General features: G+C 45.4%; 201 protein-coding genes, 1 tRNA gene, 41 pseudogenes and 1 riboswitch. Of the genes and pseudogenes, 39 read left to right on the top strand and 204 right to left on the bottom strand.

All coding sequences use genetic code 11. The features are described 5' to 3' along the window. Positions 1 to 462 precede the first annotated feature (462 nt). The 40 genes and pseudogenes from JCM10519_RS29800 to JCM10519_RS13015 all read right to left on the bottom strand — a co-directional run bounded on the left by JCM10519_RS29800 (position 463) and on the right by JCM10519_RS13015 (position 32,091). Positions 463 to 1,158 (bottom strand): FAD-linked oxidase C-terminal domain-containing protein, encoded by a 696-nt coding sequence (locus JCM10519_RS29800; protein ID WP_347844141.1) that lies wholly within the window; start codon positions 1,156 to 1,158, stop codon positions 463 to 465. Between the two features lie 177 nt (positions 1,159 to 1,335). After that, positions 1,336 to 1,639, bottom strand: a pseudogene (locus JCM10519_RS29795) (FAD-binding oxidoreductase); the annotation flags it as partial. Between the two features lie 185 nt (positions 1,640 to 1,824). Further along, positions 1,825 to 3,018: pseudogene (locus JCM10519_RS13155) on the bottom strand (electron transfer flavoprotein subunit alpha). Between the two features lie 11 nt (positions 3,019 to 3,029). Continuing rightward, positions 3,030 to 3,817 (bottom strand): annotated as a pseudogene (locus JCM10519_RS13150) (electron transfer flavoprotein subunit beta/FixA family protein). Between the two features lie 16 nt (positions 3,818 to 3,833). Beyond that, positions 3,834 to 5,374: pseudogene (locus JCM10519_RS13145) on the bottom strand (L-lactate permease). 32 nt (positions 5,375 to 5,406) lie between these two features. Next, positions 5,407 to 5,865: an electron transfer flavoprotein subunit alpha/FixB family protein gene (locus tag JCM10519_RS29790; protein ID WP_347844126.1), complete on the bottom strand. Its 459-nt coding sequence runs from the start codon at positions 5,863 to 5,865 to the stop codon at positions 5,407 to 5,409. An 88-nt stretch (positions 5,866 to 5,953) separates the two neighbouring features. Further along, on the bottom strand, positions 5,954 to 6,379 hold the full coding sequence (locus JCM10519_RS29785) for a hypothetical protein (RefSeq protein WP_347844140.1): 426 nt from the start codon (positions 6,377 to 6,379) through the stop codon (positions 5,954 to 5,956). A gap of 25 nt (positions 6,380 to 6,404) precedes the next feature. Continuing rightward, the gene (locus tag JCM10519_RS29780) at positions 6,405 to 6,530 is read right to left on the bottom strand and encodes a hypothetical protein (RefSeq protein WP_347844125.1); all 126 of its coding nucleotides are present in this window, start codon (positions 6,528 to 6,530) and stop codon (positions 6,405 to 6,407) included. 23 nt (positions 6,531 to 6,553) lie between these two features. Continuing rightward, a complete protein-coding gene (locus JCM10519_RS29775) occupies positions 6,554 to 6,826 on the bottom strand; it encodes a hypothetical protein (RefSeq protein WP_347844139.1) in 273 nt (90 codons plus the stop codon). 95 nt (positions 6,827 to 6,921) lie between these two features. After that, positions 6,922 to 7,185, bottom strand: a complete 264-nt coding sequence (locus JCM10519_RS29770) for a hypothetical protein (RefSeq protein WP_347844124.1) — start codon at positions 7,183 to 7,185, stop codon at positions 6,922 to 6,924. A gap of 18 nt (positions 7,186 to 7,203) precedes the next feature. Further along, complete coding sequence (locus tag JCM10519_RS29765; RefSeq protein WP_347844138.1) at positions 7,204 to 7,674, bottom strand: acyl-CoA dehydrogenase family protein; 471 nt, start codon at positions 7,672 to 7,674, stop codon at positions 7,204 to 7,206. Beyond that, positions 7,674 to 8,048, bottom strand: a complete 375-nt coding sequence (locus JCM10519_RS29760; RefSeq protein WP_347844123.1) for an acyl-CoA dehydrogenase family protein — start codon at positions 8,046 to 8,048, stop codon at positions 7,674 to 7,676. The genes JCM10519_RS29765 and JCM10519_RS29760 overlap by 1 nt, the downstream gene beginning before the upstream one ends. A gap of 8 nt (positions 8,049 to 8,056) precedes the next feature. Beyond that, a complete protein-coding gene (locus JCM10519_RS29755; protein ID WP_347844137.1) occupies positions 8,057 to 8,203 on the bottom strand; it encodes an acyl-CoA dehydrogenase family protein in 147 nt (48 codons plus the stop codon). After that, the gene (locus JCM10519_RS29750; protein ID WP_347844122.1) at positions 8,146 to 8,337 is read right to left on the bottom strand and encodes a hypothetical protein; all 192 of its coding nucleotides are present in this window, start codon (positions 8,335 to 8,337) and stop codon (positions 8,146 to 8,148) included. Before JCM10519_RS29750 ends, JCM10519_RS29755 begins: the two co-directional genes overlap by 58 nt. 35 nt (positions 8,338 to 8,372) lie before the next feature. Then, a pseudogene (locus JCM10519_RS13125) lies at positions 8,373 to 9,801 on the bottom strand (FAD-binding oxidoreductase). 21 nt (positions 9,802 to 9,822) lie between these two features. Further along, a complete protein-coding gene (larA, locus tag JCM10519_RS13120) occupies positions 9,823 to 11,097 on the bottom strand; it encodes a nickel-dependent lactate racemase (protein ID WP_347844121.1) in 1,275 nt (424 codons plus the stop codon). 44 nt (positions 11,098 to 11,141) lie between these two features. Then, a pseudogene (locus JCM10519_RS13115) lies at positions 11,142 to 11,984 on the bottom strand (3-hydroxyacyl-CoA dehydrogenase NAD-binding domain-containing protein). Positions 11,985 to 12,035: 51 nt separating this feature from the next. Continuing rightward, a pseudogene (locus tag JCM10519_RS13110) lies at positions 12,036 to 12,812 on the bottom strand (enoyl-CoA hydratase-related protein). A 40-nt stretch (positions 12,813 to 12,852) separates the two neighbouring features. Next, a pseudogene (locus JCM10519_RS13105) lies at positions 12,853 to 14,033 on the bottom strand (acetyl-CoA C-acetyltransferase). A 50-nt stretch (positions 14,034 to 14,083) separates the two neighbouring features. After that, positions 14,084 to 14,788, bottom strand: coding sequence for an AMP-binding protein (locus JCM10519_RS29745; protein WP_347844136.1), 705 nt, complete (start codon positions 14,786 to 14,788; stop codon positions 14,084 to 14,086). Further along, complete coding sequence (locus tag JCM10519_RS29740; protein ID WP_347844120.1) at positions 14,709 to 15,497, bottom strand: AMP-binding protein; 789 nt, start codon at positions 15,495 to 15,497, stop codon at positions 14,709 to 14,711. The genes JCM10519_RS29745 and JCM10519_RS29740 overlap by 80 nt, the downstream gene beginning before the upstream one ends. A 1-nt stretch (position 15,498) precedes the next feature. Continuing rightward, the gene (locus JCM10519_RS13095; RefSeq protein WP_054739684.1) at positions 15,499 to 15,846 is read right to left on the bottom strand and encodes a hypothetical protein; all 348 of its coding nucleotides are present in this window, start codon (positions 15,844 to 15,846) and stop codon (positions 15,499 to 15,501) included. After that, positions 15,806 to 16,500 (bottom strand): annotated as a pseudogene (locus JCM10519_RS29735) (acyl-CoA reductase). The gene JCM10519_RS13095 and the pseudogene JCM10519_RS29735 overlap by 41 nt, the downstream one beginning before the upstream one ends. Positions 16,501 to 16,687: 187 nt before the next feature. After that, complete coding sequence (locus JCM10519_RS29730; RefSeq protein ID WP_347844119.1) at positions 16,688 to 17,260, bottom strand: acyl-protein synthetase-related protein; 573 nt, start codon at positions 17,258 to 17,260, stop codon at positions 16,688 to 16,690. Further along, positions 17,257 to 17,760, bottom strand: coding sequence for a hypothetical protein (locus JCM10519_RS29725; RefSeq protein WP_347844118.1), 504 nt, complete (start codon positions 17,758 to 17,760; stop codon positions 17,257 to 17,259). Before JCM10519_RS29725 ends, JCM10519_RS29730 begins: the two co-directional genes overlap by 4 nt. Positions 17,761 to 17,783: 23 nt before the next feature. After that, the gene (locus JCM10519_RS13075) at positions 17,784 to 18,020 is read right to left on the bottom strand and encodes a hypothetical protein (protein ID WP_054739678.1); all 237 of its coding nucleotides are present in this window, start codon (positions 18,018 to 18,020) and stop codon (positions 17,784 to 17,786) included. A gap of 139 nt (positions 18,021 to 18,159) precedes the next feature. Beyond that, the gene (locus JCM10519_RS13070; protein ID WP_054739676.1) at positions 18,160 to 18,753 is read right to left on the bottom strand and encodes a MaoC/PaaZ C-terminal domain-containing protein; all 594 of its coding nucleotides are present in this window, start codon (positions 18,751 to 18,753) and stop codon (positions 18,160 to 18,162) included. Positions 18,754 to 18,773: 20 nt separating this feature from the next. After that, positions 18,774 to 19,616, bottom strand: coding sequence for a LysR family transcriptional regulator (locus tag JCM10519_RS13065; protein ID WP_347844135.1), 843 nt, complete (start codon positions 19,614 to 19,616; stop codon positions 18,774 to 18,776). Between the two features lie 189 nt (positions 19,617 to 19,805). After that, positions 19,806 to 20,129, bottom strand: a complete 324-nt coding sequence (locus JCM10519_RS13060; protein WP_347844117.1) for a hypothetical protein — start codon at positions 20,127 to 20,129, stop codon at positions 19,806 to 19,808. A 101-nt stretch (positions 20,130 to 20,230) separates the two neighbouring features. After that, entirely contained in the window at positions 20,231 to 21,463 is a 1,233-nt protein-coding gene (locus JCM10519_RS13055) for an acetyl-CoA hydrolase/transferase C-terminal domain-containing protein (RefSeq protein WP_347844116.1), read from the bottom strand. 4 nt (positions 21,464 to 21,467) lie between these two features. Further along, positions 21,468 to 22,785 (bottom strand): annotated as a pseudogene (locus JCM10519_RS13050) (acetyl-CoA hydrolase/transferase C-terminal domain-containing protein). 118 nt (positions 22,786 to 22,903) lie between these two features. After that, positions 22,904 to 24,354, bottom strand: a pseudogene (locus JCM10519_RS13045) (4-hydroxyphenylacetate 3-hydroxylase family protein). A gap of 112 nt (positions 24,355 to 24,466) precedes the next feature. Then, complete coding sequence (locus JCM10519_RS13040) at positions 24,467 to 25,582, bottom strand: iron-containing alcohol dehydrogenase (RefSeq protein WP_054739672.1); 1,116 nt, start codon at positions 25,580 to 25,582, stop codon at positions 24,467 to 24,469. A gap of 83 nt (positions 25,583 to 25,665) precedes the next feature. Then, positions 25,666 to 25,956: a hypothetical protein gene (locus JCM10519_RS29720; protein ID WP_347844115.1), complete on the bottom strand. Its 291-nt coding sequence runs from the start codon at positions 25,954 to 25,956 to the stop codon at positions 25,666 to 25,668. Beyond that, positions 25,947 to 26,525 carry a hypothetical protein gene (locus JCM10519_RS29715; RefSeq protein ID WP_347844114.1) on the bottom strand — a complete coding sequence of 193 codons (579 nt, stop codon included), beginning with the start codon at positions 26,523 to 26,525 and terminating at the stop codon, positions 25,947 to 25,949. The genes JCM10519_RS29720 and JCM10519_RS29715 overlap by 10 nt, the downstream gene beginning before the upstream one ends. Next, positions 26,500 to 26,952 (bottom strand): aldehyde dehydrogenase family protein, encoded by a 453-nt coding sequence (locus JCM10519_RS29710; RefSeq protein ID WP_347844113.1) that lies wholly within the window; start codon positions 26,950 to 26,952, stop codon positions 26,500 to 26,502. The genes JCM10519_RS29715 and JCM10519_RS29710 overlap by 26 nt, the downstream gene beginning before the upstream one ends. A 700-nt stretch (positions 26,953 to 27,652) precedes the next feature. After that, a complete protein-coding gene (locus JCM10519_RS13025) occupies positions 27,653 to 28,000 on the bottom strand; it encodes a type II toxin-antitoxin system RelE/ParE family toxin (protein ID WP_054739667.1) in 348 nt (115 codons plus the stop codon). Positions 28,001 to 28,008: 8 nt separating this feature from the next. Then, complete coding sequence (locus tag JCM10519_RS29705; RefSeq protein WP_347844112.1) at positions 28,009 to 28,170, bottom strand: hypothetical protein; 162 nt, start codon at positions 28,168 to 28,170, stop codon at positions 28,009 to 28,011. A gap of 201 nt (positions 28,171 to 28,371) precedes the next feature. Continuing rightward, entirely contained in the window at positions 28,372 to 29,148 is a 777-nt protein-coding gene (locus JCM10519_RS13020) for an SDR family NAD(P)-dependent oxidoreductase (protein WP_054739696.1), read from the bottom strand. A gap of 126 nt (positions 29,149 to 29,274) precedes the next feature. Continuing rightward, positions 29,275 to 32,091 carry an acetoacetate decarboxylase family protein gene (locus JCM10519_RS13015; protein WP_347844111.1) on the bottom strand — a complete coding sequence of 939 codons (2,817 nt, stop codon included), beginning with the start codon at positions 32,089 to 32,091 and terminating at the stop codon, positions 29,275 to 29,277. Positions 32,092 to 32,259: 168 nt separating this feature from the next. Between JCM10519_RS13015 and JCM10519_RS13010 the strand changes: the two genes are divergently transcribed. The 5 genes from JCM10519_RS13010 to JCM10519_RS29685 all read left to right on the top strand — a co-directional run bounded on the left by JCM10519_RS13010 (position 32,260) and on the right by JCM10519_RS29685 (position 35,252). Then, the gene (locus JCM10519_RS13010; protein ID WP_347844110.1) at positions 32,260 to 33,273 is read left to right on the top strand and encodes a hypothetical protein; all 1,014 of its coding nucleotides are present in this window, start codon (positions 32,260 to 32,262) and stop codon (positions 33,271 to 33,273) included. Then, positions 33,224 to 33,769 carry a helix-turn-helix domain-containing protein gene (locus JCM10519_RS29700; protein WP_347844109.1) on the top strand — a complete coding sequence of 182 codons (546 nt, stop codon included), beginning with the start codon at positions 33,224 to 33,226 and terminating at the stop codon, positions 33,767 to 33,769. Before JCM10519_RS13010 ends, JCM10519_RS29700 begins: the two co-directional genes overlap by 50 nt. A 120-nt stretch (positions 33,770 to 33,889) precedes the next feature. Further along, positions 33,890 to 34,258: an MATE family efflux transporter gene (locus JCM10519_RS29695; protein ID WP_347844108.1), complete on the top strand. Its 369-nt coding sequence runs from the start codon at positions 33,890 to 33,892 to the stop codon at positions 34,256 to 34,258. Continuing rightward, the gene (locus JCM10519_RS29690; protein WP_347844107.1) at positions 34,252 to 34,728 is read left to right on the top strand and encodes a polysaccharide biosynthesis C-terminal domain-containing protein; all 477 of its coding nucleotides are present in this window, start codon (positions 34,252 to 34,254) and stop codon (positions 34,726 to 34,728) included. Before JCM10519_RS29695 ends, JCM10519_RS29690 begins: the two co-directional genes overlap by 7 nt. Continuing rightward, complete coding sequence (locus JCM10519_RS29685; RefSeq protein ID WP_347844106.1) at positions 34,701 to 35,252, top strand: MATE family efflux transporter; 552 nt, start codon at positions 34,701 to 34,703, stop codon at positions 35,250 to 35,252. Before JCM10519_RS29690 ends, JCM10519_RS29685 begins: the two co-directional genes overlap by 28 nt. Positions 35,253 to 35,358: 106 nt before the next feature. Here the strand turns inward: JCM10519_RS29685 and JCM10519_RS13000 are convergent. From JCM10519_RS13000 to JCM10519_RS12935, 18 genes and pseudogenes are all read right to left on the bottom strand, one after another. Beyond that, positions 35,359 to 36,317, bottom strand: a pseudogene (locus JCM10519_RS13000) (CaiB/BaiF CoA-transferase family protein). Positions 36,318 to 36,336: 19 nt separating this feature from the next. Next, positions 36,337 to 36,603, bottom strand: a complete 267-nt coding sequence (locus JCM10519_RS29680; RefSeq protein ID WP_347844105.1) for a CoA transferase — start codon at positions 36,601 to 36,603, stop codon at positions 36,337 to 36,339. A 14-nt stretch (positions 36,604 to 36,617) separates the two neighbouring features. Then, positions 36,618 to 37,799 (bottom strand): FAD-binding protein, encoded by a 1,182-nt coding sequence (locus JCM10519_RS12995; RefSeq protein WP_054739663.1) that lies wholly within the window; start codon positions 37,797 to 37,799, stop codon positions 36,618 to 36,620. A gap of 26 nt (positions 37,800 to 37,825) precedes the next feature. Beyond that, positions 37,826 to 38,610, bottom strand: a pseudogene (etfB, locus tag JCM10519_RS12990) (electron transfer flavoprotein subunit beta). A gap of 28 nt (positions 38,611 to 38,638) precedes the next feature. After that, positions 38,639 to 39,780: pseudogene (locus JCM10519_RS12985) on the bottom strand (acyl-CoA dehydrogenase family protein). A gap of 12 nt (positions 39,781 to 39,792) precedes the next feature. Further along, entirely contained in the window at positions 39,793 to 41,376 is a 1,584-nt protein-coding gene (locus JCM10519_RS12980) for an AMP-binding protein (RefSeq protein WP_054739661.1), read from the bottom strand. 40 nt (positions 41,377 to 41,416) lie between these two features. Then, a complete protein-coding gene (locus JCM10519_RS12975; RefSeq protein ID WP_347844104.1) occupies positions 41,417 to 42,208 on the bottom strand; it encodes a hypothetical protein in 792 nt (263 codons plus the stop codon). A 64-nt stretch (positions 42,209 to 42,272) separates the two neighbouring features. Beyond that, the gene (locus tag JCM10519_RS29675) at positions 42,273 to 42,551 is read right to left on the bottom strand and encodes a hypothetical protein (protein WP_347844103.1); all 279 of its coding nucleotides are present in this window, start codon (positions 42,549 to 42,551) and stop codon (positions 42,273 to 42,275) included. Positions 42,552 to 42,566: 15 nt separating this feature from the next. Continuing rightward, the gene (locus JCM10519_RS29670) at positions 42,567 to 43,250 is read right to left on the bottom strand and encodes a 2-hydroxyacyl-CoA dehydratase family protein (RefSeq protein WP_347844134.1); all 684 of its coding nucleotides are present in this window, start codon (positions 43,248 to 43,250) and stop codon (positions 42,567 to 42,569) included. Positions 43,251 to 43,257: 7 nt separating this feature from the next. Beyond that, positions 43,258 to 43,590 (bottom strand): 2-hydroxyacyl-CoA dehydratase family protein, encoded by a 333-nt coding sequence (locus JCM10519_RS29665; RefSeq protein ID WP_347844102.1) that lies wholly within the window; start codon positions 43,588 to 43,590, stop codon positions 43,258 to 43,260. A gap of 81 nt (positions 43,591 to 43,671) precedes the next feature. Continuing rightward, on the bottom strand, positions 43,672 to 44,118 hold the full coding sequence (locus JCM10519_RS29660; protein WP_347844101.1) for a 2-hydroxyacyl-CoA dehydratase: 447 nt from the start codon (positions 44,116 to 44,118) through the stop codon (positions 43,672 to 43,674). Next, complete coding sequence (locus tag JCM10519_RS12965) at positions 44,000 to 44,926, bottom strand: 2-hydroxyacyl-CoA dehydratase (protein WP_347844100.1); 927 nt, start codon at positions 44,924 to 44,926, stop codon at positions 44,000 to 44,002. Before JCM10519_RS12965 ends, JCM10519_RS29660 begins: the two co-directional genes overlap by 119 nt. Before the next feature lie 15 nt (positions 44,927 to 44,941). Continuing rightward, positions 44,942 to 45,710 (bottom strand): annotated as a pseudogene (locus tag JCM10519_RS12960) (acyl-CoA dehydratase activase). A 381-nt stretch (positions 45,711 to 46,091) separates the two neighbouring features. Further along, positions 46,092 to 46,790, bottom strand: coding sequence for a GntR family transcriptional regulator (locus JCM10519_RS12955; protein ID WP_054739659.1), 699 nt, complete (start codon positions 46,788 to 46,790; stop codon positions 46,092 to 46,094). A 456-nt stretch (positions 46,791 to 47,246) separates the two neighbouring features. Further along, positions 47,247 to 47,861, bottom strand: a complete 615-nt coding sequence (locus JCM10519_RS12950) for a hypothetical protein (RefSeq protein ID WP_347844133.1) — start codon at positions 47,859 to 47,861, stop codon at positions 47,247 to 47,249. Between the two features lie 31 nt (positions 47,862 to 47,892). Then, a complete protein-coding gene (locus JCM10519_RS12945) occupies positions 47,893 to 48,294 on the bottom strand; it encodes a hemoblobin-interacting domain-containing protein (protein WP_054739655.1) in 402 nt (133 codons plus the stop codon). A 19-nt stretch (positions 48,295 to 48,313) separates the two neighbouring features. After that, the gene (locus JCM10519_RS12940) at positions 48,314 to 49,762 is read right to left on the bottom strand and encodes a hypothetical protein (protein ID WP_054739653.1); all 1,449 of its coding nucleotides are present in this window, start codon (positions 49,760 to 49,762) and stop codon (positions 48,314 to 48,316) included. Positions 49,763 to 49,821: 59 nt separating this feature from the next. Continuing rightward, a complete protein-coding gene (locus tag JCM10519_RS12935; RefSeq protein WP_054739651.1) occupies positions 49,822 to 50,997 on the bottom strand; it encodes a hypothetical protein in 1,176 nt (391 codons plus the stop codon). Positions 50,998 to 51,272: 275 nt separating this feature from the next. Here JCM10519_RS12935 and JCM10519_RS12930 point away from each other — a divergent pair, with 275 nt between their 5' ends. Then, positions 51,273 to 52,070 carry a helix-turn-helix domain-containing protein gene (locus tag JCM10519_RS12930; protein WP_054739648.1) on the top strand — a complete coding sequence of 266 codons (798 nt, stop codon included), beginning with the start codon at positions 51,273 to 51,275 and terminating at the stop codon, positions 52,068 to 52,070. A gap of 245 nt (positions 52,071 to 52,315) precedes the next feature. Next, positions 52,316 to 53,070: pseudogene (locus JCM10519_RS12925) on the top strand (nitrogenase iron protein NifH). Between the two features lie 33 nt (positions 53,071 to 53,103). Here JCM10519_RS12925 and JCM10519_RS29655 read toward each other — a convergent pair. Continuing rightward, a complete protein-coding gene (locus tag JCM10519_RS29655) occupies positions 53,104 to 53,292 on the bottom strand; it encodes a hypothetical protein (RefSeq protein WP_347844099.1) in 189 nt (62 codons plus the stop codon). On the opposite strand from JCM10519_RS29655, the gene JCM10519_RS12915 reads away from it, so the two are divergent. The 4 genes from JCM10519_RS12915 to JCM10519_RS29645 are packed head-to-tail and all read left to right on the top strand — an operon-like array spanning position 53,206 to position 55,554. Then, positions 53,206 to 53,646 carry a nitrogenase component 1 gene (locus JCM10519_RS12915; protein WP_347844132.1) on the top strand — a complete coding sequence of 147 codons (441 nt, stop codon included), beginning with the start codon at positions 53,206 to 53,208 and terminating at the stop codon, positions 53,644 to 53,646. The two genes, JCM10519_RS29655 and JCM10519_RS12915, sit on opposite strands and share 87 nt — an antisense overlap. Further along, positions 53,550 to 54,347 (top strand): nitrogenase component 1, encoded by a 798-nt coding sequence (locus JCM10519_RS12910; RefSeq protein ID WP_347844098.1) that lies wholly within the window; start codon positions 53,550 to 53,552, stop codon positions 54,345 to 54,347. Before JCM10519_RS12915 ends, JCM10519_RS12910 begins: the two co-directional genes overlap by 97 nt. Before the next feature lie 41 nt (positions 54,348 to 54,388). After that, a complete protein-coding gene (locus tag JCM10519_RS29650) occupies positions 54,389 to 54,910 on the top strand; it encodes a nitrogenase component 1 (protein WP_347844097.1) in 522 nt (173 codons plus the stop codon). Next, positions 54,889 to 55,554: a nitrogenase component 1 gene (locus tag JCM10519_RS29645; protein WP_347844096.1), complete on the top strand. Its 666-nt coding sequence runs from the start codon at positions 54,889 to 54,891 to the stop codon at positions 55,552 to 55,554. The genes JCM10519_RS29650 and JCM10519_RS29645 overlap by 22 nt, the downstream gene beginning before the upstream one ends. A gap of 121 nt (positions 55,555 to 55,675) precedes the next feature. Here JCM10519_RS29645 and JCM10519_RS12900 read toward each other — a convergent pair whose 3' ends face one another. The 3 genes and pseudogenes from JCM10519_RS12900 to JCM10519_RS12890 all read right to left on the bottom strand — a co-directional run. Continuing rightward, on the bottom strand, positions 55,676 to 56,749 hold the full coding sequence (locus JCM10519_RS12900; RefSeq protein WP_054739638.1) for a PTS transporter subunit EIIC: 1,074 nt from the start codon (positions 56,747 to 56,749) through the stop codon (positions 55,676 to 55,678). 220 nt (positions 56,750 to 56,969) lie between these two features. Then, entirely contained in the window at positions 56,970 to 59,375 is a 2,406-nt protein-coding gene (locus tag JCM10519_RS12895; RefSeq protein WP_054739636.1) for a formate C-acetyltransferase/glycerol dehydratase family glycyl radical enzyme, read from the bottom strand. A 433-nt stretch (positions 59,376 to 59,808) separates the two neighbouring features. After that, positions 59,809 to 60,366, bottom strand: a pseudogene (locus JCM10519_RS12890) (fructose-6-phosphate aldolase); the annotation flags it as partial. Positions 60,367 to 60,790: 424 nt separating this feature from the next. Between JCM10519_RS12890 and JCM10519_RS12885 the strand changes: the two are divergent. After that, positions 60,791 to 61,588 carry a glycyl-radical enzyme activating protein gene (locus JCM10519_RS12885; RefSeq protein WP_347844095.1) on the top strand — a complete coding sequence of 266 codons (798 nt, stop codon included), beginning with the start codon at positions 60,791 to 60,793 and terminating at the stop codon, positions 61,586 to 61,588. 177 nt (positions 61,589 to 61,765) lie between these two features. Here the strand turns inward: JCM10519_RS12885 and JCM10519_RS12880 are convergent. The 25 genes and pseudogenes from JCM10519_RS12880 to JCM10519_RS12790 all read right to left on the bottom strand — a co-directional run bounded on the left by JCM10519_RS12880 (position 61,766) and on the right by JCM10519_RS12790 (position 75,608). Beyond that, positions 61,766 to 62,517 (bottom strand): annotated as a pseudogene (locus tag JCM10519_RS12880) (DeoR/GlpR family DNA-binding transcription regulator). Positions 62,518 to 62,736: 219 nt separating this feature from the next. After that, entirely contained in the window at positions 62,737 to 63,636 is a 900-nt protein-coding gene (locus tag JCM10519_RS29640) for a PTS transporter subunit EIIC (RefSeq protein WP_347844094.1), read from the bottom strand. Beyond that, the gene (locus JCM10519_RS29635; RefSeq protein ID WP_347844093.1) at positions 63,624 to 64,070 is read right to left on the bottom strand and encodes a PTS transporter subunit EIIC; all 447 of its coding nucleotides are present in this window, start codon (positions 64,068 to 64,070) and stop codon (positions 63,624 to 63,626) included. The genes JCM10519_RS29640 and JCM10519_RS29635 overlap by 13 nt, the downstream gene beginning before the upstream one ends. Beyond that, entirely contained in the window at positions 63,997 to 64,419 is a 423-nt protein-coding gene (locus JCM10519_RS29630; RefSeq protein WP_347844092.1) for a PTS transporter subunit EIIC, read from the bottom strand. Before JCM10519_RS29630 ends, JCM10519_RS29635 begins: the two co-directional genes overlap by 74 nt. A gap of 844 nt (positions 64,420 to 65,263) precedes the next feature. Beyond that, the gene (locus JCM10519_RS29625; RefSeq protein WP_347844091.1) at positions 65,264 to 65,431 is read right to left on the bottom strand and encodes a hypothetical protein; all 168 of its coding nucleotides are present in this window, start codon (positions 65,429 to 65,431) and stop codon (positions 65,264 to 65,266) included. A 33-nt stretch (positions 65,432 to 65,464) separates the two neighbouring features. Next, positions 65,465 to 66,268 (bottom strand): AAA family ATPase, encoded by an 804-nt coding sequence (locus tag JCM10519_RS12860; protein ID WP_054739630.1) that lies wholly within the window; start codon positions 66,266 to 66,268, stop codon positions 65,465 to 65,467. Continuing rightward, complete coding sequence (locus JCM10519_RS29620; protein WP_347844090.1) at positions 66,228 to 66,377, bottom strand: AAA family ATPase; 150 nt, start codon at positions 66,375 to 66,377, stop codon at positions 66,228 to 66,230. The genes JCM10519_RS12860 and JCM10519_RS29620 overlap by 41 nt, the downstream gene beginning before the upstream one ends. Positions 66,378 to 66,576: 199 nt before the next feature. After that, complete coding sequence (locus JCM10519_RS12855; protein ID WP_347844089.1) at positions 66,577 to 66,819, bottom strand: hypothetical protein; 243 nt, start codon at positions 66,817 to 66,819, stop codon at positions 66,577 to 66,579. A 67-nt stretch (positions 66,820 to 66,886) separates the two neighbouring features. Further along, a complete protein-coding gene (locus tag JCM10519_RS29615; protein WP_347844142.1) occupies positions 66,887 to 67,132 on the bottom strand; it encodes a hypothetical protein in 246 nt (81 codons plus the stop codon). Further along, positions 67,080 to 67,361 carry an ABC transporter permease subunit gene (locus JCM10519_RS29610; RefSeq protein ID WP_347844088.1) on the bottom strand — a complete coding sequence of 94 codons (282 nt, stop codon included), beginning with the start codon at positions 67,359 to 67,361 and terminating at the stop codon, positions 67,080 to 67,082. Before JCM10519_RS29610 ends, JCM10519_RS29615 begins: the two co-directional genes overlap by 53 nt. After that, positions 67,312 to 67,977 carry a hypothetical protein gene (locus JCM10519_RS29605; protein WP_347844087.1) on the bottom strand — a complete coding sequence of 222 codons (666 nt, stop codon included), beginning with the start codon at positions 67,975 to 67,977 and terminating at the stop codon, positions 67,312 to 67,314. Before JCM10519_RS29605 ends, JCM10519_RS29610 begins: the two co-directional genes overlap by 50 nt. Further along, positions 67,941 to 68,585 carry a sugar ABC transporter permease gene (locus JCM10519_RS12845; RefSeq protein WP_347844086.1) on the bottom strand — a complete coding sequence of 215 codons (645 nt, stop codon included), beginning with the start codon at positions 68,583 to 68,585 and terminating at the stop codon, positions 67,941 to 67,943. Before JCM10519_RS12845 ends, JCM10519_RS29605 begins: the two co-directional genes overlap by 37 nt. 151 nt (positions 68,586 to 68,736) lie before the next feature. Further along, positions 68,737 to 68,859, bottom strand: coding sequence for a hypothetical protein (locus JCM10519_RS29600; RefSeq protein ID WP_347844085.1), 123 nt, complete (start codon positions 68,857 to 68,859; stop codon positions 68,737 to 68,739). Positions 68,860 to 68,921: 62 nt separating this feature from the next. After that, positions 68,922 to 69,335 carry an extracellular solute-binding protein gene (locus JCM10519_RS12840; protein WP_054739626.1) on the bottom strand — a complete coding sequence of 138 codons (414 nt, stop codon included), beginning with the start codon at positions 69,333 to 69,335 and terminating at the stop codon, positions 68,922 to 68,924. Then, entirely contained in the window at positions 69,329 to 70,036 is a 708-nt protein-coding gene (locus tag JCM10519_RS12835) for an extracellular solute-binding protein (protein ID WP_054739624.1), read from the bottom strand. The genes JCM10519_RS12840 and JCM10519_RS12835 overlap by 7 nt, the downstream gene beginning before the upstream one ends. 80 nt (positions 70,037 to 70,116) lie before the next feature. Then, positions 70,117 to 70,269: a hypothetical protein gene (locus tag JCM10519_RS29595; RefSeq protein ID WP_347844084.1), complete on the bottom strand. Its 153-nt coding sequence runs from the start codon at positions 70,267 to 70,269 to the stop codon at positions 70,117 to 70,119. Next, on the bottom strand, positions 70,238 to 70,600 hold the full coding sequence (locus JCM10519_RS29590) for a hypothetical protein (protein ID WP_347844083.1): 363 nt from the start codon (positions 70,598 to 70,600) through the stop codon (positions 70,238 to 70,240). The genes JCM10519_RS29595 and JCM10519_RS29590 overlap by 32 nt, the downstream gene beginning before the upstream one ends. After that, positions 70,597 to 70,830, bottom strand: coding sequence for a PHP domain-containing protein (locus tag JCM10519_RS29585; RefSeq protein WP_347844082.1), 234 nt, complete (start codon positions 70,828 to 70,830; stop codon positions 70,597 to 70,599). Before JCM10519_RS29585 ends, JCM10519_RS29590 begins: the two co-directional genes overlap by 4 nt. A gap of 16 nt (positions 70,831 to 70,846) precedes the next feature. Beyond that, a complete protein-coding gene (gene pgmB / locus JCM10519_RS12825) occupies positions 70,847 to 71,509 on the bottom strand; it encodes a beta-phosphoglucomutase (protein WP_054739622.1) in 663 nt (220 codons plus the stop codon). A 15-nt stretch (positions 71,510 to 71,524) separates the two neighbouring features. Next, the gene (locus tag JCM10519_RS12820) at positions 71,525 to 71,899 is read right to left on the bottom strand and encodes a glycosyl hydrolase family 65 protein (protein ID WP_347844081.1); all 375 of its coding nucleotides are present in this window, start codon (positions 71,897 to 71,899) and stop codon (positions 71,525 to 71,527) included. Further along, positions 71,862 to 72,929, bottom strand: a complete 1,068-nt coding sequence (locus tag JCM10519_RS12815; protein ID WP_054739619.1) for a hypothetical protein — start codon at positions 72,927 to 72,929, stop codon at positions 71,862 to 71,864. The genes JCM10519_RS12820 and JCM10519_RS12815 overlap by 38 nt, the downstream gene beginning before the upstream one ends. 20 nt (positions 72,930 to 72,949) lie before the next feature. Beyond that, positions 72,950 to 73,327: a hypothetical protein gene (locus JCM10519_RS12810; protein ID WP_054739617.1), complete on the bottom strand. Its 378-nt coding sequence runs from the start codon at positions 73,325 to 73,327 to the stop codon at positions 72,950 to 72,952. Continuing rightward, a complete protein-coding gene (locus tag JCM10519_RS12805; RefSeq protein WP_054739615.1) occupies positions 73,299 to 73,844 on the bottom strand; it encodes a hypothetical protein in 546 nt (181 codons plus the stop codon). The genes JCM10519_RS12810 and JCM10519_RS12805 overlap by 29 nt, the downstream gene beginning before the upstream one ends. Before the next feature lie 49 nt (positions 73,845 to 73,893). Next, positions 73,894 to 74,901 carry a substrate-binding domain-containing protein gene (locus JCM10519_RS12800; RefSeq protein WP_054739613.1) on the bottom strand — a complete coding sequence of 336 codons (1,008 nt, stop codon included), beginning with the start codon at positions 74,899 to 74,901 and terminating at the stop codon, positions 73,894 to 73,896. A gap of 452 nt (positions 74,902 to 75,353) precedes the next feature. After that, on the bottom strand, positions 75,354 to 75,608 hold the full coding sequence (locus tag JCM10519_RS12790; RefSeq protein WP_347844080.1) for a hypothetical protein: 255 nt from the start codon (positions 75,606 to 75,608) through the stop codon (positions 75,354 to 75,356). A 60-nt stretch (positions 75,609 to 75,668) separates the two neighbouring features. Between JCM10519_RS12790 and JCM10519_RS12785 the strand changes: the two genes are divergently transcribed. The 3 genes from JCM10519_RS12785 to JCM10519_RS12780 all read left to right on the top strand — a co-directional run bounded on the left by JCM10519_RS12785 (position 75,669) and on the right by JCM10519_RS12780 (position 78,424). Next, a complete protein-coding gene (locus JCM10519_RS12785; protein ID WP_054739607.1) occupies positions 75,669 to 75,953 on the top strand; it encodes a hypothetical protein in 285 nt (94 codons plus the stop codon). Between the two features lie 753 nt (positions 75,954 to 76,706). Continuing rightward, on the top strand, positions 76,707 to 76,982 hold the full coding sequence (locus tag JCM10519_RS29580; RefSeq protein ID WP_347844079.1) for an MCP four helix bundle domain-containing protein: 276 nt from the start codon (positions 76,707 to 76,709) through the stop codon (positions 76,980 to 76,982). 182 nt (positions 76,983 to 77,164) lie between these two features. After that, positions 77,165 to 78,424: a methyl-accepting chemotaxis protein gene (locus JCM10519_RS12780; RefSeq protein ID WP_347844078.1), complete on the top strand. Its 1,260-nt coding sequence runs from the start codon at positions 77,165 to 77,167 to the stop codon at positions 78,422 to 78,424. Positions 78,425 to 78,693: 269 nt separating this feature from the next. On the opposite strand, the gene JCM10519_RS29575 is transcribed toward JCM10519_RS12780, so the two are convergent. The 18 genes and pseudogenes from JCM10519_RS29575 to JCM10519_RS29520 form a co-directional block, all read right to left on the bottom strand. Further along, positions 78,694 to 79,932: an ATP-binding cassette domain-containing protein gene (locus JCM10519_RS29575; protein ID WP_347844077.1), complete on the bottom strand. Its 1,239-nt coding sequence runs from the start codon at positions 79,930 to 79,932 to the stop codon at positions 78,694 to 78,696. Continuing rightward, positions 79,832 to 80,533: an ATP-binding cassette domain-containing protein gene (locus tag JCM10519_RS29570; protein WP_347844076.1), complete on the bottom strand. Its 702-nt coding sequence runs from the start codon at positions 80,531 to 80,533 to the stop codon at positions 79,832 to 79,834. Before JCM10519_RS29570 ends, JCM10519_RS29575 begins: the two co-directional genes overlap by 101 nt. Positions 80,534 to 80,661: 128 nt before the next feature. After that, positions 80,662 to 80,886 (bottom strand): DUF1576 domain-containing protein, encoded by a 225-nt coding sequence (locus JCM10519_RS29565; protein WP_347844075.1) that lies wholly within the window; start codon positions 80,884 to 80,886, stop codon positions 80,662 to 80,664. Continuing rightward, complete coding sequence (locus JCM10519_RS29560) at positions 80,841 to 81,611, bottom strand: DUF1576 domain-containing protein (RefSeq protein ID WP_347844074.1); 771 nt, start codon at positions 81,609 to 81,611, stop codon at positions 80,841 to 80,843. The genes JCM10519_RS29565 and JCM10519_RS29560 overlap by 46 nt, the downstream gene beginning before the upstream one ends. A 4-nt stretch (positions 81,612 to 81,615) precedes the next feature. After that, positions 81,616 to 81,864 (bottom strand): DUF1576 domain-containing protein, encoded by a 249-nt coding sequence (locus JCM10519_RS29555; protein ID WP_347844073.1) that lies wholly within the window; start codon positions 81,862 to 81,864, stop codon positions 81,616 to 81,618. Positions 81,865 to 82,069: 205 nt separating this feature from the next. After that, positions 82,070 to 84,684, bottom strand: a pseudogene (locus JCM10519_RS12765) (cation-translocating P-type ATPase). A 373-nt stretch (positions 84,685 to 85,057) separates the two neighbouring features. After that, positions 85,058 to 87,185 (bottom strand): annotated as a pseudogene (locus tag JCM10519_RS12760) (polyribonucleotide nucleotidyltransferase). 234 nt (positions 87,186 to 87,419) lie between these two features. Then, on the bottom strand, positions 87,420 to 87,686 hold the full coding sequence (gene rpsO, locus JCM10519_RS12755) for a 30S ribosomal protein S15 (RefSeq protein WP_054739605.1): 267 nt from the start codon (positions 87,684 to 87,686) through the stop codon (positions 87,420 to 87,422). A gap of 367 nt (positions 87,687 to 88,053) precedes the next feature. Beyond that, positions 88,054 to 89,343, bottom strand: coding sequence for an amidohydrolase family protein (locus tag JCM10519_RS12750; protein WP_054739603.1), 1,290 nt, complete (start codon positions 89,341 to 89,343; stop codon positions 88,054 to 88,056). A 96-nt stretch (positions 89,344 to 89,439) separates the two neighbouring features. Then, on the bottom strand, positions 89,440 to 90,243 hold the full coding sequence (locus tag JCM10519_RS29550; protein ID WP_347844072.1) for an adenine deaminase C-terminal domain-containing protein: 804 nt from the start codon (positions 90,241 to 90,243) through the stop codon (positions 89,440 to 89,442). Beyond that, positions 90,219 to 91,136 (bottom strand): amidohydrolase family protein, encoded by a 918-nt coding sequence (locus tag JCM10519_RS29545; RefSeq protein ID WP_347844071.1) that lies wholly within the window; start codon positions 91,134 to 91,136, stop codon positions 90,219 to 90,221. The genes JCM10519_RS29550 and JCM10519_RS29545 overlap by 25 nt, the downstream gene beginning before the upstream one ends. A 13-nt stretch (positions 91,137 to 91,149) precedes the next feature. Continuing rightward, positions 91,150 to 92,163: an ABC transporter substrate-binding protein gene (locus JCM10519_RS12740; RefSeq protein WP_347844070.1), complete on the bottom strand. Its 1,014-nt coding sequence runs from the start codon at positions 92,161 to 92,163 to the stop codon at positions 91,150 to 91,152. A gap of 130 nt (positions 92,164 to 92,293) precedes the next feature. After that, positions 92,294 to 92,521 carry a TOBE domain-containing protein gene (locus tag JCM10519_RS29540; RefSeq protein WP_347844069.1) on the bottom strand — a complete coding sequence of 76 codons (228 nt, stop codon included), beginning with the start codon at positions 92,519 to 92,521 and terminating at the stop codon, positions 92,294 to 92,296. Next, positions 92,481 to 93,326, bottom strand: a complete 846-nt coding sequence (locus JCM10519_RS12735) for an ABC transporter ATP-binding protein (RefSeq protein WP_347844068.1) — start codon at positions 93,324 to 93,326, stop codon at positions 92,481 to 92,483. The genes JCM10519_RS29540 and JCM10519_RS12735 overlap by 41 nt, the downstream gene beginning before the upstream one ends. 11 nt (positions 93,327 to 93,337) lie before the next feature. Further along, entirely contained in the window at positions 93,338 to 93,691 is a 354-nt protein-coding gene (locus tag JCM10519_RS29535; RefSeq protein WP_347844067.1) for an ABC transporter permease subunit, read from the bottom strand. Beyond that, positions 93,654 to 94,118, bottom strand: a complete 465-nt coding sequence (locus JCM10519_RS29530; protein WP_347844066.1) for a hypothetical protein — start codon at positions 94,116 to 94,118, stop codon at positions 93,654 to 93,656. Before JCM10519_RS29530 ends, JCM10519_RS29535 begins: the two co-directional genes overlap by 38 nt. After that, positions 94,111 to 94,647 carry an ABC transporter permease gene (locus tag JCM10519_RS29525; RefSeq protein ID WP_347844131.1) on the bottom strand — a complete coding sequence of 179 codons (537 nt, stop codon included), beginning with the start codon at positions 94,645 to 94,647 and terminating at the stop codon, positions 94,111 to 94,113. The genes JCM10519_RS29530 and JCM10519_RS29525 overlap by 8 nt, the downstream gene beginning before the upstream one ends. Continuing rightward, a complete protein-coding gene (locus JCM10519_RS29520) occupies positions 94,580 to 94,945 on the bottom strand; it encodes a hypothetical protein (protein ID WP_347844065.1) in 366 nt (121 codons plus the stop codon). The genes JCM10519_RS29525 and JCM10519_RS29520 overlap by 68 nt, the downstream gene beginning before the upstream one ends. A 192-nt stretch (positions 94,946 to 95,137) precedes the next feature. Between JCM10519_RS29520 and JCM10519_RS29515 the strand changes: the two genes are divergently transcribed. The 4 genes from JCM10519_RS29515 (at position 95,138) to JCM10519_RS12710 (ending at position 98,343) form a co-directional block, all read left to right on the top strand. Next, positions 95,138 to 95,386: a LysR family transcriptional regulator gene (locus tag JCM10519_RS29515; RefSeq protein ID WP_347844064.1), complete on the top strand. Its 249-nt coding sequence runs from the start codon at positions 95,138 to 95,140 to the stop codon at positions 95,384 to 95,386. Then, a complete protein-coding gene (locus JCM10519_RS12720; protein WP_347844063.1) occupies positions 95,337 to 96,068 on the top strand; it encodes a LysR family transcriptional regulator substrate-binding protein in 732 nt (243 codons plus the stop codon). The genes JCM10519_RS29515 and JCM10519_RS12720 overlap by 50 nt, the downstream gene beginning before the upstream one ends. A gap of 69 nt (positions 96,069 to 96,137) precedes the next feature. Next, positions 96,138 to 96,584, top strand: a complete 447-nt coding sequence (locus JCM10519_RS12715) for a hypothetical protein (RefSeq protein WP_054739601.1) — start codon at positions 96,138 to 96,140, stop codon at positions 96,582 to 96,584. Positions 96,585 to 96,795: 211 nt separating this feature from the next. Beyond that, the gene (locus tag JCM10519_RS12710) at positions 96,796 to 98,343 is read left to right on the top strand and encodes a S8 family peptidase (protein WP_347844062.1); all 1,548 of its coding nucleotides are present in this window, start codon (positions 96,796 to 96,798) and stop codon (positions 98,341 to 98,343) included. Positions 98,344 to 98,416: 73 nt separating this feature from the next. Here the strand turns inward: JCM10519_RS12710 and JCM10519_RS12705 are convergent, their stop codons facing one another. From JCM10519_RS12705 to JCM10519_RS12625, 19 genes and pseudogenes are all read right to left on the bottom strand, one after another. Then, complete coding sequence (locus tag JCM10519_RS12705; protein WP_054739598.1) at positions 98,417 to 99,376, bottom strand: glycoside hydrolase family 3 N-terminal domain-containing protein; 960 nt, start codon at positions 99,374 to 99,376, stop codon at positions 98,417 to 98,419. Then, positions 99,309 to 99,671 (bottom strand): hypothetical protein, encoded by a 363-nt coding sequence (locus JCM10519_RS12700; protein WP_054739596.1) that lies wholly within the window; start codon positions 99,669 to 99,671, stop codon positions 99,309 to 99,311. The genes JCM10519_RS12705 and JCM10519_RS12700 overlap by 68 nt, the downstream gene beginning before the upstream one ends. A gap of 142 nt (positions 99,672 to 99,813) precedes the next feature. Continuing rightward, complete coding sequence (locus JCM10519_RS12695; protein ID WP_054739594.1) at positions 99,814 to 100,167, bottom strand: PqqD family peptide modification chaperone; 354 nt, start codon at positions 100,165 to 100,167, stop codon at positions 99,814 to 99,816. Then, positions 100,157 to 102,078: pseudogene (locus JCM10519_RS12690) on the bottom strand (oligopeptide transporter, OPT family). The gene JCM10519_RS12695 and the pseudogene JCM10519_RS12690 overlap by 11 nt, the downstream one beginning before the upstream one ends. An 82-nt stretch (positions 102,079 to 102,160) precedes the next feature. Continuing rightward, the gene (locus JCM10519_RS12685; protein ID WP_054739694.1) at positions 102,161 to 103,600 is read right to left on the bottom strand and encodes a beta-Ala-His dipeptidase; all 1,440 of its coding nucleotides are present in this window, start codon (positions 103,598 to 103,600) and stop codon (positions 102,161 to 102,163) included. A gap of 702 nt (positions 103,601 to 104,302) precedes the next feature. After that, positions 104,303 to 105,133 (bottom strand): ATP-dependent sacrificial sulfur transferase LarE, encoded by an 831-nt coding sequence (gene larE / locus JCM10519_RS12680; RefSeq protein WP_054739592.1) that lies wholly within the window; start codon positions 105,131 to 105,133, stop codon positions 104,303 to 104,305. Further along, entirely contained in the window at positions 105,133 to 105,642 is a 510-nt protein-coding gene (locus tag JCM10519_RS29510) for a LarC family nickel insertion protein (protein ID WP_347844130.1), read from the bottom strand. Before JCM10519_RS29510 ends, larE begins: the two co-directional genes overlap by 1 nt. After that, positions 105,617 to 106,345: a LarC family nickel insertion protein gene (locus tag JCM10519_RS29505; protein WP_347844061.1), complete on the bottom strand. Its 729-nt coding sequence runs from the start codon at positions 106,343 to 106,345 to the stop codon at positions 105,617 to 105,619. Before JCM10519_RS29505 ends, JCM10519_RS29510 begins: the two co-directional genes overlap by 26 nt. A gap of 1 nt (position 106,346) precedes the next feature. Beyond that, complete coding sequence (gene larB / locus JCM10519_RS12670; RefSeq protein ID WP_054739590.1) at positions 106,347 to 107,090, bottom strand: nickel pincer cofactor biosynthesis protein LarB; 744 nt, start codon at positions 107,088 to 107,090, stop codon at positions 106,347 to 106,349. Between the two features lie 18 nt (positions 107,091 to 107,108). Continuing rightward, positions 107,109 to 107,720: an ATP-binding cassette domain-containing protein gene (locus tag JCM10519_RS12665; protein ID WP_054739588.1), complete on the bottom strand. Its 612-nt coding sequence runs from the start codon at positions 107,718 to 107,720 to the stop codon at positions 107,109 to 107,111. Positions 107,721 to 107,786: 66 nt separating this feature from the next. Next, the gene (locus JCM10519_RS29500) at positions 107,787 to 107,897 is read right to left on the bottom strand and encodes a hypothetical protein (RefSeq protein WP_347844060.1); all 111 of its coding nucleotides are present in this window, start codon (positions 107,895 to 107,897) and stop codon (positions 107,787 to 107,789) included. Next, positions 107,849 to 108,777: pseudogene (locus tag JCM10519_RS12660) on the bottom strand (ATP-binding cassette domain-containing protein). Before JCM10519_RS12660 ends, JCM10519_RS29500 begins: the two are co-directional and overlap by 49 nt. Further along, the gene (locus JCM10519_RS12655) at positions 108,666 to 109,490 is read right to left on the bottom strand and encodes an ABC transporter permease subunit (protein ID WP_054739586.1); all 825 of its coding nucleotides are present in this window, start codon (positions 109,488 to 109,490) and stop codon (positions 108,666 to 108,668) included. Before JCM10519_RS12655 ends, JCM10519_RS12660 begins: the two are co-directional and overlap by 112 nt. After that, positions 109,487 to 110,498, bottom strand: a pseudogene (locus JCM10519_RS12650) (ABC transporter permease). Before JCM10519_RS12650 ends, JCM10519_RS12655 begins: the two are co-directional and overlap by 4 nt. A gap of 27 nt (positions 110,499 to 110,525) precedes the next feature. Next, positions 110,526 to 112,142 (bottom strand): ABC transporter substrate-binding protein, encoded by a 1,617-nt coding sequence (locus JCM10519_RS12645; RefSeq protein WP_347844059.1) that lies wholly within the window; start codon positions 112,140 to 112,142, stop codon positions 110,526 to 110,528. A gap of 226 nt (positions 112,143 to 112,368) precedes the next feature. Continuing rightward, positions 112,369 to 112,905 carry a GNAT family N-acetyltransferase gene (locus JCM10519_RS12640; protein ID WP_054739584.1) on the bottom strand — a complete coding sequence of 179 codons (537 nt, stop codon included), beginning with the start codon at positions 112,903 to 112,905 and terminating at the stop codon, positions 112,369 to 112,371. Continuing rightward, positions 112,893 to 113,114: a hypothetical protein gene (locus JCM10519_RS12635; RefSeq protein WP_054739692.1), complete on the bottom strand. Its 222-nt coding sequence runs from the start codon at positions 113,112 to 113,114 to the stop codon at positions 112,893 to 112,895. Before JCM10519_RS12635 ends, JCM10519_RS12640 begins: the two co-directional genes overlap by 13 nt. 107 nt (positions 113,115 to 113,221) lie before the next feature. After that, complete coding sequence (locus tag JCM10519_RS12630) at positions 113,222 to 113,890, bottom strand: exonuclease domain-containing protein (RefSeq protein ID WP_054739582.1); 669 nt, start codon at positions 113,888 to 113,890, stop codon at positions 113,222 to 113,224. 84 nt (positions 113,891 to 113,974) lie between these two features. Continuing rightward, positions 113,975 to 114,691: a transglycosylase domain-containing protein gene (locus JCM10519_RS12625; protein WP_054739580.1), complete on the bottom strand. Its 717-nt coding sequence runs from the start codon at positions 114,689 to 114,691 to the stop codon at positions 113,975 to 113,977. A gap of 412 nt (positions 114,692 to 115,103) precedes the next feature. Here JCM10519_RS12625 and JCM10519_RS12620 point away from each other — a divergent pair, with 412 nt between their 5' ends. Beyond that, a complete protein-coding gene (locus tag JCM10519_RS12620; RefSeq protein WP_347844058.1) occupies positions 115,104 to 115,937 on the top strand; it encodes an aldose 1-epimerase family protein in 834 nt (277 codons plus the stop codon). Between the two features lie 251 nt (positions 115,938 to 116,188). Here JCM10519_RS12620 and JCM10519_RS12615 read toward each other — a convergent pair whose 3' ends face one another. Further along, positions 116,189 to 116,710: a LytTR family transcriptional regulator DNA-binding domain-containing protein gene (locus tag JCM10519_RS12615; protein ID WP_054739578.1), complete on the bottom strand. Its 522-nt coding sequence runs from the start codon at positions 116,708 to 116,710 to the stop codon at positions 116,189 to 116,191. Between the two features lie 184 nt (positions 116,711 to 116,894). Between JCM10519_RS12615 and JCM10519_RS12610 the strand changes: the two genes are divergently transcribed. Beyond that, positions 116,895 to 117,092, top strand: coding sequence for a hypothetical protein (locus tag JCM10519_RS12610; protein ID WP_054739577.1), 198 nt, complete (start codon positions 116,895 to 116,897; stop codon positions 117,090 to 117,092). 81 nt (positions 117,093 to 117,173) lie between these two features. On the opposite strand, the gene JCM10519_RS12605 is transcribed toward JCM10519_RS12610, so the two are convergent. The 6 genes from JCM10519_RS12605 to uxuA all read right to left on the bottom strand — a co-directional run bounded on the left by JCM10519_RS12605 (position 117,174) and on the right by uxuA (position 121,424). After that, entirely contained in the window at positions 117,174 to 117,701 is a 528-nt protein-coding gene (locus JCM10519_RS12605; protein ID WP_347844057.1) for a methyl-accepting chemotaxis protein, read from the bottom strand. Continuing rightward, the gene (locus tag JCM10519_RS29495) at positions 117,689 to 117,826 is read right to left on the bottom strand and encodes a hypothetical protein (protein ID WP_347844056.1); all 138 of its coding nucleotides are present in this window, start codon (positions 117,824 to 117,826) and stop codon (positions 117,689 to 117,691) included. The genes JCM10519_RS12605 and JCM10519_RS29495 overlap by 13 nt, the downstream gene beginning before the upstream one ends. Next, entirely contained in the window at positions 117,801 to 118,541 is a 741-nt protein-coding gene (locus tag JCM10519_RS12600; protein ID WP_054739573.1) for a HAMP domain-containing protein, read from the bottom strand. The genes JCM10519_RS29495 and JCM10519_RS12600 overlap by 26 nt, the downstream gene beginning before the upstream one ends. Positions 118,542 to 118,600: 59 nt before the next feature. After that, positions 118,601 to 119,209: a hypothetical protein gene (locus JCM10519_RS12595; protein WP_347844055.1), complete on the bottom strand. Its 609-nt coding sequence runs from the start codon at positions 119,207 to 119,209 to the stop codon at positions 118,601 to 118,603. Positions 119,210 to 119,476: 267 nt separating this feature from the next. Then, positions 119,477 to 120,325 carry an SDR family NAD(P)-dependent oxidoreductase gene (locus tag JCM10519_RS12590; RefSeq protein WP_054739569.1) on the bottom strand — a complete coding sequence of 283 codons (849 nt, stop codon included), beginning with the start codon at positions 120,323 to 120,325 and terminating at the stop codon, positions 119,477 to 119,479. A gap of 43 nt (positions 120,326 to 120,368) precedes the next feature. Beyond that, complete coding sequence (uxuA, locus tag JCM10519_RS12585) at positions 120,369 to 121,424, bottom strand: mannonate dehydratase (RefSeq protein WP_054739567.1); 1,056 nt, start codon at positions 121,422 to 121,424, stop codon at positions 120,369 to 120,371. Between the two features lie 343 nt (positions 121,425 to 121,767). Here uxuA and JCM10519_RS12580 point away from each other — a divergent pair, with 343 nt between their 5' ends. Together JCM10519_RS12580 and JCM10519_RS12575 are read left to right on the top strand one after the other, a co-directional pair. After that, positions 121,768 to 122,496 carry an AraC family transcriptional regulator gene (locus tag JCM10519_RS12580; RefSeq protein WP_347844054.1) on the top strand — a complete coding sequence of 243 codons (729 nt, stop codon included), beginning with the start codon at positions 121,768 to 121,770 and terminating at the stop codon, positions 122,494 to 122,496. A gap of 199 nt (positions 122,497 to 122,695) precedes the next feature. Beyond that, positions 122,696 to 123,605, top strand: a pseudogene (locus tag JCM10519_RS12575) (radical SAM protein). A 712-nt stretch (positions 123,606 to 124,317) separates the two neighbouring features. On the opposite strand, the gene JCM10519_RS12570 reads toward JCM10519_RS12575, so the two are convergent. Together JCM10519_RS12570 and JCM10519_RS12565 are read right to left on the bottom strand one after the other, a co-directional pair. Further along, positions 124,318 to 125,052: a methyl-accepting chemotaxis protein gene (locus JCM10519_RS12570; RefSeq protein WP_054739564.1), complete on the bottom strand. Its 735-nt coding sequence runs from the start codon at positions 125,050 to 125,052 to the stop codon at positions 124,318 to 124,320. Beyond that, entirely contained in the window at positions 125,043 to 125,378 is a 336-nt protein-coding gene (locus JCM10519_RS12565) for a HAMP domain-containing protein (protein WP_347844129.1), read from the bottom strand. Before JCM10519_RS12565 ends, JCM10519_RS12570 begins: the two co-directional genes overlap by 10 nt. Positions 125,379 to 125,381: 3 nt before the next feature. On the opposite strand from JCM10519_RS12565, the gene JCM10519_RS29490 reads away from it, so the two are divergent. Further along, the gene (locus JCM10519_RS29490; protein ID WP_347844053.1) at positions 125,382 to 125,513 is read left to right on the top strand and encodes a hypothetical protein; all 132 of its coding nucleotides are present in this window, start codon (positions 125,382 to 125,384) and stop codon (positions 125,511 to 125,513) included. A 6-nt stretch (positions 125,514 to 125,519) separates the two neighbouring features. Here the strand turns inward: JCM10519_RS29490 and JCM10519_RS12555 are convergent, their stop codons facing one another. The 26 genes and pseudogenes from JCM10519_RS12555 to JCM10519_RS12450 all read right to left on the bottom strand — a co-directional run bounded on the left by JCM10519_RS12555 (position 125,520) and on the right by JCM10519_RS12450 (position 146,427). Next, positions 125,520 to 125,810: a hypothetical protein gene (locus JCM10519_RS12555; protein ID WP_054739555.1), complete on the bottom strand. Its 291-nt coding sequence runs from the start codon at positions 125,808 to 125,810 to the stop codon at positions 125,520 to 125,522. After that, positions 125,807 to 126,505: a hypothetical protein gene (locus JCM10519_RS12550; protein ID WP_054739553.1), complete on the bottom strand. Its 699-nt coding sequence runs from the start codon at positions 126,503 to 126,505 to the stop codon at positions 125,807 to 125,809. The genes JCM10519_RS12555 and JCM10519_RS12550 overlap by 4 nt, the downstream gene beginning before the upstream one ends. A 155-nt stretch (positions 126,506 to 126,660) precedes the next feature. Then, positions 126,661 to 128,457, bottom strand: a pseudogene (ftsH, locus tag JCM10519_RS12545) (ATP-dependent zinc metalloprotease FtsH). Between the two features lie 107 nt (positions 128,458 to 128,564). Next, positions 128,565 to 129,068, bottom strand: coding sequence for a flavodoxin family protein BilS (gene bilS / locus JCM10519_RS12540; protein WP_054739551.1), 504 nt, complete (start codon positions 129,066 to 129,068; stop codon positions 128,565 to 128,567). Between the two features lie 185 nt (positions 129,069 to 129,253). Then, positions 129,254 to 130,531, bottom strand: a complete 1,278-nt coding sequence (gene hemL / locus JCM10519_RS12535) for a glutamate-1-semialdehyde 2,1-aminomutase (RefSeq protein WP_054739549.1) — start codon at positions 130,529 to 130,531, stop codon at positions 129,254 to 129,256. A gap of 46 nt (positions 130,532 to 130,577) precedes the next feature. Then, the gene (locus JCM10519_RS29485) at positions 130,578 to 131,354 is read right to left on the bottom strand and encodes a uroporphyrinogen-III synthase (protein ID WP_347844052.1); all 777 of its coding nucleotides are present in this window, start codon (positions 131,352 to 131,354) and stop codon (positions 130,578 to 130,580) included. 17 nt (positions 131,355 to 131,371) lie between these two features. Then, on the bottom strand, positions 131,372 to 132,052 hold the full coding sequence (cobA, locus tag JCM10519_RS29480) for a uroporphyrinogen-III C-methyltransferase (protein ID WP_347844051.1): 681 nt from the start codon (positions 132,050 to 132,052) through the stop codon (positions 131,372 to 131,374). Between the two features lie 13 nt (positions 132,053 to 132,065). Further along, positions 132,066 to 132,338 carry a hypothetical protein gene (locus tag JCM10519_RS29475; RefSeq protein WP_347844050.1) on the bottom strand — a complete coding sequence of 91 codons (273 nt, stop codon included), beginning with the start codon at positions 132,336 to 132,338 and terminating at the stop codon, positions 132,066 to 132,068. Then, complete coding sequence (gene hemC, locus JCM10519_RS12525; RefSeq protein ID WP_347844049.1) at positions 132,299 to 132,967, bottom strand: hydroxymethylbilane synthase; 669 nt, start codon at positions 132,965 to 132,967, stop codon at positions 132,299 to 132,301. The genes JCM10519_RS29475 and hemC overlap by 40 nt, the downstream gene beginning before the upstream one ends. A 190-nt stretch (positions 132,968 to 133,157) precedes the next feature. Beyond that, on the bottom strand, positions 133,158 to 133,595 hold the full coding sequence (locus tag JCM10519_RS12520) for a bifunctional precorrin-2 dehydrogenase/sirohydrochlorin ferrochelatase (protein ID WP_347844048.1): 438 nt from the start codon (positions 133,593 to 133,595) through the stop codon (positions 133,158 to 133,160). 2 nt (positions 133,596 to 133,597) lie between these two features. Next, positions 133,598 to 133,873 carry a hypothetical protein gene (locus tag JCM10519_RS12515; RefSeq protein ID WP_054739547.1) on the bottom strand — a complete coding sequence of 92 codons (276 nt, stop codon included), beginning with the start codon at positions 133,871 to 133,873 and terminating at the stop codon, positions 133,598 to 133,600. Between the two features lie 12 nt (positions 133,874 to 133,885). Beyond that, positions 133,886 to 134,764, bottom strand: a complete 879-nt coding sequence (locus tag JCM10519_RS12510; protein WP_347844047.1) for a hypothetical protein — start codon at positions 134,762 to 134,764, stop codon at positions 133,886 to 133,888. 192 nt (positions 134,765 to 134,956) lie between these two features. Continuing rightward, positions 134,957 to 136,069, bottom strand: a complete 1,113-nt coding sequence (locus JCM10519_RS12505; RefSeq protein ID WP_054739543.1) for an Ldh family oxidoreductase — start codon at positions 136,067 to 136,069, stop codon at positions 134,957 to 134,959. A gap of 105 nt (positions 136,070 to 136,174) precedes the next feature. Next, positions 136,175 to 136,731: pseudogene (locus tag JCM10519_RS12500) on the bottom strand (Fe-S-containing hydro-lyase). A gap of 90 nt (positions 136,732 to 136,821) precedes the next feature. After that, positions 136,822 to 137,663: pseudogene (locus tag JCM10519_RS12495) on the bottom strand (fumarate hydratase). Positions 137,664 to 137,772: 109 nt separating this feature from the next. Next, positions 137,773 to 138,918 carry an FAD-binding protein gene (locus JCM10519_RS12490; RefSeq protein WP_347844046.1) on the bottom strand — a complete coding sequence of 382 codons (1,146 nt, stop codon included), beginning with the start codon at positions 138,916 to 138,918 and terminating at the stop codon, positions 137,773 to 137,775. Positions 138,919 to 138,923: 5 nt separating this feature from the next. After that, positions 138,924 to 139,313 (bottom strand): FAD-binding protein, encoded by a 390-nt coding sequence (locus tag JCM10519_RS29470; RefSeq protein WP_347844045.1) that lies wholly within the window; start codon positions 139,311 to 139,313, stop codon positions 138,924 to 138,926. A 107-nt stretch (positions 139,314 to 139,420) separates the two neighbouring features. Next, a complete protein-coding gene (locus JCM10519_RS12485) occupies positions 139,421 to 139,984 on the bottom strand; it encodes a 4Fe-4S dicluster domain-containing protein (RefSeq protein ID WP_347844044.1) in 564 nt (187 codons plus the stop codon). Between the two features lie 68 nt (positions 139,985 to 140,052). Next, positions 140,053 to 140,904, bottom strand: a complete 852-nt coding sequence (locus tag JCM10519_RS12480; RefSeq protein ID WP_347844043.1) for an FAD/NAD(P)-binding protein — start codon at positions 140,902 to 140,904, stop codon at positions 140,053 to 140,055. Between the two features lie 54 nt (positions 140,905 to 140,958). Then, positions 140,959 to 141,915, bottom strand: coding sequence for a 4Fe-4S dicluster domain-containing protein (locus JCM10519_RS12475; RefSeq protein WP_347844042.1), 957 nt, complete (start codon positions 141,913 to 141,915; stop codon positions 140,959 to 140,961). Between the two features lie 27 nt (positions 141,916 to 141,942). Then, positions 141,943 to 142,722 carry a 4Fe-4S dicluster domain-containing protein gene (locus tag JCM10519_RS12470; protein ID WP_347844041.1) on the bottom strand — a complete coding sequence of 260 codons (780 nt, stop codon included), beginning with the start codon at positions 142,720 to 142,722 and terminating at the stop codon, positions 141,943 to 141,945. 81 nt (positions 142,723 to 142,803) lie between these two features. After that, the gene (locus tag JCM10519_RS12465) at positions 142,804 to 143,253 is read right to left on the bottom strand and encodes a hydrogenase iron-sulfur subunit (RefSeq protein ID WP_054739539.1); all 450 of its coding nucleotides are present in this window, start codon (positions 143,251 to 143,253) and stop codon (positions 142,804 to 142,806) included. Next, positions 143,244 to 145,233, bottom strand: a pseudogene (locus JCM10519_RS12460) (CoB--CoM heterodisulfide reductase iron-sulfur subunit A family protein). The gene JCM10519_RS12465 and the pseudogene JCM10519_RS12460 overlap by 10 nt, the downstream one beginning before the upstream one ends. A 22-nt stretch (positions 145,234 to 145,255) precedes the next feature. Continuing rightward, positions 145,256 to 145,627: a 4Fe-4S dicluster domain-containing protein gene (locus JCM10519_RS12455; protein ID WP_054739538.1), complete on the bottom strand. Its 372-nt coding sequence runs from the start codon at positions 145,625 to 145,627 to the stop codon at positions 145,256 to 145,258. Then, positions 145,624 to 145,815 carry a hypothetical protein gene (locus JCM10519_RS29465; protein ID WP_347844040.1) on the bottom strand — a complete coding sequence of 64 codons (192 nt, stop codon included), beginning with the start codon at positions 145,813 to 145,815 and terminating at the stop codon, positions 145,624 to 145,626. Before JCM10519_RS29465 ends, JCM10519_RS12455 begins: the two co-directional genes overlap by 4 nt. 18 nt (positions 145,816 to 145,833) lie before the next feature. After that, complete coding sequence (locus JCM10519_RS12450) at positions 145,834 to 146,427, bottom strand: heterodisulfide reductase-related iron-sulfur binding cluster (RefSeq protein ID WP_347844039.1); 594 nt, start codon at positions 146,425 to 146,427, stop codon at positions 145,834 to 145,836. A 215-nt stretch (positions 146,428 to 146,642) separates the two neighbouring features. Between JCM10519_RS12450 and glpK the strand changes: the two are divergent. Both glpK and JCM10519_RS12440 read left to right on the top strand, forming a co-directional pair. Continuing rightward, positions 146,643 to 148,138, top strand: a pseudogene (gene glpK / locus JCM10519_RS12445) (glycerol kinase GlpK). Between the two features lie 33 nt (positions 148,139 to 148,171). Continuing rightward, positions 148,172 to 148,885, top strand: a complete 714-nt coding sequence (locus JCM10519_RS12440; protein ID WP_054739536.1) for an MIP family channel protein — start codon at positions 148,172 to 148,174, stop codon at positions 148,883 to 148,885. Between the two features lie 78 nt (positions 148,886 to 148,963). Here the strand turns inward: JCM10519_RS12440 and JCM10519_RS12435 are convergent. The 5 genes and pseudogenes from JCM10519_RS12435 to JCM10519_RS12410 form a co-directional block, all read right to left on the bottom strand. Continuing rightward, positions 148,964 to 149,655: pseudogene (locus JCM10519_RS12435) on the bottom strand (response regulator). Positions 149,656 to 149,841: 186 nt separating this feature from the next. After that, positions 149,842 to 150,885: an FAD-binding protein gene (locus JCM10519_RS12425; protein ID WP_054739530.1), complete on the bottom strand. Its 1,044-nt coding sequence runs from the start codon at positions 150,883 to 150,885 to the stop codon at positions 149,842 to 149,844. A gap of 23 nt (positions 150,886 to 150,908) precedes the next feature. Further along, positions 150,909 to 151,691 (bottom strand): electron transfer flavoprotein subunit beta, encoded by a 783-nt coding sequence (locus JCM10519_RS12420; protein ID WP_054739528.1) that lies wholly within the window; start codon positions 151,689 to 151,691, stop codon positions 150,909 to 150,911. Positions 151,692 to 151,703: 12 nt separating this feature from the next. Then, positions 151,704 to 152,857, bottom strand: a pseudogene (locus tag JCM10519_RS12415) (acyl-CoA dehydrogenase). Between the two features lie 81 nt (positions 152,858 to 152,938). Continuing rightward, entirely contained in the window at positions 152,939 to 153,862 is a 924-nt protein-coding gene (locus JCM10519_RS12410; protein ID WP_347844038.1) for a LysR family transcriptional regulator, read from the bottom strand. A gap of 114 nt (positions 153,863 to 153,976) precedes the next feature. Between JCM10519_RS12410 and JCM10519_RS12405 the strand changes: the two genes are divergently transcribed. After that, entirely contained in the window at positions 153,977 to 154,264 is a 288-nt protein-coding gene (locus JCM10519_RS12405; protein WP_054739525.1) for a NifU family protein, read from the top strand. Between the two features lie 101 nt (positions 154,265 to 154,365). Here JCM10519_RS12405 and JCM10519_RS12400 read toward each other — a convergent pair. The 5 genes and pseudogenes from JCM10519_RS12400 to JCM10519_RS12380 form a co-directional block, all read right to left on the bottom strand. Beyond that, a pseudogene (locus tag JCM10519_RS12400) lies at positions 154,366 to 155,686 on the bottom strand (acetyl-CoA hydrolase/transferase C-terminal domain-containing protein). A gap of 4 nt (positions 155,687 to 155,690) precedes the next feature. Further along, a pseudogene (locus JCM10519_RS12395) lies at positions 155,691 to 157,003 on the bottom strand (acetyl-CoA hydrolase/transferase C-terminal domain-containing protein). Between the two features lie 40 nt (positions 157,004 to 157,043). Beyond that, positions 157,044 to 158,491 (bottom strand): annotated as a pseudogene (locus JCM10519_RS12390) (4-hydroxyphenylacetate 3-hydroxylase family protein). Positions 158,492 to 158,517: 26 nt separating this feature from the next. Continuing rightward, the gene (locus JCM10519_RS12385; RefSeq protein ID WP_054739523.1) at positions 158,518 to 159,633 is read right to left on the bottom strand and encodes an iron-containing alcohol dehydrogenase; all 1,116 of its coding nucleotides are present in this window, start codon (positions 159,631 to 159,633) and stop codon (positions 158,518 to 158,520) included. An 11-nt stretch (positions 159,634 to 159,644) separates the two neighbouring features. Next, positions 159,645 to 161,003 (bottom strand): aldehyde dehydrogenase family protein, encoded by a 1,359-nt coding sequence (locus JCM10519_RS12380; protein WP_054739520.1) that lies wholly within the window; start codon positions 161,001 to 161,003, stop codon positions 159,645 to 159,647. 405 nt (positions 161,004 to 161,408) lie between these two features. On the opposite strand from JCM10519_RS12380, the gene JCM10519_RS12375 reads away from it, so the two are divergent. Next, the gene (locus JCM10519_RS12375; RefSeq protein WP_054739518.1) at positions 161,409 to 162,404 is read left to right on the top strand and encodes a metallophosphoesterase; all 996 of its coding nucleotides are present in this window, start codon (positions 161,409 to 161,411) and stop codon (positions 162,402 to 162,404) included. After that, complete coding sequence (locus tag JCM10519_RS12370) at positions 162,401 to 162,601, top strand: hypothetical protein (protein ID WP_054739516.1); 201 nt, start codon at positions 162,401 to 162,403, stop codon at positions 162,599 to 162,601. Before JCM10519_RS12375 ends, JCM10519_RS12370 begins: the two co-directional genes overlap by 4 nt. Before the next feature lie 161 nt (positions 162,602 to 162,762). Here the strand turns inward: JCM10519_RS12370 and JCM10519_RS12365 are convergent. From JCM10519_RS12365 to JCM10519_RS12355, 4 genes and pseudogenes are all read right to left on the bottom strand, one after another. Beyond that, positions 162,763 to 163,475: pseudogene (locus JCM10519_RS12365) on the bottom strand (amino acid ABC transporter ATP-binding protein). A 16-nt stretch (positions 163,476 to 163,491) separates the two neighbouring features. Next, positions 163,492 to 164,185, bottom strand: a pseudogene (locus JCM10519_RS12360) (amino acid ABC transporter permease). An 18-nt stretch (positions 164,186 to 164,203) separates the two neighbouring features. Continuing rightward, positions 164,204 to 164,443 carry a transporter substrate-binding domain-containing protein gene (locus JCM10519_RS29460; protein WP_347844037.1) on the bottom strand — a complete coding sequence of 80 codons (240 nt, stop codon included), beginning with the start codon at positions 164,441 to 164,443 and terminating at the stop codon, positions 164,204 to 164,206. Beyond that, positions 164,377 to 164,976 carry a transporter substrate-binding domain-containing protein gene (locus JCM10519_RS12355; protein ID WP_347844036.1) on the bottom strand — a complete coding sequence of 200 codons (600 nt, stop codon included), beginning with the start codon at positions 164,974 to 164,976 and terminating at the stop codon, positions 164,377 to 164,379. The genes JCM10519_RS29460 and JCM10519_RS12355 overlap by 67 nt, the downstream gene beginning before the upstream one ends. 439 nt (positions 164,977 to 165,415) lie before the next feature. Here JCM10519_RS12355 and JCM10519_RS12350 point away from each other — a divergent pair, with 439 nt between their 5' ends. Genes JCM10519_RS12350 through JCM10519_RS29455 form a run of 3 tightly spaced genes read left to right on the top strand, consistent with a single transcriptional unit; the run spans position 165,416 to position 166,444 of the window. After that, positions 165,416 to 165,973: a hypothetical protein gene (locus tag JCM10519_RS12350; protein ID WP_347844035.1), complete on the top strand. Its 558-nt coding sequence runs from the start codon at positions 165,416 to 165,418 to the stop codon at positions 165,971 to 165,973. A 44-nt stretch (positions 165,974 to 166,017) separates the two neighbouring features. Continuing rightward, positions 166,018 to 166,314, top strand: a complete 297-nt coding sequence (locus JCM10519_RS12345) for a C-GCAxxG-C-C family protein (protein ID WP_347844034.1) — start codon at positions 166,018 to 166,020, stop codon at positions 166,312 to 166,314. Positions 166,315 to 166,330: 16 nt separating this feature from the next. Then, on the top strand, positions 166,331 to 166,444 hold the full coding sequence (locus JCM10519_RS29455; protein WP_347844033.1) for a hypothetical protein: 114 nt from the start codon (positions 166,331 to 166,333) through the stop codon (positions 166,442 to 166,444). A gap of 56 nt (positions 166,445 to 166,500) precedes the next feature. Here JCM10519_RS29455 and JCM10519_RS12340 read toward each other — a convergent pair whose 3' ends face one another. The 4 genes from JCM10519_RS12340 to JCM10519_RS12330 all read right to left on the bottom strand — a co-directional run bounded on the left by JCM10519_RS12340 (position 166,501) and on the right by JCM10519_RS12330 (position 169,361). Further along, positions 166,501 to 167,076, bottom strand: coding sequence for a peptidoglycan recognition family protein (locus JCM10519_RS12340; RefSeq protein ID WP_347844032.1), 576 nt, complete (start codon positions 167,074 to 167,076; stop codon positions 166,501 to 166,503). Positions 167,077 to 167,346: 270 nt separating this feature from the next. Next, positions 167,347 to 168,657 carry a ClC family H(+)/Cl(-) exchange transporter gene (locus JCM10519_RS12335; RefSeq protein ID WP_347844031.1) on the bottom strand — a complete coding sequence of 437 codons (1,311 nt, stop codon included), beginning with the start codon at positions 168,655 to 168,657 and terminating at the stop codon, positions 167,347 to 167,349. Then, complete coding sequence (locus JCM10519_RS29450) at positions 168,618 to 168,908, bottom strand: hypothetical protein (protein ID WP_347844030.1); 291 nt, start codon at positions 168,906 to 168,908, stop codon at positions 168,618 to 168,620. The genes JCM10519_RS12335 and JCM10519_RS29450 overlap by 40 nt, the downstream gene beginning before the upstream one ends. 240 nt (positions 168,909 to 169,148) lie before the next feature. Next, the gene (locus JCM10519_RS12330) at positions 169,149 to 169,361 is read right to left on the bottom strand and encodes an HPr family phosphocarrier protein (protein WP_347844128.1); all 213 of its coding nucleotides are present in this window, start codon (positions 169,359 to 169,361) and stop codon (positions 169,149 to 169,151) included. Positions 169,362 to 169,851: 490 nt separating this feature from the next. Between JCM10519_RS12330 and JCM10519_RS12325 the strand changes: the two genes are divergently transcribed. Next, positions 169,852 to 169,940: transfer RNA gene (locus JCM10519_RS12325), tRNA-Ser, on the top strand. A 99-nt stretch (positions 169,941 to 170,039) separates the two neighbouring features. Here the strand turns inward: JCM10519_RS12325 and JCM10519_RS29445 are convergent. The 7 genes and pseudogenes from JCM10519_RS29445 to JCM10519_RS12300 form a co-directional block, all read right to left on the bottom strand. Then, positions 170,040 to 170,271, bottom strand: a pseudogene (locus JCM10519_RS29445) (site-specific integrase); the annotation flags it as partial. A gap of 117 nt (positions 170,272 to 170,388) precedes the next feature. Further along, positions 170,389 to 170,841 (bottom strand): hypothetical protein, encoded by a 453-nt coding sequence (locus JCM10519_RS12320; protein WP_054739510.1) that lies wholly within the window; start codon positions 170,839 to 170,841, stop codon positions 170,389 to 170,391. Next, positions 170,816 to 171,157, bottom strand: a complete 342-nt coding sequence (locus JCM10519_RS12315; protein ID WP_347844029.1) for a hypothetical protein — start codon at positions 171,155 to 171,157, stop codon at positions 170,816 to 170,818. The genes JCM10519_RS12320 and JCM10519_RS12315 overlap by 26 nt, the downstream gene beginning before the upstream one ends. Positions 171,158 to 171,812: 655 nt before the next feature. After that, positions 171,813 to 172,421: a hypothetical protein gene (locus JCM10519_RS29440; protein WP_347844028.1), complete on the bottom strand. Its 609-nt coding sequence runs from the start codon at positions 172,419 to 172,421 to the stop codon at positions 171,813 to 171,815. Continuing rightward, positions 172,355 to 173,356 carry an alpha-amylase family glycosyl hydrolase gene (locus tag JCM10519_RS29435; protein WP_347844027.1) on the bottom strand — a complete coding sequence of 334 codons (1,002 nt, stop codon included), beginning with the start codon at positions 173,354 to 173,356 and terminating at the stop codon, positions 172,355 to 172,357. The genes JCM10519_RS29440 and JCM10519_RS29435 overlap by 67 nt, the downstream gene beginning before the upstream one ends. A 213-nt stretch (positions 173,357 to 173,569) precedes the next feature. Beyond that, complete coding sequence (locus JCM10519_RS12305; protein ID WP_054739506.1) at positions 173,570 to 174,313, bottom strand: glycoside hydrolase family 38 C-terminal domain-containing protein; 744 nt, start codon at positions 174,311 to 174,313, stop codon at positions 173,570 to 173,572. Then, entirely contained in the window at positions 174,261 to 175,502 is a 1,242-nt protein-coding gene (locus JCM10519_RS12300) for a hypothetical protein (RefSeq protein ID WP_347844026.1), read from the bottom strand. The genes JCM10519_RS12305 and JCM10519_RS12300 overlap by 53 nt, the downstream gene beginning before the upstream one ends. A gap of 30 nt (positions 175,503 to 175,532) precedes the next feature. Between JCM10519_RS12300 and JCM10519_RS29430 the strand changes: the two genes are divergently transcribed. Beyond that, entirely contained in the window at positions 175,533 to 175,697 is a 165-nt protein-coding gene (locus JCM10519_RS29430) for a hypothetical protein (RefSeq protein WP_347844025.1), read from the top strand. A 123-nt stretch (positions 175,698 to 175,820) separates the two neighbouring features. Here the strand turns inward: JCM10519_RS29430 and JCM10519_RS12295 are convergent, their stop codons facing one another. The 5 genes from JCM10519_RS12295 to JCM10519_RS29410 form a co-directional block, all read right to left on the bottom strand. Continuing rightward, positions 175,821 to 176,174 (bottom strand): hypothetical protein, encoded by a 354-nt coding sequence (locus JCM10519_RS12295; RefSeq protein ID WP_054739501.1) that lies wholly within the window; start codon positions 176,172 to 176,174, stop codon positions 175,821 to 175,823. Further along, positions 176,171 to 176,929: a hypothetical protein gene (locus JCM10519_RS29425; protein WP_347844024.1), complete on the bottom strand. Its 759-nt coding sequence runs from the start codon at positions 176,927 to 176,929 to the stop codon at positions 176,171 to 176,173. Before JCM10519_RS29425 ends, JCM10519_RS12295 begins: the two co-directional genes overlap by 4 nt. Further along, entirely contained in the window at positions 176,893 to 177,228 is a 336-nt protein-coding gene (locus JCM10519_RS29420; RefSeq protein WP_347844023.1) for a hypothetical protein, read from the bottom strand. Before JCM10519_RS29420 ends, JCM10519_RS29425 begins: the two co-directional genes overlap by 37 nt. 83 nt (positions 177,229 to 177,311) lie before the next feature. Then, entirely contained in the window at positions 177,312 to 177,671 is a 360-nt protein-coding gene (locus tag JCM10519_RS29415) for a PTS fructose transporter subunit IIB (protein ID WP_347844022.1), read from the bottom strand. 73 nt (positions 177,672 to 177,744) lie between these two features. Further along, positions 177,745 to 177,987, bottom strand: coding sequence for a PTS sugar transporter subunit IIA (locus JCM10519_RS29410; RefSeq protein WP_347844021.1), 243 nt, complete (start codon positions 177,985 to 177,987; stop codon positions 177,745 to 177,747). 163 nt (positions 177,988 to 178,150) lie between these two features. Here JCM10519_RS29410 and JCM10519_RS12285 point away from each other — a divergent pair, with 163 nt between their 5' ends. Continuing rightward, a complete protein-coding gene (locus tag JCM10519_RS12285) occupies positions 178,151 to 178,897 on the top strand; it encodes an SIS domain-containing protein (protein WP_054739499.1) in 747 nt (248 codons plus the stop codon). Positions 178,898 to 179,358: 461 nt separating this feature from the next. Here JCM10519_RS12285 and JCM10519_RS12280 read toward each other — a convergent pair whose 3' ends face one another. The 3 genes from JCM10519_RS12280 to JCM10519_RS12270 form a co-directional block, all read right to left on the bottom strand. Beyond that, the gene (locus JCM10519_RS12280; protein WP_054739497.1) at positions 179,359 to 179,751 is read right to left on the bottom strand and encodes an iron dependent repressor, metal binding and dimerization domain protein; all 393 of its coding nucleotides are present in this window, start codon (positions 179,749 to 179,751) and stop codon (positions 179,359 to 179,361) included. Continuing rightward, complete coding sequence (locus JCM10519_RS12275; RefSeq protein WP_347844020.1) at positions 179,690 to 180,709, bottom strand: cation diffusion facilitator family transporter; 1,020 nt, start codon at positions 180,707 to 180,709, stop codon at positions 179,690 to 179,692. Before JCM10519_RS12275 ends, JCM10519_RS12280 begins: the two co-directional genes overlap by 62 nt. A 71-nt stretch (positions 180,710 to 180,780) precedes the next feature. Beyond that, complete coding sequence (locus JCM10519_RS12270; protein WP_347844019.1) at positions 180,781 to 181,194, bottom strand: MarR family transcriptional regulator; 414 nt, start codon at positions 181,192 to 181,194, stop codon at positions 180,781 to 180,783. Positions 181,195 to 181,889: 695 nt separating this feature from the next. On the opposite strand from JCM10519_RS12270, the gene JCM10519_RS29405 reads away from it, so the two are divergent. Beyond that, entirely contained in the window at positions 181,890 to 182,183 is a 294-nt protein-coding gene (locus JCM10519_RS29405; protein ID WP_347844018.1) for a hypothetical protein, read from the top strand. Further along, positions 182,101 to 182,385, top strand: coding sequence for a VTT domain-containing protein (locus JCM10519_RS29400; protein ID WP_347844127.1), 285 nt, complete (start codon positions 182,101 to 182,103; stop codon positions 182,383 to 182,385). The genes JCM10519_RS29405 and JCM10519_RS29400 overlap by 83 nt, the downstream gene beginning before the upstream one ends. Positions 182,386 to 182,986: 601 nt before the next feature. Here JCM10519_RS29400 and JCM10519_RS12255 read toward each other — a convergent pair. The 8 genes and pseudogenes from JCM10519_RS12255 to JCM10519_RS12225 form a co-directional block, all read right to left on the bottom strand. Next, positions 182,987 to 184,553, bottom strand: a pseudogene (locus JCM10519_RS12255) (glycine betaine ABC transporter substrate-binding protein). Beyond that, positions 184,550 to 185,685, bottom strand: a pseudogene (locus JCM10519_RS12250) (ABC transporter ATP-binding protein). The pseudogenes JCM10519_RS12255 and JCM10519_RS12250 overlap by 4 nt, the downstream one beginning before the upstream one ends. 116 nt (positions 185,686 to 185,801) lie before the next feature. Then, entirely contained in the window at positions 185,802 to 186,440 is a 639-nt protein-coding gene (locus tag JCM10519_RS12245) for a GntR family transcriptional regulator (RefSeq protein WP_054739489.1), read from the bottom strand. A gap of 85 nt (positions 186,441 to 186,525) precedes the next feature. After that, the gene (locus JCM10519_RS12240; RefSeq protein WP_054739487.1) at positions 186,526 to 187,398 is read right to left on the bottom strand and encodes a histidine phosphatase family protein; all 873 of its coding nucleotides are present in this window, start codon (positions 187,396 to 187,398) and stop codon (positions 186,526 to 186,528) included. A 103-nt stretch (positions 187,399 to 187,501) separates the two neighbouring features. Further along, positions 187,502 to 188,932 carry a 6-phospho-beta-glucosidase gene (locus tag JCM10519_RS12235; RefSeq protein ID WP_054739690.1) on the bottom strand — a complete coding sequence of 477 codons (1,431 nt, stop codon included), beginning with the start codon at positions 188,930 to 188,932 and terminating at the stop codon, positions 187,502 to 187,504. A 54-nt stretch (positions 188,933 to 188,986) separates the two neighbouring features. Next, positions 188,987 to 190,123, bottom strand: a complete 1,137-nt coding sequence (locus JCM10519_RS29395; protein WP_347844017.1) for a glucose PTS transporter subunit IIA — start codon at positions 190,121 to 190,123, stop codon at positions 188,987 to 188,989. An 88-nt stretch (positions 190,124 to 190,211) separates the two neighbouring features. After that, positions 190,212 to 190,928: pseudogene (locus JCM10519_RS29390) on the bottom strand (PTS transporter subunit EIIB); the annotation flags it as partial. Between the two features lie 16 nt (positions 190,929 to 190,944). Further along, positions 190,945 to 191,796, bottom strand: coding sequence for a PRD domain-containing protein (locus tag JCM10519_RS12225; protein ID WP_347844016.1), 852 nt, complete (start codon positions 191,794 to 191,796; stop codon positions 190,945 to 190,947). A 679-nt stretch (positions 191,797 to 192,475) separates the two neighbouring features. Next, a riboswitch (NiCo riboswitch) is annotated at positions 192,476 to 192,580 on the top strand. 198 nt (positions 192,581 to 192,778) lie between these two features. Between JCM10519_RS12225 and JCM10519_RS12220 the strand changes: the two genes are divergently transcribed. Continuing rightward, on the top strand, positions 192,779 to 195,349 hold the full coding sequence (locus JCM10519_RS12220; RefSeq protein WP_054739484.1) for an HAD-IC family P-type ATPase: 2,571 nt from the start codon (positions 192,779 to 192,781) through the stop codon (positions 195,347 to 195,349). A 104-nt stretch (positions 195,350 to 195,453) separates the two neighbouring features. Beyond that, positions 195,454 to 195,873 (top strand): DUF2992 family protein, encoded by a 420-nt coding sequence (locus JCM10519_RS12215; RefSeq protein ID WP_054739481.1) that lies wholly within the window; start codon positions 195,454 to 195,456, stop codon positions 195,871 to 195,873. Between the two features lie 37 nt (positions 195,874 to 195,910). Here the strand turns inward: JCM10519_RS12215 and JCM10519_RS12210 are convergent, their stop codons facing one another. The 4 genes and pseudogenes from JCM10519_RS12210 to JCM10519_RS12195 all read right to left on the bottom strand — a co-directional run. Continuing rightward, positions 195,911 to 196,498 carry a helix-turn-helix domain-containing protein gene (locus JCM10519_RS12210; RefSeq protein ID WP_054739478.1) on the bottom strand — a complete coding sequence of 196 codons (588 nt, stop codon included), beginning with the start codon at positions 196,496 to 196,498 and terminating at the stop codon, positions 195,911 to 195,913. A gap of 21 nt (positions 196,499 to 196,519) precedes the next feature. Continuing rightward, entirely contained in the window at positions 196,520 to 196,861 is a 342-nt protein-coding gene (locus JCM10519_RS12205; RefSeq protein ID WP_054739477.1) for a hypothetical protein, read from the bottom strand. A gap of 157 nt (positions 196,862 to 197,018) precedes the next feature. Continuing rightward, positions 197,019 to 197,467 (bottom strand): annotated as a pseudogene (locus JCM10519_RS12200) (GNAT family N-acetyltransferase). A 205-nt stretch (positions 197,468 to 197,672) separates the two neighbouring features. Continuing rightward, the coding region (locus JCM10519_RS12195; protein ID WP_347844015.1) for a hypothetical protein at positions 197,673 to 198,372 on the bottom strand (700 nt) is incomplete at its 5' end.

Below are 198,372 nucleotides of genomic sequence, written 5' to 3'. Positions count from 1 at the left end.
CCTTTATTTAGAATAATAATAACATAATACATCAACATTTGCACTATGTTTCAACAATAAAACATCTCTTTTCTTATTAGTCACTGCTCCACAAACACCTATCCAAAATATATCTGACATATCATAGCTTGAGTTCAAATTAGTAGCTCTAAATACCAAATTTATTAGTAAAAGCACCCTTCCCAACCATATCATTTCGTACCCACAGCCCTTCCAGATGGATCTGGTTGTCATGAGCATCGTGATCCTCTGTATTGTATCGGCAATTTTGTACCTGGGAATTGCATTGCTGGAGAAGAAAATTAAATTTTAGTTTTTAGAAAGAACTTTAGCCTTATGGATTGTTATTTATCCATAAGGCTAAAGCTCCTTTATTATATAACTCAGATTCCCTGTACTATTTTAAAAAAATGATTCCGTTACATTTGTGCAATCTTATGAGGATTTAAAATATTATTAGGGTCAAACACCTTTTTTTATTCCGTTCATCAAATTCAGATTCACCTCCGGGAGAGATTCCCTAAGATAAGGCTTCTTAGCAAAACCAATCCCATGTTCTCCGGAAACCTGGCCGCCCAGCTTCCTGGCCTTTTCATAAACCTTCTCCATAGCTGCGCTCATGCGTTTTTCCCATTCCACGTCGCTCAAATCATCTTTTAACATATAAGCATGGAGGTTCCCATCTCCTGCATGTCCGAAACTCTTAATCCTTAACTCACACTCTTCTTGGAGGCCATGCAGATAAGTGACCATTTCATTGACTGAGCTTCTTGGAACCACCATATCAACCTCATCCATGTAGGTGGTAGAGCCTTTGATGGCTTCCAGAAATGCTCCCCTGGCCTTCCAGATGGAATCTTCTCTCTCCTCAGTATCAGAAATCAGAACATCCAAAGCCCCCTGTTCCAGGCAGAGCTTTGCAACACTGTCATATGCCTTTTCAATTTCTTCTGCCGAATTTCCGTCAAATTTTAAGAGCAGATAAGCATCTGACTGTTTATCCGGAAATGCCTTTCCTAAATACTGCTCTGCATCAATAATAACTTCCCGCTGCATGAATTCAATGGCTGTTGGAATGGTCTTTGATTTGACAATTAAAGGAACCGTATTGATTGCATGATCCAGGGTAGGGAAGGGAATCAACAGGCTGATCACCATCTTGGGGCGGGGAATCAGCTTTAACGTGGCCTTTGTAATAAAACCGAGAGTTCCCTCCGCTCCGATCATTAAATCCTTAAGGGCATACCCGGAGCTGTTTTTTACGACCTTACCTCCGAATTCCGTAATCTCACCACTTGGAAGGACAACTTCCAGACCTCTTACATAGTCACGAGTCACTCCATATTTTACGGCACGCATGCCTCCTGCATTGGTGCTGATGTTCCCCCAATGGTGGCAGATTTTTCGCCTGGATCCGGCGGGTAGAAAAGATCATGATCTTCCACATAAGCAGAAAGCTCCATCAGCAGAACACCTGGCTCCACCGTAATTGTCAGATTATCCTCATCCAGTTCAAGCACCTGATTCATTAGTGTGGTATCTATCATGATTCCGTGTTCCATTGCAACGGATGACCCCACCAGCCGGTACCGGCCCCCCTTGGAGTCACTGGTATGACATTTTTATAAGCATACTTCATAATTTCAGATATTTCTTCTGCTGATTTTGCTTTTACTACAATGTCAGGATAGCTGCTGGTACCGCTTAATTCATCATGGCTGTACTCTTCATTAATAAAATCACCGGTCAGAATACGCTCATCGTCCAGGATGATACTTTTTATGTAAGTAATATCATCTTTATCCAGTTTCTTATATTCCATGATTATACTCCTTTCTTCTCTTTTATCCTTGCAACCAGTTTAGGGAGAATTTCATAGAGATCGCCTACCAGACAATAATGAGCTGATTTGAAGATTGGCGCCTTAGGGTCGTTATTGATTGCAAATATGGTATCTGAATGGTTCATGCCGGCCACAAACTGAATGGCACCGGAAACTCCACAGGTGATGATCAGCTTCGGCCTGACAGTACGGCCGCTTAAGCCAATCTGATATTTTGCATCCATCCAGCCGGATTCTGCCATTGGTCTGGTGCATGCCACCTGGCCTCCCATAAGATCTGCCAGCTCCCTGAGCATGCTTAAATCCTCTGCTTTTTTTCACTCCTCTTCCTGCAACCACCAGAACTTCAGAGTTCTCAATAAAGGTCTCCTTCTCCTTTGGCAGAATATCAATGACATCCACATGACAGACAAGCTTTCCCTTATCTATATCACAATCCACGATTTCTCCGGATTTCACTTCTGAACGAGCCGGGGCATTCATGATTTTATACCGGACTGTAGCGATCTGAGGACGATGGTTCGGAGTCTTGATATGAGCCATAATGTTGCCGCCAAAGGCTGGCCGGATCTGGGATAAATCCGTATTTTCATTCATTTCCAGAATGGTACAATCCGCAGTCAGACCGGTTTTCATTCTGGCAGCCACTCTTGGCGCAAGCTGACGTCCTACGGTGGTTGCTCCTACCAGAATGGAGGAGGGCTTTACTTTTTTGATGAAATCTTCAAAGACTGCTGTATAGGGCTCTATTTTGAAACGAGCCAGCTCTTCCTTATCATATAGGAAGACTTTATCAGCTCCGTAATGAAGGATTTCTTCACTTTTTTCACGGATATCCTTTCCCATGAACAGAACATATACCTCCTGCCCGGTAACTGCTGCCATCTCCTTTGCCTTTCCTATCAGTTCAAAGGTGACCGGATGAATGTCGCCATCTACATGGTCTGCATAAACAGCAATTCCCTTCCATTCATCTTTGTTGATCTCAATCTTTTTTACGTCCTCCACATACTCTACTGCGCCCTCAGGACCTTTTTCACACAAAGGCGGCACATCTTGCAGGCAGCATTTACGATAACTTTTCCATCCTGCTCCTCCAGCGCTCCAAAGGGACAGATTCTTATCAGTTCCTGATGATCAGGAATTCTCTCCTGATGTATAATTAACCTTGCCATCTCTTCACCTCCTAAACAAATTTCAGCTCTTCAATCTTGTCAAACAGCTTTTTCGCAAGCACGTCTCCTGATTCATCCCACACTTCCTTTTTATCGTTTGTTTCCGGAGGGAATATCTTCTGTACCTGAGTGGGCGATCCGTTAAGACCGTAATTCATTTCGTTCTTATCCTTCATATCATCAAGGGTGAGTACCTGAATCTGTCTGTCCTTTGTCTCTGATTTTTTACATATGACGGGAGTCTTGGCTGAAAGATGTCTTTATCCACTGCTAAAAGGCATGGGAATTTTACTTTCGCCACCTCAACCTCATCGGGAAGATCCATATCTACCGTAATTCCATCTTCCTCTAACTTCCGGATTCTCACCACATTGGATACGCTTGGAAGATTTAACCATTCCGATATTTCCGGGCCTACCTGCGCGGTGTCCCCGTCTGTGGTCTGCTTCCCGCAAAGAATTAAGTCATACTCTCCCATTGCCTTAATTCCCTGTGCCAGGGTATAGCTGGTCGCAAGGACATCGGCTCCCCCAAAACGTCTGTCTGACAAAAGCGTTCCATGGTCTGCTCCCATGGAAAATGCTTCTTTAATGACCTGCATGGCCTGAGGAGGTCCCATGGAAATAACGTCAACAATGCCTCCCATTTTCTCTTTGATCCGAAGGGCAGTTTCAATGGCATACAAGTCATAGGGATTCATCTTTGAAGCCGCTCCGTCTCTTTTTAACACGCCTGTAACAGGATCCACCTCAACTTTATTGCTGTCAGGTACCTGTTTGATGCAAACAAGGATCTTCATTCTTTTTCTTCCTTTCCTAATAAACCCTACTTCCAAAATACGCGATACAGCCGGCAATTATAATGAAAGCAGCGCTGAATTTCACTGCCTGATTTAATATCTTGCTCTCACTGCCTAACAAATTGGCTGCGGCAGCGCCAATGGCTATGCTCTGAGGGGATATGATTTTACCGATGGTGGCGCCTACGGTACTTGACGCAACCAGCCAGACCGGACTGATGCCCAGGTTTGCAGCTGTCTGAGCCTGCAGGCTGCCGAACAGAACACTGGAAGAAGTCCCGCTTCCTGTTACAAATGCACCCAGCGCACCTACAAGCGGAGCTGCAAACGGATAGAAGCTTCCTGTCAGTGCCAGCATCGTGCCTGCAATGGCGGCAATCATTCCGCTGTATCCCATAATTTTTGACATAGCCAATATGGTAACAATGGTCAGGATTGTTTTCCACATCTGTTTCATGGTACTGATAAATACCTTCCCCATAAGTCTGAAATCCGCTCCCTGTATCCTGCCGCCGATCACTGCCGCTGCTGCAATCAAAACCCCCGGTGTTGCCAGCCAGACAAACGTATATGGCTTTGCTCCCTCCCCTGTGTAAATGGAAACCGATGTTTTAACAGCGGAAAGCATCTGATTTACAGGCGGAATCATTGGGGAAGTAAGGAGTAAAAATACAAAGATTAAAAGGAAAGGCATCCAGCTTTTACTGCTTCCCTGCCCGTTATTTTATTTTTCCCGTTAGATTTATTCTCCTCAATCCCATATTCCGGATCCGGATTTTTAAACCATTTCTTCACAACACCTATGGTAATTGCCATGGAACAGATGGAACCGATGATCACCGGAAGCTCTGCCCCAAGAAAAGCTGCTGCAAGAAGCTCCGGTACCGCAAAAGATATTCCAGAAATAAGGGCAACCGGCCAGACTCCTTTTAAGGCCTTTACCGATTTTCCGATGATGCACACCATAAGAAAGGGTGCGATCAAAATAAACGGAGTCAATTGAAGGGCTGCTGCAAAGGCTACTTCCCCGCTTGGAAGTTCTGCGATCTGGGCTGCAGTGACCGTAGGAATTCCTACTGAACCAAATGCCGTAGGAGATGCATTGGCAACCAGACATGCTGCTGTTACCGCAATCGGAGGAAAGCCCATACCGCACAGCATGCTGGCCGGAATTGCAATTGCAGTTCCAAAGCCTGCCATACCTTCCATAAAGCCTCCAAAGCACCAGCCGATGATCAGAAGGAGAATCCGCTTATCCCCGGATACTCCGGCCAGAATTTGTTTGATGCAGTCCATGCTTCCGGTTGCAATGCAAAGATTATAGGTAAAAATGGCTGCAAGAATCACCAGGCTGATGGGCCATAGCGCAAGAGCGATTCCCTCTAAGCCTCCGGTCAGGCAATCTGCTGCCGGCATTTTAAAGAATGTCACAGATAGTACAATGGCAATTGCCAGTGCAATGGGACAGGCTTTAAATGCCGGAAGCTTTAACAGGCTCAATGCAATCATAAGCCATAAAATAGGTGATAGTGCCAAAAGAAAGATAATAATATTCATAAACGCCCCCAATACAACTTTCATGGTTCTCCCTACAGTGACCGAATCTTTTTGATCTCCTCTATCAGGATAGGGATCACCTTGGCGGCATCACCAACAATCCCTACATCCGCTATATCAAAAATAGGAGCATCCTCATCTTTATTGACTGCTACAATATATCCTGAGCCGATCATACCGGATACGTGCTGGGTCGCTCCTGATATCCCGCAGGCAATATATAGTTTTGGCGCCACAATTTTCCCAGACTGTCCCACCTGGTGGGAACGAGGTACCCATTCTGCCTCAATAGCCGGTCTTGTTGCCCCCACAACACCATGACAGGCTAAGGCAAGCTCCTCCACCAATTTAAAATTCTCCCTGCTTCCCATCCCACGGCCGCCGGATACAATAACCTCCGCTTCCTCAAGGTTGACCGTTTCTGCCATCTCTTTTACCACATCAACGATCCTCGTGTATACAGCTTCTTCTGATTCCACCTTCTCTTCCATAATTTTACCGGTTCTTTCCGTCAAAAGTTCCTTTACAAAGGCTCCTGATCTGACGGTTGCAACTGCCGGTGTCCCCTTTATGACAAGATCATTGAGAATCCGTCCCCCCGTAAACCGGGCAGGTAAAGATAAGATTTTGGTCTTTGTCTGATATATCCATTACATCCACAGCACAGCCCGTATGAAGTGCTCCTGCAACCATGGAAAGAAGATCTTTTCCCACCAGAGTTCCTGCTGAGAGAATCAAGGAAGGCTTAAATTTCTCTGCCAGTTTTGTAAGGACTGTTCCGTATACCTCCATCTGATAACTCTCTTTTTTTACAATTACCGCTCTGTCTGCTCCTGCCATAATGGCAGTACGGGCCGCATCCACCAGATCTCTGCCGATTAAAACAGCAATTACCTCTTCTCCCCTGGCTTCTGCCAGCTTATGGGCTTTTGTAAGCACCTCCAGCGCACCGCCAACAGGAGTATCAGAAACGGTCTCAACATAAACCATAATATTTTTTTCCATTTGAAACACTCATTTCTTTCTCCTCCTAAAAAATCCTGGCCTCTGCCATGACTGACATCGCCTGTGCAACTGCCTCTTGGGGGCTATCGGCCTTTATTTTAATGCCTGCTGCCCGCTTTGCCGGTTCAAACATCCGGATAACCTCCAGCATGCTCTCCCCTTCCTCAGAAGGCATTAATTCCTTAATCTCCTTTTTTTTCTGGCAGCCATCTTACTTTTAATGGTGGGATACCTGGGATCGTAATTAGGCTTCTGAACCGTAACAACACAGGGAGCAGGCATTTCCATAATCCGATAGCCTTCCTCTGTTTCCTGCTTTATTTTCATCATGCCATCCCCAGGCTCTACCTGGATTACATTGGTTGCTGCCGGCAGGGAAAGTTCTTTTGCCAAAAGAAGTCCAACCTGGCTGGAGGCATAGTCTGTGGATTCCTTTCCGCAGAAAATAAGATCAAATTTTTTTACCCAGATTTTCTTCTATATCATGGGCTGCTTTCCTTAATATCCTTGTAATGCTTAAGGGATCCAGAGACTCTGCATTTTCATGCTTTACCAGATATGCACCGTCTGCGCCCACGGCGAGACAGTTTTTCAGAGAATTTTTTTACACCTTCATTACCAATAGAAACCACTGTGATTTCACCGCCCAAAGTTTCCTTTAATCTGGCAGCCATTTCAAGGGCATAGGTGTCGAAGGCATTTACCACCGGCGTTATCCCCTCCAAAGCCGGTTCTTTTGCAGCCGGATCCAGGGAGATTTCCACGGAGTCATCGGGTACCTGCTTGATACAAACTAACATTTCCATGATTGGCACACTCCTTCTTTATTTCCCAATGATATTGCCCGCAATAACAATTCTCTGGATTTCATTGGTTCCCTCAAAGATCTGGAATATCTTCGCGTCTCTTAACAGCTTTTCTACCGGATATTCCCGGCTGTATCCATAACCTCCAAACATCTGGATGGCTTCCGAAGCTACCTCCATGGCAATGTCTGAGGCATAGCATTTGGCAATGGCAGATTCCATGGTATAGGAAAGTCCCATATCCATCCTGGTCAGTGCATGGGCTACCATCTGACGGGCAGTCTCCGTCTTGATCTGCATATCGGCAACCTTAAACTGCATGGCCTGGTTTTTGATAACAGGTTTCCCGAACTGGATTCGTTCTTTCCCATACCCAACAGCCTCATCAATGCCTCTTTGTGCAATGCCTGCCGCAATACATCCCATCCAGGTACGGGCCTGATCCAGTGTCTTCATTGCAATGGAAAATCCCTTTCCTTCCTCACCGATTAAGTTGAAGCCGGTATCCTTAAATCCTCTAAAACAACATCACAGGTATTAGAGGTCCTGATTCCCATTTTGTTTTCTTCTTTCCCTGTACTAAGTCCCGGAGTACCGGCTTCCACAAGGAACATGGACATTCCTTTTACCCCTTTTGTCTTATCTGTCATTGCAGTGACACAATAAAAGGAGGCAACTGCTCCGTTGGTGATGAAGCACTTTCTTCCATTCAATATGTAATTATCTCCATCCTTTACAGCCGTTGTCTTGCCTGCTCCTGCATCAGAGCCTGCCCCTGGTTCTGTCAGGCAGAACGCGCCAAATCCTCCATCCAAAACCATTTCACATACACGTTCTTTCTGTTCCCTGCTGCCTGCAATCAACACTGGTTTTAGGGCAAGGCCGCTGGCCGAAATCGTCGTGGCAAAGCTGCATCTGCAATTGCCATCTGCTCGATCAAAGCAGCCACATCCACACGGCTTAATCCAGGTCCTCCGTATTCCTCCGGGACCTCGAGAGCCTGATAGCCCTGTTCAATGGCTTATCATAAATAATCTTTGGCCATTCTCCGGACACGTCGTATTCCTTACACGCCTCCTTCACTTCCTTCTCGCAGAAATTTTTCACATCCTGTAACAGGTCCTGCGCTTCTTCTGATATCAAATATGCCATTTTTCTCTCCTCCTGGATAAATAAATTTTATGTTTTTAAAGTTTATAGCAGATTTTTCCGGGATTCAAAATCATCTTTGGATCAAATACTTCCTTAATGCCCTTCATGAGGCGCATGCTTGTTTCACCTGCAAAAGCTGCCAGATACTCCATCTTACCGTAACCAATGCCGTGCTCACCGGAAATAAGACCTCCGCATTCCGACGCTTTTTTTGTATATAATATCCATAAATTCTGCTACCTGCCGTTTGAATGCCTCTTCCTCCATTTCATTGGCACAGGTATAGATGTGTAAGTTTCCATCTCCTGCATGACCAAAGCTCTTTATGGAAAAATCATACCGGTTTTCCAGTGATTTAACAAAGGAGAGATAAGAAGGTATCTGATTTACCGGCACTACCACATCGCACTCATCCAGTAGCTTTGTTTCCGCCTCAATGGCTTCCAGGAAGGTGCTTCTGGCTTCCCAGGCTTCCTTCTTTTTCACCGGCGTATCTGCCACCAGGACGTCTACGGCTCCTTCCTCCAAAACCACCTCTGCCGCCTGCTCCGAAAGTTCTTCCAAAAGCTCCAGCTTATCACCGTCAAAGGTAATGAGTAAGTAAGCACCGATATCAACGCCGTCAACTTCCTTTGGAAATACATTCTTTCCCAGATACCGCTCCGAGGAAAGAACAATTTCTTTCTCCATGAACTCCAGTGCCTGGGGCTTTAAGCCGGCCATGAATATTTTAGGCACAGCCCCGATGCAGTCCTCAAGATTTTCAAAGGGAACAATGAGGCTTATGGTCTCTTTGGGCGCCGGAATTACTTTAAGAGTCAGCTCGGTGATGATCCCAAGGGTTCCTTCCGAGCCGATCATTAAATGAATCAGGCTGTAGCCGGTAGAGCTCTTGGAAACAGGTGCACCCAGCCTGATGATTTCGCCCGTAGGAAGTACCACGGTCATGGCCCTTACATAATCTCTGGTACAACCGTATTTAACGGCCCTCATGCCGCCTGCATTTGTTGAAACATTGCCTCCCAGGGTCGCAAACTTTTCCCCTGGATCCGGCGGATATAAAAGTCCCTGGCGCACGGCATCCTCCGCAAGATCATTAAGCAGAACGCCGGGCTGGACACGGACAACAAAATTTTCCTTGTCATAATCAAGGATCTTGTTCATCTTACTCATATCAAGTAAAACTCCGCCGTGAAGGGCCACTGCCGCTCCTGTAAGACCGGTTCCTGCTCCCCTTGGAATCACTGGAACATTGTTTGTAAAGCACAGTTTCACAACGGCAGCAATGTCCTCCGTACTGGTGGCATCAATTACCACATCTGGAATTCCTTTTCCATAGATCGGCATCTCATCGTGGAAATAATCCTCATTTATTTCTTCTTTCTCATGAACCTTACCCGGAACGATTTTCTTAAATTCCAGTATGAGTTCCGGGGTAACTTTGTTGTAAGTTACTTCTTCCATCTTATTTCTCCTTTACGGTAATTACAAAGTCTGTCTGCTCCTGACGATTACGGAAACCCCGTCAGGAATGACCGTAATTTTCCCATCAGTCTTACCCAGATAGTGATCTGCCATGGAAATTGCCTCTTCCACGCTGTCTGCATAATCCATCTGCATATTACGGACCATTTTCCTGGGAGCCTGGGTGACCATGATCACCTTATATCTTAAGAGAATCCTGCACAGAATCTGTGCCTCCCACTGATCCGGCACGGTTTTATCCCGGGGCGTATCAAGAAACCGGTTCATGATTGCATTTTTCTCTTCTCCCCCTGCAAAGGTATCGTAAAGGGACTGGCCTCCATGGCCGTCGCTGCAGCTTGATACCATGATGATGACACCCCCGGGATTGCAGGTGGCCTCAGCTGCTGTCATGCCTTTTACCGACTGGTATATATTCTGGTCCAGGGGATATCCGCCGTTGGTAGTGATTACAATATCCGCCGGAATGGCATCGACTCCTGAGAGCTGGTCCACAAACTTACAGCCTTCCTTATGAGCTTCGTTAAAATGGCCCGCATAGGCCTTTATCACTTTCTTATTTTCATCCAGCACTACATTGACAATAAAAGCAAGTTTTGCCTGCTCTGCGGCGTAGACCATATCCCTATGTATGGGATTCCCCTCCAGAATACCGGTTCTTGCATACGGACTGTCAATAAACTCAGAGCAATGGTTTGCCATGACCGTCACCCCGCTTGAGACTCCCGGCAGCACGCTTTTTCTTCCGCCGGAAAACCCTGCAAAGAAATGGGGTTCTATAAAGCCTTCTGAGATAAGAAGATCTGCCTCTGCTGCTATCCGGTTAATCAGAAGCTTTCCCCCTGAGGGAAGGGTGTCTATGAAAACCATATCCTCATCCTTCTGGCTTTCATGAACAACAAAGCGGATATCCGTCCTGTCAACAATCTCCTGACCGAACTTATCAATTAGTTCCTCTCTGGTGGTGGATCTGTGAAATCCGGTGGCAATGAGGATTGTAAGCTGCGCCTGGGGATTTCCTTCTTTGATTTCTTCTATGACCGCAGGCGCTATCACCCGGCTTGGAACCGGCCGGGTATGGTCGCTTGCTATCATGACAATGTTTTTCTTGCCCTTAACCAGTTCTTTCAGCCTTGGGGAGTGAATGGGGTGTTCCATGGCCTTTCGGACCAACTCCTCTTCCCCACCATCTGCCTGATAGCTGTGAGCCCCTGACATAAGCAGACCGTTTAATCTGCTGTCAGGAATATTCAAACTGATTTTTTTCCCTTCCAAAGGGCAGCTGCACAACCGCCATATTTCTTTTTCCTCCTTATCCGTTATCCTTTGTATTGATAGAAACCGCTTCCTGTTTTCTGTCCAAGCTTTCCGCCCCGTACCATCTTCTTAAGCAGAGGATGTGGACGGTATTTGGGATCTCCTGTTTCCGAATAAAGCACCTCCATAATGGCAAGGACCACGTCAAGCCCGATTAAATCTCCCAGTTCCAGAGGTCCCATGGGATGGTTGGCTCCCAGCTTCATAGCACTGTCAATTCCCTCTGGATCAGCAACTCCTTCTGCATAAATTCCGATTCCCTCATTGATCATCGGTATGAGAATCCTGTTTACCACAAATCCTGCGGCCTCCTCTACCTGTACAGGAACCTTTCCTATGCTGGCTGCTATTTTCTTGATTTCTGTAATCATTTCAGGAGGAGTGTTAAGTCCTGCAATGACCTCCACCAGCTTCATAACCGGTGCCGGATTAAAAAAATGCATTCCTGCCACAGGCCGGTCAAGCCCTGCCCCAAGCTCTGTGATGGAGAGTGAAGACGTATTGCTTACAAACATTGCTTCTTTTTTTGCATATATCCTGGAGTTCCTGAAACGTCTGTTTTTTTTACTGCCATATCTTCAATGGCTGCTTCTACCACCAGATCGCAGTCCTGGCAGATATTGATCAGCCCTGTTTGAATTTTGGATAAAACTGCATCAGCACTTTCCTGTGTCATTTTTCCTTTTGCGACTCTCCGTTCCAGGCCCTTTGCAATTTTCTTTTTTTCCATTTGCCGCAAACTCTTCCTTGATATCGCATAAAAATACTTCATACCCTTCTGTCTGGGCAAAGGCCTGGGCAATTCCTGACCCCATGGTCCCTGCACCTATAATTCCGACTTTCATCCCATATCCCTCCTTCTATGTTTGTATGTATTGGGAAAAATCTCCCTGGCCTTACTTCATAAGAAACGTTCTCTCTTTCCGTTTTTCAAGAAATGCTCCCATTCCTTCCTTTTGATCCAGAGTCTCAAAGCAGTCTCCAAATAGCCGTTCTTCAATAGCAACTGCCTGATCATATCCACCTGAAGACCGTCATTGATGGCTTTTTTACAATTTCTCACCGCAATGGGAGCATTATCAGCAATTCCTTTTGCCATCTTTTTCGCCTCAGAAAGCAGCTCCGTTTGAGGGTATACGGCATTGACAAGGCCAATCCGGTAAGCTTCCTCTGCCTTTATGTTTCTTGCAGTAAATATCATTTGTTTCGCCATTCCAGGGCCAATAATTCTTGCCAGCCTCTGGGTACCTCCAAAACCGGGGGTAATGCCAAGACCTGCTTCCGGCTGTCCAAACACGGCATTTTCAGAGCAGATCCGTATGTCGCAGCTTAAGCAGAGTTCGCAGCCTCCGCCAAGTGCAAATCCATTTACTGCAGCTATGACCGGAAGGGGAAAGGTTTCCAGCCGGCGGAAGATATGGTTTCCCCTTTTTCCAAAGGCCTCTCCTTCCTTTTTTTGTGAAGGTACTCATTTCAGCAATGTCCGCACCCGCCACAAAGGACTTATTTCCGGCTCCCGTAAGGATCAATGCTCTGACGGAAGCTGTGTCAATCTGGTCAAGAATCTGGTCCAGTTCCTCTAGAACCTGGCTGTTTAAGGCATTTAAAGCATTGGGACGGTTAATGGTAATGATACTTATCATTCCTTCCACTTCGTATGTAACAAACTCCATGTACCGGTACCTCATTTCTTTCATTGTTATGTCAACCGTTTCATTCTCTTTTAACGATGGTGGCGCAGCCCATACCGCCTCCGATGCAAAGGGTAGCAAGCCCTTTTTTCGCATTCCGTTTTTCCATCTCATGAAGCAAAGTCACAAGAATACGGCATCCGGATGCTCCTACCGGATGGCCAAGGGCAATGGCTCCGCCATTTACATTTACCTTTGACAAATCAAGCTTTAAATCTTTCGCCACGGCTAATGACTGGGCCGCAAATGCTTCATTGGCCTCAATGAGATCAAACTCATCCACCGTCATATTCGTCTTTTTAAGAAGCTTCCTGGTTGCAGCCACCGGACCGACTCCCATAATCTCAGGTGCTACACCTGCAAGGGTACCTGCTTCCCAGTATGCCATGGGCTTAACGCCCAGCTCTTTTGCCTTTTCTTCACTCATGACTACAATTGCTGCCGCCCCATCGTTTATACTGGAGGAATTGGCAGCCGTAACGACTCCATCCTTTTGAAAGGCCGGGCGCAGTTTTGAGATTCCTTCCGCCGTTGTTCCGGGCCTTGGACCTTCATCCCGGTCAAAGACAATGGTTTCCTTTTTCTTTTTGATCTCCATTGGCACAATTTCTTCTTTAAAACGGCCGGATTCAATGGCTGCACATGCCTTCATCTGACTGGATGCTGCAAAACGGTCAAGCTCCTCTCTTGTAAGCCCCCACTGTTTTGCCACATTTTCTGCCGTTACGCCCATATGGTAATCATTGGATGCATCCCATAGTGCGTCATTTACCATGGCATCAATGAGCTGTCCGTGATTCATGCGGTATCCGAAACGGGCATCTTTTAAAAGATAAGGGGCCATGGACATATTTTCCGTTCCTCCGGCCACTACAATATCCGCTTCTTTGCACTGGATCATCTGGCTGCCAGATTCACACAGTTTAACCCGGAACCGCATACCACATTGATGGTAACCGCAGGGGTCTCCACAGGAATCCCTGCCTTTAATGAAGCCTGGCGGGCCACATTCTGTCCCAGGCCAGCCTGAATCACGCATCCCATATAGACTAAATCAACCTGATCCGGCATGACTCCTGCCCGTTTTAATGCCTCATTGATAACGGCTGCTCCCATATCCTGGGGAGAAACTGTGCTTAATGCTCCTCCCATGGTTCCGATTGCAGTACGGCAGGCTCCTGCCAATACAACTCTTTCCCCCATAATAAGACCTCCTTTTCCATCAAATACAGCCATGTCATAAGCTGCGTTCCTTATAAAAGCTCCTTGTAAAGAGTTTTCCCGGACTGGTTCTTAGGAATCTTATCCACCAAACGAATCCGTACTGCCCTGGAATTTATCCCTGTCATCTGATAAAGATGTTCCAGGATCAGCTCCTCTCCAGATTCCTCCCTGTGATCTGTATAAATGACCAGATTGTCATCTGTTCCCACACAGGCAAAATCAATTCCTTCAAAATGTTCCTTTAACAGCCGCTCCGCCTCATCAAGATTTACCCTGTTTCCAAACATTTTGATGAAACGTTTCTTTCTTCCGGTGATGTAGTAATAACCGTCCTGATCCTGTTTTGCCATATCACCGGTATGCAGGATGCCCTTCCACTCATCTTCTTTTTTTAAATCCTCAGGGCAGCAGGCATATCCAAGTGCTACATTTTCCCCTTCGTACACCAGTTCTCCCTGGGTATCCGGTTCTTTGATTTCTTTTCCCTTATCATCCTCCAGCCAGAACCTGCCTCCTGGTATGGCAACTCCCATGCTCCCGCATCGCTCCACTGCTTTTGCAGCGGGCAGATACCCCATTCTTGCCGTGGCTTCTGTCTGCCCATACATAACAACAAATTGCTTTCCAGTCTTTTCTGCATAGGAAGCAAACTCTTTATGAAGGTTCATGGGAAGCTTTCCTCCTGCCTGTGTCATGGTCCGTAAATCCGGCAGGTCCATCTGGAGAAACCCGATCCGTTTCAGAACCTGGTAGGTATAGGGAACTCCGCCAAAGGACGTGGCCTTTTTTTTCTTTTACATAATCCCAAAACGGCTGTTCTACCATACTGCGGACCGTAAGCAAAAGGGATGCACCCACTTTTACATGACTGTTGATGATGGATAATCCATAGGTGTAATTCATGGGCAGTGTGGTAACAGGTCTTTCCTTCTCATTGATGTTAAGATACTCACATATGGATTCTGTATTGGCATCGATGTTCCTTCCGCTCTGCCTTACAAGCTTTGGACTTCCTGTGCTTCCTGATGTAGTAAGAAGTAAGGAAAGCTCTCCGTAAAGGGAAGGCGGCAGCTTCTCCTTTCTGCGGCACAGGCAGTATCCCTGTGTTTTCCATACAACCTCACATTCCTCTGCCTTTAAAAGACAATCTTCCGGTATGTATAGAAAAGCCGGGCGGTATTCACGGATCAGCCGCATTAGAAGCTCCTGGTTGATGTGTTTTTCCAGCATCAAAGGAACCACCCCTGTTTTTAAGCAGCCCAGATACCCAAACAGAGACCCAATGGTATTCTGGCATAATATAAAAATCAGTTTTTTCCCTCCGATATACCGGTAAAATTCCTCTGTAAAGAAATCCAGATCCCGGTATGTCACCGTCTGTCCGGCATCATCTGCTGCCAGCAGCCGGTCTTTGTATGACTTTTCTTCCTGAAACAGACGCATATTACTCCTCCCAGACAATTTCCCTGGACAGCATCCCAATCAGATCCTGCCCATCCCATACAAGATCCATGTTCAAGGCTTCCCCTATGGGCACCACCCTGTGGATTCCATATAGATGGTTATTTATAATATAATCTGTCAGTTCCTCCCTGCGGATTCCGTAATACGTCACCGTCTGAAGTTTCCTGACTGCCAATTGCCTGACCGCCGTCCGGTAATCTCCCTGATACTCAAAAAACAATCCGCAGGTTCCACGGTATCTTTCCGGATTTGGAGGAATTTTAGAAAGCAGGACCGTATAAAGCAGGTTACCGTACTGCTCTGTCTTTAAGATTTCCTCCGTTATCATGGCGTATCTGCATAAGGTCTCGTATTTTTTTCGTTGCCTTATGAGGGTTTAACTCATAAGCGGATGCTTCTTTCCTTACGGCGTTCCACCATCTTCTGCGGATCTGTTCTGTCCTTTCCGTCTTTTCTTCCTGGTTCCATATGACAAACTGAGGGCTGGAGCAGGCATTCTGATCCATGGCATAAGCATCCTTTACAAATCCGTATGCCAGCGTTTGAAGTCCTTCATCAGGAATCGTTCCAATCCGGTTTGTATCCAGAATACAGATGGAATACCGGTCTGGAAACATGACCTCCACGGCATCCGGTCTTAGTTTCATTCCTCTGACCGATTGTATGGCCTGATCTCCTCCCCATACCATAAGACCATCGCATTCCTCCAGCCAGCTTTTGATGATTTCATTGTCTCTTTTACAGGAAAAACAGAAATCCGATTTCTGACCGATGAAAATTCCGGCCGGCTCAAAAGATTGTCAATTATTTCACATAGCTTTTGATCCTCATCCCGGCTCCTGGAAGAGATCCGTACCACGCAGCTGTTTCCAGCCAATAAGCCGATGACCATACTGTAGGCAAACAACACCGGGACATTGGAAGAAACAATATGAAAGATCACACCTCTGCCTATGCGAAGTTTTCGATCGTCGTACCGCATCCGAAATTCCTCCATATGGGTCCTTCTTAACCAGAACCCAAAAGCCGGGATTTCACGGTAGGTTTCAAACTCCGTTCTCCTTTTGCGTATTTCAATAGAAAGCTCTTCCAGAAAATCCAAAACAGGTTCTGAAAAAGGTTTTAACGGCTCAGCCTTTGGCTGGCTTACTCCTGCCAGATATGTAACATCATCCATCATAGGTGTCGCTGCACCCCCTTATCTCAGCCTGGCGTATTCTTCCAAATACTTTAAAATATTTTCCCAGACGGCCGCAGGGGCAATCATCCTCTCCCAGAATGATTCCCTCATCCTCCGTAAGTATGGAGTGCCCGGGATAAGAAAGGGCAAGGGGAGAAAGTACCTGTATGATCCCTTTTTCTCCATGGGAACAGACGCCAAAATCCTTTACCCGTCTGGTTATGATATCGGAATATAGGCTTGCATGGAGGTGACCCTGGGAACATTCCACGTAGATACTGCCTGTCTGTTCTGCCATCCCATAATAATTATGGATTTCTTTTATGCCGGACACTTCCCTGATCCTCTCCTTAAATTCATGAGCGGAAACCGATTGGTCCTCAAGCTTTTTAAATCCTCCCCCATGGATAAGGATTCCTTCGGGAATATCCAGCTTTTGCCCGGACTTTGCAAGGGCCTGATAGAAATACTTCCAGATCATATAGGTGAAGCCAAATATCAGGATCCGTTTTCCCGTATAGCGGTCCAGAAATTGCCGGATTCTTTCCATATCAAGGTTCATATCCTGGTCCAGCCCATAACAGATTCTGGAGGAAAAATAGAAAATCCAAGGATTCCCGCTCCTCTGGCTGAAAACAAGTTTCTATTTTTTAATACATCCGGACTGTCCAGGACCAGAAGGGGAAGCCGTTCCTCTCCCCAAAAGTCTCCTCCAATATTTGCCAGTGCCCTCTGCTGGTAATTTGCCGTATCCCTATCCAGATAAATCCTTGATACCCTCTGCCCTTTTGTTCCGGAAGAAGTCATGGTCTTAAATACCTTGTTGTCTGGAATGCTGATTAAGTCCATATCCTTAAAAAGCCCAACCGGAAGCATAGGGATCTCTTCCTCTCCCAGCTGGCCATGTTCCGGAATCATAAGGTGTTTCAACAATTGTCCGTATGAATGACAGTGCTTTCTGTGATAATCCGTCAGTTCTGTCAGCCATTCTCCGTACATCAGTTTTTTCTCTTCCTTTGCCGCGGAAAACGGCTTCCTGCTCAGAATGCCTTCATAATCCATAATGAATGGCTTCCCCCTTTTTTTTAAATCACAACACCGTATTTTGCCAAAACTTCTTTTCCTTTTTCATAGGATGAAAAAGCCATTACATCTGAAGTACTGATATGGATATCAAAGGTCTCCTCCAGATCTGAAATCAGATCCATATGTCCCAGAGAATCCCAGGAATTGGTTCCTCTGTAATTCAGACCGGGAAGGTCCTCTTCCTTTACTCTTAAATCCCGGATAAATAACCGGTTGTAAGTCTCCAGATTTGTCATAAAATCTCACTCCCTTTCTCCTGCCACGGCAAACAATGTTTTCATCATCATCTGCCTGCTTCTGACTGTAAGAACTCTTTCCCCGTGCTGATTTTTACAGGTACCGAAAAAAAGTCCGATGTAGCAGTCCTCCTGTTCCTCAAAGGAAACAAACTGGACGGTAATTTCTACAGTATCCCCGCAAAAAAACCGGCCGTATGAATCTGGTATTGTGTTCCATGTACACCGTTCCGCTTCCGGGAATACTTGTTCCCATAAGGGCGGAAACCAGGGAATCAATGAACATTCCATGTGCCAGCGGTCTGTCAAATCCAGTCTTTAAAGCGACCTGTGTATCCTGGTGAAGCCTGCTTTCATCCTGAGTCAGCCTGGCAAACATTTCTATATCCTCTTTCGATATGGTCCTCTTTGCCGCTGCCGTTTCATGAAGATGCAGCATTCTTTTTTCCTGGGATGGGGAGGGGGTTTCCTCATTTGATTTTAAAAGCTCCTGTTCCAGCTGCCTGAAGCTTTCTTCATCCCATACCACAGCCACCTTGTAACGTGCTTTTAAATTTTTCACTTCCGCACATCTTCTGCTGCAGCCGCAGACCACCACCCAGTAATCGCAGACCTGGTCTCCCTTTGGTGTCACGTATTCATGCCCAGGATTTGTTTCTCTTAATTTTCTGACCCGCTTTGCCCTGTCATACACAGGATTGCAGCCCCCGCAGTACTTAATCCCAATTACCATCTCCGCCTCCTAAAGCCTGACTACTTCTGGCATTCCAGCATGCTTTGCAGTTCCTCGGCCACAGTGCCTAAGGGCCTGTTGCTGTCACTGACAATGCAGATCTTACGCTCAGGAATCTGTTCATGAAGCTTTATTTCCAGAATATCCTTTGCCTCAAGGAATGGTCCGGCAAACTCCTCCGGCACAAACCCAATTCCAAGATTTTTTCGGATAACCGGAATAATAAGATCCATAGTAGCCACCTCAATGGCCGGCTGCATGGTAAGGCCGCAGGAACGGTAGAATTCCTGAAGAAAGCCAAAGGTGGTGGTGGTACTGGACATGGTGATAAGAGGAAGCTTCACCACCTCTGAGAGGAACATTTTTCTCTCTCCATATTCCTTATACATTCTTCCACCCACCAGAATGCTCTTAAAGGATTTGACTTCAACTACCTTTAAACTCTGTTCATAGTCAATAGGGGTTGTGATAATCGCCAGATCGATCTTTCCAGCCTTCAGTTCACTGAGAGTCTGCTTTGTATTATAATTGAAGATATTAAGCTTCACCTGAGGATACTGTTCCTGGAAAACTTTCAGTTTCTCAACCAGGTAAGACCGCATAGCCACCTGAGTTACCCCTACATTGATATGGTCATGCTGCTCTCCCATCAATTCTCTCAGCGTTTCTTCCCCCTGCATCAGTTGTTTGCATGCAGGAGCCACATAGCTGTAGAGATGTTCTCCTTCGGCTGTCAGAGTGACGCCTTTTCTGGATCGTATAAACAGCTTGCACCCCAGCATGCTCTCAAGATTCTGCATGCAATATGTAACTGATGGCTGGCTCGTTACCAAGGCATTTGCGCTCTGGTGAAATTTTTGTATTTGGCTACATAGTAAAAGACTTTATAATGCTCAAAATTAGCAGTCATACCATCACTTCTTTCATAAAATATTCATATAGCAATCTCCATTGGCAAACTGTCTCTGCATTGGCAGGCTATTATGCCAAGGAGATTACTATGGATACCACAATTACACAAATCGAATCTTTTCTTGATGCAAAGGTAAGGCTTACTTTCCCTGCTCTCTTTCTTTATCTAATTTTACGTTTCTGCTATAAAGCCACATATCGAATGTAATTTCAATAAAATTTAAAAAGTAAAAGAACCAGGATAGGAAAAACAGCCAGTCATTCCCTGAAGGGGATGATCCATACAGCAAAAACTTTCTTACAATTCCAAATATGTATCCCAGCCAGATGAAAATTTCAAAAGAAAGACTTTTCCCTTTTGCAGTTCTGGACACATAAGACTTATGAATGGAAAACGGCCAGGATAAGCCAAAGAATACAATCATAAGCGTTTCCAGCAAATTAGAAATCATAATGATATTCATATATCCCCTCCTTTGTTTACACTACACCAAAAGCACTTCACTAAATCGCTTTTCAAATTCTCCTGATAACTCTTCCCGGAAGGCCGGTGCCGCAATCTTTATCAGTCCCTTGCCCGTTCCCTTAAGGTTTTTCCTTTTAAATGGGCAATTCCATATTCCGTTACAATATAATCCACATCGTTTCTGCTGGTTGTAACCGCTGCCCCCTCTGCCAGAAACGGTACAATCTTAGAGATGGTTCCTCCCTTTGTGGTAGCGCCAAAGGCGATGATTGACCGGCCTCCCTTTGAGGCAGAAGCCCCTCTTACAAAGTCCATCTGTCCGCCTACTGCTGAATATTGCTTTAGACCAATGGCTTCCGCACATACCTGCCCCATGAGATCAATCTGCAATGCGGAATTTATGGACACCACATTATCATTCTGGCTTATAACAAAGGGATCGTTCACATAGCTGACTGGCATCATGCAAATGGCAGGATTGTCGTGTACAAAATCATACAGTCTTCTGGTACCCATCATAAAGGTTATGACCATTTTCCCTCTGTCAATGTTTTTCTTTTTCCCGGTGATTGCCCCTTTTTCATAAAGATCTATGATACCGTCGGAAATCATCTCCGAATGAATCCCAAGATCCCTCTTATCCCCAAGGAATTTTAAAACTGCATCCGGAATTGCTCCGATTCCCAATTGGAGACAGTCTCCATCCCGCACAAGGCTGGCGATGTTTTCTCCTATCTTTTCCTCTACTGCTCCGATTACCGGACGGCCATGCTCATGGATCGGCTCATTGCTTTCCACAATGGCTTCCAATTTGCTGACATGGATAAAATTATCTCCCATTACCCTTGGCATATTGGGATTGACCGCTGCGATTACCTTGGTGCCCGGCTGTTCTCCCACTTCTTTTGCAAAGTCACAGGAAAGGCCGTAGCTGCAGTAACCGTGTTCATCGGGCGGTGATACGGTTACTAAAAATACATCCGCAGTATTCGTCTGTGTTACGTAATTTGGTATCCGGTTAAAGAAACAAGGGGTGAAATCGCCCTTTCCCTCTGCTATATAGCTTCTGCTGCGCGTGCCTACAAACAGGGAAATGTATTTAAAATGTTTCTCCATTCCAGGTTCAAAAAACCTGCAGGCTCCCATGTCATGCTGCTGAACAATATGAACGCCCTTTAAATCCTCCTGAGCCGCATGATCAACCATTGCACTTACAAGCATATCCGGTTCCGCAGCCGCATGAGCAATTAACACCGTATCCCCTGAATGAATGATTTTTACAGCTTCCTGAGGGGATTTTACCTTTGAAGCATAGATTTTTTTCCAGTCCACGTAGCTACACCTCCTGATATTTTTCAGCAAAACGTCTTTCGAATTCCTCTGCCAATCCGTCCTGGAACTGAGGTGCCGCAATGCGGATCAGCTGACGTGCTCTTTCTCTTAAAGTATTACCCTTCATTTTTGCAATTCCATATTCTGTTACAATATAATCCACATCATTTCTGGTAGTTGTTACGGTGGCTCCCTGGGTCAGGAAAGGCACGATCTTTGAAATGGTCCCTTTTTTTCGCGGTGGCAGGAAATGCTAATATAGCTCTTCCTCCCCTGGAAAAAGATGCTCCGCGGATAAAGTCAACCTGCCCGCCGATTCCGGAAAACTGTTTTAAACCCATGGCCTCAGAGCAGGCCTCTCCCATGAGATTTACTTCTACTGATGAGTTAATGGAAACCAGATTATCATTTCTTCCAATGATCGTAGGATGATTGACATAATCCACCGGCGCCATGTATAATCCAGGATTATCGTCTGCAAAATCATAGAGCCTCCTGGTTCCCATAAGGAATGACACCACCATTTTATCCTTGTTAAAATTCTTTGCGCTGCAGTTAATTACTCCGCGCTCATAAAGGTCGATGACACCATCTGAAATCATCTCAGAATGAATGCCAAGATTTTTCTTATCTCCAAGGAATTTTAAAACTGCATCCGGAATGGCTCCGATTCCAAGCTGCAGACAGTCACCATCATGCACCAAAGATGCTACGTGCTCACCAATTGCCATCTCAACATCGCCGATGCGAGGAAGCCCAAGCTCCGGAATCGGAGTATCATCCTCTACAATCACATCGATATCGCTCACATGGATAAAACTGTCTCCCATGGTCCTTGGCATATTGGGATTCACTACAGCAATCACCTTTGCCCCTTCTGCTTCTGCTGCCGGCTTTGTATAATCGCAGGATACTCCAAAGCTGCAATAGCCATGTTCATCAGGCAGGGATAAGGTAACCAGAACTACATCAGGCTTCTTTACATTCTGATAAAAGTAAGGAGTCTGGTAAAAATAACATGGCGTAAAATCCCCGCGGCCGCTGTTTACGCAGTCTCTTGTTTTCGCTCCCAAAAACAGGCTGTTTTCTCTGAAATGCTTTTCCATACCAGGCTGTGCATAAAGGGAATGCCCCATATCTACCTGCTGAAAAATTTCAATGTCTTTTAAGTCAGCCTTTACCGCATAATCCACCATTGTGTCAACCAGCTTCATCGGCTCCCCTACTGCATGCCCAATTACCACACGGTCACCGGATTTTATAAGCAGTACAGCTTCTTCCATGGTTTTAAGTCTTGATAGATATATCTCTTTCCAGTTCATACTTATGTAACCTCCCTGACACAATATTTTGATATAAAAATATCCGCCATAAGTCCAGTCCCATATGTTTATGGCGGATATTTCTCCTCAATAAGCCGCATACATTCAGGCTTCTATATTAATCCTCAATTTTGGCTATGGCTTTAGCAAGCTCTTTCTTTCTTCCAATGTTTCCCTGGCGGGAGATCATGATTCTCTGTGCCTGGGGAGAACCAGCACCATGGAGAGACTCGGTTCTGTATCCTACAGCTGCTGTGCCAAGAGTCAGATTTTCAATCAGACGCAAAATCCTTAGGCGGTTTTCTGTAGAGACTCCCTCAACTCCCTTTAAGTACTTCTCCACATAGCCGCCGATGACCGGATCATTCAAATCCTTTTCAGACGGCGCCGTTACCATAAGGCCGCCGGCAATGTCTTCTGCCAGACGTGCAATCTCATACGGGAATCTGGTAACGTTCTGCTTACATACATTGGCCAGCAGAAGGTCAATGATGTAATTTCCGGATTCTGTTGGTGTCCCTTCTGCGGAACAGGCAATGCCGCAGCAATACAGGGTTTCATTTAAATGAGTCATTTCAATCAGCTTATCCTTGATATGAGAAGCCTTGGGTACTCCATTGTAATCTGCCGCCAAAGCGGTCGCACCGATTAACACATCCCCTACGCCTACCTTGCACCCGCCGTAGGACTGTCTGTGGTATCCTGCAAAACGTTCCACCAGAACACCTGCAAATTCATATTCTCCATCCAGGAAGATGCGGTCATTGGGGACAAATACATCGTCAAATACAACCAGCGCTTCCACTCCTCCGAATTCGCTGTTGCCCACATCGATCTGGCCTCCCTCCAGCTTTCTGGTGTCACAGGACTGTCTTCCGATTATCATTGTGATTCCATCCGCATCCGTTGGAACCGCAAAGGATACCGCAAAATCCTTATCATCAGGTCCCATGGCAACGGTAGGCATTACAATTACTTCCTGGGAATTGATAATACCGGTCTGATGTGCTTTGGCGCCTCTTACAACGATCCCGTCTTTTTTTCGCTCCACCACTCTCAAATACATATCCTGATCCGGCTGATCATGAGGAGCCAGCCCCCTGTCACCCTTTGGATCCGTCATGGCTCCGTCTACGGTTAAATCCTCATCCTGAACCATTCTTAAATATTTTTTTGAAATTCTCGTGATAATGGGTTCCATGCTTTTTATCAATCTCATAGGTGGTGGACCATTCCGCATTAAATGCATCCATACCTACACACCGCTGAAAACAGGAAGCCGTCTTCTGGCCGCAAAGCCTTTGCATCTTTACTTTTTTTTATCAGATCAGCCGTACTTCTGTGAATATTGGCAAACCGGTTGATCTTGCGCCCATCCTCTAAAGTCACTGTCATTAAATCTTCATATTCCGGCATCTGAGCCAGATCATAAGTGGCCTTTACAGAATTAAGCGACGGTCTTAAAATCGGATTATCAATGGGATCATCAATTTTTTCCCCAAACATGTAAACATTCAGTTTCATTCTGCGCATGCTTTCCACATACTCTTCCCCTGTCATCAATGCCATAACCATTCTCTCCTTTTATTAACTTTGCAGACTGTCTTCCAGCCTTGTCAATCGGATATTCGCAATTCACTTTGCTGCTTGATGAGATTAAAGTGCGACTGCATCATTAAGATCAAAATAGTTCCTTGTAAATCTTAAGGACTCTTTGTGCATCTAAGGGCACAAAATTATTTGCCATAAGCCTTCCCTGCTGCTCCATAACACTCTTTGTAAACACCTCAAGCTCTTCCGGTTTTACGCCGTATTCATGAAGAGACTTTTTAGGAAGAATTGTCCCAAGCAGCTCATCCAGCTTGTCATAAACGTTTTGGACACCGCATCCCAAAAGCCTTGCCATCCGCTGGTTCATTACGGCAATTTCTCCATCCTGGCATATTTCCATGTAATTTTTCAGAACACCTGTAAACATGGCATAATTGCTTTCTCCATGAGCCACATGATAGGTTCCTCCAAGCGGATAGCTGGTGGCATGGACAGCCGCACATCCTGCAGTTCCAAAAGCGATTCCAGCATAGTTGCTTGCAATCAGGAAATCCTTCATAATCGGTATCCTTGCTTCCCTTCCCTCTGCCGCAATCTTCTGGTATCCCCTGATAATCATCTCAATGGCTTTGTAGCCAAACAGCTTTGTATAAGGGGTGGCTTTTGGAGAAAGGCTGGATTCCACTGCATGAACCAGTGCATCAATGGAGCTGGTGGCAAACACCCCAAAAGGAAGTCCCTTAAGAAGCTCCGGTACAAGCACCGCATCATCCGCATACATATGAGGAGATACCAGTCCTACCTTGGTCCCCAGTCTGGTCCGGTTAATGATGGAAATATTGGTCACTTCACTTCCCGTCCCGCAGGTTGTAGGAAGAATCACCAGGTCACGTTTCTTTTCAATCTTCTCCGGCGCCTCATAAAGAGAATCCAGGGATTCTCCTGCTGACACAGCCAGAATCTTTGCAATATCAATTACCGTGCCTCCGCCGATGGCGACGATCCGTTTGCAGTCAGTCTTTGCTGCTGCTTCTAAAATCGCATCCACCATGACATCCGTAGGTTCTCCAGTCCCATAGGTTTCCTGAAAGATTGTATGTACCTTTAAACCCATATCACCAAAATACGGGTTATATATGTATTCATTGGTCAATACCAGATCATCGCTTCCCAGATTAAAATCCTCAGCGAATTCAGAACAGGTTTCGTAATATGAAATCTGGGATTTTAAAATAACTTCCTTCATAAACGGACTCTCCTATGCAAAAATTTCTTCATCAGACGGCTGTTTCCAATCTTTCCTGACAAATGCGATACGGCTCTTATTCATCAGATGGGTATAGAAGAGGTTCTCGCTGATGGCATTGTTCCCCCAGCTTCCGCAGCCAAGTGTTGTGGTAGGTTCAATGCATTTGCAAAAGCGCCTCCGGCCATGCTGGAACAGGTCTGATTCACAACCACACGGCTTACAGGCAGCTTCACGCCTGCATATTCGATATGTGCTTTATCATCAGACTGAATATCTGCTGAGTGGCCTTCTCCTTCTACCAAAAGGTTATCATAGGCAATCTGCACTGCCTCTTCCCATGTCTTATAGCTGTAAGCCGCCATCACTGGCACATTTTTTCCTTACTCCATGCCACACCGGCACCATGTCTTTCCGGCTTAACGATAATGACCTTTGTCCCCTCAGGAATGGAAATGCCCGCCAGTCCTGCGATGGTCTTAACCGACTGTCCGACCACGTGTTTATTAATGACGCCGCCTGGGAATACAACCTCTGACAGACTGGCAACCACTGCCGGATCATCAATATAATAAGCGCCCTGAGCCACAAACTCTCTGATAATGGAGTCATAATCCTTTTCCGGGGCAATGATGCTCTGGGTGCCGGAACAGATGATTCCATTATCAAAGATACGGCTGGCTATCATACGGCCTGCTGCTGCCTTGTAATCGATCCCTTCATCAATCAGTCCCTGGACATTTCCAGGCCCAACCCCATAGCTTGGTTTTCCGCTGGAATAAGCAGATTTTACAACCCCCATGCCTCCGGTTGCTATGACAGCATCGCAGGCTGACATCAGTTCTGTGGTCAGGTCAATGGTAGGCTCTTCTATTACCAGAAAGATATCTCTGGGAATACCCATGCGGTCTAACTCCTTATAGTAAAGATCTGCCAGCTCCATAGCACATTTTTTTGCCGCGGGGATGAGGAGCTATGATAATGGTATTCTGGCATTTGACTGCAAACATGGCATTGCACATGGGCGTTACAACCGGGTTGGTGCACGGAGTCGCCGCTGCGATGACTCCCATGGGCTTTGCTACTTCGATGAGACCTGCCTCCTCGTCTCTTCCAATGATGCCGATGGACTTCTTTCCTTTAAGCGAATTCCAGATAATTCTTGACTTCCCCTTATTTTTAGTAATCTTGTCCTCATATACACCCATTCTGCTTTCTTCTGCAGCCAGCTTTGCCAGCGGCTGTGCATGATCGAAAACAACCTTTGCGAACATTTTTACAATTTCGTCTGTCTTCTCCTGATCATAAGTGCATAGGATCTGCTGTGCTTTTTTAGAACGTTCTACCAATGACTGAATAAACTGATTCATTTTGGTTTCCTCCCTGCTTGTTATTAGTGATTTTTTTAACATTGTTTCTTATACTAGTTTAACTCTTATTCTCAATAATTGAAAATACTAGTTTTTTTATCATAAACGATAGAATTTTTTATATGCCACTTTTTATGCACTTTATACAACAATTTATAAGTCTATTATGAAAGTGTTACATCTATACGTGTTTTTTTATTTTGTTTTTGTTACCTTTATTGACAAAACCGCCAAATACAATTTTGCTTAAAGGAACTGATTTATAGTGCTTTCCACATAAAGATGACCTGGTTTCTCTCCTTAATTCCAGTACTTTTATCCATACCTTGAACATTATTGTTATAAAATAAACAGCATACAGCAAAAGGGGGGTTGTGTCTGAAAACAGAAAAACCTTCGGACCGCCAGCTCTGTTTATCATAAAAACTGAAAAAGGCAGATTCCGAAGAACCCGCCTTTCATGGTACAATGGAAAAAAAAGTTCCAACTTTGTTAGAATGAAGTCACCAAAACAAACATTTTCACAAAGGAGAAAACTTTATGCCTGGATTAAGTGAATTACGTTTGGGAAGCAATAGTAAGATTAAAATAAATTTAGGTGATTAGAATCTATGAAAGTTATTTTTTAGCTAAGGGAATAAAATGATATGATAGAATATTCATAAAACTTCGAAGATTTTTTGATTAAAAGATTATCTGATTAAAAGATTTCTAAATCGAAAGAATTGATTCTTTTTATAACGGGCTGCCAGTACATCCGATCCTTTAAAATACGTATTACAATGACCTTGTTCTCTTTTACCACAAAGAATATAAGATAGATGCTGTGTGGCTTATAATATACTTCGAGCCCTTGAATCAACAGTCCTGTTTTTGTATAGGCCTTTGAAAAAGGGCTCAATTTTGATATGGCATATCTGATATTTTTTGAGAACACTTCTGCAGTTTCACGGTACTTAAACGTACTTAAAATATACCGTTTTATCTGTGCAATATCATTTCTTGCATCAGATGTCAGGCGTATTTTATAATTTATTGGGTTTCCCATACATTCTCCTAAATTGCGTCAATTTCTTTCCACGCTTCTTCAATTGTATACAATGAACCACGCTCCATACTTTCAATTCCCTTTTCCAGTTCCGACTTTAAAGCCTGTATTGCGTCAGCTTCCGTATAATTTAAATGTTCCGGCACCTGAATAAAATTTGATTTTATCATTTCTCTCATCTCCTCTCATGTTTTAATATAGCTTCATTATACTTTGAATCAGCACAAGATACAAGAGTAAAAGTGCTTTTTTTAATTCTATCCCATTCATGTATTTTTGATGCGGCATGCATCCCATTATCTGAGTCAAATGAAACAAACTGCCCGGTTTATATGCTTCAACCAGGCAGTCTGTTTTGAGTTAAAAATATTTTATACGATTGATCCGCCGCCGTCTACAATGATAAACTGTCCCTGCACATAACTGGAGGCATCGGAAGAAAGATAAAGAATGGTACCGTTTAACTCTCCTCTGCGTCCGGGACGCCCCGCCGGATTCACCGCATTGTATGCGCTTAAGAATTGCTCTGACTTAAATAAGGTGTTGGCAGTCATTTCTGATTCAAAAAGTGCGGGCCCAATGGCATTTACCGTAATTCCATATCTTGCATAGGAACAGGCCATTCCTTTTGTCAATCCAATAACCGCTGATTTTGAGGCATTGTAGGCATGCCTGATAAACATATCACTTTTATCTGCAATGACCGCATTGACAGAAGCGATGTTTATGATTTTTCCATAGCCTCTTTCCTTCATCTGAGGAATCACATATTTGCTTGCTAAAAAGACTCCCTTTACATTGGTGTCAAAAGACTTATCCCATTCCTCTGTTGTTATGCTGTCAACACCGCCACGTACGGCAACTCCTGCATTGTTTAATAAAATATCAATGTGACCGAAAGCAGCCAGCACAGCCTCCATAGCTGCTTTTACGCTGTCTTCCTGTGTGATGTCACAGGACACTGCCAGGGCTTTGCGCCCTAATTTCTCGATCTCTGCTTTCACTCCGTTAAGTTTCTCAATGCGCCTTGCCAATAAGGCCACATCAGCCCCTGCTTTCGCATAAGCAAGAGCCGCATCTGCCCCAAGACCTGCACTGGCTCCTGTTACAACTGCTACTTTTCCTGATAAATCAAATAAATTTTCCATAATAATAAAATCCTCCTTCTTAAAATGTATCTGCATTAAACAACAGGATTTTTCCTGTGTGGCAGTTCAAAACACAAAGCTTCCGGACACCGTTTAAACGGATGCCAATCTTTCATGTATCCTGTTTTAAATACGTCCGGTCTCCATAAATGCCGTGCGGTCATAGCGCCCGGTCAGCAAATACGGAACAATTTCGTCTGCATCCAGCTTTTCCATCAGATTCAGCTTGTGTACAAGCAAGCTGTTCTTTGAATAAGCCCCTCCGATAATGGTATTGATGGGAAGCTCTCCCCATGGATCATCCACGCTGGAGGTAAGATTTAAGGCTGCAAAGCCCGGCTCCCAGGCCTGATAATTGTACTCGCACTGGTTCATGAGCAAGGCGCCGTTTGTGAAATGGGATACTCCCTTTTCATCGGGAATGCGGTCAAAATGAAAATAGAAACCGCCTCCAAAGGTCTGTTTGCCTGCTGCCGGAAACTGGTAAAGAGCTGCTGCCATGGGATTGTTGTATTCACCTGATTTTACAGTTGCCTCTACCAGCTGTGTCCCCCTTCTGGTAACACCTGCAGTGATCCTGTCACCATTCTTCCGGATAACAAATTCAGCTCCTGATTTCTTTGGAATACTCCCGTTATCACGGCCGCACTGTACCGCCATTTCTGATCCCGGACCTCCAAGCACCAGGCCCAGGGGATATAAGCCCAGGGATTTTCCGTAAGTTGCATAAACACCAAGAATTGCCTCGTAGTAATCATCTGCAAAGGTGGGGTTCTTAACGCGACAGACGGAAAGGGTTACAACAGGCATGGAAAAGGGCTTTAACGGAGGCGGCAGTATTCTGGCAACAGCTTCCGGATCAGTCAGATAGCTGATATAAATCCCCTCCTGATTATCCATAAGAGAGATTCTTCCGAAGTTAGCCATGTCTTCCCCTGTAATAAGAAAACTGGGAGCTTTTCCTTTCTCTGCAAACAATTCCCGTCCGGTCTCAAAGCCGGTGCGTACCGCCGGCGCTATGGGTCCGTCTTTTAAGGCGCTTCCAATTACCTTCACCGGAACTCCCTCTGCCTGCAGGCTTTGAAGCAGTGACTGATCCGGAAGAAATCCCAGAGACAATACCACGGCATCTGACTCTGCAATGACCTCTTCCTGATTCTCAAGATTCTCTAATACAACCCCCTCCGGTGTGATTTCCTTAAGGGAATGCCCCAGTAGGTAAACAGCCCCGGCTTTTTCCAGCCGCCCGCATACATCCGCCACATTGGTGCGGTTTCCATTGGGTGCCGGTTTTTCAGCCATATCTACAATAGTAACTTTATTTCCTCTCCCGCACAAATATTCTGCTGTCTCAAGTCCCGTAAGACCGGCTCCTATTAATGCGACCCTTTTTCCTTTTAAGTCCGCTTTGCCGGACAAAACAGACTCTGCTGTAAATACATTGCAGCCGTTAATTCCCGGAATCCTGCCCGGAACGATTGAAGAGGAACCGGTGGCAAGGATGACCGCATCCGGCTTACAGGCTAAGATCGTCTCAGCTGCTGCCTCCGTGTTCAACCGGACCTCCACACCAAGCCGGCTGAATTCGCTGTTGTAATAATCTGCGATCCACTGCAGCCGTTCCTTCCCAGGCGGCATTTTTGCCAGATTTACCATGCCTCCAAGCTCTGACCGGCGGTCAAGCAAAATCACCTCCACGCCTCGCTGGGCAAGGGTCTGGGCAGCACACATGCCTGCCGGTCCGCCTCCCACGACCACTGCCCTGTGCCCTTTTATATCCTGGACTAAGTCCCCGTATTTTCTTTCTCTTGCATATCTTGGGTTCAAAGAACATTCCGGCGGCAAACCGGCGGCATTGTATTCGCTTAAGCTTTCAAAGCAGCGGAGGCAGGATACGCACTTTCTCAATTCGTCCTCTCTGCCCTCCAGTACCTTTTTGCCCCACTCTTCATCTGCAATCCAGGAACGCCCCATGGATACAAAATCCACCACTCCCTCTTCCAGAAATGTTTCTGCCACTGCAGGCTCCCTGATGACGGATACACCGATTACCGGGATCGTTACATGGCTTTTTATTGCTGCCAGCAAATCATGTCTCCAGCCCTGAGGAAAGGACATGGGCTCCACACAGGTCATTCCTGTTTCATATAAGCCGCAGCTGACATCTATAAAATCGATTCCCTCCTGTTCCAAAGCCATAGCAATCTTTATGCCGTCCTGTATATGTAAATATTCCTCCGTTACTCCTGTTTTATCCAGGAACTCCTCCACGCTCAACCGGACACCAACCACAAAATCCGGGCCGCATGCCTTTCTGATCCCTGCAATGATATCAGTTACAATTCTCAGCCGGTTCTCAAAGCTGCCGCCATATTCATCTTCTCTTTTATTGGTATAGGGAGAAAGAAACTGGTGGAGCAGGTATCCGTGGGCAGCATGCAGTTCAATGCCGTCACAGCCTGCTTTTTGTACTCTGGCAGCACCGTCTGTGAATTGCTGGATAATTTCTTTTATTTCCTCTGTCGTAAGGCCCCTGGTCTCCTGCTTGGCCACCTTGCAGGGGATGGGAGATGGTGCCACAACGGGCTGGCCGCCCAGAAGGGCCGATACCGTTTCACGTCCCGGATGATGCAGCTGTATAAAAATCCTGCTTCCATGCCTGTGAACCACCTGGGCAAGCCTTGCCAAAGGCTCAATGTGCCTGTCCTTTGTAACAGAAAGCTGCCTCATAAGCCCTGCCCCATGTACGTCATTAATCCGGGTGATTTCCGGAATGATTAATCCTGCCCCTCCTATTGCTCTTGCCTCATAAAAGGCCAGCATATCTTCTGACGGCGTACCATCTAGGTTGGCAAGTCCGCATCCCATGGGTGACATTACCAGGCGGTTCTTTAGTACCACCTTACCGATTTTCCCCTCTTCAAATAACCTGTTATACATCATATACCTCCTGTTCCGTTTGTAAACGTTTCCAGTCTTGACATCAGTATAAAAGAAGTGCAGTCATACCACAACGTATATGATAAACGATAAGGATTTGACAACTTGTTTACAATGCACTATAGTCTAAGAAAAAGCCATTGCCCATTCATCCAGGAAATGAGGAAAACCATGACATTTTCAAAGCTGATTGAAAGAATTTCTGAAGAATATAACATAGATATCCTCTCTCAGGAGGAAAATTCTGAAATACAAAATGTTGCTTTTCTGGACGGCAGACAGAATTCTGCCGCCAAAAACACCCTTTACTTTGGTTACGATAAACAACTGGCGGCTGCAAAGTCTTTTCCTGTCCATTGCATTCTGGCCGGAACCGGTGAACATGTACTGCCCTTTTCGTTGGAAGGCAATGCAGCCCTGGTCCCGGAAAACTCCCTGTTTTCTATATTTAATGATATCAAAACTTTGGTCGAATCCACAAGAAACGATGGCATTTATACCGAGCTTACGGCCCTGGCTGATGAAACCCGCACCATAGAATCTGTTATTGAAGCCGCTTCCGTAAAGCTTGGCAATTCCCTGTTATTTTGCGACATGAATTTTAAAATTCTTGCAAGCTCCGACTCCTACCCTGTCCCTGATCCTCTCTGGATCGAAAATACAAAGCGGGGCTACTGCGGCTATGAATTTATCAATGGGGTAAAAAGCATGCAGTGTGTCCGCAATACGCCTCAGACTACTGCTGCAGTGGAAGTCACCTGTCCCATATCCCCCTACCGGAAACTGGCCAGCAAGGTATTCCATAACCAGACGCAGATAGGCTTCTTATTGACCATTGAAGGAGAGAATCCCTTCCTTCCCTTTCATTTTGAAATGCTGAGCATCATAAGCCATGCCCTTAGCTATACCATTACCTGTTACACCCCCGGGCTGTTTGAAGGGACCGGCCTGTATCACGATCTGCTGTACGAAATGTTAATAGGAGCGCCCTTAAGAGATATTCAGCCAAGGCTTAAAAAGCTCCGTTTTCCTTCCAGAATGCAGGTGATCTTTCTCCGTCCTGCAAAATATATGGGGCAGCAGCACTTAAATTCTCTTGCATGCAAGAGTCTGAAGGCTTCTATCCCAGGCATTCTTGTTACCTGCCATAAAAAAAGGCATCGTCGGAATTATTCCCTTAGATGAGGAAGAAAACCCAGGCCCTGGAATACTGGAAAAATTAAAGGCATTGTATCAAAAAGAACCGATGCAGATTGGAATCAGTAATTGCTTTACTGACATGGAAACCTTTGTGCGCCACTACGAACAGGCGCTTGCGGCCCTGGAAATGGGACAGAAATTAGGAAGCGAAGAACCTGTGTGCTTTTACCAGGATTATCAGATTTTTCACCTGCTCTCCGAGGTAAAAGATGCCGGCCGCCTGGAACGGTTCTGCCATCCCGCCCTTGCAGTGCTGAAACAGTATGACCGGGAAAACAGTTCTCAATTGTACAAAACGCTCTGTGTCTTTATTGAAAAGGGCTGCAATATCAAGCTGGCCTCTGAAAGCCTGTACATACACCGTAATTCCCTTGCATACCGCTTAAACCGCATCACCGGCTTATGCCAGCTTGATTTGGCGGATATCAATACCCTGTTCCTGCTGCGGCTCTCTTATTTCATAGACCGGTATACGGAATAAAACACAAAACTACCGCCGCAAAAGTTTTCTTGACATTCCATTTTCCAGGGCGTATAGTTAAGGATTGTACGGTACTGACCGAAAGCTTTACCGCAAATCTACTAATCAGGTGAATCGACCATGCAATCAAACTTTTTAAAACAAAGCACCGAGCAGAGGCGGGATTTGATCCTTAACGGCTCCGTCTCTGCGACCATTTTATTCCTTTCGGTTCCCACCCTTATGATGGGTCTGATCCAATCCGCCATACCGGTCATCGATGGTCTTTTTCTTAACAATCTCGTAGGAACCCAGGCGGCCAGCGCCGTCACCTACTGCACTCCCATTGTAAATATGATCTCTGCCCTGGCTCAGGGAGTGAGCGTGGCGGGAATGGCCATTATCGGGCAGTCCAATGGAAACGGCGACTTTAAGCACAGCCGGAAGATTTCCACTCAAATCATTGTCTTTACTTTTTTTTGCTGGGTTTTCTCCTGGCTCCTTTGCTGATTGCCCTTGCCTTTCCCATATCCGCCCATGTAAATGAAGAGATTTCCCACGATGTCTTTGTCTATCTTGCATTGAGCGCCTGTGTGACGCCCTTTTCCTTCATGGAATCTATTTATAATTCCATAAAGAATGCCAATGGCAAGCCAGAGGATACGTTTGTCCGTATGGTGATCATGCTGATTTTAAAAATCATTTTCAGCGCCCTCTTCATTATGGTTTTCCGCTGGGGTCTTGTGGGCTCTGTCATGGCCTCCCTGGCATCCAACTTTTTAATTACTGTGTGGATGTATTATGAATTATTCTTAAAAGAAACGGGAGAACGCTTTGTCCTCACCGGCTTCCGGTTTGACTGGACCATCATCAACACCCTTTTGCGCATAGGCTTTCCTGCCATGCTGTCCAGCCTCATGCTGAACCTGGCTTCTTCCTCATCAACAATGAAGTGGAAAAATACGGATCCATTGTTTTAAACGGGCAGGGAATTGCCAATAACATTACCTCCATCTGCTTTATCCTGCCCTCTTCCTTTGGTTCCGCCGTCACCACCATGGTCAGCATGAATGTGGGAGCAAACCAGCCGGAAAAGGCAAAAAAGGCCTGTTTAACGGGCTGCGTCATAAGTGCCATTACTGCCGCCCTTTTGATCGCCCTGGTGGTGCCTCTGTCTTCCAGACTTACGGTGTTATTTACAAGGGATGCCTCCGTCCTTTCTGTGGCAAACCAGGCGCTCCATATTTATACCTATTCCGTGATCGGCTTCGGTATCTGTATGGTTCAGCAGGGAGCCTTTATCGGACTTGGAAAGACCCGGATCACTCTCTTCATCAGCCTGCTGCGGGTATGGCTTTTGCGTTACATATTTATACTGGCAACGGAACACTTTTTAAGCTTTTATTCCGTATTCTGGGGCAACCTGTTTTCCAATTACATGGCCGCCCTTATTACAACCATCCTGATCTTTAAGGTGAAATGGGTTTCCGATATCAACTACTGATAAAATGGATCTGCAAAAAGCCCTGTATGATATGTTTAAATGTTTCCCAAAAGAAGAAAAGGGGTAAATTTCACCCCTTTTCTTCTTTATTTATTCAACTATAGATCTAGTTTTTTCTCTCATCCTTCCACACATAAAGTATTCCCTTTTCCTCGAATTCCCTGATCTCCTCTTTGGTATACCCCAGATTTTCCAGGATTTCCGGTCCCTGCTCTCCGATCAAAGGACCGCCATTGTACTCTGGAACGCCCATTTCCTGAAATTTGACCGGCGGTCTTACCAGTGTGCGCACATTTCCATTGCCGTACTGCATTTTATAGAAGCAATCATTGGCCCATGCCTGCTCATCCTCCAAAATCTCTTCCCAGGACTGGGCAACGCTGAAAGCAATGTCATGTTCCTTTAAAACCGGTACCCATTCCTTGGCTGTCTTCTTTTCCATTGCCTCCATACAGATGTCATAGACCTCTGTGCCCAGGCCTTTTGCCTGAAGGTTCTGGATTGGGAAGTAATTCTCATTCTCTAATAAATCATCTCTTCCAAGAGCTTTCATGAACTGCTTATAATAGGTGTTGTAATCCGGCATACAGGTCTGAATGAATCTGTCATCCTTTGTCCTCCATGCCGCGTTAAAGGGGTTGGCGCTCTCCCTGATGTTAATGGGATATTCTCTCGCCGGGCCGTCATAATTGGCTGCCTGGATCATCATTCCCATGTTATAGACAGCCGTCTCAAACAGGCTGGTTTCCACCTTTTCTCCCTGTCCGGTTTCTTTTGCATGATACAATGCCGCAAGAATTCCTGCCGCCAGGTTCATGGCCACGTTATGGTCTCCAACTCCCGGAACCACATTCATTGGAACCGTTCCTTTCTGACGGAGGGAATGGAGATAACCTCCTCTTGCAAAGAACGCCGTGAAATCAAACCCGGGAAGGTCTTTATCCGGGCCGTATTCACCGTATCCGGTTACCATGCATAAACCAGCCTGGGATATTTCACCTTTAAGGTTTCATAGTCAAGCCCCGCCCGTTCAAGAGCCTGGACTCTCCAGTTGGTGATCAGCACATCCGCATCCTCTAAAAGCTTAAAAAAATGCCTCTTTGCCCTCGGGCGCCTTCATATTAAGAGAGATGCAGCGCTTGTTTCCATTTTCTAAGTCCCAGGTCGTATTTTCATACATATCCAAAGGCCTTCCTTCGGATGGTGCCGTATGCCTTAAGGGATCCCCCTTGGCAGATTCGATTTTAATCACATCCGCTCCGCAGTCCGCAAGAAAACGTCCTGCTCCTGCAGCCGCGATAAAGGTTGCCAGCTCCACTACTTTGATTCCTTCTAACAGCTTCTTTCCCATATTAATACCCTCCTTTATTTGTCCAGTGCTTCTATCAATGCAGGGATCACCTGGTTTAAATCCCCTACGATGCCGTAATCGGCCACTTCAAAGATCGGAGCTGCCGGGTTTTTATTGATCGCAATGATCTGCTCCGAGTTCTGCATACCTGCCACATGCTGAATGGCCCCGGAAATGCCACATGCAAAATACAGCTTGGGACGTACCGTTGTCCCGGTCTGTCCCACCTGATAGGAATGGTCGATCCAGCCTGCATCAACGGCTGCACGGCTTGCTGCAATGACACCGCCAAGCCGATCAGCCAGCTTCTTTAACAGTTCAAATCCCTCGGCTCCGCCAAGGCCCATACCGCCGGACACAATGATCTCCGCATCGGTTAAGGATACCGCTTCTCCTGCCTGCTTTACTACCTCAAGGATCTGGGTCCTGATATCATCTTTTTCAAAACTTACGGAAAGAGGAACAACCTGGCCCTTCCGTCCTTTCTGCCTTTCAGCCTTTTCCATGACTCCCGGGCGTACCGTGGACATCTGAGGCCTGTGGTTCGGGCAGACAATGGTCGCCATTAAATTCCCGCCAAAGGCCGGGCGGGTCTGCTTGATCTTCTTATCCTCTTCATCGATCTCCAGCCTGGTGCAGTCGGCAGTCAGTCCGGTATTGCAGCGGACTGCCAGACAGGGACCTAAGTCACGGCCGATGTGAGTCGCTCCCAAAAGGACGATTTCAGGCTTATAGGATTTGATCGCATCGTGAATCACAGCCGTATAAGCGTCGGTGCGGTAGGCTTCCAGTTCTTTATGATCCGCAAGATAAACCTTATCCGCTCCGTATTCAAACAGTTCATCCGCAAGTCCTTCCACCTGGTTCCCGCATAATACCGTACAAAGGCTGCATCCGATCTCATCTGCCAGCTTCCGTCCTTCTCCCAGAAGTTCTTTTACTACCGGCATGAGTGCGCCTTCTCTTTGCTCCGCAAATACCCATACATCCCGGTATTCCGATAAATCAACCGTATCCTTTGGCTCTTCTGACTTTTCTATTGCATCAAACGGACACTTTTCCACACAAACACCGCATCCGGTACAGGCAGTACCAATGACAGCCAGTTTATTTTCCATTGTAATTGCTTCGAACGGGCAGTTCTTTACGCAGATGGAACAGCCCCTGCATTTTTCTTTTACTACATTTACAGCCATATGAACCTTCCTCCTTTTCCTGGGTCTTAAAGATAATGCTTCTCTTTCAGTTTTTCTGTCAACAGCTCTGCCATTTCGGTCACTGTTCCGTCAAGCATCTCCTTTTCCCTTTGGGGCGGGAGTAAAGGAACGGAAAACCTGGGTCGGGGAAGCATTTAAACCGCAGTCTTTGGGATCCAGTCCCACATCCTCATGATTCCATACGGTAACTTTTTTTTGCATAAGCGTCCATGATTCCGCCTATGCTCATGTAACGGGGCTCATTCAGTTCTTTTACTGCAGTAAGGAGACATGGCATCTGGACTTCCAGAATTTCATATCCGTTTTCCATCTGCCTTTGTACGATCACCTTTCCTTCGCAAAGCTTCACATCCTGAACATAGGTCACAACCGGGATGCCAAGTCTCCAGGCTACCTGAGGGCCTACCTGGGCCGTATCTCCGTCAATGGCCTGGCGGCCTGCAAAAATAATGTCATAATCTCCGATTTTTTGAATGCCGGCTGCAATGGTGGTGGAGGTGGCACAGGTATCGGCCCCGCCAAAGGCCCTGTCACTGAGCAGATAAGCCTCATCTGCTCCCATTGCCAGGCATTCCCTTAACATATCATCAGCCTGAGGCGGCCCCATGGTGATAACGGAAACCGTTGTCCCAGGCTTTTTGTCTTTTATTTTCAATGCCTCTTCCAGGGCATTTGCATCATCAGGGTTTAAAATGCTGGGAACTCCGTCACGGATCAATGTACCCTTTACCGGATCGATCTTTACTTCGTTGGTATCCGGCACCTGTTTCACACAAACCAAAATCTTCATCGTTTTCATTACTCCTTCCGTGTAGTCATTATTTCTTAAGCAGTTTTCCGGAAATCACCAGCTGCTGGATTTGTGAGGTACCTTCGTAAATGGTAAACACACGGCAATCCCTGTACATGCGTTCAATCTTATAATCTTTGATAAATCCGTAACCACCATGGATCTGAAGGGATTTTGAAGCGATTTCATTGCAGACTTCAGAAGCATAATACTTTGCCATAGAAGCTTCCATGGTTGCCGGCTGATGGGTATCCATTAAGTAGGCAGTCTTATAGACCAGCTGCTTTGCAGCCTCCAGCTTCGTCGCCATATCTGCGATCATAAATGCAATTGCCTGGAAATCTCCGATTCGTCTGCCGAACTGTTTTCTTTCCTTTGCGTATTTAATCGCCTCGTCAAGAGCCCCCTGGGCAACTCCGATGGACTGGGCAGCCACTCCCATACGGCCGGTATCCAGGGTCTTCATGGCGTTTATAAAGCCCATGCCCTCCTCACCCAGAAGGTTTTCCGCCGGAATCCTTGCGTTATCCATAATAATATCGCTGGTAGCACAGCCGATGACACCCATTTTATGTTCCGGCTTTCCGCAGGAAATACCAGGGGTATTTTTCATATCCACAATAAATGCGCTGATTCCTTTTGTTCCCTTTGTCATATCCGTCTTTGCGTATATCACTGCATAATCTGCCAGAGGCGCCATGGTAATAAAGGTCTTTCTTCCATTTAATATGTAGGAATCCCCATCCTTTACCGCGGTGGACTGCATACCGCCGGCATCGGAACCTGCTCCCGGTTCTGTCAGGGCAAAGCAGAGCTTTTTGTTCCCGTTTATCAATGGGGGAAGATATTTCCGTTTCTGCTCCTCTGTGCCGGATAATAACAGGGGACCTCCGGAAAGGGAATTGGGGGAAGATACATAAATGCTTGCGACTCCGCTGACTCTTGCCATTTCCTCCATTACCAGCACGTAACAGCGGGCGTCACCCCCTGAACCTCCGTATTCCTTTGGCGTCTTAATGCCGAAAAACCGGCCTTTCCCATTTTGTAAAGGATATCCTCCGGAAATGTCCCGCTTTCCTCAACCTCATCGAGGATCTCATTGGTCAGTTCTTTTTCCGCAAACTCCCTCGCAAGTTTCCGGACAAGCTCATGCTGTTTTGTAAAATACATGTTGTTTCCTCCTTAACCTCTTTTCGCTAACCGTTTCTCGATCTCCTGACGTAACTCATGGATCTTAACCTTTCCGCTGTTACCAAAAGGAAATGCTTCAAACCGATAAACATATTTTGGAACCTTATAATCCGCCAGATTCTGACGGACCTGTTCCCTGACCCTCTCTTCAGAAAACTCTATCCCAGGCTCCATGATGATACAGGCCGCAATTTCTTCCTGAAGAACCTGGGCGTCAACTCCTATTATCTTTACATCCTTGATTTCCGGAAGCTCCAGGATGCAGTTTTCAATTTCCACCGGAGCTATGTTTTCACCGCCCCGGATAATCATCTCTTTTTTTCGTCCGGTTATATAAAGACAGCCTTCTTCATCCAGATAACCGCAGTCCCCTGTATGAAGCCAGCCCTCCCCGTCCAGCACTCTTTCCGTTTCTTTGGTCCTGTTGTAATAGCCCTTCATAATGTGATATCCCCTGGACTGGATTTCTCCCACACTGCCTGTTTTGGCAGCGCTCTTTCTTCTTTCATCCCATATCCTTAATTCCGTATAAGGGATCTTTTTTCCTGCCGTAAGGGCCTTTCGGCAGATTGGATCCCAATATCCGGTCATGGTAATTGCAGGGGAAGACTCGGTCTGCCCATAGGAAGGCTGCAGATGCTCCATCTTCAGTTCTGCACAGATATTGATATAATCTGACGGATGAATGGCGGAACCAGCGATAATTCCGCTCTTTAAGGAACTTAGATCGTATTCATTCCTCCTGCCATTCTTTACCATGGCCAGGAACATGCTGGGAACACCGTTTAGAATGGTACAGGAATTTTTCTCTATGTTTTCCATAACTCTTATGGACTTATAATACTGGTTTATATAAATTGCCGCTCCGGCATGGACAGCGGACAAAATGCCCGCTGTGATGCCAAAGCAGTGAAACAGAGGAACAGATAAACACATGCGGTCACTCTCGTTCCAATGCATGGAACGTACCATTTCGGCAGAATTATTGACCAGGTTATCATGGCTTAACATCACTCCTTTGGGAACGCCGGAGGTGCCGGAGGTGAAAAGTATGTTAGCGGTATCCTTTGTGGACAGGTTCTGTTCTGCTTCTTTTAAAATCCGCTTATCCTCTTCCCTGTTTTCACCTATTTCACAGCCAGGCAGCTGGTCCAGGGAAACGATCCCTTTTAAGAAGCTGTCCGGCCGGTCTAACCCTGCCTTTGAAATGACCGGTCCGTAGTCCGCATTCCTGCAGCCCTTCCCATAGAACAAATAGTCTGCATCCGCTTCTTTTAAAACCTGCCTTAATTCCTGTTCCTTATAGCATGTATTGACCGGGATCACAATTGCCCCGGACTTCATAAAAGCAAAATACGCCATGATCCATTCCGGGCTGTTTATCCCCCACAACGCGACATGTTTCCCCCGCGATATTCCTCTTCTAATAAAGTCAGCTGCCCAAAAATCTGAAATTTCATCCGCCTCTTTCCAGGTATAGCTTCTGTCCTGATCGCAGATTCCTGCTCCATTCGGCGTAAGAACAGCTCTTTTATGAAGCAGTTCTCCGATTGTTTCTGATAAAAGGCCTGTCATATTCATTCTCCTGCTAACCTCTGCCTCATGCTTCTGTCAATTATTTCTCGATTTTTCCCATGGCCTCTCCGATCATCCGGATCAGGAACGGAATCAGTACCACTGCAATGGTTACATAACCCAGATATCCATATCCTACCTTAACAAGCGGAAGAAGTCCGAACTGAGCAATAGCAAAAGCAAGGATGGTACATAACAAAGCACAGATTAAGGTTTTTGCTGAAGGCTTTCCGTCATTTTTCTTTTCCTCCGGCTTTTCAAGTGCAACCACAACTCTCTGGACTGCTCCCGCAATCATGTTGACCGCTGTTGATACTGCTCCCAAAATAATAAGTATGGAAATCATCGGGTTCATGAAGCTGGCTCCAACCCCGCCTTTGATCAGAGTGATGACCGGAAGGGGATCCTTGGATAAATCCGGATTGGTCGCAACCGCCATAATTCCCAAAGTGGATAGCATAATCAATCCGGAGTTTACGATAAACCCGTAAATCATGCTGGTTCCGGCTTCTTTTTCCGTTTTAAATGATTCCGCATGCTGGTACAGCAATCCGATGGAAGCCAGCTGGAAGGCACCATAAATAAAGCAGCTCCATAAAGCAGGGCCGGCAGGGGCCGGATCCGCTCCCAAAATCTTAACATTTTTTACGATCTCACCCCAGCTGACAATAATGTTTGGTATGTACACGATCAAAAGGCCTGCTATGATAATGACTGATAAGGTAGAAGCAGCTTTTCTGACAAAATCCGTGCCAAAAATGGTCACCACAAAGATAAACAAACCTATGATCAAAGTACATGCCATATATGGGATTCCAGTCAGGGACTGCATGGTGGAGCCTCCGGTCGCAAATGCAACAGAGGGAGCCAGACACAGCAATAATATGTATACAAGCTCATAAAGGTTGGAAAAAAATGGGAGCGAATTTTCCATAAAATTTGTTGTTAAAGGTTCTGTAATCATAGGCATCATGAAGCTTCGCATACCGGAGTCCATACCACTGGAACACCGCTCCGATGGCCTGAGCAAGAATCGGGGTAATAAGCGCCCAAATACCGAACGCAACGAAATACTGGACCAGCTGTGCGCCTGATGCAAATCCTCCGCCAAACTGTGTGGTAAACCATACGAATGCAACGCCCACCGCTACCGGCATTTTATTTTTATCGATCATATCCTTCTCCTCCTGTTAGAGCATATCCTTAAATGCTTCCATCATAGTTCCTGCCTGCTCATAATTAACCATCTGCCTGTCGACTTCCATCTGAATGATAGGAATTCCTGCCCCATCACAGGCTTTTTTTATCATTACATAATCAAATTCTTCCGGATCACAGAATTTTGTCAGCAGAACCACCACGCCTTTTGCCTTGTATTTCTTTGCAAGATCAACAATATAGCCGGCTCTCTTCTTTTCCGGATCATACAGAACGGAACAGTGGTCCATCCGGGAGAACTTATCTGCAAGTCCTTCTAGTGGTTCCAATTCCAGGTTCACATCTGTACGGTACTGTCTGGATTCATGGGCAACATCGTCTGCAGCAATCTGCAGCCCGTGCTCATCAAAGATTTTAAGAAGACCTTCGCTGTCAGCCAGAATTCCGGTGGTGATTACCTTGATTTTGCTTTCCTTCTCCTCTGTCTGTGACAAAGCCTCCATCAGCTGGCTGACCAGTGCCGTATGCTCTTCCTTCCGCATGAAATAAGCACTTTTAAAAATATCTCTTCTTTGGATTGCCGTGATGGAAGGATGCTGTTCCAGAACCTCTGCCAGCTTTCTCATTGCCTCATTGTGCTCATTGTAGATTTCATTGGACCGGGCCAGGGAAGCTTCGCTGAATTTTGCACCAGTTGCTGCCTCTAAGTCTTTTATGACACGCTCATAGGAAGCTTTGGTGAACTTTTTTTCCAGCCTCAGGCTTCCGGTTCTGGGGATATGTCATGGGAATAAAAGGAATGTCCTTTACCGCATATTTCCAGTTCTGCCCCAGGCACTTTAATGAGTCACAGAGGGAAGGAATGACAATGGCTGAAATGCCTTTGTATTCTCCCTTAATTCCCAATTCCAGAATGCTCTGCATGATGGAACAGATAAATGCAGGGAAATATTTTTTTGACTCTTTCAGCTCAATATCCGCTCCCCATGCTCCCATAGGAACAAGCCCCATGGAGTGGATCAACTCTTCCGGAGTGTAGACAGGAACACAGGCCACAACCTTTTTTTCCCTGTTCCAGATAAGCATTCAGCTGTTTTTTTCGGTGAACACGCAATTTCATGAAAATTTTCTAATAATTCATTCAATGTTGCCATCAGTCTTTCCCCCCTTGTTGGATTCCATGATTTCCGTCAGCCCCTGAACCCTTGTTTCATACTGCGCTTCCGAGAAGTTCCGGGGATCTGCCTGGTCGCCGTCAAATGAGGTGACCGGTATCTGGCAGTCCTCTCCGATCTGGCGGCTCATTTCATACATGAAGCCGCTCCAGAGCTTACAGGAACGGTTGGTATGTACCAGAAGCCCTTCTGCATGGGTCTTATTCACAATGGCCTCCCTCTTATCCCTGGCGTGCTCTAGGTTCATGGCATTGGGCACGTTGCAGTAGGCGCGGATCAGACCGTCAAAATCATCGTAAATGAATCCAAAGGCATCGGCATAAATCGTTGCCACCATGTTGATCCCCCGGGATTTTAAGCCCGTAGCCGTTGCTCTTAAATGAGGCCAGCAGGCGATTCCCTCGAACATGATCCTGTATTTTTCCTCTGCGCGGAAGGTACTGGTTCCCTCTTTCACTGCTTTTTTTGTATTCTTCCAGCAAGGTTTCAAAGGCTTCGGCTGCTTCAACCGTTCCCCTGGCACAGACGGCCACTGCCATATGGTTTAGTAAGTCAAAACCGTTAAGCGGGGAAGGGGTATACCTGGTATAGGATGTCGCCTCCAGCCATGCTCTGGAAGTCCTGTTTGAGATTTCCATCACCTCTTTGAATTTCTCATCGCTCCATTTCTTGCCTGTGATCTCCTCTAACTGTTCTATTGCCGCCAGAAACTGGCTCTTGACATAATCGACCTGGGCATCTGAAACCTCGTAATCAGGATTAAAGGGAATGTCAATGAGAATAAGCGGAATGTTAAGTTCTTTTGCAATGTTCTCATACCATTTGATCATGCAGTTGCAGATGTTATTGCAGCAGAGCACAAAGTCGGGAAGAGGCATGTTCTGTTCCGGAGTCTCCCCGGTTTTCATATGTGCCAGGCTGATTCTTGCATAAGCGCAGATGTCATTGGAATAACCTTCCGCCTCTGAAATTTCACATAGCCGCTGCCCAGCCCCTCTCGCAGCAATGGCTGCTGCCTGATTTTCAGGATAGCACACCTTAATACCCAGGGTCTGGAAAATTTCCTGAGGGAAATTGCTGGCGCACCAGCCGATTTTTTCTCCTCTGTCCTTTGCCTCCTGGACCTCCTTGTAATGCTTTGCCACGATCTCATTCAGCTTAAACTTGGCTGAATTAGGATCAATGGTAAACTTTGGTTTTGTTTCTCCTTCACCCATGAAAACTTCCTCCTTTTATAATTTATCATAAGCGTAAAGCGCCGCTCCTAAAGCACCCATGAGCTGAGCCATTGGCGAATAGGTAATTGGAAGGCCCAGCTCCTGCTCCATGGCTTTTCGTACTCCGCCATTTTTTGCAACGCCGCCGCTCATACACACTGTTTCTTTCACACCAGTCCGTTTTGCCAGAGCCGCCACTCTGTTGGCTACAGACCGGCAGATGCCGGCAACAGATCCGGGATCTGGACTCCATTTGCCAGTTGGGATATAACCTCTGATTCAGCAAATACGGTACAGGTACTGGATATTTTGACCGGCTGACTTGAAAGGCTGCCTGTTTTTCCAGATCTTCAATCTTAAGCTGAAGGATTCCTGCCATGACATCCAGAAACCGGCCGGTTCCTGCCGCACATTTGTCATTCATCAAAAATTCCATCAGGCGCCCGTCGGCCCCCAGGGAAAGGACCTTTGCATCCTGGCCGCCGATATCGATGATGGTCCGCACCTCCGGGAGCAGATGGTGGACGCCCCTTGCATGGCAGCTCAGTTCACTCATCTCACCATCGGCATTTTTCAACAGCTTCCTTCCATAACCGGTGGCATAGACAGAGGTTATCTCTTCAAGCTTTAAATTCCCTGCGGCAAGTACTGCCTCAATTGCCCGGTCCGGTCCGTTGGTTCCTGTCCCCGCCCCAACCAGGGAAGTAGCCAGAATCTCCTGTCCGTCTTTTAAAATGACCGCTTTGGAGGTGGTAGAGCCTATGTCAACTCCTAATGTAAACATGGTTATTTCCTTTCTTTGTCTATTTTATAACAATCTTTTCGAAAAAAATATATATGTATACATGTATACAAGTTGTGTTTATAAAAAGTGTATCCTTGTATACAAGTTAATATAAAAAATAAAATGTAAGTAAGATACACTTTTTTCATGCATAGATTATCAAAATTTGTTCAATTTGTCAATAACTTTTTTTAAAAACAGGATGCTCTTTATATATTATATGGAACCTGGTTCAAACGATGCCTCTCTCCTTCTCTCCTGGCAATCGTCTAATTTGTGACAATCTTTTTCTTACAAACAAATAATCGGCTGTTTTTGCTGCAAACGGCTTAAAATCCATATGGCTGCGGATTTCTAACCATTTCTTCTTGTCCAGCCGGATTAAATGTTTAAGAAATACTGAGAATACCTCTCCTTTGCTTTCTCCCTGATTTCAGATATGGTTTCCAGATGATCTGCCATGGCCTGCTGGGCTTTGACAAAATCGCCGCTTTTGATTTCATCGACGATCCTGCGGTGCTCGTCAATCAGGCAGGGCATCCGTTTGCCAAGTGCCACGTCAAAATTCCGCCATCTTGAAATGTGGAGCATTAAATCCTCCAGCAATTTTATAAGATTATACCGTTCCACACTTTCTGCAATGGCCCGGTGGAATGCCGAATCCAGCTTTTGAAATTCCAGGTCATACCCCTCTACACCCCGGTAGGCCTCCTGCTTTTCTAAATTATCCTCCAGTTCTTTTACAAGTTTATTAATTTTCTCTTCGTCCCTCTGGGACAACAGCTCATAAAGCTCTTCCTTTTCCACGGCAGTCCTTAAAATCAACAGGTCTCCGATGAGTTTTAGATCAATGAGGCTTACATAGGTTCCTCTTTGAGGGTATACCGTAAGAAGCCCAAGCTGATTCAGCCTTGCAAAGGCGTTACGGATGATGGTTCTTGATACCCCGTATTCTTCTGCCATCTGATTTTCACTGATCCTGGTTCCAGGCTCTAATTCCAGCTTTAAAATACGTTTTCTGATGTTGTTGAAAACATAATCAGCGGAAACCGGCTGGCTGTTACTTTTAATATAATCCATATTTTTACCTTCAATTCGTATTACTGGTTTCTAGTTATGAAACGATTATACTCTTGACTACAGATTTCTGTCAATTCGTTTCTTATGCGCGGTATGGCTGTAAACCACTCCAAACCTGATTCTGTTTTACTGTACAATCACCTCTTTCCCATGGATCTGGTGGTGATGAGCATCGTGAGTTTTGCATTGTTTTGCCCATGCTTTATCAGGCAATCGCCATGGTTGAAAATATTTTTCCAGAATAGCGGTTCTTGAAAAATGGTTGAAATGCATTTTAAATTAAACATGAAAAAGAGGGGTAAATCTACTGTACCCCTCTTTTTCACCGTCTTTTAATCCACCTATTTATTTTCCAACTGACACGTCAGCCGTCTTTATAATTTTCACTTCTTCCTCCGGCTCTTTTCCCTGGCTGTCAGAAGCTTTCTCATTGGTTTTTGCAGTATCTTTCTGAAATTATTCTGTCTTGCTCTCTGCAGCTTCTTTTTCGTTTTCCTCCTTGATTTCTACGGTTTCTTTCTTGGTGTCTTCTGTCTTGTCTTCCACTGCTTCCGCCGGTTCTTTCTTGGCTTCTTCTGTTTTATCTTCTCCGGCTTCTGCTGGTTCTTTCTTAGCTTCTTCTTGTTTGTCTTCTCCGGCTTCTGCTGGTTCTTTCTTAGCTTCTTCTGGTTTCTCTTCCCCTGCTTCTACCGGTTCTTCCTTCGGTTCTTCCTTCGGTTCTTCTGTTTTCTCTTCCTCCGTTTCTACCGGTTCTTCCTTCATTTCTTCTGTCTTATCTTCCCTCGTTTCTGCAGCCTCTTCCTCTGCCTTAGGAGATACAGCACTCTTTCCTTCTACATCTGCTTCAGGGTCAGATAACGGGACAATGAACGTCAATGTCTCGTAGCCATTTACCTCAATAACCACTTCATTTTCTTCTTCGGTAAAGCCATCTGCCGTGAAGTCAAGATATTTCACAACTGCAGAGGCTTCATCCTTTGATACTTTAAATTCATTTTGTTTGGACCCTGAGAACGATATGACCTTTTTATAAGGAATTCCGTTAACAAAAACTGTTTTATCTGCATTCAGGTACTCTTTTGCTGCCTTCTCATTTGTTGCATCAAAGGTTACACGGTAATATGCCGGATTGAAGATTGCTTTTTTTCACGTATTTTGTCGTTACCACATCAGGAGCTGGCTTTTCATTTTCAACCGGATTCCCGGCAGCTTCCAGGATCTCAAAGGTCAGGGGCTTGGCAGTATACCCTTCGGCAGTCACCAGAACCGTATACCTGCCGGCCTTCTGAAACAGATCTTTCTGAAGTGTGAGAGAATAATCTCCTTTTTCATAATTGTCCTGGCTGAACAATCCTCCCTGTTCCTTGGAAAGCACTTTCCTTATATTGCCATCCGGGTCAGTCAGAGTCACCCCTGTTAAGTTCTTCATAAAATCACCGCGAAGTTTCTCCTGGCTTTCATCGGCTTCATCGGCTGCTGCATTGATGGAAACCATCTGTCCCACATGGTAAGCTGTCGCTTCCTCAGCATCTGCTGTCAGGGTTATCAGCCAGAGAAAGTTTAAACTTTTCCAATTCCTTAACCACATGTAAAACAACCGTCTGCTCCTTGTATCCTTCTGCCACAATTCGCAGCTTGTGTTCCCCTTCCGTAAGCTGAAGTGTACCGCCTCCTGCTCCTTCTGTTTTTGACAGAATGGAAACGCTTTCCTTTGCCTCGCTGATCTTATAAGCTCTAATGTAATCGTCACTTCTAAGAGCGATTGCAGAATTGTCCAGATAAAGTGCTGTTATCTTGGAGATATATTCTAAATCCTTATCAGAGGTCAGCACCAAAGTCTCGCCCAGCTTTCCTTCTGCACCCTTAAGGGCCGGAGCCGTCTTTCCTACCACAGAAAGAAGACTTTCAACTGATCCTAATTTTCCGTCTTCCAGGACCCGCTTAATCTGGTATGGGCGGTTTCCGGTTTCTCCCCCTGTCTGGATTTCCTTGTATTTTTCAAAGGAAAGATATTTTCCAGCCCCCAGCTTCTCATCTTTAACTGCATTTATATAATGGGTGAAATCATAAAAAATCTCAGCATTTTCATCCATAACAGCCTGTGCTTTCTGGTCATACCACCACTGCACTACCGCCTCGCTGTCCTCACTTACATGGTTAATCTCGTGTAAAATCAATGCGTTTGCCAGCAGGTCATGGTCAAATATCAAAAATCCGTTCATTTTGGAACCTCCGGAAGAACCGGAGCCTCCGGAACCGCCATCTGGAATGACAACCGTAGCGCTGGACATTGCGTCAATGCTGAAAGATCCTGCCATTGCATGAATTTTGATGTCACCTGCTCCAGACTGGGAATTGCTGCCAACTTCCACTTTCTTAGACATTGTCTGGTAGCCATTTGCATATGCCGTAACCGTATAGATACCGTTTTCATCCGTAATCACATTGTCATCCGTATCTGTACCGCAGATATGAAGCATGGAGCCGATCTCATACCATTGGTTTATTTCTGTAAGAGACTTTACTTTTCCTGAAGGCATTGTCAGATCCACCCTGTAAATCGGTGACAGGATCTCTGTTCCAAAGCTTTCCCCAGCCGGTCCTGTAATATTAAAGGCAAAGTCTTCTCCCTGCTTTGGACTGGGGTTCAGGGCATTTAAGTTCATCACAAAAAGCCTGTTGTCCACAAGATGAAGGGGCACATTCATGGCTGCCTTGCTGTATCCGGAAGACAGATTCAGCTGATAACGCCCACGGGTAAAAAGGTTAGTCTGAGGAAGCTGGATTGTAATTACTCCTGTTTTTCCATATTCTGTTTCGATTGCAGTAGTAAACACAAGGTTCTTGTTTAAAATAGAGTTCTCAGCATCCAGAGCCTTAACAGCTTTTAACTGGTCAAACCATTTTTCCTGTGCCAGAGTCTTTAACGACAGCTTAAGCTGGATCCTGCCCTTTCCATCTTTATCAATCATGGTATCCGGGAGGTAATAATCGGCAGGTACCTCAGGAGAAGTCTCCTGACTCTTTCCGCTTAAACGAAGGTAGTCTTTTCAGGCCTTACACGTACATTGCCGTTATTATCGTAATTATCCAGCCAATAGTCAAAGACTGATATGGATCCGTTGGTCAGGATCGCACTGGGAGCCGAAACAAGGCTGCCTCTTTCCGGCGATTCTGCCATAGAGCCCTTTCCAACCTTTACGTTCTGCTCTTTGCCGTCAGAAATCCTGGTAACGGTAATGGTACCAGGATTCCATAAGGTCGTCTGCCATTTAACCACAGTTCCGTCATCGTCTACGTTTGTGCATACATCCGTAATATCTGTCCCATCTACATCAATGGTATAATCGTCTATACTTCCTTCCTGGAAAGCAATTACTGCATATTGTATCCAGCCTAAGTCTACCAGCTTTGTCTTTTCCTCATTAACAAAAACCTCCTTACCTTCCTGGTTTTTGTTTTCTTCGTTATGATTTTCCCCCTCCCCGTTGGGGCCGCTTCCGTTATTCTCATTGCCGGAGGAACTGCCTCCACTTGAGGAACTGTTTCTGCCGGAGGAACTGCTTCCCCCACCGGAAGACACTGTTTTCTTTGCATTTTCTGCTGCCGGTGCTGAAGCTAAGCCTCTGCCCGCCTCATAATGGACCTTACCGTCAGGCTCCGCCCAGCAGCCTTCTCCATTAACAAAATATCCATCCGGAGTCGTCTGGCCTGTATACATCTTTCCCATGTCTGTTCCGTCAGCAGCACTAAAATAATAGCAATATCCGTCAATCCACTGCCACCCTGTCTTCATGGCCCCAAAGGTTTCCTCATTGGCCGTATTAAAAAAGTACCATGTTCCGCTTCCATCCTGGTACCAGCCGGAGCGCATCTGCCCCTCTGTACCATCGTTGGAAGTATTCAGATAGTACTTTATTCCCTTATCATCCTGAAACCATCCTGTCATCATGGTTCCGTCTTCCGGGCGGAGATAATACCAGCCCGACGCCTTCTGGATCCAGCCGGCGCTTAAGGTTCCTGTGCCCTCATAATGTTTCCAGCTTTCATTTTCATATTTCCAGTCGCCTTGTATGTATATGCCCCTCTCTCCTATTGCCATGGAACTGCCTGTAACGCCCGCCCAGGCTACGCCAAACTGGGAAAGTACGCAAGCAGCTGTCAATATTGGTGCCACTGCTTTTTGAATCAACTCTTTCTTAACCATTGCATCCTCCTGTTTTTCGGTTAGTCTTAACTAACCATTGCCATCTCAGTATATCGGGGAGGTAACCTGTTGTCAATGCAGATATGTAAGAAGGAATGAGTCTTTTTTCTCAACAGCCTTTTTTTTGTAAAGTCCATAATATTTCTTCGAATACCTTTTTCATAACAGAATACCTGTGGTATGATGATAGGGAAGGATCTTCTGCCGGATGAACCTTTCTTTGTGATACTATCAATATTTTTATGATCTAAGGAATGTGATGTGGAGCCATGGCAATGGAATTAAATACGATTGTGGAGCATTTTGCTTCCACGCTTTTTAAAATACAGGGGGTTTACCGTTATAAAATACCGGCCGGCAGTAAAGGCATACAAAAGACTGCTCCTTATCCGGGCTTTATATTCCCGCTTTCCGGCAGCGCTGAATACCAGTTTAATGATACGCCCTATTTTATAAAACCAGGGGTTGTTGTCCATGGTTCGGCAGACACCGCCATACGCAAACGGGTTATTGGAGAGGAAGACTGGGAATTCGTTTCTGTTCTTTATGAAACCTGCAACGAATCACCTCCCATGAAACTGAAAAATACCCATTTCAGCTTAACCGTCGGGCAAAGTCCCCAGCTATACGATATGCTTCATCAACTGTACGCAACCGCCAACCGTCCCGGCAGCCTGGCAGCCTTTCAAACGGAAGCCTTGTTCCGCAGGACGCTGGTAGAAACCTTTTTGTGTGCCAGGAACCAGACGAGGTACGGCGCACAGGAGCTTTTTGAATCGGTTTCAGAGTACATTCATACCCACTACATGGATGGGTTAACCGTAAATTCACTGGCCATGCAAAACGGAGTCAATGAAAACCGGTTGTTTTACGTTTTTCAAAAGTATGCGGGCATGGGGCCGGCAGACTACCTGCGGACATACCGTCTGAACCGCGCCCGGGAGCTGCTTGTCACAACCTCCATTCCCATAGGAATCATTGGGGAGCAAACAGGCTACCCGGATGCCCTGTATTTCAGCCGTATATTTAAAAGACATTTTGGAGTGGCTCCAAGCAAATTCAGGGGAGAATAAGCCGCAGGCACAAGGAAACGCCCATGTTTTTTCATGGGTGTTTTTTTGTGCTGGTAACTGTTATTCAGGATATGTTCATATAAATTGCGGATAAAGCCATTCCCATAAGCACTGCGGTCTGATATATTTAGCCAGAGGTTAGTTTGATCTAACCAATAATTCAGGAGGTGCTGCATTGAAAAAAACATATTGGATGACCCATTGGTCATTGCGAATATCCAGATTAACTAAGGGAGTTTAATACTATGAAACGAATTGCAGTTTATGGCAAAGGCGGCATTGGAAAGTCAACTACGGTTTCCAACCTGTCTGCTGCCATGGCAAAGCTGGGGCTTACCGTACTTCAAATCGGCTGTGACCCCAAAGCAGATTCCACCCGTAACTTAACAGGCGGAAAAAAACATCCCCACCGTACTGGACACTTTACGGGATAAGGGAGATGTAGAACTTGACGATATTGTATTTAAAAGTGAGACCGGTGTTTTATGCGTAGAATCCGGCGGGCCGGTTCCAGGCGTGGGCTGCGCCGGCCGGGGCATCATCACTGCATTTGAAAAGCTGGAAGAGCTGGATGCCTATGCCGTGTTTTCTCCTGACGTAGTGCTGTATGACGTATTAGGCGATGTGGTTTGCGGAGGATTTGCCATGCCCATACGGGGCGGTTATGCAGACGAAGTATGCATTGTCACTTCCGGCGAAATGATGAGCCTTTACGCCGCCGCCAACATCGCCCAAGCAGTAAAGAGCTTTGCTCCCAGAGGCTATGCCGGCCTGCGGGGCCTGATTTTTAACGCAAAAAAACTTTGATGGCGAGGAAGGGCTTGTACAAAGAGCCGCCGATGAAATAGACACCTCCGTCCTTTTTCATATCCCCCGGGATCCCCATGTGCAGCAATCGGAAGAACAGGGAAAAACCGTGGTGGAGGCATTTCCTGACAGCCATATGGCAAAGACCTATGAGGACCTGGCCCGCCTCCTTCTGGAAGGAGGGCTGTCATGAACGACATTAAGCATTTAAAATGCCTGTCAGCTGTCAGGAGCATGACGCTGTCCGCCAGCTGACACCTGCTGCTTTTCCCGGCGTCCACTGCCCTATGCACACAGCACTGGCCCTGGCCGCTAGAATAAGAGGTGTATCCACCTCCTTATCGGCACTGCCGAATGCGGGTACTACAGCCGCAACATCCCTCTTTCCTCCCCATATGGGGAAGAGGCTTTCCATTGGAATTACGTCCTTGACAGCAAAGAGGTGGTGTTTGGATTCAGAAAGGGCCTGATGGAGGCCATCCGGGAAATGGATGAGGCAGGTGCAAGGCTTATTTTACTTCTTTCCACCTGTGTACCTGAGCTCATTGGCCTTGACCTGGAAAGCATCTGCCATGAGATGCAGCCAGAGGTAAAAGCAATGCTCATCCACCTTCCTTGGGGAATTTCAAATGCGGCGGCTACGAACCAGGATATTGGAAGACCCTTCTGGCAATGGGAAAAACCATTAAAAAGTCCGGACACAAGGGAACAACCGTCAATGTCCTTGGCCGCAGTACCCTGGAGGAGCATGTTCCCATGCCTCATCTGATTGCATTTCTGGAACGCCAGGGCGTGCCCCTGCGCTTTTTGGCACCGGATTCCTCACTGGATGACTTTATATCCTCAGGGAACGCAAGACTGAATCTGGTCCTTTCCCCATTTATGGATCCTCTTGCCCAATGGATGGCCAAGGAACATGATATCCCCTTTGTCAGCCTCCACGATATTTACAATGTCAGGGAGATAGAAACTACTTATTCACAGATCGGGCAGCATTTGGGCCTGGAAATGGCACATGAGTTTGCCGAGCAGCGGAAAGAAGCGAAAAAGGCGCAGAAAAAGGCAGTGGCACAGCTGAAAGGCCTGCAGTATATCAGCGCAAATCTGGGCACAGTCCAGCCGCTGCCCTTGTCGGCATATTTATTGGAGTTTGGAATGGCTCCCATCATGATACACATGCCTGAGTTTTATCCCTCGGACTCACAATGGAAAGAAGCCCTGACAGGGCGGGATATAAATCCCATCATCTGTCTGATGCTTAATGAGCAGGCCGACAGGCAGATCATTGAGGCACTGTGCCCGGATCTGGTAATGGGCGACTGGGGCGGCAGGGGCCAGAACAATCCTCCCAGTGTTCCCATACTGGACTTATACGGCCATATTGGATATGAGAGAACCATTGTCCTGCTGGAACGCATTACAAGGGCACTTAAGACAGAAAAGGAGGAACAGACCAATGGGACTATATAAAACAGCACCGCCCCTGTCAGCGGATGGGAGCACTTTGGTCGTTGTCCGGCATCGCCCAGTCGGCAGTGGTGGAATTTGGCTGCATGGGGCATATGGCCTACGGAAGGACCTTTCTTCACCGGATGGGTTCTTTTGGCGGGAAGCTCTATTCAACCCATATCGGAGAAACCGATATTGCCATGGGGGATACCAGCCGTCTGACCCGTGCGGTGGAGTGGGTATCGGAAACCCAGGGCATAAAAACGATTTTCCTGCTGCCCTCCTCCGTGCCGGAGGTAATTGGAATCGACTTAAAAGCCCTGGCCCAGGAGCTGTCGCCCCAATTCCCCGGCACACGTTTGATTCCGCTGACTGCAGGGGGATTTGATATCTGCGGGCACAAGGGAGTGGAACTGACCCTTTTGGAGTTATGCAAAACCTTTTCAAAGGAAATGCCCCGGACGGAACAGCCCTCCTTTAATATCATAGGCTCCTGTGCGGACATGTTTCGTTTTCATGCCGATGCCGCTGAGATTGCCGCCTGGCCTCAGGTGCCTTGGGAATGGAGCATTTATGCACCATGACCTCTGGAACAAGCATCTCCCAACTGGAAACATTAGGCGCAGCTCATTTGAACTTTGTTATTCGCAGGGAGGGAGAAGCCGCAGCAAAATATCTTCAGGAGCGCTTTGGCACACCTTATCTGATGGCACGTCCTTACGGGATACAGGGAACCCTTGACTGGCTGGAAAACGGGGCAGCCCTATGGGGCCGGCCCGCTGACAAGGCGTTTATCCGGAAAGAAAAGGAAAATGCCCTGGAGCAGACCGCTCCCATTCAGGCTGTGCTCGGCCGTTTCCTGCGGGTCCACAGAAATGAAAACAGGCTGATCCTTGCCGGACATGCCGATGTCGTGCAGGGAATCGGTGAATATGGTAAAGAATGGTTTGGTTTCACAAAAGCCGATTGTTATTGCGACTGCCCTCATATGGCAGGCCCTCATATGGCTTATCTGGATGATGCTGCCAAAGAGAGGATTGCTGGCGATTCAAGGGGCATCCTTATGGGCAGCGGCGAGCTGCTGCGTATGGCTAAAAGGGACCAGAGCCTGCAGATTGCAACGCCTGATGACATCTGGCGGCATTCCTATGAACCTCCCCTTGCGGGATTCCGGGGGGCAGTGAATCTTGCGGCGGTGTGGGCCAATGAAATAATGAGGATGCACTGACACTTATCAAACTTTCCGGTATACGAAAGGACAGGCAGATAAACCGCCTGTCCTTTATTCCTTCTTCCCCATTCTATATCATGGGTCTTAATAACCTGTTCTGACTTGGCCTGCCTGGTCTTTAGACAGCCGGTCCCTCCACGTTCTGGAAAAATGTCAGCAAAAATGCCGTTAAAAATCCAACAAAGCAGCTTAAAACGAACAAACCAAATCCCTTTCCCAGAAAAACAGGCAATGTAACTACACTTGGAAATGCAAAGGTCATGGCCTGGGCTCCCGAAAGTCCTGCTATGGCACCGCCCACACCGCCGCCGATGCATACTGCAATCATCGGCTTCTTTAAGGGCAGATTCACGCCGAACATGGCTGGCTCCGTAACTCCAAAACAGGCAGACAATACGGCGGACAGACAGAGTGACCGGAATTTTTTATCCTTACTTTTCAGACATACCGCAAGGGCCGCACCTGCCTGGGCAAATACCGGCGGCCCGATTAAAGCCAGTATGGTATCAGAGCCCTTTACAGTAATGTTGTTCATGGCAACCAGTACAAAACTCCAGTGGAATCCAAAAATAACCATTGGCTGGATCACTGCTCCCAAAATCGCCCCGGCAATCATAGGACTGATATAATATACAAACTCATAAGCAGCAGCCAGCCCGTCTCCTATTACATTTCCTATTGGCCCAAATACAAACAAAGTGACCAGTCCAACTACCACAATACAGATTAAAGGTGCCAGAAAACCTTTTATCAGATCCGGCAATATTTTATTCACCAGCCGCTCCACATATACAAGCAATCCCACCGCAAGGAGAATGGGTATTACACCGGAATGATAGATCACAGCCTTCATTGGTATTCCGGCAAAAAGAATGTCAGTGCCCGACTCAAATACTTTTGTTAAAGAAGGATACAAAAGTACTCCTCCAATAACCACCGCAGTAAATGGATCGGCACCAAACTTCCTTGCTGCGGTAAATGCCAGTATCATAGGAAGAAAATAAAACAAACTGTCTGCCATGGCATTTAACACCAGATGGGTTTCACTTGTTCCTGACAGAATATTTGCTGCAGTGAGGATGGCCAATATTCCCTTCAAGATTCCTGCCGCGCTTAGCAGGTTTATAATGGGCAGAAATATTCCGGAAATCCCATCAATCACAACATTAATCATAGTCTTTTTTTCGTTCATATGTACTTTCTCCTGTGATGAAACGTTCTAGGCATAAATTTCCTTCTGCCGCTTCTGCCATTGTATCATATTTTCATCATTTTCCATACAAAATTTTACCGGATATTTTTGATACAGGCTGTGTCTTAAACAGGGTTATCATTACGGCGGAGTACACCTCCCACGGCTTTTCGCATTTAAAAATCACCCTATGGTCTTTAGAACCATAGGGTGTGACAGCTTACAATACCTGTTCCGTTCTTTCGATGATATCATCCTGTGTCTGCTTTGAAAGCACATTGAAAAATGCGCTGTAGCCTGCCACACGGACGATTAAATCCCTGTGTTTTTCCGGCTGCTTCTGAGCTTCCAGCAGGATCTCCTTAGAAACCACATTGTACTGCACATGGTAGCCGTGAAGCCGGTTAAAAAAGGTACGCAGCAAGGCAATCAGCTTCATCCGGTCCTCCGGCTTTTCCAATACCTGGGGAGTGACCTTCTGGTTTAAGAGAACTCCGCCTGTGATTTCTTCTGTAGGAAGCTTTGCAACTGTTTTAAATACAGCGGTGGGACCATTAGTATCCATGGCATGGCTGGGGGAACAGCCTTCTGCCAGGGGAGTATGGGCTTTCCTTCCGTCAGGGGTGGCCAATGTCCCCATTCCCTGGCCTACGTTTGCGGATATGGAGGAGGTTCCTGCATAATAAACTCCGCCGACAGGCCCTCTCCCGTATCTTGTATTGTGATATTTCTTGATTTCATCAATATAAACATCGTATGCATCCCGGATCAGGACATCCACATAATCATCGTCATTGCCATACTTGGGCGCTGCCAATAGCAGGTTTTGGACTCTTCTGCCCTCTTCCCCTTCAAAGTCATTTTGAAGCGCATCCCAAAGTTCCTGATTGGTAAGGGTTTTATCCTCAAACACACATTTTTTGACCGCGGCCAGGGAATCTGCCATATTGGCGATTCCTACCTGAAGCCCGCTGATAAAATCGTAAACAGCTCCGCCTTCCTTTAAGGTCTTTCCTCTTCCAATGCAGTCTTCCACCAGACAAGAACAAAGAACATCAGGAACACTCTCTTCCAGCACCATATCGCAGCAAGTCTCAATGATGACGCTGTGTCTTGTAAAATCGCAGATAATCTTATCCCATGCTTTTTCAATGTCTGAAAAGGAGGTCATATCCAGGAAGTGTCCAGCTCCTTCCGCTACCTTTACACCGGACTCAGGATCCACTCCGTTGTTCATTGCAATGAGAAGGGATTTGGGGAAGTTTAAGAAACTCATTCCTGTACAGCGGTATCCCCATTTTCCCGGAACCGCTGTTTCCACACAGCCGATGGCGCTGTAATTGTATGCGTCTTCCTCTTTCACTCCTTTTGCAATAAAGGACGGAATGATGATCTCATCATTATTAAAGGCCGGCATACCAAAACCAAGGCGCACCACTTCCACAGCTTCTTTCATAAATTCATCATCCAGGCCGGAATGGTAACGGACTGTAAGGTTTGGCTGGGGCAGCCTGGTCTGTGCCACACTTTTTAAAATCAGATAGGAGAATGGATTGACTCCGTCTTCTTTATCCTTTGTCTGCCCGCCTACGGTGACGTTCTGGTAAAGAGGGCTTCCTGCACTGAACTGTGTATGGGACCAGCTTCTGATTTTGTTAATGGTAAAGGTTTTTAACCACAAATTTGTCATCAGCTCACAGGCGGAATCCTCTGTCATTGTTCCTTTCTCCAGATCTGCTTTATAGTATGGATACAAATACTGGTCCATGCGGCCATAAGATAATGAATGCCCGTTGGATTCGATCTGCAGGATCAGGTGTACAAACCACATGCTCTGAACGGCTTCATACATGGTCTCTGCAGGCTCATAAGGAACCTTTCCCATGATTCTTGCGATTTCAAGCAGTTCCTTTTTCCTTTTCTCCCCGGCTGTTTCAGCCTGCTTCCCTGCCAGCTTCTCATACCGTTTTGCAAAGGCTCTCACCGCACCGATCACAACTAAAATGGCCTGGTGGAAATAGTATTTCTTCAAATTTTCCATTTCCGTCAGATCCAGCTCTGCCATCGCTTCCTTTGTGCGCTTTTCAAAATCTTTCAGGCCGCATTTCATAAGTTTTTCATAATCCACCGCAAGATGGGCGTCCCCGGAGGTAATATTGCCTTCCGCCTTGATGATACCCAAATCGTAAAAAATCCTGCTGGATGCAGGCATTGCCGCCAGTCCCCGATCCTTTGTAGTATTATGCTCCCAGTAAGGAGCAATTTCACGAAGCTGCTCCTTTGTTTCTTCTGTTATGTAAAATACATCCCCGTCTCTTTTATTAAACTGATCAAGCTCATAAATTACCCAGTCCATGGCATATTCCGGGAAAATAGGCGCATAACGGTTTCCTGATGCCTGGTTTCCCACAATCAGGGTATGAGGCTCAATAAAAATCGTCATGTGTTCCAGAATATTCTTCAGCATGTATGCCCGTTTTAAGACCACCGGCTCATGCCCATGTTCTTTATATGCCTGGGTAGTATAGATTGCCCTCTCTGCACAGACCATTGGTTTTGTTTCCAGCAGCTCTTCGCGAAAAGCCTGCATTCTCTGTGTCAGATTTCCAAAATGATTCTTCTCCATATTGCCTTCCTCCGTTTTCCTCTGATTTATTATTTTTTCTTCTAAGCTTACTATATCATTGGATTTTCATTATGTCAATATTCTATTTACATTCGAAATATATTTGATTTATATTTGAAAATATATTTTTCATATTTGACAAGAACAGAAAACGGCATGTTCCCCGGAGTAACCGGGCATAAAAACAAAAGAGCAGCAAGGTTTCTGCCCTGCTGCTCCTTTCCGGCCCTATACTCGCTCATTTCTCAGACTGTCCACAGCCTTCATTGCCGGCCTGGGATATAGCTTCCTTTAGAGACAAGCACCTTTTTTTCATTTGAAATACTTCTTTCAGAATCTGTTTTTTCTTATACAAAACTCCCTTTTTTAATCCTTATCCTTATGTGGACTTATAAAACTCCCCTGCTGTTTAGCTTAAGCCCATTTCCTGTTACTAAAGCTTTGTAATATCCACGCTCCCGAATACAGATTCCCAGTCTTTCCCAAAATCATCAATGGCCTTTCCAATGGCAGCCATGCCAAGAGCTTCATGAAGAAGTTCCGGCTGTAGGGTGGCTGTCTGTGCTCCGGCTGCAAAGGCGGCATTTACCTGGGCAATATTTTTAAAGCTTGCAGCCAGGATCTTTGTCTTATACCCTCCCGCTGCGATCTGATCCGCAAGACAGGCAATGGTATCAGCCGCATCAATGTCCAGATTTTCCATCCGGTTAAAATACGGTGCAATGAAATCAGCGCCTGCTTCCATGGCTAAATATCCCTGGATTTTGGAATAAATTGCGGTGCCCGTAATGCCTGCCCCCTCAGCTTTTAAGGCCCGGATTGCCTTTAAACCTTCCTCTGTAACAGGGATTTTAATAAATACGTTTTGATCTACCTTATCAAGGATGACCTTTCCTTCCCGGATCATGGTGTCCCCATCCCGTCCGGTCACCTGAATATGTAAGGAACGCTCCATACCGATTATCTTTCGTATCTCACAAAAGTGTTTGAAAAATCGATTTTGCCTTCCTTCTTAATAATAGAGGGATTGCTGGTAACACCTGTAATTGGAAAAATCTCACTGTATTTTTTTGATGTCCTCCAGGTTTGCAGAGTCAAATAAAAATTCCATAATAATTATCCTTTCTAAGCTTGTATATTATTTTTCTTACACTCCGTTGGCAAGCTCCAACATGCCTGTTCTTAAATAATGCCTCCTACATTTTTTTCACTTCTTATGCGCCATTCTTTCGTAATTTCAGTATACCTCTCTGTTTTCCAAATGTCAACACAGTTTCTTCATTTGAAACTAATATTTTTTTATATAAAATTTATTTACTTTTATTCACTCACATGTTATAGTAGCCATACAGAGGGATATTATGGAGCTTCAGACCCCATATGCTTCAAATTTTAAGGAAAAGGAGTTGTTTCAAATGAAAGCATCCATATTTAATATTCAAAAATTCAGCATACACGACGGACCAGGTATCCGCACGGTGGTTTTTTTTAAGGGCTGCCCTTTAAGGTGCAAATGGTGTTCCAATCCCGAGTCCCAGATGCCCCATACCCAGATCCTATGGAACCGTGAGAAATGCCTTCACTGCGAGCTGTGTGAAACCTCCTGTCCCACCAACAGCATCTCATTTGAAAACAACATTTTTCATTTTAAATATAGCCGCTGCACCGGCTGCATGGCCTGCACCAGCCAATGTCCGGGAAAAGCTTTGGAATATGTGGGTAAGCAAATGACTGTGGAAGAAGTTATGAAAGAAGTCATGAAGGACAAGGACTTTTATGAAGAATCCGGGGGAGGCGTGACCTTATCCGGTGGTGAAGTTCTTTCCCAGCCGGAGTTTGCGACAGCTTTGCTCAAGGAGTGCAAAAAGAACGGATTACATACTGCTTTGGAAACCACCGGGTATGCTCCTTTCCAGACCTTTCAGACGGTAACCGGTCTGGCTGATTTACTGCTGTTTGATATGAAGCATTATGATAAGGAAAAGCACCGGGAATATACCAGCGCCTCAAATGAACAAATTACGGACAATATGAAAACAGCCGTCAGCGGCGGCAAACACGTTATCGCCCGCATTCCGGTCATTCCTGGTGCAAACGATTCTCTGGAATACGCCAGGGGATTTTGCGGCCTGCTTCATGACATTGGAGTCAGGGAAGTGAATCTTCTTCCCTTTCATCAGTTCGGGGAGAGCAAATATGCCAGCTTGGGATGAGTTATGAAATGAAGGATGTAAAAGCCCTCCATTCGGAAGATCTGAGAGAATTCTTTCAGGTATTTGCAGACTCAGGGTTTGATGTTAAGATGTAAGAAAGTAAGAAAACTCCCTGCATCTGCTGTTAAGGCAGGTGCAGGGAGTTATATCTCTTTACGTCTGAGTGCAGATTTTCTGCTACGCCTGTATAATCTCCACGGCAATCTTATACCGTTCCATAATCTCTTTTGCACTGTCAGAAATTCCACTGTCCGTAAATACCATATTAATATTTTCAAACCTGGACTGCAGGACAACGCCCTGCTGCTCAAATTTGCTGGAATCCGTCAGGATGATGGAATGCTTGGCCGACTCCGCCATGTTCTTCATAGCCTCTGCCCGCATCATATCCCCGCAGGTAAAGCCTGCCTGGGGAATAAAACCGTCGGTTCCCATGAACAGCTTGTCCACGAAAAACTCCCTGGCACATTTTCTCACCATGGGGCCCACCATGACCTGGGATTCCGTCTGGTAATCTCCGCCTAAGAGGATGATCTTTCCGATGGCTGATTCCCGGATATGGTTTGCAATAAATGCAGAGTTCGTAATGATGGTAACATCCTTTTTCTCATTTGCCAGCTGTTCTGCCAGCAAGGCACAGCTGGAACCGGATTCGATCATAACGGTTTCCCCGTTGCAACGATCTTTGCCGCAGCCTTGGCAATCTTAAGCTTGGTATCATACCGCACAGACAGCCGGTTTGTAATGTCATCCGTATTCCGGACCGCAGCATACCCATGTTCCCTGATCAGCAGCCCTCTTTCCTCCAGCACATCTAAATCTTTACGGATGGTTACCTGGGACACATCCAGCAGTTCTGACAAACTGGTCACTTCCACTCTCTTTTGTTCATTCACAATCTGCAAAATCTTTGTCTGCCGATCTGTCATTAGACCTCCTCCGTTCTGCTCCATCAGAATTTCGTTTATGATTCGATTATAACATTTTCCATTTTCATATGCAATAGAATTATAGGATGTACTCCTTTCATACTTTCAAAGATCCATGTTCCGGTTTTATACAGCCATGAAAAAAGGGGATATTACAGAATCCTGATTCCTGTACTATCCCCTTCTTATGTCTTACGGTTTTATTCTCTGCAGATTAAATCACCATCTTGCCACTATGGTTTCTCCGGCTTTTGCCTCTGCTTCCGGATTAACGGATAAATACTGAACGTATTCTTCAAATTCGCTCTTAATAATGGACACATGAGGCCCATAGATCACCTGAACCCCATTCCCCTTTTTCACAACGCCCTTTGAACCTGTTGATTTGAGAATATCTTCCCGCACTGCGGAAGGATCCGAAAGGGTCAGGCGCAGTCTGGTGGCGCAGCAGTCAATGTCTATAATATTCTCCAACCCTCCAAGACCCTGGAGTATAAAAGCGGACAATGAATCTTCTTTCCCGCCGGAAGCTGCTTTACTGCCGCTTTTATTCTTAAAATCTTCTTTTGAGTACATCCTGATCTCATCTGCATTTTCTTCACGTCCGGGTGTTGCAAGATTGAACTTTAAAATAACAAAACGGAATACAAAATAGTAAAGGACCGCATATCCAGCATAAACGGGAAGAATCATCAGCCAGTTTGTCTTTGCCTGTCCCTGAAGAATCCCGTACAGGGTGAAATCAATCAATCCGCAGGAAAAGGTGATGCCAATGCAAATGTCCAGTACATGCATCAGAACAAAGGAAATTCCTGCAAATACGCAGTGAACAATAAACAATGCCGGCGCAATAAATAAGAATGTAAATTCAATGGGTTCCGTAATACCGGTCAGGAAGGAGGTAAGGGCAGCTGATACCAATAAGCCTCCCACCAACTTTTTATTTTCAGGCTTTGCTGTTGCATACATGGCATAAGCTGCTGCCGGAAGCCCTGCCATCATGACTGCATATTTACCGGTCATAAACCGGCAGGCTTCCACGCTGAATCTGGTCACACTGGGAGAAGCCAGTTCCGCAAAGAATATATTCTGTGCGCCTGCCACGGTCACGCCATCCACAAAGGCAGTTCCCCCAAGTCCTGTCTGCCAGAAGGAATATAGAATACGTGATGAAGGCCAAAGGGAATCAGCGCCCGCTCCATAAATCCAAAAATAAAGGTTCCAAAATAGCCGGAGCCCATGACTACATTACCCACGGCAAAAATGCCCTTCTGAATGATTGGCCATACGGCAAATGCTGCAATCCCCACTGCAATGTGAGCGACCACGCAGATAATGGGCACAAACCGGACCCCGGCAAAAAAGGACAGGGCAGCCGGAAGCTTCTGTTTATAAAACCTGTTATGTAACGCCGCAGTCACAAGACCAACTACAATGCCGCCGAACACGCCCATTTGCAGGGAATCAATTCCGCAGACATTAGCAATGGCTCCATCTAAAACCCCTGCCCCCAAGCTTCCATCGGACAGGATCTGGCCGGTCAGTTTTAACATTGCATTGATTGTAGAGTGCATTACAAAAAAACGAAATGCCGGAAGATAATACTGCCACTGCTTTTTCATTTTTTGCCATGCCAAGGGCCACTGCCATTGCAAAAATCAGCGGCAGATTCCCAAAAATCGTACTGCCCACCTGAGACATGATGATCAGCAGGCCGTTTAAAATGGTCCCCTCTCCCAATAACGCCTGCAAGTGATATGCTTCAATGGTCTTTGCATTTGTAAACGATGCCCCAAGGCCCAGCAGCAAACCTGCAATGGGAAGAATGGATACAGGAAGGAAGAAAGATCTTCCTATCTTCTGCACCACCGCAAACACTCCACTTTCTTTGTTTTTATTCATGGTAAATCCTCCTCATTATATTGTTTATCCCCAGTTTCCGGCTCCTTTGGCCGGAAACACAGAATCAAAAGAAACAGTGAAGGCCTGTGGCAGCCCAAACAACTACCTCTATAAAAATGCCAGGCTTTTCCCCATAAATGCAGATCATATGGTGAATGCTGAAAATACTGATGCTGCCTTCTGTTTAATTTCCTTGTGAAGCAGATCACCTGTCATATCTTAAAATCAGATACGGTATCAATCTTTTGCATCTTAATCCATAGCCAGGAATATCAGTATGTGAAAGCTTTTATTTACGTTTGTAATAAAAATATTTTCTTATGAAATTAATTTTAGCACATTTTTGCTTAATGTCAAGAATATTTTTATGAATGTAATATATATTTCTTTAAATGAAATAATTTTGTATTTCTAGCATAATAATAGTTCTTATTATTATATATTATCAAATATTTAGGAGATATTTTGGCTTTATTTTCTTCAATAAAAAACGCTGCATTTCCTTAGAAATGAGCGTTTTTTTCAGCTTTAATATAAATCCGAAAATTCTTATTTTTCCATTGTGTGCGTAGAATTGTATTTTCTTATGAATGGATTTCCCATGTTCCTTAATGAAGCAATTCGCTGGCTCTGTCCATGGCATATAAATAATTATTTATTGTTTGGGCAATCCTTGCTTTCTTAAAAGACGAAATTGGGGTTGAATTAAAAATCGCAACATACATATCTGACAATTCATTTAAGGAATATTCACTGATAATAGACTCCAACTTGTTATTTTTAAAAATATCAATGACCTCATTTTGTCCATACTTTACCGCTGCCTTCCCAGTCTTTCTCTCCTTTACAGGCTCAGCTTTTTCTTATTGATGCTTCTTAAGGCTGACATAAATAAGTCAACATCTTCCACATGATTATTCAAAAAGTCGGTTCTTTCCTTCTCATCTTCAAAAGAATTAATTCCGTCTATCACCTCTTTTAATTCTTTGATCTGGTTCCTGGTAATACACATATTCATCATCTCCGTTGCTTATATACTGCTCAGTCATGCGTCCTGAATCTCTTCCAGACGCCTGAGAATGCTGTCAGTTAACAGCTCATAATCATTTCTTGCCTTTGATGCTTCACCGATCTCCGTACTTCTAGCAATATCGATGTAATTATTAATCTCTTCCTTAAAAAAATGAATTTCTTCAGCTCTGCAGTTCTTTGTCAAAGTATCCTCTAATTCCTTTGTTGCTGCATTATAATTTACTTGTCCTCTTATAAAAGTACAAAAAACTCCAATCAGTTTGGGTTTCTTTCCAAAATAGTGTTTTGCCAGCATGAAGTCATTGGAATGTACACAGTACATATGATATGTCTCATTTATGGTATTTATGTAGTGTGCCACCCCGTTAGAGCTGATCCCATCTAAAACCGTAGGGATTACATAATAATCGGAAAGAAGAAAAGCAGACCTTGTAATTAAATTATTTGACGGCGGACAATCAATCAGAACAAAATCATAACGATTCTCATCCAGAATGGAATCCAAATAATTTTTTAAAATTGAAAGATATTCCATAGTATCTTCCATTTTAATTGCCAATTCATCTAATCCCATGTGGTCTCTGTAAAATAAACTGGAAGCAATAAAGTCATACTGGAAGTCATCCTTCTTATATACTTGAATGATCTTTCTGTTGAACTTCAATTTCATACTTTTGTATTTTTTTATTGTACTTATATTTAAATCAAAAACATAATTTAAAGTTCTTTCATCCTCCAGATCCTTTAAAACAGCTCCGTTATTTTTAACTAAAATTTCACTTAAAGAACTTTGTGGATCTAAGTCCAATACCAGCACTTTTTTTATCCTTTTTGGCTAAATGCTCTGCAAAGTTTAAAACACTTGTCGTCTTACCAACTCCGCCTTTATAATTTCCCACAAATATTATCTTCGTATCATCGCTCATAAATTATTCCCCCATTTTATTACTATTTACTACATTATACCAAAAAGGCCTATAGGTTGCCACTGTTTTGTTATGATCAATTATATAGAAATGGCAAACCTGACAGTCATGAGCACCCCAACCCTATGCTTAATCAGAAATTCAAAAAAGCCCCCTCCCCAGGCAATCGCATTTCCACCTGAAAAAAGAGCTTTTCTTCTTACCATTCCTTTACCCTGACCGTGGTGATCAGGCCGATCATATCAAGCTCATTCTGCTTCTGGCTGATCAGTTCCAGATTGCTCAATTCGATTTCCTGACTTCTGGCATAAGTCAGGAGGCTGCGCATATTTCTCACGTTGTCCAGCTCCAGATAATCCCACAGGATCCTGGAATTGCTGTATATCTTGCCGTCAATTGCGTGAAGAACCTGGATGGAGCATAAAATCGCCAGAAAGCCCATGATAGCTCCCTTATACTTCATTTAGATCGTTTAATATTTTCAAATTTTCCAAAAACATCTTATTCCCTTAACCCTTAACAGAACCGCTTAAATAATCAGGCTTTAAATATCTTTGCAGTACAAATGTAACCAGTATTACCGGTATGGCCAGAATGGTGGAATAGGCCGCCCGCTCAAATACGCTTCCTCTTGATACATAATAATAGATCATAAGAGGCAGTGTTTTGGAATTGGTGGATAAATACATGGCATAAGTAAATTCATTCCATGCATTCAGCCACACATACATGGCAGCTACCGCAATTCCCTGCATGGCTACGCAGAATCACCTTTTGTATGATCTGGAACTTGCCTGCCCCGTCAATGGCAGCCGCCTCATCAAGGGTAACGGGAATGCCGGAAAAGGAAGAAACTAAAATCCACGCCATAAAAGGGATCTGGCTGATCATATTGGCAAGGATCAATCCCTGTACCGTGTCTGTTAAGTTCATTTTAATGAAAGTGACAGAGATAGGAAGGGCTATGGCCACACTTGGGATCATTCTGGTAAAAAAACAGGGACAGGATGAACAGATACCGGATCTTCTTTGACATTCTGGAAACCACATAGGAAGCCGGAACCACGATCAACAGGGACAGCAAAGTAGTTCCTGTTGAAACCAGCAGGCTGCGTTTTAAGGGTGCCCATAAATTTCCTGCCCGGAACACATTTCCCCAGTGCTCCAGTGTAGGGTTATGGAGCAGCAGGGTGGGATGCTGTGTCAATACCTCAGACTTGATACTGAAAGACACCTTGGCCAAAATATATACCGGGCTTATCATGATAAAACAGATTAAAATCATGGCCCCATAAAACAGTGCTTTTTTCATGCCCTTTTTCATGCTTTGTTCACCTTCTTTTCCCGTTCTGCAAAAAAACATGTACGCCGAAACAACCATGAGGATAATCATCAGCAGCAAAGTGGATGCAACAGCTGAATTCCCAATATTATTATAAGAATACTCCTCATAGGCAATGGTTGCTAGAAATGGGGTGCTCTGTCCCACTAAAACCTTGGGCAGCTCAAAGATCCTTAAAAGATCCACCACCCTGGTTAAAACCGTCATGGTCACCGTTGCTTTTAACTGAGGCATTGTAATGTGGTAAAATTTATCCATGGTCCTGCACCGTCCACGTTGGCAGCCTCATAAAGCTCTCCTGGTATGGCTTCCAGCCCTGCCAGAAAAAGCATTACAACCATTGGCATTACCTTCCAGCTGTCTGCCACTGCGATCACAAGCAGGCTTCGCAGCTTTGTTGCCGTCCAGTCTATGGGAATGGGAGCAGCATTGATGCGGTAAAGCACCTCATTGATATATCCGGAAGTGCTGAACAAATACAGCATGGCCACGCCGGATACCATGGTGGGAACTCCCATTGGAAGGAGTACCAGTGTCCTGGCAAGCCCTTTGCCCACAAAAGTTTTCCGAAGCATGGTTGCAATGAGATACCCCAGGCTCATCTGCAGCATCAGGCCTATGACAGTGATTGCAAGTGTATTGAAAATCGCCTCCCCAAAAATCCCTCTGGTAATTACGCTTTTATAATTATACAGTGACCAGGCAGAGGTAGATTGGTCCTTGAAACTGATTTCAATGGTTTGCATAATCGGAACAATGGTAAAACTGAAAATAAATATAACAAGCGGTAGTACAAGCAGAATATTAAACCCATTTTTCTTTAAAAATTTCTTCAGTTCTCTCTGTGGCTTCACTGACTCATTCATAAAACCATTCCTTTCTGACTGCCGGATTCCTCATTTGCCTCCTGATAAACCAAGGGAATATGCCTGCATATCCAGCTGATTCATCAGGAGGGTTGAAAGACGTTTTTCTTTCAGTCTTCAGCGAAGAAGAGAAGGCGGACCAACACCTGTCTTACTTACTTTTCTGCGCTTTTGCTGCTTCAATCTGATCATGATAACCATTTAAGATTCCCTGTACATCTTCTTTTCCATCAATAACAATGTCCTTAAATGCATCATTGATAGCTTTGTCCACATCTGACCAGTAGGAAACGATAGGTCTTGACTGTGCAAACTTAAGAGCTTCCTGAACATCTTCTACAAACGGTTTCTGCCATTCTTCAATTTCTCCAAAGGCATCGTCCGCGCCGGAGCCCAGCCCAGTTTTGTAAATAAGGCATTCTGAACTTTATCTGACATTAAATACTCTAAAAACTGGATTGCTTCTTCTTTATGAGGCGTTCCGTTTGTAATTCCCATTACCGTTGTTGTTGTAACCTTTGAAATACCTTTAGGACCTTCAAATCCAACATAGGAAACCACCTGGTCTTTGCTCCCGTCCTTTACCACTACATTGGCACAGTACGGCCAGTTGGCGCCATAGTAAATGGATTCCGTGGACAGAAGTTCATTGATCACGTTAAAATCAGCTCTCTTTGATTCCGGAGACAAATAAGGCCACAGCTGCTGAAGGAAGGTAAATGCTTTTACAGAACCTTCATCATTTAACACCAGGGGATCGCCGCCTGCTGAGCGGATAAATTCAATTGCAGTAATGGTAAGGCTGATCCTGAATTTGCCTGGATGGCAACCCGGCCAACGCCTTCTTCTTCATAGAATTTCTTTGCCACATTTAAAAGGTCATCCCATGTCTTAGGCGCTTCCAGCCCATACTTTTCAAACCTGTCCTTGTAATAATAGTTGGTCTGCACATTGGGGCGCAGGGGCACGAACTGTACTTTGCCGTCAAACTGGTAATCAGAATATAAGTTTTCCGGGATTTCCGTTGGAATAGTAATAATTCCTGTCAAATCCTCTGCCAGTCCCTTGTCAATGATGCCGGGAAGATACACGGTGCTTGGTGCAAAGATATCGATATCATGCTTTCCAGCCTGCTTAAGAGCTTCCAGCTTGTTCTCCATGTCCTTGTTTTCCATCTGGATTCCATTGATCTTGATCCCTGTTTCCTCTTCAAACGGCTTGAATACCTCCTCCCGGAACACCTGCCACTCCTCTTCTGCCAGAGGGATGGCAAAATTCAAGGTGACGTTTTCCGCCTTTTTTGCCTTTGTTTCCTCTGCCTTTGCAGTCTCACCCTGGTTTGCCTCAGTGGTTTCCGTCTTCTTTGCTCCTGCCCCGGCACATCCTAACAGTACAAATGATGTTGCTGTCACTGCTGCCACAATTGATGCCAATACTCTTTTGGATTTCATAGTTTGCTCCTCCTCATATGATAAAAGTTTTTTATTAAAATCTCATATGCATTTTCAATAGAATGCACAAAAGAAATTATTCAGGTTTTTTTTCGGCTGTTAAGATATTGATAAAACCGGTTTTCATCCAGATTTAAAATCAGCTCTTCCGGGAATCCAATGTCATTGAGCATTTCCATTGCCAGATCAATTTTCCCTATCTTAGTTGCAAAATGGGCATCCGTTCCTACCACAACAGGAACTCCGTGTTTTTTTGCACAATTTGGCGATAATGGGGCATCTCTCCTTTGAACCTGGCCTTCCAATGGAAGAATGGTTGTTGATCTCTATGAGCTTGTTGTACTTTTTGGCTTCCAGGATCACCTGCTCGTAATCATAAACATAATCATCATTTCCTGAATGCCCCAGAACATCTACATAAGGGTTGTGGATCACATTGATGTACCCTTTTGTATGATCCTCCACTGTTCCCGGCTGGCAGCAGGTGATGTGGTAAGAGGCAATCACCCAGTCCAGCTTCCTTAAAAATTCCTCCGGAATATCCAGGTCTCCGTCAAAGTTCATGATGTTGCTTCCACGCCTTTGATGATCTTAATGCCGTCGATTTCCCCTCCCATTGCACCCTGGTTTCCAAAATGCCATAAATGAGCTCCTCCAGGCATTTCCGGGCCATGATCCGTGATTGCCAGTCCCTTCATCCCATATTTTTTTGCATAGGCCACACCTTCCAGCACGGTGCTGTAGGCATGTCCCGATGCAATGGTATGAAAATGTGTTTCAATTACAGAATACATGTTTCATTTCCCTCCTTTAAAATTGCCTTATTCTTGCAATAAGCTGTTGGGCCCTTATCTCCTCAAACCCCCTGATCACAAAATCAGCATTGGAAAGCACTTTTGCATCTCCGATCCCTACTGCCGGCATTCCAGCTGCTTTTGCCGCCTGGATTCCTGTAAATGCGTCTTCAAACACCACGCATTCTTCCGGTTTTGCACCTGTCTCAGCCGCTCCCTTTAAAAATACTTCAGGATCAGGCTTTGCATTTACCACCTTTGTCCCGTCAATCACCGCGTCAAAGTATGGCTCCAGCTCCAGCCGTTTTAGAATGGTTTCGGCATTCCTGCTCACAGATCCCAGAGCAGTTTTTATCCCCTGTTCCCTACAGTATTCCAAAAACTCTGTAACACCGGGAAGGACTTCATCCTTTCCCATTTTGGTAATATAATCCACATAGTTTTTGTTTTTCTCTTCTGCAAATACAAGCTTTTCCCCGGTTGTATAAATTTTATCAGACAGGCTCAACAGGATTTCTAGGGATTCCATCCGGCTTACGCCCTTAAGCCTTTCGTTATCCTTATGGGTAAAAATGATTCCAAGCCGGTCTGCAAGGGTTTTCCAGGCATAAAAGTGGTATTTGGCTGTATCGCATATCACTCCATCCAGATCAAAAATACATGTTTTTATGGTTCTCATGAGTTCTCCTTCCCTTTACCATGCAAAAGACGTGTTTTGTCCTGGAACCAGATCCACCGGTTCGCCATTGTGAGTTATGGTCAGGCTGCCATTAGATACCATCTGATAGGATACTCCGTTTTTATCCGCCTCCACATTAAGCCTTTGCCCCCGGTATTTTACGGAGAATTCATATCCTTCCAGTCCAGCCGGAAGCAGCGGCTGAAAAGAAAGCATGCCCTCCCAGGCTCTAAGCCCTGCAAAGCCATGGACAATGGACATCCAGGCTCCGGCCATATTGGCCATATGAAGTCCGTCCTTTGTATTCTTCTGCATATCATCAAGATCTGTTCTGATGCATTTCATAAAGTAATCATAAGCCTTGTCCCCATCCCCTGTCTCTGCCGCCATAATGGAAAAAAATGCAGACGGACAAAGAAGAATCGTGAGTTGCCAGCTTTTCATAATAGTCAAAATCCCGTTTCTTTTCCTCCATGGAAAACCGGTTGGCAAGGAAAAACTGTGCCAGCAGCAAATCCGGCTGCTTGCAGACCTGATGCCTGTAAATAAACATGGGATGGTAATGAAGCAGCAGGGGGAAACGATCCTCAGGGATTGTCTTTAATTCCAGCACCTTTTTCTGGAGAAAGGCATCGTCCTGCATATGGATCTGCAGAGTTTTGTCATAGGGTATGTACATCTGGTCTCCGGCTCTTTGAAACTCCTCAAGCTCCTTAAGTTCCAGACCGATCTTTTCAGCGATTTCCTGAAACCTCTTTCCGTTCTTTTCCTTTAAAAGCCCTGCATATTTTACGGCATTCCACATATTTTCCCTTGCCATTAAATTGGTATAGCAGTTATTATTCACAAGGGCCGTATACTCGTCAGGACCTGTGACGCAGTCAATGCAGAACTTTCCGCCTTTTACCGGGGAATAATGCCCCATATCGGTCCAGATCCTGGCGGTTTCCAGAAGAATTTCCAATCCGTATTTTTCTAAGAACTTAAAATCCTCCGTTGCATCTAAGTACCGGACTATGGCAAAGGCAATATCTCCGTTAATATGGTACTGGGCGGAACCTGCGGGAAAATATGCGGAAGACTCTTCTCCGTCAATGCTTCTCCATGAATATAAGGCTCCCTTTTCATGGCCCATAAGCCTGGCCTGTTCTCTGGCCTTATCCAGTATGGTATAGCGGTATTCCAGCATTTTTCTGGCAATGTCATCTTTGGAAAACATGAAAACCGGAGCAATATAAGCTTCTGATTCCCAGAAATAATGCCCTCCATAACCCTCTCCGCTTAAACCCTTTGACGGAATGCTGGTGGCTGAGTCACGTCCCACAGACTGGAGCAGCTGGAATAAACTAAACCGTATGGACTGGGTAAGGGTTTCATTTCCTTTGATTACCACATCTGCAAGGCTCCAAAACTCTTCCATAAAGTCAGCCTGTTCCCGGATCAGCTGTTCAAAGCCTGCCTCTGCAGCAAGAAAAGCCTGCTCCTCTGAAATCTGTTCATAGGAATTTTCAAATTCCCTTTGGCTGGTAACGTAGCTGATATATCTTTGAAGCTTGATGGCTTCATTTTTTTTCCATTTAAGGAATATTCTGTAACCAGCTTGTTATCCTCTGTTTCACACGCAGCATTACCCGCACCTGATATGGTTTCAGTGACCGTACAAGCAAGGGACAGCCGGGATCTTTTTGTGGACTGCTTCATGAACATGGCAGGTTTGCCCAAATGGTTTTTGTGCTTCATCTCTGTGACAGTAAAAGCGCCGTCTCCCAGGCCTTCCTCCACTCTTGGGTCATCTGTTTTTTTCTTCTTTGTACACACGGTTCTCTAAGTAAGTTCTGATGCTGATTCCGCTGGAAAAATTAAGAGGCGTTACGCAGCACTCCCTGCCCGCCACGAATTTGCGCGTCATGCTTACTAAATTCCTGTTTTCTATAAGGACCCTTTTTCCTGTTTTTGTGATCCACAGGATGCGGTTTCTCTCAATTCCGGATCTCATATCCAGCTCTCTGTAATAGGATTCCATCCGGGAATGCTCCGGGTGGAATACCTCCTCATCCACCATGATATCCATCAGCTTTGCATTGCACACATTCAGCATGATCTGCTTGTTTTTAGCAAACCCATAAGCCGACTCCCCATAATGAATCGTGGCTTTTTCAAAAAAACCATTGATAAAAGTACCGGGTTTGCTAAAATCCTCAGAAATCCGCTCACTGCCGTCGCCCCGCATTCCGATAAAGCCATTTGCCAGGGTAAATAAAGATTCCTGAACAGCATTCTGTTTAAGCTCAAATTTCTGTTCTGCAATTTTCCAACTATTGATTTGACTATTCAATTTAATGACCTCCAAAAAACTTGAAACGTTTCATTTTTGACTAAGATTTTTACCTGCGATCAGTCACCGACTTATTTTCAACCAACTGAAAAGGAAGAACCTTATGCACGTTACCCTTCCCTTCCTTCATACAGCACATAAGGATTTTTGCAGCCTCGCTCCCCAACTCATAAAACGGTTGTGAAATACTGCTTATTGTTGGCTCTGAATAATGGATCATCTCGATCCCATCAAATCCAAAAACAGAAACATCCTCTGGTACTCTGATCTGATGCTCAAACAAAGCTTTCACCGCACCGATTGCAACTTCATCGGATACGGCAAATAGTGCGGATATTTTTTTCCCCTCCAGAAGAAAGCGGCTCATATCCTCATACCCTCTCTTAAGCCGGTAACCACCATGCCTTATGAGAGAGGGGTCCGGTTCGATCCCATGCTTTTTCAACGCTTCCAGATAGCCTCTTAAACGGGGCTCACCCGCATTAGGATCCTCTTTTTCCCCTGCCAGCATAAGAATTTGTTTGTGGCCCTTCCGGCATAGATAATCAACTGCTGAATAAGCGGCCTCCACGTTATCAATGGTAACGCTTGAAAAAGCCGGATCCTCATAATTAGTCATGATAAATACAACCGGTATCCTGCTCTCTTTCAACCGGTCTGCAATTTCTTCCCCAACAGTATTTCCAATGTACAGGATTCCATCTACTTTATTCCTTACAAAGGTTTCAATCGCCTGCTCTTCGATCTTCATCTCCAGGGCAGTCTGATAAATGATGCCATTGTAGCCTTCCTGCCTGTTAAAATCTTCAATCCCTTTTACCACCTTACTGATAACAGGGCTTGATATATCCGGAATCATAATTCCCACCGTATTGGTGGAATTAACCTTAAGACTTCTGGCGATTTCGTTAGGAGTATAATTCAATTCCTTAACCGCTGCTTCTACACGGGCCTGAAGGTCCGGTTTTACGTATATATGATTCAGTACCTTTGATGCCGTTCCCAGACTGACTTGGGCTAGCTTTGCAACATCCTTCAAGTTATATGTCTTTTTCATACAATATCTCCATACTTGAAACGTTATAAATAATATATATTACAACTATACAGTTGTCCATTGATTAATTATCCATATTATGCACTACTTTTTTGTCTATTTTTTACATATTTCTACTTTTTTTTCCAGAATAAATTGTGGATCTAATAGCAGCTTGTAACGGAGAACTGCCGCTCCCTCTTCCGCCAAAGCTTATGCTCTTAGTATCATTCTTGAACCGTGAATTTATAAATAGGTTCAAATAGCTTTTATGGCTGACAAAGGTCATAAGGGGCATCCCATCCAGCTGCAGGCTGAAGATCAGTAGAAATTGCCCTTTTAAAAGCAAAAGGGTGTGGTTCATTTCCTTTGTGACTTTCCATAAATTCAAATCCACATACTCCTGTGCCCTGACAATGGCAGAAAGAAGGTCAGTGTTACTATCGCTGGCTGACGCCTCAATGGCAGACATATCAAAAAAAGTGGTTAAATAAAGCTCTTTCCCCCTTCCGTGAGCCTGATATTTTTATCCTTTGGAAAATATCGGAATAAGACCGGTCAAAAAAAGGAATGGTGCTGTAAAACTCCAGGGGAATCTCATGATTGCCCATATTTCCATTGTTCTCCTCATCAAAATCTTTATCAAAAGCATATTCTATGGCATAGGCCAGAATCAATTCCAGCTCATATCTGGAGCTGAAATCATATAGGACCGGAAAGATGTGCATAAATTTTAAATAACATCCGCGGCCATACAAGGCGGCAGCGGCGGGGGCGGCGGTCCAAAGGTGCCCTCCAGGCCAGACACACCTGCTGAACCTTTTCCGGCAGGATCCACAGTCAACGTAGAGGGCACCACTCCTACCGGCAGCATGGAAGAAAAAAAACCTGATGAATTGGTCGACATAGGCGGCAATGTTCCCAAGGGAACCAGATACGGAAGAAACGGCCTGCCAAGAACCGGGGACAATATATCCGGCAATATGGTTATTTACTGCCTGCTTTGTATCTCGGCATTTCTAGGTATGACAGCTTCTATAAGCGTACTGCGGAGAAAACATACTGACAAATAATTGTTGAATTATTTGTAAAGAGTGAGCTGTACTGCAAGATTCAAAACTAAACATGAAACAGATAGGGATGCCGCAAAGCCAACTCGCGTTAGCTTTACGGCATCCCCGTTCTTTTTGAAAAGAACCTGGATCCGCTTACTGGTATGCGTCTTATCCTCTGCGTGCTTCCCACCTGCCCGGCAAAGTATGTATAGTCATTGATCTTGTGGACGCCGGTGCCTCCATGCATGTTAATAGGAAGCCAAAAAAACAATACTTTTCCGCACATTTATTACTAATACAATAAAATATATGACCATTATCATGTGTCCATTGTACAATATTTCAAAAATCAAATTACTTTTATCCCATGTCCAAATTTTTAAAAAAGAATGTTTTAAAATTTAACCCAAATACTTTTTATTATCTATCAAAATAAATTTAATCCCCAAATTTTACACTCTTTTTCTTTAGATTGACAAACAATAATTATGTATTATATAATGAACAATGTCGATATTTGTCTAAAAATGGATGGCAGGTTTTTGGTAAAATTTCTGCCTTGGGATGTTCACAAAATATTGGTTCATATTGTATACCGAAAACGGGGCTTCAGACGTTGTATGTATACACCAGTTCGTGTTTTGAGGAACATGACAAACCAAATGGAAACAATCATACATAAGGAAACTAATGAAAAACTAGGAGGTATCAGTATGAAGAAATTCAACGACTACAGCATCACTAAAAAAATTGCTTACAGCCTTTCTCAGCATGGCACTCATTATGCTTTTGATCGGCGTCACAGGCGTTTTGGGCATGGCCCGGATCAACAGGTTGGACACCTTTTTGTACAAAGAGCAGACGGTTCCCATGAAAGACTTAATCATTGCCACCAAAAATCTGTACCAGCTTCGTGCAGATGCCAACGCAATGGTCATCCATGCCGGCAACACCACGGAACTGGAAGCCCTGGAGAAAAGCTATATGGAAGCAAAGAACAACTTTCTTACCAGTCTGCCGAGTACCGGACAAGCATCAAAAATATAGAAGCCCTCACTTTAATTGATGAGGCGACCCAGTTATTTAATGATTCCTTTGATCCCTCCATCCAAAAATGCTTAAACGTAGCCAAACAGGGATCCAAAGACACAGCATTGCATGCTTTTGATAATGAGAAGGACAACATCCAAAAGATATTTGATAATTATGACAAGATGGTGGATGTCCGGATGAGGGTTGCCAGCGAGAGCAGTAAAACCAACGACTCTACCGCAATCAGCCTGACCATTACTCTTTGCGTCATCTTTTTAGCAGGAACAGCCATTGCCATATACTTTGGATTAAGAATTTCCCGCATGATCAGCCTGCCTATCGGGCAGATCGTAAAGGCTGCCGACAAAATCGCTCTTGGACATGTGGATGTTGACTTAAAGGATATAAACTCCAAGGACGAAACCGGTCAGCTTGCCGCTGCCTTTACCTCCATGCTGTCTGGCATCCGGGATCAGGTTCTCATTGCCGAAAAAATCAGCAATGGAGATTTTACACAGGAAGTTCCTCTGCGTTCCGAGGAAGATGTACTTGGTCTGGCACTTCGCAAAATTGAAAAGGATCTCAACCGGACCCTGCTTCTTATTAGCACGGCAGCCGAACAGGTCAATAGCGGCGCAGGTCAGGTATCCTCCGCAGCACAGGCACTGGCTTCCGGTTCTACCGAACAGGCCGCAACCGTGGAAGAGCTTAACGCCGCCATTACAACCGTATCAAGACAGGCAAGCCAAAATGCAGACAATGTCCGTCTGGCATATAAATACGTAGAACAAAACGGAGCCGGAGTCAACGAAAGCAATACACGCATGCAAAGCCTGAATGCTTCTATGAATAAGATCAACTCAGCTTCCGAAGAAATTTCCAACATCACGAAGGTGATTGAGGACATCGCCTTCCAGACGAATATTCTTGCCTTAAATGCCGCCATTGAAGCCGCCCGTGCCGGCAGCGCCGGAAAGGGATTCGCAGTGGTAGCTGATGAAGTGAGGAACCTTGCAACCAAATCAGCGGAAGCGGCAAAAGAAACGGCAAACCTTATCGTCCATTCCGTTGAAGCCGTTACAGAAGGCAGGCAAATGGCAGCCGATACTGCAAGAATCCTTAAGGAAGTAGAGGAAAAATCAAGGTTTGTGGAACAGGCGATACAGGAAATTGAAGCAGCTTCTTCCGAACAGGTCATGGCAATCGACCAGATCAACCAGGGCCTGTCACAGGTATCTGCTGTAATACAGACAAACGCAGCAACTGCAGAAGAAAGCTCCGCTTCCAGCGAAGAGCTGGCCGCCCAGTCCGAGACACTGCAGCAGGAAGTTGGAAAATTCAAGTTAAACGGAGAGCAGGCGGATTTTCATAAAGAATACGTTCCTTCCTTTGAGAGCGCAGAACCGGAATATTATACCGGAACAGCAACAGCCTATGATTATTCCGGCAAGTATTGATTGAACGAGACATTCTAAGATTACATAGGACCGTTCTAACGTAGTCCAGCACAAATAGTATACAAAAAATGAGCCTTGATTGGTGATATGCTACCCTTATATGGAACAATGAAATATAAAAGTCCTATATAGGGGGAGCGTATCAGCTTTCAAAGCTCATTTTTTATGTTTAAATTTATTTTATAGGGTACACTGGCAATGCAGATTTATTACGGAACAGCCTCTTACAGCTCTTGCTCATAAGCCGTATCAAACCACTCCAGCATAGCTCATGCCACTCCTCCCATGCCTTTTGCCGCTCTTTTTTTCAGTTCCTCATAACGGCCGGATTCTTCCCGCTTACCTTCCTTCCAGAAGTTTTCTGATTCCAGCCACCTTTCCTTTATCTCCTCCATGGCAGCAGTCAATTCCATCACCTTATCCCTTGCCGGCAAGAGCCGTTCCAGAACCAGTCCAAGCTTCCAATCCAAATAGGCTTCTTCCACCGGTATCTCTCTCAGCCTGTGTTTTTCTGCCTTGGGGACTGCCCGTATTCCTGCGATCAGAGCCTGCTCCTCTGCCCTTATCTGAGCCGCAAGCCCTTCTCCATTCTCTGCTCTTTTGCTCCGCTCCAGATAATGCTCATAACCGAATGGATAGTAAAAGGCGGACTGGTTCTCAAAGATGAGAACTGATTCTGCCACCCGGCTTAAAAAATAACGGTCATGGGATACAAATAAAATGGTGCCCGTATAAGCCCGGAATGCGGATTCCAGGGTTTCCTTTGCCCTGATATCCATGTGGTTGGTGGGTTCATCCAGAATCAGAAAATTGGGCCTGCTCTGCAAAAGCTCTGCCAGGACAAGCCTTGCCTTTTCTCCTCCTGACAGGAGGCTGACCCGTTTTTCAGCCTCTTTTCCTCCAAACAGGTATGCCCCCAAAATACTCCGCACTTCTTTTTCTGTCAGGGAGGGAAACAGATCATGGAAATGCCGGGCAACGGATTTATTGGAATCAATTTCCGAAGAATGCTGGTCAAAATATCCCATGGTAATCTGGTTTCCCAGGGAATGCTCCCCGGAGACCGGAGGAATAAGTCCTGCCACTGTTTTCAAAAAGGTGCTTTTTCCTGCTCCGTTTGGGCCAAGGATCCCGATCTTCTGCCCCCTGCGGATCCTTATGGTCAGCTCCATAAGGGGATGGTCATAACCGATCTTCAAATGTTCCGCTTCAAAAACCCATTTACTGCCTAAGAAAGCAGGTTCTAGAGGCCCTGTAAACATGTGGATATCTTCTTCCACCGGCTTCACTGCCTGGCCCATCCGATCGATTGCCTTTCTTTTTGCCCTGGCAAATGCGGCCTTGCGGGGCTTATTCTTAAACCGTTCCACCAGATCATTTAAGCGTTTGATCTCTTCCTGCTGCCGTTCATAAGCTTTTGTCTGTATTCTGACCGCCTTTCTTTTTTTCTTCCCGGTAATGGGTGTAGTTTCCCGGGTACCGGGTAAGCTTCCTGCCCGACAGCTCATATACCACTGATGCCGTCTGGTCCAGAAAAAAGCGGTCATGGGATACCATTACCACTGATTTTTCATACTGCTTCATATACTGCTCCAGCCATTCCGCTGCCTGGATATCCAGATGATTGGTAGGCTCGTCTAAAAGCAGGATATCCGGTTTTAACAGCAGGTGATGGATAAGGGCGATCTTTGTCTGCTCTCCGCCGGAAAACTGGGAAATCCTTTTCCTCTTATCTTCCTTTGTAAATCCAAACCCGGTAAACAGCGTATCATATTCCCGTTCATACTCAAACCGCTCTGGGGCAAAGGAATCCCCAAACGGACAGGAGGACAGCAGTTCTTCCTCCACTGTCCTGTCCTTATCCTCAAATGCCTGCTGTTTTAAGTATCCTATGGTCAGTTTTCTGGAACTGGTGATTCCAGGGCCTTCCCGCTTATCATCCCGGTCCAGCTCCAATTCTCCGGCTATCAGCCTTAAAAGTGTGGTTTTTCCGGCTCCGTTGTTTCCTACCACAGCGATCTTTTCCTTGCCGTGTATTTCAAAATCAATATGTGACAGGATCATGCTGCCTCCGGCAGTGACTGTCCCATCCTTTATCTGATACAACATTTTCAAATTTTCCTGTTCTCAAAATCAAGCGGATATTCGCAATCCGCTTCTCTGCCTGCTCATAACCAAATAGCAGCTACCGCTGCTTGATTCGGTTAAATTTTATTCCTGCCCCAATTTCTCATGAGCTATAAGGAATCATGGACCTTAGCCCGGGCACTTCTGTCCCTGACAGACTGGAAGACCGGTACCAGGAAGGTGGCAATAAGGCCTCCTGCAAAGCCATTGTTATAAAGATTCATGCCGCCGTAAACAATGCCTACATTAAGGGCTGCGGCAGAATGAAGAAATCCTGCTATAACACCCGCTATAACGCCGAACTCACCGGCAATCGGTGCAAGGGTCGTGGACAATAATAGGGCCAGAAGGCACTTGGATCCGTAATGCTCCAGTTCTGGACAGCCCCTCCGAGAATAACCCCCATCATGACGGGGAAAATGTTTCGGAGATGCTTTCCTGTTGCGCTGAAGCCCACAATGGTAAATATCCCTCCAATGGTAGGTCCGTTTAAAGCTCCTCCCAACATAACAAGGATCAGCGTTGCTGCAATACCGTTAATCCCCATATTCAGGAGAGCAGGCCCAAATCCCTCACTTTTTACGTAATCGGTCCCGCTGATGCCGTAGGTCTTCAGTATGTTCAGATAACGCTTTCCAACATCCTTTGACAGCATAAATGCAAAAATTATCATACCAAAGAATAAGAACAAAAGCAACCTTGCAAAAAGCCAATTATCCCCCTGATACCAGAGCAGCCTTTCCTCTATGGAAATTCCAAAGGATTTCAGAAGGGAGACTATGACCGTGGCAATAATGCCTGCGGAAAATCCCACATTATAAAGAGAATACCCCTTGTGGGCATAGTGGGTATGAGTGGATAAGGGCGGAAGCACAAATCCAATGCTCAGACCAACAAAAATGCTCAGAATCAGCCTGGGCACCAGATGCAGATTACCGATCTGCATGATCTGAGTGATGATCGGGGACAAAGAAGTCCCGTAAAAGCCAACATAAATATAACGTGTAATGGAAGTTTTGTGATAATAAGAATACAGGCAAATGCCCAACATGATAGCCATATGTTCATAATATTTTTCCCGAACAGGAAAAACCAAACATAAGAAAGCATGAAGTTATAGTATGGCCGCTCATCTCCATACCAAGAAAATAGACAATTGCAATACTTAATAAGGTTAATAAACCCGCGTTTACAAAAGCAGCTCCTACGCCGCCAATAGCAAAATAATCCGTAATCAGGAAATCTGGCTCCCTGACAATCGTAATAATACCCCTCCAGATTCCATCAAACGGCTGCAGAAAAAAAGCCTGCAACAATAAAATAAATCGGCACCAGGGCAAGAATTTGGAATTTCGTCCGCCTGGACAGCGGTCCGCAATTTCTCACTTTAAGTGAAAGTTGTCCTGTCATGTGTCGTTCCTTTCTCCAATATTTAATTTTTGTATACTGAAGTATTTTATCATTTTAAAAAAGAGGTTCAACACTTTTTTACGGTTGAACCTCTTTTTTTTCAAGAAATTATTTCCTGTTTTCTTTTATGACCTTTACAAACTGTATGATTGCCGTAGGAATGACTGCAAGGCCGTATACGATGCCGATCTGGCTGGCCGAAAGCGGCGTAACGGAAAACAGTTTTTCAAGGAACGGTACAAACATCACAAGGCTTAACAGAAAAAAAACCTGCCAGGAATGCTCCCAGGCTGTACCAGTTGCTTGCAAAGCCCAGCCGGAAAATGGAATGGCGGCTTCTGCAGTTAAAACCATGGAACAACCGGGAAAGAGTCAGGGTACAAAAGGCCATGGTGCTGGCTGTAGCTGCACTGCCCTGATTTAAACCAATATGGAAAGCCGTCATGGTACATACGGCAATCAATGCACCCTGGGACAGGATCTTAATCATAAATTCCCTGGACAGGATTCCTTCTTTGGGATCTCTTGGCTTCCTGTTAAGAAGGCCATGCTCCGCAGGCTCCATACCAATGGCGATTGCCGGAAGGGAGTCCGTAAGCAGGTTAATGAACAGCAGATGAACCGGAGCAAAAGGAATAGGAAGAGCCATGATGGATGTATAAAGAACGGAAAGGATTCCTGCCATGTTGCCGGAAAGCAAAAACTGAATGGCGTTTTTTATGTTCCGGTACACATTACGGCCATTGGCAACTGCTTTAATAATGGTCGCAAAATTATCATCCGCCAGAATCATGATGCAGCATCCTTGGAAACCTCTGTACCGGTGATTCCCATAGCCACTCCGATGTCAGCCTTCTTTAAGGCAGGGGCATCATTGACTCCGTCTCCTGTCATAGAAACAACATTTCCCCGCCGCTGCCAAGCGTCTACAATCCGGATCTTATTTTCCGGTGATACTCTGGCATATACGGAGGTCTTTACAATATTTGTGTCTAGCTCTTCATCGGTCATGGCGTCTAATTCTGCGCCGGTCACAGCCATATCTCCATTTTCAAAGATACCGATCTGCTTTGCTATGGCAGTCGCCGTGATCTTATGATCACCGGTGATCATTACCGGCCGGATCCCTGCCCGTTTGGCATCGGCTACTGCTTCTTTCGATTCCTCTCTCGGCGGATCGACCATGGAAATAAGTCCAATAAAGATAAAACCGTTTTCAGAATTTAAAGAAAGCACATGATCCTCTTCCACTTCCTTATAAGCAAAGGCAAGCACCCGAAGCCCATTCTCTGAAAATCTCATATTCTGCTCAAGGATCTCCTCCCTGTCCTTTTCTGACAGTTCCCTGATTCCTTCAGCAGTACGGATATGAGTGGTCCGGTACAGCAAAACATCCACCGCACCCTTTGTCAGTACGGTAGGAACTCCATGGAGATGGTATTTGGTGCTCATCAGCTTCCGGTCGGAATCAAAGGGAAGTTCTTCTAAGCGGTGCATCATTTCCCTGATGAGGTCATGGCTTAAGCTGACTTTTCCCCGCCATTTCAAGAAGGGCATACTCCGTAGGATCTCCGATCCCTTTTCCCTCCACAATGGTGGAATCATTGGTCAGCACCGCATCATAAAGCAGGTACCGGTGAAGCTGGTTTCGAAGGTCTAATTCATCCGGCTTACAGACTTTGCCGTCCACATAGATTTCCTGTACAGTCATCTTATTCTGGGTCAGGGTTCCGGTCTTATCGGAACAGATGACGGAAACGCAGCCCAGGCTTTCCACTGCTTTTAATTCTTTAATGATAGCGTTTTCCCTGGCCATCCGCTGGGTTCCCATTGCCTGAACAATGGTCACGATGGAACTTAAGGCCTCCGGTATTGCTGCGACTGCAAGAGCCACCGCAAACATCAGGGAATCTAAAAGCGGCATTTTACGGTAAAGGCTTAAGAGGAACACCAGGGCGCAGATCACCATGATGACCATGGCAAGGCGGCTGGAGAACTGGTCTAAGCTGACCTGCAAAGGAGTTTTCTTCTCCTTTGTAGCGTTCATTAAGCTGGCGATCTTTCCGATCTCCGTATCCATTCCTGTTCCGGTGACAGCCACTACCGCCCTGCCGTAAGTAACCAGGCTACCGGAATAAACCATGTTGGTCCGATCTGCCAGGGGTGCTTCTGTTTCAATAGTTCCCTCTTCCTTATCCACATTGGTGGATTCGCCGGTCAGGGAGCTTTCATTTACCTGAAGGGAATAATTATTAAGTATTCTTCCATCAGCCACTACCATATCTCCGGCCTCCAGAAGCAGGATATCTCCCGGAACCACGCCTCTTGAAGCGATCTCAATTTTTTTGTTCAGCGGATCACCTTGCAGTTGGTGATGATAAAGATTTTAAGCTGGCCAGGGATTTCTGGGCTTTTTCATGCTGCACTGTTCCAAGGACCGCATTTAACACAATGACCGCCACTATAACGATGGTGCTTTCCACATTTCCTGAAAGCATGGAAATGACGGCCGCTGCAATCAGAATGACCACCAGCAGATCACGGAACTGCTCGGCAAATACCTGAAGGGTGCTTTTTTTCTTTCCTTCTTCCAGGATATTTTCTCCCTTGCTGGCAAGAAGTCCGGCAGCTTCCTCTTCGCTTAACCCTTCCTTTGATGTACGAAGCTCTTCTAATACTTCTTTTTCTGTTTTCTGATACCAGTCTTTCAAACTTTCCTCCATTCTGCTGCCCATAGAGACAGCCTGCATCAACATGTACTATTTTGACCTCTCTGATTTATTATTGCCACAAAAAGAAAAAGAAAAAGACTTTTAATGCACTTATTCTGAAAAATATTTAATATTCAGAATAAATACATTAAAAGTCTGGTAACCATTGTCTGGCATGCACCACCAGGCTGCCCTTTGGCAGTCAGGATGTTGATGATGCATTGAAACTACTCCCTCTTAATGAAGCGTATTCAATTATAAATCAGATATTTATGTCTTCGATCCAGACAATTATACGTGCTAATGATTCATTTGTCAATAATCATTTTCATTTACATGGCTTTTACCCTTTGGGTATACCTGCCTGCCACAGGGCATAGCGGTTTTATTCTGCTTCTTTTTCTTCTTTTTTATCTTCTGCCTTTGCAGCCAGATCTCCCGGCTTCATGCTTAAGTTGATTCTTCCCATCTTATCGACTTCAACTACCTTAACAGTCACTTCGTCGCCGATGTTGACCACATCCTCAACCTTTGCCACTCTCTTATCAGACAGCTTGGAAATGTGGATCATGCCATCTTTATTGGGAGCCAGCTCAACGAAAGCACCAAAGTTCATGATCCTGACAACCTTGCCGGTCATGATCTGTCCTGCTTCGATCTCCGTTACAATGCTCTTTATGATCTGGATCGCACGGTCGATCATAACCTGGTCAGTTCCGCATACAGATACACTGCCGTCATCGGAAATATCGATCTTTACGCCGGTCTCTTCAATGATCTTATTGATCACCTTGCCCTGCTTTCCTACCACATCGCCGATCTTCTGAGGATCAATGGAAATCTGGTCGATCTTCGGAGCATATTTGCCTACTTCCTTACGTGGTTCTGCAATGGCTTTTGCCATAACCTCATCAAGAATGTAGAGTCTTGCTTTTCTGGTGGTACGGATGGCTTCTTCAATAATCGGTCTTGTAAGGCCGTGGATCTTAATATCCATCTGGATCGCAGTGATTCCCTTATGGGTGCCTCCTACCTTAAAGTCCATATCGCCGAAGAAATCTTCCAGTCCCTGAATATCAGTCAGGACAATATAATCGTCATCTGTATCTCCGGTAACCAGGCCGCAGGAAATACCTGCAACAGCTGATTTAATAGGAACACCTGCCGCCATTAAGGACATGGAGGAGGAACAGATGCTTGCCTGAGAGGTAGATCCATTGGATTCCATGGTCTCGGAAACGGTACGGATGGCATATGGGAATTCTTCCTCAGACGGAAGAACCGGAATGAGTGCTCTCTCTGCCAGGGCACCATGCCGATCTCCCGGCGTCCCGGTCCTCTGGAAGGTCTTGTCTCGCCTACAGAGAAGGACGGGAAATTGTAGTGGTGCATATATCTCTTGGAGGTTTCTAAATCATCAATGCCGTCTAATCTCTGGCTTTCTGATAATGGAGCAGGGTACAGATATTTAAAATCTGGGTCTGGCCGCGGGTGAACATTGCGGAACCATGAACTCTTGGAAGCATATCGATCTCTGCTGCCAGATGACGGATCTGGTCCATGGCACGGCCGTCAGGACGCTTATGGTCTTTTAAGATCATCTTGCGGACGGTCTTTTTCTGATACTGGTAAATAGCCTCTCCCAGCACTGACAGCCATTCTTCCTTATCTGCAAAGGCTTCTTCCAGCTTCTCAGTGATCTTACGGATGTTTTCTTCTCTTATCTGCTTTTCATCGGTAAATACGGCAACTTCCATCTCTTCCGGAGTAACGATTTCCCTGATGGCAGCAAATAACTCTTCCGGCACTGCACAGCTGGTATACTGGTGCTTCGGCTTTCCGCACTCCGCTACGATGGTGTCAATGAATTTGATGATTTCCTGGTTTACTTCATGAGCCTTGAAAATGGCTTCGATCATCTTATCTTCCGGCACCTCATTGGCTCCGGCCTCGATCATGATGACTTTTTCTCTTGTGGAAGCAACCGTAAGCGCCATATCAGACACCTGCTTCTGAGCCTGGGTCGGATTGATGACAAGTTCTCCGTCTACAAGGCCCACCTGGGTGGAAGCACAGGGGCCATCAAAAGGAATATCGGAGATGCAGGTAGCAATGGCGGAGCCTAACATGGCTGTCAGCTCCGGACTGCAGTCCTGGTCTACGGACATAACGATGTTATCTAAGGTCACATCGTTGCGGTAATCTTTTGGAAACAAAGGTCTCATGGGACGGTCGATGACACGGGAGGTCAAAATTGCATTCTCAGATGCTTTTCCCTCTCTTTTGTTGAAGCCGCCTGGGATCTTTCCTACGGCATATAATTTCTCTTCATACTCTACGCTCAATGGGAAGAAATCAATTCCATCCCTTGGCTTGTCAGAAGCAGTTGCGGTAGCTACTACTACGGTATCGCCATAGTGCATGAATGCCGCGCCGTTTGCCTGCTTTGCTACTCTGCCGACATCAACAGTTAATGTTCTGCCGGCCAGTTCCATACTAAAACTCTTGTACATACTGGTATCTCCTTTTACTGGATAAATAATTTATATTAACAGTAGAAGACGCCGAAACTACTGATCTGCGCGCAAGTCAATAAAGTTTGATTATGCTGCCCGCAAGGAAACATAAGCAGATTCTGGCTCTGCTTATTACGCGCACATCAGCGGTCTCGGGGAATGCTTCTACTTTTAATATTCTTTTCTTAATAGACAGATAGGGTGGAGAAGTCCTCCACCCTAAATGGTTTATTATTTTCTGATTCCTAACTTCTCGATCAATGAACGATAGCCTTCCAGGTCTGTCTTCTTTAAGTAATCAAGAAGACCTCTTCTCTGTCCAACCATCATCAGAAGTCCTCTTCTGGAATGATGATCTTTTGGGTTCTTCTGAAGATGATCCGTTAATTCTGTGATTCTTTCTGTCAGAATTGCGATCTGTACTTCTGGTGAACCTGTGTCTCCAGCTTTTCTGCCATATTCAGCGATGATAGCTGCTTTCTTTTCCTTTGAAATCATGTTGATTTCCTCCTTTAGTCTTAAAGTCTCACCTCATACCAAGTATTGGTTGGAGTATCCGGAATACCAAGTATCGGCGCGTATTTGTACTGATACAGTTTACCACAGGGAAATATGGTTGTCAATTATTTCTAATAAATAACAACCGGCGAATTTTAATTAAAACCTCTGTAAATTATATACTTCTGACAGATATATTATGAAAAACAAAAGATGTTTTCATAATCGGATGGACGGGCTGAAAAACAGCCTTTTTATCTTTACTTGCGATGCAAGTCCAGATAAGTTATATTATAATCATCCTGCATACCCTTACTCAATAAATATTTCCCATTTTTTTCCATATAAATTCCAAAATCCGTTTTTTTCATCTTTTTTTTAAAAGCATTTTCCTGATTTCTGCCATATCCGCCTTTGCAAGCTTCTTATCCCTTACCACACATTCCCCGGCCACGTATACTGCCTCTACATTGGAAGGATTGGCACTGTAAACAAGGGCAGAATAGGGATTGTAAACAGGAAACATGTTAGCGGAGCGGGTTTCAACTAAAACCAGATCCGCCTGCTTTCCCGGTTCTAAGGAACCTGTGATATCAGATAGCCCCAGGGCCTTTGCTCCCAGATCCGTAGCCATTGACACAATGGTTTCCGCCGGAAATGCGCTCCGGTCCCTGGTCTCATTTTTATGAAAATCGGCGCAGAGCTTCATTTGCGTAAAAATATCCAGGGTGTTTCCGCTGGCAGGGCCATCCGTTCCAAGGCCTACGGGAATTCCCATTTGAAGCATGGAGCTTACGGGCGCCACTCCCTTTGCCGCCTTTGCATTGGAGCCGATGCAGTGAGCCACCCTTGCTCCCCGTTCCTTTAAAAGCAGAAGATCCTCTTCCTTCATATGAATGCAGTGGGCTGCCAGGGTTTCTTTTCCCAATACTCCAATGCTGTCCAGATACTGAACCGGAGACATGCCGTATTCCTTCCGGAAATAATCCATTTCATAATCCATCTCCGCCGTATGGAGAGTAAAAGGAACCTTTAAGGACGAATCCAGGCGGCAGGCTTCCAAAAGCAGCTTTTCCCCGCAGGTGCTGGTTCCATGAGGAGCAATGCAGGCTGATATTCTGGGATGGGACTGATATTTTTTTATCAATTTTTCCCCATAGGCCAATGCCTTACAGGGATCGTCAAAATCACAGGCCCCTTCTTCCATTACTGTCTGTCCTGCAATTCCCCGCATTCCCATCTCATCCATGGCCTTTGCAGCTTCTTCCTCAAAATAATACATATCAAGAGCCGTGGTCACACCGCCAAGGAGCATCTCTCCTGCTGCATAGCGGGAAGATAAATAAACAAGCTCCTCATCCATAGCCTTCTGTTCCATTGGAAGCAAAAATACCCGGAGCCGGTCCTTGCAGTCATCCCCAAGCCCGCGGAAGGGGATCATTCCCATATGGGTATGGAGATTCACCATTCCCGGCATCAGAATGCCGTTTTTTCCGTCTACCGTTAATGTATCCGAAATTCCGGACTCTTCCGGTAAATCCTTCATATCTCCCACTGCTGTAATGATATCGTTTTCAAACATCACAAAACCGGGATGGTGAATCTTCCGCTGTTCATTCATTGTTACCACAGTTACATTTATAATTGTCGTTTTCACACTTATCAACCTTTTCCTTGTTACTGCCCATGATTTGGAGGCAGGGCAGGGCCCCTTTTATGGGACATAAAGGTACACTCCCATGGAATTTCCTTTTTAAGACTCATATCCTTCCACCAGCGGGACCTTCTGCTTTGTCTTTACATCAAACAGACCCTTGTCGCTTATCTTTAATTCCGGTGAGACCAGAAGCGTCAGGGTGGAAATAGACATGATGACATTGCTGTTCTCATACCCCATGGCCTCGATCTCCTTCCTCACCTCAGCCAGTTCCTCCGAAAGCTTTAAAAGGCTTCCATCGGAGAGGATACCTCCTACTGGGAGAGCTGCAGAAGCAGTAATTTTACCGCCCCGGGCCGTTACATAGCCGCCCTGCATATGAACCACCCGGTTCTGGGCAAGCACCATATCCTCCACCGAATTACCAAGTACCAGCAGATTGTGGCTGTCATGGCTCCAGGTAGTGGCCACCGCTCCGGGAGACTGAAAGGCATGTTCCACAAGCCCATAGGACACTTCTCCTGTCTTTCCGTAGCGTTCAAATACCATTGCCAGGCAAAGCCCTGCCTCTTGCCAGCATATGCAGCGGTTCCGGACGGTAACTTTCCTTTTCACATGCCTGACCCTTGTTCCAAAGTCCTGAATCTCCATGACATTTACAACTGCTGTTCCCTCCTGTATCTCGCACCGGTTCAGTTTAAAATCAGATGCCAGAGCCAGGCGGCATTTTACGGACTGGTAAAAATGGTCCGGGAAAACTGCTTTTGGAGAATCCGGGCTTTTTTTATGCAGTTTCCCGTTTTTATAAACCGCAGAAGGGCAAAAGCTTACCAGATCATCAAGAACAATGAAATCCGCAAGCTTTCCAGGCGCGATCATCCCCCTGTCATCAAGGCCCATTCTCCGTGCAGGCGTAAGGTCCCGCAGTAAATGGCCTTTTCTGCCGGCATTCCCCGGTCCACAGCCAATTTAAGGATCTGGTTTAAATGGCCCTTTGCCAAATGATCCGGCATGGTATCATCTGTTACAAGAGCCACATTTTCATAAAGACCATGGGATACCACCGTTTCCACAACATCAGATGTCAGGGATTTTGCCTGAAGCTCCAAAAACATGCCCATGTCCGTCTTTTCCAGAACCGACTCTGGTGTCTGCTGGGTATGGTCCGCATCCACTCCGCCCCGGATAAAGCCCGCCAGCGCGTCTCCTGACAGGGCGGGGCAATGCCCTTCGATCTTCAACCGGCGTTCCCCGTTCTGGCACAGTCTGACAATGCGTTTGATCAGGGTATCTTCCCCGGAAACCAGATCTAAATCATTCATCACCTCTCCAAGGCAGATGACTTTAGCTTCCTTTAAAAGCTCCCTGACCTCCTCTTCCCCGATTTGTCCGCCTGAGGTTTCCAGGCTGCTTCCGGTGGAAGGAACACTGGATGGGATCCCATAGTAAATATCCAGCTCGGTTTCCTGCTCCATAAAGCTTTTGATTCCTTCCAGCCCGAATACATTGGCGATCTCATGGGGATCAGCCACCACACAGGTGACTCCCCAGGGCAGGACCGCTCTGGAAAACTCTTCCGGATATGTCATGGAGCTTTCAATATGCATGTGAATATCGATCAGTCCCGGTATAATGTATTTTCCTGTACCATCTACCACACATTCTGCCTCGTAAAACGAGGCAGGGGAAATGTCGTAAAACCTTTCCCCTGCAACCGCAATGTCCATTTTTTCAAAACATTGCCTGTATGTCCGGTAGACCCATCCATTTTTAATAAGCAAGTCAACCTTCATATTTTCTCTGTCCTTAATTATTGATAATCCGGTTCCACTGATCAATCCAGTCACTTAAGACCGGATTGACAAAGGAATAATCCAGAACCTTTGCACTTTCTGCAGCTTCTCCGTAAGTCATGTTTGCAGAATCTTCTCCTGATACCTCCACCTGGTTATTGGTAGGCGCTTCGTTTAATGCCTTTGTGGTTTTGCTCTGCAGTTCCTTGCTTAAGCGGTAATTAATGTATGCGTAAGCCAGCTCCTTGTCCTTGCAGTTCTTGGTAATGCTGATGGTATTAAAGTTTGCATAGGTCACATCAGGAGTCACATATACCAGATCCGGGCTTGCTTCCTTGATGGTAGGAACACCGAAGTCACCTACAATGGCAGCCTTGATTTCCCCGGAAGTGAACATGTTGATTAAGTCAGAAGACTTTGCATAAGTCTTTACAAGGTTTGGCTTTAATTCTTCCAATGCCTCAAAAGCAGCCGCTCCCTTGTCACTGGTCACATCAACGCCCTTGTAATCGCTTGCCATATAGACCATGGCAGGACCAAAGGTAGTAGTAATATCCGGAATGGCAACGCTTCCTTCCAGTTCCGCTTTCCATAAATCATCAAAGCTCTTGATCTCAAAGCCTACTGCCTCCGGATCATACATGATGCCGATGCTGTTGATGGTATAGGCAGCGCCCTGTCCCGCATCTGCCATGGTCTTTGCCGCTTTGATCAAATACTGGCTGTTTTCGATCTTGCTTAAATCAAGAGGCTCAAACAGGCCCTCTTCAATTCCCTTTGCCGTCATGGCCTGTGACAGTTCGATCACATCAATGGTGCTTTCGGCGTTGGCAGAAAGCTTTGTGTAACGCTCATTGGTGCTTCCTGTCTCTGTTACGATCTTGCAGTTGTACTGGTCCTCAAAGGGCTTGTACACCTCTTCTTCCGAGATGTCCTCGCTTAAACCGTAGGTGGATAATACCAGTTTTTTTTGCTTCTGTGCCGCTCTTTTTCTCGCCTGCCGCTGTTGTTCCTGCAGATCCGGCACCGCCGCAGCCTGTCAATACAATGGCTGCACACAGGATAATGCCAATACTTTCTTCATAATCTTCATCCTCTCTTATTATAATTCCACGGCTTCATCAGCCGCTGTTACCTTGAAGCATGAACCATGCCCATTAAGACACAAGGATCAGTTTTGACTCCGGCAAATAAAGACGGATCCTGCTGCCCTCTTCATAAGTTTCTTCTGCCGGCCTGTTTACCAGAAACTTTCCTGCTGCCGTAAGAACCTCATACTGATAGCCTTTTCCAAGAAATGTCCGGACACCTACAGTGCCTTCCAGGATGTTGTTATTCTGGCCCTCATCTGCCACCCGGATATCCTCCGGCCGTATGGTGCCCATGCAGGTGCCTTCTGGGCGGGGTTTCTACATTAAATACTGCGCCGGCCTGGGTTTTATATACATCCCCCTGTCTCTTTAAAGGAAGAAAATTCTCAAAACCAATAAATCTGGCAACAAATTCCGTATTGGGCCTGTGATAAATGTTTTCCGGTGTGTCAAACTGTTCGATGACGCCCTGGTTCATAACCGCTACCTTATCTGATATGGAGAAGCACTCTTCCTGGTCATGGGTAACGAACAAGGTGGTAATGCCCAGTTTTTTCTGGATCCTCTTGATCTCCATCCGCATATTGATGCGCAGCTTTGCATCCAGGTTGCTTAAAGGCTCGTCAAGGAGAAGAAGCTTTGGCTCGATTACCAGCGCCCTGGCAAGGGCCACTCTTTGTCTCTGGCCGCCGGACATCTGCTGGGGAAACCGTCCGCGAAATTCTGTAAGTCCGCAGACCTCAAGGATCTGATCCACTTTTTTATCGATTTCCGCCTTGTCAAGCTTTCTCATTTTAAGCCCAAAGGCCACATTGTCATAAACGCTTAAATGGGGAAACAGGGCATAGCTTTGAAATACGATCCCAAAATTTCTCTTATGTACCGGAACCTTTGTAAGGTCCGACCCATCCAAAGAGAAAACTCCGTTCTGAGGCTCGATAAACCCGGCAACTACCCGAAGGGTCGTGGTCTTTCCGCAGCCGCTTGGTCCTAAAAGAGAAACCAGTTCCCCTTCCTGTACCTCCAAGTTAAGTCCTTTTAAAATCTGTTTCTTCTTATCATAACAGACATCAATATCCTGCAGTTTCATATATGCCATGGTTTTTCCTCCTATTTCGCCAGAGCGGCAATTCCCAGGGTCCTGTCAACAATTACCATGATAAGGACCGTTATGGCCATCAAAAGCACGGAAACCGCAGACACGGTAGGGTCATAATTATATTCAATGTAATTCATAAGGGTCGCAGGGAATGTGGATACCCCTGGACCTGAGAGAAACATGGAAACCGGAATGTTATTAAAGGAGTTAATAAATGCAAGCATAAAAGCCGCCGAGATTCCTGATGTAATGTTAGGCAGCACCACCCGGAAAAATGCTCCCGTTTTTGTGCAGCCCAGACTCCATGCCGCCTCTTCCACTGAAAAGTCAAACTGGTCTAAGCTGGAGCCCACCACCCGGATCACATAGCAGAGTCACCATGAAATGTCCTGCCAAAAGTCCTGCAAATACCGGGACCCTTAAGGTCAGCACCAGAAACTGATAAAGAACAAAGCCGATTACGATTCCAGGTACAATGGTCGGAGAAAGGAAGATGGATTTTAAGATCCCCTTTCCCTTCATACCGGACCTTGCCAGGGCATAGGCAGCCGGAATTCCTGCTATAAGAGCGGCCACGGTAGCAAGGAGCGCAATCTCCAGACTGGTCAAAAAGGATACCCGGAAGGATTTTAATGCAAACACATTGATAAACCAACGGAATGAAAAAGATTCAATAGGAAAGGTTATGGCACTGCCCTCTCCAAAAGCAGTCACGGTAATGATCACAAGGGGCAGGATCAAAAACATGAATACCAGCACTGCAAAAACCGTAAGCATTTTATTTTTACGCATGGCTTCCTCCTCTTCTGTCCAGCCTGGCAGACAGGGCATTCAGTCCCTTTATAACAACCAGAGTCGAGACGATCATGATCAGGGAAATGACCGCGGCCCCATTCCAGTCTCCCACGCTCATGGCTCTCTGGTAGATGAAGGTGGCAAGGACCATATGTTTATTGCCTCCTAACAGCTGAGGCGTGGTATAAGCCGTCAAAGTCCCGGTAAACACCAGGATACCTCCTACAATGATCCCGGGAAGGCTCATGGGGAAAATTACCTTCATAAAAGCCTTGAACCGGTCCGCTCCCAGGCTGAGGGCTGCTTCCATCATGTCATTATCAATGTTTTCCATAACACCGGCCACCGTAACGATCATCAGGGGCAGAAATAAGTAAACCGAGCCGATGATGATGGAAAAGTCCGTGTATAACAGCTTGGCAGGTTTTTCTACAAAGCCGGCTGCCAAAAGGAACCGGTTAATGATGCCGTTGCTGCCTAAAATATTGATCCAGGCAAAGCTTCTGATGACAGAATTGGTCATCAGAGGAAAAATTGAGACAGACAGAAGAATCCCTCTCCATTTTTTTCCTGCACCGGCTGATAAAATACGCGGTTGGAACTCCTGCTGTCATACAGACAGCCGTAGTGATGAAGGCGACCTTAACCGTCCTCATGAAAATCTTAAGATAATACTCATCCTGGAAAAATTCCACATAGGCGCTGAAAGGATAATCTCCGGTGTGAAAAGACGGGATCAATACCCTTAAAAGCGGAAGAAACAGACACACTGCCAGAATCACAAGCCCTGGCACGACCATTATAAATGCACTACTTTTCTTCATCTTGACCTCCCCATGGGTTTTACACGCATTCATTGTCAACACTTATCATTACTTATAAGCTGTGTTAATTTATATCTATACTTTTATTATAATTTATGATATACTGTACGTCAAATACATATAATCTATATTTTTTATGCAGTAAAGCTATAATAGAAGCACATCATCACCTGTGCAAAAGGAGGAATACCTATGGAACTGAAAGAAGCAAGATATATTCTGGCCATTGCCAGACAAAAAAACATCAGCAAAGCAGCGGAGTCCCTGTTTATCTCCCAGCCATCCTTAAGCAAATATTTAAAAAACTTAGAGCATCAGCTTGGAGTCCGCCTTTTCGACCGGATTGGAAGCAGTTATTTTCCAACCTACATCGGAGAACGCTACATCCATTATGCAGAAAAAAATCGTAGAATACGGCATGGAATGGGACATGGAATTTGATGACATTATGCATCAAAACCACGGACGGTTAAATATTGCCATTCCCATTATGCTTGGAAACAGCCTGATCGGTCCCACCCTTTCAAAATTCCACCAGCTGTATCCCAATGTCACGGTCAATATGATGGAGGAAGTCAACTTTGTGGCCGAGCATACCCTGACCGACCACACCGTTGACCTGACATTTTACAATGTCCATGAATTTCCCACCGGACTGGATTACCAGATCATAGGAAAAGAAGAGATGGTTCTGGTCCTGTCCGCTTCAAATCCTCTGGTAAAAAAGGCTGAAATGAAAGAAGGCTTTCAATACCCCTGGATCGATCTAAGCCTTCTTGCAGGCGAACCCTTTATCCTTCTCTACCCGGACCAGAACACGGGAGGACTTGCTCTTAAACTCTTTGAGGATTACGGCCTGGAACCAAATGTCCTTCTTCATACCAGAAGCAGTGAAATGTCCATCCGCCTTGCCATGGAAGGCCTGGGGGCCGCCTTTGCTCCTGAAAGCTATTATCATTATTTAAAAGACAGGGAACCCAGTTCCTCTGTCTGCCTTTCCATTGGAAAAGAACGAATTGAAAACACCCTTATAGCCGCTTACCAGAAAAACCGGTATTTGCCTAAATACGCCAAGGCCTATCTGAATATTCTGGCCGGTTATTACCAGACAAAGCATGGTTAATGCTTTCTTTCCCTTATCTTTGCTTTTCCGGGAACTTATGGTAATATAGAATAAAAAGCGAGGTTTCCTATGGCTAAAAAAAATACACAAAACTTTTTTTCCTTATTATCCTGCTGCTGTTATCCCTTACCTCATGCCAGAGCCAGAAAAAAAGAGGCGGCAAAGGAGCTTGCAGGCATTCCCGTTGACATATCAAAAACCGAATCCGTTTCCATATATTATGGTTCCATCTGTTATTCCTTTTATGACGAGAACAAGGAAACCATAGCCAGGGTGGCGGATCTGTTTCACGGCTTCTCTTTAAAAGAGGCCCCGGACGGAAGCTTGGACAGTGCCACCACCTACCAGATCTATTTTTCCAGCACTGACGGCCAGACCGGAGCAGTGAATGTGGACGAAACAGGCATGTTCTATCTGCCGGATACAAAAAAATATTACCAGGTAAATGAAGGAACCTTTCACCTGGAAAAGCTGGAAAAAAATATATCAGGACAGCATGAATGCAGGGGGCTTTGACAAAAATCAATGCCTTATTCCGTAGCAAAGGCTTCTTATTCATAATTTGTATCTGTTTGCATAAATTTATGTGAGACACTAGATATAAAGGGGGGCTTGATTTTGGAAAAAAATACTTGATAATAATTATTACGATTTATTCATAAATAACGCTCTCATTCCACTATATCCAACTTACCATAATTTTACTCACCTTAATGTAAGGCTTTCATTGGAACATATCCCGATAGAATCCATGAACGTCTGTGACTTAGGGCTGTATCCTTACAGCCGCTTTTCGTCAATTTATACCCTGAGTTCACTGGCAAGTATAGACAAATCCGGAATTACAGCAGTTCAGACCAATCCTGCTTTAAGCCTGTTTGGAAAAGATGTACTCATAGGAATTATAGATACCGGCATTGATTACCAGCACCAGGCTTTTAAAAACAGAGACGGAACCACCCGCATTCAGTCAATATGGGATCAGACCATACAAAGCGGCGCCCCCCCGGAGAGCTTTACATTTGGTTCCGAATACAGCAGGGATTTAATAAATCAGGCTTTACAGTCCAATGATCCTTTATCCATCGTTCCTTCAGTTGATACCAATGGCCATGGCACGGTAATTTCCAGCATTGTAGCCGGTACCTCAACCAATGACAATAGACTCCACAGTGTTGTCCCGGAAGCTGATCTGATCGTGGTAAAACTGAAAGAAGCCAAACAAAATTTAAAGGATATTTTTTTAGTACCAGAGGATGTTCTGTGTTTTCAGGAATCTGATATTATGCTTGCCGCACGTTACCTGGTTTCTGTCTCCCAGGGATTGAATAAACCAATCGTCATCTGCATTGCCCTTGGGTCAAGCCAGGGCGGACACGACGGAAACGGCCCTTTAAGCAGCTATCTGGATGACCTGGCACAGATTCCCGGAATTGCGGTTGCAGTTGCTGCCGGAAATGAAGGGAACAAACGAAGACATTATTTTCATGCCCCTGTACCCCAACTCTTTTACAATGATTTTGAATTAAATGTAGGAAATGATGACAGTATGTTCTCCATGGAAATCTGGGCATATTCTCCGGCACAGGTCTCCATCAGTGTCACCTCACCCACCCATGAGTCTACCCAATTAATTCCTCCGGCAATAAATAGCTGCATAAATTATACCTTCCCTTTAAGCCAGACAGACATCTGGATAAATAATATTATTTTTGAGCAAAACACCGGAGACCAGCTCATCCTGCTGCGTTTCAAAAATACCATACCAGGAACCTGGCATATTCATACGGAAAATCTCAATAATGATTCCTTCTCCTTTCATGCATGGCTCCCAACAGGAGGCTTGATCTCAGACGAAACATACTTTACAAATTCAGATCCAGACGTTACGATAACTTCTCCGGGAAATGCACGAAGCTTGCTGACCGTTACCGCCTATAATCAGTTCGACAACAACATTCTGGAAGAATCAGGAAGAGGCTACACAAGAATAGGATTAATTAAGCCTGATATTGCAGCTCCGGGCTATCGTATTCCGTGTGCACTTCCGGGAAATAGATACGGCACTGCCACAGGAACAGGAACAGCGGCGGCCCACACGGCAGGCATTATGGCAATGGTTTTTGAATGGGCAGTTGTCAGAAGGAATTATATCCAGATGACCGGCAACATTATTAACCGGCAGTTGATTTGGAATGCAATGCGCGGCGATAACAATGCTTATCCAAATAACATATGGGGTTATGGAAAGGTGGAAATTAGTAACTTTTTTTAAAGTAGTTGATGGTGTTTAAAACATAAATTGTTTTATTATACAGAAAAAGTGCGGTTCACTGTGAACCGCACTTTTACAATATGCCCAATTTAAGCTTCCAGACCAGTATCCTGATTACAGAAGCGTCAATCTGTGCTTCTTTCAGCGTCCCATTATTCAGGGCATCTAAGACAGCCGGAATGTCTCCGTCAAAGTCAGTCGCAATCAGTAAGTCGTTCCCTGCAGCAATGGCCAGGACAGCCGCATTCGAAGTACTGTTCTTAATGGCATCCATACTGAGGTCATCAGTCATAATCACTCCATTGAAGTTCAGGGATTCCCTTAATTTATCATGAACAGCACGGGAAAGGGAGGCAGGATGTTCTTCATCCATTGAAGTCACGATATTATGGGAAACCAGAACACTGCCGGCTCCGGCTTCAATTCCGGCCTCAAACGGAAGGAAGTCGCTCTGGAGAAATTGTTTATAATCCCTGGTATCTACTGCGGACCCCGAATGGGTATCCTCATTGCTGCCATAGCCGGGAAAATGCTTCAGTGTGCTTCCGATCCCTGCTTTTTTCATTTCCCGGACAACGGTTCTGACATAATCAGCCGTTTCCCCTGCCTCCCGGCCAAAAGACCGGCGGTAGATAAAATCATCCGGATTCACAGAGACATCGCAGACAGGAGCCAGATTAACATTGATCCCAAGTCCAAGCAAAAGGGCAGCCTTCTCCCTGGTATCGGCCTGAATGGCTTCAAAGCCGCCCTGTTTATACAAATCCTGAGGAGATTTAAACGGTTCCGAACGGAAAGCCGCGTATTTGCTGACACGGCACACGGTCCCGCCCTCCTCGTCCACTCCCATGAGCAAGGGGATGGAAGAGGCATTCTGACAGCTCTTAATAAAATCCCGAATGCCGGTTTGGGTTTCATCCTTAAAATCGTCTCCGAACAGGATATAGCCGCCTAAATGATACTTCTCAATATCCTGAACAGCACTGGCTTTGCGCAGGCGGACAAAAAAACATCTGCCCCACCTTTTCCTCAAGGGTCATGCCGGAGAGCAGCTCTCCTGCTCTTACCTCATAGGAATCACTGCCGGAGGAAGAATCCGTCTGTCCAGCCGTATCTTCTATCTCAGAAGACTCTGTGGCTGAAATATGGATTGTAGGTTCCCCAGGATCTGAAGTATGACCATCTGTTCCGTTTGCAGCCGTTTTTGATTCTTCAGTGCTCAGGCTGCCGGATTGACTGCTATAATCCGGGAAACGTCTCCCGCAGCCCGCTAAAAAAATCGGCAGGAGTAAGAGCACAAAGAAAAACATATATTTATTTGATTTCATCAAAGTCCTTTCTCACCATTCGGTAAAAGAATTTAATGATAATTATATCGTTCCTGCCGGCAGCGGTCAAGAGTCACACAAAAAAAGATCGGTGCCAGGGCTTAATTCCCGACACCGATCTGCCTGCTTTGCAGACTCCTTCTTACACCTTGCTGGTATTTTCGATATAGTGAAATTGCTGCTCTAAGTGACTGACAAATAACAGCAGTCTTTCATACAGCGGCTCTACCTTGTCACCATACGTTTCTTCAAGGCTTTTTCCAATTTCCCTAATGGTCTTACTGCCGTCAATTTGAAGAAAGACGCAGCTTCCATACTCATCCATTGCAATTCTTTTATATTCCGGAATTTTGAAACCGAATTTTCTAAAAACCTGCTGAATCTTATGATCCTGTTTTATAAGCATGGTCACAATGCCGTTTTTATCAACCTCGTATTCCAGTTTATCGGAAATCTTAAATATTAAATTTAAAACCTCATCATTGTCATTTCGCATTTTTCACTTCACTCTTAAAAAGCGGTATAGCGGTCGCTGCTACAAGAATGATCAATAAGATAAATGCCATTCCATTTGAATTTGCAAATCCGCTTGGGCCTGCACCACTGATGATGCCAGTTACCTGTAAAACGATTCCGATAAGTCCAATGATTGATCCGCCGGCAACAAGCCCTGACGACAGGCTTACACCATTAGAAACTTTCGCTTCCTTTTCTCTTTCATTTCTGGAATATTTCTCAACGAAGAAGCGAACCAGGGCTCCTAGCAAAATGATGGAAGTTGTGGATATCGGCAAATAAAACCCGATTGCAACTGTCATTACAGGGAGTCTCAGTAAAAATAAAACGATTCCCATTATAATGCCGCAGATGATCATGACCCAGGGCAACTGACCCGACATGATTCCGGCTGTCAATGTTGCCATTAAATTCGCCTGAGGCAATGCAAACGGAACATTGTCACCAGTCATTGAGAGCTGATCGGAAAGCAATAAAATAACACAGGTAACTACCACAACACCTACAATAGAAGATATTGCAAAATATTTCTGCATTTCATTTTTGCTTCCACCAATGATAAAAGAAACTTTTTGTGATTGGCAGTAACCGCCTGCTGCAGCGATTGCAGTAACAATAAAGGAACCGAATAACAACAGAGCCTTGTTATCATCTACGCTCTTCCAGCCTAATCCCACAAACAGTAATGTTACGATAACGATGGAAGCAATTGTCATACCGGATACAGGAAGGTTTGAAGTTCCGATGGTACCGGTTAAACGGCCGGAAACAATTACAAACATCAAAGACAGCACCATGGATAAAACAGAACCAGTACAGCCATGGCAATGTTGCCGCCTGATACCAGGAAACCGCCGATAAAGCCTACGATAATACCTGACAGTAAAATAACAGTTTCAACAGAAGATCCAGCGCCGCCGGAGCCTTTTCCTCTGGCATTCATGGTTTCCTTTATGGAAGCGATAACCGTTGGAATCAGTTTTATGGCACCGATCAGACCGCCGGAAAGCATCATGCCTGCACCGATATATTTTACGTAGCTGCCTGCTATATCGCCCACTCCCATAGCGTTTACGCTTACAGAAGGATTATTCCACACGGCCGGACCGCCACTGCCTAAAGAAGCAAAATAACCGATGAGAGGCGTAATGGCAAAGTTAGATAAGATGGAACCGGCAAACATGGTCAAGGATACTTCCATTCCCACGATGAATCCTATCCCAAGCAGCAAAGGGTTCACTTCCAGCTGAAATTTCCATTTGTAAAAAGGCTCATGCACAAAGCTGATCACGTTGTTGGTGATATTTAAGAATGAGCTGGTTACTGCGGTTATTAAACCGCCGATTCCAAATCCGATTCCCATAAATTTCAGGGAATCCTTGGCCCCTTCCGAGGCGACTAAGGTTTCTGAAATAGCCATTGACTCAGGATACATTAATTTTCCATGCTCTTCCACGATCAAATAATTGTAGACCAGAGAAGCTGCTCCTATGCCAAATAAAGCACCGCCCACACCGATCACAAGGCCTTCCAGAAATGTTACCCGGGAACCGATCAAAAGAATTGCAGGAAAAACAAATATCATGCCGCTGGCAATGGATTCCCCGCCGCTGGCCATTCCCTGAAGAAGTGTCTTTCCAAGAATTCCTTTTTCCCTGGCAAACATGGCAATAAATACAGAACCTAATATGGAACCCGGTATTCCGGCAGCAACAGTAAGGCCTGCTTTCATGCCAGAGTAAGCTGTTGATGCGGCGAACAATGCAGACAGAGCTATACCAATGATTAATACCGCAATATTTCCACCCGATCCGGATTTTGGGGAAACATATGGTACGTAATCTTGCCCTTTTACACCGCCATATGCGCCTTTAGATAATTTTTGATTCATACACAGTACTCCCTTATATTCATCATATTTCGATCAGTTATTGGCACAAATTAATTTTTAATTATTAACGATCTTTCTGCTGCTATTTGAGGGCTTTCAGTGCTTCTGTCAAATACTTCCATGTCCTCTGGGTTGATGGTATGCTTAAATGTTCCTCCGCAGTATGCACCCCGATTATTGTGGGCCCAACGGATATCATATCCAGTTTTCCTTCAAACTTTTTATCAAAAATCGCACATTCGAGTCCGGCATGAATCGCGCTGATCAGCGGTTTTTCGCCAAATAATTTCTCGTATAATTCTGTAAAAAGCAGTCTTACTTTTGAATCGGAATTATATTTCCATTCCGGGTAATCCGACTCAGCAATCACCTTTCCGTTTGTAAGGCCGGCAATGGCGGCTACGATATGGAAAATATTATCCTTTATACTTCCCACGGAACTTCTTATGGAACTGATGATTTCAATGTTGTCTCCCTTTGTCTCAACTACCCCCAGATTCAATGAGCTCTCTACCAGGCCCTCAATATCCATGCTTACGCTCTGGACTCCGTTTGGAATCAGATACATAAAATTAACGATGTTTTCCCTTGTATCTTTCGACATGATTCGTTCCGGCATATGATCAACCGGCTTTAGCTCGATTTTGATATCCGGATCCGCTGCTTTGTATTCATCCTTAAATATTTGTTCCAGGCTGGAGATATGCTCTTTTAATTCTGGGACTTCCTCTGGATTTACACACACAACAGCCTGTGCATCGCGGGCAATGGCATTGTGCTTGGAACCTCCGTTTATGGAGCATAAATGTAAATCTGTCTCCGAACATGCACGTTTCAGCAGCCGGGCCATCAATTTATTGGCGTTTGCCCTGCCCTTATGTATTTCCACTCCGGAGTGGCCGCCCTGCAGGCCCGTAATTTCAATTTCATAAGCAGCCCTGCTGCTGTCTGCGCCCTCCCATATTATGGGAATATTGATTTTAGAGGAACAGCCGCCTGCACAGCTTACCGTCAGGATTCCTTCTTCCTCTGAGTCGATATTAATAAGGGTTTTGCCCGATATGTTTTTAGGATCCAGCGCATGGGCACCATCCATTCCGGTCTCTTCGGCGGTGGTAACTAACAATTCAATGGGAGGGTGTTCCAGTGTATCCGATGCCAGAACCGCTAACCCCATGGCGACCGCAATACCGTCGTCTCCTCCAAGAGTTGTACCGTCTGCGTAAATCATATCTCCATGGATTTTCAATTTAATGGGGTCTGTCATGAAATCATGGGTTACGTCAGGCCTTTTCTCACATACCATATCCATATGCCCCTGAATGATAACGCCGGGACTCTCTTCATAGCCCTTGGTGCCTGGCTTCTTGATGATCACATTCAGAGCTTTATCCTGAATGACCTCCAGCTTGTGTTCCTTGGCAAAAGAAACCAGATAATCGCTGATTCTTCTTTCATTTCCCGAACCCCTGGGAATACTGCTAATTTCCTCAAAATACTGAAACACTTCCACCGGTTCCATGTTTTCCAATGTTCTGCTACCCACGGTATATTATCTCCTTTACTAAAAAATTTGCCCTCCATGTGTTTAAAAAAAACAGGATTATGGGCAAAAAAACCTATTTATATATTAGCACAAACAAACTCAAAGTACAATAGAATTAATTGTGCATTTTCACATTAACTTTCTTCTTAATTTTACATTTAATATCATAATTCTACATTATTTTTTTAGTTTCATTTTGTTTTTTAGGTTATAATTAATAAAACCGTATTAGACACACCGCCCAATCTTTTGGATATTTCCTATATCTCTTGATATAAACCGACATTGATCGAGAATACTGTTGAATTATGTACACCATTCTATAATGCAGAAGGAAAACCCCATTGTCTGAAGCCCTCATACAGCATTTCCGGTTCCTATCAAAAAAATTCAGCGTCTATGGTACTGCTGCCAGGAATTGAGGTTGTGAAAACGTCTTGATACATCAGATGAGGCAGCCATATTGTGAAACATAATCTGCCTTAAGGGAAGCAAAAGAATGAATAAGCTTACAAGGAACCTTTGATTTATTATAACTCTATATATCATTGGAATAGAGAATACTAAATATACGAAAAATGCGTTTCCTTGACATGGAACCGCATTTTTTTCGTATCAGTATGAAATCAAAAATCAACACAGAGATATCAGTAACTTCATAAAGAAGTACAATCATTTTTACTTAATGGGCTCAATCCCCACATCCATGCTTCCGGACCTGAATCCTTCCAAATCCATGGTGGTATATGTAAATCCCAATTCCTTTAGATAAGAGATAATTTCCTTACTCTTTTCCATCACTTCTCCCATCGCGTCCCGGTCCACCTCGATGCGGACAATGTCTTTATGAAGCCTCAGCCGCACATTTCCTTTCACAAGAGAACTTACAAATTCCTCTCCTTTTCCAATGCGGTTCAGAATATCATAATCAATTTCCGTATTATAAGGAAGGCGGGTCGCCATACATGGGGCAGAAGGCCTGGACGCCACGGAGATTCCATACCCTGAGGCCAGTTCCTTGACCTGGGACTTGGTGATGTGAAGCTCAGCCAGGGGACTGATGATCCCCAGTTCCCTTAAAGCCTTGATTCCAGGACGGTAAACATGAAGATCATCCTCGTTGGTCCCATCCATGATATAAGGAATGTTCATTTCCTGTGCAAAATCCTTCAAAGACTGGAACAGCTTCTTTTTGCACAGATAGCACCGGTTTACCGGATTATAACGTATCTCCTCCTGTTCCAGCTCATTGACGGAAACCACTTTATGAACTCCTCCCAGCTCCTTTGCCACTCTGGCTGCGATCTCTAAATCACAGGAAGGGTGGAGACGGCTGTCAAAGGTTACTGCATAAACGTTTTTTCCTGTCTTTCCTGCGGCATCTGCCGCTGCCTTCAGCAATAAGCTGGAATCCACTCCTCCGGAAAAAGCCAGGCAGATATCCTCTTTGGCATAATCCGCCATCATCTGTTCCAGCCTCATTTTTATTTCCAGAATGTTCTCCTCCATTATTTCTCCGCCTCCCTGCGTATAACATTGTATACGGTCTTGTAATCCAGTCCATTTTCTTTGCAGATATTTCTTACACTTTCAAATTCCGGGTAGCAGAACGTCCTGCTTTTGTAGGTACAGACTTTCACCTCCGTCTCACCGAATTCTGTCATGACCTTCCTTTTTTTCCGGTCCAGAATGGTTCTGGATACCGGGTATCTTCTGACTCCGATGGTGGTAGTCTGTATAAACAGGATATCTTCCATTCTGCTTATCTCCTCTTCCCGGCAGATCAGGCTGAGCATATAGGCAGGACGATTCTTTTTCATAAAAACAGGGGTATACCAGACATCAGCCGCTCCTGCTTCCAATAAGGATTCCATGGCAAAGCCAAAGGCTTCCCCGCTGCAGTCGTCAATATTGGCTTCCAAAACCCACATATTTTCTCCTGCTCCTTCTTCCTCCTCCAGAAGAAGCATGGCCCGCAGAACGTTTGCCTGTTTAAAGTCCTTTTTTCCTGCACCAATCCCTGTCTTTAAGATCTGAAAGGAGGAGGGAAGATTTTTTTCTTGTCCCGAGAGCCGCCGCTATGGCTGCTCCGGTGGGAGTCACCATCTCCCCTTCATTGTCCGTGAAACGAAGCTTCAGGCCATGGGCCGCCGCAATGTTGGCCGTTGCCGGAACAGGAACCGGGATAACGCCATGCTGGCACCGGACGCTGCCATAACCTTCCGCCAGAGGAGATACCACGATCTCATCCACTCCCAGGCTGTCCACACAAACCGCCACGCTGATGATGTCCACAATGGAATCAATGGCTCCCACCTCATGAAAATGAACCTCTTCCACAGGGATTCCATGAGCCTTTGACTCTGCTTCTGCCACCATACCAAACATCTGCTTTGCCATTGCCTTTACCTTGCTGCCGGAGTCCAGCCGGTCGATGATAGTATATATATCCTGAAGATTCCGGTGGACTTTGAGGTTGTCATGGTCATGTCCGTGATCCCCCTCATGTCCATGCCCTTCATCTTCCAGAAGAACGTCAAAATCATATGCATCCAACCCGCATTTCCTGGTCCTGCCAAAGTGAAGCTGATAGCCAGCCACCCCCAGGCTTTGCAAAGCCTTTGTTAAAGCGTCCTTATCCGCTCCCAGGTCTAAAAGAGCGCCTACCGTCATATCGCCGCTGATTCCTGAATTACATTCCAAATACAGTACTTTTCCCATTTTATCTCACCGCCAGTCGATTGATTTGTGTTGCAATATACCCGGCCCCGTATCCATTATCAATATTTACAACGGAAATTCCATTTGCGCAGGAATTCAGCATGGTAAGAAGAGCGGACAGCCCATGAAAGCTGGCTCCGTAGCCTACCGAGGTAGGAACCGCAATGACCGGACAGTCTGCCAGTCCGGCGATCACCGTTCCCAAAGCTCCTTCCATCCCTGCCACCGCAATAATACAGCTGGCATTCCTGATCCTGTCTCTCTGGGACAGAAGACGGTGGATCCCGGCTACCCCCACATCAAATATCCGGTCCACATGGCAGCCGAAATATTCCGCAGTCTGTGCCGCTTCCTCCGCTACGGGGATGTCTGCCGTACCGCCTGTACAGACTGCCACGCACCCCTTTCTCTCTTTACCCGGCCGCTCCACCTTTAAGATCCTGGATATGGGATCAAACAAAACCTCCGGCACAACGGATTTTACCAGTTCAAATTGCTCTTTGCAGGCCCTGGTTCCCAGCACCTCACCGTCTCTTTCATAAAATTTCCTGTAAATCTCCACCAGGTATTGATCCGGCTTTCCCTGACAAAAAACTGTCTCCCCAAAGCCGGAACGAAGCGCCCTGTGGTGATCCAGCTTTGCATAGCCCAGGTCCTCATAAGGAAGATCCTTTAACAGCTGTTCTGCTTCCCTGATTTCCATTTCACCTGATTTTACCTGGTTAAGCATATCTCTAATATCCATTATCCCGACTTCCTCCTCTTACGGTGTTCCATTCAAATCAAGTCTTCTTGTACATACACGGTCTAAAAGGCCCTGGGAATGGCTGACTACCAAAAGGCCGATTCCCCGTCTCTCCACTTCTGATATGAGAAAATTCCAGATCTGGCTCTGGGTGATCAAATCCAGCATGGTGCTGATCTCATCCGCAAGGAGAAACCTGGTTTTCCCGCCCAGTGCCCGGGCTATGCAGAAGCGCTGAAGCTCACCTCCCGAGACCTCGGAAGGGTACCGGTTTAACCATTCCGGTTCAATGCCCAGCCCTTTTATCACCTGGTCTTCCACCCCGTCCCCCTCCTTTAAAACCTCCTTAAGCTTAAGCCTTGGGTTTACGGAGCTTTCCGGGTGCTGCCAGATCATCTGGACCGGACAATATCCTTTGTAGGAAGAAAGGGGCTTCCCATCAAGAAGCACCTTTCCCTTGTCCGGCTTTTCATATCCGGCAAGAATTTTACAGCAGGTGGTCTTCCCAAAGCCACTGGGCGCAACCAGCCCCAGCCGCTCGCCGCTGTCCATGTACATAGACAGATTATTTAATATCTGCTTATTCCCATTATCATACCGGAATGATATGTTTTTCGCTTCCAGTCTCACCTTATTCCTCCTCTGCCTTTATGCACCGGACCATTCCGCCCTCCAGGCCAACGTACTCCACTTCCCTTAAACACCTTGCCTCCCGAAGCTCACACCTGGGGCATAGGGGCAGCCTGAGGGGCGGTCCTTTAAATAAGGCTGGGTTCCCGGCACCGCCCAAAATCCATGCTCAGGCATAGCCCTGTAAAGAGCCTTTGAATATGGATGGCGAAGAAATCTTTCCTCCTTAAAATCAGCGGCAGAAGCTCCTCAACGCTGGTTCCTGCATAGAATACCACAATCCGGTCCGCAACCTTAAGCGCCAGCTCCAGATCATGAGTGATGAGAAGCACACCTGCTCCCTCATCAGCCATTTCCCGGAAATGGGACAAAACCCTTTTTGCCGCCTCCAGATGAAGACCTGGGGTAGGCTCATCTGCTATGACCAGCTTAGGCCTTTCCATGACCGCAGTGGAAATTAAGATTCTTCTGGTCATTCCCCCTGACAGCTCAAAGGGATAGAGCTTTTCCACAGTCTCATCAAGTCCATATCTCCTAAGGGTCTTAAGGCTTTCGTTCCTGCTGCCCTGATCCCGTTTTCCTTTTCTGATCTGAGTTCCTGCTTTCATTAAAGGATCCAGATAGGAAACGCTTTGGGGAACCAGAACGATCTCCTTTCCCCGAAGCCCTTCCATCCGTTTTTCCGTAAGCTTTTCCCCATAATAAGATATCTCCCCTGACCAGGAAGCATTATAAGGCAGGATTCCCAGCACTCCATGAGCAGCAGGCTCTTTCCCGAGCCGCTGGAACCCACTACAGCCACCAGCTCCCCTTCTTTTACAGTCAGGCTCACATCCTTGACAGCCAAAAGAGTTGTCCTTTGGATCCACCGTTCATATTGGGTAAATGAAACTGACAGGTTTTTTACCGATAAAACCGTTTTCTTCACTTCCAATCCATTCCCTCCTATTGATGCACAAAGCCCGGGTCTATAAGTCTGCTCACCATTTCTCCTGTTAAATGAAACAGCAGGACAACAGCAACCAGAAACATCCCCGGAAACAGGGCCAGCCACCATTTTCCCATTGCCAGGTATTTCATGCTTTCTGACAGGATCACGCCGATGGCTGGCTGCTCCGGGGATAGCCCAAAGCCAAGAAACGTGATGCTGGCCTCATGAAGGATGGCGTGGGGAAATAACAGCACAAGCCCCACCAAAAGCTGTGGGATCAAATGAGGCGTCATATGCTTAAGGGCTGTTTCAAATCCACCGTGGCCAAGCTTACGGGCAATCTTTATGTATTGGCTCTCCTTAAGCTGAAGAACTTCTCCCCTGATAAGCCTTGCAAGGGAGGTCCAGTGGGTCAGGGAGATTCCCACCACAACGCCCTTAAAGCCTTTTCCCATGGCAAAGGAGATCAAAACCAGCAGAAGAATATGGGGAATCCCCATCACAAGATCAATGAGCCCGATTACAAGCCCATCTGCCGCCTTTCCCATGGACGCTGCAAAAAGCCCCAGAAAAAAGGCGATCACTGTGCTGACCACTGCTGTGAGAAGACCAATGCGGATGCTCATGGAAAGACCAGCCATGGTCCGCGCAAACATATCCCGGCCCATCCAGTCCGTGCCAAAGGGATGGGAAAAGCAGGGCGGCAGATTCTTTCTGGAAAAATCAGTGACCAGGGCCTCTGTCCTGTAAAACTGCCCGGCAATGGCCACAGCCGCCAAAAGAACAGTAAAAAGCGCCAGGAGGCAGATCATGGACTTCCGGCTATTCCATTGGTTCATACGCCTTCCCTCCCTTTCCTCATTCTTGGGTCCACCGCGCCGTAAAGCAGGTTTGCCGTAAAATTCCCTGTAAATACAATGGCAGCACTAATGACTGTGATTCCCAGAAGCAGGGGTACATCACCGCCAAGTCCGGCTGTTACAGCCGCCTGGCCCAGTCCCGGATAGGAAAATACCTGTTCCACCAGGATCGAACCTCCAAAGATTTCGCTGACCGAAGCAAACTGAAGGGTCAGGGCAGGCAGAAGAACGTTTCGGATTCCGTGCCGGAATACGATCTGGCTTTTGGACTCTCCTCTTGCCCTTGCAAAAAGAACATAATCACTTTCCATAACCTGAATCATTTTCCCTCTTGTATGAAGAAGGATGCTGGACATTCCTGAAATGGAAAGGGTCAGGCAGGGCAAAATCCCATGCACCACCCGATTCCTTAACGTAACCTCTGCCGCTTCCATGCCTATGGGAACACTTAACCCAATGGGAAGCAGCTTAAGCCAGACAGCAAACACCATCAAAAGCACCAGGCCCAGCCAAAAAGCAGGAGTGCTTGCAGTCATGAGCGCATAAGCAGAGATCACCTTATCCACTGTTTTCCCCCTGTTTGCGCCTGCCAGTGTTCCCAGGGCAAAACCAGCTGCCCCGGAAACCAGCCAGGAAACTGCCATCAGCCAAAGAGAGTTTGACAGCTTCACACCAATCACATGGGATACGGGCTGGCGGTATAACAGAGAGGTTCCCATATCCCCTTTTAAAAAAATCGCCGGCCCAGGAAAGGAAACGTTCTATCGGCGGTAAGTCAGTTCCCCAGTATTCCGAAAGCTTTGCGATCTGCTCCTGGCTCATGGAGCCAAGAGCTGCCTGGCCCACATTGACCTTTAAAGGATCAATGGGAGAAACCGTTACCAGAAAAAAAGCCGCTGCGCTTACCAGAAAAAGAAGGATTGCCATCCGGCCAAGCTGTTTCAGTAAAAACCAAAGGTTTTTCCTTCCAAGCAGGCTGCATTTCATGGTTCCCAGCTCCACTGATCCACGTTATTAACAATAGTCCAGCCGTGCCCATGGGGATGAAGCTTCTGATCCGCAACCTTTAATCCATCCCTTACCCAATATAAATGATCGATATTCACAAGCCATATCCAGGGAATATCTCCGCTCTGGGTAATGCCTGTTTCCCCATCCCACTGTGCTTTTTTTCCAAAGCTCATAAGATTTTTCCAGATCACTTTCCGCAAGAGCTTCATCCATGTACTGGTTCACCTTTTGACTGGCATAAGGAGAATAGGAAGCCAGCCCTGTTTCCTCCATGGTATGGTAAATATTATATAGCTCCATGGGAGTATGGGCGCCCCAGCCCCAGATCAAAGGCTGTGACTGGGCTTTGTCATAGGCGGTATCCCATCCTGCACCTTCCATCTGCCCGTCAATTCCCAGCTTTTTCAACTGATTGATGGTGTCCGCCGCAAGAGCCTGCCTTACGGAATCTCCTGCCGTATAGAGAAAATGAAGCTCCGCCCGTTTACCATCTTTCACCCGGATTCCGTCGCTGCCCATTATCCAGCCTGCCTCATCAAGCAATGCCCCGGCCCCTTCCGGGTCATACTCCGTCTTTGCAGAAGGCTCATACCATGGCATTTTATCACAAACGCTGTAAGCTGGACTGCCGTAGCCGTTCAGCACGTTATTTATCATTTCCTCCCGGTCGATTCCGATGTTGATCGCCCTTCTGACCCTTACATCACTGGTAAAATCATTTCCAAGAGGAACTCCCTCTTCGGATATGCTTCCAGAAGGAATGGCCGGAAGGTTAAAGCCCCGGTTATCCACGGTCTTGCAGTCCAAAAGCCCATAGCCTGGCACCGTAAGGTCCGTATAGGAGGCAGCCGTATACCCAATATCCGCCTGACCGGACTGGACCGCTGCCAAAGCCCCGTCCTCTTCCATGAAGAGGACCGTGACCTTTTTCATCTTTGGCGCTTCTCCATAATAGTCCGGATTAGCTTCCAGGATCACCTGCTGCCCTCTGTCCCATTGTTTTAATATGTACCTGCCGGATCCGATGGGGTGTTCCCCATAATCAGGCCCATATGCATGTTCCGGCACAATTCCAGTCACAGCCATGGTATAAGGCCAGATGGAATAGGGATGCTTCATATGGAATACCACGGTCGTGTTATCGATTGCCTCAGCCCTGTCCAGCATGGTAAAATCATTCACCGAACTGGTATCTCTCAATGTATTATAAGTAAATGCCACATCTTGTCCGGTCAGTTTCTCCCCATCTGTAAAGAAAACATCATCCCGGATCTTTACGGTCCAGGTCAGTCCGTCGCTGCTGACCGTTAAGTCCGTTGCCAGATCATAACCGATTTTTAAATCTTTATCAGTGACAGTAAGGGTGCTTTGAATCAATGGCTCATGAACATGTTCCCCTGCTCCCCAGCCATAAGCCGGATCAAATCCTGCCTCAGGCTCTGAACTGACGTTCATCACCACAACGACCCCGTCCTTTTTCCCTGCATTATCTGCTTCCGCTGATTTTGTCACTGCCTGGGCCTGTTTCCCCTCCTGAGTCCCGGCGGCCTTTCCGCAGCCGCTCATAACCATGGCAGACAGTACCAAAGCAGCAGCAAGCCCATACCTATGCTTTATCATTGTTCTCCTCCTCCATAAGAAATTTTTCCGTATCCGGTATTACTGCAAGAAAAACAGATACCAGAAACAGTCATACGTATTCCTTGGGAATACCCATACCTTCCTGGTATCTGTTTTTATTTACGATCAGATTTTTAGCTTTCCTATCAGTGGTGACTTCTGCCAGCCCTTAAGAAAAAGTATACGTAAAAATCACCCATACGTCAACGGCTTTTTATTCAAATGTTTACAAAGTCCCGGTATTTAATGAAAGTTTCTTCAATAAGATATCTCTTAAATATCCGCCGTACTTTTCTTTGGTCAGGACGACCTTATAACCCTGTTTTATTATATTATTTTTGCTGTATCTGTTCTCCGGATGAACCGTGCACATCAAATACCGGTAACCCTGTTTCCAAAGTTCTTCCTCCGCGGTTTTCATCATGGAGTACTGAAGACCGTTTCCCCGGTATCCGGAGAGAATGGCAACCGTCTCCATATGGGCGACTTTTCCCAGCTCCTCTTTGGGAAGGCCGATGTCACGGCCAAGGTTTTCATCTCCCTTTCCCGGCAGCGCAGCAATAAATACACCTGCCAGGGCCCCGGAATCCTTTTCAAATGCCTTATAACCGATCCCGTTTCCCTCCTTAAGCATATGGAATATGTATTCCGGATCATCGGCAACAAACCATTCCTTTTCCTGGATTTGCTGCCAAACCGACTGGATCACCTCAGCCATGGTCTGATAATCCTCAGGGACTGCCCTTTCAATCAAAAATTCCATATACCATTTTCCTCAAAAACGACAGTCTCCCAAAGCCCTTTGAACTCCCGGGCTTCCCCTTGAAGGACCTGAACCTTTTCCTGAGGCACTCCCATCTCCGGCGCGGTGCTCCCGCCATGAAACCAGCTGTACATACCTGCACAAAGCAAAATCACAATCAGACAAAATGCGATCAGCATGATCTTATTATATAAATTTTTATCCTCCATACTGTTTCCCCTTTCTTCCATTATGTAACCAGTCTATGCATCCTGCTGATTCCTGCATTCCTGAGCCCTGCTCATTGCCTGCAGAGCTAACACTCATAGCCCCCTTCTTAAACATTCCTTGTAAAACGACACTGGGGAAAATTAGAACAGCCATAAAATTCCCCGAATTTTCCGCTGCGGCGCTTAAGCACTCCGCCGCATTGGGGGCAGATCTCAGCCTCCACTTTATGATCCAGCTTTCCCATATGCTCGTAGCACCTCTGATTCATGATACAATCAGCAAGTGCCCGGTGGGCTCCCTCTGTATCAATATGAAAATATGCTGAAATATCCGTTAAGCGGTAGCGGCTTAGCTGGGGTAAACAGGCTTTTGCCATAAAAAGAGTGTCAACGTAATCATTGGCCACCTCTCTTCCCAGAAGCTCCTCTGCTGCCCTGTAAAGGAAAAGCAGGTCAAAGGACTGAATGTTATGCCCTACCAGAATCTCCCCTTCAATAAAAGAGAGAAAATCCGGCAGAACCTCCTTTAGTCCAGGCGCTTCCCTTACCATGTCATCTGTAATTCCATTTACATTAGTGGCTCCAGCCGGAATATGGGTCCCAGGATTAACCAGTGTATTAAACTCGGCAACAGGTTTATGCTCCCTCACCTTGATGGCGGAAATCTCAATAATAGAATCTTCTTCGGCGCTGATGCCTGTTGTTTCTAAATCAAATACCACGTAATTGTTTGCATATTGGTTTAAACGTGTGCCTGTAAACTGTCTGATGGACATAGATACCTCCATTCTTTTGTACGTAAAAAGGATATATGTAACACCTCCATTATATCCTCTATCCTTTCATTCATCAAGCAAAAATCAACGAATGGCCACCATCTGCTCTGCAACGGTCTCCGCCTCTTCCGCTGAAAAATAGCCGCACTCCTCCATTCTTTGGAGGACCTTCATCTGCCTTTTCTCCGCCAGGGCTGGATTCTTGGACGGAGCGTATCTGGAAGGGGCATTAGGAACACCGGCTAAAAGAGTGCTCTCATATTCAGTCATTTCCACAGGCTCCTTTTTAAAATAGCCCTCGCTGGCATCCCCCACGCTGTAATATCCGTCCCCAAAATAAATGCAGTTTACATACAATTCAAATATTTCATCCTTGGTATAATTCTTCTCGATGTCAAAGGCCATGAACACTTCAGCTGCTTTTCTGGCAATCTCTTTGTCCTGGTCAAAATATAAGTTCTTAGCAAGCTGCTGGGTTATGGTGCTGCCGCCTTCCACAAACCGCCCTGCTCTGATATCATTTGCAGCGGCCCGGGCAATGGCGATCAGGTCGATTCCGTTATGTTGGTAAAAACGGTGATCCTCAACGGATAAAACGGCATTCACATAAATCTGGGGCAGGTTTTCGTATTCCGTGTATCCTTCCTTATCCCGGATAGCCTCCACCCGGTCCTTAAGCCCGGTTTCTAAAAGTGCTTCCCGGTACATCTCATACCCCTTATATGTCACAGTGAATCCGGCCAATAGACATACCGTCATCAATAAAAATAAAGTTCTTCTTATAAATGTTCCAACTTTCATAGAACCACTGCCTCCTTTCCTCTTTTTTTGCCCATGCTTTTTGGGCATACAGGTATACCCGCATAGTATTTCCTATTATCCTCCCACGGCCTTTTGGCATTCAAATATCCCTGGAAGGGGCTTTGTTATATGATATGTTATGATTGTGATTAAATTGTATCATAGAGTTCCACTAAAAACAGGAATAATTCCTTATATTTCCCTAAAGTTTTCGGACATGTTCTGACAAATCCCTTACCAGTTCTTACAAATTAATGAAACTAAGGAAAAAGCCGGCAATCGCTGGAATTGTTAATTTTTGCAAAACCCATAGAATTTTCTTTTCTTATTTAGTATACTTATCATAAGATCAGGCTGAAAACGGCCATTCAAAAGGTAAAACAACTGAACAAAGAAACGAGGTAATTTTAAAATGCTGGTTACACTTCACGATTCCAAAGCAACAGCTGTCATCGATTCCATCGGTGCCCAGCTCATCTCATTCAAAGATTCTGCCGGCACGGAATACATATGGCAGAGAGATCCCCAGTTCTGGGGCAAATGCTCTCCTCTTCTTTTCCCCATTGTAGGAAATTGCAGAAACGGCCGTACCCGGCTGGAAGGGCAGACATGGGAAATCCCCAAGCATGGCTTTTGCCGGGAAATGGATTTTACCGCCTCTGAGCAGACAAACACATCCGTGACCTTTGAAATCCGGGATTCCAAAGAAACAAAAGAGATTTATCCCTATTCCTTCCGTTTAAGTCTGGCCTATACGCTCAAAGACGGAATCTTATTCATGGAATACCAGGTGGAAAACACCGATGACCGGACCATATACTACTGTCTGGGCGCTCATCCTGGCTTTAACTGCCCCATGGAGGATAGGGCTGTATTTGAAGATTATGGTCTGTTGTTTGAAAAAGAGGAAACCATATCCAGCATGGTATATGATTCCGAACATCTGGAATTTAACCCTGAAAACAGGATCGATCAGCTGAAAGGAACCAATACCCTTTCCCTGAACCGTGAATTATTTAAAAATGATGCTATTTATTTTGACGATTTAGAGTCCAGAAAAGTTTCCATTGTAAACAGAAAAACAGGCCGGGGCGTGGAAGTTTCCTTTCCAGGCTTTGAAACCGTAGCTTCTGGACCCCTTATCCTGCAAAAGCTCCCTTTATCTGTGTGGAGCCATGGAATGGTTCTGCCATCTATGCTACGGAAGATGATGAATTCATCCATAAGAACCATGTGCAGACCTTAAGTCCAGGGAATATAAAAAGCTATGGCCTTTCCATAGGGATTCTTTCATAAAGAAAACAGGCAGCGAAATCGGCGGATTCTCGCTGCCTGTCCTGATTTTACAGAATATGTAGAATGGATTTAGATGTGATCTGCCGACTTTTGGAATAAAACTCTTATCTCTTAGATAGGAATAACATTATCATGGTCTTTTATCCAGCGCAAGGCGGTTTGCGCTTTTTAATGGAATTATTGCGCTTCTTTTAAATGCTTCTACAATATCATACAATTATCTTTTAAAAAGTCCCTGTATATTTTTTCAAACCTTTTTCTTCTACGGCCATTGACATACAGAACCTCCCCGTTCTGCATCTCAACAGCCTCTCCCTTTACATTCCTCACATATTGCATATTGATGATGTTATGCCTGCTGATCCTGACAAACCGGTCTTTTGGAAGTTTTTCTTCCTCTTCATCAAGCCTTGCCCGGATCCGCATCCTTCCGCTGCCCGCCACTATGCTGGTTTTCCGGTAATAGGATTCCAGGTAAAGAATATCCCTGGTATCCAGGATGCAGGACTGGCCGTTAAAGATTACAGAATATTTTTCCTGGCAAAAGCCTTTTTTTCCTTTTGGAAAAATTATAATCATGTCATACACGGCACATTCCAACGTCGGGAAATATTCCTCCTTTATGGGGAAATAATCAACCTTTGACAGGCAGCTCCAATTACCGGGACAGGCCTTTTCTAACCCCGGCATCTGTTTTTCATTTGTAAAAAAGGCAATCTTCATATTTATTTCCCCCTGTAATACTCGTTGACTCATGAACAATGCTGTCCTTTATTCTATACAACGGTTTCCAGCGGATCTTATAACGCAAAAATAAAAGAGATCATACAGGCAACGAATAATTACGCTGTTTTTCCTCAAACTAACAGAAGAGATTCCTATTAGACTGCCGGAAGGAGAATATGAAATGAAATCAGGAAAAAAAGAGACCAATAAAAAGAAGTCTGAATCCTTAACCTCCAATAATAATTATGATATCGATATTCAGACCTGCTCCGCTATGGACTGCACGGGACTTATTCCCTCGGCTCCACAGTCCGAAGCTGAACTGGAAGCATATGAAGACCTTTATCCCTACATTCCCCATGCAAAAAAATGTGGATAAGGACTGAGAAAATGAATCCAAAAATAAGAAGACCCCTTAAGAGGGCCTTCTTATTTTTTAATATTCTAAAACTCCAAAGCCTTAACGCAGCCGGAATTTACTCATTAATTCCCGTAAGCCTTCTGCCTGGCCGGATAATTCTTCGCTGGCGGCAGCGCTTTCCTCTGCGGTAGCAGAGTTATTCTGAACTACGGAAGAAATCTGCTCAATTCCATAGGTAACCTGGGTAACCTTATCACTCTGCTCTTTCAGTTCCTCTGCGGATCTGCGAATGGCGGAAACCATGCTCTTGGTTTCTGAAAGAACTCCGTTTAATGTTTCCCCTGTTGATGATGCAATGCTGGTTCCCGTATTAACAGCTGCAATGGTATCTGCCACCAGGCTGGAGGTATCCTTTGCTGCATTGGCACTCTTGCCTGCAAGATTGCGGACCTCATCTGCAACAACTGCAAAGCCTTTTCCGGCTTCGCCTGCCCTGGCTGCTTCTACGGCGGCATTCAGTGCAAGAATATTTGTCTGGAAGGCAATATCTTCGATCAGCTTATTGACCTTTTCAATTTCCTTGGATTTTCTGCTGATCTGATCCATGGACTGCATCATTTCATGCATCTGGCATTTCCGCTCTCCATGGCTTCTCCTACCCGTCCTGCCTGCTTATTCACATCTTCCACAGCCTTTGCAGTGCTCATAAGGCTGTTAGATATCTCATTAACTGAGGAAGATAACTCTTCCACAGAAGCTGCCTGTTCCACAGAACCCTGGCTTAAATTCTGCGCCCCCTGGGACACCTGTACTGCCCTTTGCCACTTCATCCGCAGAAATACTGATGGTTTCCATGGTCTTTGAAAGTAAGTCTTCCGCTCTGTCAATGGATTCTTTAATCACCTTAAAATCTCCCTGGAATTCCATGCCAACAGACTGGCTGAAATCTCCGGATGCGATATTTCCTAATACGGCTGCGATCTCAGTGATATAGGATTTAACGCTATGTACGGAACTGGTAATCTCATCGGCAAGCTGGCCGATCTCATCCCTGCGCTTTACAACCGGAACTTCGCTGGACAAATCTCCTTCTGTAAAAAGCTTCATTCTCGCTGCAATGGCTGATACCGGACCTGCAATGGATCCTGCGAACCAGAATGCCAGGAAGCAGCCAACCACGATTGATATGACGGCAAACACGCCCATTGCAAAAACTACTATATAGATGGAAGCGGTGGTTTCCTTAACCGATGCTGCCACGCCCAAAGCCCAGCCATCGCTGCCTGTTACCGGGCTGTAAAAGCAAAAACGGTTGTCTCCCTTGTATTCGTAATTGCCAGTTCCCGTTTTTCCACTGAGCATGGTCTGGAACATACGGCCTACAGAAGCATAAGATTTATCTGACTTTGCAAGCTCAATAAAATTCTGGCGGTCATGAACCAGCTCTGGTGTTATATTGGCGATCATGGTTCCTGTATTGTCAATAATAAAGGCATTGCCGCTCTCTCCGATCCTTAAGTCACTGATCAGGCACTTAAAACGGAGCCGTCATAAGTTCCCAAAAGAACTCCATACTCATAAGGAGTCGCAACACGGATCACCAATTCGTTGTTGTTGTTATATTCCGTGGTGGAAATGCTGGTCTCACCATTCATGGCCTTTTCAAGGTATCCTGTGACTTCGTATTTCCCGCCGATATTCTCTCCGCTTGCACTTCGGGTAATCGTGCCATCCATACTGATCACTTCAAGGTCTTTGTAACCGTAAAGCTTGCACTGGTTGGAAAGGTATTCCGTTACAACCCTGGAATTTATGGATTTTAAACTTCCGCCCTGTGAACTGGCCTCAACGCTTAGCTTCATCTGATTCAAGTTCTGTACTACCAGGCTGTTTACAAGCTTACCCGTTGATTCCAAATCATTTTTCACAACATCTGTGATTCCTTTGTAACTGACTGTAATACTGATCACCATGTTGGTCACAGCCAATCCCAAAATAATTGCGATAATGAATGCCAGCATCTTCATCTTCAGTGATTTCAGGAATGTACTTTTATTTCCTATTTTTTCCGCCTTCACTTTCTTCGTCGCTAGTAACGCTTTCAGGTTTCGTTTCTTTTCCCCCGATGTCTTCATTGCCTTATGCTCCTCGTCTTTGGTAAATGTAAACCATAACACTTTGTTTATGGTTTTTCTCATTATACAATATTTTGTAACCATTTGTCAACGCATCCAGAAAATGGAAAAGATTTTTGTCGAATTTTTGTTAAAAAGAAATTACAACCAAGTATTTTTTTATTTTTTTCCTTTGGTGAAAATCCATTGACAAAAAAATAGCCCCTTCCCGGCCCGGCGCTGCCCACTGCGATCCGATGGAAGAGGCTGATATTTTTAATATTCTGACTATACGCCGGAATAAGCGGAAAATCCGCCGTCAATAGGCAGTACCACGCCGGTGATAAAACCTGCTGCCGCATGATTCAAAAGGAATAAAAGGGCGCCGTTTAATTCCTCCGCTTCTCCAAAACGTCCCATTGGAGTTGCAGACAGAATCTTGTTGGTCCTTGGTGTGGGAGTTCCATCTTCCTGAAACAGAAGCTTCTCATTCTGGGCTGTAACGAAAAAGCCAGGTGCTATTGCATTTACCCGGATACCTACCTTGGAAAAATGGACTGCAAGCCACTGGGTAAAGTTGCTGACAGCAGCTTTTGCGCCACTGTATGCCGGAATCTTTGTAAGGGGAGAAAAAGCATTCATGGATGAAATATTCAAGATGCTGCAGCCCTCTCTGCCAATCATGTCCTTTGCAAAAATCTGGCAGGGAAGCAGGGTTCCAAGGAAGTTTAAATTGAAAACGAATTCAACACCGGACTGGTCCAGATCAAAGAAGGATTTTGTATCCGCCTCAATGTCTCCCATCTCAAAATATTCCTTATCCGTATTGGCTCTTGCGTTATTACCGCCTGCGCCGTTTACCAGGATGTCGCAGGGACCAAGCTCTGCCAAAACCTTTGCATGAACTTCCTCAAGGCTTGCCCGTTCCAGAACATTGGCCTTGTAAGCCTTTGCCTTACAGCCTGCCTCATTAATAGAAGCCGCAATTCCCTCTGCAGCGCTTTCGTTTAAATCCAGAACCGCAACCTTTGCTCCCGCTTCTGCAAGAGTCTTTGCGAACATGCCGCATAACACTCCGCCTGCTCCTGTTACAACTGCTACCTTGCCGCTTAAATCCGTTCCAAATGATAATGCCATATGAATTCCCTCTTTCCTATTTATTGTCCATTCAGAGTGCCTCTTATCTGCTGGTTTTTTCAATCGCTTCCCAAAGACCGTTTAAATAGGTTGCGCCAAGTGCCCGGTCATAAAGCCCGTAACCGGCCCGGCCTGTTTCACCCCAGATCATACGGCCGTGGTCCGGGCGCATATAACCGTCAAATCCATTGTCATGAAGAGCCTTTAAGATGGCAAACATATCCAGGGAACCGCAGGTTGACAAATGGGCGCGCTCTTCAAAGCCCTGGTTATCCTCCAGGATTGCCACATTTCTTGCATGGACAAAATGAATACGTCCCATAGCCGCATATTTGGCAGCCATCTTTACCACGTCATTTTTATTGGAACAGCCTAAGGAACCGGTACAGAGGGTGATTCCATTGTGCTTATCATCTACAAGCTTTAAGAAACGGTCCAGGTTTTCCTCACAGGTAATGATTCTAGGAAGTCCAAAGATGCTCCAGCATGGGTCATCTTCATGGATCGCCATATTCACGTCACATTCCGCTGCAACAGGAATGACCGCCTCCAGGAAATATTTTAAATTATCCCAAAGGTCATCCTCTGACATGGAATTGTACTCGCTTACCACCTGCTTAAGCTCATCTCTTGTGTAACTGGAATCCCAGCCGGGAAGGCTTAAGTCGCTTTCACTTTCCAGGGGATTAACCTTATCAACCTGGTCCTGATAATAAACCAGAGAGGTAGAACCATCCTCCAGCACATGATCCAGCTGGGTCCTGGTCCAGTCAAACACCGGCATAAAGTTATAGCAGATGCACTTGATCCCTGCTTTTGCCACACGCCTGATGTTCTCACAATAATTAGCAATATACATGTCTCTGGCTGGCTTTCCTAATTTAATATCCTCATGAACCGGAATGCTCTCGATCACTTCAAAAGCAAGTCCTGCTTTTTCCGTTTCTTCTTTTAAGTGGGCAATGCTTTCTCTGCCCCACACTTCCCCTACGGGAACATCGTAAACAGCCGTTACAATGGAATGCATGCCTGGAATCTGACGGATGTTCTGTAAGGTTACCTTGTCATCGTCTCCATACCATCTGAATGATAATTTCATAAAATACCTCCTTAGCAATCCTATAATAAGTTTCTTTTCCTGCCTTGTGGATTCAGTATAAACAAAACGTTACCTTATTACCATGGATTTATTTGCCGTTCACATTGCAAAACTTGCGGTCATGGCTTATAATAGGGCGTATCTGAACTTGCAGCGCAAGTGAAGATAGAAGGGGAAAGGTGATTTTTAAATGAGAAAAGAATTGTCCACCGGCTTTAATGAGCGGCAGTATATGAATTCAGGAGAATTTGAAGTGTTTTTTTTATAAAGATCTGGACTTGAATCATGTTGTGGACCACAGCCACTCCTATTATGAGGTGTATTTTTTTTCTTAAACGGGGATGTGACCTATGATGTGGAAGGGAAACAGTATCCTTTGCAGTACGGGGATTACCTGTTAATTCCTCCCGAGGTAAAGCACCACCCTATTTTCCATTCCACCGGAAAAACCTATCAGCGGATCGTTCTCTGGATCAGCCGTTATTATTTTGAGACCATGTGTTCCTGGTCAGAGGACTTTTCATACAGTTTTCGTTATGTTTCGGAGAATAAGCATTACCATTTTCGCAGGGATTTTGTCACATTTCAGAATATCCAGGGCCGTCTTTTGGACCTTCTTGAAGAAATTCACGGAAATAAGGCATTCCATAAGCTGAATTCAGAGCTGCAGATCCATTCCTTCATGCTGCTGCTGAACCGGATCACTTACGACATGCTCCACCAGGTGCCTGCTGCATACGAAAACGTGCTTTATTTAAATATTTGTGATTATATTAACAACCATTTGGAAGAAAATCTGTCCCTGGATCATCTGGCCTCCTTTTTTTATGCCAGCAAATATCACATTTCCCATGTATTTAAGGATAATATGGGGATTTCCCTTCACCAGTACATCCTGAAAAAAAGGCTTCAGGCCAGTAAAAACGGAATCCTCTCCGGCATCCCTTTTGGGGAGCTGTACCATCAATACGGCTTTACGGATTACACCAGCTTTTACCGGGCCTTTAAAAAGGAATTCGGCCTTTCCCCTAAAGAATACAGGGAGCAGGCGGTCCTGCCAAAAGGATATTAATTTGCATCTTTCCCTGTATATCATCTCTATCTTGCAATTTTTTTGCATTTTATTTAATATATTTATGCACAAAAGTGACTTTGTCATCGATGTGAAATGCGCTTTGCAAATTTCTTATTGTCATAACAGCCGCCGCCAAATGAACATGCAGGCATGTCCGCCCGGCTGGCTGCCTTCATAAATAACAGGAGTTTAACATATGAACCTTGACCATATATACGAATCCTGCAGCCTCTGTCCCAGAAACTGCAGAGTAAACCGCCATGTGAGTACCGGCTTTTGCGGGTGCGGCGATACCATAAAAGCGGCCCGGGCCGCATTACACCACTGGGAGGAGCCTTGTATCAGCGGAAGCCGGGGAAGCGGTACCGTATTTTTTTCCGGCTGTACTCTTGGCTGCTGCTTTTGTCAGAATTATGCCATCAGCCAGGAGGGTTTCGGAAAGGAAATCACAAGCAAAGACCTTTCCCGTATTTTCTTAAGGCTTCAGGAGGAAGGTGCCCACAACATTAATCTGGTCACTGCCACCCAGTATCTTCCCTCTGTATTAAAGGCCCTGGATCTTATAAAATCAAAGCTTACGATTCCCGTGGTTTATAACTGCGGAGGGTATGAATCAGAAGAAATCATAAAGGAGCTGGCCTCATACATCGATGTGTGGCTTCCTGATTTAAAATACTTCAGTTCCGAGCTTTCCTCACGCTACAGTAAGGCTCCCGATTATTTTACTGCGGCCTCAAAGGCAATAAAACAGATGATACGCCAGACCGGGGCTCCCCAGTTTGATTCCGAAGGCGCCCTTATGAAAAAGGGTGTCATAATACGCCATATGGTGCTTCCAGGGGCAAAGGAGGATTCCATCCGCCTTCTTCACTGGATGAAAGATGAACTGCCGGAGGGAATGTATTATATCAGTCTTATGAGCCAGTACACCCCATTCTACCGAAGTGAAAGCTTCCCGGAAATCAACCGGAGAATTACATCGTATGAATATGGAAAAGTGCTTGATGAAGCCATCAGACTTGGGTTGGATCAGGGATTTATGCAGGAAAAAAAGCAGCGCAAAAGAAGAATACACGCCGCCCTTTGATTTGGAAGGGATCTTTTAATAAAAAACAGATAGAAACGGATACCGATTTGATATTTCCCTATAATCGATATCCGTTTCTATATTACTTCGTCCATTGGTCTTAATACCTCGTTTCTCTCATGTCTGTTACCTTGTACATGGTACACGTTTTTCAACATGATCTATATTAATTTTTCCGCTCCCCGTTGTTATACACCAGATTCATGGCCTTAGCTCTATTGCCTGACTGTTTCCTCATATGTCCTAAACTTTCTTTTGTTGACCTTTGGAATCTCTTACAGTTTTTCCTTCTCATGAATTCTCTCTTTTTCATTAATGACTAATCATCTCTTCAAAGATTGGCTTTTAACATCGGCAGATTGGTTTTCCTTTTGCTTCATTTATCATTATATAAACGAAGCCAGTCTGCTCTTTCTGGTGGACTGTACCTCCTTTCGTTAGATTTGAACTCTTTTCATTAGTTACCTTTTGTTATGGCTTTATTATAGCGTACAAGCTCTATTTTGTCAATACTTCTTTAATTATTTTAATATATTATTTGTTAATTTTTAAATTGTTTATAATTATTTAGATTTTATATTCATTTTTTTGATGTTGTTTTAAAATATTTTTTTGCTTTTATTCGAATATTATATATTTTTTTATTCGTCTGAGCAAGGAAAAACAGAGTTAAATGTAAGCTTCATTTAACTCTGTTTCCGCCTTCTTGTATGAAATTAATTATGTATCATTTATTCCTCTCTCAGGCGGAAGCTCTTTACCAGTTCCCGCAAAAGCTGGGCCTGCTGGGATAGTTCTTCACTGGAGGCCGCACTTTCTTCCGCAGCTGCGGCATTGTTCTGAACTACGGAAGAGATTCTTCCAAGTTCCTTTGTCACCTCTTCCACGGCCTTTGCTTCCTGGGAAGCTATGTTTGAGATGGAATCCACGGAATCCACTGCCAAGGCGGAATCCTCCAGAACCTTCATCATGGACTGAACGGTTTCATCCAATATCTGATTGCCTTTTTCTACAGCATTTATGGAATCCTTGATTAAAGCTGTGGTATTCTTTGCTGCTTCAGAGCTTTTCGCAGCCAGATTACGTACCTCACCGGCAACCACTGCAAATCCTCTTCCGGACTCCCCTGCCCTTGCTGCCTCTATTGCAGCATTTAAAGCCAGGATATTGGTCTGGAATGCAATATCTTCAATTACCTTGATGATTTTTCCGATCTCACCGGAAGAAACGTGAATTTCATTCATGGCACTGGAAAGGTTCTGCATGGACATATCACAGTTTACCACCTCTGTACCAGTCATCTGAACCTGCAGGGAAACTTCTCCGGCTTTTTCTGCCAGACGCCTGACCTTTTCCGCAACCTGGCTGATGGAACCGGACAGCATGTCAACGGTTCTTTCCTGTTCCTCAGAGCCGTTTGCCAGAAGCTGGGAACCGTTTGCAACCTGCCCGGAGCTTAGTGCCACCTGGCTGCTGCCTGATTGACTTCATTCATGACCGAATTTAAATTCATGACAATCTGCTTTACCGCTTTTTCAAGCTGGGAAAATTCTCCTTTAAGGCCCAGTTCCACGTCTAAGTCTAAATGGTTGTCCGCAACTTCGTTCAGCGTAAAGGAGATGCGGTCAATTACCTCTTTTAGGTTCACTGTCATTTGTTCAAAGGAAGCTGCCACAAGGCCGATTTCATCGTTGGATTTCACATCAACAAAAACGTTTAAATCCCCTTCCGCAATCTTCCCGGCAGCCGCTACGATCTTATGGATGGGCTTTAACTGCTTCTTATGATAAATGCAATGATAAAAAGAATAACAATCATGGCAATGATGGAAATAATGACCATCAAGGAAGACACTCTGTCTGCTTCCCGGTTCATGTCTCCCGCTTCCACCGCGGTAACGGAATACCAGCTGGAACCATTTAGCTGAATCGGCTCAAAGAAATAATAGGTATCTCCTTTTTTTGCCTGGATCCACAACATAAAAATCAGAGCCAGAGGCAATCCCAGTACTTATTCCCTCTTTACATGTCCCGCTGTTGACGAAATCAGAAACACTGGTTCCCACAAGTCCGCTGCCTGTGCTTTCTGAAATAATTGTTCCTGATTCATTTAAAATGAAGGTCTGTATGCTTGGATAAGAGGAATCCGCCGTTTTCATCTGGTTAAAACGGTCCAGGCCCACATCAACGGCGACCACGCACAGCACCCTGTCGCTTACGATCACAGGCACCGCATGGTGATGATCATCATTCCATTTGATTCATATGGCTGTGTAATGACCTGAGCCTTTTCCTCCATCACCTTTACAAAATAATCGGCGGAAGAATAATCCTCGTACATGCCGCAGTCCCTGAGCGTCCCATCCCTGCCGGCATACAAACTATAGCTTCTGGCCGCAGAGCTCATGGCATACTGCTCAAACAGGACACCAACTCCTACAATACCCTTGGAGTATAGAACAGAGGACTTGATGGTCGTCAGCATGTAATCCTCCATTTTCATACCATGGCTGTCCAGGGTAACATCATCAAATATCTGACTCTTATAAAGCGGCTCGGCTGAAGGACCCGACTTGATCCTCAGCGCCTGAAGGACCTTTCTGTTAGCCGTCGAATTCTCAAGATAATAGGTAATACTGTTCGATACCTGCCTTGCCTCATCAAGGGTCTGCTGGATCATCTTTCCATTCTCAGATGCCAGAGTCTTTAGCTCCCTGAATGCGGACTGTTTCATGGCATCTTTTGTCATTCTTGATGTAATTCCGATCAAAACCGTAAAAACGACCACCAGCATGATTCCGGCGATGCATGCGATCTTAGTTGAAAGCTGATATTTCCCTGCTCCTTTCTCCTTTAGCCATGACATACCTCTGTGCCCTGAACCACGATTCTTCCATTTTCTGAAAAACTGTACCTTCATTGCATAATCCCCCTCTATAAGTTACAACGTTTACGGGAATTATACCATATTTTACCAAAATGTAAAACATATTTTCTATTTTTTTTGGAACATTTTTACAATTACTTAATCCATAGCCCGCAGGTAGGCAAACTCTCTTTTCTTAAGCCCGCTTTTTAACTTTCCTGGGTTCCTGCAGAATCAAATCCTGCGATCTTCATGAACTCTTCTCCTGTTATGGTTTCCCGTTCCAGAAGATATTCTGCTATCTCATGAAGCTTTGTTTCATTGTCCTTAAGAATCTTTAAAGCCTTCTGGTGCTGATCCTTTACAATTCTGATTACAGCATCGTCGATCTGCTTGGCCGTTTCAGGGGAACAGGCAAGAGCGGTGTCTCCGCCCAGATACTGGTTGGTCACTGTCTCAAGAGCCACCATATCGAATTCATCCGTCATGCCATAGCGGGTCACCATGCTCTGGCGATCCTGGTAGCCTGCTCAATGTCATTGGAAGCTCCGCTGGTGACCGTATCAAATACCAGTTCTTCTGCTGCCCTTCCTCCGGTAAAGGTGGCGATCTTACTTAAGGCAGCCTCCTTTGTCAAAAGGTGGCGTTCTTCCTCATCTACCTGCATGGTATAACCGAGAGCGCCGGAGGTTCTTGGTATAATGGTGATCTTATGAACCGGTGCCGAGTGGTTCTGGCAGGCGGCGACCAGCGCATGCCCCACCTCATGATAAGCAATGATCTTCCTTTCCCTGGAATTGACAGAAGCGTCCTTTTTCTGATATCCGGCGATCACTACTTCCACGCTTTCTTCTAAATCTCTCTGGGTTACGGTCTTTCTGCCCAGGCGGACCGCCCTGAGGGCAGCCTCATTGACGATATTGGCAAGCTCTGCGCCGCTGGACCCTGCCGTGGCAAGCGCTACTCCATGAAAATCCACGTCATCAGAAAGCTTTACATTTTTGCCGTGAACCTTTAATATGGCTTCCCGCCCGTTTAAGTCAGGCAGCTCCACAGGGATCCTGCGGTCAAAACGGCCTGGCCTTAAAAGTGCTTTATCCAGGGAATCCGGACGGTTGGTGGCAGCCAATATGACAACGCCCTTTTTTCCGTCAAATCCATCCATTTCAGCCAAAAGCTGGTTTAAGGTCTGTTCCCGCTCATCATTTCCGGTAAAGCCGCCTCCGTCACGTTTCTTACCTATGGTATCAATTTCATCGATAAATACGATACAGGGAGCCTTTTCGCCTGCCTGCTTAAATAAATCCCTCACCTTTGCCGCACCCATACCTACAAACATTTCCACAAATTCAGAACCGGATATGGAAAAAAACGGCACATGGGCTTCACCTGCCACCGCCCTGGCAAGAAGTGTCTTACCGGTTCCCGGAGGGCCTACCAGCAAGGCGCCCTTTGGAAGGGAAGCACCGATATCCGCATATTTCTGGGGATTATGAAGAAAATCCACGATCTCCTTTAAAGCCTCCTTTGCTTCCTCCTGTCCGGCTACATCCCGGAAGGTTTTTCCGGTTTCTGATTCCGCATAGATTTTGGGATTGGACTTTCCAAAGGTCATGGCATTGCCGCCGCCCATCTTCTTTTGCAGCTGGCCGGATAAAAAATTCCCCAGGAACACAAAGATCAGGATGGGAATGATCCAGGTGAGTAAAAAAGAAAGCAGAGGGGACATCTGCACGACTATGGTTTTTTTCAAAGGAAACGTCATGGGCAATCAGCCTTTCAGTCAGCGTATCATCCGGCCACAGCCCGGTCTTATATACGTCATACACAGGCTTGCCTTCCCAATCCTTCTTTCCGGTATCGGATTTGAACTGGATCTCTGTTTCCGTCTTTGCAACCGCCTGAACCTTCCCCTGATCCACCATCTCCAGAAACGTGCTGTAAGGAACCTCAGTCACGGATTTGGACTGAATCCAGGGAACTGTCAATGCATTAAACAATATCATAATTAATAAAACAATTACATAATAAAAAAATAAACGGTTTTTTTCTGATTATTTTGTGAACTGCCGTCATCTTTCAAACCCATAATACTCCTCCTTTTTTTCTTCTGTTACTCCCTGAGGACCGATTTTACAAATTCTACCGCGTCCTTAAAATCCTGTTCATTGGGATGAAGCATCCCATCCTCATATGCGGATATCAAGGCCCTGATCTGAGGAGTATCGTGAATTGCCTGCATTTGCCTGTATTTTTCAAGAATCTGGGGAGCCATCTTCCCTCCGCATAAAAAACAGCCAAGATATTCATTATCATCCGGCAGAAATACAGACACCTGCTTTTCCACCTGCTTAAAATATTCTTTATTCCCGGAAAGCCCGCAGGTACCAAATAAAGCCACCCGTTTTCCGTGGAGATCTGAAAGAAAGTCAATCACTTCCGTTTTGCAGGTTCCACGGTTATTCCAGAATCCTACAAAATACATATCCGCTTCCTCTCCATGAAGTTCCTCCAGACTGACAATGTCCTTGGATTTTCCGGGAAGCGACTCAAAAATTTTCATGGCTACCTTCTGGGTATTTCCGGTATTACTTGTATATACAACTAAATAGTCCATATATTCAGCCTCCTATGAGATTAAAATATACCAAATCAGGTTATTTATCAAGAGATTGCGGAAAATGTTAATACAATTTATGTAACTTTTAGAATCTATATGGCAAAGTTCACAGCCATCCAGCTTAAATTTTAAAAAGCTTTGGAAAAGCTGTTTCCAGCCATTCCAAAGCTTTTTCGCCGATCCTAAGAAAGAATCCCTGCCGCCGCCTTTATAATGCCGCAGGTTTTTTCAATATCCTCAGCCGTATGGGCCGCAGAAAGAAACAAAATTTCAAACTGAGATGGAGCGGTGTAAATGCCATGCTCCAAAAGATAATGGAAATACGTTCCATACTTGACCGTGTCAGAAGCCAGAGCCGTATCATAATCCACGACCGGATCTTTTGTGAAAAATACACTGAAAAGAGATCCTGCCTGATTCACCCAGGTGTCCGGAAGAGCTTCCCTAAGGGCTTTTACAAGTTTTCCCGCTTTTTCCTCCAGGGCTGGATAAATTTCCGGCTGCTCCATCAGGGTCCTGATGGTCACGATTCCGGCTGCCGTTGCAACAGGATTGCCGGAAAGGGTACCGGCCTGATAGACCTTTCCCAAAGGAGAAACCACTTCCATGATCTCCTTTCTTCCCCCATACACTCCCATGGGCATTCCTCCGCCTGCGATCTTCCCCAGAGTCGTCATATCCGGAACAACGCCGTAATATCCCTGTGCGCCTCCAAGACCCATACGAAATCCGGTAATGACCTCATCAAAGATGAGAACCGCCCCATACCTTGTGGTGATCTCCCTTAAAAATTCAAGAAAACCGGGCTTTGGCGGAACAAGTCCCATATTGGCTGCAACCGGCTCCACCACCAGTGCGCCGATATCATCGGGATATTCTGAAAACAGCTTTTTAACAGAATCCTCATCATTATAACTGGCAAGCAATGTGTGCTGGGTATAGGAAGCCGGTACGCCGGCACTGTCCGGTGCAGAACCGGTTAAAGCGCCGGAACCGGCCTTAACCAACAGGCCGTCGGAATGTCCATGATAGCAGCCTTTAAACTTAATGATCTTATCCCTTCCCGTATAACCTCTTGCCACACGAATCGCACTCATGACTGCTTCTGTTCCTGAGCTTACCATCCGCATCATCTCCATGGAAGGCATACACTCCCTGATAAGCGATCCAAGAACCAGCTCTTTTCTGGTGGGCGCTCCAAAGGATAAACCGTCAAGACAGGCCTCTCTCACCGCCTCCACTACCGGCCCAAAGGCATGTCCAAGAATGCATGGTCCCCATGAATTCACATAATCAATGTATTCATTTCCATCCTCATCGTAAATATGGGAGCCAGACGCCCGTTTTACAAAGACCGGGGTTCCTTTAACGGAACCAAATGCCCGGACCGGGCTGTTGACTCCCCCCGGGAAATACTCCCTTGATTTTTCAAATAATTCTTTGGATTCTTCTATTTTCATATTGACTGACTCCTTTCCTCTTTCCAATCCCCACAGATAGCTTCCGTTATCCCCTTGATGCTGTAAACCCCGGCGATGATATCCGCCTTCCTCCCATGCTCCATAAGGCTTTTGCTGTAATGTCCCCGATACAGACCATTTTAAGGCCTGCCAGGGCTTCCTTTATTTCCTCATCTGATTCCCTGAAAAAGGCTTCCACACCGGAAGCGCTTGAAAAGGTCAGATAGTCTAATTGCTTTAAGGCCTCCGCCCTGTTTTCTGTGTCCAGGCCTGCTGAGGCCACATCATACAGCACAATGTCATCATAAAAGGCCCCTGCTTCATCCAGAATCTCATTCAGCTCCTTCGAGCCGCCTGATGATCTGGGGATCAAAAGCCTGTCTTCCCTGGAAATCAAGCCTTTCAAGCCTGCTGCCAGGTCCTGTACCTGATATTTCTCCGGTATGTAATCGGCAGAAAATCCATGCCGCAGCAATTCATCGGCTGTTCCCCTTCCGACCACAGCGAACTTCACATGGCCCACTGCCCGGAAATCATATCCCCATTCCAAAAGCCCATGGAAAAATTCCCTTACTCCATTGGCACTGGTAAATACGATCCAGGTGTAAAACGGCAGCTTTTCATATGCTTCCTTCATTTTCCCGCCCTTACGGCAGGACTCTATCAAAAGGCTCAGAATGCATTCCGAAGTTCCACCAAAAGATTTAATCTGTTTTTTCAGCCTGTCCGTAAAAGAGTCTGTTCCCGTCACTCCGATCCGACACCCTTCCAGGGGCTGTTTCAATGTCGAAGAAAAATCAAGGGAAACCACCTCTCCCACCACAATGATGGCAGGACTTTCTATTCCAGCCTCCGCACCTTTTCCTCAATATCCTTTAAGGTCCCGCGGACGGTCCTCTCTCCCGGAAGAGTTCCGTTTTGAATGACTGCTGCAGGTGTTTCCCCCGGTTTTCCCTGATTTAACAGACCCTTTACAATGAGGGACAGATTTCCAAGTCCCATAAGAAAAACCAATGTGCCGGAAAGCCTGGCAAATTCATCAAAATCAGCCGGAAGGGTTCCTTCTCCTGAAAGAGTGTGTCCGGTCATGACATGAAAGCTTCTGCTGACTGCCCGGTGGGTCACCGGGATCCCGGCGCTTGCAAGGGCTGCCACTGCAGAGGTGACTCCTGAAATCACTTCATAAGGGATCCCAGCTTCAGAAAGGGCCATGATTTCCTCTCCTCCCCGCCCAAACACAAAGGGGTCACCGCCCTTTAGCCTCACCACGGAAAGGCCTTCCCCTGCCAGCTCCACCAGAAGCTGATTGATCTCCTCCTGCTTCATGGAATGATGTCCGGCCCGTTTCCCCACATGGATTTTCAGGCATTGGTCCGGTACCTCATCAAGAAGACGGGGAGAAAGAAGTGCATCATAAACCACTGCGTCACATATCCGCAGCCGTGACAACCCTTTTTCTGTAATAAGCCCCGGATCTCCGGGACCGGCCCCTACCAGATAGACAACTCCTGTTTCCTTCATAGCATCCTCCTTTTTACGCAAGGCCCTGGGCGGCCAGCTGCGCCAGCCTGTCAAGTTCTCCGGTTTCTCCCCACAGATGGATCCGTTTTATTTCTTCCCCTCTCCTGCTGATTCCAAGAATCTCCATTTTCCCTCCTTTAAACCGGGAATACACGCCAATGGGTTCATGGCAGCCTGCATTCAAAAGCCTTAAAATCTTCCGTTCCAAAGACAGGCACAGCCTGGCTTCCTCATCCTCAAGAGGTTTTACCACTGACTCAAGCCCGGAATCCAGCCGCCCTTCCACGGCAAGGATTCCCTGCCTCCGGCCGGAATAAAGGTCTCACAATCAAAACAATGGTAATGATACCGGCTGTCCTCCCAAAGTCCCAGACGCTTTAATCCTGCTGCTGCCAGAATAATGCCGTCATAAGAGCCTTCCATAAGCTTTGAAAGCCTGGTCTGTACATTTCCCCTTAAATTCTCACATCGCACCAAAGCCTCCGGCCACATGGTCTTTCCAATTTCCTCAATCTGGATCTTTCTTCTTAAGCTGGAGGTTCCGATTATGATTTCTCTTTTTGCGGAAAGGTCACTGGAAGCAGGCGTCACCAGAACATCCCTGGGATCTTCCCTCTCCAAAACTGCCACAATTCCCAGGCCCTCTTCTAAGTCCATGGGCAGATCCTTGGCACTGTGGACTGCGAAATCAATCTCGCCCCGCAAAAGGGCCTGCTCAAATTCCGTCACAAACACGCCTTTTCCTCCGAATTCCAGAAGCGGTTTATCAAGGATCCGGTCCCCTTCCGTCTGTTTCAGCACCAGTTCTGCCGACAGGCCGGTACCTGTTCTTACAAGGGCCTCAGCCATTATGTTTGCCTGGGCCACGGCCAAAGCGCTTCTTCTTGTTCCAATGTGAATGGTCTTACTTCTCATGCTCCGCCAGCTTCCTTTCTATCAGTCTTCTGCCTGTTCTCTGGTATAACCTCCCTGGCAGATTCCTTCCTCTGCCATAGTCCCGAAAATCGACCTTCTGACCGGAAGGGAATCCACCCTTTCCCTGACCATATCCCTGTATGAGCCAAGCTGCTCTGCCAGACTGCCAAGTCCCTTTGGAATGGCTTCCTTAAGCTTCTTTTTTTAAATACCGGGCAAGGGCCGGCGAGCTTCCTCCTGTGGAAATCCCTACCGTAATTTCCCCTTCCTTAATAAGAGCAGGGAAAATAAAGCTGCATTCCTCCTGCATATCCGCCACATTGACCGGAATCTTCCTCTCCCTGCACCAAATGGATATCATCCTGTTTACCCCTTCATCCGAGGTTCCTGCTATTACAAAATCCATATTTTCCAAATCAGATTCTTCAAATTTCCGGCACCTCCATGTGAGTTTTCCCCTGCTCTCCTTTATGAGCTGTTCCATCTCAGGAATCACCTGGGGAGCCACGATCACAATATCCGGGCCATAATCCATGAGCGTCAGGGCCTTGCGGCAGGCAACAGTTCCTCCGCCTGCGATCAGACACCTTTTTCCCTCAATATCAACAAAAAACGGGAAATAAGACACGGTCATCCCTCCTTAATCCAGTGTTCCAGGCCATCCAGGGTTTTAAGGACCACCTTTAAGTCTTCACTGGAAACATGATCCCTGATCTCATAAAGAAGGGTATCCAGACGTTTTCCCGCAAATGCTTCCTTTAGTTCAGCCATTCTCTTAATATATGGATGGAACACCACCTCCTTGATGGCTCCATCCAGCTCCTCTTCCATGATTGCGGCTGCCCGGTCCAGCTCCTTTAGTTTTATTTCTGTGTTATTTTTTTGAAAGGGTTTCAAAATAATCAATATTATAAAGGGTCAGCCCTTCCATTTCCCCGATCTCAGCGTCCATGTCCACAGGAACAGCCACATCCATGAACAGCCGTTTTTTTTCCCCGGGACTACCTGCTCAGACAGTTCTTCACAGGTCACGGTATAATGAGGTCCCGAAGTGGCGCTGATGACAATATCCATCTCATCCATGTACTGATACCGGTCCTTGTAATCTACGACCCTTACCCTGTCCCCTTTTGCCTCTATGGTAAGATGGGACTTATGGCTTCTGACCGTTCCTGTAACGCGGATGCCCTGCTTGCTTAAAATATTCTTTGTTATGGTATTCCCCATTTTACCGGTCATGCCGATCACCATTACATTCTTTTCCCCGCCCTCTTTTTCAAAGCGGAACACCTCATTGGCTACAAGGGTTGCAACGGAGAGAGGGGTTCTGGATAAATTCGTATCTGTCTTAATTCGTTTGGCGCAGGCAAACGCCCTTTGGAACAGCACATTCATTTCGTAATCCACTGCCCCCTGGTCCCTGGACATCTCATAGGCAGCCTTTGCCTGCCCTAAAATTTCATCTTCCCCCAGAACCATGGAATCAAACCCGCAGGCCACTTTAAACAAATGCCCGATGGCGCTTTCCCCACTGTAGATATTTAAATATTTCAGCAGTTCTTCCAGGCGGATCCCTTTAAAATCAGCTGCCTCCCGCTGAAGCTCGCTGATTGCATGCTTTGTTCCTGAAACATAAATCTCACTGCGGTTACAGGTGCAAAGCACAACCACGCCGGTCACCGCTTCCTTTCTCATCAGCCGTTCTATAAATTCTGTCTTCTCTTTTTCCTGGAAGGCGAATCGTTCCCGGATATTTACTGAAGCCTTTTTATGGCTTACACTCATACAATACATCATTTCCAGCCTTCTTATCGTTAGAATCAGTTCATAAAAACTCTTACCTATTCTAACATATATTGACAGAAAAGAGCAACCAGACATTCCAAGGCCCTTAGGGGCAAGCACCAAATGCCCCCTTCCAGGCAAACAAGTTTTATTATTTCACTTGTTTGTCTGAAAGGGGGCATATCAATCAAATGGCCTTATTTCTTATTCAAATGGGAACCGGTACTGGTTAAGTGCCAGTTCATCCCTGATCTTAATAAGTTCTTTCTGTACTGCATCATTGATCGGCACTCCGCTGTTTTTGCGCTCCTGCCATACCAGATACTCCTTTTCACCTGCCGTGTAAATGCGTTCTTCCCCTGGAGCTTTGACAGAACCGCGAAGATCCCGGAGAATATCGCCGCAGGTCTTTTTAAAGGATTCCAGGCCCATAAAGGCTTCCGTATCAATGGCAATGAAGAAATGACCAAGGTGGAAGGGTACCTTTTCTCCATTTTCGCCAATGCCGGTCAAGGCTCTTAAGAAATTTCCCTGCTGCAAAGCTGCGGAAAGAATTTCAACTACAGTGGCATAGCCGTATCCCTTGTAGCCTGCCAGTTCTTCACCGATTCCGCCTAAAGGTGCAAGAGCGGCTTTTCCCGTATTCAAATCAATGAGAATCTGATCTGAATCTGTCTGGGGCTTTCCGTCTCGTCCGATTACCATGCCAGAAGGAGTGGACTTGCCGATACGGGAATAGTATTCGATCCTTCCTCTTTGGGTAATGGAAGTAGCACAGTCAAGCACAAATGGGAATTCCTCATCCGTAGGCATACCAAAGGTAATAGGATTGGTTCCCAGCATATTTTCCACACCAAAGGTAGGAGCAATGGAAGGCCTTGCATTGGTTCCTGTAATTCCGATACAGCCTGCCTGGGAAGCCATGGTGGCATAGTAGCCTGCAATGCCGTAATGGGTTGAATTACGGGCAACTACCATTCCCATGCCATATTCTTTGGCTTTCTCAATGGCCATATTCATGGATTTTACACCGATTACCTGGCCCATGCCGTCATGGCCGTCAACAACTGCCGTAGTTCTTGTTTCCTTAACTACTTCAAAATTTGTTACCGGGCTCTGGATTCCCGCTTTGATACGGTCCAGATAAATGGGCTTAAAGCGGTTTACACCATGAGATTCAATGCCCCTCTTATCAGACTCCAGCAATACATCTGCACAGATTTTCGCATCCTCTTCCGGAATCCCATATCCCTTGAATGCATCCACTACAAAATCCGTAATTGTCTTCCAATCCACAATGTTTGTTTTGGTTCCCATAAAATATACCTCCTGTATTTTTTTTATAATTTATTTAAAAACATTGGTTCCCATTTAGCAGAAACCACTGCTTTTTCATCAAAAAGCCGTTACTCATCATTCCAATTACTCTCTTGACTTTAAATAAGCACTTTTTCCCTCTTCATAGAGATTATTTCCTTCGCAGTCAATAATGACTACAAGAGGCATTTCTTCTACATAAAGTCTGCACAAAGCCTCTGCTCCCAAATCCTCATAAGCGATGGGTTCCAGCTTTTTAATGCATTTGGCAAGCAGCGCTCCTGCTCCCCCAATGGCGCCAAAGTAAACACCGTCATACTTTTTATGGCTTCGATCACTTCCGGCTGCCTGGCTCCTTTTCCTATCATTCCCCTGGCTCCTACGGACATCATCGTGGGAGCATAGGCGTCCATCCGGCCGCTGGTGGTAGGTCCTGCAGAGCCGATCACCTGGCCCGGCTTTGCGGGAGTCGGCCCTACGTAATAAATCGTGGCATCCATAGGATCAAAGGGCAGCTTCTCTCCTTTTGCCAGAGTCTCACACATACGCTTATGCCCGGCATCCCTGGAAGTGTAGATATCACCGGTCAGATAAACCGTATCTCCTGCGTGAAGGGTTTTAGACAATTCTCTTGTCAAAGGCAGTGTAATATGCTTTATCATTTTTATCTCCAATCCGCCGCTGACGCATGCGGCACAAAAATGTAAGGAAATGCGGCGTGCGTCTTTCACCGCTTAAGCCTTTCATAGACATTAGACTATTTCCGTTTTATGGCGTGTCACATGACAGTTGATGTTGATGGCACAGGGCATGCCTGCGATATGGGTAGCATGGTCTCAATGTTTACCCCAATAGCAGTGGTCTTTCCGCCAAAGCCCTGGGGGCCGATTCCCAGAAGGTTGATTTTTTCCAGCATTTCCTTTTCCAGATCAGCATAGTAAGGATCCGGATGGGAGGAATCCAGTTCTCTCATCAAAGCCTTTTTCGCCAGAAGGGCTGCCTTGTCAAAGCTGCCTCCGATTCCTACGCCCACCACCACAGGAGGACATGGATTGGGACCTGCGGCGGATACGGTCTCCAGAATAAAATCCTTGATTCCCTGGATTCCTGCAGAAGGCTTGAACATGCGGATGGCACTCATATTCTCGCTTCCAAAGCCCTTGGGTCCTACGGTAATTTTCACCTTGTCTCCCGGAACGATTTCCGTATAGATCAGGGCCGGAGTGTTATCACCTGTATTTCCCCGCCTTACCGGGTCCTTTACCACGGATTTTCTTAAAAATCCCTTTTCGTAGCCTCTGCGCACGCCTTCATTAATGGCTTCGGTCAAGTCCCCGTCAATAAAGTGGACATCCTGGCCGATCTCCAGAAACACGCAGGCCATTCCCGTATCCTGACAGATGGGGACATCTTCCCTTTCTGCGATTTCGTAGTTCTCGATGATCTTGTCAAGAACTCCGCAGGCAATGTCCCAGTCCTCACAGGCGCGGCAGGTTTTGATCGCCTTCTTCACATCCTCCGGCAGGTACTGATTTGCATCAATACACAGCTTTTCTACTACGTCGATCAATGTTTTTACTGATATTTCTCTCATCTTTTCCTCCTTCTTGCCCATGTTTTTGGGCATATAGGTATCCCCGCAGGGGCTTCCTCCTTCTTGCCCATGTTTTTGGGCATATAGGTATCCCCGAAGGACTTACTCCTTATAGCTGTCCCGCTGTCCTGGCATACTTTGGCAAAAGCAGCGGGGAAATTTTATCCGTAACAATACCAGCCCTTTGGCACTCCTCTTCCATCTCTTTTATATGTGATAAAGTCAGCTTCCCTGTATGTACGTCTTTCACGCGCCCGGCCGCACATTTTCCGGCATTGCGGCCAAAAACAATAATATCCAGAAGAGAATTTCCCATAAGCCGGTTCCTTCCGTGGATCCCTCCCACTGCTTCTCCTGCCACAAACAAATTCTCTATGGTGCTCTGGCAGTCCGCTTCAATCTGGATTCCGCCGTTTTGATAGTGGAGGGTAGGATAGATCAAGATAGGGGTTTTTCTCATATCGATTTCATATTTCAAATACATACGCAGCATTCCAGGGAGACGCTTTTCCAGGGTCCCTTTCCCATGAATCAAGTCGATCATGGGAGTATCCAGCCAGATTCCCTTCCCAAGTGGAGTGACAACTCCTTTTCCACTTGCGCACTCCCTGATAATGGAGGCGGCAGACACATCCCTGGTCTCCAGTGGATGCATGAAAGCTTCCCCACAGGCGTTGACTAACATGGCGCCTAAGGAACGGACCTTTTCCGTGACCAAAGCCCCATAAATCTGCTCCGGAAAAGCAACTCCGGTGGGATGGTATTGAAGGGTATCCTGATAGAGAAGCTTTGCCCCTGCCCGGTAAGCTAACACCAGGCCGTCGGCTGTTGCCCCGTAGTGGTTGGAGGTGGGGAATCCCTGATAGTGGAGCCGTCCGGCACCCCCTGTGGCAAGAATAACAGTTTTTGCCCTGGCTGTCAAAAGTTCTCCTGTTTCCATATTCAAAAGGACTGCTCCCGCCGCCTTTTTATCCTCATCTAAAATGAGCTCCACGGCAGAGGTATAATCAGCCACGGAAATCGGAAGGTTTAATACTTCATCCCGGAGCACTCTCATGATTTCCGCACCCGTATAGTCGGCCGCCGCGTGCATACGCTTTCTGGAAGTGCCGCCTCCGTGAGTGGTGACCATGTTTCCGTCTCTGTCCTTATCAAACATCACTCCCAGCTCATTTAACCATTTAAGGGCCCCAGGAGCTTCCATGACCAGCTTTTTTAAGAGCTCTGGCCGGTTGGCAAAATGTCCCCCTCCCAAAGCATCTAAGTAGTGGATCTGGGGGAATCGTTTTCTTTGTCCGCAGCCTGGATTCCGCCTTCCGCCATCATGGTGTTGGCATCCCCCAGACGGAGCTTGGTGGCTATCAGTACCTTTGCTCCTGCGTTAGAAGCCTCAATGGCAGCCGCACAGCCTGCTCCCCCTCCTCCTATGATCAGAACATCTGTATCGTAATCCGGAGATGATAAATCCACGTCAGTGTCTCTGATCCGGCTCCTGGCCTGCAAAAGGACTCCCAGTTCTTTGGGCACTTTTTCTCCCTTATTGGGGCCTGCCTTTAGTATGGCAAACTCTTCCTCTTTATAATCCGGGTGATAGGCTTTCAGCAGTTTTTCCTTTTCCTCCGCCGTCATTCTCCGGGGCTCTGTCTCCATCCGTTCTTCCCTGGTGGCCTCGACCTTTTTTTACGGAATCCATCATCTTGGCTGTAAACATGTCTATTCCTCCTACTTTTCGATTTCTCTGGTATTATAAAGGTTTTTCAGTTCTTCCAGGGGTTTTGCCATGATCGCTTCAATGAGCTCCGTAAATCCCCGGCCTCTACCTCTCTTACCCGGTTGGTTAAGTGCCTTGATTCCGGAGCCAGATATTTTCCGGTGATCCGTCTGGCCAGAAGGCCTACCTGGGGATGGGAAATCCCGGCCGGACACCTGGAAGAACAGATCCCGCACATCACACAGTCAAAGGATTCTTCGGCACATTTCTCCAATTCCCCTCTCTGGGCATATGCAATGTACTGCATGGTATCGAGACCCTGGGGACAGCTTTTGGTACAGGCCCCACACCCGATGCACTTGTAGATTTCCGGATACAGCTCCATCATGACCTGTTCATTGACCGGAACCTTGCTTATGTCATAAACCTCCTTTACCAGAGGGAAAAATGGAAGGGTGGCCACATACATATTTTCCCGGACCTGGGTCTGGCAGGCCAGACAGGTCTTTAATTCCCTGTCTCCTTTGATACGGTAAATCGTGGCACAGGCTCCGCAGAAGCCGCACCTGCAGCCGCAGCCCCGCACAAGCTGGTATCCTGCATATTCCATTGCTCCCATTATTGTCAAATTGGACGGAACTGTATATTTTTTTACCGAACAGATAAACAGTAATCATATCATTCATTGGTCAACCTCCTAATATTCAGAGGGCAGGACGCCCAATTCATCATAACGGAACACAGTCCATCCTTGCAGACGTACTTAGAGCCTATGTTGCAGCGTCCGCATTTGCCCACTCCGCATTTCATCTTCAGTTCCATGGTCGTATAGACCTGTGTACTGGAAAATCCCATTTCTTCCAGTGCCTTCAGCACATATTTTATCATCACAGGCGGACCGCATACCAAAGCGGTTCTGTCGTTTGAAAACTTCAGTTCCCTGACATAATCAGGCACAAAGGCCACGTTCCCTTCCCAGCCTTCCTCAGCCCGGTCTATGGTCAGATGCACACGGATGCCCTGGACCTTTGACCAGTCTTTTCTCATTTCTTCTAGATCCACCAGATCCTCTGCCGAACGGGCCCCGTAAACAATGTCCACCAGTCCGTAATCCGTCCGGTTGTCAATGACGTAATTAATCACAGACCGCAGGGGCGCAATTCCGATCCCACCGGCGATAAAAAGCAGGTTCTTGCCTTTTAACTCCGTATCAACGGGAAAGTAATTGCCGTATGGACCCCGCAGGGCAATTTCCTGCCCCTTTTCCATCTGGTGGAGCCAGTCGGTAAGGCAGCCGCATTTTTTAATGGAAAACTCCATGTAATCCCTGTTGGTTGGTGAGGAAGTGATGGAAAACATGGCTTCCCCCACTCCTGGAATGGAAAGCATGGCACATTGCCCCGGCATATGGTCAAAGGGCTTTTTTCCCTCTAACCCGTTTACGCGAAAAGTTTTCACATCCGGCGTATCTCTTCTTACATCTGTAATCATACCGATTTCCGGAATCAATACATTGGTTCTGTCACTCATCGTTTCCTCCTTCGGCGCCTGTCTCTCCCAGGGCTTTTATTACCCTGGCAATATTTAAGGAAGACGGGCATTTACGCAGACACCTTCCACAGCCCACACAGGAATATATGCCGCCGTTATTTCCGGAAAATATACCAGCTTATGCATGAATCTCTGGCGGAACCGCTGCATCTGGTTGTTTCTGTTATTTCCATGGGCCATCTCGGTAAAGCCCGGATACATGCAGGAATCCCAGCAGCGGAATTTCCTGACTTCATGGCCTGCGTTGTAGTCGCATATATCATAGCACTGGCAGGTAGGGCATATAAACGTGCAGATTCCGCAGCCTAAGCAGGTGTCAGATAAGGATTCCCATTGTTCCGACTCAAACAAATCCATGGAAGAATCCGGATGCTCAAACCGTTCCAGACTCAAATCCTTTAGGGGCAGGGCATCCAGCTTTTTACGGATCTCTGCTTTCTGCTCTTCAACCTTTTTACGGTCTCCCTCCTCAAACAATTCTGTAACTAATTCCGTCAATGCATCTCCCTTTTCCGTCAGGCTTTTCCAGTACAGTTCTCCGTCTGCGATCCAGACGGACACATCTCCTCCCGGCCAGGCAGGATCAATGCCGAAGCTTTGACAAAAACAGGTGTTTTCAGGATTCTTACAGGCTAACGTGACCACATACCCGTTCCTTCTTTTGGACTCATAGCAGGAATCGCAGGGTGTGCTTAAGAACACCCGGTCCAGGAGTTCAAAGCTTCTCCTGTCACAGGCCCTTACACCAAAATAAACAGCGCTCTTTTCCTCTGCCTCTTCGGGCACAATGGAAAGGCTCCCCTCTTCTCTCCGGGCGCGGTACAAAGTCTCCGACTGGGGAAAGAAAAAGGACTTGGGTGCCTGATCTGTCAAAAGAGTGTCAAAACATAAGGTATCCCCCTTTTTCCATGGAAAGAAGGAGACACTGCCCGCCTTTTCCATGGGGGCAAATATCTGGTGCTCCTTTGATAGTTCCAAAAAAAAGTTCATCAAGACGTTCCAATGGCATTTTCAGCATCAAGACACACCACCTTTCCCATATATGGCCGAAATATCCGGATCAGATTCCTTAAAATCCATTAACGGAGACTTAGAGTCAGGACTTTCTCCTGCCTGATAGGTTCCGTACCGTTCATTGATCTCCTCAATCATTTTCCGGTTCAGCAGATAAAGAGGAATGTTCTGGGGACAGACCCGGCTGCACTCTCCGCAGTCCGTACACCTTCCCGCTACATGGAAGGCTCTGATGATATGAAACAGATTTTCCTCAAAGGCATCGGAATTAGCCTTTGCCTCTACTCCGGAATCCTGGTTATCAAACACACATTTGATGCAGCTGCAGGCAGGACATATGTTGCGGCAGGCATTGCAGCGGATACATTTGGAAAGCTGTCCCCGCCAAAAAGCAAAGCGTTCTTCTGCAGTCATCTGGTTCAATTTCTCCTCTTCTTCCGAGGGGACCGGCTCCGGAACGGACAGATCCGATTCTATGATCTGGTCAAATGCTTTAAAATCATTGCCCTTACAGGATTGGCATTTGAAAAGAAGGCCCTTTTCATCCCTCATTCCGCCGCAGGGAACCCCAAGAATATAAACCTTTTCCCGTTTTACCCTATTTTCTGATAAGAGCTGGTTAAATCCATATGTATCGCAGGGCTTTAAAAGGACCAGTACCTTTCCTTCTTTTCCCATTTCTTTTATAAGGAATTTGCTTAAATTTCCCCCGCAGTGCTCATTGTAAACCAGACGGGAGATGCTTTCCCGGTTCCGGAACAGCAGGTGCCGCCTCGTAGTCAAAGAGTCCTTTTTCCCATGCCAGAATCCGGTTTATCTCTCCTTCATTCCAGAGCTTTTTACACGTTTCTTTTATGGTCTCTTCTATGGCATGCATCGTAAATCCCTCAACTTTCTGTTTGGTCCCAGTTCTTTTATTGACTGGGTGAAAGCATTCATGGTCGCAGAAAACTTGGCGCCCTCTGCTGCGGAAATCCATTCCACCATGGTTCTTTCCCTTTCGATTCCAAGGTAGTCCAACATGCCGAATAAAAGGGTCATCCTTCTTCTGGCATAGTAATTGCCTGTGGAATAATGGCAGTCTCCCGGATGGCAGCCGGCTAAGATCACGCCATCCGCCCCCCGCTCAAAGGCCCTTAACAGGAATAAGGGATTCACCCTGCAGGAACATGGGACCCGGATAATCTTTACTTCTGCCGGATAGGAAGAGCGGCTTGACCCCGCCAGATCGGCCCCTGCATAGCTGCACCAGTTGCAGCAAAATGCCAGGATGAGAGGCTTAAACTCCTTGTTGCTGTTATCTTCTATCTGCATATCGCATCTACCTCCGCCATAATCTGTTTTACGGTAAATCCTTTTAAGTCCATGGCACCCGATGGACAAGCCACCGTACAGGCTCCGCAGCCCTGGCACACCGCCTCGTTTACCTTAGCAAGCCTCCGCATTTCCCTGACTCCATGATCCAAAACTTCTCTCTCTTCGTAATCAATGGCTCCGTATGGACAGACTTTGGAACAGCCCCCGCAACCGCTGCACAAACGTTCCTTTGCCTGGGCTACTTGAGGGTTATTAAGAAGCTTCTCCCTGCATAAAAGTCCGATGACCTTGGCTGCGGCCGCTCCTGCCTGAGCCACAGTTTCCGGAATGTCCTTGGGCCCCTGACAGGTTCCTGATAAGAATACTCCGGCAGTGGGACTTTCCACTGGCCTCAGTTTGGGATGGGCCTCCGTAAAAAAGTCGTTGGTATCCATGCTGGCAGTGAGCATGGTAGCCAGATTTCTGGCTGATTTATCAGGCTCTATGGCTGTTGCCAGTACTACCATATCGGTATGTAACAAAAGCTGCTGTCCATTCAGTAAGTCGGAGGCCTGAACCAAGAGGCTTCCATCCTTTTGCTCCATTACCTTTCCCACCATTCCCTTCCGGTAATCAACGCCGTAATCTTCCACTGCCCTGCGGTAAAATTCGTCGAAATTCTTTCCCGGTGTGCGTACGTCAATGTAAAATACATGAACATTGATGTCCGGATATTTGTCACGGATCATCATGGCGTGTTTGGCCGTGTACATACAGCAGATTTTGGAGCAGTAGCTCTTTTCCCTGCAGGACTCCCCACGGGAACCGACGCACTGGATAAATACCATATCTTTTGGGTGTTCCCGGTTTGAAGGCTTTACCAGTTCTCCCTTTGTTGGGCCGGCGGCATTCATCAGACGTTCCAGTTCTAAGGAAGTGATGACGTCAGGACTTTTGGAATACTGGAATTCATCAAACCGTTCCAGGGATATGGGTTTAAACCCTGTGGCAGCCACAATGGCTCCGTAGTTCCTGGTGATGATCTCATCCTCCTGGTCAAAGTCAATGGCACCCACGCCGCAGGTCTTCTGGCACAGACCGCATTTTCCGGTCTTAAAATGTATACAGGCTTCCCTGTCAATGATCGGTATGTTGGGAATTGCCTGGGCAAATGGGATATAAATGGCTGTCCGGTTATCCAGCCTTTCGTTAAATTCGTTTCCCGTTTTCCTGGAAGGACATTTCTCCGTACACGCTCCGCAGCCCGTACACTTCTCTTCCAGTATGCTTCTGGCTTTTTTTCCGGATGTCTACGGTAAAATTCCCTACAAAGCCTTTTACCTTCTCTACTTCACTATAGGTAAACAAACGGATCTTCTCATGGGCTGCTGCATCCACCATCTTAGGCGTAAGGATACAGGCCGCACAGTCCAAAGTGGGAAAGGTCTTATCAAGCTGAGCCATTTTTCCGCCTATGGTAGGTGATTTCTCTACAATGTCAACTTCAAATCCTGCATCTGCAATATCAAGGGCAGTCTGGATCCCCGCAATTCCCCCTCCGATCACCAGGGCCCTCTTTGTCACAGGGGTTTCTCCCGCTGTCAGCGGTTCGTTCAAATGAACCTTGGCGATTGCGGCCTTTGCTAAGAGAATTGCTTTTTTTCGTTCCTTCTTCTTTATTTTTATGGATCCAGGAGCACTGCTCCCTGATATTGGCAATTTCCACCATGTAGGGATTCAGTCCCGCAGCCTGTGCAGCTTTGCGGAACGTGGCTCATGCATGCGCGGGGAGCAGGAGCATACTACGATTCCGGTCAGCCCCTTTTCCTTAATAGCGTTTTGAATCATAAGCTGGCCGGCTTCTGAGCACATATATGCATAATCAGATGCAAAAACAACGCCTGGTTCTTCCTTTGCAGCTCTTACGACCTCACTTACATCCACAGTCGCTGCAATGTTGCTTCCGCACCAACAGACAAAAACTCCTATTTTCTGCAAATTTTCCCCCTCCTTTCTTTTGTCACCTGCTGTATTTTCTGAATGCCGCCATAAGGGCCTGCTGGGGAAGCGAAGGATCCAGCCGTTCCGCCACATCCTGGGGTTTCAGCCGGTTGGCCCCCGAAGCCCTCAGCTTTATAACCTGGACGGCTTCTATGAGTTTCTGGGGCTTCACCCCTCTGGGACACCGCTCCTCACAGGCCAGACAGGACATACAGCAATAAAGGGATTCCGATTCCAAAAGAGGGGATATCTGATTGTTCTTAACCATATCCACAAATTGATGAGGGTGATATTCCATCTTTTCAAATGCAGGGCAGGTAGCTGTACATTTTCCGCATTTCATGCATTTTGAGGGGTTCACACCGCTGATCCTTAAAATTTCTTCCCTCACGTTCCTTCCTCCTGTTCTTTCACTCCCAAAGCTTCCGCCAGAAGTTCCGTAAAATAGTAAACCGGAATGCCCTCTTTCAGCCCGCCATTTTCCAGATTGTATTTACATAACGGACAGGCCGTAATCATGCCTTCCGCCCCCCGGTCCATAGCAGCTTCCATAATAGAGGAACTTTTTTTCAGAAGCAAATTTCTCATCTTCCATGGTTACATATCCGCCGCAGCACTCGTTTTTTTTAAAGCATAGTGAACCGGCTGGGCGCCGATTGCAAGGAGAAACTCTTCCATAATAGATGGATTTTCCGGATCATCAAAATTCATTACCTGGAAAGGCCTTAGAAGCAGGCAGCCATAATAAGGTGCTATCTTCTTTCCATTTAAAGGATGTTTTACTTTTTCCTTGATCCGGTCAAAGCCGATCCGGTCCCGAAGCAGTTCTAAGTAGTGAATGACCTTTGTCTCACCTTCATAACCATTTTCAGGTTCCAGATAAGCATTGATCTTCTGCCTTATTTCACCGGAAGTCTTCATATCCTCATTGACCCTTTTTATTACGTGGTGACATGCTGAGCATACAGTCACCAGATCCTGCTTTTTCTCCCCTGCCTCCCTTAATGCACGCACAGGAGAAAGGCGTGTAGCCAGTTCGTCCGCCATCCCAGGATAGACGCCTCCGCAGCATTGCCAGTTCTCTATCTCTTCCAGCTCAATTTCTAATATATGGGCACATTCCCTTGCATAGCGGTCCAGTTTCTTCGCCTTTGCCTTCAATGTGCAGCCCGGATAATAACTGTAAACCATTGTCTAAACCCTCCCAACCTCTTACATTGATAATAATTTATCATAAATCAGAAATGAGTGAAATCATAAGCAAGTAATAAATACATTTTGTAAGTAAAATAAACGGATTTGTATTTCTTACTTACATAATTCATTCTTTACTTTCCAATTCTTCTTTTTTTCGATAGGACTCTTCTATAATGATAAAAAATAACAAAGCAAAGGAGAATTTTTTTATGGCAAAGTATGTAATGGCATTGGATGCGGGCACAACAAGTAATCGGTGTATTCTGTTCAATGAAAAAGGGGAAATCTGCAGCGTTGCTCAAAAGGAATTTACCCAGTATTTTCCAAAACCAGGCTGGGTTGAGCATGATGCAAATGAGATTTGGTCCACGCAATTGGGGGTTGCAGTGGAAGCCATGTCCAAAATAGGTGCTTCTGCAGAAGACATTTCTGCGATCGGAATCACCAACCAGAGAGAAACTACTATTGTATGGGATAAGGCAACAGGTGATCCCGTCTATCACGCAATTGTATGGCAATGCCGCAGAACTTCTGAATACTGCGATTCCTTAAAGGAAAAAGGATTGGTCGACACCTTCCGCGCCAAAACCGGACTGGTCATTGACGCCTATTTTTCCGGAACCAAGTTAAAATGGATCCTGGACAATGTAGAGGGCGCAAGAGAAAGGGCCGAAAGAGGGGAACTCTTATTCGGAACCGTAGAAACATGGCTGATTTGGAAGCTGACAAAGGGACGGGTTCACGTAACAGATTACTCGAACGCTTCCCGGACCATGATGTTTAATATTAATACCTTAGAGTGGGACGATGATATTCTTTCAGAACTTAACATTCCAAAGTCCCTGCTTCCCGAGGCAAAGCTTCAAGCTGCATATATGGAGAATCTGACCCACAGTACTTTGGCGGTCCTATTCCGGTCAGCGGCGCAGCAGGGGATCAGCAGGCAGCACTTTTCGGGCAGACCTGCTTTACCGCCGGTGAGGCTAAAAATACATATGGAACCGGCTGCTTCTTACTGATGAATACCGGAGAAAAACCTGTATTCTCCAGCAACGGTCTGGTAACTACCATTGCCTGGGGATTAGATGGAAAAGTGAATTATGCCCTGGAAGGCTCCATCTTCGTAGCAGGAGCCGCCGTTCAGTGGCTTCGGGATGAATTGAAATTCATTGATTCTGCTCAGGATTCTGAATATATGGCCCGCAAGGTAAAGGATACCAACGGCTGCTACGTTGTTCCTGCATTTACAGGACTGGGAGCTCCCCACTGGGATCAGTACGCCAGAGGCACTGTGGTAGGAATTACCCGGGGCGTGAACAAATGCCACATCATCCGCGCCACCCTGGATTCCCTGGCCTATCAGGTAAATGATGTACTGCAGGCAATGAGGTCGGATTCCGGAATCGAACTGGCATCCTTAAAGGTTGACGGAGGAGCCAGTGCCAACAATTACCTCATGCAGACACAGGCAGATATCATAAACGCACCAGTAAACCGTCCGCAATGTGTGGAGACTACTGCTATGGGCGCCGCCTATCTGGCAGGTCTGGCAGTTGGATATTGGGAAAACAAGGAAGATGTCATAAAGAACTGGGCCATTGACAGGACCTTTGAACCTGCTATCTGCGGGGAAGAAAGAACTACGAGGATAAACGGCTGGAACAGGGCTGTAAAATATTCCTTTGATTGGGCAAAAGAAGATTAGAAAATTAAATAAAAGATTCCGGGAGGAAAAAGTATGTTAATGTATTTAGCAGAATTTTTAGGAACTATGATTTTGATTTTGCTTGGAGACGGCGTAGTCGCCAATGTTAACCTGGATAAGTCCGGTATGAAGGGTGGAGGTTCCATCCAAGTCTCCTTTGCATGGGGGTTCGCGGTTATGATTCCTGCTTTCATCTTCGGCGCAGCTTCTGGAGCCCATTTTAATCCGGCTGTTACCATAGCCCTGGCAGCAGACGGAAGCCTTCCATGGGACCTTGTTCCGGGATATGTGATCGCACAATTTGCAGGAGCATTTACCGGCGCCGTCCTGGTTTACTTATTGTTTAAGGATCAGCTTGACGCAACAGAATGCCAGGCCACAAAAAGAGGCGTTTTCTGTACTTCACCTGCGATTCCAAACACCGGCCGCAACCTTTTAAGCGAAATTGTGGGGACATTCGTTCTGGTATTTGCTATTAAAGGCATCGGACAGGCAGGAGCTGTTCCTGCAGGAGTTAATAACATTCTTGTGTTTGCAATCATCGTTTCCATCGGTATGTCCCTTGGAGGCTTAACGGGATACGCGATCAACCCTGCCAGAGACTTAGGCCCCCGCCTTGCTCACGCAGTTCTTCCCATCAAGGATAAAGGCAGTTCTAACTGGAAATATGCTCCCATCGTGTTATTCGGGCCTGTGATTGGCGGCCTTGCTGCAGTACTTCTCTACAGCGCAATCCCCTGGGTATAAGTTTTCCTTTACATACCTGCAAAAGTGACCAAAAAGAAAAAAGGCCGGAACACTTCCATAGTGTTTCCGGCACTTTTCTCACTCTGCCAGGCGTTCCTCTTGTTCTATGTAACGGTAAACAACACCGGGTCTTCCTCCTGTATTATAATCAATGTCACTGATAACCCTTTGTTTTTCCAGCAAATAATTCATATACCTTCTGACCGTTACACTGGACAACTGGACCTCCTTGGCGATTTTCTCGCTTGTCATTGGATTTAACTGGTTTATTCTCATATAATCCAATATGTTATACAAAGTAGCTTCCTGGATTCCCTTGCTGTTTTCTTCTGCCTGCGGCAGAGAAGAAACATGAAACAGTTTATCTAACTGGGACTGGGAGAAATTGCGAGGTTTCAGCAGTTCCTGACTTTTCGTGAATTTCTCCAAAGCATGATTAAACCTGGTATATTCAAATGGCTTTATCAAATAATCGATAATTCCAAGCGAAAGAAACTTCTTCACATGCTTTACATCATTGGCGGAACTTACTACTATGACATCCAGATCCTTCTCCTGTCTCCGGATTTCACGTAAAAGCTCCATACCATCATTTTCGGCATATACAGTGCCGTAATGGCCAAATCTACGGAATGCTCCTCCAGATAGTTAAGAGCATCCCGCCCATTGGAAAAACAACCGCATACTTCCATATCTTTGTTTAATTCCACATAATGGCGGTTAATAGAAGCAACGATAGGGTCATCTTCAATGATGATTGTTTGATACATATTTCCCAACCCCTCCTGTAAAATAATGGCATCAAATAAGTTCCCTTAATCTTCCCACAAAAAAAGCGCACTAAAAGACAACTGTTAAGTTGTCCCGTTGCGCTCTCTTTCTCTCTGGACGATATATAATTATTATAACATACCATATCTGCTATTTCAATACCAATCCGGATTAAGATGAGATTCTTAAATTCCGGCTCTCACTGCCTGAAGCTGCCTGATCAGTTCCGGCACGATTTTCTTCCAGTCTCCGGTTATACCGTAATCTGCGACCTCAAAAATGGGTGCGCTTTCATCCTTATTGATGGCAATGATCAAATCAGACTCTTCCATACCTGCCACATGCTGGATTGCCCCGGAAATTCCAACGGCAATATACACATTGGGACGAACGGTCTTCCCGGTCTGGCCCACCTGTAAGTCCCTTGGCTTCCAGCCTGCGTCCACAACTGCCCTTGAGCAGCTTACCTCTCCGCCTACTGCCCCTGCAAGCTCTTCCAGAAGGTGGAAGTTTTCCGGACAGCCTATGCCACGTCCCCCTGACACCAGTATTTTGGCGTCCATAATATCTGCTGTTTCATTTACAGCTTTCACAATCTCAAGAATTTCCGTATCATTCTTTTTTGGAAGAAAGCCAGGGTTAAATTCCTCAATGACAGCCTTTCTGCCCGGGACTTTCTCTGCGGCGCGCATCACTCCCGGACGGACCGTGGCCATCTGGGGCCGATGGTTGGGGCAGGCAATGGTAGCTATGGTATTGCCGCCGAAAGCAGGGCGTGTCATCAGAAGCTGATTTGCTTTCTGTTCCTTTCCGGAAACCGGATTTAACGGAAAATTCCCGATTTCCAGCTTTGTACAATCCGCAGTAAGTCCTGTTGCAATTCTGGCCGACACCTTTGGCCCTAATTCTCTTCCCACAGCAGTTGCGCCTATGAGAACAATTTCCGGCTTGTATTTTCTGATTGCCGAAGCAAGTGCATGGGTATAGGGCTCTGCCCTGTACTCCTTTAATTCCGGATCATCCACCACAATCACCCGGTCGGCACCATATACAGCAAGTTCGTCCGCCAATCCCATAACGCCGGAGCCAATGAGCACTGCGGTCACATCTGTATTTAAATCTTTTGCAAGTTCCTTTCCTTTTCCAATCAATTCAAAAGCAATGCTGTTTAACCGGTTATCTGTCTGCTGCGCAAAAACGCAGATCCCTTTGTATTCTTCCAGATTCATATAGCCGCCTCCCATCTATTACGCTAAATAACATGTCTTTCCTTTAACTTTTCTACAATAAACGCCGCAGATTCTCCAGGACTTCCACTTATCATCTCTCCCGTCCCCTTTTTTACCTTGTCGGAAGCCTTTGCTATCTGGGTGGGTGAGCCTTTTAATCCAATGTCCGTGTCAGCTACGTCTTTTAAATCTCCTCTGCCCCATACCGTGATTTCCGCTTCATACGCATCAAAGATACCGCCCGGAGTCATGTAACGCGGCTCGTTCAGCTCGGAAAGCGCTGTGATCAGGCAGGGAAGCTTTGCCTTTAAAACGTGATACCGGTCCTCAAACTGGCGCTCCACAACCACACAGTCTCCCTCTACCCGGATATTCTGGGCATAGGAAATAACCGGAATGCCTAAATGTTCGGAAAGCTGTGGCCCCACCTGTGCCGTATCTCCGTCTATGGCCTGACGGCCTGTAATAATCAGATCATATTCCAGATTTCTAATGGCGCCTGCCAATGTGGAGGAAGTCGCCCAGGTATCGGCTCCTCCCAGCACCCGGTCCGTTATTAAGATCCCCTTATCCGCTCCCATGGCCAGGGCCTCACGCAAAACCTCCTCCGCTTTTGGAAGTCCCATGGTAATGGCAGTCACTTCCCCGCCGTGCCGGTCCTTTATGCGAAGGGCTGCCTCCAGTCCTGCTTTGTCGTCCGGGTTCATGACACTTGCCATGGCCCCCCGGTCCAGAGTGCCATCCGGCTTGAATCTTACCCCGTTCTTTGTATCAGGTACCTGTTTGATACATACTACAATTTTCACAACAAGTCCTCCTTATTTTAAAATATTCCCGGATATGACCATGCGCTGCACCTCCGAGGTTCCTTCGTATATCTCCGTGATTTTGGCATCCCGCATCATCCGTTCTACTTCGTATTCCCTGATATATCCGTAACCACCATGGAGCTGGACCGCTTTTGTGGTCACCTCCATGGCAGCCTCCGCCGCATATAGCTTTGCCATGGCGGCTTCCACGCTGTAATTCTTTTGTGTTGCTTTTGCCATCGCAGCCTTGTAAACCAGCAGCCTGGCCGCTTCGATCCTGGCCGCCATATCTGCCAACTGAAACTGGGTATTCTGGAACTGGCCGATGCTTCGTCCAAACTGCTTTCTTTCCATAACGTATTTCACCGTGGAATCAAATGCTCCTTCCGCAATTCCCAGGGCCTGGGCAGCAATGCCGATCCTGCCGCCGTCTAAGGTATGCATGGCGATCTGAAATCCCTTTCCCTGGATTCCAAGCAGGTTTTCCTTAGGGATGCGGCAGTCCGTGAAAATGAGTTCATAGGTAGAAGATCCCCTGATCCCCATTTTCTTTTCCTTTGTCCCGAAGGAAAAGCCCATGGTTCCCTTTTCCACGAGAAAGGCAGAGATTTCCTTCATCTTTTTCCCCCGCTTTTCCACGGTGCCGGTCACAGCAATAATTACGTAAATATCCGCTTCTTTTCCATTGGTGATAAAGCACTTGGAGCCATTTAACACCCAGTGGTCTCCATCCAATACTGCCTTTGTCTGCTGTCCCTGGCGTCGGTTCCAGCCCCGGCCTCCGTCAGTCCAAAGGCGCCAAGCTTCTTTCCGGAAGCCAGGTCAGGGATATATTTTTTTTCTTCTGTGCTTCCGTCCCATAGGTAAGTATGGGATCAATACAAAGAGACGTGTGGGCAGATACAATGACGGCAGTGGTCGCACATACCTTGGCAAGTTCTTCCACGCACATAACGTATGTAAGGGGATCACATCCCTGGCCGCCGTATTCCCTTGGGACCGGAATCCCCAGGAATCCGTATTCTGCCATCTTTTCAACGGTTGATTTCGGAAACTTTTCCGTCTCGTCGGTCTCCTGAGCTAAGGGCTTTACCTCACTTTCAGCAAAATGCTGAAACAGGGTCCTGGCGAGATGGTGTTTTTTTCGATAAATTGAAATCCATGCTTACGCTCCTTTTCTTAGATGATAAGTCCGCAGTGCAGCTGGCAAAACGAAAATCTTTTTCTGCCGCATTTCCCACTGCTCATTGCTTTCGTGGATATTGTGTCATCTCAACATTGTCTTCCAGCATCTGCTGAAGCTGCTTTGCAGCCAGGCTTAATGGCCGGCGGCTGTCGCTGACAATGCAGATGCTCCGCTCCGGTATCTGTTCATGCAGCTTTATTTCTACGATCTCTCCCTTTTCAAGGGCCGGCTGGGCCAGCTCTTCGGGAACAAATCCAATTCCTAAGTTTTTCATGATTACCGGAAGAACTAAGTCAATTCCCGCCACTTCAATGGCCGGCTGCATGACCAGGCCGCAGGAATGGTAAAATTCCTGAAAAAAGGCAAAGGTAGTTGTACTGCCTGACATGGTTATCAGCGGGAGTGACGAAAGTTCTGAAAGGAAACTGGTTTTTCCGCCGTATTCCTCATACTTCTTTCCTCCCGCCAGCAGGCTGCGGAAGGTCTTTACCTTAACTGCCTTTATGTTCTCATCACAGTAAAACGGTGTTGTAATAATTCCCAGATCAATTTTCCCCGCCTTTAGTTCGCTTAAGGTCTGGGGCGTGTTATAGGTGAAAATGTTTAACCTGACCTGGGGAAATTGTTCTTGAAACTCATGAAGCCCTGTAAGCAGATAGGAATGCATGGCCATCTGAGTGGCTCCCACGTTAATCTGCTCGCTATGTTTTCCCAGGCTCTCCTTTAAGGCTTCCTCTCCCAGCATGAGCTGCCTGCAGGCAGGTTCCACATAGCTGTAAAGCAGTTCTCCCTGACTAGTCAGAACAACGCCCTTTTTCGACCGTATAAACAGCTTGCAGCCCAGCACGTTTTCTAAGTTCTGTATATAGCAGGTCACTGATGGCTGACTGGTTAAAAGAGCATTGGCCGCCCTTGTGAAGTTCTTATACTTTGCCACATAATAAAAAAACCTTGTAATGTTCAAAATTAGCCGACATACCATTCCCTCTTTTCTTTTATTGGTTTTTCCTATCTGTATTCATCAGATATTCGTATCAGTCGCCGGATTGACAAAGTCTCCTTCCTGCTGTTAAACTATTTCAAAAGGAGGTTCGCCATGAAAGCAACAAGAGAGCAAATTGAAATGATCCTCAATAAGAAGGTACGCCCGGCTTTGGCGGAGCACGAAGGCAACGTCACGGTACTGAGCTTTGAAAATGACATTTTAAAAGTCCGGTTGACCGGCAGATGCTCCGGATGTCCCGCTGCCAGCCGCACCAGTGAAGAACTGATCGCAGCTGAAATCAAAACCGCATTTCCCTCTGTCGCAGATGTGGTCCTGGTAGAAGAAACAAGCCAGGAATTACTGGATGCGGCAAGGAAACTGCTTGGGCTTCCTTCTTAAAGACAAATTTACAGTCCCGGTCCGGATTATATTCCTCCGGACCGGAAACCGGGCATTTCTGTAGGACCCGGCATTTCTTACATACCATAGATTCAAAGATATTACAAGGCTTTTTCGTCGCAAAACGGCTCCGAAAAACGTTTTTCAAATTCTTCTTTAAGCCCCTCCTGAAAGTTCGTGGGCAATCCTTACCAGCGCTCTGGCCCTTTCCCTCAATGTCTTTCCCTTCATACGGGCGATTCCGTATTCCGTCACAATATAGTCCACATCATTTCTGCTGGTGGTTACAGCTGCTCCCTCCGACAGGAAAGGAACGACTTTCGATACGGTTCCTCCCTTTGTAGTAGAAGGGAATGCGATAATGGAGCGCCCGCCCTTAGAAGCGGCTGCACCTCTCACAAAGTCCACCTGTCCTCCCACTGCGGAATACTGCTTTAATCCAATGGCCTCTGCACACACCTGCCCCATCAAGTCCACCTGCAGCGCAGAATTTATGGATACCACATTGTCATTCTGGCTTATGATAAAGGGATCGTTTACATAGCTGACAGGCATTAAGGACACGGCCGGGTTGTCATCTACAAAGTCATAGAGCCTTCTTGTGCCCAGCATAAAGGTAACGACCATTTTCCCTTTGTCAATGTTCTTCCTTTTTCCTGTAATGACTCCTTTTTCATACAAATCCACCACTCCGTCGGAAACCATCTCGGAATGGATTCCCAGATCCTTTTTATCGTCCAGGCACCTTAAAACCGCATCCGGTATGGCGCCGATCCCAAGCTGGAGGCAGTCTCCATCTTACAAGGGAAGCAATGTGACAGCCAATAGCAGCCTCTGTCTCGCCGATCTTGGAATTTCCATGTTCAAGGACCGGTTCATCACTTTCCACAATGGCAGCCAGCTGCTGACATGGATAAAATTATCTCCCATTACCCTTGGCATATTGGGATTCACGGACCCGATCACCCTGGTCCTTGGGTTTTGTCCCGCTTCCTTTGCAAAATCACAGGAAATGCCATAGCTGCAATAGCCGTGCTCATCCGGCAGAGACAGGGTGACTAAAAAAACATCCGCAGGCTCCACATTTACCACATAATCCGGAATCTGATAAAAGAAGCAGGGCGTATAATCCCCTTTTCCCGCTGCAATGTGGTTTCTGCTGGCAGGGCCTACAAACAGGTTGTTAAAACTGAAATGCCGCTCCATTCCAGGCCCTAAATACTTACATGGCCCTAAATCATGCTGCTGGACAATGCGTATGTTCCTCAAATCCTGTTCTACCGCATAATCCACCATAGCATCCACAAGAACTCCGGGCTCCGAAGCCGCATGGGCAATCAGCACCGTATCTCCGGAATGGATCTCCTTCACAGCCTCTTTTGGCGTTTTCAGCTTTGAAGCATATATTTCTCTCCAGTCCATATTCCTACACCTCCAGGTATTTTTCGGAAACGTTTTCATACTCCTGTGCAAGCTCCTCCCTGAACTGGGGAGCAGCGATCCGGATCAGCTGACGGGCCCTGTCTCTTAAGGTATGGCCCTTCATCTTAGCGATCCCATATTCCGTCACAATATAGTCAACGTCATTTCTGCACGTGGTCACAGTCGCCCCATGAGTCAAAAAGGGGACGATCCTTGAAATGGTACCCTTTTCGCAGTGGAGGAAAAAGCAAGGATGGAACGTCCGCCCTTTGAGAACGCGGCTCCCCGGATAAAGTCCACCTGCCCGCCGATTCCGGAAAACTGCTTTAAGCCCATAGCTTCCGAACAGGCCTCACCCATTAAATTCACTTCCAGAGATGAATTGATGGATACCATGTTATCATTGCGCCCTATGATTGCGGGATTATTGACATAATCCACCGGAGCCATGTAAATGGAGGGGTTGTCATCTGCAAAGTCGTACAGCCGCCTGGTTCCCATAAGGAAGGACACCACCATCTTATCCTGGTTAAAGTTCTTGGCACTGCAGTTAACAACACCTTTCTCATATAAATCCACAATGCCGTCGGACAGCATTTCCGAATGGATCCCCAGATTTTTCTTGTCTCCCAGGAATTTTAAAACAGCATCAGGTATAGCCCCAATTCCAAGCTGCAAGCAGTCCCCATCCTTTATTAAAGAAGCAATATGCTCTCCAATGGCCAGTTCCACGTCACCGCTCTCAGGAATGGGCAGCTGCGTTACCGGCGTATCGTCTTCCACGATCACGTCAATGTCACTGATATGTATAAAGCAGTCTCCGTGAGTCCTTGGCATGGTGGAATTTAATACCCCAATCACCGTTACTCCCTCGATCTCCGCGGCCGGCTTGGTATAGTCACAGGCTACACCAAAGCTGCAGTACCCGTGCTCATCCGGCAGGGAGAAGGTTGCCAGAAGCACATCCGGCTTTAAAGAAGAGCGGAACAATTCCGGTATCTGGTAAAAGAAACAGGGCGTAAAATCTCCCCGGCCGCTGTTGACACAGTCTCTGGTATTGGCCCCCAGAAAAAAACTGTTCTGCCTGAAATGTTTTTCCATTCCCGGCCGGGCATAAAGTGAATGCCCCATATCGATCTGCTGGTTGATCTCAATATCTTTCAAATCCATTTTTACAGCATAGTCCACCATGGCATCTACCAGTTTCACCGGCTCTCCCACCGCATGGCCGATTACCACCCGGTCGCCGGACTTGATGATCTTCACTGCCTCTTCCGCAGTCTTAAGTTTTGACAAATATAGTTCTTTCCAATTCATCCTCCCAAACCTCCCTGTTTAAATCCATTTAAAAACCGCTTTAATCCCGGATCTTTGCAATTTCTTTTGCAAGCTGTTTCTTCTTTCCAATGTTGCCCTGGCGGGAAATCATGATCCTCTGTGCCTGGGGAGAGCCGGCTCCATGCATGGATTCTGTCCGGTAACCCACTGCTGCTGTTCCAAGGGTCAGATTCTCGATCAGGCGCAGAACCTTAAGGCGGTTTTCTGTAGAAACGCCAGCTGCTCCTTTTAAGTATTTCTCCACCATCGGGCCGACCACCGGGCTTTTCAAATCCTTTTCAGAAGGCGCGGTCACCATAATGCCACCTGCAATATCTTCCGCCAGCCGCGCGATCTCATAGGGGTATCTGGTAACATTCTGCTTGCATACGTTGGCAAGCAAAAGATCGATCAGATAGTTTCCTGACTCCGTAGGACTGCCTTCCGCAGAACAGGCAATTCCGCAGCAATAGAGAGTCTCATTTAAATGGACCATTTCAATCAGTTTATCCTTAATGTGGGAAGCTTTCGGCACTCCGTTATAATCCGCAGCCAGTGCAGTGGCTCCGATCAGAACATCTCCACTCCCACCTTGCAGCCGCCATAGGACTGCCTGTGATAGCCTGCAAAGCGTTCCACCAGCATGCCGGCAAACTCATACTCCCCATTTAAGAAAATCCTGTCATTGGGTACGAACACATCGTCAAACACAACCAGGCTTCCACGCCTCCGAATTCACTGTTTCCCACATCCATGGAAGAGCCTTCCAGCTTTCTGGTATCGCAGGACTGCCTTCCGATTATCATGGTAATGCCTTCTGCGTCCGTTGGCACCGCAAAGGATACGGCAAAATCCTTATCGTCCGGCCCCATGGCTACGGTAGGCATGACGATTACCTCCTGGGAATTGATGATACCCGTCTGGTGGGCCTTTGCCCCCCGGACTACGATTCCATCCTCACGCCGCTCCACCACCCGGAGATACATATCCAGATCAGGCTGAGCATGAGGGGCCAGGCTTCTGTCGCCCTTTGGGTCGGTCATTGCGCCATCCACCGTATAATCATTGTCCTGTACCATGCGGAGGTAATTCTTAAAATTCTCATGGTAATGGGTGGAGTACTCCTTATCAATCTCATAGGTGGTGGACCATACTGCATTAAATGCATCCATTCCCACACACCGCTGAAAACAGGCTGCTGTCTTCTGGCCGCAGAGCCTCTGCATCTTTACTTTTTTTTATTAAATCATCCGTATTCCTGTGAATATTGGCAAAACGGTTGATCTTCCGGCCATCCTCCAAGGTCACGGTCATCAGATCCTCATGTTCCGGCATCTGCGCCAAATCATAGGTCGCCTTTACCGAATTAAGAGATGGCCGTAAAATCGGGTTGTCAACCGGATTTTCAATTTTCTCTCCGAACATATAAACATTCAGTTTCATTTTGCGTATGCTTTCTACATACTCTTCCCCTGTCATCAATGCCATTGCTGTTTCCCCCTTTTAATTCAAAATCAATATAGTTCCCTGTAGATTTTTAAAACCCTCTCTTCATCCAGGGGTACAAAATTGTTGGCCATAAGCCTCCCCTGACGCTCCATAACGCTCTTTGCAAACACCGGAAGCTCCTCCGGCTTTACGCCGTATTCATGGAGGGACTTCTTAGGAAGGACCGTTCCCAGAAGTTCATCCAGCTTATCATAGACCTCTTCCTCCCCACAGCCCAAAAGTCCGGAAAGGCACTGGTTTAAGACTGCTATTTCCCCGTCTCTGCGTATTTCCATATAGTTTTTTAACACTCCGGTAAACATGGCATAATTGCTTTCCCCATGAGCCACGTGATAGCTGCCTCCAAGAGGATAGCTGGTGGCATGGACTGCCGCACAACCGGCGGTCCCAAAAGCAATACCCGCATAATTACTGGCAATGAGGAAATCTTTCATAAGGGGTTTTAATGCTTCCCTTCCCTCAGCCGCTATTTTCTGATACCCCTTAATGATCATTTCAATAGCCTTGTATCCGAACAGCTTCGTATAAGGCGTAGCCTTGGGAGATAAGCTGGATTCCACAGCGTGGACCAGGGCGTCAATGGAACTGGCTGCAAATACGCCAAAGGGAAGTCCGTTTAAAAGCTCCGGAACCAGCACCGCATCATCCGCATACATGGCAGGTGATACAAGGCCCATTTTCGTTCCCAGCCTGGTCCTGTTGATAATGGAAATATTGGTCACTTCACTGCCCGTACCGCAGGTAGTGGGAAGAATCACCAGCTTCCTTCTCTTTTTCGCAGAAGCCGGCGCCTCATACAGGGAATCCAGAGATTCTCCTGTCGAAACAGCCAGAACTTTGGCTATGTCGATGACCGTACCGCCTCCTATGGCAATAATCCTCTGGCAATCCATTTTCTCTGCTGCTTCAAGGATCTGGTCCACCATAATGTCCGTAGGTTCTCCGCTGCCGTACTCTTCCTGGAAAATCGTCTCCACTTCCAGTCCCATATTTCCAAAACAGGGATTGTATATGTATTCATTGGTCAATACCAGATCGCCTCTTCCAAGTTTAAATTCTTTTGCGAATTCAGCGCAGGTATCGTAGTAAGAGATCTGTGTATTTAATATTAATTCTGTCATGACGGCTCTCCCTATGAAAAAATCTCTTCATCTGACGGCTGCTTCCAGTTCTTCTTAATCAGAACGATCCTGCTCTTATTCATCAGATGGGTATAAAACAGGTTTTCACTGATGGCGTTATTGCCCCAGCTTCCGCAGCCTAAAGTTGTGGTGGGATTTAAGGAATTGGCAAAGGCCCCGCCTGCCATGCTGGAGCTGGTCTGGTTGACCATTACCCGGCTTACGGGAAGCTTCACACCTGCATATTCGACGTGTTCCCGATTGTCCGACTGAATATCAGCAGAATGACCTTCTCCTTCCACCAACAGGTTCTGATAAGCAATGTCTACGGCTTCCTCCCAGGTTTTGTAGCTGTAAGCAGCCATTATGGGGCACATTTTCTCCTTGCTCCACACAACTCCTGCTCCATATTTTTCCGGCTTGACAACAATCACCTTTCTGTCCTCAGGTATGGAGATCCCTGCCAGCCCTGCAATGGCCTGTACTGACTGGCCCACCACATGCTTACTGATGTTTCCGCCTGGGAACACCACTTCCGCCAGCTTAGAGGTTACGGCCGGATCGTCAATAAAATACGCCCCCTGGTCCTCAAACTCCTTCATGATCTTTTCATAATCTTTCTCAGGAGCGATAATGCTCTGGGTACCGGAGCAGATGATTCCATTGTCAAAGATACGGCTGGCAATCATACGGCCTGCTGCTGCTTTGTAATCGATTCCTTCGTCAATCAATCCCTGTACATTGCCCGGACCAACGCCATAGCTGGGCTTTCCGCTGGAATATGCAGACTTCACCATTGCCATACCGCCGGTCGCTATCACGGCGTCACAGGCTGCCATAAGCTCTGTGGTCAGTTCTACACTGGGCTCCTCCATAACAAGAAAGATATCTCTTGGCACGCCCATACGGTCTAATTCCTTATAATACAGATCCGCTACTGCTGCCGCGCATTTCCTGCCTCTGGGATGAGGAGCGATGATAATAGTATTTTGGCATTTAACAGCAAACATGGCATTGCACATGGGTGTGACCACCGGATTCGTACAGGGAGTGGCTGCCGCAATGATGCCCATTGGCTTTGCCAGCTCAATGATTCCTGCCTCTTCGTCTTTTCCGATGATCCCAACAGATTTCCTGCCTTTCATCGCATTCCAGATAATCCTGGATTTCCCCTTGTTTTTCATAATCTTGTCTTCATAAACTCCCATGCGGCTTTCCTCCACAGCCAGCTTTGCCAACGGCTCTGCATGGTCGAAGACCACTTTTGCGAACATCTTTACAATCTCATCTGTTTTGGCCTGGTCATAAGTGGCCAATATCTCCTGTGCCTTTCTGGACCGCTCAACCAATGTCTGAACATAAGAACCCATCCTTTGTTACTCCCTTCAAGTTATTTTTTTAACATTCATGTTTTTATTTTAACACAATTTATCTTTGTTGAAAAATACTAATAATTAATTGATTATGATAGGATTTTTGAATGAAAAAGCATAAATAAAAAACCGCCACTTTTGTGACGGTATCAGACTTGACCAAATTTACTTACAGGATCTCCCGTTATAAGAGGAACGATGCTAATACAGAGAATCCTCTCAGCACAGAATCATATGGGGAAACAGGTCTTATATAAATTATGGAAAATCATATACGCATCAGATATATCCCCATTGCCATATTTATATTGTATAGCAGATTCTTATGATATCAGCTGTTCTTCAGAACGGCTGTCAAACAAATTGTATTAAATGAGGTGACAATCATGAGTAAACAATATTTTGAAAATTTACCAGAATGTGAAAAAAACGATTATCATAAGTGATACCCACTTAGGTATCGATGACAGATTCTCATGGACAGTTAAGAACCGTCCACGTTTCGTTTCATTTCTTGATCATGTAGCTTCAATGCCTGATGTGAAAGAACTGGTTTTAAATGGTGATCTGTTCGATGAATGGATATTGCCGGCCGATTATCCGGTTTATACAGATTCAGATGAATTTTATAGAAAAGTTGCACGCAATAATCAGATTGTAGTAGATGCGATCAATCATATCATACAAGCTGGTAAAACAAAAGTAACTTATATTCCGGGAAACCATGATATGTTATTTAGTCCAGGCATTGCAGACGAAATTTTTCCTGGTATCTATCAGGCCCGGGATGCCAGAGGCGCAGGCAGATATAGAACCGGCTGCCAGAATGAAATTCTTATTGAACATGGTCACAGATATGATTTGATAAATGCACCAAATCAGGTGTCTAACAAATTTATCACCGGAAGCTATCCATCGATTCTTCCACAGGGCTATATACTTGCAAGGCTGGCAGTGACATCGGCAGCAGAAGGCTATTCCATTTTGCAGGAACCTGATCGTTGTAATAAAGATCAATACAACGCTTATCTGTATTATAAAGACTGGGCCGCAGCATTTGGACTTTTGCCATTAAATGATGGTTTTAATTCAAAAATACTGCCTATTACAATTGATGGATACAATGGATATTATTCAGCAGCAGATATAACCCCCTCATTAAAAAATGGAGAGATAACAGCTTATCTGTATCCCAACTTTCAAAGAGATTGGGCAGAAATCCAGCAGATCAACGAGGTCTGCGTTCCGATTCCTTTCTGTAAAGAGGCAAAGGCAGAGGTAGATGATATTGTATCCCTGGTTGATGATCAGGCATATAACCAATATTTCCAGACAAACAAAACAATTGATATCGTCGTTTTTGGACATACACATGATGCAAAAAAAGGTTATTTATGAATGGAAAGGAAAAACAAAAAATTTATGCCAATTCAGGAACATGGATTGATGTAAATGCAGACTCGGGCACAACTGCCAATTTCGTGATGATCAGCCATTGCGGTTCATATAATTGCGTAGACGCATGTGTTTATGAACAAGATGGCAGTATTACAAAAATAAAACCTGAAAAAGCAGTCCAGGTTCCTATGTGTTAACGGATTCTAATGAGATCGATCAAGCTGTTTTAAGGTGTTCCCACAGTATAAGGGAAGCAGAAGGTAGAAGTGAAAAAAAGAAGATTAAAATTGCTGCTGTAAAATCAACTGATTAAATCCTAATCAGTTGATCTTACAGCAGCTTTAGTTTTTAAAGCACTTTACTTAAAAAAAAGTTTCAGTCTGTCATTTTGCGGATTTGCAAAAAATTCCTCCGGTTCATTTTCTTCCAGGAAATAACCGCCGTCCATGAACATGACCCGGGTTGCCACTTCTCTGGCAAAGCCCATTTCATGAGTGACCACGACCATGGTCATCCGCTCTTCGGCCAGCTCCCGCATTACATTTAAAACTCACCGACCATCTCAGGATCAAGAGCAGAGGTCGGTTCGTCAAACAGCATTACATCAGGATTCATGCACAGGGCGCGGACAATGGCAATACGCTGCTTCTGTCCGCCGGATAACTGGTTGGGATAGGAATCCGCCCGATCTGCAAGCCCTACCTTATTAAGAAGCCCTAAAGCCTGCTCCTCCGCTTCCTTCCCGCTGCGTCCCTGAAGCTTTATGGGCGCAAGGGTCAGATTCTTTAAAATAGTCATATGGGGAAACAGGTTAAACTGCTGGAACACCATTCCCATCTTCTGACGGTGCTTATCAATGTCGGTTTTCTTATCTACAATGTCCACGCCCTCAAACAGGATGTGTCCTCCGGTTGGTTCTTCCAGACGGTTTAAGCAGCGAAGAAATGTGCTCTTTCCTGAACCGGAAGGCCCAATGACGCATACCACATCCCCTTTATAAATATCGACGGAAATGTCCTTAAGCACTTCTGCCTCACCAAACTTTTTACCCAGGTTCTGTACCTGAATCAGGGGTTTTTCCATTCTATCAATGCTCACTTCTGTGCAGCCTCCTCTCCAGTAATTTTACGAGATATGAAAATATCATAACCATAACCAGATAAATAACGGCCACTGCAACCAGAGGCATAAATGCAGAAAAGGTTCGGCTCTTAATGATATCGCCGCCCTTGGTCAAATCCTGCAGCCCTATGTACCCCGCTACAGAAGTCTCCTTTAAAAGTACGATGAATTCATTCGCAAGGGTAGGTACCACATTTTTAAAGGCCTGGGGCATGACGATGAACCACATGGTCTGGGCGTAATTAAAGCCCAGGCTGCGGCCGGCCTCAAACTGTCCCTTTTCAATAGAACTGATACCGCTCCGGAAGATTTCCGCCACATAGGCGCCAGAATTGATTCCAAACGCCAGAATGGCCGTAGGCACCTGGCCCGGATTCGTGGATGCAAAGATGACGAAATACACGATCATAAGCTGTACAACCACCGGCGTACCACGGATCACCGTCAGATAAACGTTGCAGATTGCATTTAGTATTTTCAGCTTATGGGTATTTTCATAGGTTGATCGTATGATGGCAACCAGAAATCCCAGTAAAATACCGATCAAAACTGCAAAAAAACGTGATCTTTAACGTGTTTTGCAGACCGCCGGTAATGTATTTCCAACGGTTATCCACGATAAAATTCTGATAAAAATCATCTATTAGCTTTTCCCACATGGCACTCTTCCTTTTTTATTATTCTGCGGTAATGTATTTATCCACGATCTTCTTCAATTCGCCGGATTCCTTTAATTCCCTAATGGCTCCGTTCATTTTGTCTAACAGCTCTTTGTTGTCCTTTTTAATTGCAATGGCATATTCTTCCTCGGTAAATGCTTCGTCAAGGATCACCAATCCGGCATTTTGCTCTACAAATACCTTTGCAGGCTCACGGTCAATGATGACTGCATCAATTTTGCCCTGAGAAAGGGACATGACTGCTTCCATTCCCTTATTAAAACGCTGAACGTCCGCTCCTCAATATCCTCTGCATAAATATCACCGGTGGTGCCGGTCTGTACGCCGATCTTCTTTCCCGTTAAATCATCCGGTGTTTTGATCTCGCTGTCTTCCTTAACAATGATTACCTGAGCTGCTTCTGCATAAGTATCGGTAAAATCAACATTCTTCTTACGGTCATCATTGATGGTCATACCGGCAGCAGTAAAGTCTCCCTTACCGGACTGAACAGCCGGGATCAGGGAATCAAAGGCCATATCCTGAATCTCCAGCTCCATACCCATCTTATCAGCGATTGCTCTTGCAATATCCGCATCAATTCCAACGATTTCGTTATTATCATAATATTCATAGGGCGGAAATTCTGCATTGGTTACCATAACCAGCTTTCCTGCAGCCTCTTTCTGTCCTTCAGCAGTTGTCTCTGTCTTTGTTCCGGAACCAGCACAGGCAGTTAATAAAGCTGCCATGCATACAACACCCGCCATAGCAATTACATTCTTTTTCATAATGATTCCTCCTCTTATATGCACAAATATGCATAATTATTAAATAAAGTGTCAGTTATACATTATATAGCATTTTCGAAATTAATCAAGTACTTATAAGAAGAAGATTCTTATTTTTTCTGCGGTATTTTCATTTATCTTGCATGATTTCAGGCAATCCTATATAATATGGTTTAAAACAATCCGATTATCGAAAGCAAGAAAGGTCTGAAACCGTTCATGAAGGATTTCCTTGAAAAAACAGCGTGGCCCATGAATCCACCGGCCCCTTATTCCCTGTTCCACATCGTATTTATCGGCATAGGGCTTGCCTCTGTGGTTTTTCTGGCTTATTACACCACCAGAAAAATGAAAAGTTCAAGGCTACCCCTGCTGCTTTTTTTTCTGCGGCATACTTCTGGCAGCCACCGAATGCTGGAAACAGCTTTTTTTATATTATGTGGTAAATGAACAGACCTACAACTGGTGGTATTTTCCATTTCAGCTTTGCAGCCTTCCCATGTATTTCTGCCTGATCCTGCCCTTTGTCCCTTCTAAGGACAGTCAAAGGGTACTATGCACCTTTATGCAGGATTTTAACCTTTTAGGCGGCATCATGGCACTGGCAGAACCCTCCGGGCTTTTTCATCCTTACTGGTTTTTAACCCTTCACGGCCTGGTCTGGCACCTGCTTTTGATTTTTATAGGGCTGGTCATCGCATTTTCCCGTCTTTCCGATACCTCGCTACCCGGATTCGTGGGGACCCTTCCCCTGTTTTTTATCTGCTGTATCATTGCTTCCATTATCAATCGGACGGCAAAGCCTTTGGGTCAGGCGGATATGTTCTACATTTCCCCCTATTACCCGTCGGCCCAGGTGGTTTTTCATGAAATTGCGTTAAAATACGGCATATCCATAGGAAATGCTGTCTATCTGTCTGCCACCTGTCTGGGAGGCTTTCTGTTTCACATAATATTTTGTAAATTCCGTTTGCTTTCCGCCCGGACCGAAGACTGACCGGGCAATGCGATCGATATCACTACTTCAGGAGGAATCATAACATGTCAGACACAACATCAAAAAGAGTGGAGGACGCTCTAAACAAGCATGCAAAGGGGTACAATTGCGCACAGTCCGTTTCCTGTGCTTTCTGTGATAAAACGGGCATTGACGAAGAAACCATGTTCCGCTTTACGGAAGGCATGGGCCTTGGTATGGGAAGCATGGAGGGTACCTGCGGAGCCATCGGGGCTGCTGCCATACTCTCCGGATTAAAGAATAGTTCCGGCCATCTGGACCGGCCGGATTCCAAGCGGGCCTCCCACCAATCGTCAAAAAAAGTGCTTGTCAGACTTTAAAGAACAGAACAAAAGCGTGATCTGCAAAGATTTAAAGGGCGTGGAAACCGGAAATGTCCTTCGTTCCTGTAATGACTGCATCGCAGATGCAGTAAGGATCATAGACCATGAATTGTTTGGTGGGGAATAAAGTGCGGATGGGGAAAGGGCTGAGCACGAATTACTTAGTGCTCAGCCCCTCCTTTTTTATCTTTCCCCTTCATCCGGCTGCTTTCTGGCCCTCTTCACATCCGAAAGGAACTTCTTCCACTCATCCTCATGGGCTACAAAATACCTTGGGCAGTCCTTTCCTGTGGCATCATAATGCCTTATGACATCCTTTTCCGTAAGTCCCAGGTTTTTACAAAGCCAGGCTGTCAGCTTTACCAGGGAATCATAGGTTGCCTCATTGAACTTTCCTGTCTCATCGGGATGGCAGCATTCAATGGAGACCGTGTTCACATTCTTTTCCTTTGATGTGGAATAGGCCATCTCATAGATGGGAATTCCCTGAAGGACCTCTCCCTCCAGCCCTATGATAAAATGACTGCTGGCAGAAATTTTCTTAATCCCGGTCTGATCCTTCAGACTGTTGAAATAATTCATATTCTGGCTGGCTGTTGTCCCTGGATTCGCCACATAATGAATGACGATTTCATCCACCCGCTTCATTTCCGTTCCCGGTCTTGAATACGGATTGGGCTCAAGGAGATCCTGTAAAACCCATTCCGGCATGGAAATCCCCTTTAAATCCACGTAATTTCTAAAAAATATCTGGCCCATGATCCATAAGATTCCTGCTAAAACAACAGCCAGGACAAGAATTTCAGCCCCTATGTAAAGCAACCGCTTTCTTTTCTGTTTTTTTCTTTCGTTTCCTGTTGCGGTCCCTGGCACGGCGGCGTCGTTCCAGTTCATCGCGGCTTTCCTCTGCCTGATCTCTCATGTTTTGACTCCTGAATTTCCATTTCCTTAAGTTTACGTCTTTTCTAATGGAAAAGTCAACCTAAAACATGGCATTCTTCCTGTACATTTAAACTTTTCGGCCCATTTTCACAGTCTCACACACCGCCTGCAGTACCCGGTGAAGCTCTCCCTGTACGGTTTCATCACACAGGACCAGGATCTTATCTCCTGCTGCAAACTTTGTCTCCCTCCGGGGACAAACTCAGCCTCCCCTCTCATTAAGGATACTAAAAGACAGGTTCTTGGCCACTGGATCTCAGAAACCTTCCGGCCCTCAGCTTCGCTTCCATGGAAAACCATGCCTTCTACCAGAACCTTTTCCCCTGTGAGTGATGACATTTTATCCGGGTTCAGCCTTGAAAGAAGGCGGTGAAGAAGCTGGTCGTATACCGGCGCGCAATGGACCAGATCCGGCACCACATATGCCGCCAGGGACACCATGGATAAGGTCAGCAAATGGGAATAGGAGCCTGTCATCTCACTGATCAGAATAATGCCCGTAATAGGCGCCCGGACTATGGCAGAAAAATAACCTGCCATCCCCAGTATGATGAAATTTCCAAGAAGCCCGTTAAGGGAATCAGATACCATTCCCACCGCAGAGAAATAAATGTTCCCAATCACAGCTCCCAGAACCAAAAGGGGAAGAAAGATTCCTCCGGGTGCCCCGGAACCAAAGCTTATCATGGAAAAACAGAATTTCAAAACCAGGAGCAGGCACAAGGATCCAAGCATCATCTCTCCTGAAGTCAGGATCTCCACAAGGGAATGACCGCCGCCCAATACATAGGGATAGGTAAAGCCAAACACTCCGGCCAATAAAAACGGGAGCATAAGCCTTGCTGCCTGACAAGGCAGTTTCTGGTACAAATCCTGCGTCCTTGAAAGACAGGTGTTATAAACCACACCCAGCGCTCCCATGATCACTCCCAAAACTATGACATGTCCATAGGCATTCAAAGGGATCATCTGGGTGATCTGAAAGTTAAAAACAGGCTGCAGCCCAAAGACATTTTTGGATACAAAATCCGCTGTGATGGAGGCGGCCATGGTAGAGAGCAGCACCTCCGGTGAGAAATGTTTATGAATCTCTTCCAGGGAAAACAGAACACCTGCTATGGGAGCGTTAAAGGCAGCTGAAAGGCCTGCACTGGCCCCGCAGGTGATAAGCAGCTTTTCCTCTGTTTTAGCCCTTCCTGTCAGACGGGATAACCCCTTGGCAGTCATGGAGCCAAGCTGAATGCTGGGACCTTCCCTTCCAAGAGACAGGCCGCAGCCCAGTGACAACAGTCCTCCGCCCAGCTTGGCAGCAAGAACCTTCCACCAGCAGGGATCCAGTTCTCCGATCATCTCTCCCTCTACCTGAGGATCCCGCTTCCTGATATAAATGACTCCCATTTAAGCAAAAGAGCCACAACAAATGCCGCGGCTGCCAAAATAATAAACCATACCGGCACAAACCAGCTATGATCCCTTCCGTAATCCAAAACCGACCGCAGCAGTCCATCTGCATAGCTTAACAGATACCGGAAAAGCACAACTACGGCTCCTGATATAGCTCCTACGGCAATGCCTTCCAGTATTAATGCATAACGAAAACTGCGGTAACGGTCTATGGTTTTCTTTACCGTATTACCTTCAGTCCGCATAATAGTTCCTCCTTTTTTAGACAAGCCCCATTTTATCAGCGCAATACAAGATTACATGGCTTATAGCTTCTGGCCTGTATTTTATTCATCAGCAGGTACTCTCCTGCAAACAATAAAAAAATTATATCGCTTATAAATACCGTTTGCAAGGAAAAGCCGTATTTTTGCAAAATAAACCGGTCCTCGCTTCCTGTTATAAAAAGCTGGGACCGGTTTATTTCATGTATTTATGACTGATAATCAAGCAGCATGACCTACCAATTCCTCAGGGGACACTGCCGCATTATAGCAAATGATTTCTACCTGTTTTCCAATGCCTATGATCAGAATTCCCATCAGTGATTTTCCGTCAATAACCAATTGGTTATAAACAACTTTAACATCACAGTTACACTTTTCTGCTCTTACTACAAATGCAACCAGCTCTTCTACTGTGGAAAATGTATGCTTCATATGTCTCACATTAAGCCCTCCTTTGCCTTGATTTCAATCATTTATCTCTTTTTTTTAAACAAAATAAGAAGGATATTACAGGAAAAAATGTGTACTTTTTTTATATACATTCCTATTATTTCCATAGTATAGAAGCTTATACGGGGAAAAGTAAAAATTTTACTGAAAGTACTACCCAAAATCTTATTTATCGTGTATAATTGAATCGTTCGTTTTTTGTTTAAGGCGGACTGTAGTAGAAGGCAGGGTTAAAACATGAGTTTTTTTATGAAGGCTTGGTGTATAAAAATAAAATATGGAGCGGTATCGAAATGGTTGTAACGAGCCTGACTCGAAATCCACTGGGTCAGTTGCCTTGATAATGCCGGAACCCCTTGAATTCATGCGGGTTTGCGGAATTTTTGAAAAATTAGCTTTTTACCGATTTCTACGGTTTTTCTACACTTTGCCTTGACTTCTGCGAAAGGCTTTGTGTGTTAAAATAAAATATGGAGACGTATCGAAGTGGTCATAACGAGCCTGACTCGAAATCAGGTTGTCCGCAAGGGCACGTGAGTTCGAATCTCACCGTCTCCGCCATGAGCCTGTTTGCGGTCAATGTCCGCAGCAGGCTCTTACTTTTTTTCGGATTTCTACTCTCTCTTTTGAGGGCGTTTTTTTCTTCTTTTGTAGAAAATGGATTTGCTTCATTGATATCCCATTTGCAAGCAGTAAGCTGGCGCACGAATGTCTTAAATCGTGAAATCTGATTTTTTTGAGGTCGGCTTTTTCAAGTACCAAGCTAAAGTGATTCGTTACATAATTAGGGCGCATCCCACTTTAATCCCAGGACTTCACTTCGGTGTAATCCATAGTAAGCTGCCAGCTTTACACAAATCTCCAAAGGATCATCTGATATCGCATCAAACAGTGCCATCATTTATATAACTACCTCCTTTAAATAAAATAGCTATTTTCTTAAATTAAAAAGTTTCCGTTGATGATCACACTATTATTTATCACTTAATCTACTTTTCCCAATCAGATTCTATTTCTGATCGGTACGTTGTGGTTGTATTTCTCTCTTATTCCTTCTGTATTCATCTAAGTCTTTTTTTGATGGAGCAATAGGCCGTGGAAATACTTTTGTTATATCCGGATAAGTAATAAAATTAGGTGAATGTAAAAGAGAGCTTGTTGGCCTGTATTGAATAACTCGTTCAATCATAGTAAATGGGGCTATATTCCAAATCACCCTTATAAATTCCGTTTTCATTTCTTCTACATATACTTCCATAACCTTATTTCCAATAATATCAAAGAATTGTTCGACATAATTAAAATATCGTTCAACTTCTTCATCACTAATGCTTAATGCCTTACCTATCTCCACAGGATCATTGGTTTGAGAAATATAAGACGTATCTGCAATGGAATTATTATGAACAATAACATGCCTTTTCTTGAACATTATATTAACATTTTTTTCTAGACTCTTCATCAATTAGTTCTTTAATATTAATATTTAATTGTTTGAAATTTTCAATAATTTTGCCGATGTTTATAAAATCATTCTGCGTCGACTTTCTAAAATCTTCTATTTTATTTATTGTTGGCTTGACCATAAATAAATTCATCCCTACTGAATACGCATCCTTAAGAAATACTTCCAAACTACTAGCAAGTATCACAACACATTGTTCTAATAATACCCTATGTATGTTATTCATATTTTCACTCAAGTTTTTTAACTTCAGCAAACTATGAGCTTTATCAAGTGCCGAGTATCCTTTTTCAAAAAAAATTAACTTCTCCACAAAAACCACAATGTATTCCGTAATGATATCGCTCTTTGCTTGAAAGAAATGGTATTTTTAACTTCAGAGATGATTTTTTACAATAAGGGCAATATGTATATACATAATACATATTTATTTTATATATATTTTCAAGAAAATCGCTTCTTAGTATTTTTTTTCTTCGACTTAGAAATATTAATATATACAAGATAATAATGATCTAAAAATTTTTCCCTTAAATCCTCTGGTAAATTATTTATAAACTTTTTATCGATAATTACAGATAAAGACCTTTCCATATCCATTCGTCTCTTAGATATTCCTTCCAACATCAACCCGCCCCATATTTGAATTTATTTGATATAAATGTCTAACTTAATATATTATAACAAGTTTGTATCAAAAAATATAGCCTCTTATTATGTTATTATCTTATTTAAGGTACAATTTCACATGGTCAATTAGCTCACATTCATAGATTATTGGTCCGTTTTTTTGTATTGTTCTGTCACAAGTCTTAGGCAGCTGTTCATAAGAAGAAGCATTTCTTGCTTCTCATCTCGAAAATCTGGGTCCTTCACTAAAGCAGTATATATGCCAGGTAGCGCCTTGTGATACTGGCTGCCCTATTTAAAATCATCTATGACTCAGACCCAAAGTTAATTACACCTTCTTATCTTCCTATCCTCTCATTCACATCAATCCACACAACCCCATAAGGCATAAGTGTAAGCCTGCCATCTACGTTCTGTCCACTGATCAGATCAAATCCCTTAATATCTTCAACGATCTGAACTTCCCCAGATAAATTAGTGAAAGAAATGATTTCTTCTTTTTTATCACAGGAAACCCGTTTTAATGCAAAAATCTGATCGGATATCGTTAGAACCGTCTGAGCTGCAGCAGGGTGAAATGCTAAATGCTGCCGGCGGATTTTAATCAGCCCGGTAATTCCCGAATAAATTTTTCTCCTGTAATCGTCTTCTTTAAGTTCCTTAAACAATTTCTCTTTCTCTAACTTTTCTCTATTGATCCGTCGGTTGATGCCGGAATCCATGTAACCTTTTAAGTCATTCCGGGAGCCAAAAACCGAGTGGTAATAAATGGCCGGTACTCCGATGAAAGAGAGCAGGATATGATGAGCGGCAATCATCTTTTTTATGGCGGTTTCATCACTTTCTTCATCATTTCTCAACGCATCACTGTAGTTGATATTTAATTCATAAACGGACCGGCTGCCATCCGGATTTTCCTTAAATGAAATTCTTCCCCCATTATCCAATACTTTTTTTTCGCCAGATATTCCATATCTTCTGCCGCCAGGATCCCTTCAACCGGACGCATGCCGATTCCGTCATGAGACGCCAGAAAATTAAAATAGGTGGCATCCTTGGAGACAGGAGTAATACCGGAAGCCCATTTTGTCAAAAACCTTCCGTTCTGCTTACTAAACGCATGAAGGACCAACGGGGGAAGGGGAAACTGATAGACCATATGGGCTTCATCAGAGCCATTTCCAAAATAGCTGATATTATCCTTGTGAGGAACATTGGTTTCTGTAATCAGCCGGGTGCCAGGCGCCAGTTCCTCAAGGAGGGTGTGCCACAGCTTTATGATCTCGTGGACCTGCGGCAAATGCATACAGCCCGTACCGCTTTCCTTCCACATAAAGCCGATTGCATCCAAGCGAATGGAGGATGCGCCCTTTAACGCGTATTGCAGCAACACATCAGTCAGGCGCAAGAGCATCTCCGGGTCCTTAAGGTTCGTATCTACCTGATCTTCACTGAATGTGGTCCAAACCATAAAGGATTCTCCAGCCTTATTATTAAATTCATGGAATAAAGGAGAAACCCGCGGCCTGATTACATTTTTGCTGTCAAAGTCCGGGGATTGCCTGATAAAAGCCTCCTGATAGCCCTCTTCTTCATTCAAAAATTTATTAAACCAAATACTCTCCTTAGACATATGATTCGCCACAAAGTCAAACATAAGGCGGTATCCCTGGGCAAGGCTGTTTATATCTTCCCAATTGCCCAGATCGGGATTGACCGACAGATAATCCGTGACAGAAAAACCGTCATCAGAGGTATAAGGAAACATTGGCAGTAAATGTATGTCCGTAAAACTTTCCTTCAAAGTATTATCTGCCACCTCTTTTAAGGTCTGCAAAGGCGATTTTCCATTTTCCAGAAAACCATCTCCATAGGTGATCAAATATACGGTTTTTTCGGAAAACGGCTCACGCTTTTTAAACGTCTGATTTTGATAACCTTTCAGTAAATCTTTAAAGCCTTTTACTGCCTGCTCCAGTTTTTCTCCTGAATATATTTTTTTCCAGATGGCAATATATTTTTTTCAGTCAACAACATATGCTCCTCATTTCTGCGCTGTTCATCGGGGACCGGCATCAAGTTGTAATCTTTCGTTTCAAAAGATAAACGTTTGAAAATCCTTGCCGCCGATCACCGGGCTTTTCATAGTTTGTTGGGTTTCATCTAATAAAACAGTCTGATATTGCGGAAACGGCTGGGGAAGGGGCAGGGCCTCCTCTTCCGGATTGAAAATACGGATCACTGTCTGATCACCTTCTTCCGCCTTTTTTAAAGCGGATACCCTCAGTCTGCTATCTCCTATCTCCAACATGCAATACTCTTCTGCAAGTTCCTTTAGGGCCGATGGCTGGGGAAGATCAAATCGTTCCAGCCTCTGTTCAAAGGTATTTAAGGCCTGTAAATGGTAGGTCAGATGGGAAGCCTGTATCTCCTCCAGCAAATCATAGGCTTCTGTGATATGAAATTCATGATCCGGCCATGTTATAAAATATTCAAAGCTTAAGCTTCCCTGCATTTGAGCATCCGGTGTTTCCACCACCTTATTGTTAATGCCGGAAGCCCTGCCCGGCCTCCATGCCAGGTCGTCCTTTCCCAGGTATCCGACCGAGCGGAACAAGGTCAGAGCAAGGGAATCTTTTGTCACTTCATATTCTTTCAAGCCTTTGGTATAAAGTCCAAAGCATCCATTTTCTTCATTAATATATACAAAATTTTCTATTGGGTAAACAGGCTGGGGGCACTCTGCAAAATTTGACTCTTTCCAGTTTTTCAGATAAGGGTTCGTATTACTTCTTTTCAGTACGCTGTATCCCTGATCCCCATAATGAATTTTTTTCATTGCTCTTAGAAGCAAAATGAACTCTTATGCGGTGATCCTTAACGGTATTAACGAGAAAATGCTCTATTTTAATCTTTTTACTATTCTTTATGATCGTTAATCTTGTATCAATAAAGATGGTTTCGGTATTGCCGCGGGAACTGGCTTTTAAAAGATCCGGATAGGATTCCAGGCTATGCCGAACTTTCATCCATGATATGAGATCAGACTGGTAATTTTCAAGCATTTCGCATTCTTTGGAGAAAAACCGGTCCTCATTAAGAGGAGAGTAATCGTAAGAATCGCCTGCATCCGCAGTATTTTCAAAATAGAAAAGATTTCTTTTCTTCTGTTTATCTTTTCTTTCCACAGACAATGCACCATTATCCAAATAAATACGGTAAAATTCATTGGATATCTGTTGGCCCTGTTTTTGTTCTATCCGGGAAATCCCAGAATCACTGACGCATTTAAACGTTCTATACCCAAGTCCCTCAAAGCTTACAAACGCCAGGATTTCTGTTCTGTAATAGCCGGGAACCTCAATTTCTTGTTCTCCATCAGCCGTAACCCGTACTTGCTTTCCTCCTGATATATACTGCTGATTCAGAATCGTCTGTTCCGGCATCTTCCCGCTGCTCTCTTCCAAGCCGATATCAGGCTCCTTTGTAAATAAGGTGAATTTAAGCTCCCGCGTGCATTTTTTAGGGATCAGGCAGAATGCGGCTGCAATGGAATGCTCCTGCCGTCTGATCCCCCTTGTTATTTGCTTCTCTAAAATATTAATTTGACCGTCCACAATCCGTTCGATCCGTTCCAGTCTGGACAGGATCACCCGGTTGGTCTCGTCTGAATTGCAGCCGCAAATGGAATCATGGGCTTGTACATCAAATAGCAGCTTCAGGCATTTTTCAATCCATTGCTGAGGATAACTGCCTCCCAGTTCCTTTGACAATACGGAAAGCGGTTCCAGCTGCCTGTAGATTTTTTCTTCTACCTGAGTATTTAAAAGCTTTATGTCAACCCGATGGGAACGGATCGTATTGTGTATTCTCGAATTCTCACAAGCTAACAGCTCCCCGGATATCTCCTCCATAGGACCTTGCCAGCCCTCAGCAAAGAACGCCTCATAATTTGACATTTTAAACTGGTAAGGCAGATCCATTTGATTCAGTTCATCAATGATATCCGGGATGTTATCATTTACCAAAACCTGATCTCCTCCGCTTGGGAGGAGAATATGATTCCCAGACGGCTGAAACGATGCCAGAGAATCCAGGATGGGAAGCAATGTTTGTTTTACATATTCCGGATCAGAGGACAAAAATTTTCCGGCTCCATAGCCAAAATAGATATTGTTTGCCCTTACGGAATCTCCATTGGGGGATTTCCAGATGAAGTTTAAGCCATTTTGTAACTGATCGTTATAAAGTCCTCTTTGGACAATACTGGTCTCTATATGAAATTTTTTTAAAAATGCTGGGCAAATAGGAATTCTGCCCAAATATATCAGGAAGGTAACCGTTGTTTAAAAAAAACCCCCTTTTTTACTGGCACCGTTAATTCCGGCCAATAAGTTGCGTATGATGGACTCTGTTGTTACAAGCAACGAATCAGTCTGAGTGTACCAGGGACCAATAAACAGCTTTCCGGATTGGATCAGTCTGCAAATCTGATTTTCTTTTTCGGGGCACAACCTTAAATACTCTTCGATAACAGAATATTGTGCATCAAAGGTAAATGATTTATATGCACCGTTATTTTCCAAGACATCAATCAAACGATTCATATCCTCCACCAGCATCATATTGGAGTCCTCGATAGAAAAATACCACTCACGATCCCAGTGTGTATGTGTTACCACATGAACTGTTTTTTTCAATTTATAATCCTCTTTTTATAAACCTTGTTTTTTTCTCTTCTTTTCTGATAAGCCAGTACCGGATAAATATATTTGCTAAGGCAATAAATAAAGCACCCACTGCAAGTCCGATAAAATAAGCTGCAAAATTTTCCACCAGCGGCCAGCCCCAGATCGCGGGGAGGGGAAGCCACTGCACAGCTCCTAAAGCAACTGCAATACAGGAACCTGCGATAGCCCCGATCATGTTGATGGGAATCGTGATCAGCGGATTCCTGAGCATGAAGGGAAGGGCTCCTTCTGAAATTGCCAGAAATCCCAGCAAAAAAGGATGTACCTCCCACCACTCTTAAATCAGCAGGGAAAACTCTCCTCTTTACAACAAACCGGTCAAGCATGGTGGCAAGTCCAAGACCAATGGGAGGGATCACGATTGCCAGTACCCGGGGAGTCAGCGGAAAGACCTGGTCGGAAGCCAGACCAATGGCAATAGCTCCGGCAGCCTTGTTGACAGGACCTCCTAAATCAAAAGCGGTTGCCGCTGCAATGACTGCCGACAGCGTAAGCTGCCCAGTGCCGCTCATGCTTTTAATTCCATTTGCCATCATCAGATTTAATTGTCCAAATACAGGGTCAATCAAATACATATTTAACAGGAAAATAGCAAAAACACTGATACCGGGCACCAAAAACATGGGTTTCATAGCTGCAAAGTTTTTAGGAAGCTTGATTTTCTCATTTAAGAAACGGGAGATATAACCGGCGGCAATACCCAAAACCAGGCTCCCAGAAAACCGCTTGGAATTCCTCCATTGATCCCCCAGAAGGTATAATGCAGTCCGGCTGAAAACAGACCTCCTGCAAATCCTGACACCAATCCTAACCGGTCGGATATGGAGTACGCGGCAAACATTGCAAATACAGGATAAACAAATTTAAACAGCAGACTGCCAAAACCGTCCAGGTAATGAATGAATTGCGTAATTCCGCCTGATGTTTTATATAGTTCATCACCGATCTGTCCAGGATCCATGCCCAGGGCATAAACCCAGACAAGCTTTGCAATTCCCAGCATCAATCCTCCCGCAACCAGCATAGATCATATAGGAAATACCTGTCATAACAGCAGTGGTCAGCTCTTCTTTTACCGTCTTACGCTTACCGGCTCCGGAATTTTTTTGCAAAATCGTCTGACGTATTCCCTCCTTCAACAATTCCCTGGGGCCGGTCAAGAAGCGTCTGAATCAACTGCTTGCTGTTTTTAAGAGGCTCCGCAACTTTGACCTCCACATAAGGCTTTCCGGCAAACCTTTCTTTTTCCTTTACTTTTGTATCAACTGCGAATAATATTCCATCTGCCTTTTTGATCATTTCAGGCGTTATTCTGTCTTCTATGCCGTTTGCCCCCTGCTTTTCAACATGGATTCCGATTCCCATTTCCCCGGCTGCTTTATTTAACGCTTCAGCTGCCATATAGGTGTGGGCGATTCCAGTGGCGCATGAAGTTATGGCTAACACAAAAGTCTTTGCATCTGATTATCAGGACTTAAAGATGCCCAGCGGTCCCCGGACAAAGGGGTATCCAATGTCATTACCGCAAAACCTGCTTTTTTTTAACGGCTTCACTTTTCCCATGAGGTATTGCAAGCCCCCGCTCTATTCCAGTAGCGGAATGCTCCTCTCTTTGTAAAACACTGTCTAAATATAATTGTTTGTCATTCAGGTATCCCTGCCCCCATAAGGCCTCAGCCAAATGATTTAAAATATCCGTTTTATTTGTGAAATGCAGTCCAGTAAAAATTAATTCTGGCTGCGTCATACATTGCAGATTCATATATCCTCCTCCACACTCGGTGTATTGTTTTGAATCTTATGAAATTTAAAATTGTTAACATACTGATCAGTAATTGTTATCGATGGATAAATTATAACACTTTATACTATACTTTTTGATTCAAAAACTGTATAATTGTACAAATTGATAAAGGAGAGATTTTATGGGAATCTTGCAGACACATTTTACCTCCATGATCGAAAGCTTATCTCATTCAGAAAAACATGTATTCTATTATTTGGATGACCATCCGGAATTAATAGCCAGCAATACCTTGACAGAACTGGCGCAAATATTAAATACCTCCAATACCACTATCATCAGGATGACAAAGCGGCTGGGCCTGTCCGGCTTCGCGGAATTTAAATTTCTATTAGAGGGATTGTTGAAACAGACTCATGTGATCCAGGAAAAAAATCTTTTGAACCAATACAATCTCTTCTTCCAAAACCTGGTAAATATGATCGATATTTCAGACCTGGAATTTATGGCGGACAGGATCAATCATTCCAATATTCTTTATATCATCGGAGTCGGTTTAACCAAACCCATTGCCGAGTATACGGCAAAGCGTCTGATGCAGCTGAATAAATCGGTTATATACATTTATGAATCCCATATGATTGACTTACTCCCCAACCTTATCACATCAAAGGATACGGTTCTTTTTCTTTCCATGAGCGGCGAAACCAAAACCCTTGTTTCAGCAGCAGGCAAATTAAAATATACGGGAGCTGCCCTTTTGGCGATAACAAATAATGGGAACAGCAGCCTGGTAAAGAAAATGCATCGAAGCTTGTGCAGCGGTGTTCCCGTTAATATGTATAAAAATTATGATATTACTTCCCGGACATTTCTTATGATTCAGGCAGATTTGCTGATAGAATTGTATTTAAGAACCGTTGTATAGCCCGCTAAGAGATACGTCAGCAGACAAATCGATGCCAGGACGATAGTCCCCGCACCGATTTTCTTTGTTTATAAACTATTTTACTCACACCATTTTCAACACAAGTAAACCCGCCACTTCCACCGCACGTTCGATATCCGTTTGGTTCCCATCTGGAATCCGTGCGATAATCTGACGTGTTACCGGGCTCTCCACCTCGATATAGGTTCCGCTTGCCCATCAACATTCTCCGGGGGCTATCCTTCTTTTGATATGTTTCAGGAGCTCACACAGAAGAAGCAGCTTTTTGTCATGAGGCTGAAAAACAGCATAAATAATTATTATGACTTATTTTTATCATGTCTATGAGGTATGTAATCATATTCGACGGCTTTTAAGTAGTTGTTTCCTATCTGTCCCCATTCCCGGTTTGTCATGGTGGTTCTCCTCAGTCTTATCAAAATGTCTTATCAAAATGCCTTCTATAATTCTCCTGTCGATTTATTTATATTAATACTTTTTTTTAACTGTAATAAAGTTTCATTGCTAATGGCATGCTCCATTCTACATGCGTCACATGAGGCTGTTGCTGCTGGTACACCCAGTGATAAAAGCAAATTGTAAAATAGAACATAGCGCTCCTTAATAGCACAGGCAAGCTTAAATCCTTGTGGAGTAAAAGAAATATTGTGCGTATCATCCACATAAATATATTTTTCTTGCTTTAATAGTTGTATGGCGTGCGATACGCTGGGACGGCTTAACTCCATTTTCTTAGCGATATCTATGGCACGCACGTATCCTTGTTCTTCTTCAATGCTTAATATTGTTTTTAGATAATTCTCCTTTGAAATGCTGAGCTTCTCCGCTGGCATCAAGGTCACTTCCTTTCTGCTTTTCATGGTGGCCGGCATTCCAATAAATAGTTGCTTCTAGATTAAGTGTTTGTTTTAGATCGCCAGTCAACTTTTGTATAGCTATCTGCACATTTTCTAAATGAGGGCTTGCTTTCAAACATACTTGTATGAAAGCAAGCCGCTTTTCAGGGCCAAAATCGTATGTGGCTATTGATTCCACTCCGCTAAAAACATTGTCTTGTTTTAACACAAGCTCCGCTATTTGTTCAATCAGCTCTTTATCTGTACCTTTTCCAAGAAGCAAGGAAAGGTGCTCTTGAAAAGATGTAATTCCAGACCACATAATTACCGCTGCAATGAGTAATCCAGCCACGCCATCTAAAGGTAATGCGGTAAATGGTGCTAAGAGTAAAGATATAAGAGTCATCGCTGTTAATATAGCATCTGAAATATTGTCTTTAAACATTGTACGAAGCGTTGCTGATTGGATTACCCGATTTGCCATATATGTATACAGCCCTAATGCCAGCTTTATTATAATGGAAGCTGCTGGTATCCAAAGAAACCAAGATGGCATTATTGTGATTTGCGGTGTTAATATTCTTGCAATAGAGTGCTTGCCAAAAGACAAGGAAGCTGCCATTATTAAAAAAGATACAATGAATCCACTGATATACTCCATTCGTCCATAACCATTAGGGTATTTATCATCCGCTTCTTTGCCGCATAACTTAAAGCCAATAATGGCAACAACCGAAGCGGCACAATCAGTGAGATTGTTGAAAGCATCTGCAAGAATTGAAACGCTATTTCCAATAAGACCTATTGTACATTTTGCAGAAAAAAGGACAATATTTGCTGCAATTCCAATATATCCTGCACGCTGTCCAATTTGCTGCCGAGAGCTATATTTATTGTTTGGAAACACACTAAAAATCCTTTCTATAATGATGACTGTGGTGTCCATGCTGGCCATAAGGGCTGTGACTTCCACCGTGGTGCATATCATCATGTCCAGTATGATCGTTATGATTGCCTTCATGATGTTCATGCCCGTGCTGATTTTTTTGCAGCACTGCCATGATGCTGTTCATGCCAGGAGTTAATTAATTTTTCTAAGACCTCAATTAAATGCTTTTGTTCTTCAAGTGACAGCATAGAAAATAACTCTTGAGCTGTTTCATATTGTGCATTCGCATTTTCATCAATGACCATCTTCCCAAGTTCTGTAAGTCCAACATTAACATTACGCTTATTTCCTGCTTCTTTTTCACGGGTAATAAGCCCTCTTGATTCGAGTTTGCTTAAAAGCTCACTTAGTGAAGCAGCCCGTATCTGTAATACTTCAAGCAAATCCCGCTGCGCCATTTCACCTGTTTGCGAAAGTATTGAAAGAATACGCCACTGGCCCGGATGTATTCCGTTTTCCTGATGATGTCCCTGCTTAAAGCGTGGGAGCAACGCAAGAATAAAGAATAAAGCTTTTCAGATACAATATTTTTTTCAACAATTTGCTCATTTTCAAAATTTTTGTTATTCATGATATTCTCCTTTAAGTTTTAATATTAGGTACCTTACAATCAAGATAGCATAACAGAAAAGAAATGTCAATATATTTTTAGGTACCTAACAGTGTGTGGTTTTTCTCTGTCAAAAAAGCGTCTGTGTTTTTCAGTCACGAAGAACACAGACGCAGCGCACCTCAATGAAATTCCGGGAGGCATTAAGAGGGAGTTTAGGTGACTAAACGGCAGTGGGATTCTAACGCAGGGCATTTTTCCGGCCTGTTTAAGAAGCTATATGGGGTATCACCAAAAGAATACAGGCTGATGCATGGTATAAAGTAATTGATTAACTTCACTCCCAAAAATGGTGTGCTTATTTTTCTCACCTTTGAGCCATTTGGGTTCCGGTGTTAATTTCCTGTTCATTTATTAAAAAAAACATTGTAATATTCCCCATCCTTGTTTATTCTATGATAAGAAATAAATTTTACTCACAATCAGCAAAAAGGAAGGATTACGGTAATTTACATGCAAGAATGGATCATAAACACGATGAATCAATTTGGATATGCCGGTATTGCCCTATTAATAGCAATCGAAAATATATTTCCTCCTATTCCATCGGAAGTTATTCTCACTTTTGGCGGATTTATGACAACAAAAAGTAATCTGAATATTGGGCTGGTACTTCTTTCCGCCACCACAGGTTCAACTGCCGGAGCTATGGTTTTATATTACATCGGACGTCTGGTAACGCCGGAACGCTTAGGGTGGTTCATCGACAGATGGGGTTTTCTTCTCAAATTAAAGACACAAGATATAATAAAAGCGGAAAACTGGTTCAACCGGCACGGAAGCCTTACTGTTTTTTTTCTGCCGCTTCATCCCTATTGTCAGAAGTCTCATCTCTATCCCGGCCGGAATGGCAGAAATGAAAATAAGTAAATTTTTATTGTTTACTGTTTCGGGTACGGCAATCTGGAACGTTGTTCTTATTAATCTGGGGGCTTTTGCCGGAGAAAAATGGAGTATAATTGCTGATTACATCAACACGTATTCCTATGTTGTTTTTATCCTGCTGGCATTTGCAGCTGTGGGTATTATTATCTGGCTGCTGTACAAAAACTCACGTCAAACCAACCTCTAACCCAAGATCAGCCGGCCTGCAATCGCAGAAGCCAGCTAACAACGATCTGCCGTATGAAGTTTATATAGTATGAGGAGAAAAAAAGCTAAGAATTCTGCTGAACTGTTTAGAAATTTCAAGGAGGATCGCGGGGAGAGCCAAGGTTAATGTTCGTGTGTAAGGTCCGGATAAAATCAGGCCGCTGCATTTTTCCAATGCAACGGCCCTTATTTGTTATATTTCCAATATTGTCCAGCCAATGCCTGCATAAGGACTTTGGCTTTCAAACAGCTCCTATGATAAACTGAAAATAACCTCACGTTTTCCCGGCTTACCGGACATCATTTAATTTTTTTATAAGAACCTGAGCCATATGCATAAGAAAACCCAGTGTACGCAGGAAAAACACACACCCTGCAGTTACATATACCCAGGGAATGTTCAAAGCTTTAAGTAACCATAAAATCAGCATCACAACAGCCAAATCCCGCATATATCGTCCAAACAGAAAACCGACCTTTTCTTCCCTTAGGGACAGGAGCGTATCAGTACATATCAGCCACCGCCACCTGGGAGAAGAAAAAAACAAGGGAAAGAAACGAAAAAAGCAGAATTACATAAATCATGATATCAATCCACTCTCTTTTAGAAAATCATGGGCTACAGCAGCAGGTGTCTGCTGTAATTCATCTACCTTGTAGTTCAGTTCAATCATAACCTCATTTGTTAAATATGGCGCTAATTCTTCCATGATTCCGGCGACTTCCGGACATTTCTCCAATGCTTCCTCTCTGATAACAGGAATTGCATAATAGGGCGGGAAAAAGTTCTTATCATCTGCCAGCGTTTTTAAGCCGAATTTCTTTAAAAGTCCGTCAGTGGAAAAAGCATCAATGATATTTACCTCACCGGTTTCCAGAGCCGTATAGCGGGGAGAAGAGTCTAATGTAAGACGTTTTCCTATTTGGAAGCCATAGGCCTTCTGCAGTCCGGATAATCCATCCTCCCGGTTGGAGAATTCAAAAGTAGTACCGGATATCAGGTTTCCGCTTATTTTAGCAAGATCACTTATTTTTTTCTAAATGATTCTCTTCTGCCATTTTCTGAGTTACAGCCAATGCATAAGTATTATTAAAGCTCATCTGCTTAAGTACTTCCAGACCAAGCTGCTCCTTATACTCTTTCTTTACAGTCTGATACACCTGCTCCATATCGCTGATCGGCGGATGTTTGAGGATGTCTGTGTATGAAGTGCCGGTGTAGTCAACATAAAGATCAATATCTCCGGTCTGTATTGCAGAAAAGCACACCTGTGACCCGCCCAGGCTCAGCTTTCTGTTTACGGTGATATCGGTTCTGTCTTCTATTAAATCCGCTACCATACTGCTAAGAATCTCCTGCTCCGTAAAATCCTTGGAGCCGACTGAGAGTGTACGCACATCTCCTGATACACTGCCCACGGATGTGAAAAGGAATACAGCCGCAATAAACATGGCAGCCGCTCCCAGCATTGCCTTTTGGATTTTCCTGCTTTTTTTCTTAACGGAGGCGTCTCCCTTTTGAAGGCTGATGGGCGTTACCAGCTTTTCAGTCAGGCCAATCAGAAAGTCTACCATCAATGCCAATAAACAGGCAGGAATCGCGCCCGCCAGGATTTGATTGTTATTCACCGTCCGTATGCCGGAAAACACCAGGTATCCCAGGCCGCCCGCACCAATAAACGCTGCCATGGTCATAAGCCCTACCGCTGTTACGGAAGCGATCCGCACTCCTGCCATAATGACCGGAAGAGCGAGGGGAATCTGTACCTTTGTCAGCACCTGAAAGGGCGTCAAGCCAATCCCTTTGGCCGCCTCCAGCGTCTGGGGATTGATATTATCAATTCCTGTATAGGTATTCTTAATAATGGGAAGAAGAGAATAAAGAACGACTGCAACAATTGCAGGAATGACACCGATTCCCAATAACGGGATCATGAAGCCAAGCAGTGCCATACTGGGAATTGCCTGAATCACGTTTGCGATTGCTAAAATCGGTTTACTGGCTTTTGCCGCAAAGGAAATAAAAATTCCAAGGGGCACTCCTATCAATATGGCAAGACCCACCGATACGGCAGTCAGCTTCAGATGTTCGATCAATAATGAAAGGATCTGGGGATAATTGCTTATTATATAATTCCAAAAATTCATTCTGCCTCTCCTCCTTCATAGTCAAAATATTGCTGACTCATGGTCGTGACCAGACTGCTCCGGGTAATGAGCCCTTTAAGACGCCTTTGCTCATCCACCACCGGAACTGTTGACACCTGGTTTTCTGTCACTATTTTCAGCGCATCCAGTATGCATTGGTCCGGTAAAAGGGTAGGAAAGTCCTCGTACATAAATTGTTCCGCCAATTGGGTTCTGTCTTCTATACCTCTTAATTTGCTGGCCTTGACAATTCCGCTCAAACGCCGGCTTTCCCGATCCACTATGAGCAGGCTGTCGACCTTGTTTCTCCGCATCTTTTCGATGCATTTCAGAACAGATAAGTCTTTGGTCGCACTGACCGGCTGTTCGATCATAATGTCGGATACCTTGATGAATTCCGGTGAAGACCAGATCCTGTTTTTTCCTACGAAGCTTGAAACAAATTCATCCACAGGATTGTTCAGGATATTTTCCGGCGTATCATATTGCAGAATATCGCCATCCTTCATGATGCAGATCATATCCGCGATCTTAATGGCTTCATCCATATCATGGGTCACAAAGACAATCGTCTTCTTTAACTTGGCCTGCAGCTGCACCAGCTCATCCTGAAGATCTGATCTTGTTATGGGATCCAGGGCCGAAAATGGCTCATCCATCAGGATAATATTGGGATCCGTGGCAAAAGCCTGGCAACGCCGATCCGCTGCTGCTGCCCTCCGCTGAGCTCTGTCGGATATCGATTCAAAAACTCTTCACAATCAAGTCCTACCATCTGCATCAGCTTCCTTGTGTTGTCCTCAACGTCTTTGGACGACATCTTTTCAAGCTTTGGAATCAGTTCAATATTTTCCTTAACTGTCATGTGTGGAAACAGTCCAGTCTGCTGGATCACATATCCGATTTTCCGCCGCAGGGCCACTTCATCCATGCCGCCGATATTTTCACCATCAATGGAAATCGTACCTGATGTGGGCTTGATCAGCCGGTTGATCATTTTTAAGAGTGTTGTCTTACCGCAGCCGCTCTCACCAATAATAGCAACCAGAGTACCGCTATTTATCGTGAATGTAATTTGATTAAGAACCTGCTTTGTCTTATAACGCTTGGAAATACGTTCAAATTGTATCATATATCTCCCTCCTTTTTAGCAAAGTAACAACTTGATTATATTATAAAGTTGTCACTTTGTCAAATTTCAAAAAAAACGCCTGAGCCAATCTGGCTTCAAGCGCTGTGATAAAACTGCTATTCAGAAGTATATAAAAAGTCTCTTACTCTGTCAGGAGTATCATCCTGTGTTATAAAATATATGGTATCATTTTCCGAAAGAGCAACGTATGGTCCGGGGGATTTTATGACAGTGTCATTCCTGCTGACTGCAATCACAGTCGCCCCGGTCCGCTGCCAGAATTGGATTTCAGTTACCGTCTTATTCAAATGGGCACATTCACTGGTGATCCGTATCTCAAACGGCATAAATGGATTCATTGACCGGAAGTGAACCGAGGCCTCTATCATATCCTGCAGACAGTCATTTAAGTATTCCATTTCCTGTTTTTGACGGCTGACACTTTTTAAAAGATTTTCCTTAATGGTATCAATGGTCTGCCTTTTGCTGTTTTGCTGGATGTACTCTGCTGCTTTTCTCTGGGACTTGATGATGATCCCATTGCCCTTTTCAGAGGTTACGATTCCTAAATCGCTAAGTATACAGATCGCCCGCCGGGCAGTCTCCGGAGATACGCTGTACTGGCCGGCAAGAGAGGAACGGGCGTATATCTTCTCACCTACCTCATACTCCCCATTGGCGATCCGGGCCGCCACTTCCACAGCGATTTGCTGATAGCGCGGGATTGCTGTCTTATGCTTTAACTCTATATCCATGTAAATCACGTTTCCTTTGCCTATTATAGTGTAAAACAACACCAGTATAGCCTAAAACGTGATACAAAGCAAGGTGGAGTCCTGATCACTTTCCTTTTTCAACATAAGACAGATCATTCACCGTTTCAACTGTATATACGCCATCCTTGACAACCACTTTTGATACACTGGCATTTTTAAGCCCTGCTGCCGGCACCTCTGCATTTGCATCAACTGAAACAAGAAATGTTCCAATGCTTAATCCGTGAGAAACCACAAGAACATCAGCATTGCCTTGATCCATGGATTCCTTTACGATATCTCCAAATGCCGCCTGCAAACGGGTCTGGATTGCGGCAATATCTTCTGCAGGCCAATTGCCCTCTTTTTCTGCCTTATCCTTATCCAGTTGTGCCAGAGTATCTGCAAATGGTGCAACCGTGTCCATGAAGCTTCCGGCCTGCATGGAAGCCATCATATCCTCCAGTGTTATGCCCTGGGCTTCTGCAACTGCCTCCCACATTTCCTCATTTGGCATACCTTCATAAGTACCAAAGTTAAACTCTCTGAGCCTTTTGTCTTTATGTATTTCCAGGTCCTGGCCTTTTTCTTTCAGTACAATTTCTGCCGTCTCAATGGCTCGTCCGCTATCGCTTGTATACACTGCGTCAAATTCAACTCCCTCTGATTTTAAACCTCGTCCCAAAGCCCTTGCCACTTCTACACCGGCGGGTGTGAGTGGTGCATCAATCCAGCCCTGTGAGCGATCCGAAGTATTTAACATGGTCTTACCGTGACGTGTAATATAAAGTGTTACTGTATCAACCACTGCCGCAGGCTCTTCTTCCGATACTTTTTCTGTTTCAGTCTGTGTTGCTGTTACTGCCGTTTCCGGCTGCTTCACAGATGCTGTCTGGCAGCCGGTCAAAAACATGGTTCCAAGTAAAAGCGCTGATATATATCCGGTAATTTTTTTCATATATTATTCTCCTCATCCTTAATATTACATACTCCTCATGACCATTTCGCCGGAAAGCAGCCAGCCCGCCCCCTCTTGACAGACCTGGCGCATTTTCCCGGTTTCAGCAGGTCAGATCTTCCCCATTAGCAGCAATGACTTTCTTATACCAATAAAAGGATTTTTTCCTGGAGCGTTTTCCGGTTCCATTTCCTGAATCATCAAGGTCTACATAAATAAATCCATAGCGTTTACTCATCTCTCCGGTGGAAGCACTCACTAAATCAATACAGCCCCAAGGCGTATATCCCATTAAGTCCACACCATCGATTTCAACCGCATCTTTCATGACCTCAATATGGGATTTCAGGTATTCGATGCGGTAGTCGTCTTCTACATATCCATTTACATCGGCCACATCTTTCGCACCTAAACCATTTTCCACGATAAACAGTGGTTTTTCGTAACGGTCATATAAGGCATTTAAAGTGATGCGAAGTCCCAGAGGGTCGATCTGCCAGCCCCACCCGCTCACTTCCAGATAAGGATTTTTCAGGGAGGCAAACACATTGCCTTCTGTTGTTCCCACAGCAGTTGGATCCCCGCTGGCTACTCTGGATGAATAATAAGAAAAAGAAATGAAGTCAACCGGCGTTTCTTTCAATATTTTCAAATCGTCGTCTGTTATATCCAGCTTGATTTTCTCTCTTTCAAAGCGTTTCCAGGCATATTGAGGGTACTCACCTCTTGCCTGCACATCAACGAAGAAATATCCCTCTCTATCTCCTTCGAGTGCCGCCCATACATCCTGAGGCTTGCATGTGAAGGGATAATATTGTCCCGCCGCCAGCATACAGCCTACCTTGTTCTGAGGATCGATCTCATGAGCCATTTTTACTGCCAACGCACTGGCGACCAGTTCATGATGAGCTGCCTGGTACTGAATCCTGGTTCTGTCTTCCCCCTCCTCAAAATATAATCCTGCCGCCATAAAAGGGCCATGAAAAATCATGTTAATTTCATTAAAAGTAAGCCAATATTTGACCAGTCCTTTGTAGCGGGTAAATACGGTCTTACAGTAATTTACAAAAAAATCGATGACCTTTCTGTTTCTCCAGCCGCCATATTCTGTGATCAAGTGCATAGGACAGTCAAAATGCACCAAAGTAACAAGGGGTTCAATGCCGTACTTATGACATTCTTTAAAAATAGCTTCATAAAATTTCAGCCCTTCTTCATTGGGAATGTCATCGTCTCCGTTTGGAAATATTCTGCTCCATGCGATGGAAAGGCGATAAGTTTTAAACCCCATTTCCCCAAATAATTTAATATCATCAAGATAATGATGATACATATCAATGGATTTTTTTGCCGGATAGTAATGTTCCTCATCAAAATCAAACATTTTCATGTCTCCGGTAACAACAGCCCAGCGGTCTTTGCCATGGGGAACCACGTCCACATTGGCAAGGCCTCTGCCTCCCTCTGCATATCCTCCTTCACATTGGTTGGCAGCAGTTGCACCGCCCCATAAAAAATCCTTTCTAAATGCCATATGATAACTCCTTTCCTCTATCAGTTCCTGATCATGTTCTTCTGACATAAAAGATCATTGCCGGACAGCTGCTCTCTCAATTCCTATCAGGCAATCCTCTGTAGTGATCTTCTTTTCTTTCCACAAAATCATGCCGTCATGTTCACTTAAATTTGTAATCAATACCGGTGTCACTAATGAATATCCTTTTGATTGAATAAAATCCATATCAAACTCCAATAAGACCTGGCCTTTTTTTACTCTCTGTCCCTGCCCTGCCTTAGCGGTAAAACCTTCTCCATCCAATCTTGTGGTATCCATTCCAACGTGAATCAGGATCTCCAGACCATTGTCAGCCTTAATGCCCAAAGCATGTTTTGTATGGAAAAAAGCAGTGATCACACCATCTGCCGGAGAAATAATCACTCCTTTTGATGGATTTACCGCAATCCCCTTTCCCAATGTGCCGCTGGAAAATGCAGCATCTTCCAGATTTTCCAATGGGACAATTTCGCCTTCTACCGGAGAAAGAACCTCTATGGAAAGAATCTCCCCGGAACCATCTGGTGTACCTGCTGATTCATCGCTTTCCTTTATTTCCTCATCCGGCGTTTCCTTGTCTTTCCAGAAAAAGAACGTAAGCAAAAATCCTACCAGGGAAGAAACAATGATGCACACAAAACCATTAAACATTCCGCTTGCATCTCCTGTTGCATTGTTAATAAAATTTAAAACACCAAAGATTCCAAGACCTCCCATGGTATAGGACTTAGTTCCCATGGCAGTCATCACAGCGCCGCCCGCAGCACCGCCGATCATAGAGAAAATAAATGGCAGCTTTTTAGGAAGTGTAATACCATAAATGGCAGGCTCCGTTACTCCGCAGATGCCGGAAACCACAGCAGGGATACAAAGGGATTTTGTTTTTTCATCTTTGAGTTTAAAGTACATGGCCAGTACGCATGCAGTCTGTGCAAAGCTTGCGCCAAAGCTTCCATTTAATACATTGCTGTAGCCAAATTCAGACAACTGGATAATAGCCATGGGAATGACCGCCCAGTGCAGGCCGAAAATAACCAGAATCTGCCATATGAACCCCATCAGGATACCAAATAAAACAGGAGAAGCCGCAAATAGAGAGGCAAATCCTGTGCTCAAAAGACTTGTTGCAACAGATACCACAGGTCCTATGAGTAAAAATCCGGCAGCCATGGAGACAACCATCACGGCAAAGGGAACAAAAAAAAGTCTGGAGCATCTCAGGAATTACTTTTTTTGCTGTTTTCTGCACATAACCCGCAAACCACACCACAATAATAACCGGAACGACACTGCTTAAATAATTATTGGCTACCCAGGGAATCCCAAACGCTTTGAAGTAATAAGCGCTGTGTAAAATCGTTCCTTCAAATAAAACGCCTAACGGTTCCCCTCCCTGTATGGCAGATAACTGAATGCTGGGATAACATAAGGCCGCGCCAAGGGCCATACCTGTTAATTTACTTACATTAAACTTTGCCGCTGCAGTAAAGCCAATAATCAAAGGCATAAACTGAAAAACAGAATCACCGATGGCATTGAGCATCGCATAAGATCCGGACGAAGTAGAATAAAAGCCAAGAAATACAAAAAGTGCATTTAATCCTTTTATAACACCACCCGCTGACAGAACTCCAAGAAACGGCTGGAAGCAGCCGCTGATGATATCAATCAGCCGGTCAAACGCACTCTTTTTATATGTACTTTCTGCGCCGCCCCCTTCCGTGCTGATTCCAGCTGCCAGACAGACCTCTTCGTATACGGCAGGTACATGGTTCCCAATTACCACCTGGTATTGACCGCCGCTTTTCATAACCGTAACAACGCCTTCCATTTTCTTCAAAACTTCATCGTTTGCCTTGCTCTCATCCCTTAACTGAAAGCGAAGACGGGTAATGCAATGGGTCAAAGACGCAATATTTTCTTCCCCTCCTACTTCTTTGACGATTTTCTTTGCCAGTTCCTCATACTTTCCCACGGCAAATCTCCCCTTTCTAATTTGTTTTTATATTATCATCAAGGATCTTAATGATATGGATAGACAGGTATAATCCTTCCTGCTCTGTAAAACAGTAATGATAATGGTTCCAAAAAAAATCCCTGATCTTTTTCACACACTGAAACGTATCTTCGTAGCGTTCGCTTAAGTGGCCTTTCAGCATCTGACTCATATCGGCATCATTTAATTGTGAACCCTGGAAAATCCGTTGGGCCAGAAAACGCAAGTGGGTCACAAAACGGTAATAAGCATAGCTTTCCTCGTCATAATCAATTAAAAAATGATATTTTACTATATTTAAAATCTCGCCAATGAGCTTTGTTATCTTTCCTGCATTTTCCATGCCTGATTCCAATTCCGCATTGACAAAATGCATGGCAAGGGTTGCTGCTTCATGATCATCATACAAGGTATCATAGAGCTTATTAAATTCCGCCACCATCTCCCTGCTTAGGCGGAACTCATCCTGATACATTTTCCTGATATCCCAAAGCATTCTGTTTTCCAGATATGCCCCCAGCTTCCCGCGCTCAACCATACTGTTTAAATGGTCTGCAAGGGATATGACAAGAGAATTCTGCAAGGTACGGTTCAAATCCTTTTTGGCTTTCGTTACAAAACGGCCGGCCAATTCAAAAATCCCATCTGGTATTTCCGAAAATAATTGAGTATACTGCGCAAGCTGTGACCGGTCGTCTAAAATGAATATTTTATCAATCAATTCACGTGATATCTCCTCATTTTTATGTGCTGAATGAGCGATTCCTTTTCCCATGACAACCAATTCACGCTCCTGCCCGTCTAAGACCAGTGCGGCATTATTATTTAAAAATTTGACAATCTTCATCTCCCTGATCCTCCCCAAAAAGAAAACCCGCCTGATTCCAGGGATAAAAATCCCCGGAACCAAGCAGGTTTCGTATATGTTCACGCCATATTCACGATCCAACTGTGATTCCTGATATTAACAAGTTTTCATCTGTTCACCTTTTAGATTTGGATTTACTTTCTATCTGTGACCAACCCCTAACTGATGGATAAATACTAACATGCCGAAATTTTAAAAGTCAACATTTTTTTTGTTTTTTTTCTTAATTATTATATTATTTTTTTTCTAATTAATTTCATATTTTTATAAATATCATCATCATTATCACTATATATATTATCTTTTCAATATAATTTTTAGTGCTATATTACCAATTTCCAAGTATTGCAGCATTATGCAATTCCAGGATAAGCCAAGGCAAGTTTCTACACAGCTTATTACGATTAACACAAACCCAGTCAGCTTGAGTAAGCAGCTCCTGGAATCCCTATTGCCAGCTTTGTATATATGACAGATTCCCGCATAAATACTTTTTTGGTTTATTCTTTGACAGATCAGCCTAATTCTTATAATCTTACAAAAAAAACATAACTCCATCAAAAAAAATCCCGTCTTGGTTGACAAACGAAAAAGCGGTGCATATAATATTCTGTAATCTCTTTGCACTGCATTACATCCAACTATGGATGCGAGATCAACGGTACAAACTGAGCAGGCGATGAACCTTTTTACAAAGGTCATGGGGCCGGGCCGCTTACTATGCGGCAACAGATTGCAATTATTGCACATCTGTGGGACAGTAGTATGGTTTATGAGAGGCAGTCTTCTCATAAAAAGGCGTAACTTTTCGCGCCGTCCATCCGATTATGAAAACATTTTTGTTTTCATAATATGTTCCATAGGTGTGTTTTTTCATACCAAAATGGAACATAGACCCCGAAAATGAAGTGCCATAGAGCTATCAAACGAATGCCGAAAGGCTGAAACGGAGGTAACTTTTATGACAAACAACAAAGGTCACATGGCAGGTTTAACATCTGCCGAAGCAAAAGAATTGCAGGAGCAATACGGCAGGAACGAACTGACACCCCAGAAAAAGGAGAGCTTCTTTCGAAAGGTTGTTCACATTATCTGTGAGCCAATGTTTTTACTGCTGATTGTTGCTGCAATTATCTATTTCATTCTGGGTGAGCCCAGAGACGGTGCCGTCATGCTCATCTTTGTAGTGGGCATGATCAGCATTGATGTCATACAGGAATGGAAAACCGACAAAACGCTGAAAGCGCTGAAGGATCTGTCAGCCCCTCATGTGACAGTGATCCGCGACAATAAGGAACAGGTCATTGCCAGTGTTAACCTTGTACCCGGCGACCTGATGATGATCTGTGAGGGCATCAAAATTCCTGCAGACGGCATGATAGTAAAGTGTAACGACTTATGCGTCGATGAATCCTCTCTCACCGGCGAAGCAGAGTGCGTCTGGAAATTGCCTGCAGAAAACGCCGGTCCGGCGGACGAATACTGGCGCAGGGACTATTGCTATGCAGGCACCCTGGTCACCCAGGGGACAGCAACCGTTTGTGTGGATAAGATCGGCGCTGCCACGGAATACGGTAAAATCGGGGCAAATGTGGCCGCGGCGCCGGATGAGGATACCCCTCTGCAAAAGCAGACCCGCAGCCTTATTAAGCTTTGTGCCGGCATTGCTGCAGTGCTGTTTATCCTTGTGGGAATATTCACGTGGTTCAATATTCCGTACTATGACTTTCACGACCGGCTGATTGAAAGTATACTTTCCGGCATTACCCTTGCCATGGCCATGATACCCGAAGAATTTCCGGTTATTCTCATAGTTTTTCTTTCTATGGGTGCATGGCGCCTCGCAAAAAAACAGTCTTTGGTGCGTAAGCTGCCCTCTGTGGAAACATTGGGCGCGGTATCGGTACTTTGCGTTGATAAAACCGGAACCATTACCATGAATCAAATGGCAGTGCAGGATGTATGGACACTGGATGGTGATGATCATGCCTTATGTGAAACCATGGGACTTGGCTGTGAAACAGACGCTTATGACCCCATGGAAAAAGCCATGCTTTCCCACTGCAGCAAACTTGGCATCACCAGGGATCATCTTTTCAGCGGGGAACTGGTGGGCGAATACACCTTTACCAACGAGCAGAAAATGATGGGGCATGTCTGGCGCAGAAACGAAGAGCTGGTCATTGCAGCAAAAGGCTCTCCTGAGCGGATTCTGACCATCTGCAATCTCAGCGGTGAAGAAAGAGAAATCGTTGAACACAAAATCATGGAAATGTCCATGGAAGGCCTTCGAGTCATTGCAGTCGCTGCCGCAAAACTCCAATGTGAAGCAGAAATACCGGCTGAAATCACCGGCTGCTCCCTGATACTCTGCGGCTTAATCGGGCTTGCCGATCCTCCAAGGGAAAGTGTAAAAGCCGATATAGCCGTCTGCACCAGGGCCGGTATCCGTGTGGTGATGATAACAGGCGACAATGGCATTACCGCTTCTTCCATTGCAAAAAAAATCAATATGCCTGACAGCGGCCATATTATTACCGGTGATATGCTAAATGAAATGAGTGATGAGGCGCTTCGTGACAAGGTAAAGGATGTTTCGATTTTCTCCCGTGTCATGCCGGAACACAAAATGCGGATTGTTAAGGCATTTAAGGAAAACGGCGAAATCGTTGCCATGACAGGGGATGGGGTGAATGATGCCCCCGCACTGAAGTACGCCGATATTGGCATTGCCATGGGCAAGCGGGGCAGCGAGGTTTCCCGTGAAGCCGCGGGCCTGATTTTGATGGATGATAACTTTACCACCATTGTGGAGACTGTGAAGGATGGCAGACGCATCTATGACAACATCCGAAAAGCGGTCGGCTATGTATTTACCATCCACATCCCCATTGCATTTACATCCTTGCTTGCCCCTATGCTTGGCATCGCGCCCACTGCACTTTTGCTGCTGCCACTGCATGTTGTGCTGCTTGAGCTGTTGATTGATCCGACCTGCTCCATTGTACTGGAAAGGCAGCCGGCTGAAACGGATATTATGGAACGCAGGCCCCGTGATCCGAAAGAAAAGCTGCTTACTCCGGCCCTTCTTTTCAAAAGTATCCTGCAGGGACTGGTCATATTCGCCGTTTCATTTTGCACCTATTATACGATACTTGGCGGCAATGAAGTAAATGCACCTGCAGCCCGTGCAATGGGGCTTACCATTATCATGCTTTCCAATTTGTTCCTGGTACAGGTAAACAGCTCTGACCATGATTTTGCAGTCCAGTCTATAAAACGTCTTGCAGGAGACAAGGTGATGTGGGCGGCGAACTTTGGAACATTTTTAATGGTTGGGATCAGCCTGTATTCTCCATTAAATGGATTTTTAAAACTGGCTCCCCTGTCTGCTTCCATGCTTTTCACTGCTATAGGCATTGCTGCTTTCGCAGTATTCTGGTATGAAGCAGTGAAACTGGTAAAAAAATCTGATAAAAAATCAGGTTCCAAAGTCAGGCCATACGTGTTAAAATATACAATGCAAAGATAAAAACACAGTTCCGGTCGGTAGTCCGGACGCAGCGTCAGCTGTCAGTAACCTGCCTCCTTGGTTGTCCATTCTTTGTAAGGCATATAAATTAGGAGGATTTTATCATGAGAAAGACTGGTTCCAGGCTGACTGTATTTTTTGAGGAGCCCTTTTGGGTAGGCATCTGTGAGCGAGAATTTGAAGGCAGATATGAGGTTTGCAAAATCACTTTTGGAGCGGAACCCAAGGACTATGAAATCTACGATTTCATACTCAGAAACTACGACAGACTGCGGTTTAGTCCATCTCTGGAAGCATCATCAATGACTGAAAAGCGCATCAATCCCAAGAGAATGCGGAGGGAAATCGACAGACATCTGCAAAACACCGGGGTTGGAACAAAGGCGCAGCAGGCTTTGAAGCTTCAACAGGAGCAGTTAAAATCGGAACGCAAATTCCATTCCCGGGAACAGCGGGAAGCTGAGAAAGAGCGTCAATTTGAACTGCGGCAGGAAAAACGCAAGGAAAAGCACAGGGGGCATTGACCTCCCTGTGCTTTTTTTCTGCACTTCAGGACCACACTTACTTTAACAACTGATACCGTAAGCCATCATCCGTACTGTACCATATCAGCATTCCATGGCCTCTTTTGGGAATGCGCACATTTAAATTCCATTCTGGATATTGCTTGATGATCTGGATCCGGTCACCTGAAGCCAAAGCCACAAAGGAAATGTAATGCTCTTTATTCATAGGATGTCCACTGGTGATATACCAGTCATCTTCCAGCACCTGAACGGTCAGCCTTTCGCTTTCTTCCGCTTTTTTCAGGGTTTGGGCTGCCAGTTTCTTGCCGCAGCATGAAACTTCCGCATCTCCTGTGCAAAGCGTTATATTCTGGCATGTGGGACAAACAAAGTATTTCGTATTCTTCATATTACCTCCTGCTAAATTGTTGGGAGTCATATCGCCGGACAGTAAATTCATTGTATCAATTCCAAGAAGCCTGGAAAGCTCCGGAATAAGCGAAATATCAGGCAGGCCCAGGCCCCGTTCCCACTTGGAAATGGTTTTATCGCTAAGGTTCATTTTATCCGCAAGTTCCTTTTGCGTCATATTGTGTTCCTGGCGCAAGGTGCGGATTATGCTCCCTACTTTACTGTTTTCCATGCTTTACCTCCTTATCAGGAATCAAGAGCCAGGCTTTTGGTTCTTTTCCAGCCATAATTCCAGCAGTGTATTTACATCGTCAGAAAATTCACGATCCGTCTGTGTTTCCTTTTTTTCTATTTCTTCTATAATTTCAAAGGAAAATCCGGCTGCTCCGGACTCCTTCCATGCGTCCATCATACATATTTCAGGACATGAATCCGTTGAAACGGAAAATAGAAACCGGTTTTTTGCTCCCCGCATATCTTTCGTTGCCCGAAACCATACATCGTCCCTGCCGCTGCATTTTATACAATATACTCCCCCAACTGCTTTTCTATTATGATACTGCTCTTTCAGGGCTTTTCTTGAAGATTTATCCATTTTATTTTCACCATCTTTCTGACATTCCGTGTTTCTTCTCTACCTATCATTGTAGTTGTTTGCCATGAGCTTTTCAATCTACGCTCCGTAGAGTTTCATCGTGATATCCATATAGGAAAGAAAACAGCGTCATCCGAAAGATTTTTTTGCGTTTTTGCTAATATTTCTTCATTACGTAATTTGTCAAAATAACGTCCTTCCGCTCAACCTGCTGTTCTTTGAAAACCCTGTACCCACGGGATTCAAAAAACGGCTTTGCGGTTATGGAAGCATGTGTTGTTACCGTACCATCTGGAAAACCAGCTTCCAGCCTGTCACAAAGGAGGGTCGCAATCCCCTGCCCTGATAGTCCTTGTGGATATAGAGGCGGTCAAGATAACCCGTATCATCCATGTCCCCAAATCCCACGATCATGCCGTTTTTTACAGCCACAAGCGTATGATGCTCCTTTAAGGAGCGGTCCCAGACCTCCCGATCCATATCCTTTGATGCCCACGCATCAAGCTGCTCCTTTGTGTAGTCTCTGGAGCATATTACATGGACCGTATCATAAAACAATGCTGTTATTTCCTCAATATCCTTTGGATTATATTCTCTAATTGTCATTTACTCTCCCAATCTATACAGTTCTTTTGTTAGAATTTAAAAATCACAGCATTAAAAACACTGCCTTAAGCTTATGATTATTTTATCACATGTAAGTTTAGTCTGCCAGTTTCATCGGTCATTTGCCATATTAATAAGAAAAAAAAGAATGTATCCCAAAAGACATTTATTGACTTTTGGGATACATTCTTTTCTATACCTGTAACTACCTAAAAAACTGCATGAACTGTTGTGTGATTCCCTGTGTCATGACATCTGCCATCTCAAGGGCTTCTCTTTCAATGTCTGCAAATATATTGATGCCGTCTTCAAAATTCTGTGTCAGGATGTCATTCGCTTCTGTCTTTGTCATTGCCAAGTGATTATAGAGCATATCCTGCCAGTCATCGTCCGACCAATTGGGATTGATATCGGCGAGGAATGTTGCGATCTGATCTGCGTTATCGTACCAGCGTTTTTCCGCATCGGAAGCAGCATCAGCATTGCCTTCCTTCATCGCCATAACAAGTTCATTGGCGGTTGTAAGGTGGGTTGTCAGCAGCTCTGCAAATTTAGCGGCATTATCCTGCCCATAAAACGTAATCAATACTTCTTCGAAATCTTTAGGATTCTCCAGCAGACGATCTGTTACAAATTTCACATCCGGAAGGTCAAAAGCCACGCTCTCGATAACCATTCTCGTCCAGTATACATGCTGTAACCATAAAAGCCTCAGATAATTACTTAAGCTTTGTTCTGCCTCGGAGATACACATAATGACAGGAGGCTGGGGAATTGGCTGCGGCAATGGCTGAGGAGTTGGCTGGGGCCTGGGAATCGGCTGCGGCAACGGCTGGGGAGTTGGCTGCGGCTTGGCTGGGGTGTCGGCGTGGGGTGTGGCTGAGGTGTCGGCTGCGCTGGCTGGG

Source organism: Clostridium sp. NkU-1 (assembly GCA_001312405.1).
This window is presented reverse-complemented; position numbering and strand designations above follow the sequence as displayed.

Coding starts and splice junctions, on each gene's coding strand:
- JCM10519_RS29800 (WP_347844141.1), bottom strand. CDS start 1,158: ATGGTGATCAGCCTGTTGATTCCCTTCCCTACCCTGGATCATGCAATC.
- JCM10519_RS29790 (WP_347844126.1), bottom strand. CDS start 5,865: ATGGAAGAGAAGGTGGAATCAGAAGAAGCTGTATACACGAGGATCGTT.
- JCM10519_RS29785 (WP_347844140.1), bottom strand. CDS start 6,379: ATGGAAAAAAATATTATGGTTTATGTTGAGACCGTTTCTGATACTCCT.
- JCM10519_RS29780 (WP_347844125.1), bottom strand. CDS start 6,530: ATGCTGGAGGTTATCCGGATGTTTGAACCGGCAAAGCGGGCAGCAGGC.
- JCM10519_RS29770 (WP_347844124.1), bottom strand. CDS start 7,185: ATGGAAATGTTAGTTTGTATCAAGCAGGTACCCGATGACTCCGTGGAA.
- JCM10519_RS29750 (WP_347844122.1), bottom strand. CDS start 8,337: ATGGCATATTTGATATCAGAAGAAGCGCAGGACCTGTTACAGGATGTG.
- JCM10519_RS29740 (WP_347844120.1), bottom strand. CDS start 15,497: ATGCGTCTGTTTCAGGAAGAAAAGTCATACAAAGACCGGCTGCTGGCA.
- JCM10519_RS13095 (WP_054739684.1), bottom strand. CDS start 15,846: ATGATAACGGAGGAAATCTTAAAGACAGAGCAGTACGGTAACCTGCTT.
- JCM10519_RS29730 (WP_347844119.1), bottom strand. CDS start 17,260: ATGAACCTTGATATGGAAAGAATCCGGCAATTTCTGGACCGCTATACG.
- JCM10519_RS29725 (WP_347844118.1), bottom strand. CDS start 17,760: ATGGATTATGAAGGCATTCTGAGCAGGAAGCCGTTTTCCGCGGCAAAG.
- JCM10519_RS13075 (WP_054739678.1), bottom strand. CDS start 18,020: ATGACAAATCTGGAGACTTACAACCGGTTATTTATCCGGGATTTAAGA.
- JCM10519_RS13070 (WP_054739676.1), bottom strand. CDS start 18,753: ATGGTAATTGGGATTAAGTACTGCGGGGGCTGCAATCCTGTGTATGAC.
- JCM10519_RS13060 (WP_347844117.1), bottom strand. CDS start 20,129: ATGAATATCATTATGATTTCTAATTTGCTGGAAACGCTTATGATTGTA.
- JCM10519_RS13040 (WP_054739672.1), bottom strand. CDS start 25,582: ATGAAGGAAGTTATTTTAAAATCCCAGATTTCATATTACGAAACCTGT.
- JCM10519_RS29715 (WP_347844114.1), bottom strand. CDS start 26,525: ATGGAGCTGGCAGATCTTTACTATAAGGAGTTAGACCGCATGGGTATT.
- JCM10519_RS29710 (WP_347844113.1), bottom strand. CDS start 26,952: ATGAATCAGTTTATTCAGTCATTGGTAGAACGTTCTAAAAAAGCACAG.
- JCM10519_RS13025 (WP_054739667.1), bottom strand. CDS start 28,000: ATGGGAAACCCAATAAATTATAAAATACGCCTGACATCTGATGCAAGA.
- JCM10519_RS29705 (WP_347844112.1), bottom strand. CDS start 28,170: ATGATAAAATCAAATTTTATTCAGGTGCCGGAACATTTAAATTATACG.
- JCM10519_RS13020 (WP_054739696.1), bottom strand. CDS start 29,148: ATGGAAAATTTATTTGATTTATCAGGAAAAGTAGCAGTTGTAACAGGA.
- JCM10519_RS13015 (WP_347844111.1), bottom strand. CDS start 32,091: ATGATGTATAACAGGTTATTTGAAGAGGGGAAAATCGGTAAGGTGGTA.
- JCM10519_RS13010 (WP_347844110.1), top strand. CDS start 32,260: ATGACATTTTCAAAGCTGATTGAAAGAATTTCTGAAGAATATAACATA.
- JCM10519_RS29695 (WP_347844108.1), top strand. CDS start 33,890: ATGCAATCAAACTTTTTAAAACAAAGCACCGAGCAGAGGCGGGATTTG.
- JCM10519_RS29680 (WP_347844105.1), bottom strand. CDS start 36,603: ATGGGAAAGAAGCTGTTAGAAGGAATCAAAGTAGTGGAGCTGGCAACC.
- JCM10519_RS12995 (WP_054739663.1), bottom strand. CDS start 37,799: ATGGCTGTAAATGTAGTAAAAGAAAAATGCAGGGGCTGTTCCATCTGC.
- JCM10519_RS12980 (WP_054739661.1), bottom strand. CDS start 41,376: ATGACAGGCCTTTTATCAGAAACAATCGGAGAACTGCTTCATAAAAGA.
- JCM10519_RS12975 (WP_347844104.1), bottom strand. CDS start 42,208: ATGCAGTCCCTGACTGGAATCCCATATATGGCATGTACTTTGATCATA.
- JCM10519_RS29675 (WP_347844103.1), bottom strand. CDS start 42,551: ATGATCGATAAAAATAAAATGCCGGTAGCGGTGGGCGTTGCATTCGTA.
- JCM10519_RS29660 (WP_347844101.1), bottom strand. CDS start 44,118: ATGTTCGAGGGAATCGCCTGCTGGCCTCATTTAAGAGCAACGGCTACG.
- JCM10519_RS12965 (WP_347844100.1), bottom strand. CDS start 44,926: ATGGGTGAAGGAGAAACAAAACCAAAGTTTACCATTGATCCTAATTCA.
- JCM10519_RS12955 (WP_054739659.1), bottom strand. CDS start 46,790: ATGGATTATATTAAAAGTAACAGCCAGCCGGTTTCCGCTGATTATGTT.
- JCM10519_RS12940 (WP_054739653.1), bottom strand. CDS start 49,762: ATGATTGATAAAGATGGAAAGGGCAGGATCCAGCTTAAGCTGTCGTTA.
- JCM10519_RS12935 (WP_054739651.1), bottom strand. CDS start 50,997: ATGGTTAAGAAAGAGTTGATTCAAAAAGCAGTGGCACCAATATTGACA.
- JCM10519_RS12930 (WP_054739648.1), top strand. CDS start 51,273: ATGGAATTAAATACGATTGTGGAGCATTTTGCTTCCACGCTTTTTAAA.
- JCM10519_RS29655 (WP_347844099.1), bottom strand. CDS start 53,292: ATGGAAAGCCTCTTCCCCATATGGGGAGGAAAGAGGGATGTTGCGGCT.
- JCM10519_RS12910 (WP_347844098.1), top strand. CDS start 53,550: ATGGGAAAAACCATTAAAAAGTCCGGACACAAGGGAACAACCGTCAAT.
- JCM10519_RS29645 (WP_347844096.1), top strand. CDS start 54,889: ATGGAGCATTTATGCACCATGACCTCTGGAACAAGCATCTCCCAACTG.
- JCM10519_RS12900 (WP_054739638.1), bottom strand. CDS start 56,749: ATGAACGAAAAAAAGACTATGATTAATGTTGTGATTGATGGGATTTCC.
- JCM10519_RS12895 (WP_054739636.1), bottom strand. CDS start 59,375: ATGGAGAAGAATCATTTTGGAAATCTGACACAGAGAATGCAGGCTTTT.
- JCM10519_RS12885 (WP_347844095.1), top strand. CDS start 60,791: ATGAAAGCATCCATATTTAATATTCAAAAATTCAGCATACACGACGGA.
- JCM10519_RS29635 (WP_347844093.1), bottom strand. CDS start 64,070: ATGTTAAAACTGACCGGCCAGATCCTGTCCGATGGAAGCTTGGGGGCA.
- JCM10519_RS29630 (WP_347844092.1), bottom strand. CDS start 64,419: ATGAATAAAAACAAAGAAAGTGGAGTGTTTGCGGTGGTGCAGAAGATA.
- JCM10519_RS29625 (WP_347844091.1), bottom strand. CDS start 65,431: ATGTGTATTACCAGGAACCAGATCAAAGAATTAAAAGAGGTGATAGAC.
- JCM10519_RS29620 (WP_347844090.1), bottom strand. CDS start 66,377: ATGAGCGATGATACGAAGATAATATTTGTGGGAAATTATAAAGGCGGA.
- JCM10519_RS12855 (WP_347844089.1), bottom strand. CDS start 66,819: ATGGGCTTTCTGGCGATTTTATGCTCCATCCAGGTTCTTCACGCAATT.
- JCM10519_RS29615 (WP_347844142.1), bottom strand. CDS start 67,132: ATGCAGGGAATTGCGGTAGCTGCCATGTATGTGTGGCTGAATGCATGG.
- JCM10519_RS29610 (WP_347844088.1), bottom strand. CDS start 67,361: ATGATCCCAAGTGTGGCCATAGCCCTTCCTATCTCTGTCACTTTCATT.
- JCM10519_RS29605 (WP_347844087.1), bottom strand. CDS start 67,977: ATGGATAAATTTTACCACATTACAATGCCTCAGTTAAAAGCAACGGTG.
- JCM10519_RS12845 (WP_347844086.1), bottom strand. CDS start 68,585: ATGAATGAGTCAGTGAAGCCACAGAGAGAACTGAAGAAATTTTTAAAG.
- JCM10519_RS12835 (WP_054739624.1), bottom strand. CDS start 70,036: ATGAAATCCAAAAGAGTATTGGCATCAATTGTGGCAGCAGTGACAGCA.
- JCM10519_RS29590 (WP_347844083.1), bottom strand. CDS start 70,600: ATGAACTTTGACGGAGACCTGGATATTCCGGAGGAATTTTTAAGGAAG.
- JCM10519_RS29585 (WP_347844082.1), bottom strand. CDS start 70,830: ATGTATTCTGTAATTGAAACACATTTTCATACCATTGCATCGGGACAT.
- pgmB (WP_054739622.1), bottom strand. CDS start 71,509: ATGAGAACCATAAAAACATGTATTTTTGATCTGGATGGAGTGATATGC.
- JCM10519_RS12820 (WP_347844081.1), bottom strand. CDS start 71,899: ATGGCGGCAGAGACAGGGGATGGGGACAAGGCTTATGATTACTTTATG.
- JCM10519_RS12815 (WP_054739619.1), bottom strand. CDS start 72,929: ATGGAAGAGTTTTGGAGCCTTGCAGATGTGGTAATCAAAGGAAATGAA.
- JCM10519_RS12800 (WP_054739613.1), bottom strand. CDS start 74,901: ATGAAAAAGACATATAACTTGAAGGATGTTGCAAAGCTAGCCCAAGTC.
- JCM10519_RS12790 (WP_347844080.1), bottom strand. CDS start 75,608: ATGCACATCTTTCCGGTCCTATATGATTTCAGCTCCAGATATGAGCTG.
- JCM10519_RS29580 (WP_347844079.1), top strand. CDS start 76,707: ATGGCACTCATTATGCTTTTGATCGGCGTCACAGGCGTTTTGGGCATG.
- JCM10519_RS12780 (WP_347844078.1), top strand. CDS start 77,165: ATGAGGGTTGCCAGCGAGAGCAGTAAAACCAACGACTCTACCGCAATC.
- JCM10519_RS29575 (WP_347844077.1), bottom strand. CDS start 79,932: ATGAGCTGTCGGGCAGGAAGCTTACCCGGTACCCGGGAAACTACACCC.
- JCM10519_RS29570 (WP_347844076.1), bottom strand. CDS start 80,533: ATGTTGTATCAGATAAAGGATGGGACAGTCACTGCCGGAGGCAGCATG.
- JCM10519_RS29560 (WP_347844074.1), bottom strand. CDS start 81,611: ATGGCTATCATGTTGGGCATTTGCCTGTATTCTTATTATCACAAAACT.
- rpsO (WP_054739605.1), bottom strand. CDS start 87,686: ATGATTTCAAAGGAAAAGAAAGCAGCTATCATCGCTGAATATGGCAGA.
- JCM10519_RS29550 (WP_347844072.1), bottom strand. CDS start 90,243: ATGGGCCTTGATGACAGGGGGATGATCGCGCCTGGAAAGCTTGCGGAT.
- JCM10519_RS29545 (WP_347844071.1), bottom strand. CDS start 91,136: ATGAAGGTTGACTTGCTTATTAAAAATGGATGGGTCTACCGGACATAC.
- JCM10519_RS29540 (WP_347844069.1), bottom strand. CDS start 92,521: ATGGGCACCATACGGCCGGAGGATATCCGGGTGGCAGATGAGGGCCAG.
- JCM10519_RS12735 (WP_347844068.1), bottom strand. CDS start 93,326: ATGGCATATATGAAACTGCAGGATATTGATGTCTGTTATGATAAGAAG.
- JCM10519_RS29530 (WP_347844066.1), bottom strand. CDS start 94,118: ATGCGTAAAAATAAAATGCTTACGGTTTTTGCAGTGCTGGTATTCATG.
- JCM10519_RS29520 (WP_347844065.1), bottom strand. CDS start 94,945: ATGAAGAAAAGTAGTGCATTTATAATGGTCGTGCCAGGGCTTGTGATT.
- JCM10519_RS29515 (WP_347844064.1), top strand. CDS start 95,138: ATGGAACTGAAAGAAGCAAGATATATTCTGGCCATTGCCAGACAAAAA.
- JCM10519_RS12720 (WP_347844063.1), top strand. CDS start 95,337: ATGCAGAAAAAAATCGTAGAATACGGCATGGAATGGGACATGGAATTT.
- JCM10519_RS12715 (WP_054739601.1), top strand. CDS start 96,138: ATGGCTAAAAAAAATACACAAAACTTTTTTTCCTTATTATCCTGCTGC.
- JCM10519_RS12700 (WP_054739596.1), bottom strand. CDS start 99,671: ATGAAATCAAATAAATATATGTTTTTCTTTGTGCTCTTACTCCTGCCG.
- JCM10519_RS12695 (WP_054739594.1), bottom strand. CDS start 100,167: ATGCGAAATGACAATGATGAGGTTTTAAATTTAATATTTAAGATTTCC.
- JCM10519_RS12685 (WP_054739694.1), bottom strand. CDS start 103,600: ATGGAACCGGTGGAAGTGTTTCAGTATTTTGAGGAAATTAGCAGTATT.
- larE (WP_054739592.1), bottom strand. CDS start 105,133: ATGGAGGAGAACATTCTGGAAATAAAAATGAGGCTGGAACAGATGATG.
- JCM10519_RS29505 (WP_347844061.1), bottom strand. CDS start 106,345: ATGGGAAAAGTACTGTATTTGGAATGTAATTCAGGAATCAGCGGCGAT.
- larB (WP_054739590.1), bottom strand. CDS start 107,090: ATGGATATTAGAGATATGCTTAACCAGGTAAAATCAGGTGAAATGGAA.
- JCM10519_RS29500 (WP_347844060.1), bottom strand. CDS start 107,897: ATGCCTGAGCATGGATTTTGGGCGGTGCCGGGAACCCAGCCTTATTTA.
- JCM10519_RS12655 (WP_054739586.1), bottom strand. CDS start 109,490: ATGAACCAATGGAATAGCCGGAAGTCCATGATCTGCCTCCTGGCGCTT.
- JCM10519_RS12645 (WP_347844059.1), bottom strand. CDS start 112,142: ATGATAAAGCATAGGTATGGGCTTGCTGCTGCTTTGGTACTGTCTGCC.
- JCM10519_RS12640 (WP_054739584.1), bottom strand. CDS start 112,905: ATGGAATTTTTGATTGAAAGGGCAGTCCCTGAGGATTATCAGACCATG.
- JCM10519_RS12635 (WP_054739692.1), bottom strand. CDS start 113,114: ATGGAGGATAAAAATTTATATAATAAGATCATGCTGATCGCATTTTGT.
- JCM10519_RS12630 (WP_054739582.1), bottom strand. CDS start 113,890: ATGTCCATCAGACAGTTTACAGGCACACGTTTAAACCAATATGCAAAC.
- JCM10519_RS12625 (WP_054739580.1), bottom strand. CDS start 114,691: ATGAAAGTTGGAACATTTATAAGAAGAACTTTATTTTTATTGATGACG.
- JCM10519_RS12620 (WP_347844058.1), top strand. CDS start 115,104: ATGCTGGTTACACTTCACGATTCCAAAGCAACAGCTGTCATCGATTCC.
- JCM10519_RS12615 (WP_054739578.1), bottom strand. CDS start 116,710: ATGAAGATTGCCTTTTTTACAAATGAAAAACAGATGCCGGGGTTAGAA.
- JCM10519_RS12610 (WP_054739577.1), top strand. CDS start 116,895: ATGAAATCAGGAAAAAAAGAGACCAATAAAAAGAAGTCTGAATCCTTA.
- JCM10519_RS12605 (WP_347844057.1), bottom strand. CDS start 117,701: ATGCATGAAATGATGCAGTCCATGGATCAGATCAGCAGAAAATCCAAG.
- JCM10519_RS12600 (WP_054739573.1), bottom strand. CDS start 118,541: ATGATCGCCAATATAACACCAGAGCTGGTTCATGACCGCCAGAATTTT.
- JCM10519_RS12595 (WP_347844055.1), bottom strand. CDS start 119,209: ATGAAGACATCGGGGGAAAAGAAACGAAACCTGAAAGCGTTACTAGCG.
- JCM10519_RS12590 (WP_054739569.1), bottom strand. CDS start 120,325: ATGGCATTATCATTTGGAACGGATTTAAGCGGCAAGGTAGCAGTTGTA.
- uxuA (WP_054739567.1), bottom strand. CDS start 121,424: ATGAAATTATCATTCAGATGGTATGGAGACGATGACAAGGTAACCTTA.
- JCM10519_RS29490 (WP_347844053.1), top strand. CDS start 125,382: ATGATAAAAAGAATAACAATCATGGCAATGATGGAAATAATGACCATC.
- JCM10519_RS12550 (WP_054739553.1), bottom strand. CDS start 126,505: ATGAAGGTACAGTTTTTCAGAAAATGGAAGAATCGTGGTTCAGGGCAC.
- bilS (WP_054739551.1), bottom strand. CDS start 129,068: ATGGACTATTTAGTTGTATATACAAGTAATACCGGAAATACCCAGAAG.
- hemL (WP_054739549.1), bottom strand. CDS start 130,531: ATGAAAATAGAAGAATCCAAAGAATTATTTGAAAAATCAAGGGAGTAT.
- cobA (WP_347844051.1), bottom strand. CDS start 132,052: ATGAAGGAAACAGGAGTTGTCTATCTGGTAGGGGCCGGTCCCGGAGAT.
- hemC (WP_347844049.1), bottom strand. CDS start 132,967: ATGAGAAGTAAGACCATTCACATTGGAACAAGAAGAAGCGCTTTGGCC.
- JCM10519_RS12510 (WP_347844047.1), bottom strand. CDS start 134,764: ATGATGTATTGTATGAGTGTAAGCCATAAAAAGGCTTCAGTAAATATC.
- JCM10519_RS12505 (WP_054739543.1), bottom strand. CDS start 136,069: ATGGGAACCAAAACAAACATTGTGGATTGGAAGACAATTACGGATTTT.
- JCM10519_RS29470 (WP_347844045.1), bottom strand. CDS start 139,313: ATGGAGACAGAGCCCCGGAGAATGACGGCGGAGGAAAAGGAAAAACTG.
- JCM10519_RS12485 (WP_347844044.1), bottom strand. CDS start 139,984: ATGGAATATGCAGGATACCAGCTTGTGCGGGGCTGCGGCTGCAGGTGC.
- JCM10519_RS12480 (WP_347844043.1), bottom strand. CDS start 140,904: ATGAGTGACAGAACCAATGTATTGATTCCGGAAATCGGTATGATTACA.
- JCM10519_RS12475 (WP_347844042.1), bottom strand. CDS start 141,915: ATGAACTTTTTTTTGGAACTATCAAAGGAGCACCAGATATTTGCCCCC.
- JCM10519_RS12465 (WP_054739539.1), bottom strand. CDS start 143,253: ATGCAGATAGAAGATAACAGCAACAAGGAGTTTAAGCCTCTCATCCTG.
- JCM10519_RS12450 (WP_347844039.1), bottom strand. CDS start 146,427: ATGGTTTACAGTTATTATCCGGGCTGCACATTGAAGGCAAAGGCGAAG.
- JCM10519_RS12440 (WP_054739536.1), top strand. CDS start 148,172: ATGTTAATGTATTTAGCAGAATTTTTAGGAACTATGATTTTGATTTTG.
- JCM10519_RS12425 (WP_054739530.1), bottom strand. CDS start 150,885: ATGAATCTGGAAGAATACAAAGGGATCTGCGTTTTTGCGCAGCAGACA.
- JCM10519_RS12410 (WP_347844038.1), bottom strand. CDS start 153,862: ATGGTATGTCGGCTAATTTTGAACATTACAAGGTTTTTTTATTATGTG.
- JCM10519_RS12405 (WP_054739525.1), top strand. CDS start 153,977: ATGAAAGCAACAAGAGAGCAAATTGAAATGATCCTCAATAAGAAGGTA.
- JCM10519_RS12385 (WP_054739523.1), bottom strand. CDS start 159,633: ATGACAGAATTAATATTAAATACACAGATCTCTTACTACGATACCTGC.
- JCM10519_RS12380 (WP_054739520.1), bottom strand. CDS start 161,003: ATGGGTTCTTATGTTCAGACATTGGTTGAGCGGTCCAGAAAGGCACAG.
- JCM10519_RS12370 (WP_054739516.1), top strand. CDS start 162,401: ATGAATGGAAAGGAAAAACAAAAAATTTATGCCAATTCAGGAACATGG.
- JCM10519_RS29460 (WP_347844037.1), bottom strand. CDS start 164,443: ATGTCCCTTTCTCAGGGCAAAATTGATGCAGTCATCATTGACCGTGAG.
- JCM10519_RS12355 (WP_347844036.1), bottom strand. CDS start 164,976: ATGAAAAAGAATGTAATTGCTATGGCGGGTGTTGTATGCATGGCAGCT.
- JCM10519_RS12345 (WP_347844034.1), top strand. CDS start 166,018: ATGTCAGACACAACATCAAAAAGAGTGGAGGACGCTCTAAACAAGCAT.
- JCM10519_RS12340 (WP_347844032.1), bottom strand. CDS start 167,076: ATGGGCCAGATATTTTTTAGAAATTACGTGGATTTAAAGGGGATTTCC.
- JCM10519_RS12335 (WP_347844031.1), bottom strand. CDS start 168,657: ATGGGAGTCATTTATATCAGGAAGCGGGATCCTCAGGTAGAGGGAGAG.
- JCM10519_RS29450 (WP_347844030.1), bottom strand. CDS start 168,908: ATGCGGACTGAAGGTAATACGGTAAAGAAAACCATAGACCGTTACCGC.
- JCM10519_RS12330 (WP_347844128.1), bottom strand. CDS start 169,361: ATGAAGCATACATTTTCCACAGTAGAAGAGCTGGTTGCATTTGTAGTA.
- JCM10519_RS12320 (WP_054739510.1), bottom strand. CDS start 170,841: ATGAAGAGTCTAGAAAAAAATGTTAATATAATGTTCAAGAAAAGGCAT.
- JCM10519_RS12305 (WP_054739506.1), bottom strand. CDS start 174,313: ATGAAAAAAATTCATTATGGGGATCAGGGATACAGCGTACTGAAAAGA.
- JCM10519_RS29430 (WP_347844025.1), top strand. CDS start 175,533: ATGATTCCCAGACGGCTGAAACGATGCCAGAGAATCCAGGATGGGAAG.
- JCM10519_RS29420 (WP_347844023.1), bottom strand. CDS start 177,228: ATGCTGGGAATTGCAAAGCTTGTCTGGGTTTATGCCCTGGGCATGGAT.
- JCM10519_RS29410 (WP_347844021.1), bottom strand. CDS start 177,987: ATGAATCTGCAATGTATGACGCAGCCAGAATTAATTTTTACTGGACTG.
- JCM10519_RS12285 (WP_054739499.1), top strand. CDS start 178,151: ATGGGAATCTTGCAGACACATTTTACCTCCATGATCGAAAGCTTATCT.
- JCM10519_RS12280 (WP_054739497.1), bottom strand. CDS start 179,751: ATGCCAGCGGAGAAGCTCAGCATTTCAAAGGAGAATTATCTAAAAACA.
- JCM10519_RS12275 (WP_347844020.1), bottom strand. CDS start 180,709: ATGGCCAGCATGGACACCACAGTCATCATTATAGAAAGGATTTTTAGT.
- JCM10519_RS29405 (WP_347844018.1), top strand. CDS start 181,890: ATGACAACAAAAAGTAATCTGAATATTGGGCTGGTACTTCTTTCCGCC.
- JCM10519_RS12245 (WP_054739489.1), bottom strand. CDS start 186,440: ATGGATATAGAGTTAAAGCATAAGACAGCAATCCCGCGCTATCAGCAA.
- JCM10519_RS12240 (WP_054739487.1), bottom strand. CDS start 187,398: ATGAAAAAAATTACCGGATATATATCAGCGCTTTTACTTGGAACCATG.
- JCM10519_RS12235 (WP_054739690.1), bottom strand. CDS start 188,932: ATGGCATTTAGAAAGGATTTTTTATGGGGCGGTGCAACTGCTGCCAAC.
- JCM10519_RS29395 (WP_347844017.1), bottom strand. CDS start 190,123: ATGGCTGCCGGATTTTTACTCATAGGACCTGTGGTATCTGTTGCAACA.
- JCM10519_RS12225 (WP_347844016.1), bottom strand. CDS start 191,796: ATGAAGATTGTCAAATTTTTAAATAATAATGCCGCACTGGTCTTAGAC.
- JCM10519_RS12220 (WP_054739484.1), top strand. CDS start 192,779: ATGACAAACAACAAAGGTCACATGGCAGGTTTAACATCTGCCGAAGCA.
- JCM10519_RS12215 (WP_054739481.1), top strand. CDS start 195,454: ATGAGAAAGACTGGTTCCAGGCTGACTGTATTTTTTGAGGAGCCCTTT.
- JCM10519_RS12210 (WP_054739478.1), bottom strand. CDS start 196,498: ATGGAAAACAGTAAAGTAGGGAGCATAATCCGCACCTTGCGCCAGGAA.
- JCM10519_RS12205 (WP_054739477.1), bottom strand. CDS start 196,861: ATGGATAAATCTTCAAGAAAAGCCCTGAAAGAGCAGTATCATAATAGA.